The 229,110-nt window shown below is 58.5% G+C and carries 202 protein-coding genes, 2 tRNA genes, 3 pseudogenes and 1 riboswitch (1 of these 208 only partly in view); of the genes and pseudogenes, 105 read left to right on the plus strand and 102 right to left on the minus strand.

What is annotated here, in order from left to right:
• Positions 1-174: 174 nt before the first annotated feature.
• Positions 175-822 carry a TetR/AcrR family transcriptional regulator gene (locus HMPREF3140_RS15720; protein ID WP_004181564.1) on the minus strand — a complete coding sequence of 216 codons (648 nt, stop codon included), beginning with the start codon at positions 820-822 and terminating at the stop codon, positions 175-177.
• An 80-nt stretch (positions 823-902) separates the two neighbouring features.
• On the opposite strand from HMPREF3140_RS15720, the gene HMPREF3140_RS15725 reads away from it, so the two are divergent.
• Complete coding sequence (locus tag HMPREF3140_RS15725; RefSeq protein ID WP_070553037.1) at positions 903-2,396, plus strand: MDR family MFS transporter; 1,494 nt, start codon at positions 903-905, stop codon at positions 2,394-2,396.
• On the opposite strand, the gene HMPREF3140_RS15730 is transcribed toward HMPREF3140_RS15725, so the two are convergent.
• On the minus strand, positions 2,393-3,364 hold the full coding sequence (locus tag HMPREF3140_RS15730; RefSeq protein WP_014343450.1) for a LysR family transcriptional regulator: 972 nt from the start codon (positions 3,362-3,364) through the stop codon (positions 2,393-2,395). The genes HMPREF3140_RS15725 and HMPREF3140_RS15730 overlap by 4 nt on opposite strands.
• Before the next feature lie 38 nt (positions 3,365-3,402).
• On the opposite strand from HMPREF3140_RS15730, the gene HMPREF3140_RS15735 reads away from it, so the two are divergent.
• Together HMPREF3140_RS15735 and HMPREF3140_RS15740 are read left to right on the plus strand one after the other, a co-directional pair.
• A complete protein-coding gene (locus HMPREF3140_RS15735; protein ID WP_032412620.1) occupies positions 3,403-4,029 on the plus strand; it encodes a pyridoxamine 5'-phosphate oxidase family protein in 627 nt (208 codons plus the stop codon).
• Between the two features lie 2 nt (positions 4,030-4,031).
• Entirely contained in the window at positions 4,032-4,502 is a 471-nt protein-coding gene (locus HMPREF3140_RS15740; protein WP_002923016.1) for a nuclear transport factor 2 family protein, read from the plus strand.
• 20 nt (positions 4,503-4,522) lie between these two features.
• On the opposite strand, the gene HMPREF3140_RS15745 is transcribed toward HMPREF3140_RS15740, so the two are convergent.
• Positions 4,523-5,059 (minus strand): carboxymuconolactone decarboxylase family protein, encoded by a 537-nt coding sequence (locus HMPREF3140_RS15745; RefSeq protein ID WP_004145017.1) that lies wholly within the window; start codon positions 5,057-5,059, stop codon positions 4,523-4,525.
• Positions 5,060-5,175: 116 nt separating this feature from the next.
• Between HMPREF3140_RS15745 and HMPREF3140_RS15750 the strand changes: the two genes are divergently transcribed.
• The 3 genes from HMPREF3140_RS15750 (at position 5,176) to HMPREF3140_RS15760 (ending at position 7,897) form a co-directional block, all read left to right on the plus strand.
• On the plus strand, positions 5,176-6,081 hold the full coding sequence (locus HMPREF3140_RS15750) for an AraC family transcriptional regulator (RefSeq protein WP_004150236.1): 906 nt from the start codon (positions 5,176-5,178) through the stop codon (positions 6,079-6,081).
• 127 nt (positions 6,082-6,208) lie between these two features.
• Entirely contained in the window at positions 6,209-7,018 is an 810-nt protein-coding gene (nlpA, locus tag HMPREF3140_RS15755) for a lipoprotein NlpA (protein ID WP_032412618.1), read from the plus strand.
• Between the two features lie 24 nt (positions 7,019-7,042).
• Positions 7,043-7,897, plus strand: coding sequence for a DMT family transporter (locus HMPREF3140_RS15760; protein WP_002922972.1), 855 nt, complete (start codon positions 7,043-7,045; stop codon positions 7,895-7,897).
• On the opposite strand, the gene HMPREF3140_RS15765 is transcribed toward HMPREF3140_RS15760, so the two are convergent.
• Complete coding sequence (locus HMPREF3140_RS15765) at positions 7,887-8,447, minus strand: NUDIX domain-containing protein (protein ID WP_002922970.1); 561 nt, start codon at positions 8,445-8,447, stop codon at positions 7,887-7,889. The two genes, HMPREF3140_RS15760 and HMPREF3140_RS15765, sit on opposite strands and share 11 nt — an antisense overlap.
• A 165-nt stretch (positions 8,448-8,612) precedes the next feature.
• Between HMPREF3140_RS15765 and HMPREF3140_RS15770 the strand changes: the two genes are divergently transcribed.
• Both HMPREF3140_RS15770 and HMPREF3140_RS15775 read left to right on the plus strand, forming a co-directional pair.
• Complete coding sequence (locus HMPREF3140_RS15770) at positions 8,613-9,392, plus strand: MBL fold metallo-hydrolase (RefSeq protein WP_023286958.1); 780 nt, start codon at positions 8,613-8,615, stop codon at positions 9,390-9,392.
• A gap of 21 nt (positions 9,393-9,413) precedes the next feature.
• The gene (locus HMPREF3140_RS15775) at positions 9,414-10,367 is read left to right on the plus strand and encodes a GlxA family transcriptional regulator (protein ID WP_004901466.1); all 954 of its coding nucleotides are present in this window, start codon (positions 9,414-9,416) and stop codon (positions 10,365-10,367) included.
• Here the strand turns inward: HMPREF3140_RS15775 and HMPREF3140_RS15780 are convergent.
• Positions 10,364-11,413, minus strand: coding sequence for an NAD(P)-dependent alcohol dehydrogenase (locus tag HMPREF3140_RS15780; RefSeq protein WP_004901462.1), 1,050 nt, complete (start codon positions 11,411-11,413; stop codon positions 10,364-10,366). The two genes, HMPREF3140_RS15775 and HMPREF3140_RS15780, sit on opposite strands and share 4 nt — an antisense overlap.
• A 372-nt stretch (positions 11,414-11,785) precedes the next feature.
• Here HMPREF3140_RS15780 and HMPREF3140_RS15785 point away from each other — a divergent pair, with 372 nt between their 5' ends.
• On the plus strand, positions 11,786-12,484 hold the full coding sequence (locus HMPREF3140_RS15785) for a winged helix-turn-helix transcriptional regulator (RefSeq protein WP_070553038.1): 699 nt from the start codon (positions 11,786-11,788) through the stop codon (positions 12,482-12,484).
• 50 nt (positions 12,485-12,534) lie between these two features.
• Here the strand turns inward: HMPREF3140_RS15785 and HMPREF3140_RS15790 are convergent, their stop codons facing one another.
• The 5 genes and pseudogenes from HMPREF3140_RS15790 to HMPREF3140_RS15810 form a co-directional block, all read right to left on the minus strand.
• A complete protein-coding gene (locus HMPREF3140_RS15790) occupies positions 12,535-12,825 on the minus strand; it encodes a putative quinol monooxygenase (protein ID WP_032412616.1) in 291 nt (96 codons plus the stop codon).
• A gap of 1 nt (position 12,826) precedes the next feature.
• Positions 12,827-13,834, minus strand: coding sequence for a zinc-binding alcohol dehydrogenase family protein (locus tag HMPREF3140_RS15795; RefSeq protein ID WP_002922964.1), 1,008 nt, complete (start codon positions 13,832-13,834; stop codon positions 12,827-12,829).
• 112 nt (positions 13,835-13,946) lie between these two features.
• On the minus strand, positions 13,947-14,414 hold the full coding sequence (locus HMPREF3140_RS15800) for a DUF3237 domain-containing protein (protein WP_002922963.1): 468 nt from the start codon (positions 14,412-14,414) through the stop codon (positions 13,947-13,949).
• A gap of 250 nt (positions 14,415-14,664) precedes the next feature.
• Positions 14,665-14,925 (minus strand): annotated as a pseudogene (locus HMPREF3140_RS15805) (DNA-binding protein); the annotation flags it as partial.
• A 241-nt stretch (positions 14,926-15,166) separates the two neighbouring features.
• A complete protein-coding gene (locus tag HMPREF3140_RS15810) occupies positions 15,167-15,454 on the minus strand; it encodes a SymE family type I addiction module toxin (protein WP_032412610.1) in 288 nt (95 codons plus the stop codon).
• Between the two features lie 128 nt (positions 15,455-15,582).
• On the opposite strand from HMPREF3140_RS15810, the gene HMPREF3140_RS15815 reads away from it, so the two are divergent.
• Positions 15,583-15,756, plus strand: coding sequence for a YlcI/YnfO family protein (locus tag HMPREF3140_RS15815; protein WP_064484531.1), 174 nt, complete (start codon positions 15,583-15,585; stop codon positions 15,754-15,756).
• 251 nt (positions 15,757-16,007) lie between these two features.
• Here HMPREF3140_RS15815 and HMPREF3140_RS27495 read toward each other — a convergent pair whose 3' ends face one another.
• From HMPREF3140_RS27495 to HMPREF3140_RS15820, 3 genes are all read right to left on the minus strand, one after another.
• Complete coding sequence (locus HMPREF3140_RS27495) at positions 16,008-16,475, minus strand: oxidoreductase (protein WP_071703908.1); 468 nt, start codon at positions 16,473-16,475, stop codon at positions 16,008-16,010.
• Positions 16,475-17,176, minus strand: a complete 702-nt coding sequence (locus tag HMPREF3140_RS27500) for a DUF3800 domain-containing protein (RefSeq protein WP_071703907.1) — start codon at positions 17,174-17,176, stop codon at positions 16,475-16,477. Before HMPREF3140_RS27500 ends, HMPREF3140_RS27495 begins: the two co-directional genes overlap by 1 nt.
• A gap of 141 nt (positions 17,177-17,317) precedes the next feature.
• Positions 17,318-17,412, minus strand: a tRNA-Sec gene (locus HMPREF3140_RS15820).
• A gap of 292 nt (positions 17,413-17,704) precedes the next feature.
• Between HMPREF3140_RS15820 and HMPREF3140_RS15825 the strand changes: the two genes are divergently transcribed.
• The 3 genes from HMPREF3140_RS15825 to HMPREF3140_RS15835 all read left to right on the plus strand — a co-directional run bounded on the left by HMPREF3140_RS15825 (position 17,705) and on the right by HMPREF3140_RS15835 (position 22,307).
• The gene (locus tag HMPREF3140_RS15825; protein WP_004150230.1) at positions 17,705-19,099 is read left to right on the plus strand and encodes a glycoside-pentoside-hexuronide family transporter; all 1,395 of its coding nucleotides are present in this window, start codon (positions 17,705-17,707) and stop codon (positions 19,097-19,099) included.
• Positions 19,100-19,111: 12 nt separating this feature from the next.
• On the plus strand, positions 19,112-21,430 hold the full coding sequence (yicI, locus tag HMPREF3140_RS15830) for an alpha-xylosidase (RefSeq protein ID WP_032412606.1): 2,319 nt from the start codon (positions 19,112-19,114) through the stop codon (positions 21,428-21,430).
• A gap of 154 nt (positions 21,431-21,584) precedes the next feature.
• Complete coding sequence (locus HMPREF3140_RS15835) at positions 21,585-22,307, plus strand: MurR/RpiR family transcriptional regulator (RefSeq protein WP_004173889.1); 723 nt, start codon at positions 21,585-21,587, stop codon at positions 22,305-22,307.
• A 46-nt stretch (positions 22,308-22,353) separates the two neighbouring features.
• Here the strand turns inward: HMPREF3140_RS15835 and HMPREF3140_RS15840 are convergent, their stop codons facing one another.
• The 4 genes from HMPREF3140_RS15840 to HMPREF3140_RS15855 all read right to left on the minus strand — a co-directional run bounded on the left by HMPREF3140_RS15840 (position 22,354) and on the right by HMPREF3140_RS15855 (position 28,798).
• On the minus strand, positions 22,354-23,733 hold the full coding sequence (locus HMPREF3140_RS15840; RefSeq protein WP_004150228.1) for a family 4 glycosyl hydrolase: 1,380 nt from the start codon (positions 23,731-23,733) through the stop codon (positions 22,354-22,356).
• A gap of 12 nt (positions 23,734-23,745) precedes the next feature.
• Positions 23,746-25,305 (minus strand): PTS transporter subunit EIIC, encoded by a 1,560-nt coding sequence (locus HMPREF3140_RS15845; protein WP_002922953.1) that lies wholly within the window; start codon positions 25,303-25,305, stop codon positions 23,746-23,748.
• A gap of 245 nt (positions 25,306-25,550) precedes the next feature.
• Complete coding sequence (locus HMPREF3140_RS15850) at positions 25,551-27,266, minus strand: AsmA family protein (RefSeq protein ID WP_032412603.1); 1,716 nt, start codon at positions 27,264-27,266, stop codon at positions 25,551-25,553.
• A 140-nt stretch (positions 27,267-27,406) separates the two neighbouring features.
• Entirely contained in the window at positions 27,407-28,798 is a 1,392-nt protein-coding gene (locus HMPREF3140_RS15855) for a nucleobase:cation symporter-2 family protein (RefSeq protein WP_002922950.1), read from the minus strand.
• 284 nt (positions 28,799-29,082) lie between these two features.
• On the opposite strand from HMPREF3140_RS15855, the gene gltS reads away from it, so the two are divergent.
• Positions 29,083-30,285, plus strand: a complete 1,203-nt coding sequence (gene gltS, locus HMPREF3140_RS15865; protein ID WP_004173891.1) for a sodium/glutamate symporter — start codon at positions 29,083-29,085, stop codon at positions 30,283-30,285.
• A gap of 114 nt (positions 30,286-30,399) precedes the next feature.
• On the opposite strand, the gene glpK is transcribed toward gltS, so the two are convergent.
• Together glpK and HMPREF3140_RS15875 are read right to left on the minus strand one after the other, a co-directional pair.
• The gene (glpK, locus tag HMPREF3140_RS15870; RefSeq protein WP_002922944.1) at positions 30,400-31,911 is read right to left on the minus strand and encodes a glycerol kinase GlpK; all 1,512 of its coding nucleotides are present in this window, start codon (positions 31,909-31,911) and stop codon (positions 30,400-30,402) included.
• 21 nt (positions 31,912-31,932) lie between these two features.
• Positions 31,933-32,784, minus strand: coding sequence for an MIP/aquaporin family protein (locus HMPREF3140_RS15875; protein WP_002922941.1), 852 nt, complete (start codon positions 32,782-32,784; stop codon positions 31,933-31,935).
• Positions 32,785-33,226: 442 nt separating this feature from the next.
• On the opposite strand from HMPREF3140_RS15875, the gene zapB reads away from it, so the two are divergent.
• The 4 genes from zapB to HMPREF3140_RS15895 all read left to right on the plus strand — a co-directional run bounded on the left by zapB (position 33,227) and on the right by HMPREF3140_RS15895 (position 36,915).
• Positions 33,227-33,472: a septal ring assembly protein ZapB gene (gene zapB, locus HMPREF3140_RS15880; RefSeq protein ID WP_004150222.1), complete on the plus strand. Its 246-nt coding sequence runs from the start codon at positions 33,227-33,229 to the stop codon at positions 33,470-33,472.
• 151 nt (positions 33,473-33,623) lie between these two features.
• A complete protein-coding gene (locus tag HMPREF3140_RS15885; RefSeq protein WP_002922936.1) occupies positions 33,624-34,613 on the plus strand; it encodes a sulfate ABC transporter substrate-binding protein in 990 nt (329 codons plus the stop codon).
• Between the two features lie 162 nt (positions 34,614-34,775).
• On the plus strand, positions 34,776-35,546 hold the full coding sequence (locus HMPREF3140_RS15890) for a CDP-diacylglycerol diphosphatase (protein ID WP_072269303.1): 771 nt from the start codon (positions 34,776-34,778) through the stop codon (positions 35,544-35,546).
• A 103-nt stretch (positions 35,547-35,649) separates the two neighbouring features.
• Entirely contained in the window at positions 35,650-36,915 is a 1,266-nt protein-coding gene (locus tag HMPREF3140_RS15895) for an SLC13 family permease (RefSeq protein ID WP_228705081.1), read from the plus strand.
• A 92-nt stretch (positions 36,916-37,007) separates the two neighbouring features.
• On the opposite strand, the gene tpiA is transcribed toward HMPREF3140_RS15895, so the two are convergent.
• Positions 37,008-37,775 carry a triose-phosphate isomerase gene (tpiA, locus tag HMPREF3140_RS15900; protein ID WP_002922909.1) on the minus strand — a complete coding sequence of 256 codons (768 nt, stop codon included), beginning with the start codon at positions 37,773-37,775 and terminating at the stop codon, positions 37,008-37,010.
• Between the two features lie 109 nt (positions 37,776-37,884).
• On the minus strand, positions 37,885-38,487 hold the full coding sequence (locus tag HMPREF3140_RS15905) for a YiiQ family protein (RefSeq protein WP_002922908.1): 603 nt from the start codon (positions 38,485-38,487) through the stop codon (positions 37,885-37,887).
• Between the two features lie 112 nt (positions 38,488-38,599).
• Between HMPREF3140_RS15905 and HMPREF3140_RS15910 the strand changes: the two genes are divergently transcribed.
• On the plus strand, positions 38,600-39,028 hold the full coding sequence (locus HMPREF3140_RS15910; RefSeq protein WP_002922907.1) for a DUF805 domain-containing protein: 429 nt from the start codon (positions 38,600-38,602) through the stop codon (positions 39,026-39,028).
• Here HMPREF3140_RS15910 and fpr read toward each other — a convergent pair whose 3' ends face one another.
• The 7 genes from fpr to gmk all read right to left on the minus strand — a co-directional run bounded on the left by fpr (position 39,029) and on the right by gmk (position 46,858).
• Positions 39,029-39,775: a ferredoxin--NADP(+) reductase gene (gene fpr, locus HMPREF3140_RS15915; protein ID WP_004173895.1), complete on the minus strand. Its 747-nt coding sequence runs from the start codon at positions 39,773-39,775 to the stop codon at positions 39,029-39,031. It abuts the gene before it with no gap.
• 150 nt (positions 39,776-39,925) lie between these two features.
• The gene (gene glpX, locus HMPREF3140_RS15920; RefSeq protein ID WP_002922903.1) at positions 39,926-40,936 is read right to left on the minus strand and encodes a class II fructose-bisphosphatase; all 1,011 of its coding nucleotides are present in this window, start codon (positions 40,934-40,936) and stop codon (positions 39,926-39,928) included.
• A gap of 48 nt (positions 40,937-40,984) precedes the next feature.
• Positions 40,985-43,066: an ATP-dependent DNA helicase RecG gene (gene recG / locus HMPREF3140_RS15925; RefSeq protein ID WP_004901415.1), complete on the minus strand. Its 2,082-nt coding sequence runs from the start codon at positions 43,064-43,066 to the stop codon at positions 40,985-40,987.
• Positions 43,067-43,071: 5 nt separating this feature from the next.
• Positions 43,072-43,761: a tRNA (guanosine(18)-2'-O)-methyltransferase TrmH gene (gene trmH / locus HMPREF3140_RS15930; protein WP_004181538.1), complete on the minus strand. Its 690-nt coding sequence runs from the start codon at positions 43,759-43,761 to the stop codon at positions 43,072-43,074.
• 4 nt (positions 43,762-43,765) lie between these two features.
• Positions 43,766-45,886, minus strand: coding sequence for a bifunctional GTP diphosphokinase/guanosine-3',5'-bis pyrophosphate 3'-pyrophosphohydrolase (spoT, locus tag HMPREF3140_RS15935; protein ID WP_004150214.1), 2,121 nt, complete (start codon positions 45,884-45,886; stop codon positions 43,766-43,768).
• An 18-nt stretch (positions 45,887-45,904) separates the two neighbouring features.
• Positions 45,905-46,180, minus strand: a complete 276-nt coding sequence (rpoZ, locus tag HMPREF3140_RS15940) for a DNA-directed RNA polymerase subunit omega (protein WP_000135058.1) — start codon at positions 46,178-46,180, stop codon at positions 45,905-45,907.
• A gap of 54 nt (positions 46,181-46,234) precedes the next feature.
• Positions 46,235-46,858: a guanylate kinase gene (gene gmk, locus HMPREF3140_RS15945; protein WP_002922664.1), complete on the minus strand. Its 624-nt coding sequence runs from the start codon at positions 46,856-46,858 to the stop codon at positions 46,235-46,237.
• 258 nt (positions 46,859-47,116) lie between these two features.
• Here gmk and ligB point away from each other — a divergent pair, with 258 nt between their 5' ends.
• Positions 47,117-48,793, plus strand: a complete 1,677-nt coding sequence (ligB, locus tag HMPREF3140_RS15950; protein WP_032412598.1) for an NAD-dependent DNA ligase LigB — start codon at positions 47,117-47,119, stop codon at positions 48,791-48,793.
• A 5-nt stretch (positions 48,794-48,798) separates the two neighbouring features.
• Here the strand turns inward: ligB and HMPREF3140_RS15955 are convergent, their stop codons facing one another.
• A complete protein-coding gene (locus HMPREF3140_RS15955; RefSeq protein WP_002922654.1) occupies positions 48,799-49,416 on the minus strand; it encodes a trimeric intracellular cation channel family protein in 618 nt (205 codons plus the stop codon).
• Positions 49,417-49,691: 275 nt separating this feature from the next.
• Here HMPREF3140_RS15955 and HMPREF3140_RS15960 point away from each other — a divergent pair, with 275 nt between their 5' ends.
• Positions 49,692-50,942 (plus strand): chloride channel protein, encoded by a 1,251-nt coding sequence (locus HMPREF3140_RS15960; RefSeq protein WP_021440899.1) that lies wholly within the window; start codon positions 49,692-49,694, stop codon positions 50,940-50,942.
• A gap of 55 nt (positions 50,943-50,997) precedes the next feature.
• Here the strand turns inward: HMPREF3140_RS15960 and HMPREF3140_RS15965 are convergent, their stop codons facing one another.
• The 3 genes from HMPREF3140_RS15965 to HMPREF3140_RS15980 all read right to left on the minus strand — a co-directional run bounded on the left by HMPREF3140_RS15965 (position 50,998) and on the right by HMPREF3140_RS15980 (position 53,851).
• Positions 50,998-52,056 carry a bifunctional transcriptional activator/DNA repair enzyme AdaA gene (locus tag HMPREF3140_RS15965; RefSeq protein ID WP_004151500.1) on the minus strand — a complete coding sequence of 353 codons (1,059 nt, stop codon included), beginning with the start codon at positions 52,054-52,056 and terminating at the stop codon, positions 50,998-51,000.
• Between the two features lie 2 nt (positions 52,057-52,058).
• Positions 52,059-52,805: an isocitrate lyase/PEP mutase family protein gene (locus tag HMPREF3140_RS15970; RefSeq protein ID WP_032412595.1), complete on the minus strand. Its 747-nt coding sequence runs from the start codon at positions 52,803-52,805 to the stop codon at positions 52,059-52,061.
• Positions 52,806-52,987: 182 nt separating this feature from the next.
• On the minus strand, positions 52,988-53,851 hold the full coding sequence (locus HMPREF3140_RS15980; protein ID WP_002922636.1) for a YicC/YloC family endoribonuclease: 864 nt from the start codon (positions 53,849-53,851) through the stop codon (positions 52,988-52,990).
• 499 nt (positions 53,852-54,350) lie between these two features.
• On the opposite strand from HMPREF3140_RS15980, the gene HMPREF3140_RS15990 reads away from it, so the two are divergent.
• Positions 54,351-56,051 (plus strand): lysophospholipid acyltransferase family protein, encoded by a 1,701-nt coding sequence (locus HMPREF3140_RS15990; protein ID WP_032412592.1) that lies wholly within the window; start codon positions 54,351-54,353, stop codon positions 56,049-56,051.
• Positions 56,052-56,088: 37 nt separating this feature from the next.
• On the opposite strand, the gene HMPREF3140_RS28845 is transcribed toward HMPREF3140_RS15990, so the two are convergent.
• Positions 56,089-56,220 (minus strand): hypothetical protein, encoded by a 132-nt coding sequence (locus tag HMPREF3140_RS28845; RefSeq protein WP_004216995.1) that lies wholly within the window; start codon positions 56,218-56,220, stop codon positions 56,089-56,091.
• Between HMPREF3140_RS28845 and HMPREF3140_RS15995 the strand changes: the two genes are divergently transcribed.
• The 5 genes from HMPREF3140_RS15995 (at position 56,180) to pyrE (ending at position 60,707) form a co-directional block, all read left to right on the plus strand.
• The gene (locus HMPREF3140_RS15995) at positions 56,180-57,106 is read left to right on the plus strand and encodes an HlyD family secretion protein (protein ID WP_278184983.1); all 927 of its coding nucleotides are present in this window, start codon (positions 56,180-56,182) and stop codon (positions 57,104-57,106) included. The genes HMPREF3140_RS28845 and HMPREF3140_RS15995 overlap by 41 nt on opposite strands.
• Entirely contained in the window at positions 57,099-58,016 is a 918-nt protein-coding gene (locus HMPREF3140_RS16000) for an ABC transporter ATP-binding protein (RefSeq protein ID WP_004173902.1), read from the plus strand. Before HMPREF3140_RS15995 ends, HMPREF3140_RS16000 begins: the two co-directional genes overlap by 8 nt.
• Positions 58,003-59,142, plus strand: coding sequence for an ABC transporter permease (locus tag HMPREF3140_RS16005; RefSeq protein WP_002922603.1), 1,140 nt, complete (start codon positions 58,003-58,005; stop codon positions 59,140-59,142). Before HMPREF3140_RS16000 ends, HMPREF3140_RS16005 begins: the two co-directional genes overlap by 14 nt.
• 96 nt (positions 59,143-59,238) lie before the next feature.
• On the plus strand, positions 59,239-59,955 hold the full coding sequence (rph, locus tag HMPREF3140_RS16010; RefSeq protein ID WP_002922602.1) for a ribonuclease PH: 717 nt from the start codon (positions 59,239-59,241) through the stop codon (positions 59,953-59,955).
• A gap of 110 nt (positions 59,956-60,065) precedes the next feature.
• The gene (gene pyrE, locus HMPREF3140_RS16015; RefSeq protein WP_002922600.1) at positions 60,066-60,707 is read left to right on the plus strand and encodes an orotate phosphoribosyltransferase; all 642 of its coding nucleotides are present in this window, start codon (positions 60,066-60,068) and stop codon (positions 60,705-60,707) included.
• A 35-nt stretch (positions 60,708-60,742) separates the two neighbouring features.
• On the opposite strand, the gene HMPREF3140_RS16020 is transcribed toward pyrE, so the two are convergent.
• From HMPREF3140_RS16020 to coaBC, 4 genes are all read right to left on the minus strand, one after another.
• Positions 60,743-61,759 (minus strand): SMP-30/gluconolactonase/LRE family protein, encoded by a 1,017-nt coding sequence (locus tag HMPREF3140_RS16020; RefSeq protein WP_077253739.1) that lies wholly within the window; start codon positions 61,757-61,759, stop codon positions 60,743-60,745.
• 175 nt (positions 61,760-61,934) lie between these two features.
• Positions 61,935-62,531: a nucleoid occlusion factor SlmA gene (gene slmA / locus HMPREF3140_RS16025; RefSeq protein ID WP_002922598.1), complete on the minus strand. Its 597-nt coding sequence runs from the start codon at positions 62,529-62,531 to the stop codon at positions 61,935-61,937.
• 124 nt (positions 62,532-62,655) lie between these two features.
• On the minus strand, positions 62,656-63,114 hold the full coding sequence (dut, locus tag HMPREF3140_RS16030) for a dUTP diphosphatase (RefSeq protein WP_021463354.1): 459 nt from the start codon (positions 63,112-63,114) through the stop codon (positions 62,656-62,658).
• Complete coding sequence (gene coaBC / locus HMPREF3140_RS16035) at positions 63,092-64,306, minus strand: bifunctional phosphopantothenoylcysteine decarboxylase/phosphopantothenate--cysteine ligase CoaBC (RefSeq protein ID WP_004188117.1); 1,215 nt, start codon at positions 64,304-64,306, stop codon at positions 63,092-63,094. Before coaBC ends, dut begins: the two co-directional genes overlap by 23 nt.
• 172 nt (positions 64,307-64,478) lie before the next feature.
• Between coaBC and radC the strand changes: the two genes are divergently transcribed.
• The 4 genes from radC (at position 64,479) to mutM (ending at position 66,730) form a co-directional block, all read left to right on the plus strand.
• On the plus strand, positions 64,479-65,144 hold the full coding sequence (gene radC, locus HMPREF3140_RS16040) for a RadC family protein (protein ID WP_002922589.1): 666 nt from the start codon (positions 64,479-64,481) through the stop codon (positions 65,142-65,144).
• A gap of 216 nt (positions 65,145-65,360) precedes the next feature.
• Positions 65,361-65,597: a 50S ribosomal protein L28 gene (gene rpmB, locus HMPREF3140_RS16045; RefSeq protein WP_000091955.1), complete on the plus strand. Its 237-nt coding sequence runs from the start codon at positions 65,361-65,363 to the stop codon at positions 65,595-65,597.
• A 20-nt stretch (positions 65,598-65,617) separates the two neighbouring features.
• Entirely contained in the window at positions 65,618-65,785 is a 168-nt protein-coding gene (rpmG, locus tag HMPREF3140_RS16050) for a 50S ribosomal protein L33 (RefSeq protein WP_002922510.1), read from the plus strand.
• A 135-nt stretch (positions 65,786-65,920) separates the two neighbouring features.
• A complete protein-coding gene (gene mutM, locus HMPREF3140_RS16055) occupies positions 65,921-66,730 on the plus strand; it encodes a bifunctional DNA-formamidopyrimidine glycosylase/DNA-(apurinic or apyrimidinic site) lyase (protein WP_004173907.1) in 810 nt (269 codons plus the stop codon).
• Between the two features lie 188 nt (positions 66,731-66,918).
• Here the strand turns inward: mutM and coaD are convergent, their stop codons facing one another.
• The 7 genes from coaD to rfaQ all read right to left on the minus strand — a co-directional run bounded on the left by coaD (position 66,919) and on the right by rfaQ (position 73,853).
• A complete protein-coding gene (coaD, locus tag HMPREF3140_RS16060; protein WP_032412585.1) occupies positions 66,919-67,398 on the minus strand; it encodes a pantetheine-phosphate adenylyltransferase in 480 nt (159 codons plus the stop codon).
• Entirely contained in the window at positions 67,395-68,171 is a 777-nt protein-coding gene (locus HMPREF3140_RS16065) for a glycosyltransferase family 2 protein (protein ID WP_002922500.1), read from the minus strand. The genes coaD and HMPREF3140_RS16065 overlap by 4 nt, the downstream gene beginning before the upstream one ends.
• Positions 68,171-69,445 carry a lipid IV(A) 3-deoxy-D-manno-octulosonic acid transferase gene (waaA, locus tag HMPREF3140_RS16070; protein ID WP_070553039.1) on the minus strand — a complete coding sequence of 425 codons (1,275 nt, stop codon included), beginning with the start codon at positions 69,443-69,445 and terminating at the stop codon, positions 68,171-68,173. The genes HMPREF3140_RS16065 and waaA overlap by 1 nt, the downstream gene beginning before the upstream one ends.
• Before the next feature lie 91 nt (positions 69,446-69,536).
• Positions 69,537-70,526 (minus strand): glycosyltransferase, encoded by a 990-nt coding sequence (locus HMPREF3140_RS16075; RefSeq protein WP_002922498.1) that lies wholly within the window; start codon positions 70,524-70,526, stop codon positions 69,537-69,539.
• A gap of 29 nt (positions 70,527-70,555) precedes the next feature.
• Positions 70,556-71,650 carry a glycosyltransferase gene (locus tag HMPREF3140_RS16080; protein ID WP_032412582.1) on the minus strand — a complete coding sequence of 365 codons (1,095 nt, stop codon included), beginning with the start codon at positions 71,648-71,650 and terminating at the stop codon, positions 70,556-70,558.
• Between the two features lie 2 nt (positions 71,651-71,652).
• Positions 71,653-72,780, minus strand: a complete 1,128-nt coding sequence (locus tag HMPREF3140_RS16085) for a glycosyltransferase family 4 protein (protein WP_032412579.1) — start codon at positions 72,778-72,780, stop codon at positions 71,653-71,655.
• Positions 72,777-73,853 carry a putative lipopolysaccharide heptosyltransferase III gene (gene rfaQ / locus HMPREF3140_RS16090; RefSeq protein WP_004181527.1) on the minus strand — a complete coding sequence of 359 codons (1,077 nt, stop codon included), beginning with the start codon at positions 73,851-73,853 and terminating at the stop codon, positions 72,777-72,779. The genes HMPREF3140_RS16085 and rfaQ overlap by 4 nt, the downstream gene beginning before the upstream one ends.
• Positions 73,854-73,964: 111 nt before the next feature.
• On the opposite strand from rfaQ, the gene HMPREF3140_RS16095 reads away from it, so the two are divergent.
• Positions 73,965-74,927 carry a polysaccharide deacetylase family protein gene (locus HMPREF3140_RS16095; RefSeq protein WP_002922494.1) on the plus strand — a complete coding sequence of 321 codons (963 nt, stop codon included), beginning with the start codon at positions 73,965-73,967 and terminating at the stop codon, positions 74,925-74,927.
• 18 nt (positions 74,928-74,945) lie between these two features.
• Complete coding sequence (locus HMPREF3140_RS16100) at positions 74,946-76,025, plus strand: glycosyltransferase family 9 protein (RefSeq protein ID WP_002922472.1); 1,080 nt, start codon at positions 74,946-74,948, stop codon at positions 76,023-76,025.
• A gap of 43 nt (positions 76,026-76,068) precedes the next feature.
• Here HMPREF3140_RS16100 and HMPREF3140_RS16105 read toward each other — a convergent pair whose 3' ends face one another.
• Genes HMPREF3140_RS16105 through rfaD form a run of 5 tightly spaced genes read right to left on the minus strand, consistent with a single transcriptional unit; the run spans position 76,069 to position 81,099 of the window.
• The gene (locus HMPREF3140_RS16105) at positions 76,069-77,238 is read right to left on the minus strand and encodes an O-antigen ligase family protein (protein ID WP_004164973.1); all 1,170 of its coding nucleotides are present in this window, start codon (positions 77,236-77,238) and stop codon (positions 76,069-76,071) included.
• Positions 77,216-78,124: a sugar glycosyltransferase gene (locus tag HMPREF3140_RS16110; protein ID WP_002922468.1), complete on the minus strand. Its 909-nt coding sequence runs from the start codon at positions 78,122-78,124 to the stop codon at positions 77,216-77,218. Before HMPREF3140_RS16110 ends, HMPREF3140_RS16105 begins: the two co-directional genes overlap by 23 nt.
• The gene (gene rfaC, locus HMPREF3140_RS16115) at positions 78,124-79,095 is read right to left on the minus strand and encodes a lipopolysaccharide heptosyltransferase RfaC (RefSeq protein ID WP_032412576.1); all 972 of its coding nucleotides are present in this window, start codon (positions 79,093-79,095) and stop codon (positions 78,124-78,126) included. The genes HMPREF3140_RS16110 and rfaC overlap by 1 nt, the downstream gene beginning before the upstream one ends.
• A gap of 3 nt (positions 79,096-79,098) precedes the next feature.
• The gene (gene rfaF / locus HMPREF3140_RS16120) at positions 79,099-80,157 is read right to left on the minus strand and encodes an ADP-heptose--LPS heptosyltransferase RfaF (protein WP_032412574.1); all 1,059 of its coding nucleotides are present in this window, start codon (positions 80,155-80,157) and stop codon (positions 79,099-79,101) included.
• Positions 80,158-80,166: 9 nt separating this feature from the next.
• Entirely contained in the window at positions 80,167-81,099 is a 933-nt protein-coding gene (rfaD, locus tag HMPREF3140_RS16125) for an ADP-glyceromanno-heptose 6-epimerase (RefSeq protein ID WP_002922463.1), read from the minus strand.
• Positions 81,100-81,312: 213 nt separating this feature from the next.
• On the opposite strand from rfaD, the gene kbl reads away from it, so the two are divergent.
• The 3 genes from kbl to HMPREF3140_RS16140 all read left to right on the plus strand — a co-directional run bounded on the left by kbl (position 81,313) and on the right by HMPREF3140_RS16140 (position 84,501).
• Entirely contained in the window at positions 81,313-82,506 is a 1,194-nt protein-coding gene (gene kbl, locus HMPREF3140_RS16130) for a glycine C-acetyltransferase (protein ID WP_002922462.1), read from the plus strand.
• A gap of 12 nt (positions 82,507-82,518) precedes the next feature.
• Positions 82,519-83,544 (plus strand): L-threonine 3-dehydrogenase, encoded by a 1,026-nt coding sequence (tdh, locus tag HMPREF3140_RS16135; protein ID WP_004901345.1) that lies wholly within the window; start codon positions 82,519-82,521, stop codon positions 83,542-83,544.
• A 168-nt stretch (positions 83,545-83,712) separates the two neighbouring features.
• Positions 83,713-84,501, plus strand: a complete 789-nt coding sequence (locus tag HMPREF3140_RS16140; RefSeq protein WP_002922460.1) for a glycosyltransferase family 2 protein — start codon at positions 83,713-83,715, stop codon at positions 84,499-84,501.
• A gap of 5 nt (positions 84,502-84,506) precedes the next feature.
• Here the strand turns inward: HMPREF3140_RS16140 and HMPREF3140_RS16145 are convergent, their stop codons facing one another.
• The 3 genes from HMPREF3140_RS16145 to gpmM are packed head-to-tail and all read right to left on the minus strand — an operon-like array spanning position 84,507 to position 88,283.
• Positions 84,507-85,454, minus strand: a complete 948-nt coding sequence (locus tag HMPREF3140_RS16145; protein ID WP_002922459.1) for a divergent polysaccharide deacetylase family protein — start codon at positions 85,452-85,454, stop codon at positions 84,507-84,509.
• A 3-nt stretch (positions 85,455-85,457) separates the two neighbouring features.
• Positions 85,458-86,729: a murein hydrolase activator EnvC gene (gene envC, locus HMPREF3140_RS16150; protein ID WP_002922458.1), complete on the minus strand. Its 1,272-nt coding sequence runs from the start codon at positions 86,727-86,729 to the stop codon at positions 85,458-85,460.
• A gap of 9 nt (positions 86,730-86,738) precedes the next feature.
• On the minus strand, positions 86,739-88,283 hold the full coding sequence (gene gpmM / locus HMPREF3140_RS16155; RefSeq protein WP_004152046.1) for a 2,3-bisphosphoglycerate-independent phosphoglycerate mutase: 1,545 nt from the start codon (positions 88,281-88,283) through the stop codon (positions 86,739-86,741).
• Between the two features lie 245 nt (positions 88,284-88,528).
• On the opposite strand from gpmM, the gene HMPREF3140_RS16160 reads away from it, so the two are divergent.
• From HMPREF3140_RS16160 to cysE, 5 genes are all read left to right on the plus strand, one after another.
• Positions 88,529-88,960 carry a rhodanese-like domain-containing protein gene (locus tag HMPREF3140_RS16160; protein WP_002922436.1) on the plus strand — a complete coding sequence of 144 codons (432 nt, stop codon included), beginning with the start codon at positions 88,529-88,531 and terminating at the stop codon, positions 88,958-88,960.
• A gap of 104 nt (positions 88,961-89,064) precedes the next feature.
• Positions 89,065-89,316 (plus strand): glutaredoxin 3, encoded by a 252-nt coding sequence (gene grxC / locus HMPREF3140_RS16165; protein ID WP_002922429.1) that lies wholly within the window; start codon positions 89,065-89,067, stop codon positions 89,314-89,316.
• A 60-nt stretch (positions 89,317-89,376) separates the two neighbouring features.
• On the plus strand, positions 89,377-89,844 hold the full coding sequence (gene secB / locus HMPREF3140_RS16170; protein WP_002922428.1) for a protein-export chaperone SecB: 468 nt from the start codon (positions 89,377-89,379) through the stop codon (positions 89,842-89,844).
• Positions 89,844-90,863, plus strand: coding sequence for an NAD(P)H-dependent glycerol-3-phosphate dehydrogenase (gpsA, locus tag HMPREF3140_RS16175; protein ID WP_070553040.1), 1,020 nt, complete (start codon positions 89,844-89,846; stop codon positions 90,861-90,863). The genes secB and gpsA overlap by 1 nt, the downstream gene beginning before the upstream one ends.
• Positions 90,864-90,936: 73 nt before the next feature.
• A complete protein-coding gene (gene cysE, locus HMPREF3140_RS16180; protein WP_002922426.1) occupies positions 90,937-91,758 on the plus strand; it encodes a serine O-acetyltransferase in 822 nt (273 codons plus the stop codon).
• 81 nt (positions 91,759-91,839) lie between these two features.
• Here cysE and trmL read toward each other — a convergent pair whose 3' ends face one another.
• The 5 genes from trmL to HMPREF3140_RS16205 form a co-directional block, all read right to left on the minus strand.
• Complete coding sequence (trmL, locus tag HMPREF3140_RS16185; RefSeq protein ID WP_032412572.1) at positions 91,840-92,313, minus strand: tRNA (uridine(34)/cytosine(34)/5-carboxymethylaminomethyluridine(34)-2'-O)-methyltransferase TrmL; 474 nt, start codon at positions 92,311-92,313, stop codon at positions 91,840-91,842.
• A gap of 92 nt (positions 92,314-92,405) precedes the next feature.
• The gene (lldD, locus tag HMPREF3140_RS16190; RefSeq protein ID WP_002922420.1) at positions 92,406-93,590 is read right to left on the minus strand and encodes an FMN-dependent L-lactate dehydrogenase LldD; all 1,185 of its coding nucleotides are present in this window, start codon (positions 93,588-93,590) and stop codon (positions 92,406-92,408) included.
• Positions 93,590-94,363 (minus strand): transcriptional regulator LldR, encoded by a 774-nt coding sequence (gene lldR / locus HMPREF3140_RS16195; RefSeq protein ID WP_023313739.1) that lies wholly within the window; start codon positions 94,361-94,363, stop codon positions 93,590-93,592. Before lldR ends, lldD begins: the two co-directional genes overlap by 1 nt.
• On the minus strand, positions 94,360-96,015 hold the full coding sequence (gene lldP / locus HMPREF3140_RS16200; RefSeq protein ID WP_002922413.1) for an L-lactate permease: 1,656 nt from the start codon (positions 96,013-96,015) through the stop codon (positions 94,360-94,362). The genes lldR and lldP overlap by 4 nt, the downstream gene beginning before the upstream one ends.
• A 286-nt stretch (positions 96,016-96,301) precedes the next feature.
• Positions 96,302-96,664, minus strand: a complete 363-nt coding sequence (locus tag HMPREF3140_RS16205) for a YibL family ribosome-associated protein (protein ID WP_002922410.1) — start codon at positions 96,662-96,664, stop codon at positions 96,302-96,304.
• A 272-nt stretch (positions 96,665-96,936) separates the two neighbouring features.
• Here HMPREF3140_RS16205 and HMPREF3140_RS16210 point away from each other — a divergent pair, with 272 nt between their 5' ends.
• Positions 96,937-97,161: a hypothetical protein gene (locus HMPREF3140_RS16210; RefSeq protein WP_002922402.1), complete on the plus strand. Its 225-nt coding sequence runs from the start codon at positions 96,937-96,939 to the stop codon at positions 97,159-97,161.
• Here the strand turns inward: HMPREF3140_RS16210 and mtlR are convergent.
• The 3 genes from mtlR to mtlA all read right to left on the minus strand — a co-directional run bounded on the left by mtlR (position 97,150) and on the right by mtlA (position 100,902).
• Positions 97,150-97,746, minus strand: a complete 597-nt coding sequence (gene mtlR / locus HMPREF3140_RS16215) for a mannitol operon repressor MtlR (protein ID WP_002922401.1) — start codon at positions 97,744-97,746, stop codon at positions 97,150-97,152. The two genes, HMPREF3140_RS16210 and mtlR, sit on opposite strands and share 12 nt — an antisense overlap.
• A complete protein-coding gene (gene mtlD / locus HMPREF3140_RS16220; protein WP_004145239.1) occupies positions 97,746-98,894 on the minus strand; it encodes a mannitol-1-phosphate 5-dehydrogenase in 1,149 nt (382 codons plus the stop codon). The genes mtlR and mtlD overlap by 1 nt, the downstream gene beginning before the upstream one ends.
• A gap of 100 nt (positions 98,895-98,994) precedes the next feature.
• Positions 98,995-100,902 (minus strand): PTS mannitol transporter subunit IICBA, encoded by a 1,908-nt coding sequence (gene mtlA, locus HMPREF3140_RS16225; RefSeq protein WP_002922397.1) that lies wholly within the window; start codon positions 100,900-100,902, stop codon positions 98,995-98,997.
• Positions 100,903-101,440: 538 nt separating this feature from the next.
• Between mtlA and HMPREF3140_RS16230 the strand changes: the two genes are divergently transcribed.
• The 7 genes and pseudogenes from HMPREF3140_RS16230 to HMPREF3140_RS16255 all read left to right on the plus strand — a co-directional run bounded on the left by HMPREF3140_RS16230 (position 101,441) and on the right by HMPREF3140_RS16255 (position 107,726).
• Positions 101,441-101,809, plus strand: coding sequence for a DUF3302 domain-containing protein (locus HMPREF3140_RS16230; protein ID WP_004152044.1), 369 nt, complete (start codon positions 101,441-101,443; stop codon positions 101,807-101,809).
• 3 nt (positions 101,810-101,812) lie between these two features.
• On the plus strand, positions 101,813-102,949 hold the full coding sequence (locus HMPREF3140_RS16235) for an HlyD family secretion protein (RefSeq protein WP_032412569.1): 1,137 nt from the start codon (positions 101,813-101,815) through the stop codon (positions 102,947-102,949).
• A gap of 106 nt (positions 102,950-103,055) precedes the next feature.
• A complete protein-coding gene (locus HMPREF3140_RS16240; protein ID WP_004152043.1) occupies positions 103,056-103,664 on the plus strand; it encodes a glutathione S-transferase in 609 nt (202 codons plus the stop codon).
• 105 nt (positions 103,665-103,769) lie between these two features.
• Positions 103,770-105,158: an L-seryl-tRNA(Sec) selenium transferase gene (gene selA / locus HMPREF3140_RS16245; RefSeq protein ID WP_023286944.1), complete on the plus strand. Its 1,389-nt coding sequence runs from the start codon at positions 103,770-103,772 to the stop codon at positions 105,156-105,158.
• Positions 105,155-106,996, plus strand: a complete 1,842-nt coding sequence (gene selB, locus HMPREF3140_RS16250; RefSeq protein ID WP_023286943.1) for a selenocysteine-specific translation elongation factor — start codon at positions 105,155-105,157, stop codon at positions 106,994-106,996. The genes selA and selB overlap by 4 nt, the downstream gene beginning before the upstream one ends.
• 42 nt (positions 106,997-107,038) lie before the next feature.
• A pseudogene (locus tag HMPREF3140_RS27510) lies at positions 107,039-107,131 on the plus strand (IclR family transcriptional regulator); the annotation flags it as partial.
• A gap of 109 nt (positions 107,132-107,240) precedes the next feature.
• Entirely contained in the window at positions 107,241-107,726 is a 486-nt protein-coding gene (locus tag HMPREF3140_RS16255; protein WP_032412566.1) for a 4Fe-4S dicluster domain-containing protein, read from the plus strand.
• A gap of 42 nt (positions 107,727-107,768) precedes the next feature.
• Here the strand turns inward: HMPREF3140_RS16255 and avtA are convergent, their stop codons facing one another.
• Together avtA and HMPREF3140_RS16265 are read right to left on the minus strand one after the other, a co-directional pair.
• Positions 107,769-109,025: a valine--pyruvate transaminase gene (avtA, locus tag HMPREF3140_RS16260; RefSeq protein WP_002922359.1), complete on the minus strand. Its 1,257-nt coding sequence runs from the start codon at positions 109,023-109,025 to the stop codon at positions 107,769-107,771.
• 168 nt (positions 109,026-109,193) lie between these two features.
• On the minus strand, positions 109,194-111,227 hold the full coding sequence (locus HMPREF3140_RS16265; RefSeq protein WP_002922358.1) for an alpha-amylase: 2,034 nt from the start codon (positions 111,225-111,227) through the stop codon (positions 109,194-109,196).
• A 314-nt stretch (positions 111,228-111,541) separates the two neighbouring features.
• Between HMPREF3140_RS16265 and HMPREF3140_RS16270 the strand changes: the two genes are divergently transcribed.
• The gene (locus HMPREF3140_RS16270) at positions 111,542-112,360 is read left to right on the plus strand and encodes a protein bax (RefSeq protein ID WP_004188166.1); all 819 of its coding nucleotides are present in this window, start codon (positions 111,542-111,544) and stop codon (positions 112,358-112,360) included.
• Positions 112,361-112,398: 38 nt separating this feature from the next.
• Here HMPREF3140_RS16270 and xylR read toward each other — a convergent pair whose 3' ends face one another.
• The 4 genes from xylR to xylF form a co-directional block, all read right to left on the minus strand.
• A complete protein-coding gene (xylR, locus tag HMPREF3140_RS16275) occupies positions 112,399-113,577 on the minus strand; it encodes a D-xylose utilization transcriptional activator XylR (RefSeq protein ID WP_004145231.1) in 1,179 nt (392 codons plus the stop codon).
• A 232-nt stretch (positions 113,578-113,809) separates the two neighbouring features.
• Complete coding sequence (gene xylH / locus HMPREF3140_RS16280; protein WP_002922349.1) at positions 113,810-114,991, minus strand: xylose ABC transporter permease XylH; 1,182 nt, start codon at positions 114,989-114,991, stop codon at positions 113,810-113,812.
• Positions 114,969-116,510, minus strand: coding sequence for a xylose ABC transporter ATP-binding protein (locus HMPREF3140_RS16285; RefSeq protein WP_002922346.1), 1,542 nt, complete (start codon positions 116,508-116,510; stop codon positions 114,969-114,971). Before HMPREF3140_RS16285 ends, xylH begins: the two co-directional genes overlap by 23 nt.
• A gap of 64 nt (positions 116,511-116,574) precedes the next feature.
• On the minus strand, positions 116,575-117,570 hold the full coding sequence (gene xylF, locus HMPREF3140_RS16290) for a D-xylose ABC transporter substrate-binding protein (protein WP_004152040.1): 996 nt from the start codon (positions 117,568-117,570) through the stop codon (positions 116,575-116,577).
• 494 nt (positions 117,571-118,064) lie between these two features.
• Between xylF and xylA the strand changes: the two genes are divergently transcribed.
• The 4 genes from xylA (at position 118,065) to yiaA (ending at position 121,952) form a co-directional block, all read left to right on the plus strand.
• Positions 118,065-119,387 (plus strand): xylose isomerase, encoded by a 1,323-nt coding sequence (gene xylA / locus HMPREF3140_RS16295; protein ID WP_002922139.1) that lies wholly within the window; start codon positions 118,065-118,067, stop codon positions 119,385-119,387.
• 92 nt (positions 119,388-119,479) lie between these two features.
• Complete coding sequence (gene xylB, locus HMPREF3140_RS16300) at positions 119,480-120,934, plus strand: xylulokinase (RefSeq protein ID WP_004150156.1); 1,455 nt, start codon at positions 119,480-119,482, stop codon at positions 120,932-120,934.
• Between the two features lie 168 nt (positions 120,935-121,102).
• Positions 121,103-121,474: an inner membrane protein YiaB gene (gene yiaB, locus HMPREF3140_RS16305; RefSeq protein ID WP_002922133.1), complete on the plus strand. Its 372-nt coding sequence runs from the start codon at positions 121,103-121,105 to the stop codon at positions 121,472-121,474.
• 31 nt (positions 121,475-121,505) lie between these two features.
• Positions 121,506-121,952 carry an inner membrane protein YiaA gene (gene yiaA / locus HMPREF3140_RS16310; RefSeq protein WP_004188180.1) on the plus strand — a complete coding sequence of 149 codons (447 nt, stop codon included), beginning with the start codon at positions 121,506-121,508 and terminating at the stop codon, positions 121,950-121,952.
• A 26-nt stretch (positions 121,953-121,978) separates the two neighbouring features.
• Here yiaA and HMPREF3140_RS16315 read toward each other — a convergent pair whose 3' ends face one another.
• Positions 121,979-122,974: an acyltransferase gene (locus HMPREF3140_RS16315; protein ID WP_004145225.1), complete on the minus strand. Its 996-nt coding sequence runs from the start codon at positions 122,972-122,974 to the stop codon at positions 121,979-121,981.
• A gap of 179 nt (positions 122,975-123,153) precedes the next feature.
• Between HMPREF3140_RS16315 and HMPREF3140_RS16320 the strand changes: the two genes are divergently transcribed.
• From HMPREF3140_RS16320 to HMPREF3140_RS16340, 5 genes are all read left to right on the plus strand, one after another.
• Positions 123,154-123,453, plus strand: a complete 300-nt coding sequence (locus tag HMPREF3140_RS16320; protein ID WP_002922129.1) for a YsaB family lipoprotein — start codon at positions 123,154-123,156, stop codon at positions 123,451-123,453.
• Positions 123,454-123,580: 127 nt separating this feature from the next.
• A complete protein-coding gene (gene glyQ, locus HMPREF3140_RS16325; protein WP_002922128.1) occupies positions 123,581-124,492 on the plus strand; it encodes a glycine--tRNA ligase subunit alpha in 912 nt (303 codons plus the stop codon).
• Between the two features lie 9 nt (positions 124,493-124,501).
• The gene (gene glyS / locus HMPREF3140_RS16330; protein WP_002922127.1) at positions 124,502-126,571 is read left to right on the plus strand and encodes a glycine--tRNA ligase subunit beta; all 2,070 of its coding nucleotides are present in this window, start codon (positions 124,502-124,504) and stop codon (positions 126,569-126,571) included.
• Positions 126,572-126,896: 325 nt separating this feature from the next.
• Positions 126,897-127,049, plus strand: coding sequence for a type I toxin-antitoxin system toxin HokA (hokA, locus tag HMPREF3140_RS16335; protein WP_002922102.1), 153 nt, complete (start codon positions 126,897-126,899; stop codon positions 127,047-127,049).
• Positions 127,050-127,350: 301 nt separating this feature from the next.
• Positions 127,351-128,970, plus strand: coding sequence for an ATP-binding cassette domain-containing protein (locus HMPREF3140_RS16340; RefSeq protein WP_004214569.1), 1,620 nt, complete (start codon positions 127,351-127,353; stop codon positions 128,968-128,970).
• Between the two features lie 98 nt (positions 128,971-129,068).
• Here HMPREF3140_RS16340 and cspA read toward each other — a convergent pair whose 3' ends face one another.
• The 3 genes from cspA to HMPREF3140_RS16355 form a co-directional block, all read right to left on the minus strand.
• Positions 129,069-129,281, minus strand: a complete 213-nt coding sequence (gene cspA / locus HMPREF3140_RS16345) for a transcription antiterminator/RNA stability regulator CspE (RefSeq protein ID WP_000014594.1) — start codon at positions 129,279-129,281, stop codon at positions 129,069-129,071.
• Between the two features lie 252 nt (positions 129,282-129,533).
• Positions 129,534-129,824, minus strand: coding sequence for an HTH-type transcriptional regulator (locus tag HMPREF3140_RS16350; protein ID WP_032412560.1), 291 nt, complete (start codon positions 129,822-129,824; stop codon positions 129,534-129,536).
• A 245-nt stretch (positions 129,825-130,069) separates the two neighbouring features.
• Positions 130,070-131,425 (minus strand): MFS transporter, encoded by a 1,356-nt coding sequence (locus tag HMPREF3140_RS16355; RefSeq protein ID WP_004188196.1) that lies wholly within the window; start codon positions 131,423-131,425, stop codon positions 130,070-130,072.
• A gap of 440 nt (positions 131,426-131,865) precedes the next feature.
• Between HMPREF3140_RS16355 and HMPREF3140_RS16360 the strand changes: the two genes are divergently transcribed.
• Positions 131,866-132,576, plus strand: a complete 711-nt coding sequence (locus HMPREF3140_RS16360; protein ID WP_002921929.1) for a DUF3053 domain-containing protein — start codon at positions 131,866-131,868, stop codon at positions 132,574-132,576.
• 108 nt (positions 132,577-132,684) lie between these two features.
• Here the strand turns inward: HMPREF3140_RS16360 and ghrB are convergent, their stop codons facing one another.
• The 6 genes from ghrB to HMPREF3140_RS16395 all read right to left on the minus strand — a co-directional run bounded on the left by ghrB (position 132,685) and on the right by HMPREF3140_RS16395 (position 138,648).
• Entirely contained in the window at positions 132,685-133,656 is a 972-nt protein-coding gene (gene ghrB, locus HMPREF3140_RS16365) for a glyoxylate/hydroxypyruvate reductase GhrB (protein WP_004145219.1), read from the minus strand.
• A gap of 24 nt (positions 133,657-133,680) precedes the next feature.
• The gene (locus HMPREF3140_RS16370) at positions 133,681-134,961 is read right to left on the minus strand and encodes an MFS transporter (RefSeq protein ID WP_032412558.1); all 1,281 of its coding nucleotides are present in this window, start codon (positions 134,959-134,961) and stop codon (positions 133,681-133,683) included.
• Between the two features lie 104 nt (positions 134,962-135,065).
• Complete coding sequence (locus HMPREF3140_RS16375) at positions 135,066-136,001, minus strand: sugar kinase (RefSeq protein WP_002921921.1); 936 nt, start codon at positions 135,999-136,001, stop codon at positions 135,066-135,068.
• 3 nt (positions 136,002-136,004) lie between these two features.
• A complete protein-coding gene (locus tag HMPREF3140_RS16380; protein ID WP_002921919.1) occupies positions 136,005-136,754 on the minus strand; it encodes a sugar phosphate isomerase/epimerase family protein in 750 nt (249 codons plus the stop codon).
• 111 nt (positions 136,755-136,865) lie between these two features.
• Positions 136,866-137,882: a LacI family DNA-binding transcriptional regulator gene (locus tag HMPREF3140_RS16385; protein ID WP_002921918.1), complete on the minus strand. Its 1,017-nt coding sequence runs from the start codon at positions 137,880-137,882 to the stop codon at positions 136,866-136,868.
• Positions 137,883-137,985: 103 nt separating this feature from the next.
• Positions 137,986-138,648 (minus strand): OmpA family lipoprotein, encoded by a 663-nt coding sequence (locus tag HMPREF3140_RS16395; protein WP_002921917.1) that lies wholly within the window; start codon positions 138,646-138,648, stop codon positions 137,986-137,988.
• Between the two features lie 167 nt (positions 138,649-138,815).
• Between HMPREF3140_RS16395 and HMPREF3140_RS16400 the strand changes: the two genes are divergently transcribed.
• A complete protein-coding gene (locus tag HMPREF3140_RS16400; protein WP_023313729.1) occupies positions 138,816-141,146 on the plus strand; it encodes a molybdopterin guanine dinucleotide-containing S/N-oxide reductase in 2,331 nt (776 codons plus the stop codon).
• Here HMPREF3140_RS16400 and HMPREF3140_RS16405 read toward each other — a convergent pair.
• Entirely contained in the window at positions 141,115-141,555 is a 441-nt protein-coding gene (locus HMPREF3140_RS16405; RefSeq protein ID WP_032412556.1) for an N-acetyltransferase, read from the minus strand. The genes HMPREF3140_RS16400 and HMPREF3140_RS16405 overlap by 32 nt on opposite strands.
• A complete protein-coding gene (gene tag, locus HMPREF3140_RS16410; RefSeq protein ID WP_021468890.1) occupies positions 141,533-142,114 on the minus strand; it encodes a DNA-3-methyladenine glycosylase I in 582 nt (193 codons plus the stop codon). The genes HMPREF3140_RS16405 and tag overlap by 23 nt, the downstream gene beginning before the upstream one ends.
• 205 nt (positions 142,115-142,319) lie before the next feature.
• Here tag and HMPREF3140_RS16415 point away from each other — a divergent pair, with 205 nt between their 5' ends.
• The 18 genes and pseudogenes from HMPREF3140_RS16415 (at position 142,320) to HMPREF3140_RS16505 (ending at position 166,389) form a co-directional block, all read left to right on the plus strand.
• On the plus strand, positions 142,320-142,901 hold the full coding sequence (locus HMPREF3140_RS16415; RefSeq protein WP_020803959.1) for a hypothetical protein: 582 nt from the start codon (positions 142,320-142,322) through the stop codon (positions 142,899-142,901).
• A 241-nt stretch (positions 142,902-143,142) separates the two neighbouring features.
• On the plus strand, positions 143,143-144,348 hold the full coding sequence (locus tag HMPREF3140_RS16420) for an L-lactate MFS transporter (RefSeq protein WP_002921907.1): 1,206 nt from the start codon (positions 143,143-143,145) through the stop codon (positions 144,346-144,348).
• A 242-nt stretch (positions 144,349-144,590) separates the two neighbouring features.
• Complete coding sequence (gene eptB / locus HMPREF3140_RS16425) at positions 144,591-146,264, plus strand: kdo(2)-lipid A phosphoethanolamine 7''-transferase (protein WP_004152427.1); 1,674 nt, start codon at positions 144,591-144,593, stop codon at positions 146,262-146,264.
• Positions 146,265-146,455: 191 nt separating this feature from the next.
• Positions 146,456-147,850, plus strand: a complete 1,395-nt coding sequence (locus tag HMPREF3140_RS16430) for an ankyrin repeat domain-containing protein (protein ID WP_023288068.1) — start codon at positions 146,456-146,458, stop codon at positions 147,848-147,850.
• A gap of 119 nt (positions 147,851-147,969) precedes the next feature.
• A tRNA-Pro gene (locus HMPREF3140_RS16435) sits at positions 147,970-148,046 on the plus strand.
• Positions 148,047-148,762: 716 nt separating this feature from the next.
• Positions 148,763-150,370: a dipeptide ABC transporter periplasmic-binding protein DppA gene (gene dppA, locus HMPREF3140_RS16445; protein WP_070553041.1), complete on the plus strand. Its 1,608-nt coding sequence runs from the start codon at positions 148,763-148,765 to the stop codon at positions 150,368-150,370.
• 134 nt (positions 150,371-150,504) lie between these two features.
• Entirely contained in the window at positions 150,505-151,524 is a 1,020-nt protein-coding gene (gene dppB, locus HMPREF3140_RS16450) for a dipeptide ABC transporter permease DppB (protein WP_002921786.1), read from the plus strand.
• Positions 151,525-151,533: 9 nt separating this feature from the next.
• Positions 151,534-152,436 carry a dipeptide ABC transporter permease DppC gene (gene dppC, locus HMPREF3140_RS16455; RefSeq protein WP_032412550.1) on the plus strand — a complete coding sequence of 301 codons (903 nt, stop codon included), beginning with the start codon at positions 151,534-151,536 and terminating at the stop codon, positions 152,434-152,436.
• Positions 152,437-152,446: 10 nt separating this feature from the next.
• Positions 152,447-153,430, plus strand: a complete 984-nt coding sequence (gene dppD, locus HMPREF3140_RS16460) for a dipeptide ABC transporter ATP-binding protein (protein WP_002921785.1) — start codon at positions 152,447-152,449, stop codon at positions 153,428-153,430.
• Positions 153,427-154,440 carry a dipeptide ABC transporter ATP-binding subunit DppF gene (dppF, locus tag HMPREF3140_RS16465; protein ID WP_002921784.1) on the plus strand — a complete coding sequence of 338 codons (1,014 nt, stop codon included), beginning with the start codon at positions 153,427-153,429 and terminating at the stop codon, positions 154,438-154,440. Before dppD ends, dppF begins: the two co-directional genes overlap by 4 nt.
• Positions 154,441-154,458: 18 nt before the next feature.
• Positions 154,459-154,638 (plus strand): hypothetical protein, encoded by a 180-nt coding sequence (locus HMPREF3140_RS16470; RefSeq protein WP_004145206.1) that lies wholly within the window; start codon positions 154,459-154,461, stop codon positions 154,636-154,638.
• Between the two features lie 316 nt (positions 154,639-154,954).
• Positions 154,955-155,494 carry a cellulose biosynthesis protein BcsO gene (locus HMPREF3140_RS16475; protein ID WP_032412548.1) on the plus strand — a complete coding sequence of 180 codons (540 nt, stop codon included), beginning with the start codon at positions 154,955-154,957 and terminating at the stop codon, positions 155,492-155,494.
• 1 nt (position 155,495) lies between these two features.
• Positions 155,496-156,288: pseudogene (locus HMPREF3140_RS16480) on the plus strand (cellulose synthase operon protein YhjQ/BcsQ).
• Between the two features lie 19 nt (positions 156,289-156,307).
• Positions 156,308-158,419 carry a UDP-forming cellulose synthase catalytic subunit gene (gene bcsA, locus HMPREF3140_RS16485; RefSeq protein ID WP_004186066.1) on the plus strand — a complete coding sequence of 704 codons (2,112 nt, stop codon included), beginning with the start codon at positions 156,308-156,310 and terminating at the stop codon, positions 158,417-158,419.
• Positions 158,416-160,851 carry a cellulose biosynthesis cyclic di-GMP-binding regulatory protein BcsB gene (gene bcsB, locus HMPREF3140_RS16490; protein ID WP_004215309.1) on the plus strand — a complete coding sequence of 812 codons (2,436 nt, stop codon included), beginning with the start codon at positions 158,416-158,418 and terminating at the stop codon, positions 160,849-160,851. Before bcsA (HMPREF3140_RS16485) ends, bcsB (HMPREF3140_RS16490) begins: the two co-directional genes overlap by 4 nt.
• Positions 160,848-164,900: a cellulose biosynthesis protein BcsC gene (locus tag HMPREF3140_RS16495; protein WP_032412545.1), complete on the plus strand. Its 4,053-nt coding sequence runs from the start codon at positions 160,848-160,850 to the stop codon at positions 164,898-164,900. The genes bcsB (HMPREF3140_RS16490) and HMPREF3140_RS16495 overlap by 4 nt, the downstream gene beginning before the upstream one ends.
• Positions 164,900-165,376, plus strand: coding sequence for a cellulose biosynthesis protein BcsD (bcsD, locus tag HMPREF3140_RS16500; RefSeq protein ID WP_002921529.1), 477 nt, complete (start codon positions 164,900-164,902; stop codon positions 165,374-165,376). Before HMPREF3140_RS16495 ends, bcsD begins: the two co-directional genes overlap by 1 nt.
• A gap of 11 nt (positions 165,377-165,387) precedes the next feature.
• Entirely contained in the window at positions 165,388-166,389 is a 1,002-nt protein-coding gene (locus HMPREF3140_RS16505) for a glycosyl hydrolase family 8 (protein ID WP_002921526.1), read from the plus strand.
• A gap of 107 nt (positions 166,390-166,496) precedes the next feature.
• Here HMPREF3140_RS16505 and bcsG read toward each other — a convergent pair whose 3' ends face one another.
• Genes bcsG through bcsE form a run of 3 tightly spaced genes read right to left on the minus strand, consistent with a single transcriptional unit; the run spans position 166,497 to position 169,923 of the window.
• The gene (gene bcsG / locus HMPREF3140_RS16510; protein WP_032412543.1) at positions 166,497-168,176 is read right to left on the minus strand and encodes a cellulose biosynthesis protein BcsG; all 1,680 of its coding nucleotides are present in this window, start codon (positions 168,174-168,176) and stop codon (positions 166,497-166,499) included.
• Positions 168,173-168,370, minus strand: coding sequence for a cellulose biosynthesis protein BcsF (gene bcsF, locus HMPREF3140_RS16515; protein WP_002921518.1), 198 nt, complete (start codon positions 168,368-168,370; stop codon positions 168,173-168,175). The genes bcsG and bcsF overlap by 4 nt, the downstream gene beginning before the upstream one ends.
• Entirely contained in the window at positions 168,370-169,923 is a 1,554-nt protein-coding gene (gene bcsE, locus HMPREF3140_RS16520) for a cellulose biosynthesis protein BcsE (RefSeq protein ID WP_017879901.1), read from the minus strand. Before bcsE ends, bcsF begins: the two co-directional genes overlap by 1 nt.
• A 168-nt stretch (positions 169,924-170,091) precedes the next feature.
• On the opposite strand from bcsE, the gene bcsR reads away from it, so the two are divergent.
• The 9 genes from bcsR (at position 170,092) to HMPREF3140_RS16570 (ending at position 185,982) form a co-directional block, all read left to right on the plus strand.
• Complete coding sequence (bcsR, locus tag HMPREF3140_RS16525; RefSeq protein WP_002921513.1) at positions 170,092-170,280, plus strand: cellulose biosynthesis protein BcsR; 189 nt, start codon at positions 170,092-170,094, stop codon at positions 170,278-170,280.
• Between the two features lie 11 nt (positions 170,281-170,291).
• Positions 170,292-171,023, plus strand: a complete 732-nt coding sequence (gene bcsQ / locus HMPREF3140_RS16530) for a cellulose biosynthesis protein BcsQ (protein WP_002921510.1) — start codon at positions 170,292-170,294, stop codon at positions 171,021-171,023.
• A complete protein-coding gene (gene bcsA / locus HMPREF3140_RS16535; RefSeq protein WP_002921508.1) occupies positions 171,020-173,638 on the plus strand; it encodes a UDP-forming cellulose synthase catalytic subunit in 2,619 nt (872 codons plus the stop codon). The genes bcsQ and bcsA (HMPREF3140_RS16535) overlap by 4 nt, the downstream gene beginning before the upstream one ends.
• A 10-nt stretch (positions 173,639-173,648) precedes the next feature.
• Positions 173,649-175,994 carry a cellulose biosynthesis cyclic di-GMP-binding regulatory protein BcsB gene (gene bcsB / locus HMPREF3140_RS16540; protein ID WP_009484214.1) on the plus strand — a complete coding sequence of 782 codons (2,346 nt, stop codon included), beginning with the start codon at positions 173,649-173,651 and terminating at the stop codon, positions 175,992-175,994.
• Between the two features lie 3 nt (positions 175,995-175,997).
• Positions 175,998-177,107: a cellulose synthase complex periplasmic endoglucanase BcsZ gene (bcsZ, locus tag HMPREF3140_RS16545; protein ID WP_032412541.1), complete on the plus strand. Its 1,110-nt coding sequence runs from the start codon at positions 175,998-176,000 to the stop codon at positions 177,105-177,107.
• Complete coding sequence (gene bcsC / locus HMPREF3140_RS16550; protein WP_032412539.1) at positions 177,089-180,568, plus strand: cellulose synthase complex outer membrane protein BcsC; 3,480 nt, start codon at positions 177,089-177,091, stop codon at positions 180,566-180,568. The genes bcsZ and bcsC overlap by 19 nt, the downstream gene beginning before the upstream one ends.
• A 242-nt stretch (positions 180,569-180,810) precedes the next feature.
• Positions 180,811-182,817 carry a biofilm formation regulator HmsP gene (gene hmsP / locus HMPREF3140_RS16560; RefSeq protein WP_016946479.1) on the plus strand — a complete coding sequence of 669 codons (2,007 nt, stop codon included), beginning with the start codon at positions 180,811-180,813 and terminating at the stop codon, positions 182,815-182,817.
• A gap of 156 nt (positions 182,818-182,973) precedes the next feature.
• The gene (locus tag HMPREF3140_RS16565; RefSeq protein WP_002921438.1) at positions 182,974-184,260 is read left to right on the plus strand and encodes a dicarboxylate/amino acid:cation symporter; all 1,287 of its coding nucleotides are present in this window, start codon (positions 182,974-182,976) and stop codon (positions 184,258-184,260) included.
• Between the two features lie 219 nt (positions 184,261-184,479).
• The gene (locus HMPREF3140_RS16570) at positions 184,480-185,982 is read left to right on the plus strand and encodes a M16 family metallopeptidase (RefSeq protein WP_002921436.1); all 1,503 of its coding nucleotides are present in this window, start codon (positions 184,480-184,482) and stop codon (positions 185,980-185,982) included.
• Between the two features lie 54 nt (positions 185,983-186,036).
• On the opposite strand, the gene HMPREF3140_RS16575 is transcribed toward HMPREF3140_RS16570, so the two are convergent.
• Positions 186,037-186,966 (minus strand): 2-dehydro-3-deoxygluconokinase, encoded by a 930-nt coding sequence (locus tag HMPREF3140_RS16575; RefSeq protein WP_032412537.1) that lies wholly within the window; start codon positions 186,964-186,966, stop codon positions 186,037-186,039.
• Between the two features lie 194 nt (positions 186,967-187,160).
• On the opposite strand from HMPREF3140_RS16575, the gene HMPREF3140_RS16585 reads away from it, so the two are divergent.
• Entirely contained in the window at positions 187,161-189,212 is a 2,052-nt protein-coding gene (locus tag HMPREF3140_RS16585) for an AsmA family protein (protein WP_004211224.1), read from the plus strand.
• A gap of 37 nt (positions 189,213-189,249) precedes the next feature.
• Here HMPREF3140_RS16585 and HMPREF3140_RS16590 read toward each other — a convergent pair whose 3' ends face one another.
• The 3 genes from HMPREF3140_RS16590 to HMPREF3140_RS16600 form a co-directional block, all read right to left on the minus strand.
• Complete coding sequence (locus HMPREF3140_RS16590; protein WP_004150118.1) at positions 189,250-190,572, minus strand: MFS transporter; 1,323 nt, start codon at positions 190,570-190,572, stop codon at positions 189,250-189,252.
• A 271-nt stretch (positions 190,573-190,843) separates the two neighbouring features.
• Positions 190,844-191,875 (minus strand): inner membrane protein YhjD, encoded by a 1,032-nt coding sequence (gene yhjD / locus HMPREF3140_RS16595; protein WP_002921337.1) that lies wholly within the window; start codon positions 191,873-191,875, stop codon positions 190,844-190,846.
• Positions 191,876-191,981: 106 nt separating this feature from the next.
• Entirely contained in the window at positions 191,982-192,881 is a 900-nt protein-coding gene (locus tag HMPREF3140_RS16600) for a LysR family transcriptional regulator (protein ID WP_004145179.1), read from the minus strand.
• Positions 192,882-193,000: 119 nt separating this feature from the next.
• Here HMPREF3140_RS16600 and HMPREF3140_RS16605 point away from each other — a divergent pair, with 119 nt between their 5' ends.
• Positions 193,001-193,759: an SDR family NAD(P)-dependent oxidoreductase gene (locus HMPREF3140_RS16605; protein WP_002921336.1), complete on the plus strand. Its 759-nt coding sequence runs from the start codon at positions 193,001-193,003 to the stop codon at positions 193,757-193,759.
• A gap of 34 nt (positions 193,760-193,793) precedes the next feature.
• On the opposite strand, the gene HMPREF3140_RS16610 is transcribed toward HMPREF3140_RS16605, so the two are convergent.
• From HMPREF3140_RS16610 to HMPREF3140_RS16620, 3 genes are all read right to left on the minus strand, one after another.
• Positions 193,794-194,327, minus strand: a complete 534-nt coding sequence (locus tag HMPREF3140_RS16610; RefSeq protein ID WP_002921333.1) for a GNAT family N-acetyltransferase — start codon at positions 194,325-194,327, stop codon at positions 193,794-193,796.
• Positions 194,328-194,393: 66 nt separating this feature from the next.
• The gene (locus HMPREF3140_RS16615) at positions 194,394-196,046 is read right to left on the minus strand and encodes an alpha,alpha-trehalase (protein WP_002921331.1); all 1,653 of its coding nucleotides are present in this window, start codon (positions 196,044-196,046) and stop codon (positions 194,394-194,396) included.
• 239 nt (positions 196,047-196,285) lie between these two features.
• Entirely contained in the window at positions 196,286-197,434 is a 1,149-nt protein-coding gene (locus HMPREF3140_RS16620) for an iron-containing alcohol dehydrogenase (RefSeq protein ID WP_032412535.1), read from the minus strand.
• Between the two features lie 126 nt (positions 197,435-197,560).
• On the opposite strand from HMPREF3140_RS16620, the gene HMPREF3140_RS16625 reads away from it, so the two are divergent.
• On the plus strand, positions 197,561-198,184 hold the full coding sequence (locus tag HMPREF3140_RS16625; RefSeq protein WP_002921273.1) for a glutathione S-transferase family protein: 624 nt from the start codon (positions 197,561-197,563) through the stop codon (positions 198,182-198,184).
• Positions 198,185-198,237: 53 nt separating this feature from the next.
• Here the strand turns inward: HMPREF3140_RS16625 and gorA are convergent, their stop codons facing one another.
• Together gorA and HMPREF3140_RS16635 are read right to left on the minus strand one after the other, a co-directional pair.
• Complete coding sequence (gene gorA, locus HMPREF3140_RS16630) at positions 198,238-199,590, minus strand: glutathione-disulfide reductase (protein ID WP_002921271.1); 1,353 nt, start codon at positions 199,588-199,590, stop codon at positions 198,238-198,240.
• Positions 199,591-199,662: 72 nt separating this feature from the next.
• Positions 199,663-200,505, minus strand: a complete 843-nt coding sequence (locus HMPREF3140_RS16635) for a 23S rRNA (adenine(2030)-N(6))-methyltransferase RlmJ (protein ID WP_002921269.1) — start codon at positions 200,503-200,505, stop codon at positions 199,663-199,665.
• 193 nt (positions 200,506-200,698) lie between these two features.
• On the opposite strand from HMPREF3140_RS16635, the gene HMPREF3140_RS16640 reads away from it, so the two are divergent.
• From HMPREF3140_RS16640 to rsmJ, 3 genes are all read left to right on the plus strand, one after another.
• Positions 200,699-201,970 (plus strand): acid phosphatase, encoded by a 1,272-nt coding sequence (locus HMPREF3140_RS16640; RefSeq protein WP_032412533.1) that lies wholly within the window; start codon positions 200,699-200,701, stop codon positions 201,968-201,970.
• Between the two features lie 182 nt (positions 201,971-202,152).
• Positions 202,153-204,195 (plus strand): oligopeptidase A, encoded by a 2,043-nt coding sequence (prlC, locus tag HMPREF3140_RS16645; protein ID WP_004151426.1) that lies wholly within the window; start codon positions 202,153-202,155, stop codon positions 204,193-204,195.
• A gap of 7 nt (positions 204,196-204,202) precedes the next feature.
• Entirely contained in the window at positions 204,203-204,955 is a 753-nt protein-coding gene (rsmJ, locus tag HMPREF3140_RS16650) for a 16S rRNA (guanine(1516)-N(2))-methyltransferase RsmJ (RefSeq protein WP_004188262.1), read from the plus strand.
• 145 nt (positions 204,956-205,100) lie between these two features.
• Here the strand turns inward: rsmJ and dtpB are convergent, their stop codons facing one another.
• Together dtpB and uspA are read right to left on the minus strand one after the other, a co-directional pair.
• Entirely contained in the window at positions 205,101-206,573 is a 1,473-nt protein-coding gene (gene dtpB, locus HMPREF3140_RS16655) for a dipeptide/tripeptide permease DtpB (protein WP_002921264.1), read from the minus strand.
• A 256-nt stretch (positions 206,574-206,829) separates the two neighbouring features.
• On the minus strand, positions 206,830-207,267 hold the full coding sequence (uspA, locus tag HMPREF3140_RS16660; protein WP_004145166.1) for a universal stress protein UspA: 438 nt from the start codon (positions 207,265-207,267) through the stop codon (positions 206,830-206,832).
• Between the two features lie 382 nt (positions 207,268-207,649).
• On the opposite strand from uspA, the gene uspB reads away from it, so the two are divergent.
• A complete protein-coding gene (uspB, locus tag HMPREF3140_RS16665) occupies positions 207,650-207,985 on the plus strand; it encodes a universal stress protein UspB (RefSeq protein WP_002921203.1) in 336 nt (111 codons plus the stop codon).
• Positions 207,986-208,040: 55 nt separating this feature from the next.
• Here the strand turns inward: uspB and pitA are convergent, their stop codons facing one another.
• Positions 208,041-209,537 (minus strand): inorganic phosphate transporter PitA, encoded by a 1,497-nt coding sequence (gene pitA / locus HMPREF3140_RS16670; RefSeq protein ID WP_002921200.1) that lies wholly within the window; start codon positions 209,535-209,537, stop codon positions 208,041-208,043.
• Positions 209,538-209,766: 229 nt separating this feature from the next.
• Here pitA and HMPREF3140_RS16675 point away from each other — a divergent pair, with 229 nt between their 5' ends.
• Positions 209,767-210,960 (plus strand): BaiN/RdsA family NAD(P)/FAD-dependent oxidoreductase, encoded by a 1,194-nt coding sequence (locus HMPREF3140_RS16675; protein ID WP_004150109.1) that lies wholly within the window; start codon positions 209,767-209,769, stop codon positions 210,958-210,960.
• Between the two features lie 39 nt (positions 210,961-210,999).
• Here HMPREF3140_RS16675 and HMPREF3140_RS16680 read toward each other — a convergent pair whose 3' ends face one another.
• The 8 genes from HMPREF3140_RS16680 to HMPREF3140_RS16715 all read right to left on the minus strand — a co-directional run bounded on the left by HMPREF3140_RS16680 (position 211,000) and on the right by HMPREF3140_RS16715 (position 218,630).
• Complete coding sequence (locus HMPREF3140_RS16680; protein WP_004181490.1) at positions 211,000-212,013, minus strand: magnesium transporter; 1,014 nt, start codon at positions 212,011-212,013, stop codon at positions 211,000-211,002.
• Between the two features lie 57 nt (positions 212,014-212,070).
• A riboswitch (M-box (ykoK) riboswitch) is annotated at positions 212,071-212,252 on the minus strand.
• 98 nt (positions 212,253-212,350) lie between these two features.
• Positions 212,351-212,749 (minus strand): nickel-responsive transcriptional regulator NikR, encoded by a 399-nt coding sequence (gene nikR, locus HMPREF3140_RS16685; protein WP_002921188.1) that lies wholly within the window; start codon positions 212,747-212,749, stop codon positions 212,351-212,353.
• On the minus strand, positions 212,737-213,528 hold the full coding sequence (gene nikE / locus HMPREF3140_RS16690) for a nickel import ATP-binding protein NikE (RefSeq protein WP_004173958.1): 792 nt from the start codon (positions 213,526-213,528) through the stop codon (positions 212,737-212,739). The genes nikR and nikE overlap by 13 nt, the downstream gene beginning before the upstream one ends.
• Positions 213,525-214,289, minus strand: a complete 765-nt coding sequence (locus HMPREF3140_RS16695) for a nickel import ATP-binding protein NikD (RefSeq protein WP_004173959.1) — start codon at positions 214,287-214,289, stop codon at positions 213,525-213,527. Before HMPREF3140_RS16695 ends, nikE begins: the two co-directional genes overlap by 4 nt.
• Complete coding sequence (nikC, locus tag HMPREF3140_RS16700) at positions 214,289-215,122, minus strand: nickel ABC transporter permease subunit NikC (RefSeq protein ID WP_004151422.1); 834 nt, start codon at positions 215,120-215,122, stop codon at positions 214,289-214,291. The genes HMPREF3140_RS16695 and nikC overlap by 1 nt, the downstream gene beginning before the upstream one ends.
• The gene (nikB, locus tag HMPREF3140_RS16705; RefSeq protein WP_002921105.1) at positions 215,119-216,063 is read right to left on the minus strand and encodes a nickel ABC transporter permease subunit NikB; all 945 of its coding nucleotides are present in this window, start codon (positions 216,061-216,063) and stop codon (positions 215,119-215,121) included. The genes nikC and nikB overlap by 4 nt, the downstream gene beginning before the upstream one ends.
• Positions 216,063-217,631, minus strand: a complete 1,569-nt coding sequence (gene nikA, locus HMPREF3140_RS16710) for a nickel ABC transporter substrate-binding protein (protein WP_004173960.1) — start codon at positions 217,629-217,631, stop codon at positions 216,063-216,065. Before nikA ends, nikB begins: the two co-directional genes overlap by 1 nt.
• 138 nt (positions 217,632-217,769) lie before the next feature.
• A complete protein-coding gene (locus HMPREF3140_RS16715) occupies positions 217,770-218,630 on the minus strand; it encodes a LysR family transcriptional regulator (protein WP_004151421.1) in 861 nt (286 codons plus the stop codon).
• Positions 218,631-218,727: 97 nt separating this feature from the next.
• On the opposite strand from HMPREF3140_RS16715, the gene HMPREF3140_RS16720 reads away from it, so the two are divergent.
• The 8 genes from HMPREF3140_RS16720 (at position 218,728) to arnF (ending at position 227,006) form a co-directional block, all read left to right on the plus strand.
• On the plus strand, positions 218,728-219,234 hold the full coding sequence (locus tag HMPREF3140_RS16720; protein WP_004173961.1) for a phenolic acid decarboxylase: 507 nt from the start codon (positions 218,728-218,730) through the stop codon (positions 219,232-219,234).
• A 396-nt stretch (positions 219,235-219,630) separates the two neighbouring features.
• Positions 219,631-220,770 (plus strand): UDP-4-amino-4-deoxy-L-arabinose aminotransferase, encoded by a 1,140-nt coding sequence (arnB, locus tag HMPREF3140_RS16725; protein ID WP_002921037.1) that lies wholly within the window; start codon positions 219,631-219,633, stop codon positions 220,768-220,770.
• Between the two features lies 1 nt (position 220,771).
• A complete protein-coding gene (gene arnC, locus HMPREF3140_RS16730; protein WP_002921035.1) occupies positions 220,772-221,755 on the plus strand; it encodes an undecaprenyl-phosphate 4-deoxy-4-formamido-L-arabinose transferase in 984 nt (327 codons plus the stop codon).
• Positions 221,752-223,737 (plus strand): bifunctional UDP-4-amino-4-deoxy-L-arabinose formyltransferase/UDP-glucuronic acid oxidase ArnA, encoded by a 1,986-nt coding sequence (arnA, locus tag HMPREF3140_RS16735; RefSeq protein ID WP_032412530.1) that lies wholly within the window; start codon positions 221,752-221,754, stop codon positions 223,735-223,737. The genes arnC and arnA overlap by 4 nt, the downstream gene beginning before the upstream one ends.
• A complete protein-coding gene (gene arnD / locus HMPREF3140_RS16740) occupies positions 223,734-224,636 on the plus strand; it encodes a 4-deoxy-4-formamido-L-arabinose-phosphoundecaprenol deformylase (protein WP_009308746.1) in 903 nt (300 codons plus the stop codon). The genes arnA and arnD overlap by 4 nt, the downstream gene beginning before the upstream one ends.
• Positions 224,636-226,291 carry a lipid IV(A) 4-amino-4-deoxy-L-arabinosyltransferase gene (gene arnT / locus HMPREF3140_RS16745; protein WP_004173979.1) on the plus strand — a complete coding sequence of 552 codons (1,656 nt, stop codon included), beginning with the start codon at positions 224,636-224,638 and terminating at the stop codon, positions 226,289-226,291. The genes arnD and arnT overlap by 1 nt, the downstream gene beginning before the upstream one ends.
• Positions 226,288-226,626 (plus strand): 4-amino-4-deoxy-L-arabinose-phosphoundecaprenol flippase subunit ArnE, encoded by a 339-nt coding sequence (arnE, locus tag HMPREF3140_RS16750; RefSeq protein ID WP_002920864.1) that lies wholly within the window; start codon positions 226,288-226,290, stop codon positions 226,624-226,626. Before arnT ends, arnE begins: the two co-directional genes overlap by 4 nt.
• Positions 226,626-227,006 carry a 4-amino-4-deoxy-L-arabinose-phosphoundecaprenol flippase subunit ArnF gene (arnF, locus tag HMPREF3140_RS16755; RefSeq protein WP_002920863.1) on the plus strand — a complete coding sequence of 127 codons (381 nt, stop codon included), beginning with the start codon at positions 226,626-226,628 and terminating at the stop codon, positions 227,004-227,006. Before arnE ends, arnF begins: the two co-directional genes overlap by 1 nt.
• On the opposite strand, the gene HMPREF3140_RS16760 is transcribed toward arnF, so the two are convergent.
• Positions 227,003-228,052 (minus strand): AI-2E family transporter, encoded by a 1,050-nt coding sequence (locus HMPREF3140_RS16760; protein ID WP_004145147.1) that lies wholly within the window; start codon positions 228,050-228,052, stop codon positions 227,003-227,005. The two genes, arnF and HMPREF3140_RS16760, sit on opposite strands and share 4 nt — an antisense overlap.
• Positions 228,053-228,185: 133 nt before the next feature.
• Here HMPREF3140_RS16760 and HMPREF3140_RS16765 point away from each other — a divergent pair, with 133 nt between their 5' ends.
• On the plus strand, positions 228,186-229,110 hold the 5' portion of the coding sequence (locus HMPREF3140_RS16765; RefSeq protein WP_032412528.1) for an MFS transporter. Its footprint extends 296 nt past the window's final position; 925 of the gene's 1,221 nt are visible here — the first part of the coding sequence; the start codon lies at positions 228,186-228,188; its stop codon lies beyond the right edge, outside the window.

Here is a 229,110-nt window from a genome sequence, read left to right on the forward strand (position 1 = left end):
CCCTGTGCGCTCCCTGCGCCATAAGAGACATAGAGCAGAAGAAATATCGGGAGCGCAATCTGCCCGGACATAACACGGGAGTGGTAGCCCTGCTAAGCGCAGTGCGAGCAGGGAAAATCCCGGATGGCGGCGCGTGGTGCCTTATCCGGGCTATAAAAGCGTCAAAACCACGCCTTAACCTCCAACGCCGTGGCCCATTAACGCCAGCGCGTGGCTGACGATGGTCTGACGGTTGACCGCCTGTAAACGCGGATCGCTGTGGATGCGTGAAAATGGCACCAGCACCAGGCTAATTACCGTGGTAAACAGCAGCTCCGGCGCCAGCGCCGGATTGATCTTGCCTTCCTGCTGCCAGCGACGCACCGTCCCCAGCATCACCTGAAAACGCTCCTCGCCGAAGCGGGCATCCATATGCTGGCGCAGAATCGGCATTTCGCCGATGATCTCCTGCATCCACAGCGGCGCGAACCAGGCGTTTTTCTCCGCCATATGCGCCAGCGTCTCGACCATCATCGTCAGCGCCAGTACCGGGTCCTGTGGATGATCGACAAAGATGCGGCTGATGTGATTGCGCAGCGGCATAAAGCGCTCCTCAATCAGCTGAGTCACCAGCGCATCCCGCGAGCTGAAGTAGTAATGCAGCATCGCCGGCGTCACCCCGGCCTCTTTGGCGATGGCGTTCAACGATACGCGGCCCGCCCCGTCGCGGGCAAACAGCGTCAGGGCGATGTCCATCAACTGTTCGCGGTTGGCGGTACCCGGTTTTTTACCGCGCGGCCGACCCGGGCGGCGGGGAGCATCCTGATCCTTTTGTGCTGTCATGATATGGCGATCTCTTGACCCGACTCATTCTTTCACTAAATATTAATTATGCATTTAATTAATTTCAAGCGAGCGTTGTAATGACTACTCAAGTCGCAAACCCACCGGTGCAGTCGATACGCCTGCTGTTCAGCGCATTGCTGCTGGTGATGCTGCTTTCAGCGCTGGATCAGACCATTGTCTCCACCGCGCTGCCGACGATTGTCGGCGAACTGGGCGGGCTGGACAAGCTTTCCTGGGTGGTCACCGCCTATATCCTCAGCTCCACCATCGCGGTGCCGCTGTACGGTAAATTTGGCGATCTGTTCGGCCGCAAAATCGTGCTGCAGGTGGCGATTGGGCTGTTTCTCGTCGGCTCCGCGCTCTGCGGGCTGGCGCAGAATATGACCCAACTGGTGCTGATGCGCGGCCTGCAGGGGCTCGGCGGCGGCGGCCTGATGGTGATCAGCATGGCGGCGGTCGCCGACGTCATCCCGCCCGCCAACCGCGGCCGCTATCAGGGGCTGTTCGGCGGCGTTTTCGGCCTGGCGACGGTGATCGGCCCGCTGATCGGCGGTTTTCTGGTGCAGCACGCCTCCTGGCGCTGGATCTTCTATATCAACCTGCCGCTCGGCCTGTTCGCGCTGCTGGTGATCGGCGCGGTATTCCACAGCAGCAATAAACGCAGCCAGCATCAGATTGACTGGCTGGGGGCGATTTATCTCAGCATGGCGCTGCTGTGCATCATCCTGTTTACCTCGGAAGGGGGCAGCGTCCATGCGTGGAATGACCCGCAGCTGTGGTGCATTCTGGCCTTCGGCATCGTGGGGATCATCGGCTTTATTTACGAAGAACGGATGGCCGCCGAGCCGATTATTCCGCTGGCGCTGTTCCGCAACCGCAGCTTCCTGCTGTGCAGCCTGATCGGCTTCGTCATCCGCATGTCGCTGTTCGGGTCAGTCACCTTCCTGCCGCTCTATCTGCAGGTGGTGAAGGAGGCGACGCCCACCGAAGCCGGGCTGCAGCTGATCCCTCTGATGGGCGGCCTGCTGCTGACCTCGATTATCAGCGGGCGGATTATCAGCCGTACCGGTAAATATCGCCTGTTTCCGATCCTCGGCACCCTGCTCGGCGTGACCGGCATGGTACTGCTGACCCGCATCACCATTCACTCGCCGCTGTGGCAGCTGTACCTGTTTACCGGCGTGCTGGGAGCGGGTCTGGGGCTGGTGATGCAGGTGCTGGTCCTGGCGGTGCAGAATGCGATGCCGGCGCAGATGTACGGCGTCGCCACCTCCGGCGTGACCCTGTTCCGCTCGATTGGCGGCTCCATCGGCGTGGCGCTGTTTGGCGCGGTGTTCACGCACGTGCTGCAGAGCAACCTGCAACAACTGCTGCCGGAAGGCGCGGTGCTGCCGCCGGGAATGAATCCGGTGGCGGTCCAGCACCTGCCCGCGGATATCCGCCTCGACTACCTCGACGCCTTCGGCGCGGCGATCCACGCGGCGTTTCTGATGGCGGCCGGCATTATGGCGGTGGCGTTTGTCCTCTCATGGCTGTTAAAGGAGGCGCCGCTGAAGACCGCGACGCATTAAGCGGCCCCGGCGATGCGCAGCAGTGCCTGACGCAGCGCCGGTGCGGCAAAATCGATAAATTTGCGCAGCTTAAGCGGCGCCAGATCCCGAGCGGTATACAGCAAATGGACCGGCGCCGGATCCGGCTCGACGTTTTCCAGCAGCAGACGGAGCTCCCCGTGGCGCAGGCCATCCAGCGCCTGATAATGCAGTAAGCGGGCCACCCCCACCCCCAGCCGCGCGGCATCGGCGGCGCTCTCTGGCGTGGTGACGGATAGCACCGGCGGCAGGTTAATCAGCTGGTCCTCGCGCTCAGCGGCGCGAAAGCGCCAGCCGCGATAGGGCATCGGCGATTCAATGCGGATGATAGGCAGCGCCGCCAGATCGCGCGGCCGCTGCGGCTCGCCGTATTTCGCCAGCAGCGCCGGATGGGCGCAGGCCACAATCCGCATGGTGCCGAGGCGGGTGGCCACCATGCTGCTGTCCGCCAGGTCGCCAATCCGCACCGCCAGATCGACATGGTCGCTCACCAGGTCGGCATTGCGATCGCTGAGCAGCAAACGGACGCGAATTAGCGGGTAGCGGGCGATAAATTCACTGATTACCGGAAGAACGTGCTGGCGTCCAAACATCGTCGGCGCGGAGATCACCAGCTCACCCTTTGGCTCCTGATATTCGCCCGTCGCCTGGCGTTCGGCGTTTTCCACCTCCTCAAGGATCCGCCGGGCGGCGGCAACATAATCGACCCCGGCGTCGGTGAGCGTCAGTTTGCGGGTGGTTCGCGCCAGCAGGCGTACGCCCAGCGCGCTCTCCAGTTCGCCAATATGGCGGCTGACGGTGGTCAACGGCATATTCAGCGCCCGCGCCGCCGCCGACATGCTCCCCAGCTCGGTCACTTTCACCAGCAGCGCCATCGCGCTTAATCGATCCATTATTCTCCCGTTTTGCGGAAAGATGATTGCCACTTTACCCGTATTATCATTCTTCACAGTACAGTCCATGATGGCGCCAGACAACAGGAGGCGCTATGGCAGCAACCTTTCTTGATATCGCTATCACCCCGGACGTGATAGATGTGCAGCATGAAATGGGCAGCGACTCGCTGTGGCAAACGCCGCGCAGTCGCCGCCAGGCCGACCGCTTCGGCGACAGCGAAGCGGGGATGATCGCCACCCGCGACAGCTTTTATCTGGCGACGGTGTCGCAGAGCGGCTGGCCCTACATGCAGCATCGCGGCGGCCCGCCGGGGTTTCTGCATCTGCTGGATGACACCACCCTGGCGATGGCCGATTTCGGCGGTAACCGCCAGTACATTACTACCGGCAATCTGCGCGGCAGCGACCGGGCCTGCCTGTTTTTGATGGATTATCCGCGCCGTGCCAGGCTGAAAATCTACGCCACCGTCGAGGTCCTGGCGGCAGAGGACCACCCGCAGCTGCTGGCGCAGGTGGCGCCGGCCAACTATCGCGCCCGCATTGAACGTCTGTTTCTTTTTCATTTGCAGGCGTTTGACTGGAACTGCCCGCAGCACATTACGCCGCGCTACAGCGCGCAGCAGGTGGCGGAGTACAGCCAGAACCTGCAGCAACGTATTCATGACCTGGAGCAGGAGAATCAGCGCCTGCAGCAGCAATTAGCCCGCAAAGGAGAGTAAGTATGACCGAACAACGTCCCCCGTTACCGCCGTTTACCCGCGACAGCGCTATCCAGAAGGTCCGCGCCGCGGAAGATGGCTGGAACAGCCGCGATGCGGAAAAAGTCGCCCTGGCCTACACCGTGGATAGCGAATGGCGCAACCGCAGCGAATTTGTCCACGGTCGGGGGCAAATTGTTGAGTTCCTGCAGCGAAAATGGCGCAAGGAGCAGCAATACCGGCTGATTAAGGAGCTGTGGGCATGGCAGGAGAATCGCATTGCCGTGCGCTTCGCCTATGAGTGGTGCGACGACAGCGGCAACTGGTTTCGCTCGTATGGCAATGAGAACTGGGAGTTTGATAAGCACGGACTGATGCAGACGCGCTACGCCTGCATCAACGATCTGCCAATTAGCGAAAGCGAGCGCCTGTTCCACTGGCCGCAGGGGCGCCGCCCGGACGATCATCCGGGGCTCAGCGATCTGGGGCTGTAAAACCGGCGCTGCGCGACGGATTAATCGGCTTTCGGGAAGTCGACCACCGTGTCGTTAACCCGGTTCACCATGTTGGTGAACAGGATGGCGCTGATGGCGCTGATAATCTCAATCACCTGCTGGTCGCTAAAACCGGCGTTGCGCAGCGCGGCGACGTCGGCTTCCGGCAGCGTACCGGTGGTGGTCACCAGGGTCTGCGCGAATTTCACCAGCGCATCAAGCTGCGCCTCTTCCGCATACTCCCCGCGGCGCAGGGCATGGATCTGCTCGCTGCTGAAGCCGGCTTTTTTCGCCATCAGGGTGTGCGCGGCCAGGCAGTAGTCACAGCCGGTGGCTTCGCTGACCGACAGATTAATCGCCTCCAGCTGTTGGGCGCTGAGGCTGCCTTTATGGAGCATCGCATTGTGCGCCAGCGCCTGCTGCAGCGCCGCCGGCGAGTGGCCGCCGATGGTGAGATAGGCGTTCGGCACTTTGCCCATCGCTTTTTTGATCCCGGCGAAAATATCGGCGGCTTTGCCGGTGGCGTCTTGTTCACGGATATCTGCTAAACGGCTCATGGTTAACTCCTGTTGTTATCGAGGGTGTGTTGGCAATGGGGTCATCTTAGGCGCTTGCCGCATGCTAGACTGGCGGTCTTCGTCTCACCTTTTTGTCTTATCGTCTCAGGAGAAGCATGGACAGTCTCAGTCATCTGCTGGCGCTGCTGGCGCCGCGCTGCGAAGTGAACCTGCACTGTCGCTTCGGCGGCCGCTGGCAGGCCGGGCACCAGCAAATGCGCAGCGGCGTGGTGCCCTGGCACGTGGTGCTGCGCGGCGAGGGGCGGCTCAACGTCGGCGGCCAGACTCATCACCTGCGCGCGGGAGATGTCGTCCTCCTGCCGCACGGTTCGCCGCATCTGATGGAGAGCCTGGTGGAGTGGGGCCAGGTGCTGCCGGTGGCGCACCGGTTTAACGGCACGGTGACGGAAATGCGCGCCGGCCCGGCGGAGGGGGCGCTGGAGATGCTGTGCGGCGAATTCTATTTTGGTCCGCACGTCAGCTGGCTGTTCAGTGAAGCATCGACGCTGATCCATCTCCATACCGATGCGCGTGAAGACTGCCCGGAGCTGGACGCGCTGCTTAATATACTGGTGCGCGAGAGCCTGGCGCAGCGTCCCGGCGGCAGCGCTATCGTGCGCAGCCTCGGCGATACGCTGCTGGTGCTCCTGCTGCGCATGCTGCTTGGCGAGCAACAGCCGCCCGGCGGGCTGCTGCGCCTGATGAGCGATGAACGCCTGATGCCGGCGGTGCTGGCGGTGATGGCGACCCCGGAGCAACCGTGGACGCTGGAGAGTATGGCCGCCCGCGCGTTTTTATCACGGGCCACCTTTGCCCGTCATTTTGCCCGCGTCTATCACCTGACGCCGCAGGCGTGGCTGTCGCAGTTGCGAATGGCGCTGGCCGCCCGGCTGCTGCGCCTGGAGCGTCAGACCAACCTCGAGGTCATTGCCGAACGCTGCGGCTTTCAGTCGCTGGCGTCCTTCTCGAAGCGCTTCAAAATGCGCTATGGCGTGACGCCGGGCGAGTGGCGACGGGGCTAGCGCCTCGCGTTTCGCGAAGATGATTTTATTTCCAGTTGCGTGGTTTGCTGTTTATTACCCGACCCGAAAGTCGCTATAGTTTTGTACGAAAAAAACAATGACATTCAGGACAGACAGGGTGAAGAGGATGAGATTACGTTTACGGGCCGCCGCCGCAGTGATGCTGGCGGGTCTGGCGCTGGTCGGCTGCGACCAAAAGGGTAATGAAGCGAAGCACATTAAGGTCGGTGTGATTAACGGTGCCGAGCAGGATGTGGCGGAAGTGGCGAAGAAGGTGGCCAAAGAGAATTACGGTCTGGAGGTCGAGCTGGTGGGGTTCAGCGGCTCACTGCTGCCCAACGAGTCGACCAACGCCGGGGATCTGGACGCCAACGTCTTCCAGCATCGGCCTTTCCTTGAGCAGGACAACAAAGCGCATAATTATCATCTGGTGGCGGTCGGGAATACCTTCGTCTTCCCGATGGCCGGCTATTCGCGCAAGATCAAGTCAGTCGCCGAACTGAAAGACGGCGCGACGATCGCTATCCCCAACGATCCGACCAACCTCGGGCGGGCGCTACTGCTGCTGCAAAAAGAGAAGCTGATTACCCTCAAAGCCGGGACCGGCCTGCTGCCGACGGCGGTGGATATCACCGACAACCCGCATAACCTGAAGATCATGGAGCTGGAAGGGGCGCAACTGCCGCGCGTACTCGACGATCCCAAAGTCGACGTGGCCATCATCAGCACCACCTACCTGCAGCAAACCGGGCTGTCGCCGGTTCGTGACGGCATCTTTATCGAAGATAAAAACTCGCCCTACGTGAACATCATCGTGACCCGGGAAGACAATAAAGACGCGCAAAACGTGAAGGAGTTTATGCAGTCGTACCAGTCGCCGGAGGTGGCGAAGGCGGCAGAGACTATCTTCAACGGCGGCGCGGTGCCTGGCTGGTAAGCCAACACACAGGGAGAGGCGCGTATGGTACGCCAACGGCAGGCTGACCTGCTGCTGATTGCCGCGACGGTGATTGCCGCCTGCGGCTGGATATTTTCCCGCGAGGCGATCGCCGGCATGCCGGTGTTCGCGTTTCTTGGGCTGCGTTTTTTCTTCGCCGCGCTGCTTCTGCTGCCGTTCTGCCGCGGTTTTCGCCCGCAAAAGCAGCACTGGCCAAAACTCATCATCAGCGGACTCTGGTTTGCGCTCAACCTCTGCCTGTGGATCTATTCGGTCTCCACGACGGCGTCGCTCGGCGAAGGGGCGTTTATCATGAGCCTGTCGATGATGTTCGTCCCGCTGACCGCATGGGTGATGATGAAGGTGCGCCCGCCGCGCGCCTGGTGGGAGTGCCTGCCGATTGCGGTGGTTGGCCTGGGGCTGCTCAGTCTGCATATGCCGATAGCCTTCCACCCCAGCCAGGGCTGGTTTTTGCTGACGGCGCTGGTGCAGTCGATCTGGTTCTGTTACACCAGCCGCTGCGCGCGTGAAGTACCGCTGATCCCCCTGACCACCGTGCAGCTGGCGATCACCGGTATCGTCGGGTTGACCATCTCCGCTGCCGTTGAACGCTGGGACCAGCCGATGACCCTGCCGACTCTCGGCTGGCTGGTGGCCAGCATTGTCATCGCCACCAGCCTGCGCTTCGGTCTGCAGATGAAGGGGCAGAAGTACGCGGCGGTGGCCAGCGCGGCGATCATCATGGTGCTCGAACCGCTGCTGACGGTCATTGCCGCCGCGCTGTGGTACGGCGAACAGCTGCCGCTGCAGAAGATTATCGGCGGCGTGCTGATCCTCGTGGCCCAGCTGTGGTTCCGCTGGCGGATGCTTAAGCCGTAAGCGAGCCGCTTCGCCGCTGCGCCATCAGCTGCAGCAGCGGCACCAGCGACAGCCCGTCCGGCATCTCGCCGCGGGCGATCAGTTGGTTTATCTCGTCGAAGGTAAACCAGCCGGTCTCCATCACCTCATCCTGATCTGCATCCATTCCCACCCAGCGTAAACCGGTGGCCAGCCAGGTGATAAACAGCTGATCGCTGCTGCCGTAGGAGGGGTTAAAGCGAATGATCTCCTCAACGCGTTGCGCCTGCCAGCCGGTCTCTTCCCGCAGCTCGCGCAGCGCGGCGACCGCCGGGTCTTCCTCTTCATCGACGCCGCCAGAAGGGATCGCCCACACCACCTTATCGATCAGGTAGCGGTAGTGGCGAATCAGCAGCACCTTCTCATCCTGGATGGCCACAATCCCCACCGCCGGGCGCGGGTAATGAATGGAATAAAAGTCGCGGCGCTCGCCGGGGGCGACATCAATACCCACCTTACGCATGCTGAACCACGGCGTCTCGGCGATGACCTGCGGGTCGTGCATATCGGCGGCGGTCAGTTTCTTTTTCATCCTGCCACTCCTGTCAAAAATTGAGCCTTAAGAACAACATAGCCGGAGGCGGATGGCAACCGCCGCAGGTTGGCCCGATTTCATCGATCATTGCCCAAACGCCCCTGTTGAGCCAGGCGGGGACTCAGTACGATGTTCGTCAGATGACCCCAGAGGAACGCCAACATGAACATCACCCACATCCGTAATGCGACCCAGATTATTCACTACGCCGGGAAAAGATTTCTCATCGATCCGATGCTGGCGGACAAAGGCGCCTGGCCGGGTTTTCCGGGCACCGCGCGCAGCGAATTGCGCAATCCGCTGGTTGAGCTGCCGTTTTCCCGCGATAAAATTATCGACGTTGACGCGGTGATCGTCACCCACACCCATGACGATCACTGGGACGCGGCGGCGATCGCCGCGATCCCGAAAACCCTGCCGGTGTTCGTCCAGCATGAGGCCGACGCCGCGCTGCTGCGCAGCCAGGGATTTCAGGATCTGCGCCTGCTGTCGGCAGACAGCGAATTTGCCGGCGTGCGCCTGTTAAAAACCACCTCCGGCCAACACGGCAGCGACCGGACCTACGCGGTGCCGGCGATGGCTGAACGCCTGGGCGAGGCCTGCGGCGTGGTGTTTCGCCATCCGCAGGAGAAGACGCTGTGGCTGGTGGGGGATACTATCTGGCGCGATGACATTGCAGCCGACCTGCTGAAGCTGCGCCCGGACGTGGTGGTCCTCAACGCCGGCTACGCCCACGTCATCGGCTTTGGCCCGATTATCATGGGCAAGGAAGATCTCCTGAACGTGCACTTCGCCCTGCCGGAAGCGAAAATCATGGCTATCCACCTCGAGGCGGTCAACCACTGTCTGGTGAGCCGGGAAGAGATGCGCCAGTATGCGCTGGATAATCAGATTGCCGATGTGGTGAGTATCCCGCAGGATGGAGAAACCGTGGTTTATTAACATGCGTAAGGGGAAGGGACGATGAAAATCACCGACGTGGCGATTGTCGCTGTAGAGGGCTTTAGCCCGTTTCACTACGCCGTCCCCTGCATGCTGTTTGGCGATTCGGTTTCGGAAATCAAACGCTTTAATCTGCACATTTGCGCCGAGCGGCCGGGGCTGCTGCGCGCCCGCGATGGTTTTGCGCTGTACGCCACCGGCGATTATGCCGCGCTGGAACAGGCGGATATCGTGGTGGTGCCTTACTGGGGCGAGGTCGATCGACGTCCGCCGCAGGCGCTGCTTGATAGCCTGGTGCGGGCCCGGGATAACGGCGCGGAGATTGTCGGCCTGTGCCTCGGCGCGTTCGTCCTCGGCTACGCCGGGCTGCTGGACGGCAGGCGAGCGGCGACTCACTGGGAGTTCGAGCAGGATTTCCAGCGCCGGTTTCCGCAGGTGCAGCTGGATATCAACGCCCTGTACGTCGACGACCAGCGGATCATTACTTCGGCGGGCACCGCGGCGGCGCTGGACTGTTGCCTCTACATCATCCGCCAGCGTTTCGGCAGCCTCGCGGCCAACCAGATCGCCCGGCGGATGATTGTTTCGCCGCACCGCGAGGGCGGCCAGGCGCAGTTTATCGCCCAGCCGGTGCCGAAAAACACCCGCGATGCGCGAATCAACTGCCTGCTGGATTATCTGCAGCAGCATATTGCCGAGCCGCACAGTCTCGATTCGCTGGCCCGGGTGGTGGCGATGAGCCGCCGTACCCTGACCCGCCACTTCGCCCGGGCAACCGGGATGAGCATTACCGACTGGCTGACCGCCGAACGTCTGCGCCGCAGCCAGACTCTGCTTGAGGCGGGCGATCTGCCGGTCGAGCAGGTGGCGGAGGCGGTGGGCTATCTTTCAGCGGTCACCTGGCGCCAGCAGTTTAAAGCGCGCTTTGGCGTCAGCCCGACGGAATGGCGGCGTACCTTTCGTCGCGGCGCTTAGCCGGCGAGGGTCGCACTGTCGATCACGAAGCGGTATTTCACGTCACCCTTGACCATTCTTTCCCAGGCTTCGTTGATCTCATCGCCGCGGATCAATTCGATATCGGCGACGATGCCGTGTTCGGCGCAGAAGTCGAGCATCTCCTGAGTTTCCGGAATACCGCCGATCATCGAGCCGGCAATTGACCGGCGGCGGAAGATCAGATTGAACACTTCCGGCGACGGATGCGGCGTGGCCGGGGCGCCAACCAGCGTCATGGTACCATCGCGTTTCAGCAGCGTGGTGAAGGCATCGAGATTGTGCGGCGCCGCCACGGTGTTGAGGATGAAGTCGAAGCTTTTGACGTGGGCCGCCATTTCGTCGTCGTTGCGCGACACCACCACGTCATCGGCGCCCAGCGCTCTGGCCGCATTACGCTTGGATTCGGAGGTGGTAAAGGCCACCACGTGGGCCCCCATGGCATGGGCCAACTTGATCCCCATATGCCCCAGGCCGCCGATGCCGACCACGCCGACTTTTTTACCCGGCCCGACGTGCCAGTGGCGCAGCGGCGAGTATGTCGTGATCCCAGCGCACAGCAGCGGCGCGACGGCGGCCAGCTGCGCTTCGGGATGGGTTATCCGCAGCACGTAGCGTTCATTGACCACTATCTGCTGTGAATAACCGCCAAGCGTGTGTCCCGGCGCGTCCTGGGTCGGCCCGTTATAGGTCAGCACCATGTGGTCGCAGTAGTTTTCCAGCCCCTCAGCGCACTCTTCGCACTGTTGACAGCTATCGACCATACAGCCGACGCCCACCAGATCGCCGACGGCGTAGCGCGAGACGGCGTTGCCGACCGCGGTCACCCGACCCACAATTTCATGCCCCGGCACGCAGGGATACAGCGTTCCCGCCCATTCCGATCGCGCCTGGTGGAGATCGGAGTGGCAGACGCCGCAGTAAGCGATGGCGATCTGTACATCCTGCGGCCCCGGGTCGCGGCGGGTGATGGCCATTGATTCCAGCGGCTGGCTGGCGGAGTAGGTACCAATAGCGTTGATCAGCATAGCGAAACCTCTTCTTGATGAATGGACTCAATAGAACGGGAGGGGAATGCGGGTGGTCAGTGGCATCGATAAGCGTAGCCTGGACTGGCCGAGATGCGAGGGGGAAAGCGGTAGAGAAACCCTCAGGCGCGGCCTTAACCAGCGCAGTAAATAATAAGATGGCCTTATCTTTATCGCCGCTAAGCCTTATAGGTATTTACGGCATATAGTATTATTTATTCCTGTAGAATAGAGATAAATAGTTATTGCAGATAATGATGCTTACACTCTTTTTATCCCCGTAACGTCTTGTCTTTTATTCGTTATTTCACCTGTTGATACTATGATTCTCAACGAATCACTTTTTCAACCAGACCTGATGGCATAAAAACCATGTCGATACCTGCAGCCAGCCCCTCTACCGACCAGGCGTTAACGTCCTTTTACTACGGAAGACAGACAAAGCCGTTATTGGCGGTGAAATCCCTGTTATCTGCGTTCCTGCCCGTCAGCTCACCCTTTGCGCTGCCGCGATCGACCTATTATCGTTTTCCGCCGACCCGGGAAGAATCTGGAATAATTTTAATCGAAGAGGGGATTGCCTCCGTTTGCCATGCGGAGAAGTGCATGGTTGTATCAACGATATTTGCCCCTTCGCTATTGGGATTAATCGATGGATACGGCGCGTTTAATGGTATCCCGGAAAAAAGCCACTGTTCCGTATTTGCTGAGACGGATTTGCGCGGAGGCTGGATAGGACACCAGGTGGCGGTCGAGATCCTCAATGAGAAAAACTTGTGGCAGGAGATGGCTCATATTCTGGCGCAGCGACTGATGGTGTTGAGGATGCGTTCGCAGGAGATGGTGGGGGTGGATTCTTATCCGATGGTGCGAACCCTGCTAACAGAGCTGGCGGACTACCCGGAGGAGTATCGTCGCCAAATTAATGCGTTAAGCTTTATACAGCGCCGCACCAACCTGTCGCGCAGCCGTGTTATGTCGATTCTGGCAGAGCTGCGCAAAGGTGGTTACATTACGGTCCATCGCGGGGTGCTGGAAAAGATAACCCGCACGCTTCCCGCCCACTTTTAAACCCGCGCGGCGGAGGGGCGTGATTTTCCCACCCCTCGTCAGCCGGTGGGCTAAGGCTCAACCGGCGTCAGAAAGTCCAGCCGCAGCGGCTCAGCCAGCAGAGACTCCATCTGCGCCATAGACGCCTGAAAATAGGGCATCGCGACATGGGCATCGAGGGCGTCCTGTCCCTGCCACGCCTCGCGCATATAGAAGGTGTCCGGCGCGTCGCGCAGCTGAAACAGGGCATAGTCGAGGTTACCCGGCTCCTGTCTCGTCGGCAGGAGCAGCGCCTGCAGGGCCTGGCGCAGGGCGTCCGTTTGGCCCGGTTTCGCCTTGAGCACGGCGATAAGCGATATCATCTTAAAACCCCTCCAGCACGATCTTGCCGACGGCGCGTCCGGTTTCCAGCTGGCGATGCGCTTTCTGCAGATTGGCGGCGGTGATGGCGCCGTAGTGTTCGCCAAGGGTGGTTTTGATAGTGTGGTTGTCGATCAGCGCCGCCACGCGGGTGAGCAGCTGATGCTGGGCGATCATATCATCCGTCTCAAACATTGAACGGGTGAACATAAATTCCCAGTGCAGGGACAGGCTTTTCGCTTTCAGCGGCACCACGTCCAGGGTCTCCGGGTCATCAATCAGCGCCAGCTTGCCCTGCGGGGCGAGGGCGTCGATCAGCGCGTTGAAGTGCTGCTCGGTATTGGTCAGGCTGGCGACATGGGTTACCGACGTGATACCAATGCGCGCCAGCTCGTCGGCGAGCGGCTTGCTGTGATCGATCACATGGTGCGCGCCCGCCTCGCGGACCCACTGCTGGCTCTCCGGACGCGAGGCGGTGCCGATCACCGTCATGGCGGTCAGTTTACTGGCCAGCTGGGTCAGGATAGACCCCACGCCGCCCGCCGCGCCGACGATTAGCAGCGTGTCGCCCGCATTGCCGCCTTCCTCAACGCCGAGACGGTGAAACAGCAGCTCCCAGGCGGTGATCGCCGTCAGCGGCAGCGCGGCGGCGGAGGCATTATCGAGGGTGCGCGGTTTGTGCGCCACCAGGCGCTCATCCACCAGCTGATATTCACTGTTGCTGCCGGCCCGGCCCAGCGCGCCGGCGTACCAGACCTCGTCCCCGGGCGCGAACAGCGTCACTTCCTCACCGACGGACTGCACCACGCCAACGGCGTCCCAGCCCAGCACCCGCGGCGTGTCGCCCTGAAAGCCGGCGCGCACTTTGGTGTCTACCGGATTGACCGAGATAGCCTTCACAGCGACCAGCAGATCACGCCCGTGGGCGGTGGGGATCGGCAGGTCGATCTCGGTTAAAGAAGGGATGTTGTTGCCGTCAGCGGCGGCTTGAGTAATGGCGATAGCTTTCATAACTGCTCCGGTCTGTGATTCGGGTGAATGAAAAGATGGAGCCATCGTAGACCGCTGCCGGGAGGGGAAAAACGGGCTAACGGCAATAACAGTTATATGCAGAAAGTGAAAATCAGCCCACCTGATAGAAGTCGAGCATCACCCCATCCTGGGTCCGGCCACCGGCGCAGATAAACAGCGAGGTGGTTAGCCAGCTGAGCGCGGGAGCATCCACCTCAAAGGTGGGCACGGTGCGAAAATAGATGGCTTCTGGCGGAATATCGCTAAAAAAGCGCATATCGTCGGCGAAAAGCTGGTCATGATACTGGGCCGGCACCCGGCGGATGCCATTGTTTTCCACATAGACCGTGCCTTCCGCCACCTGCAGGGCATAGCGGGCGGACAGCCTGCAGGTGCCGTCGGGTTCGATTATCTGGCTGTCGACGCCGCCGGGTAATACGTGGCCGCGAAGTTGACCCGAGACGCTGCCGCCGACAATCGGGATCAGCTGGCGCTTACCGGTCTGCGGGCTGCGGGAGACGATTATCGGTTTATCAACCTGGATGGTAATGGAAAAACAGTGTCTGAGTTCGGGGGTCATTATGGCTCTCCTGTTTCGGTTGGTAACGGCACGCGGCCACCGCACCAGTGTAACGGGTTTGCGAGAGACAAAATAACGCAGGGTTTGGATGAAAATGATTGGCTGGGATGATGAGTTTGGGGGGGCTCAGGTTGGTAGGGAGTGGCTGTGGGGTATCCTTGGCTACTTTTTAGGTGCTGTTTCATCGGCCATTTTTTTACTGACTTTACCTGCGCCTTGCAAAACATCACGGTCGTTAAATTGCCGGAACTGATCCCTGACGGCTATCTTCTTGTTGAACTTGTAAGTAAGACTCACAGGTTGCGTTTTGCTCAAGCTCGCCTTCCTCATAGATCGCTTTAATATGCCGTGTAACGGCTTGGGGGGTGACTTGATTAAGGCTGGCGATAGTTGCCTGAGGGAGCCATAGTGTTTCTTGCTCAAAGCGGCATTCAACGCGCACTTCCCCATCACTACTGGCAAACATAATGAATTCACCTGCTGGGGACGACGTTATAGTTTCCTTTGCCATATGGTCTCCGGGTCAACCTGTTCACAACGGTAGAGTATGTCAGGAGCGGGGCATAAATTTCATTAGACGAACGATTAATCTGGCGCGTTTGCGGGCGGCGATCCGGAAAGTGAAGTTATTAAGACTTCAGCCGCAATCCGGTGGATATCCCTGCTCGCGCTGCGCTTAGCAGGGCTACGTTTCTGCGCCGTTCGGTAGCCCGGGTAAGGCGTCAGCCGCCACCCGGGGCTTGTTCGCGCTATCAGGCATGTTGCAGTGTGCTGTTGACGCTTTTCAAAGATTGTTGAATATGCCGTAATTCGGCTGTTAGCTTCTCTTCTTTATCGCTGAGCGGTAACAACACAATGCAGCCATCCATCACCTTAACCGTGACCGGCTTCCCGGTACCGAATCCCGCTTCGCGTAGCCACTTGCCAGAAAGGGGAAGACTTGGTGTACTGATATCCCGGCCATTGGGTCGATAGCCAACCAGCAGCCGACGCTCGGTTCCGCTAACGGTGATATCTGGGGTAGAATGCAAATCAGCCATAATCAACTCCTTGATAGTTGGTGAGATTAGACGCTCATAAGTGTTGCCGCACTTTTGGGCGTCGATTGCTTTACGCTTTCATGTGGTAGGTACCGCATGGGGATAATTTAATCAAAATGGTACCTACCATGCAAGATAAAAAGAAACCAAATTTCGATCGCAGCAAAAGCACGATGAAGAACATCCGTTTTGAGGACGAGCTTTTGGAACAGATTGAGAAAGCTGCTGGAAAGGGCAATTTTAGTAAGTGGGTGAAAGAGGCTTGTAGGCTGAGGTTGAGTATGATTTCAATAGAAAAATAGTATTATAAAAACGAATAGATCTGACGGTATAAATAAAGAGTGAGTTTCTATTTTATTGATAGGTGATAACAATTACAAATTAGCTATTAATTTTCAATTGGTTGCAGAATTGTTTCCATAAGTGCTTGCTGGATTTCGTGGTGCTTAGGTTGACTTCAGTAGTTAAGTAGCTTACATTGAAGTTGTCTCATCTACCATGTGTAGAAAGAGCGTACGAACCCGGTGCATAGTAATATGTATCGGGTTCAGCTTTATCTAGGCCTCTGATTTCTAGTTCTGCTGCTTTCCAGTTGACGCCGTTTCCCGCTTCTAGTAACTAAATAAGCTGTTTTTAGCAACCAGTAATCATGGCGTTCAGCTAAGACAACAACATAATCCTCAAATTCATTCCATATAACAACCTCTATACTATTGCCCCTTCTTTCTTCCCAACATGATAGACATTCATGTTCATTATTTCTTATCATATGCGTAATCCAACGTATTCTAGCGCAACGCTTAAGATCGGGCGTCCTCTCTGACTCAATTTCACCTTCTGATGTCAAATGCCAAAAACCGAATTCTTTATTATCGTATTCAGGTGTGTAACGAGGGCGAACTGGAAGACCCCGGAAACGTATTCCGGAGTTTAGGAAACTATCCTGAAATTCTTGATAAACATTGTCAATATATGAGGTCCATTCACCGTCAAATTCTAATAAATCTGGCATTGTAAGCATTAACGTGACTCCCAAACAAAAACATTAAATTTGCGCTCAGTTGGGAGAGTACTTCTTAGAAGATCTCTATTTGTATAACTGCGAATTCTTTCAATTAGTTGAACCTTTCCTTCATTAGAGTTCAAACCTCTGTGAAGATATCCTAAGGCCCCAATGAATAGATCAGCTAACTGTAGTTGCTGAACTTCATGTGAGCGAATGTGTTGGATTCGCTGAACTGATTCACGGTTAAAATCGTATCCAGCATTATGAAGAACACTTCTAAGTTTTTCGATCTTTTCTATGCCAAGAGTATCTTTTATATCTAGATAAATACGATAAAAATTTTGGTTTTCAATAATATTTTTAAGCAAATAAAAACATATTTTATAATAAAATGTATTATGATCTTGATTAAATCTGTCATGATCTAACCGACTCTTATGAGGAACAACTACAGCTCTAAAGCGCAATGCCTGATTGGAAAAAAAATAATCAACTATATCAAGATAGAAATCAATTTTAGAGTTAGAAACTTTAGTCCACTTAATTTCGAAATCTTGACTTAGACCATGTTTAACTTTTATAGCCCTTATATCCCGACCAATTTTTTTTGTGATTGAATCAGGGCACCATGTAGCGCCTATAACCATGACTTCTTGATGATCATTCAATAAATGGCAGGACTCATCACAGAAAACATTGAAAGTTTTGACGTTCAAAATCGTTATCTCCAGTAGACTGTAGGGTAAGTTTCCTGGAAATTCCAATTTAGTGCAATGGTGAAGATGTGTATGCGAGAGGTTTCGGTGTCATATAAAGAAGGTGTTGACAAAGTCAAATATAAGTAGAAAGAAGGATTTTGGCGGAAGATCACAGGAGTTGAACCTGCCCGGGACCGCTGGCGGCCCCAACTGGATTTGAAGTCCAGCCACCTCACCGGAGATGACGATCTTCCGCGCCTCGATTGCTACATGGAGGCGGGGCGCATTATAGCTACTTTCAGCCGTTTACCACATACCTAAACGCACTTTTTTACTGTTAAAACTGGACTTTACAGAACAGTCCTGGACAAATCCTCACAAAATCCGTGAGTTACACTTTTTCACTCCCTGATTCCCTACCGCGATCACAGAAAACAAGAAACGTAATCTGATAACGAGATATCGCAATTCATCTTAGTGCGGCAAAGGTTTACAAAAACCGTAACCGGTACCAACCCTCGGTGCCGCTAAGGGAATAGTGCGCATATGAAAGATCACATTTTGTCCGTCAAAGAGAAAATTGGTTATGGCATGGGTGATGCCGCCAGCCACATTATTTTTGATAACGTCATGTTGTACATGATGTTTTTTTACACCGATATTTTTGGTATCCCCGCCGGCTTTGTCGGCACCATGTTCCTGCTGGCGCGCGCGCTGGACGCGATTTCCGACCCGTGTATGGGTCTGCTTGCCGACCGTACCCGCAGCCGCTGGGGTAAGTTCCGCCCATGGATCCTCTTCGGCGCTATCCCGTTCGGCCTCGTCTGCGTGCTGGCCTACAGCTCGCCGGATTTAAGCCACAACGGCAAGCTGATCTACGCCGCCGTGACCTACACGCTGCTGACCCTGCTCTACACCGTGGTGAATATCCCTTACTGCGCGCTGGGCGGCGTGATCACCGACAACCCGACGCAGCGCATTTCGCTGCAGTCCTGGCGCTTCGTGCTGGCGACGGCGGGGGGCATGCTCTCCACCGTGCTGATGATGCCGCTGGTCAACTTTATCGGCGGCGAAGACAAAGCGCTCGGCTTCCAGGGGGGCATCGCGGTGCTGTCGGTGATTGCCTTCCTGATGCTGGCCTTCTGCTTCTTTACCACCAAAGAGCGTGTCGAAGCGCCGCCGAGCAGTACCTCGATGCGTGAAGACCTGCGCGATATCTGGCGCAATGACCAGTGGCGGGTGGTCGGCGTGCTCACCATCCTCAATATCCTCGCGGTCTGCGTTCGCGGCGGCGCGATGATGTATTACACCACCTGGATCATGGGCTCGGCGGCGCTGTTCACCGCCTTCCTCACGACCTACTGCGTCGGCAACCTGATTGGCTCGGCGCTGGCGAAACCGCTGACCGACTGGAAATGCAAAGTCAGCGTCTTCTGGTGGACCAACGCCCTCCTGGCGGTGCTCAGCGTGGCGATGTTCTTCGTACCGATGGACGCCGAAATCACCATGTTCGTCTTTATCTTCATCATTGGCGTACTGCACCAGCTGGTGACGCCAATCCAGTGGGTAATGATGTCCGACACCGTCGACTACGGCGAATGGTGTAACGGCAAACGCCTGACCGGCATCAGCTTCGCCGGCACCCTGTTTGTGCTCAAGCTGGGGCTGGCGCTGGGCGGCGCGCTGATCGGCTGGATGCTGGCCGGCGGCGGCTATGACGCCGCCGCTAAAACCCAGAACAGCGCCACCCTCACCATCATTATCGCCTTGTTCACCCTCGTTCCGGCGGTCTGCTACCTGCTGAGCGCGGTGATCGCCAAACGCTACTACACGCTGAAAACGCCGTTCCTGAAAAAAATGATGGCCGAGCTGGCCGAGGGCGCGCGTCGCAACGAACAAGATTTCACCGCCGCCCCGATCGACAAAGAATGGCAAAACTAAGAGGACGTTTTAATGAAAATCAGTGATGGAAACTGGCTCATTCAACCAGGGCTCAACCTGATCCAACCCGTACAGGTTTACGAGGTGGAGCAGCAGGGGAATGAAATGGTGGTCTATGCCGCGCCGCGCGATGTCCGCGAACGCGCCTGGCAGCTGGATACGCCATTGTTCACCCTGCGCTTTTTCTCGCCGCAGGAAGGGATAATCGGCGTGCGTATGGAGCACTTCCAGGGCGCGCTGGATAACGGCCCGCACTATCCGCTGAACGTGCAGAAAGACGTCCATGTCGAAATAGAAAATACGGCCGGGTTCGCCGAGCTGAAAAGCGGCAGCCTCAGCGTGCGGGTGACTAAAGGCGAATTCTGGGGGCTGGATTTTCTGCGCGACGGCGTGCGTATCACCGGTAGCCAGCTAAAAAACAACGGCTACGTGCAGGATAGTAAGACCCAGCGCAACTACATGTTTGAGCGCCTCGACCTCGGCGTCGGCGAAACCGTCTACGGCCTCGGCGAGCGCTTTACCGCCCTGGTGCGCAACGGCCAGACGGTAGAAACCTGGAACGAGGACGGCGGCACCAGCACCGAGCAATCCTACAAAAATATCCCGTTCTATCTGACCAACCGCGGCTACGGCGTGCTGGTCAACCATCCGCAGCGCGTCTCATTCGAGGTGGGCTCGGAGAAAGTCTCTAAAGTCCAGTTCAGCGTTGAAGGCGAATACCTTGAGTACTTCGTGATCGACGGCCCGACGCCGAAAGCGGTGCTTAACCGCTATACACAGTTCACCGGCCGCCCGGCGCTGCCGCCGGCATGGTCGTTTGGTCTGTGGCTGACGACCTCGTTCACCACCAACTATGACGAAGCGACGGTGAATAGCTTTATCGACGGCATGGCTGAGCGCCATCTGCCGCTGCACGTCTTCCACTTCGACTGCTTCTGGATGAAGGCCTTCCAGTGGTGCGATTTTGAATGGGATCCGCTAACTTTCCCGGACCCGGAAGGGATGATCAAGCGCCTGAAGGCGAAAGGGCTGAAGGTCTGCGTGTGGATCAACCCGTACATCGGTCAGCGCTCGCCGGTGTTCAAAGAGCTGAAAGAGAAGGGTTATCTGCTGAAGCGTCCGGACGGTTCGCTGTGGCAGTGGGATAAGTGGCAGCCGGGGCTGGCGATTTATGACTTCACCAATCCGGAAGCCCGCCAGTGGTACGCTGACAAACTAAAAGGCCTGGTGGCGATGGGGGTCGATTGCTTCAAGACCGACTTCGGCGAGCGTATCCCGACCGACGTCCAGTGGTTTGATGGTTCCGATCCGCAGAAAATGCACAACCACTACGCCTTCATCTATAACGAGCTGGTGTGGAAGGTGCTGAAAGAGACCGTCGTCGAGCAGGAGGCGGTGCTGTTCGCCCGCTCCGCCTCGGTGGGCGCGCAGCAGTTCCCGGTGCACTGGGGCGGCGACTGCTACGCCAACTACGAATCGATGGCGGAAAGCCTGCGCGGCGGGCTGTCGATCGGCATGTCCGGCTTTGGTTTCTGGAGTCACGATATCGGCGGTTTCGAAAACACCGCGCCGGCCCACGTCTACAAGCGCTGGTGCGCCTTCGGCCTGCTCTCCAGCCACAGCCGCCTGCACGGCAGCAAATCCTATCGGGTGCCATGGGCCTACGATGACGAGTCCTGCGACGTGGTGCGCCACTTCACGCAGCTGAAATGCCGCATGATGCCGTATCTCTATCGTCAGGCGGCGCTGGCCAACGAGTGCGGCACGCCAATGCTGCGCGCGATGATGCTCGAGTTTCCGGACGATCCGGCCTGCGACTATCTCGACCGCCAGTATATGCTGGGCGATTCGGTCCTGGTGGCGCCGGTGTTCTCCGAGGCCGGCGAAGTGCAGTTTTATCTGCCGGAAGGGCACTGGACGCATCTGTGGCATAACGATGAATTGCCGGGTAGCCGCTGGCATAAGCAGCATCACGATGCGCTGAGCCTGCCGGTCTACGTTCGCGACAACAGCCTGCTGGCGCTGGGCAACAATGACCAGAAGCCGGATTACGCCTGGCATGAGGGCACCGCCTTCCAGCTGTTCCACCTTGAGGATGGACGCGAGGCACGCTGTGACGTTCCGGCGGCAGACGGCTCGACGATCTTCACCCTGAAGGCCAGGCGCCAGGGCAACGCCATCGCCGTGAGCGGCGAAGGCGAGGCCCGCGGCTGGACGCTGTGCCTGCGCAATATCCCGCAGGTCGCGGGCGTGCAGGGCGGTACGCAGACCGGTAGCGAACTGGGCGTGGTGGTGAGCGCCGAGGGCAATACGCTGACGATTACGTTGTAAATAGGTTAACAGCAGCAGCCCTCTTCGCCAGGCGGAGAGGGTTTTTTATTCCATTTTTGTACGAAAAGTAACGTTCATTTCATTGTGGTGACTCAGGCCGCAGACGCGGTTGTCGAACGGTGTTAGCGTATTCTGCCGCTGAGAGGAGCCCGCCATGGACGTAGAAAATATCTTTCGTGACGTGAAGCTAAGCAAAACGGAAATGACCGTGCTGCGCTTTATTCAGAACGACCCGGAGCAGTGTATCCGCCAGGGAGTTCGCGCTGTGGCCGAACAGTGCTACAGCAACCCCTCTTCCCTGGTCCGGCTGGCAAAGAAACTGAAGTTCAGCGGCTGGCTGGAGCTGGTTTACTTTATCAAGTTCAATATCACCATGCCGAAGCTCGATGTCACCAACGATATCGACTACATGAGCGTTCAGCCGGAAGAAGCGCTGACGCCGCTGCTGGCAAGCCTTAAACAGCAGCGCATCCTGATCCACGGCAGCGGCTTTTCACAGCTGATCGCCCAGTATATTTACAACAAGTTTCTCGTCACCGGCGTGAATGCCAGCCTGGCGCTGTGGCCCGATTACGAAATCCTCGAACAGAAAAACGCCGCCTGCTTCGACTCCATCTGGATCATTTCTAAATCCGGGCGCAGCAGCTCGGCGCTCAACTGGGTTAAGGCCCTGGAGGGGAAGGAGATTAATCTGGTCTGCTTTACCGGCGACTACCAAAGCCCGCTGGCGCAGGCCGCGGATACGGCGTTTATTATTCACGACCCGCAGAAGTTCGATGATGATATTTACTGGAGCAACCCGTTTTTCGGCTACTGCATCTTAGGCTTTGAGCGACTATTGAAGATGTGGTTTACCAGCCTACGTAGCAATAGTTAGCCCCCGCTAAGCGCGGTGCGAGCGGGGGAATCCCATCGGCAGCGGATTACCGCCAGGCGGCGAACTGCTCATCGTCGAGATAGGCTTCGACCAGGGTTTTCGCCAGCGAATAGGAACCGATCAGCGGATGCGCCATCAGCGCCCGCACCGCCAGCGATTTATCCTGCTGCAGGATCGCCGCCACCGCCAGCCGCTCATACTCCTTCACGCAGGCAATCATATTCTTCTGCGCTGTCGGCACCTTCACCGGCGTCACCGGCTTGAGGCCATCCCGGCTCAGGTCGCAGCTGATCTCGATCACGTCGTCCGGGCGTAAAAAATCGAGCGTGCCATTATTCTGGATCGACACCACGATCCGCTTAGTGGTGGTGCTGTTCACCGCTTCCAGGATATCCAGCGCCACTCCGGCATAGCCGCCGGTGTCCGGCTCTTCGATAAACTGGCGCAGCGTCAGCGGTTCGCGGGTGTGGAATTTCTCCTGCCGGGATTCGTTCTGCATATAGCTGTTTTCCCGGCGCAGATAATGCTGCATCCAGATGGTGAAGGCGGCCTCCGGTTGCGTTCTGGCATCCACGGTGCGCAGCGCCTCGCGCATCTCCTGATTGATGCGGGCGATCTGCTCTCCGCGCGTCTCGCCGGCCCCCTGAATCGCCTTCAGCGCCTCGTCGCGATAGTAGTAATAATAGAGATATTCATTGAGGAGCTGATTATCGCAAAGCCGTACCAGCTCCGGGGAGAAGTACTGCATCGCCGTCTTCTGGTACAGTTCCGGGCTGGCGATCAGCCGTTCGGTCACCTCTTCCCCACGGACGGTGAAGTGGGTAAACCAGGAGAAATGGTTCAGCCCATAGCATTCCACGCTGAGGTCGCGCTCCTCACAGCCAAGGATCGCCGGCAGTTCACGAATCAGCTCGGAGGGGGCATCGCAGATCCCATAGACCCGGCGCTTAAAGCCGGACTTAATAATCGCTTCCGTCACCAGACCTGACGGGTTGGTAAAGTTAAACAGAATAGCGTCTTCGGCGGCATGTTCTTCGATCAGCCGGCAATAGCGAAGGATCGCCGGGATCGAGCGCATGGCCATCGCGAAACCGCCGGCGCCGGTGGTCTCCTGGCCGAGAGTGTTATGCTCAAGCGCAATACGTTCGTCGCGAATGCGGCTTTCATCGCCGCCAACCCGCAGGGTGGTAATGATATAGTTGGCGTCCTGCAGCGCTGCGACCGGGTCGGTGGTGGTACTAAACTGAATATCCGGGCGAATGGTATTAAATACATAGCGGGCAATTTCGCCAAATATCGCCAGATTATCAGCAGAGTTATCGAGAAAAACGACTTCTGTTAAACCAATGCGGTGAGCGTTATAGGCCAGAGATTTCGCTAAAAATGCAGAGCGAACGCCGCCCCCGCCTAATACGGTTAATTTCATAAATACTCCTCATTAATTTTCTGCTAACCAGTTATCAACCCGGGAACGTACCTGTCCCACTTTGACGCCATAAATAACCTGAACTTCATTTCGATTGCGTACGACGCCGTTGGCGCCGGTATTTTTTAATTGCGTGTCATCAACCCGCGCCATATCGCGCACGGCCACGCGCAGGCGAGTAAAACAATTATCGACGGAGAGAATATTCTCCTTGCCCCCGAGGCCGCGGATAATGTCATCGGTGACCGACTGCGGTTGCGCGACTTTCTGGCGGTACTCTGCTTTGCTGTAGAGCTTCACGTTCTCGTCATCTTCCCGGCCCGGCGTTTTCAGGTTCAGCTTCACCACCAGGGTGCGGAAAATCACGTAGTAGACGGCGAACTGGCCGATACCGATAAGGACATAGCCCGGCCAGCGCGTTAAGGAGACCGGCAGCGGCAGGTTATAGATCAGAAACTCGATCAGGCCCGATGCACCCCAGGGACGTACGGTGAAGATGTCGCAAATGGCCTGCGAGGCGGCGGTTAACGTCGCGTGGATCACCCACAGCAGCGGCGAGACAAATAAGAAGGTGAACTCAATCGGCTCGGTGATGCCGGTCAGCATCGAGGTGATAATCGCCGGCAGCAGAATCGCCTTCGCCATCGCTTTCTTCTCCGGTTTCGCGGTGTGGTAGAACGCCAGCGAGGCGCCCGCCAGGCCGAAGATGGTGGTCATCCCTTGCTGCGAAAAACGTAATGCGTCGTTCATGACCGGCGTCAGGTCGGGATGGCGCATATAGGCGAGGAATATGGCCTGGGTGCCGGAGACCACCTGACCATCCACGTTCAGCGTGCCGCCAATCTGGGTGAGCTGGAAGGGGGACCAGACGAAATGGTGCAGGCCGGTGGGGATAAGGAATTTTTCAAAGAAACCATAGACGAAGACCCCGGCGACCCCGGCATTTTTCATAAAACCGGTGAGGGCGGAGATGCCGTGGGTCATAAAGGGCCAAATCCAGGTAAAGGCGATGGCGTAGAAGATAACCACCGGCGTCATCGCCACCAGCGTCAGCTTGGCGCCGCCGTACATCGACAGCGCGCCAGGCAGCTCAATGGCAGAGACTTTATTGTGCACCCACGCAATCGTGCAGCCGAGAATAATGCCCAGGAAAACGCCCATATCCACCACCACAAAGCCCAGCAGCTGGGTTTGCCCGGTGCCATAATATTCACCGTTAATTTTTTCGGCGAGTCCATGGGTGTGTTCCAGCCAGGAGTGGTTGGCGCCAAGAAACATAATAAAGCACATCACTGAAACCAGTGCGACTTCGGTTTTTTTATCCTTTGCCAGGCCATAGCTTATGCCGACGCAAAATAATAAGCCGAGGTTGCCAAATAAAGGCCAAAAGGTGTCGCCGAGCATTTGCCCAAGCTGATGTAAGAAACTGGTTTCAGCAATTAATGTCGGATTAGTTAATACTGAACTGAGGGCCAGAATTAAGCCAATGACCGGCAAGAACAATACGGCGCCGATCATGGCCCGGGAGAATTTTTGCATATTCTCCAGAATACGCTGACGTATTTCAGGCATGATTGATCCTTTTATATTTTTGTAGGTACAGGGAGCGGTTTTTTATCGACTTCCAGTGATTTGGTTATAGCAACTCTGATATTTGAAAGGAACCTGTTGCGCTAAATAGGTACAGATAGCCGCGTATTGCACACAGGTTTCAGGACTCGCACCCCAACTCTCTCCCTGAAAGGGAGAGAGTTGTCAGAGTGGAGTTTTGCCGGGAAGCAATCCCTCTCCCCATAGAGGAGAGGGAATGGGCATCGCTATGGGGTGACGGGAGTGGGCGCTGGCGCGGCGGGGGCGGGGCTGACCTCGCCGTTGCGCATGATTTGCGCCACCTGCTGTTTCTCCATATTCACGGCGCTGAGCTGCCCGTTGACCGTCGGTTTGAGCGGGGCATCGGCCTGCACGCTGCCGCTGGCGGTCAGCTGGAGATTGCCATCCCCGCTTATAGGTAGCGACGGCCAGCCCCAGGCCTGCAGAATATTCAGCGGCACGCCGCGGCCGCTGAAGCTCAGATTGACCTGGCGCTGCGGCAGCTGGGATACCGCGGCGGTGGCCTGCAAAATGCCGCGCTCGGTGAAGGCGCTAAGCTCAGTGATATTGACCGTCGAGGCTGTGGCGTTCAGTTTGAGTGATGGGCGGCGCACGTCGATCCGGTTGAAAGTCGCCGCCGCGGCGTTCAGCGTCGCGCTGCCGTTCCATACTCCCCAGCTGCCGTTTTTCACCAGCTGTAGCTCGCCGCCATAGCCATCGAGGGCGGTAATTTGCCACGGGAAAGCAGGGTCCACATCGATGATCAGATTGCGGCTGGCGCTGAATTTTTTCAGCGTCAGGCTTTGCAGCCAGGCTGGCAGCGGCGTCATCCACAGCTGTTTCCAGTTCGCCGGCAGCGTGTACTCCAGTCCGGCGAAAGCGGTGTCGTCGAGCACCAGGGCGTTCCCGGCGCGCAGCCAGTTGCCGGAGGTGCGCACCATGCCGCCCTCCCAGCGCGAGGAGAACTGGCGCAGCGCAATGCCCTGGGGAGAGAATTCGGCATTGAGGATCGGGTCGAAAAGATGCAGCGAGCCGTAGATAAATTCGCTGGCGTTCATCGACAGCGTGCCGTCCTCGCTCTGCCAGCCGCCGTGGCTAAGGGTCAGGTTGCGCAGGCTCAGGTCGAGGTCGGTTACCGCCCAGTCCGGTCCCTGCAGGCGGGCGTCGGTGATGTCCAGGCGGCCAATCTGCAGAGAGGGGACCGTGGTTAACGGCGCGAAAAACTCGGCCAGCGAGGCGGGGCTCTGCAGTCGAATCTCGTTGAGCTGGAGGTTATCCACCCGCCAGCTGCCATCGGCGCTGCGTTTGGCATTGCCAGTTAAGGTGCCGCGGGCGACATCGGCGCCGAGGGTGGAGATGGTGACCTCGCCCTGATCAATCTTACCCTGAATCAGAACGTTGCTGGCTTCGACGCCATTGAGCGTCATCGAGCCCGCGCTCATCTGGATCTGCGCCGTTTTCCCCAGCACATTGCCCGCCTCCGGCGTCCATGGGCTGACGCCGCCGGTGACGCGCTGCGCGCTGAGCGCCCAGCCGGTTTCCGGGCTGTTGAAAGCCATATTGCGCAACATCAGCCGGTCGGCAGCGAACGGTAGGTCTGCAGAGTGGGGTGACAGATTCAGAGTGCCGTCGTTAAGGACTATCTCATCCGCATGCAGCGGATCGCTAAACTGGCGGGTGCTGAAGCCAATGTCGACCGTTTTTGCCACCAAAGTGGCAGGCTTGCCTTCCCGACCAAAGGTGACGTTTCGCAACTGCACATGAAGGGGGGAGGAGAAATCGTGCTCCATCTCATCGAAGGAGACCTGCCAGCCGGTGCCATTGCTGAGCCAGGCGCTGGCCTGGCGGGCGCCCCAGTGGGTTTGCAGCAGGAACCACGCGCCAATAATGACAAGCAGCAGAGCGACTAGCAGCCAGAGAATCAGCTTTCCAAGAAATTTCATGGTCTTCCATTCTGTGAGATGCACATCACCGTGTTATGCCCGATTTAGGCGCACTTCTCAAGGCAGGCGTGGTTTATTTCCGTGATGGGGCTGGTGGTTGGAGGACGTCCCGGCCGTTGCGTGACCGGGAACGCATGAGATCACGCCTTTTCTGGCGGGAAAATTAAATTCAGAACAATCGCCGTGATACCGCCGGCGGCAATCCCGGAGGAAAGCAGGTTTTTCAGCCAGTCCGGGGCGAACTGCAGGATCAGCGGCTGCTGCGACACGCCGAGGCCTACCGCCAGCGACAGAGCGATAATCAGGATTGCCCGACGGTTCAGCGGTTCACGGGAGACGATGCGCACGCCGGACGCGGCGATGGTGCCGAACATCACCAGCGTGGCGCCGCCGAGCACTGGCTCAGGGATATGCTGGACAAAGCCGCTCACCGCCGGGAACAGGCCGAGGACGATCAGCATCAGGGCAACCACAAAGCCGACGTAGCGGCTGGCGACCCCGGTCAGCTGGATCACGCCGTTGTTCTGGCCGAAGCAGGAGTTCGGGAAGGTGTTGAAGACCGCGGAAACGAAGGAGTTCAGGCCGTTAGCCAGCACGCCGCCTTTCAGGCGCTTCATATACAGCGGACCCGAGACCGGCTGTTCGGAGACGTCGGAGGTGGCGGTGATATCGCCGATGGTTTCCAGGGAGGTGATCATAAACACCAGCATCAGGGGCAGCAGCAGACTCCAGTCGATGCCGAGGCCATAATAGAGCGGCGTCGGGACGGTGATGAGGCTGCTGTTGGTCGGGGCGGTGTTGGCTGGCAGCATATCGAGGAACCACGCCGCCAGATAACCGGCAGCCATGGCAATCACTAGCGAGGCGATGCGCAGGTACGGGTTGCGCTGGCGGTTGAGGATAATAATCAGCGCCAGCACGATACCCGCCAGCAGCAGATTTTTCGGCGCACCAAAGGTGTGGTCGGCCATCGCCGCGTAGCCGCCGCCGATGGAAGTCAGTCCGACCTGAATCAGCGACAGGCCGATAATCATCACCACCACGCCGGAAACCAGCGGGGTAATGATACGGCGCGCCAGGTGCAGGATCCGGGAGAGGACCATTTCGGTGCAGCTGGCCAGCATCAGGGTGCCGAAGAGGGCGGCCATCATGGTGGGGACGTCGGCGCCGCCGGTTTTCAAGGCGGTACCGCCCATGATCAGCGGGGCGACAAAGTTGAAGCTGGTGCCCTGGATGGAGAGCAGTCCGGAGCCGACCGGGCCCCAGGCTTTGATCTGAATAATAGAGGCGACGCCGGAGGCGAACAGCGACATGCTGATGATATGTTGGGTATCTTGCGCCGGGAGACCGAGAGCCTGGCAGATTAACAGCGCCGGGGTGATCACCGCGACAAACATCGCCAGCAGGTGCTGGAAGGCGGCGAACAGGGTTTGCGGTAGCGGCGGGCGATCTTCGAGGCGGTAGATTAATTCGCTGGCTGGTTTATGCGCAACCGGTTGCGCATTTTCTGACTCTGCGGTGTTAACGGACATCACAAGCAATCCCAAGGTGGCAAAGCGGGAATTTTATCGGACTGTAGACCAAAAGCAAACGTTTGCCAGCGTTTGCTCATAAAAATTTATACCGTGAATATGCGCAACGAGATAATTAACATTTTGTATGCTAAATCGCATCATTCAGGATACAAAATATCTTTTTCTGTCAATTTTTCCGCCGTTCTGCGTAAAATCCCCCTCTGACTCCTCATGATGAGAAGCTAAAGACACCAGGAATATCGTCGCGTGTGAATGGATCATGCGCCCATAAGGAGCTTTTTATGTTTCATCTCGATACCTTATCGACGCTCGTTGCCGCAACGCTCGTGCTGTTACTCGGCAGAAAACTCGTACAAACCGTTCCCTTCCTTAAGAAATACACTATTCCTGAACCCGTTGCCGGCGGTCTGCTGGTGGCGCTGGCGCTGCTGGCGCTGAAAAAAAGCATGGATATCGAAATTGATTTCGATATGAGTCTGAAAGACCCGCTGATGCTGGCGTTCTTCGCCACCATCGGTCTTAACGCCAACCTCGCCAGCCTGCGGGCCGGCGGCAAGGTGCTGGGCACTTTCCTGATCGTGGTGGTTGGCCTGCTGCTGCTGCAGAACGCCCTCGGTATCGGCATGGCGACGCTGCTGGGGCTGGATCCGCTAATGGGTCTGCTGGCCGGGTCGATTACCTTATCCGGCGGCCACGGCACCGGGGCGGCGTGGAGTAAGCTGTTCGTTGAGCGCTACGGTTTTGCCAACGCCACCGAGGTGGCGATGGCCTGCGCGACTTTCGGCCTGGTGCTGGGCGGCCTGATCGGCGGCCCGGTGGCGCGTTATCTGGTGAAGCACTCTTCCTCACCGGACGGGACACCGGACGATCAGGTGGCGCCAACCGCCTTTGAAAAGCCGGACGTGGGGCGGGTGATCACCTCGCTGGTGCTGATCGAAAGTATCGCCCTGATCGCCATCTGTCTGACGCTGGGCAAGGTGGTTGCGCAACTGCTGGCGGGGAGCGTCTTCGAGCTGCCGACCTTCGTCTGCGTGCTGTTTATCGGCGTGATCCTCAGCAACAGCCTGGCGCTGGCGGGGTTGTATCGGGTGTTCGATCGCGCGGTATCGGTGTTGGGCAACGTCAGCCTGTCGCTGTTCCTCGCCATGGCGCTGATGAGCCTCAAGCTGTGGGAGTTGGCCTCGCTGGCGCTGCCGATGATTATTATCCTGGCGGTGCAGGCGCTGGCGATGGCGCTGTATGCGGTGTTCGTCACCTATCGGATGATGGGCAAAAACTACGATGCCGCGGTGCTGGCAGCCGGGCATTGCGGGTTTGGCCTGGGGGCAACGCCGACGGCGATCGCCAATATGCAGGCGATTACCGACCGTTTCGGGCCATCGCATATGGCCTTCCTGGTCGTGCCGATGGTGGGGGCGTTCTTTATCGATATCGTCAACGCGCTGGTGATTAAGCTGTACCTGCTGCTGCCGATATTTGGCTGATAAAAAACCCGGAGGCGGTGCTGCGCACCTGTCCGGGCTACAAGATCGTGCTGTTTGGGGTTTTGTAGCCCGGCTAAGGCGTTTACGCCGCAAGCCGGGAATAACTTCACAATCTTACGCTTCGTCGTGCTCTTCCCACGCTAACGCGCGTTTCACCGCTTTCTTCCAGCCGCTGTAACGATAGTTACGCTCAGTAGTTTCAATACCCGGGCGGAATTCGCGCTCAATCACCGCTTTCTCCTGCAGTTCATCCAGATTCTGCCAGAAACCGACCGCCAGACCGGCCAGATAGGCCGCGCCCAGCGCCGTCACTTCGCGTACTTCCGGACGCTCGACACGGGTGCCGAGGATATCGGACTGGAACTGCATCAGGAAGTTGTTAGCCACCGCGCCGCCGTCTACGCGCAGGGCGTGCAGACGAATGCCGGAGTCAGCCTGCATCGCCTCCAGCACGTCGCGGGTCTGAAAGGCGATGGACTCCAGCGTCGCACGGATAATGTGGTTGGAGTTCACGCCGCGGGTGAGGCCGAAAATCGCGCCGCGGGCATACGGGTCCCAGTACGGTGCGCCAAGACCGGTGAACGCGGGTACCACGTACACGCCGTTGGTATCCTTCACTTTGGTGGCGAAGTACTCGGAGTCGAAGGCATCGCTGATGAGCTTCATCTCGTCGCGCAGCCACTGAATAGACGCGCCGGCCATAAACACCGCCCCTTCCAGAGCGTAGTTCACCTCGCCGCGCGGGCCGCAGGCGATGGTGGTCAGCAGACCGTGGGTGGAGGTGACCGCTTTTTCGCCGGTATTCATCAGCATAAAGCAGCCGGTGCCGTAGGTGTTTTTCGCCATCCCTTCTTTGACGCACAGCTGGCCGAACAGGGCCGCCTGCTGGTCACCGGCGATCCCGGCGATAGGAATACGGGTCCCGCCTTTACCACCGATGTTGGTCTGGCCGTACACTTCGGAAGACTTGCGCACTTCCGGCAGCATGGCGCGCGGAATGTCCAGCGCGTCGAGCATCTTGTCGTCCCAGTCGAGGTCGTGGATGTTGAACAGCATGGTACGCGAGGCGTTGGTGTAGTCGGTGACGTGCACGCGGCCCTGGGTCATCTTCCAGATAAGCCAGGTATCAACGGTGCCGAACAGCAGCTCGCCGCGCTTCGCACGCTCACGGGAACCTTCGACATGGTCGAGGATCCATTTCACCTTGGTGCCGGAGAAGTACGGGTCCACCACCAGGCCTGTGGCCTTGCGGATATACTCTTCCATCCCGTCACGCTTGAGCTGCTCGCAGATCTCCGCGGTACGGCGGCACTGCCAGACGATAGCGTTGTAGATGGGTTTACCGGTCTCTCGCTCCCACACCACCACGGTCTCACGCTGATTGGTGATGCCGATGGCCGCGATCTGATCGGAGTTGATATCCGCTTTGGCCAGCGCTTCGACCAGCGTCGAGCTTTGGGAAGCCCAGATTTCCATCGGGTCGTGTTCGACCCAGCCTGGCTTAGGATAAATCTGTTCAAATTCTCGCTGGGAGACGCTGACGATATTGGCATCATGATCCATCACAACGGCCCGGGAGCTGGTAGTGCCCTGGTCAAGCGCAACGATATATTTTTTGTCGGTCATAGTCGGTGTCCCGTAGTCAGATTACAGCGAAGCTTTATGTTGAGCGGTGGAAGAGGAGGGGCTCTGTTGCTCTTCCTCCACGCAGGTGTCGCAAGGCAGGTGACGGCCAATCAGCTTACGATAGCTGAATGCGCCCAGCGCCGCGCCGACCACCGGTGCGCACAGCGGCACCAGGAAATAAGGAATATCTTTGCCGCCGGTGAAGGCGACGTCACCCCACCCCGCCAGCCAGGCGAAGGCTTTCGGGCCGATGTCACGCGCCGGGTTCATGGCGAAGCCGGTCAGCGGTCCCATGGAGGCGCCAATCACCGCAATCAGCAGGCCAATCAGCAGAGGGGCCAGCGGGCCGCGCGGTATGCCGTTGCCATCGTCGGTCAGCGCCAGGATGACGCCCATCAGGATAGCGGTAATCACCATCTCTACCGCGAAGGCCTGCACAAAATTGATGTGCGGGTTCGGGTAAGTGGAGAAAATGCCGGCCAGATCGAGGCTTTCCACGCTGCCGCGAATCATATGGTGGGTGGTTTCATAATCGAGGAAAAGATTGTAGTAAAGCCCGTAAACTAATGCCGCAGCGCAAAAGGCGCCAGCGAATTGCGAAATAATAAAAGGAACCACTTTGCGGCCTTCGAAGCAGGCGAACAGCCACAGCGCGATAGTCACCGCTGGGTTAAGGTGCGCACCGGAGACCCCGGCGGTCAGGTAGATCGCCATGGCGACGCCCAGACCCCAGATGATGCTGATTTCCCATTGTCCGAAGCTGGCTCCCGCGACCTTGAGCGCAGCCACGCACCCAACGCCGAAAAAGATCAACAACCCGGTACCGAGGAACTCTGCGATGCACTGGCCTTTTAAGGTTGATGTTTGGCTCATAATCGAATCCTGAAGCGTGGTGATGATTATTGTATGTAGGGTGGTCACAGACGACCATATTGCCATGTAGGCATAGTGTTAATTTATCGTTAACGAGCAAAAACGAGAAATATCGAACTTCAAATGTGTGTGCCTCGTCAAGAAAATGAGCGTTTTCGCGCCATTTACGCGCATCGAGAGCGCTGCCGGAGCGTTTCACCACGCATTTTGTTAACCATAAAATTAACATTGACCCATGAACTACGAGCGAACTGCGCTGAAAGCACCAGGTAAAGACTGAAAAGTGTTGCAAACCGCAATCTACGCGGCTTGCCGCTGGACAGGGGCGGCGGGGATTCATACAATCGACGATAACACCGCTATGTGCGCTAATTTTCGTTAAGGCGGGACCGCGTATACGAAACACGAGTTTCTATCAACGCCTTGCAAGTTCAGGAGAGGTATGACGATGTCATTAGAAGTGTTTGAGAAATTAGAATCTAAGGTTCAGCAGGCGATTGATACCATCACTCTGTTGCAGATGGAAATCGAAGAGCTGAAAGAAAAGAACAACACCCTGGTGCAGGAAGTTCAGAGCGCGCAGCATGGTCGTGAAGAGCTGGAGCGCGAAAACAGCCAGCTGAAAGAGCAGCAGCAGGGCTGGCAGGAACGTCTGCAGGCGCTGCTGGGTCGCATGGAAGAAGTCTAATCGCTTCGCGCCCTCTCCCGCCCGGGAGGGGGTCATTCTTACTCGCGTCTTTATATCCGCAAGTTATAGCCAATCTTTTTTTATTCTTTAATCATTGAATCGCTTTCTGGCACGCTTAACCCATCACAACACACATAAAGAGAGCGGTGCGATGAATAAGTGGGGCGTAGGGTTAACTCTGTTGCTGGCATCCGCCAGCGTTCTGGCAAAAGACATTCAGCTATTAAACGTATCTTATGATCCAACGCGCGAGCTGTACGAACAGTACAACAAAGCGTTTAGCGCACACTGGAAGCAGGAGACCGGCGACAACGTGGTGATCCGCCAGTCGCATGGTGGCTCTGGCAAACAGGCGACCTCGGTGATTAACGGTATTGAAGCGGATGTGGTCACGCTGGCGCTGGCCTACGATGTCGACGCTATTGCCGAACGCGGCCGCATCGATAAAAACTGGCTGAAACGCCTGCCGGATAACTCCGCGCCGTATACCTCCACCATCGTGTTCCTCGTCCGCAAGGGCAATCCGAAACAGATCCATGACTGGAACGATCTGATCAAACCGGGTGTGTCGGTCATTACCCCGAACCCGAAAAGCTCCGGCGGCGCCCGCTGGAACTACCTGGCAGCCTGGGGCTATGCTCTGCATCAGAATCACGGCGACCAGGCGAAAGCCCAGGAATTCGTCAAGGCGCTGTATAAAAACGTGGAAGTGCTGGACTCCGGCGCGCGCGGTTCGACCAATACCTTCGTAGAACGCGGCATCGGCGATGTGCTGATCGCCTGGGAAAACGAAGCGCTGCTGGCGACCAACGAACTGGGCAAAGACAAGTTTGAAATCGTGACCCCAAGTGAGTCGATTCTGGCTGAGCCGACCGTCTCGGTGGTCGACAAAGTGGTGGATAAGAAAGGCACGCGCCAGGTGGCGGAAGCGTACCTGAAGTATCTCTACTCGCCGGAAGGCCAGGAGATTGCGGCGAAGAACTTCTACCGCCCGCGCGATCCGAATGTGGCGAAGAAATATGCTAACGAATTCCCGAAACTGAAGCTGTTTACCATCGATCAGGAGTTCGGCGGCTGGACGAAAGCGCAGAAAGAGCACTTCTCCAACGGCGGCACCTTCGACCAGATTAGCCAGCGTTAATTCTCTTGTCCCTGCTTGCGCTACGCTTAGCAGGGCTATAGTTTTGCGCGGTGCGTAGCCCGGGTAAGGCGTCAGCCGCTACCCGGGATAACGCCCCGTCCACCATCTGTTTTCATTTAGTCATCAAATTACGCTACTCTTCCGCTTCAGGCTTAACAGGGAATGAAAATGAGAAGAGTAAGATACTTTTTGCTGGCGCTGCTGGTGGCGATCCTCGCGGCGCTGGCGGGCGGCTACTACTGGCTGCACTCTGGCAACCCGGACGCATTACGCAAGATTGTCCTGCAGCAGTGCGTACCCCATCAGCAACAGCAGCAAAACCCGTCGCCGTGCGCGGAAGTGAACCTCAAGGGCGGCTATGTGCTGTTTAAAGACCGTAACGGCCCGCTGCAATATTTGCTGATGCCGACCTACCGCATCAACGGCACCGAAAGCCCGCTGCTGCTGGAACCGTTGACGCCGAACTTTTTCTGGCAGGCCTGGCAGGGGCGTGAAATCATGAGCCAGCGCCACGGCGCGCCGGTTCCTGATAACGCGGTATCGCTGGCGATCAACTCGCGCAGTGGACGTACGCAAAACCATTTCCATATTCATATCTCCTGCCTGCGCCCCGATGTGCGCGCGCAGTTAGATAAGGATGCCGCAGCGATCAGCAGCCGCTGGCTGCCGTTACCGGGCGGGCTTCAGGGCCACGAATACCTGGCGCGCCGGGTGACGGAGGCGGAGCTGGCCCAGCGTAGCCCGTTCCTGATGCTGGCGGAAGAGGTGCCGGAGGCGCGCCAGCATATGGGACGCTTCGCGCTGGCAATGGCGCAACAGAGCGACGGCTCGCTGGTGCTGCTGGCGACGGAGCGTAACCTGCTGACCCTGAACCGGGCTTCAGCGGAAGAAATTCAGGATCATCGCTGCGCCATCCTTAACGCAAACCACTAGTTCTGGCGTTTACCTGTCTTACCTGTCGTCGTATTCTTGCTGAAAAAAACGACAGGAGACAGGCATGTCGCTCTGGCTTACCCACCCGCTGTTCCTTCCTTAATTGATTGTCGGCGTCACCATCGTGCTCTGGGCGACGTCGCTGCTGCCGGAATTTATCACCGCGCTGCTGTTCTTCGCAGCGGCGATGATGGCGAAAATCGCTCCGCCGGAGGTGATCTTCGGCGGCTTTGCCTCTTCGGCGTTCTGGCTGGTGTTCAGCGGCTTTGTGCTCGGCATCGCCATCCGTAAAACCGGACTGGCGGACCGGGCGGCGCAGGCGCTGTCGGCCAGGCTCACCGACTCCTGGCCGCGGATGGTCGCCAGCGTGGTACTCCTGAGCTACGCCCTGGCGTTCGTGATGCCCTCCAACATGGGGCGCATCGCGCTGCTGATGCCGATCGTGGCGGCGATGGCCCGCCGCGCGGGCATTGCCGACGGTAGCCGCGGCTGGTTCGGCCTGGCGCTGGCGGTGGGGTTCGGCACCTTTCAGCTGTCGGCGACGATTTTGCCCGCCAACGTGCCGAATCTGGTGATGAGTGGCGCGGCGGAAGGCTCGTACGGTATCCATCTGAATTATGTTCCCTATTTACTGCTGCATACGCCGGTGCTTGGCTGGCTGAAAGGGGCGGTGCTGGTGGCGCTGATTTGCTGGCTGTTTCCCGGCAAGCCGCATCCACCGCGCGACCTGGCGCCGCTGCCGCCGATGAGCCGCGACGAGAAACGTCTGGCGTGGCTGCTGGCGGTGGTCCTCTCGCTATGGGTGACCGAGAGCTGGCACGGCGTCGGCCCGGCGTGGACCGGCCTGGCGGCGGCTGTGATCACGCTGCTGCCGCGGGTGGGCTTTATTAACGGCGAGGAGTTTGCCAGCGGGGTGAATATGCGCACCTGCATTTACGTCGCCGGGATTCTGGGGCTAGCGATCGCCGTCACCCAAACCGGGATTGGCGGCGCGGTGGGCAATGCGCTGCTGCAGGTGATGCCCCTGGATAAAGACAATCCTTTCACCAGCTTTCTCGCCCTGACCGGGATAACCAGCGCGCTGAACTTTATTATGACCGCCAACGGCGTGCCGGCGCTGTATACCACCTTTGCCCAGAGCTTTGCCGACGCCACCGGTTTTCCGCTGCTAAGCGTGATTATGATTCAGGTGCTGGGCTATTCCACGCCGCTGCTGCCCTATCAGGCGTCGCCGATCGTGGTGGCGATGGGGTTAGGCAAGGTCCCGGCGAGGGCGGGGATGCAACTGTGTCTGGCGCTGGCGGCGGTGAGTTATCTGATTTTACTGCCGCTGGACTACGCCTGGTATCAGCTGTTGGGGAAACTGTAACGGCAAAAGAAAGCCCGGCTTGCGCTGTGCTAGGCCGGGCTCCCACGTTTTGTCAGTCAACCCGGTCGCGTGTCGCCACCGGGAAAAGCGAATTACGCTTTTTTCGCTGCTTCTGCTGCTTTAACGATCACCGCGAAAGCGTCAGCTTTCAGGGAGGCGCCGCCAACCAGCGCGCCGTCGATGTCCGGCTGGGTGAACAGCTCTGCGGCGTTGCCAGCGTTAACGGAACCGCCGTACTGGATGATCACTTGCTCAGCGATTTTGGCGTCAGCTTTAGCAATGTGGTCACGGATGAATTTGTGCACCGCCTGCGCCTGAGCCGGGGTCGCTGATTTGCCGGTACCGATAGCCCATACTGGTTCGTAAGCGATAACCACGCCTTCGAAAGCGGCAGCGCCCTGGGTTTTCAGCACGGCGTCGATCTGACGCGCGCAAACTTCTTCCGTTTTGCCCGCTTCGTTTTCGGCTTCGGTTTCACCGATGCACAGAACCGGGGTCAGACCCTGCTCTTTCAGCACGGCGAATTTCTTCGCGATCAGCTCGTCGGATTCTTTGTGGTAGGTACGACGCTCGGAGTGGCCGATGATGATGTACTGCGCGCCGATATCTTTCAGCATTTCGGCGGAGGTTTCACCGGTGAATGCGCCGGACAGGTTCACGTCAACGTTCTGCGCGCCCAGGTGAATGTGGCTGCCTTCTGCCGCGCGCTTAGCCAGGTCCAGATACATTTCCGGCGGGGCGATGGCAACTGCACAGCCGCTTACGCCAGCCAGCTCGGTACGCAGGTTCGCAACCAGTTCGTTTACCATGTGGCGGCTGCCGTTCAGTTTCCAGTTACCCATCACTAAAGGATGTCGCATTTTAATTCTCCACGCTACTTAAGCGAATTAAGGAATATAGCCGCCCCAGAGGGCAGCATGGTCTGTGAAACAGTATAGAGACTCGTCACTGGAAAGGCTTTGCTTTTTGTCATTTATTGTTACCTTCCAGCGTTTCAGATAGCGCCAGCTTAATCGGTTCAATGGCGAAGGTCAGGCCCTTTTCCCCATGATCTGCCACCACATAGCGCACGGCGCCTTCGGTATCGGCGAAGTAGCGCTTGCCCTTGCCGGCGGCTAGCAGTTTCTGCAGTTTTTGCTGGCTTTGCGCCTGGCTAAAAGTCGGCACGAAGGCGCGGATCATGGCGCTCATATACTCCAGCGCTTTGGTCCTGGCCGCCTTTTGCTCCGGCCCCTGGATCGGCAGCCAGGTGATCTGCATGGATTTGATCTTCAGCGTGCCGCGCTCCAGCGCGGTGGAGGCATAGAGATTTTCGTTAATTTTGCTGGCGGCGCGGGTCAGGTTAGCCCGATCGCGACTGGTGGCGATGGAACGGAATTCGTTCAGAGGCAGCTTTGGGTTATCGGCGTTGAATTTCTCGCGGAACTGACTGATCGACTGGTCAAAGCTCGGCGCGCCGGCGAGCAGGTAGGGCGCTGCCGCGGTCGTCGATTCGCTCTCTGCGGACAACGCGTGCGGGCCGACGGCAAGGCCCATCAGCCCACTTAACCACAAAATTGTCCACTTCTTCATGCCCGTCGTTCCTTTTTTTGCCTGCTGACGATTAAATCGGGAAGCGCGGCGCTTGTCAAAAAGTCACGACGCCAGGGTAAACTACGCAGACGATGATGATAAGGAAAAACGCATGACCCTACAGCAGTGGTTATTCTCAATTAAAGGGCGCATTGGCCGCCGCGATTTCTGGATCTGGATTGCCATCTGGCTGGTGACCATGAGCGCCTTGTTTACCCTGGCAGGCAGCAATCTGCTCAACCTGCAGACGGCGGCGTTTATTATCGTCTGCCTGCTGTGGCCGACGGCGGCGGTGGTGGTCAAGCGGCTGCACGATCGCGGCAAATCCGGGCTGTGGGCGCTGCTGATGGTTCTGGCGTGGATGCTGCTGGCGGGGAACTGGGCGATGTTGCCGCAGGTCTGGCAGTGGGGCGTCGGGCGCTTTGTGCCGACGCTGATTATCGTCATGATGCTGATCGACCTGGGGGCGTTTGTCGGCACCCAGGGCGAGAATAAGTTCGGCAAGGAGACCCAGGACGTGCGCTGGAAAGCGGACGCCTGATTACCAGTAGTGCTCCGCCGTCATATGGCCCGGCCGGCGACGCAGATGTTTGGTCATCTGCCGGGTCTCTTTTAACAGCTGTTGGGTATCGCGCACCATTTGCGGGTTGCCGCACAGCATCACATGGCTGGTGTCGGTGGTCATCGGCAGGCCGACGGCCTCTTCCAGCGCGCCGGTTTCAATCAGAAACGGCACCCGGCCGGTCAGCGAGCCTTCCACGGTTTCGCGGCTGACCACCGTCTGAATACGGAGTTTGCCGGCATAGCGCTGCTCCAGTTCGCGCATTAGCGGCAGATAGCTCAGGTCCGCGGCGTAGCGGACGGCGTGGACCAGCACCAGGTTATTAAAGCGCTCAAGGTCCTTGCCTTCCTGCAAAATTGACAGGTACGGCCCCAGCGCAGTGCCGGTCGCCAGCATCCACAGGGTATCGCAATCCGGTACCTCCTCGAGGACGAAGAAACCTGCCGCTTCACTCACCACCAGGACTTCATCGCCCGGCTTCAGCGCCGCCAGACGCGGGCTCAGCTTGCCTTCCGGGACGGTGACCAAATAGAACTCGAGGTCGGGATTGCCGGGGGCGTTGACGTAGGAGTAGGCGCGCTGCACGCGTTCGCCGTCGATTTCCAGCCCGAGCTTGGTAAATTGCCCGGCGGTAAACGGATGAACAGGCGCCCGCACGTATAAACTGAACAAGGCGTCCGTCCAGTACTCCACTTTTGTCACTTTGCCGCTAACCCAGTCCGCCATCGTCTTCTCCTGTTACCAAGCGATGCCTTATCTTCGGTCCAGACGAGCCAGATTTCCACCCCGAAGGCGCAAGAAAGCTCTATTGATCAAATATAAACGAAGAACAGGGCAACCGCCTGCGGACGGTTGCCTGGGAGAGAAAAAGCGGTATTACAGGATGTGCTGCTGAATGTCCGGATCTTTACGGTCGAGGTAATGAATCGACTGGATACGACGGATAGTGCGCGACTTGCCGCGGATCAGCAGCGTCTCGGTGGTGGCCATGTTGCCCTTGCGGGTGATGCCGTCCAGCAGATCGCCTTTGGTGATCCCGGTGGCGGAGAAGACGACGTTATCGCTGCGCGCCATTTCATCCAGACGCAGCACTTTGCCCGCTTCAATGCCCATGGTTTTGCAGCGCGCCAGCTCATTTTCACCGATGCGGCGGTTCTCTTCGTTATCGCCCTTCACGTGGTGGCGAGCCAGCAGGCGCCCCTGCATATCCCCGTCGAGGGCGCGGATCACCGCGGCGGAAACCACCCCTTCCGGTGCGCCGCCGATGCCGTACAGTACGTCGACTTCGCTATCCGGCATGCAGGTGAGAATAGAGGCCGCGACGTCGCCATCGGGAATAGCGAACACGCGCACGCCCAGCTGCTGCAGCTGGGCAATGACCGCGTCGTGGCGCGGTTTCGCCAGCACGGTGACGGTCAGCTCGCCCAGCGGCTTGTTCAGGGCGCGGGCGATATTGTGCAGGTTCTCTTCCAGCGGCAGATTAAGGTCGATAGCGCCTTTAGCGCCCGGGCCGACGATCAGCTTTTCCATATACATATCCGGCGCGTTGAGGAAGCAGCCCTTATCGCCGACCGCCATCACCGCCAGGGCGTTGGCCTGGCCCATCGCCGTCATGCGGGTGCCTTCGATGGGATCGACGGCGATATCTACCGCATCGCCCTTGCCGGTACCCACTTTTTCGCCGATATAGAGCATCGGCGCTTCATCGATTTCGCCCTCGCCGATGACGATGGTGCCGTCGATATTGACGAGGTTAAGCATAATGCGCATGGCGTTAACCGCTGCGCCGTCGGCGGTATTCTTATCGCCGCGGCCCAGCCATTTATAGCCCGCCAGCGCGGCGGCTTCGGTGACACGCGAAAATTCGATGGCCAGTTCTCGTTTCATAATCCACTCGTTGTGTAGAAAAATTGCCCGCAGCGCGGCAAAAGCGCGCTACGCGTTGGAATAGCGTTCGGTTTCCGGCATCCAGCGCTCGATAAGCGCCTGGGCCTGCAGCGGATAGCGTTCATGAATGTGGCGAGCAATGCGCTGGACATCGGGGATCATCGCCTGATCGCGCAGTAAGTCCGCCACTTTAAATTCGGCGTTGCCGGTCTGGCGGGTGCCGAGCAGCTCGCCGGGACCGCGAATTTCGAGGTCTTTCTGGGCAATGACGAAACCATCGTTGCTGTCGCGCAGGACCTGCAGACGTTTCTGCGCCGTTTTGGAGAGCGGCGATTTATAGAGTAGCACGCAGTGGGAAGCGACCGCGCCGCGACCAACGCGCCCTCTGAGCTGGTGCAGCTGCGCCAGACCCAGACGTTCCGGGTTTTCGATAATCATCAGGCTTGAGTTAGGCACGTCGACGCCGACTTCAATCACCGTGGTGGCTACCAGCAGATGCATCTCGCCCTGCTTGAAGGCCTGCATCACCGCCTGCTTCTCCGCCGGTTTCATCCGCCCGTGGACGAGGCCGATATTGAGCTCCGGCAGCGCCAGTTTGAGCTCTTCCCAGGTGGCTTCCGCCGCCTGGGCTTCCAGCAGATCGGACTCTTCAATCAGCGTACAGACCCAATAGGCCTGGCGACCTTCATGGGTACAGGCGTTGCGCACGCGGTCGATAATATCGCTGCGCCGGGTGTCGGGGATGGCGACGGTGGTCACCGGAGTTCGGCCTGGCGGCAGCTCGTCGATAATCGAGGTGTCCAGATCGGCGTAGGCGGTCATCGCCAGGGTGCGGGGGATCGGCGTGGCGGTCATGATCAGCTGATGCGGGTGGAACCCCTGCTGCTGACCTTTCTCCCACAGCGCCAGCCGCTGATGCACGCCGAAGCGGTGCTGTTCGTCGATAATCACCAGCGCCAGGCCGTTAAACTGCACTTGCTCCTGGAAGATGGCGTGGGTGCCGACAATCATCTGCACTTCGCCGCTGGCGATAGCCTCCTGCTGCGCCTGGCGGGCTTTGCCTTTCTGTTTGCCCGCCAGCCAGCCGACTTCTATGCCCAGCGGTTCGAACCAGTTGCGGAAGTTATTGGCATGCTGCTCGGCAAGCAGTTCGGTGGGCGCCATCAGCGCCACCTGTTTGCCGTGGACGATAGCGCGCAAGGCGGCCAGGGCAGCGACCAGCGTTTTACCGGAGCCAACGTCGCCCTGCACCAGGCGCATCATCGGCACGTCCAGCGCCATATCGTGTTCAATCTCGGCGGTAACCCGCGCCTGCGCGCCGGTGGGCTTAAAGGGCAGGGAGGCCAGCAGTTGGTTTTTCAGGGTATCGTTGGCGCCGAGCGGCAGGGCGTGATAGCGCTGGGCGCCTGCCCGCAGCGCCAGCATGCTGAGGTTATGCGCCAGCAGCTCTTCCAGAATCAGACGCTGCTGCGCCGGGTGCTTGCCGCTTTCCAGCTCGCTAAGTTGCAAGGAGGGAGGCGGGCGGTGCAGCGTACGCAGCGCCTCCGGCAGGCTCATCATCCCCTGCGCCAGCTCCGGCGGCAGGAGTTCGCTAATCGCGCAGGTTTCCAGGAGCTCAAGCGCCTGATCGGTGAGCTTGCGCAGGGTCGCCTGCTTGATGCCTTCGGTGGTCGGATAGACTGGGGTTAACGTTTCCTGCAGCTCCGGGGTGCTCATATCGCCCTGGACGCGATATTCCGGGTGGATCATCTCGGCGCCGTACTTCCCGCGTTTGGCTTCACCGTAGGCCAGCACCCGACGACCGGTCGCGAGGCTGTTTTTCATCGCCGCGTTGAAGTTGAAAAAGCGCATGGTGAGGATGCCGGTGCCATCGCTGATCTGGCAGGTCATCATCCGCCGGCCGCCGAAGGTGATATTGCTGTTGAGCACTTCACCTTCCACGGTGGCATAAACTCCGGGAAGCAGCTCGGCTATCGGGTAAAGATGGGTGCGATCTTCGTAGCGTAAAGGCAGGTGCAGCAGCAGATCCTGTACCGTATGCAGGCCAATCTTCGCCAGTTTGCTGCTCTGCGCAGCGCCCACACCGGTGAGTGAACTGAGCGGAACGGCATCTAACAGGTGGCCTGACATTGGGTTTACCTCGCAGCCTGCATGGTAGCCCACCACGCGGCATCGGCTTCCACTTCGCCCTGCTCGTTAACGTGGGGGTAAGGCAGACCTTTTTGTCTGGCGACGCGGGCCAGCACCGGATAGCCGCCTTCGAACAGCAGGCGCTGCTGCTCTTGTGGCGGCAGCATGCTGTTGGCGCGTTGGTACATCCCGGCATTCTGCCGCTGGCGCTGCGCCTCGTAGAGGATCAGCGCCGAGGCGACGGAGACGTTCAGCGACTGCACCATGCCGATCATCGGGATAATGATGTCCTGATCGGCCAGCGCCAGCGCTTCCTGGGTGATGCCGGTTTTTTCCTGACCCATCAGGATGCAGGTTGGACGCGTATAGTCGATTTCACGAAAATCGATGGCTTTGTCGGAAAGGTGAGTGGCGAGAATTTGCATGCCCTGGCCTTTCAGGTGGCCGACGGCATCTGCGATAGTGCGGTGGGTTTTAACCTGCACCCAGCTGTTGCTGCCCGCGGCGGCGGAGGCCATGGTACGCATCCGGCTGCTCGGCCAGACGGCATGCACTTCGTGTACGCCAACGGCATCTGCGGTCCGGATGACCGCAGAGACGTTATGAGGCTTATGGACCTGCTCCATGCAGACCGTCAGGTCAGGCTGACGCCTGGCGAGCATCTCGCAGATACGCTCGTAGCGCTTTGAGTTCATAAAGCTAGTTTCGGTTACGGGTGACTTTAATCACGTCCGGCATGACGCGGATTTTGCGCATGATATTCGCCAGATGCACGCGGTCGCGCGCGGTCAGGCGGATAAAGGCGCTGTATACGCGGCCATCTTTCTCTTCCGTATTCAGGCTCTGGATATTGGAAGACGCGGTGTTGATCGCCGCCGTCAGGTTAGCCAGCGCGCCCTGGTGGTTAAACATGTCCACCTTGATTTCGGTGATGAACTCCTGAGCGGTCTCTTTATCCCACTCAACCGCCATAAATTTCTCCGGCTCTTTCTGGTAGCCGCGAATGTTACGACAGGATTCATGGTGGATAACCAGCCCTTTACCCGGGCTGACGTGGGCGATAATCGGGTCACCTGGAATTGGACGACAGCACTTGGCGAAGGTGATCAACACGCCATCGGCGCCTTTGATTGGCAGATGACCGTGGTTCGACGCGTTAGCCGGCACCGGCGCCGCAGCGGCTTCGCCCTGCTGCAGGTTTTTTGCCACCACGACGCTCATGGCGTTGCCCAGACCGATTTCCGCCAGCAGATCGTCAAGCGAGGCCAGCTTCATGCGATCGAGTTCGCGCTGGATATTCTCCGGCGGGATCTCGGCGAGTTTGCGGCTTCCGCCCAGCGCGTGATTGAGCAGACGACGGCCAAGGCTAACCGAATCGTCGCGCTTAAGGTTTTTCAGCAGCTGACGGATCTTGGCGCGCGCTTTCGAGCTGACGACAAAGTTCAGCCAGGCGGCGTTCGGGCGAGCGCCCGGCGCGGTGATAATTTCGACAGTCTGACCGCTGGAGAGCGGCTGCGACAGCGGATAGGGCTGACGGTCGACGCGCGCGCCGACGCAGGCATGACCGATATCGGTATGCACCGCGTAGGCGAAGTCCACCGGCGTGGCGCCGGCAGGCAGTTCGACAATGCGCCCTTCCGGGGTGAAAACGTAAATCTCATCGGGGAACAGATCGGATTTTACGCTCTCGATAAATTCAAACGAGCTACCGGCGCTCTGCTGCAGCTCCAGCAGGCTTTGCATCCAACGCTGAGCGCGGATCTGCGCGGTGGTGCTGCTTTCGCCGCCGTGCTCTTTATAAGCCCAGTGCGCCGCTACCCCCATCTCCGCCATCTGGTCCATGTCTTCGGTACGAATTTGTACCTCGACCGGGACGCCGTGGGGGCCGATCATCGAGGTGTGCAAAGACTGATAGCCGTTAGCTTTCGGAATGGCGATATAGTCTTTAAAACGACCCGGACGCGGTTTGTAGAGGCTGTGCATCTGGCCGAGCACGCGATAGCAGATATCGGCATCATGGACGATAACGCGGAAGGCGTAGATATCCATGATCGAGTGAAAACGTTGCTCTTTGAGCACCATTTTACAGTAGATGGAGTATAGATGCTTCTCGCGACCGCTGACGCGGCAGGGGATCCCCGCTTCCTGCAAACGCCCTTCGATTTCGGAGAGGATCTTTTGAATCATCTCCTTACGGTTGCCGCGCGCGGCTTTGACCACCTCTTTAATGACGCGGTAGCGATTAGGGTACAGTGCTTCAAAGCCCAGCTCTTCGAGCTCGGTTTTGATGTGATGGATACCTAAACGGTGCGCCAGCGGGCTGTAAATTTCCAGCGTTTCGCGGGCGATGCGGCGGCGTTTATCCGGGCGCAGCGAGCCCAGAGTACGCATGTTGTGGGTGCGGTCGGCAAGCTTGATGAGGATGACGCGAATGTCCTGCACCATCGCCATGATCATTTTGCGAAAGTTTTCGGCCTGCGCCTCTTTCTTATCGCGGAACTTGAGCTTATCAAGTTTCGACACCCCCTCTACCAGCTCGGCGACGCTTTTACCAAAAAGCTGTTCCATGTCCTGATAGGTGGCGGGGGTATCTTCAATCACATCATGCAGCAGCGCGGCCATCAGCGTTTCATAGTCGAGCTTCATCTCGGCCAGAATGCAGGCTACCGCGACCGGGTGCGTGATGTAGGGTTCACCGCTTGAACGTGTCTGACCCTCGTGAGCGTCACGTGCAACGAGATACGCCTGCCGCAGACGCTTAATCTGGTCTTCCGGCAGGTAGTTTTGAATCAGCTGATTCAGGCTTTCAAACAGATACAAGGGCGACCCGCTGTGTGATTAACGACGACCTTCAGCAATCGCGGTAACGGCTTGTAATTCAGCGGCTTCCTGCTCTTGCTGTTCCTGGCGCTCACGTACGTCGAGGATCTGGTTGTTGATCAGACCTTCTTCGATTTCGCGCAGTGCGATAACGGTGGTTTTATCGTTTTCTTCCGGTACCAGCGGATCCTTTCCGCCAACCTGCATCTGACGAGCGCGACGCGCGGCGACCAGTACCAGGTCAAAACGGTTACCAATTTTCTCTACAGCGTCCTGAACAGTTACGCGTGCCATACTTAAAATGCTCCACAGGTGAAGAAATGACTGGGCATGATACTGAATGTGGGTTCAGTCTGCCAATAGTTTGGTGATTAAAGCGCCATGTCGCTGCTTTTGGCGGCTCATGCGCAGACGTTCAGCGCGGATGATATTTTTCAGGTCGCTCAGGGCGGTGTCAAAATCATCGTTCACAATCAGGTAATCATATTCCGCGTAATGGCTCATTTCCGCAACGGCCTGGGCCATCCGTTTCGCGATCACCTCTTCGCTGTCCTGGCCGCGGCCGCGCAGGCGACGGTCCAGTTCATCTTTTGACGGCGGCAGAATAAAAATACTGCGCGCGCCGGGCATGCTTTTACGGATCTGCTGCGCGCCTTGCCAGTCGATATCGAGGAAGACATCGACGCCGGTCGCCAGCACCTGCTCGATCGCTTTACGCGACGTGCCGTAATAGTTGCCAAAGACCTCTGCATGTTCCAGAAACGCGTTTTCGCCAATCATCGAGCGGAATTCGTCGTGATTCACGAAGAAATAGTGTTCGCCGTGCACTTCACCCGGACGCGGCGCCCGCGTGGTATGGGAGACCGATACCTGGGTGTCATACAACGGTTGGGTTTTTAATAAAGCCTGAATCAGGCTGGATTTACCCGCGCCGCTAGGGGCGGAAACAATATAAAGCGTGCCTTGAGCCATGAGTGTCTTTTGTATGTGGTTATCGAAAGAGGTCCTACATACGAGCCTATTATACACGTCGCCGCGGCGTGACGCAGTCATTGTCACACTTTTTGCCGCTGTTTCTTTCATTTTGCCTGCCGTTTTCCTGAATTCGCCAGCCGTTGCTGCAATGAGGCGTAAATCCTGGAAGGCGCTTCGCAAGGCGAAAAAGCTTCCGTCGCGGCTCGCGGCATTCTGCAGCAGACTCTCCGCCAGGTGATGGAGGAGGGGACTGCAATGCGTAAAGGAGGGTGGTGGCTGGCGTTAGGGATGTTCTCTGCCAGCGCGCTGGCGACGTGTCCGGACTGGCCCCCGGCCAGAGGAAGGCAGGAGACATCACGCCTTCATCAGCAAATTGTCGCCTGGAAAGAGGCTTACTGGCGGCAGGGCGCCAGCGGAGTGAGCGATGACGTTTACGACCAGCTCACCCTGCGCCTGGCGCAGTGGCGACAATGCTTTCCGGGCGCGACGCCTGAGGATGACGATCTGCCTCCGCCCACCGGCGATGCGCGTCATCCGGTGGCCCATACCGGCGTGCGCAAGCTGGCGGATGAGGACAGCGTTGCCCGCTGGATGAAAAATAAATCCGACCTGTGGATACAGCCTAAAGTGGACGGCGTGGCGGTGACTCTCGTTTATCGCCAGGGGCGTCTGGTTCAGGCCATTAGCCGCGGCGATGGTTTACGCGGTGAGGCATGGACCGCCCGAGCGCGGCAGATCCCGGCGCTGGAGAAAGTGATGACCGGTGAACTGGCCGACAGCGTACTGCAGGGGGAACTGTTTCTACGCCGGGACGGCCATGTCCAGCAGCAGGCCGGGGGGATGAATGCGCGGGCGAAAGTCGCCGGGTTGATGATGCGAGCCGACGCGGCGGCGGCGCTCAGCCAACTGGACGTCTTTATCTGGGCCTGGCCAGACGGCCCGTCGGATATGCGCCGTCGTCAGAAGCTGCTGGCGCAGGCGGGGTTTAAGTACAGCGGACAATATACCCATCCGGTGTCGCGCATCGAGCAGGTGGCGCAGTGGCGCCAGCGCTGGTATCGCTCGCCGCTGCCCTTCGTCAGCGACGGTGTGATTGTGCGCGAAGGACGCGAGCCGCCGGGGCGAGTCTGGTCGCCCGGAAAGGGCGAGTGGCTGGCTGCCTGGAAATATCCTCCGGCATCGCGGGTGATGCAGGTACGGGCGATCCGTTTCAGTATCGGCCGCAGCGGCAGACTCAACGTGGTGGCCGAGCTTGAGCCCCAGCGGCTGGATGATAAACGCGTGCAGCGGGTTAACGTTGGCTCTGTGTCCCGCTGGCAGATGCTGGATATTGGGGTTGGCGATCAGCTGCAGATCAGTCTGGCAGGGCAGGGTATTCCTCGGGTCGACGCCGTCGTCTGGCGGACGGCCGAGCGCCATAAACCGACGCCGCCGCCGGCGAAATTTAATGCGCTAACCTGCTATTTCGCCACCCCTGAGTGCAGCGAACAGTTTCTTTCCAGGCTGATCTGGTTGTCATCAAAGTCCGCCCTGAATGTCGATGGCGTGGGGGAAAATTTATGGCGCGTCATTCAGCAGCAAAACCCGATGACGCATATCTTTTCCTGGCTGGCGCTTACCGTTGAGCAGCTGCAGGCGGTGCCAGGGATTTCCGCCGCCCGCGGGCAGCACCTCTGGCATCAGTTTGATCTTGTTCGCAAACGACCTTTTATCCGCTGGGTGCTGGCGATGGGGATCCCGGTGCCGCAGGGGGCGCTGGCGCAGCTCGAAAGCGAGAACTGGCATCTGCTGGCGGCAAAAAGTGAAGCGCAATGGCGCACGCTGCCGGGCGTGGGGGAGATCAGAGCCCGCCAGCTGGTGGCTTTCCTGCACCATCCGGACGTGGTGGAGCTGGCGCAATGGCTTAGCGGGCAGCGCATCCCGGGATTTTAAGGCGGTTAGTGGGCGTCATGGGTGTAGTGGAAGACCGGTAGCCCCAGTTTCCAGCGTAGCGCCAGCATGCGGGCGGTAAAGCCGAACAGCAGTGTAGCCAGCACCACCACATCGTGGCTGCTGACGTAATGTTGCAGAGCAATATAGAGTACGGCTGCGGCAAAGGAGATCCCGGCATACAGCTCTTTCTGGAAGACCAGCGGAATGCGTTTGCAGAACATATCGCGCAGTACGCCGCCGAAGACACCGGTGATCACGGCGGCAATAGAGGCGATAACCGGGCCTTCGCCCATGTCCAGGGCGATCTGCGCGCCGATGATGGAAAACACGATCAGCCCCAGCGCGTCCAGCACCAGAAACAGCCGACGAAGGTGCGGCATCACCGGAGCGGCAATGGTCGTGAGGACGGCGGCGACGGCGACAATGATGACATATTCGGGATGCTTCACCCAACCAAGAGGATAGTGCCCCAGCAGGATATCGCGAACGGAACCCCCGCCCAGCGCGGTCGCAGTGGCGATAATGATGACGCCAAACGTATCCATCCGCCGGCGCCCGGCAGCCAGTGCGCCGGTCATGGCTTCCGCGGTGATACCGATTAAATACAGAACATGAAGCAGCATAGATCCCCCCAGGTAATGGCGGGCAGGTTAACGATTTGTGCGCAGGATCACGATTGAGATTTTCTAAAGCGAATCATTTACGCCAGGAAAAATTAATGGAAATAGTATCTGTGATGGCTTGATTTAAAGGTTTATTGATTTTTTAGGGATTTTTATTGATTAGAAAAAGTAATGCTAAGTGAAGCGATGGGTATCACTATCGAAAACACTATGATTACGCAATGTTTAAGTCTCGTCCTTTATTCTTTTATTTTTCCTTTTCAAGGCCTGAGAAAATGAGCGTCGCCGCCGGGAATAAAAATCATCTGATCCGCCTGATAGCCGTGGTATTAACCGGGATTCTGGCCGGTCTGTCCGGCATGGTTTTGGCACTAATTTTACACGCGATTCAGCACCTGGCTTTTGGTTACAGTTACGGGCAGATCGTCGGTTCGGTGTCATTTTTACAGGGCGTCACGGAGTCGTCCTGGCCACGCCGCATCGTGGCAATCGTGGCCGGCGGCGCCGTCGCCGGATTTGGCTGGTGGCTGCTTGGTCGCTATGGGCAGAGGCGGGTTTCCATTGCGGCGGCGGTGGCCAACCCCTGCGCACCCATGCCCGCGGGCACCACGACGATCCACGCGCTGCTGCAGATCGTCACCGTAGCGCTGGGCTCCCCGCTTGGCCGCGAAGTGGCGCCCCGGGAAATGGGCGCGCTGGGGGCGGGGATGGTGGCGCGTAAGCTGCGCCTGCTGGAAGATGAAACCCGCACGCTGATTGCCTGTGGGGCGGGCGCGGGTCTGGCGGCGGTCTATAACGTCCCGCTGGCCGGGGCGTTGTTCAGCCTTGAGGTCATGCTGCTGTCGTTTAGCTGGGAAAAAACGCTGGCGGCGATAATGACCTCGGCGATTGCCGCCTGGACGGCCACCCTGGGGTTAGGGGATGAATCGCAATACCATTTTGTTTCCAGCGCGCTTCCGCATTCCTTTCTCTGGTGGGCGATTCTGGCGGGCCCGATTCTTGGCACCGGCGCCTGGCTCTTTCGCAAAGCGACCAGCGCGGCGCGTTCACGCGCGCGAAGTAACTGGCAGATGCCGGTGTTCTGTCTGCTGGGGTTTTCTCTTCTTGCCATCCTGAGTCTTTATTTCCCCGAGCTTCCGGGCAATGGCAAGGGTCCAATGCAGTTGGCGCTCAGCGACGGGCTGCCTCTCTCCATGGTCGCTGTCCTGTTAGTATTGAAGATGGTGGTGATTCTGGCGGTGCTGCGCGGCGGCGCGGAGGGTGGATTGTTAACCCCAGGGCTGGCGGTGGGCGGATTGGTCAGCCTGCTGCTCTGCGCGCTCTGGCAGCTCGGCTTCCCTGGCGGTGATAAAAGCAGCTTCGCTGTGGTGGGGGCGGCCGCGTTTCTCGCCGCCTCCATGCAGATGCCGCTGACCGCGGTGGCGCTGGTGATGGAGTTTACCCACATGGATCACAGCTATCTGGCTCCGGCGCTGCTGTGCGCGGCAGGGGCGTTTTTAACCTGCCGGGCGCTGGATAAAAAATAGGCTTACCGAGCCGCGGTGAAAGTCAGGGAGGGGCCCGTTGATCCTGAAAGTAAAATCAGCCGCGTTTTTCCCTGATGGTTGCCTCATGGTTAATAAGCCATATTTTTCGTGCAATGCCGCCGCCGTAACCGGTCATCGAACCATCTTTGCCGATAATTCGATGGCACGGGATGATAATCGCGACGCGGTTAGCGCCGTTTGCAGCAGCCACCGCGCGCGTGGCCGTTGGTTTACCTATCTCCATCGCAATCGATTGATAATGCGTCGTCTCACCGAAGCTAACGTGCTGTAAACGGCGCCAGACCGCTCGCTGGAACTCGCTGCCTGGGGTATCAAGCGCCACCTCGAACGATTGACGCTGTCCGGCGAAATACTCCGTTATTTCCTGTTGCGCCTGCCTGGTGTGGGCATTTTCACCTGCGATGATGCTGGCGTTGAACCGCCGCTGCAGGTCGCTGAATTCTGACTCCAGCGCTCGTCTGTCGACAAACTCCAGCAGACAAATTCCCCGTTGCGTTGCACAAACAAACATTGGCCCTAACGGGGTGGTAAAACGATGAATTAAAACAACCTGGCGTTGTGCGCTGGGTGCGAAACCGGTCAATTTTTTGCAGGTATAGCCGAAGCCGCTTAAGGACTCGTAACCGCTATCGAAAGCGACATCGGTAGTTGAGCGGCCTGCTTTTAATTCCTGAAGCGCCATATTCAAACGCTGCATCCGTTGAAAAGCCTGAAAGGTGATCCCGTGGTTTTGCAGGAACCAGCGGCGAACGCGTTCCGGGCTAATATCGTGCTGACGTAGCTCGCTATCGCTGAGGCGGACCTTTGGAGCTTCTCGCAGCAGGCGGAGCGCTTGTTCAACAAAGGCGGGGGCCGTCCGGGCATTCTCCGTCGGGCGACAGACTTTGCATGGCCGGAAGCCGGCATCCAGCGCGGATTTAAAGTCATTATAAAATTCGACGTTTTCCCGCCGGGGTTTTCGCGCCCGACAGACCGAGATACAAAATACGCCGGTAGTTTTCACGCCGACGAAAAAAACGCCGGTGAATTCCACCGCGCGTTCAAGCAGCGCCTGATACCAGATATCGCACTGCATGCTGTCGGTAATTTTCATGGTCAAAAAACACCTGAGAAAGAGTGTTGGGTTTGCACCTGACATAATAAGTCTTTCAGTCTGGCCTGCGTCGCAGCATAAATAAAATTGCCCATCGAAATTCGTTTTACGCCCAGTGTCGATAAGGTGCTGAAGTCAGCCAGCTCAGGCATACACATTACGTTTAAGGGTAAAGGCACGTGGTGAACGATGGCGATAATATCCTCCGCGCGGGTGACGCAAGGCACAAAAAAACCGCATGCGCCGTGTTTGGCGTAGAGTTGACCGCGATAGAGCGTCTGAACCAGCGCATCTTGTACGTTGAGAAGAAAGGTATCGGTGCGGACATTAACAAACAGACCGGAACAGGCGCGGGTTATTTCCTGCAGTTTGACGGCAAAGCGCTCCGCATCGTCAAGACGACGCGTACCATCCACCACATGACTATCCTCGAGATTTATTCCACTCACGCCGAGATGCGCTAGACGCCGGATATTGTCAATGATGTGGCTGGTTGTCGCGCCGTAGCCCGCCTCTAAATCGACGCTTAACGGCAGTTCGCTAACGGTTTTGATGCGTGAGACGACATAAAACAGCTCGTCAAAACTCATCTCTTCGCCATCTTCATACCCTAACATTGCGGCGATAGCAGCGCTGGAGGATCCCAGCGCCTGATAACCAGCCTGCTGAGCAGCCTGAGCGCTGCTGGCATCCCAGACATTGGCAAGCAACAAAGGTTGGTTTTGCTGGTGAAGTGCATTAAAGTCCATTCTTTTCTCTCGCGGTAGTGTTTTCCTGACTGTGCCGCGTTGTGCTTATTTGCCACAACCGAAAACTGGACGACTATTTTTTATAAGTAGATTCTTATCATTCGCCCGTGAGAGAGATAAATAAAAAGGCCATGATTTATCATGGCCCTAGATACCGAAATACATTAACAAACGAGAAAGCGTTACTCGATATTCTGGATTTGCTCGCGCATTTGCTCGATGAGTACCTTCAGCTCAATCGCGGAGTTGGTCACCTCGGCGTTAATCGATTTTGACGCCAGGGTGTTCGATTCACGGTTGAACTCCTGCATCATAAAGTCGAGACGGCGACCCACAGCTTCTTTCTTCTTCAGAATGTTATAGGTCTCTTTAACGTGCGCTTCGAGACGGTCCAGTTCTTCGGCAACGTCGATACGCTGCGCCATCAGCACCAGCTCTTGCTCAAGGCGGTTATTTTCCAGCTGTACTTCCGCATCTTCCAGCTTGGCGACCAGGCGCTCGCGCTGCCACTGGAGAATTTCCGGCATATGAGCGCGAACTTTCGCCACTTCGCCGCTCACGCCTTCAAGCCGCTGCTCGATAAGCGCTTTCAGGGCCTGGCCTTCCGTTTCGCGGGCGACGATGAAGTCGTCCAGCGCGCCGTCAAGAGCGGCCAGAATGTCGGCGGCGATGGCGTCGAGATCCTGCTCTTTGGCGGCCATCACGCCCGGCCAGCGCAGGATATCAACCGGGTTGATTTCCCCTTCATCGCTCTGCATTTTCACCCAGTTGGCAGCGTTTACCAGCTGTTTAGCCAGCTTTTCGTTGAGGATGAGTTCACCCTGAGCGCTGGGATCTTGTTCAAAACGCAAGGTGCATTCGACTTTACCGCGAGTCAGGCGGGCGCGAATGCGCTCGCGTACCACGGGCTCCAGACTACGGAACTGCTCCGGCAGGCGGAAGTACGTTTCCAGATAGCGCTGGTTTACCGAGCGCAGCTCCCATGCGGCGCTACCCCAGTCACCCTTGATTTCACGGCGGGCATAGGCGGTCATACTGCGGATCATAGGCGTTCCTGTTTTCGTAATAATGAATGCAAGGATTATAGCCGTGCGGGCGGTGACTTAACAGGAATAGTGATGAAATACTTCAAGGACGATTGTTTTAAGGGATATCGCCGCAAAGTTATTTTCGCCAGGGGCTGTAGGTGGGGTTATATATTATGGGAATCCGTAGTTAATATTTTCTGATATTAGATGCGGGCATGGAATTCGGATGCCTTTGTATAAATTCATATACCGCCAGAAAAGCTATTCTGTGAGTTTTAGGAAGTATAACCACCAGAAATGAGATAGGGTATTACCTTTAAGCATTAGGTATGTTTTTTTTGCATTGATTACTATAAATTTATTAAAACTTTGGTGATTGTATTTATGGTGAGAATACTGTTGTATTAATTATATCTAATTGTTTTGTTTTGGCCTTTTTAAGTTTTATGCGGTATTGTCCGACTGAAAGAACGCTAGTATAGTCGTTTAAGATGAGTTCTATAAAAAGGATTTTAATATGGACGCTATCTTTGACAGAGTCGTAAGGGAATTTTTTCCAAATACAACCATACCTTTTTGGAAAAAATGGCTGTTCAGGACGGCATTTGGCAATAAGGTATTTTCTCGCTTAATATATAACGAGCGACTCGTTAATAAAAATGGGGTCGAGTGGGTTAATGCAGTTGTTGAACTCCTTGAGTTGAAATGTGAAAGCGAACACCACCAACTTAACAACATACCTGAGCATGGGGCTACGGTTGTTATTTCAAATCATCCGACGGTTATCGATGGACTTAGCTTAATACATACGGTCTCCCGAGTCAGGAGTGATATAAAAATAATAGCTAATCACGTTTTGCCAATTATATTCCCCCAGGTATCGGAACTTACCATTGGAATTGAGAATATGGCCGGTAAGATGAGCCATAAAAAATTCCGCGAGATGAACGATCACCTGCGAAAAGGAGGCGTATTGATTATATGTCCTGCGGGTAAGCTAGCTAACTGGTCTCTTTCCGGGTTACAGGAGCATAAGTGGAACCCCGGTTTTTTACAGCTTGCTATGAGAAATAATGCAGCATTGGTACCAATTCATATTACGGGAGCAAACAGTAAGATTTATTATCTTACTGCAACATTCTGGCGGCAACTGTCGAACATGATGGTTATTCGTGAAGCTCTCCGCCATCATGGCAAGACCATGAAAATCAATATAGGACAGCAAATAGCCTTATCCTCGTTTAAAGAATACAATAAAGATCTTTCTGCCGCGGCAAATGTATGTTTGACGCACCTCCAGAGTATAGCGAAGAATGGCCCGGCTCTGTTAGATACGATTGCGCCGCAAGAATTAGAACCAGGTAAAAAGGAGCTAATTAGCGCAATAGAGGAGTGCGAAATATTAAGGCAGTTTGAAGACGGTAGAAAACTAGTGATATATCGCTGTAATACTAACCGAACCTCACCTATTATTGATGAGTTAGGGCGCTTACGCGAACGCTGTTATCGCGATATTGGTGCCGGAACTGGTAACGACCGAGATAACGATGTTTTTGATGAAAGTTATTATCATATCATTTTGTGGGATCCTTCTGATGTGGAAATCCTGGGAGCATATCGTGTTATGCCCGTTGGCGAGCAGCTGGCCCAACATGGTGTAACAGGCCTCTATAGCAACAGCTTGTTTAAATACCATGATAATGCCTATTCCTGTTTAGAGAAGTGTGTGGAAATTGGCCGCGGCTTTATTCAGAAACCTTATCAAAAAAGTAAGGTGCTTGATTATTTATGGCAAGGGATATTTGACTTTATAAAAAGATATCCGGACTATAAATACTTGCTGGGTGTGCTGACCATTCCTGGAACTTTTCCTGAAAAAGTACAGAAACTCATCATCAGTTTCTATAATATATACTTTTCCTCGACAGCTGATTTTTGTACGCCGATAGCATTGTTCACTGCCGAAAATGTACAGGATGATACTCCATTTTGTGGCGAAGATTTTAGAGCAGACTGGAGCATGCTTAATCACCTGCTGAGAGAAGAAGGTTATGAACTTCCCTGGCCTTTTAAACAGAGTGCTAAATGGTTCTCCCCGGGCGGATCGTCGATTCTTGCATTCACAAAAGATGATTCTTTTAATTCGATAGCTGGGTTAAATCTGAGCTCTATAGATAAATTGAATGAAAGCTACGTTAAGCATTATTTAAGAGATTAAACTGACGATGATTGTCCGGTCCTGGAGCGAGCGTGCCTCAATCCAGACCGTAGTGATAAGGGAAATGATATGCGTATGGATGCGTTTTAATGCGAAAGCCAATAAATGTATTTATTATACTGATATCGGTGCTGATACTCACCGGGTGTGATAACAAACCAGATAACATGTTATCCGGTTATTCACATGGAGAATTTGTATACCTTTCATATTCTGGTAATGAAAAAATAGAACGGATCTTGATCAATAAAGGAGATAACGTCGCCGCAGGACAGGAGTTAGTGAAGATTGAGTCCTTCGATGCGCAAAATATTTTCCTGCGCGCTGAGGAAAAACTATCAGCAGAGAGCGCTCTATTACGAAATCTGGAATCTGGAGAACGGCCTGAAGAGCTGGATATTATACGTTCGCAGATTAAAAAAGCACAATCGGCAGAATCCCAGGTAAAGCGGCAGCTTGGGCGATATCGTAATCTTTACGCCAATCATGCCATATCGCTTGCGGAATGGGAGGATATCCGGGATGAATTAACTCAAAAAGGCGCACAGGTTGAAGAGTTAATTAATCAACTCAAAGCACGGAAACTCCCTGCCCGGCAGGATGAGATTAGCAAGCAGCGCTCAATGGTGGCCGCGGCAAAACTCGAACGGGATAAGGCGCTGTGGGATGTCCAGCAAACGACGATTGTTTCTCCGGTCAATGCTAAAGTCTTCGATATTATTTATCGTGCCGGGGAGCGCCCTTCTGCTGGTAAACCAATAATCAGTCTGTTACCTCCTGAGAATATAAAAGTACGCTTCTTTATACCCGAAGCGAAGCTCGGTAAATTTAAAATCGGATCTAAGGTAAAACTTATATGCGATGGTTGCGCTGAGCCCATTGCTGGCGTTATTAACTATATCAGCCCTGAGGCCGAGTTTACGCCTCCAGTTATTTATAGTACGAAACGTCGTGAGAAGCTCATTTTTATGGCGGAGGCTATCCCTGCGCTGCAGCAGGCAGGGCGGATGAAAATCGGCCAACCGTTTGATGTGGAGATTATTGGCGATGAATAATCTTTGTATTGATGTAAAAAATCTCAATAAACATTTTGGCGAGCATCACGTCGTAAAGGATTTCTCTTTACAGGTGGCAAAAGGCGAGATCTATGGTTTTCTCGGTCCGAACGGTAGCGGAAAAACGACATCGATTCGAATGATGTGTGGTTTGATTACGCCGGATTCCGGTGAAGGTACTTGTCTGGGTATGGATATCTTTACGCAGCGGGAAAAAATAAAAAAAAAGATAGGCTACATGACCCAGTATTTCTCAATGTGGGGAAATTTAACTATTCGGGAAAACTTACTTTTTATTGCGCGGTTATATAGCCTCGATCAGCGTAGAGATCGGGTTGAACGTGCGCTTTCTGAGTTAGGCCTCACTGCCCGACAGCACCAGCTGGCTAAGGAGCTTTCTGGGGGCTGGAAGCAAAGAATGGCCCTCGCCGCCTGTATGTTGCATGAACCTGTTTTGCTATTTCTGGATGAGCCGACTGCTGGCGTGGATCCCAAGGCGCGGCGAGAGTTCTGGCAAATGCTGCACCAGCTTTCTGACCGGGGGATCTCGATACTGGTGAGCACGCATTATATGGATGAGGCTGAGCGCTGCCATAAGGTTGCCTATCTCTCTTATGGTCGGCTGCTGGCGAATGGCACTATTGCGTCGATTATCGCCTCCCAGAATTTGATCACCATGCGAACCAGCGGCGCCGGTCTGACGCTGCTTGAAAGCCAGCTACAGCGCTTGCCGGATATTGAGCAAACGGTCATTTTTGGCAATCAGCTTTATATTACATCCAGAGATGAAGCGAAGTTAAAATCCGCGCTTTTTGCCTTTACGCAACAGGGTTATGAGTTCTGTAAGGTGGATACCAATCTGGAAGATGCATTTACCTACTTGATGAAAAATAATTGTGAAAAAAATTAATTTTAGCTTCTCCGTTACGCGGTGGATTGGCGTGGTTATTAAGGAAATTCACGAGCTACGCCGTGATAAAGTCAGCATCAGTATGGTGCTCCTGACACCTCTTTTTCAGCTGATCATTCTTGGCTATGCCATCAATATGGATCCGCATAATCTTCCGACCGCCTTACTAAATTATGATACCGAACGCATGAGTCAAATCTTTGTGACGGAAGCGCAAAATACCGGGTATTTTTCGATGATTCCTGTCGATTCAGAAGAGGCGGCGCAGAAAGCCTTTGTGCGGGGGGATGTCACTTTTATCGTGACGATCCCTGAGGGGTTTACGCGCAAGTTACTGCGTGGAGAAAAGCCACAACTATTAATTCAGGGGGATGCCATCGATCCGATCACCACGGGGAATGCGCTCAGTGCCCTTGTGCAGGTGGCGAAGTCGATGTTTCAGCACGATTTGCCGGGCGACATGCGTGTGGTGCAAAAAGAGGATGATTTCGAGCTTATCATTCATCGCATGTTTAACCCTGAGGGGATAACCCAGTTTAATACTATTCCCGGTATTATGGGGTCGATACTCAGTACAACGTTAATCTTGATGACCGCCCTGTCAATTACCCGCGAGCGAGAAAACGGGGCGTTAGAAAATTTACTGGTCTCTCCGTTGTCCGGGCTTGAGGTCATTATTGGGAAAATAACGCCTTTTGTTATCATTGGTCTGTTTCAGGCGACGTTAATCCTGATTGCCGCCGTTTTGTTGTTCGATATCCCCCTTCACGGTAGCGTCTTCCTACTATTTTTTGTGCTGTTAATTTATGTCTTTCTTTGTCTGTCAATTGGTATCGGTATTTCTGGCTTAGCACAAAACCAGCTGCAGGCGCTGCAAATGTCCTCTTTTTACTTTATCCCTTCCATTATGCTGTCCGGCTTTATTAGCCCCTTTATTAGTATGCCTGACTGGGCGAAAGCCATTGGCTCCTGTTTACCGCTGACCTACTTCATCCGCCTGGTTAAGGGCATTATGCTGAAAGGCTATTCAGCAACGGCATTGTTGCCTGACCTCTTGCCGCTGATAGGCCTGGCGGTGATTGTCATTGGCGTGGGGTTGAAATCTTATCGTAAAACGCTGGACTGACATTATCGGCGCGTCCGGCTGGAGTGGGCATAGGCTTTTTGCCATGAAATTCGTATAATGCGCCCTCACATTCGTTTCAAGCCGGAGATTTCTATCATGCGTCCAGCAGGCCGTAGCGCTAATCAGGTGCGTCCCGTCACCCTGACCCGTAATTACACAAAACACGCTGAAGGCTCCGTGCTGGTCGAATTCGGTGATACCAAAGTGCTGTGCACTGCCTCTATTGACGAAGGCGTTCCGCGTTTCCTGAAAGGCCAGGGCCAGGGCTGGATCACCGCTGAATACGGCATGCTGCCGCGTTCTACGCACACGCGTAACGCGCGTGAAGCGGCAAAAGGCAAGCAGGGCGGCCGGACGATGGAAATTCAGCGCCTGATTGCCCGTGCGCTGCGCGCAGCGGTTGACCTGAAAGCGCTGGGCGAATTCACGATTACTCTCGACTGCGATGTACTGCAGGCCGACGGCGGCACCCGCACTGCCTCCATTACCGGTGCCTGCGTGGCGCTGGCCGATGCGCTGAATAAGCTGGTCGCCGCCGGCAAGCTGAAAACCAATCCGATGAAAGGGATGGTGGCCGCGGTCTCCGTCGGTATCGTAAATGGCGAAGCCATCTGCGATCTGGAGTACATCGAAGACTCCGCCGCGGAGACCGACATGAACGTGGTGATGACCGAAGATGGCCGTATTATTGAGGTGCAGGGCACTGCGGAAGGTGAGCCGTTTACCCATGAAGAACTCCTCACTCTCCTGGCGTTAGCCCGAGGGGGGATCGAGTCCATTATCACGACGCAGAAGGCGGCGTTAGAAAATTAATGATTAAGGCGACTGAGAAGTCGCCTTTTTTTTGCGCTTTATCCTTCATCACACCTGCGAAGGGGAGCGCGCAGTCTGACAATGATGAAAAGTACCAAAGGAGCGAATCCATGAAGCCGTATCAGCGCCAGTTTATTGAGTTTGCGCTTAGCAAGCAGGTTCTTAAGTTTGGCGAATTCACGCTGAAATCCGGGCGCAAGAGCCCCTATTTCTTCAACGCCGGCCTGTTTAACACCGGGCGCGATCTGGCTCTGCTGGGCCGTTTTTATGCCGAGGCGCTGGTGGATTCCGGAATTGAGTTTGACCTGCTGTTTGGCCCGGCCTACAAAGGAATCCCAATCGCCACCACCACCGCGGTGGCGTTAGCCGAGCATCATGACCGCGATCTGCCTTACTGCTTTAACCGCAAAGAGGCAAAAACCCATGGCGAAGGCGGCAATCTGGTCGGTAGCCCGCTGCAGGGCCGGGTAATGCTGGTGGATGACGTGATCACCGCCGGTACGGCGATTCGCGAATCCATGGAGATTATCCAGGCCCAGGGCGCGCAGCTGGCGGGCGTTCTGATCTCCCTGGATCGTCAGGAACGCGGCCGCGGCGAGATCTCCGCCATTCAGGAAGTGGAGCGGGATTACGGCTGCCAGGTTATCTCAATCATCACTCTGAAAGAGCTGATTACTTATCTGGAAGAGAAACCCGAGATGGCGGAACACCTGGCGTCAGTTCGCGCCTATCGTGAAGCCTACGGCGTCTGATGATGCGCCCGGCAGCCTCGGCTGCCGGATTTCCGCTATATCAGCTTAGCGCCCTGCGCATTGACGTACAGCGAATAGATTGACGTGCTGGACGCCATAAACAGACGATTGCGCTGTTCGCCGCCAAAGCACAAGTTCGCGCAGCGCTCTGGCAGTTTAATGGTGCCGATATGCTTACCCTGAGGGTTGAAGATCCGCACGCCGTCGAGTTCTTCGTTTCCGCTTCCCCATCCGCACCACAGATTGCCGTCTGCGTCGCAGGCGATCCCATCGGCGGTACCGTTCCCACAGTCGAGATATACCCGTTTATTTTTCAGCGTATTGCCTTCCACATCCCACGCCAGAATTAAGCGGTTCGGTGTCGCCCGGCTTTCCACCACGTATAAGGTCTTTTCGTCCGGCGAGAAACACAAACCATTTGGCCCTTTTACGTCGCCCAGTACCACGCTCAGTTTGCGGCTTTCCGGCTCCAGACAATAGACGTTTTGCGGCAATTCTGATGTTGCTTTGTGGCCTTCGTAAAAACCACTGATGCCAAATGGCGGATCGGTAAACCAGATGGTGCCGTCTGACTTCACAACGATATCGTTTGGAGAATTGAGGCGATGACCCTGGTAGCTATCGGCCAGTACGGTAACAGACCCATCGTATTCGGTACGCGTAATGCGGCGGGTGTCGTGCTCGCAACTGATTAAGCGCCCCTGTCTGTCGCGGGCGTGACCATTGCTATAATTGGCCGGGTAGCGAAAGATGCTGGTTTCTCCGCTGACTTCATCCCAGCGCATGATGGTGTTATTCGGAATGTCGCTCCACAGCAGCATTCGCATGTCGCCGAACCAGACCGGGCCTTCCGCCCAGCGGAAGCCGCTGGCGATGCGTTCGACCTTTGCGCTGGCAAGCATATAGCGACGAAAGCTATCATCGACGGCCACGATGCGTGGGTCCGGATAGCGTTCAGAGGGGGCCCATGCTGCGAAGCTTTTTTGACTGACCAGTAGCGATGCGGTTGCCAACCCGCCTATCTTCAGTAAATCCCGCCGTGACGTCGCCATCAAATCTCTCCTTGTCGGGTGGTGTTGGGGGAGGGTGAAATGTTCAGCAAGCTGGATAGTAGGAAAGGAAAGCGGAAACGCGCATTGGGCAATTCAACCAATGGCCCTGGGATTTGCGACAAACTTACGCAGATTGCGAGGAGAATCATGCAGCCTGGCGGCTGCATGTGAGGATTTACTGCAGCTGTGCGGCAACCAGCGGCCAGCGGGCGTCGAAATCATCCGTCGGACGATATTTGAACTCGCTGCGCACAAAGCGCGACAGCATGCCCTCGCAGAAAGCCAGCAGCTGGCTGGCCAGCAGGGTTTCGTCGAGGGTGTAGCCTTCGCCTTCGCGCATTTTTTTCTCGCGCATCACCTGGCGTAGCTGCGCTTCGATGCGCTCAAAAAGCTGGTTGATGCGACCCTGAAGCCGGTCCTGTTCGAACATCAGCGCGTGCCCGGTGAGGATACGCGTCAGCCCAGGATTACGCTCGCCAAAGCCAAGAATCAACAGAACGATCAGGCGCAGGCGCGCGGTGGTGTCCTTTTCATCTTTCAAAATCAAATTGATGCGCGTAATCAGACTGTCCTCAATGAACTCGATCAGGCTGTCAAACATGCGGGTTTTGCTGGGAAAATGGCGATACAGCGCGGCTTCAGAGACGCCGACGGAAGCCGCCAGTTTCGCGGTGGTAATACGCTGACTACCATCGCTGGATTCCAGCATCAGCGCCAGAGATTGAAGTATTTCTTCGCGACGATTCCGTTTCGCAGTTTGCTTTTCTGCCATGTTTTAAAATACCCCTGAAAATAAGCACTTGTCAGGCAGACATCCACAACGCGACCGCAAACCAGGGCTTGCGGTAATGTTATTGCGTTATGCGCGTTGGGATGCAGATTCCGTGTTGCTGGGCTTATTTACGCCCTGAGTGACCGAAGCCGCCTTCGCCGCGGTCGGTGGCATCGAAGGATTCCACCAGGTTAAATTCCGCCAGAACGACCGGCACAAAGACCATCTGTGCGATACGTTCGCCCGGCTCGATAATAAAGCTCTGCTGACCGCGGTTCCAGACGGACACCATCAGCTGCCCCTGGTAATCGGAGTCGATAAGGCCCACCAGGTTGCCCAGGACTACGCCATGCTTATGACCCAGGCCGGAGCGCGGCAGAATCACCGCCGCCAGAGAGGGATCGGCGATATGAATCGCAAGGCCGGTCGGCAACAGCGTGGTTGCGCCCGGCGCCAGCTCTACGGCGTCGTCGAGACAGGCTCGCAGGTCAAGTCCGGCGGAGCCGGAGGTGGCATAGGTCGGCAGCGGAAATTGCTGGCCGACACGCGGGTCCAGAATCTTAACGTCGATTTTTTTCATCATAACGGGTCACGATCTCGTCGAGTAATAATTGGCCCAGGAGTTCCTTGCGCTCAAGTGGTAAGCGCTTTTCCCCATCCTGCCAAAAAAGGTGTAGTGCGTTGCTGTCGCTGTTAAAGCCCTGATTAGGCTGGGAAACATCGTTGGCGCAAATCAGGTCGAGGTTCTTGCGGGCACGTTTTTGCCGCGCATATTCTTCCACATTATTCGTTTCGGCGGCAAACCCAACGACGTAGGGGCGATGTGATTTTAGCGCCGCGACCCCGGCCACGATATCCGGGTTTTTAACCATTTTTATTGTTAATTCATCACCTTGTTTTTTTATTTTATCTTCGGCGATGACGGCGGCGCGGTAATCCGCTACCGCGGCGCAGCCAATAAAAATGTGCTGCTGCTGGGCGCCAGCCTGGACGGCCGCTTCCATCTCCAGCGCGGTAGTGACATCAATGCGCTGCACAAACGGCGGGGTCGGTAGCGATACCGGCCCGCTGATCAAGGTCACATTCGCGCCCCGCTGCGCTGCGGCGGCGGCAATCGCGAAGCCCATCTTGCCAGAGCTGTGGTTGGTGATATAACGCACCGGATCCAATGGCTCACGGGTCGGGCCCGCGGTAATCATGAGGTTGAGATGTTGCAAATCTTTGACAGGGGAGGCGAAATGCTGCGCGGCCATGTCTACGATAGTTAGCGGATCGAGCATTCTCCCCGGGCCGACGTCGCCGCAGGCCTGGCTACCGCTGTCTGGTCCCCATAGCAGCAGCCCGCGAGTAGCGAGCGTCTGCAGATTATGCTGGGTGGCCTGCGCGCGATACATCTGCTGGTTCATGGCGGGCACCACGGCAACCGGGGATGGAGTGGCAAGACAGATCGTCGACACCAGATCGTTGGCCATGCCGGCCGCCACGCGAGCGATTAAATCGGCGGTCGCTGGGGCGAGGATCACCAGGTCGGCCCATTTACCGAGCTCAATATGGCCCATTGCCGCTTCCGCCGCCGGATCGAGCAGGCTGTCGGAAACCGGATAGCCGGATACCGCCTGCAGGCTGAGTGGGGTGATGAACGCTTTTGCCGCCTCCGTCATCGCGACACGCACTTCCGCGCCGCGTTCACGCAGCCGGCGCACCAGTTCCGGGGTTTTATACGCCGCGATGCCGCCGCTGACGCCCAGGACGATTTTTTTACCCGCCAGAGTCATCATGATGTCTTCCTGTTGCCGTAGACCAGAATCCGCGCATCTTATCACAATCCTGCCGCCGTCGTGCCTCTGCCGGGCATTCACTTTGCGAGCGGCTACGCAGGGTGAAAATCGGCGGGTCGGCAGCGCCGTCAGGCTGTGCCAGGATAGGCTGATTCATCCAGGAGGGCGCATGGACGGAATGGAAAATCTGATGCCACGGGAGAAGATGCTGCAATACGGCATCGAAACGCTAACGGATGTTGAGCTGCTGGCGCTGTTTCTGCGCGTCGGCACGCGTCGTCAGGATGTGCTCAGCTATGCCCAGGCGTTACTGCAGCGTTTTGGCTCACTCTACGCTCTGCTTTCCGCTGATAAAGCGCAACTGATTGCTGTAGACGGACTGGGGCTGGCGAAATATGCCCAACTGAAGGGCATTGCCGAGCTGGCGCGACGCTATTTTAGCTCGCAGCTGGTCGAGGAGGCCGCGCTGGTCACGCCCTCGATGACGCGCGAGTTTTTACAAAGCCAGCTGACGGAAGAGGAGCGCGAGATCTTTATGGTGATCTTTTTAGATAATCAGAACCGGGTGTTGAAACATAGTCGTCTTTTTTCTGGTACTCTTAGCCACGTTGAGGTGCATCCGCGAGAAATTGTACGCGAAGCCATCAAAGTGAACGCCGCCGCCGTGATCCTTGCGCATAATCATCCCTCCGGTAGCCCGGAGCCAAGTCAGGCCGACAGACTGATTACCGAAAGGGTGATAAAATGTTGTAGATTCATGGAGATACGCGTGCTTGATCATCTGGTTATCGGCCGCGGTGCGTATGTATCTTTTGCCGAACGTGGCTGGATTTAGCCCCGAACTGGCGATCCTTCGGGATCTTTGTCTGTTCGGGACTTGAGCACATCGCCGAGTCAGCGTATACTACGCCACCTTTGAGAATCTCGGGTTTGGCATTTGGGCCTGGCAGTCGAGAGTTCACATTGAACTGCGATGACCAGGCTGTAAAGCCTGACGAGGCGCCAATACCCCATACGAAGCTCGAGCTAATTTGATTTTTGGAGAATAGACATGTCCCGAGTCTGCCAAGTTACTGGCAAGCGTCCGGTGACCGGTAACAACCGTTCCCACGCACTGAACGCGACTAAACGCCGTTTCCTGCCGAACCTGCACTCTCACCGTTTCTGGGTTGAGAGCGAGAAGCGTTTTGTCACCCTGCGCGTATCTGCTAAAGGTATGCGTGTAATCGATAAGAAAGGCATCGATACAGTTCTGGCTGAACTGCGTGCCCGTGGCGAAAAGTACTAAGTACTTAGAGGAAATAAATCATGGCTAAAGGTATTCGTGAGAAAATCAAGCTGGTTTCTTCCGCTGGTACTGGTCACTTCTACACCACCACGAAGAACAAACGTACCAAACCGGAAAAAATGGAACTGAAAAAGTACGATCCGGTTGTACGTCAGCACGTTATCTACAAAGAAGCTAAAATCAAATAATTTTAGCCTCCTTGTATAAAAACCCCGCTTCGGCGGGGTTTTTTGTTTTTAAAACTCCCCCATATTGCTTTCACATACTCCCTTTTCAGTCACCTGTCCGTGAAGCACAATACGTCGGGTAAACGGAGGAAAATCATGCCTGAATTACCAGAGGTTGAAACCAGCCGTCGCGGCATCGAGCCGCACCTGGTTGGCGCAACCATTCTGCACGCCGTCGTGCGCAACGGACGGCTGCGCTGGCCGGTTTCCGAAGAGATTTATCGCCTGAGCGACGTTCCGGTTCTCAGCGTGCGTCGCCGCGCCAAATACCTGCTTCTGGAGCTGCCGGACGGCTGGATCATCGTCCATCTTGGGATGTCGGGGAGCCTGCGCATCCTGAGCGAAGAGCTGCCTGCTGAAAAACACGATCACGTTGACCTGGTCATGAGTAACGGCAAGGTGTTGCGCTACACCGATCCACGCCGCTTTGGCGCCTGGTTGTGGACCAGAACGCTGGAAGGCCATCCGGTACTGGCCCATCTTGGCCCGGAGCCGCTCAGCGACGCGTTCAACGCCGACTATCTCCAGCAAAAATGCGCGAAGAAGAAAACCGCGATCAAACCCTGGCTGATGGATAACAAGCTGGTGGTGGGCGTGGGGAATATCTACGCCAGTGAATCGCTGTTCTCCGCCGGGATCCATCCTGACCGGCTGGCGTCCTCGCTGTCGCGGGAAGAGTGTGAGCAGCTGGTGAAGGTGATTAAGCTGGTCCTGCTGCGTTCGATAGAGCAGGGCGGCACCACGTTAAAGGATTTCCTGCAAAGCGATGGCAAGCCGGGCTACTTCGCCCAGGAGCTACAGGTCTATGGCCGCAAGGGCGAACCCTGCCGGATCTGCGGCACGCCGGTCGTCGGGACCAAACATGCCCAGCGGGCGACCTTTTATTGCCGTCAGTGCCAGAAGTAGTTCTCAGGAACAGGAATGTTTGTCGGCCAGGTCAGCGGGCCTGCGGGTGCGCATCTGATGGGCCGGGGGCGTTTGTAGTCCAGGTCAGCGTAGCGCCATCTGGCACAAAGACCGGGACAGAGCCGGTGTGAATGACCCAGCGGCGCAGTGCTGCGCCAGCCAATATGGCTCATGTCCCGGCAGATGCGTTACTTCAACTTATTCAACAGCGCCTGATGCACATTAGCTGGCAGAAAGTGAGAAACGTCGCCCTGGTGGCGCGCCACTTCCTTCACCAGTGAGGAAGAGATAAACGACCACTCTTTGCACGGCATCAGAAACACGCTCTCAAGGGTGGGCATCAGGTGGCGGTTCATATGAGCCAGCTGCATCTCATACTCGAAATCCGCCACCGCCCGCAGGCCGCGGATCAGGATATTGGCCTGCTGCGCGCGCGCGAAATTGGCCATCAAATCACTGAAGCCGATAACCTCCACGTTCACCAGGTGGGCCGTCGCCTGCTCTGCCAGCGCAATGCGCTCATCAAGGCTGAACAACGGCTTTTTACTCGGGCTGGCGGCGATAGCCAGCACCACTTTATCGAACATACTTGCCGCGCGGGTGACAATATCGATATGACCGTTGGTGATGGGGTCGAAGGTACCCGGATAGATCGCTTTTGTGCTCATGATGACTCTTTCTCCGAGTAGCCGTGGCTCAGCGCCCACAGCTCGGTATATTTCGTAAACGTATACTGCGCGTTGACCATCGCCAGTAACCATCCCTGTTTACCGTCCAGCACCCCACCGCGCAATAGCAACGTCTTGAGGAACGCGCCCAGCGTATGGCTGAAAATCCCTGCCATCGAGGTCTTCTTGCCCTTCTGGTGACGCTCAAGCGCCCACGCGGCGGCATACGCCAGCTGTTTTTGCTGGAAGCCAGCGAAGTCGCGGCAGGTCAGGTGCAGGAGATCGCCGGTCAGCGGAATAACCTCGGCGCCCAGGCTATCCAGCGATTCATGGACCAGATTATCGTTATAGCGGTAACGGGCGCGTTCGTACAGGCGCAGGACGCGATCGGGATACCAACCGCTGTGGCGCATAAAGCGTCCGAGAAAATAGTTACGGCGGGCGATGCTGTAGATGGCGCCGCGCTGGGGGGCGTCCAGTACCTTAAGAATAGCCTGCCTGAGTTCTGGCGTGACGCGCTCATCGGTATCGATCATCAACACCCAGTCGCCGGTGGCGTAATCCTGCGCGCGCTGGCGCTGAATGCCATAGCCTCGCCAGTCGGTATGGGTATAGACCTGGGCGCCGAGGCCGCGGGCCAGCTCAACGGTGTTGTCGGTGCTGCCGGAGTCGAGGACGATAATTTCATCCGCCCAGCTAACGGAGCCCAGACAATCCGGCAGCAGGTCGGCGGCGTTTTTAGCGATCATCACCACGGAAAGCCGGTTCGACATTAATGACTCCGCTGCGGCAGGTAAGGTTGCAGTAACTGTAGCAGACGCGACAGCGCGCCCTGGTTCTGGTGCAGCACTTCCACCGCGTGACGGCCATACCACAGACGGTAATCTTCATCGGTCAGGAGCGTGGACACCTCCCTGACCAGCGAATCGGCATCGGTAATGGTGATCAGGCCATCGTCCTGCTGCAGCTTGGCGCAGATATCTTTGAAGTTGAAGGTATGCGGGCCCATCAGCACCGGAATGGCGTGCGCCGCCGGCTCTAGCGGGTTATGGCCGCCGCGCTCCACCAGGCTGCCGCCGACGAAGGCGAGGTCGGCAATGCCGTAGAGCAGCATCAGCTCGCCCATGGTATCGCCAATGACTACCTGGGTACTGGAGGAGGGGATCTCGCCGGTGCTGCGCAGAGTAAAGCTCATCCCAGCCTTTTGTACCATCTCACGGGCGTCAGGGAAGCGCTCCGGATGGCGGGGAACAAGGATCAGCAGCAGGTTCGGGAAAGTCTCCAGCAGTTTTTTATGCGCCTGGAGGATGATTTGTTCTTCACCGTCGTGGGTGCTGGTGGCAATCCAGACCTTGCGGTGTGGTGCCCATTGCCGACGCAGCGTCACCGCCCGGGCCGCCAGCTCTGGCGTGACGGAGATATCGAATTTCAGGCTGCCGGTGACCGCCAGCTGGTTGCGCTTCAGCCCCAGGGAGAGGAAGCGGTTACCATCTTCTTCATTCTGCGCGGCGATAAGCGTAATGCGGCTCAACAGGCGGCGCATAAAGCCGCCCAGTTTGGCATAGCCTTTGGCGGAACGTTCGGACAGGCGCGCGTTGGCGATCACCAGCGGGATCTTACGCTTATGCAGCGCGGCCACCATATTCGGCCACAGCTCGGTCTCCATAACGATCACCAGCTTCGGCTGCACGGTGTTCAGGAAGCGGTTCATGGCGCCGGGCAGATCGTAGGGCAGATAGACGTGATGAACATCTTTGCCAAACGCCGACATGGCGCGCTCGGAGCCGGTCGGCGTCATGGTGGTGACAGTGATCGGCAGAGAAGGGTAGCGGTGGCGCAGGGCGCGGACCAGCGGAATGGCGGCTAAGGTCTCGCCGACGGAAACGGAGTGCAGCAGAATGCCATCCGGCTCTACCTTGTTCTGACAGAAGCCATAGCGTTCCGCCCAGCGTTTGCGATAGGCAGGAGCCTTACGACTGCGCAGCAGCAGCCGCAGCCACACCAGCGGCTGAATAAGGTAAAGTAGGGTGGTATAAAGCAATTCCAAACTATTTATCCGTTCTCTGTTTTGGCGGGCAAATTCTAAGCATTTAGCCCGCGTAAAGCTATCTCTTTGGCGGAAACAGCGGGTTTTTGGTCTATCCCGCGTGGCGATAACGCTTAATACGCAGATAACGGCGTCCCAGGCGCCAGCGTAAACGGAAAGTACAGGCGTTTTTCCAGATTAACCGCCAGATACCGCGGTCGAAGAATTCGTTAATAATAACATGCTTTTTGGACTCATCTTTCATGCTATCGAAGGTATGGATGATCCCCAGGCCTTCTTTGGCGATCTGCCAGCGACAGGCGGCGATATGGCGTACTTTATCCGGGTAGCGCTGGTTAATCGCCTCCAGCATCTCCAGAATCTTCATATAGTGGCGCGCCGAACGCATCAGCGTGTCGTCGTTGTCCGGCTTATGCGACACCGACTCAGAGTGAATGTAGTAATCATAGAACTGCTGACTGGTGTACTGCACGCGCTCCGCGGCCAGCAGGGCTTCTGTGGTCCATGGGATATCCTGATGGCGCAGGCCAGGCTCGAAATGGAAGTGATGCTGGCGGATAAAGTCGTGACGATAAATATTAAGCCAGGTGACGTGCAGAAACTTCCGCGAGTCCAGGGCCTGCTTAAGCCAGACATGGCCCGGCAGCACACCCGTCGAGGGCAGGCGATCCAGTGGGAAGATCGGGTGGCTCTCGCGGCGCTTTTCGTACACATAGGTGCCGTTGCAGGTGGCGATATCGAGATGTTCTTTCTCGGCCATCTCCAGCAGCGTGCGATACATGCCCGGATAGAGTTTGTCGTCGATATCCGGAAACGCGAGATATTTGCCGCTGGCGGCGGCGAGGCCGGTATTGCGCGCGACCGAGACGCCCTGGTTTTCCTGCTCCAGCACCTGGACGTTCTGCAGCCGCTCCTGCCATTCGGCGATCACCGCCAGGCTGTTGTCTGTCGAACCATCGTTCACCAGGATCAGTTCATAGCTGTCCAGCTGCTGCTGTTCAATGCACTCAAAGAATTGCGCTAGAAATTTCTCACCGTTGTAGACGGCAGCCACGATGCTCAATAAAGGCGTTTGACTCATAAATCTTCGATCCTGGTTAACTAACGGCGTCAGGTGCGCTGCAGCTGACGGTACTGCTGACAAATGGATACGACGCTGAATTTTTCCAGCGCGGCATCGTCGATGGCCGGCGGGTTATGGTAAATGCTTTGCATCGTCTGAGCCAGCGCCGGACTGGTGAGATCCGCCAGACCGCGGGCAAGTTCGCCGGTGAGGATCTCGGTGACGCCGCCGGGGCAGCGGGTGCTGGCGACCGGGGTATGCAACAGCAGCGCCTCCACCACCACATTGCCGAATCCTTCGCTATCGGAGCTCAAAACCAGCATCCGCGCGCCTTTGATCCACGGTAAGGGGTTTTTCTGAAAACCCTTGAACCACACCCGGTCTTCAATCTCAAGCGTTTTGGCCAGCTGGCGCAGGCGTTGCTCTTGCTCCGGTTTTCCCTGGCCTAGCAGCACCAGCGGTGCGTCGATGCCGCTTTGCGCGTAGGCTTCGAGCAGGCGGTCGTGACGTTTGCCGGGATGGAAGCGGCCGACGTGAATCAGGTAGTCGCCGTCCGGGCGCTCGCTGTCGGCTTCCGCTCCGGCGCGCAGGGCGGCGATATCGAAGGGATTGTAGATGGTTTTCAGCTGTGCCGGGCGCAGGGCAAACTCTTCCACCAGATCTCGCCCCACCGCGTCGGAAACCGTCACCACGTTGCGACCCTGATAAATTCGCTTAATTTTCTGCTGCTTCATCCAGCGGTCAAAGCCGGTGCGGTGCCCGAGATAGGAGGCCGAAAAGACGCCGTGCAGACAGAACCAGACGTTACGCTCGCGCAGCGCCCGGCTGCGGGCGACGATGCGGTCGGTTTTGTGCAGGTTGGAGAGCACAAGGTCAAATTGCCCCTGCTGTTCGGCCCGCACGACTGCGGCGTCCAGCTGGCGGGCGCGGCGGGACAGCTCGGTCAGCTTGCGCCACGGTTTACGGCAGCGATCGGCAACTACCTGGTAGTCGAGCCCCTCGGGCAATGGGTACTCGCAGACATCGCGCAGCGAAATGAGCGACACCCGATCGCCGTCGCGCAGGAACTGTGCCGCCAGGGTCAGAACCACTTTTTCCGCGCCGCCGCCGGGTAAGCCGTCAATCACAAATAAGATGCGCATCGTTAATTCACCAGATCCTGATAAAGAGAAAGCAGCTGGGTTGAGAGTCGCTCGCTGGTGCAGGCCATAATGCGCTCGCGGGCGTGACCGCCTTCCGCGGAGCCCAGCGCGCGCGCGGGCAGGGCCATTACCGCCTGCTGTAGCGCCGGGATATCCAGAGCGTCGCAGACGTAACCATTGTGGCCGTCGACGATAAACTCCGCCCCGCCGCAGCCGGTAGTGGTGATCACCGGCAGACCGCAGGCCATCGCTTCGAGAATGACGTTGGGGAACGGATCGTAGAGGGTGGGCAGCAGCAGACCATCGGCCATTTGATAGAAGGGCAATGTCTCCGACTGCATGCCGAAGAAGCGCACCCGCGCTTCACAGTTCAGGCTCTTCGCCAGCGCCTGATAGCGAGGCTGATCCTTATCTTTGCCGACCACCAGCAGGTAGCGATCGGTGGGAGCGATGGCGCGGATCGCCGCCGCCAGTCCCTTGCGCTCAAAGCCGGAGCCGACGTAGATCAGGCAGGTCGCCTGCAGCGGTAGCTGCCATTTGGCGCGTAAGGCGGCAAAGGTGTCTTCGTCCGGCGGCAGGAAGCGCTGGTTGTCAATGGCGTTGTAAATAACGTGGATCTTCTCCGCCGGCAGGCCAAAGTCTTCGATAATCTCGCGCTTGATCATCTCGGCGTTGCAGATCACCCCGCGCAGGTGTGAGTCTTCATACATCTCGCGTTCCGCCTGCATGACGTAGCGGTGGTAACGGTCGGCGAACAGCAGGCGGCTTTTCCAGGCCGGTAAAATGCGCGAGCGCTGCTGCAGCCAGCGGCGATGAACGCCATCGCCAGCGCGGTAGAGATCGCAGCCGGGAATACGTTCATGGCTCTGCACCAGGTCGAAGGACTCGCGCTGCCAGAGCGCGCGCGCGGCGTTGGCAAAGCCGCGCTCGCGGCTGATGCGCCCCCATTTACGTGGGTTACAGATATGGATCTGCCAGTCCGGTTTCACCGGCCCCTGCCATTCGCGGGTGATGACGTTCAGTTGCAGATGACTGCTGTCGAGGGCTTCCAGCGCGCGGGAGACAAACCGTTCTGCGCCGCCGTCCGGGCGGTACTTCTGCCGCACCAGAGCCAGCCTGAATTTACTCATGCCAGTACCTTTTTCGCCGCCGCGATCACGGCGTCGGTAGGAATTAAATCAAGATAACGTTCGTCGGTGTTGGTGTTGATAGCGTCCGGATCGGGCAGCGGACCGAAGTCGCCGGCCCAGATCACCTCGCCTTTCGCCTGCCACGGACGCCAGAAGGTCAGCTTCGAGGGACCGAACAGGGCGACCAGCGGAGTGCCAAGGGCTGCAGCCATATGCATCGGCACCGAGTCGACGCCGATAAACAACCGGGCATGATCGATCACCGCCGCCAGCTGGCGCAGCGTTAACTGGCCGGCTAAAGAGTGTAGTCGCGCCTGCGGGCAGCCGGCGATGATGGTATCCACCATCTTCTTCTCTCTTGCATCGGGGCCGGAGGTGAGCACCACCGCGTATCCTTCGGCGGACAGCGCGTTGATCAGGGCGCTCATCCGATCTTCGCGCCAGCATTTAAAGAACCAGCGCGACGTCGGCTGGATGACGATGTAGTGTTCCCGGAAGTCCTCCGGCAGCAGGGCGCGGCTGGCGGCCCAGTCTGCTTCGCTGTAGCCCATCCGCGCCGGCGCATCGTTCAACTGGAGACCGAGCGGAGCGAGAATAGAGAGATTCTGCTGTACCGTATGCAGCTGGTTGTGCTGTTGGGTGGAGGCCAGCGCGGTGTGGCAATAGCGCCAGACCGGGTGGCGGCGCTTCGGAAAATCAAAACCAATCCGCGTCGCGGCGCCGGTCAGTTTGCTGATAACCGCGCTCGGCCACTGGTCGGCCAGGTTAAGCACCATATCGTACCGCTGCTGGCGCAGCGTCTGAATGAGCTGCCATTGCATCTTCAGCTGATACCTTTTTCCCTGCTTTTTCCAGCGGCGATCGAGACCATAAATATGGTGGATATCGGGGTTGGCTGCGAGCATATCCCGGGTCTCTTCATACAACAGGACATCCACGCTGGCGGCGGGGTACTGCTGTTTCAGCGCGTGAATAAGCGGCGTGATCAGCAGCATGTCGCCATGATGGCGCAGCTTAATGACCAGGATCCGCGCCGGGTTCAACGGGCCGCGGGAGAGGGTTTCAGGCGTCATACTCTGTTCTTCATCCAGGATAAGGGTTCCGATTCTAGGGGATCAGACAGATTGAGAGAAGCGTTGTATTGCTCTACCATGACCCGATACGTATGGCCTGAGGACGTTTTCGTGCACAATCCCGCATTTCTCATCACGATTGATACAGAGGGCGATAACCTCTGGCAAAAACATGACAGCATCACCACCGAGAATGCGCGTTATCTTCCGCGTTTTCAGCAGCTTTGCGAAAAGTATGGCTTTAAACCGGTCTATTTGACCAACTATGAAATGGCCATCGATCCCTTTTATATCGAATTCGCCAGAGACGTGATTGCCCGCGGCACCGCGGAAGTCGGCATGCATCTGCATGCGTGGAACAGCCCGCCGACCGAGCCGCTGACCGCAGATGACTGGCGCCATAAGCCTTATCTTATTGAATACAGCGACGCTATGATGCGTGAGAAGGTCGACTATATGACGCGTCTGCTGGAGGATACCTTCCAGACCAAAATGGTTAGCCATCGCGCCGGGCGCTGGGCTTTTGACGAGCGCTATGCGCGTCTGCTGGTGGAGTACGGGTATCAGGTGGATTGCTCGGTGACCCCGCGGGTGAACTGGAAGACCGCCAAGGGGGCGCCGCAGGGCGATGGCGGGACCGATTATCGCCGCTTTCCGCAGCATGCCTATTTCCTCGATGAAAATGACATCAGCCGCGAGGGCCACTCGCCGCTGCTGGAAGTGCCGATGAGCATCCAGTACAAGCACTCAGCGTGGATGAACAGCGTGAAGCAGGGCTACGACCGCCTGCGCGGCAAAGTGCGATCCCCCTCCGTACACTGGCTGCGACCGATGGGCGGCAATGTGGAGACGATGAAAAAAGTCGTCGAACAAACGTTGACGCAGGGCAATGACTACGTGGAATATATGCTCCACTCTTCAGAGTATATGCCCGGCGGCAGCCCCACGTTCCAGAATGAACGGGATATTGAGCGTTTATACGCTGACCTCGAAGCCTTTTTTAGCTGGCTGGCGCCGCAGGTGAAGGGCATGACGCTGGCAGAATATTACCAGCGGAAAATTACACAGCGCTAACACAGCTCAAGGTACCGTATGCGTATCCTTAAACAATTAACGCGGAAAAAGAATGCTTTTTTCCGCGGCATTAAATTTAATTTAATTAACTATCGATACAGAAATAAGCCGGCGCGTAAAGCCTTCGACCCAGCGGCTGTGCGCCGCGTGCTGCTATTGCGTCTGGATGATAAAGTCGGTGATATGGTGGTCACGACCGGCTGCGCCAGAATACTGGCCGAACGGGGATATCAGGTTTCGGTGTTAACCGGACCAATATGCAGCGAAATATTAGCAGGCTCAGAATTCATTCAGCAAGTATATTTATATCGGCCCCGCATGTCCTTAAATACGTTGCGGGCGGCGGGTTTTGATGCGGTTATCGATTTTGATGACGTGACCAGCTATGAACGCTTTAAATTACTCGCCGATTTACGGGCGACCAGCGTGATTGGTTTTAATAAAGAGCCCTATAAACTTTACGATCACTCAATCGCTTTTTTTGACGGCAACAGCCATATTTCCCTGCGCTATAAGCAGGTGGTGAAGCTGTTTGGCATCGTTGACGACCGCCCGTATCACTATCATCTCCCCGGCTGCCGCCATGAGCGGGAGAAAGTGGCCCGCTTGCTTTCTCAGGCCGGAGAGGTCGAACTGCGTATCGCCATTAACCCTTTTACCGCCTCCGAGGATAAAGACTTCTGTCGTCACCAGGTGGCGACCCTGGTCGAGCGGCTACATGCTCTGCCTTACCGGGTCTGTATCGTGATGGTGGGGCGCAGTGAAAAAATCCGCCAGCTGGGGCTGGATATGGCGCTGTACATCGCCGACAGCACCATCAACTCCGCCGTAGAAGTGATCCGCAGCTGTGATTTAGTCATTACGCCGGACACCTCGATCGTGCATATTGCCCGGGCTTTCGATAAGCCGATGGTGGCGGTCTATAACAAACGCAAACTCAAGAATACCGGGCTGCCCGGCTATCACATCTGGGCGCCGGGCTATGACAAGGCGAAGCAGATAGTCTGTGAAGAAGCGAATGTCGCCGATGTGGCGATTGAGTCGGTGTGGCCCGTGATTAAAGAGCAGGCCGACCGGCTGGTCGCCGCCCGCAGTTAATTTAAAAAGTTAATATAAAAAGGGCCGCTGACGGCCCTTTTTGTTAGCGTTTTTCCGCCAACCCTTTGCTGAGCGCAATGCCCAGCGGCAGCCAGAACAGCACCCAGGTTTCCCGGGGATTGCTGATGATAAACATCCCCTGCGAGGCCATAAACACCAGCGCGTAAAACAGGATCGCCAGACTGTAGCGGCTGTCGGTATGGCGCTTGCGCCACGCCTGCCATAGCCCGCAGGCAATGATCGCCAACAGCAGCAGTAACCCCACGATGCCGCCTTTCAGCAGGGCGCCCATATACACACTGTGGGTGGTGGTGATGTGCTCGCCGCTGTAGTTGATGAAATCCAGTTCATAGCTGAAACCGCGCCCCAGCCACGGCTGGCTGGCCATCTCCGACAGCGTATGGTGCCAGATGCTCAGGCGCAGCCCGCTTTGGGTGCCCAGCTCCTCGAAACGGGCGAGCAGCATGTCGCCCACCGGCGTCATGACCAAAAGCAGCGCTACCAGCACGGCCAGCGCCGCGGCGATCAGCAGGTTGCGGCGGGTGAAGACGTGCAGGTGCAGCGTACAGCCGACCGCCAGCACCAGGGCGATGATCGGCCCGCGGCTTTGGGTGAGCAGCAGCATCACCAGCATGATGACCACCGGCAGATAGAGCCAGTGGCTGGCTTTTTCTTTCAGTAGCATGCCGCAAATTAAAATGCCGATGCCGCAGTAACCGGCAAGGTCGATAACGTTCGTTGGTCCGGGGTTCTCGGGGGAGACCGCTCGTTCGGTGAGAACCAGCGTATGGTCGATAATCAGCGTCCACAGGGAGAGCACGGTGATCCCGCCGACCACCGCCAGCATCGCCAGTCGGCGGGTTCGTCCGTCCCTGAGCAGCATCGTCATCAGCAACAGATACCCGGTCAGATACACGCCGTGGGTGATCGGCGAGTCAATATGCTGCGGCGTATGGCCCCACACATTACTGAGGGCGTAATAGATAAAGAAAGCCGCCAGCAGCGTCCAGGTCTGCCACTGCTCGCGTAACACCCCGGCCAGCGCCTGGCGGTTTTCCTGGCGTACCAGCGACAGCAATAGCAGCAGGATCGATAAATGCAGCAGATTATTGGTCCGGGTGGACATGCAAAAAATCGCGCTGAAAAATAAAAACAAAGGAAAGACAATCGAGTAACCCTGTCTGGCGAAGTTACTCACTTTTAAAGTACTCATTAAACGCAACCTTTTCGAAGATAGTATCCGGCACAGCGCTTTCTGGGGAAAAATTAATCACCCGAATCTGGCGTTGCTGCAGTACCTGCGCGGCATGCGCAAAGGAGGGCATGACGAGGGTATCCACTTTTGTTGCCAGGTAAGAAGGCAATTTTTCTTGTTGTGTTTCGTAGAATCGCGGCTGGTTAAAGTTGGTCATATCCAGGCCGCTCACCAGGATAGTATTGAAGCCCAGCCAGGCGAGAATTTGCAGCGCCCAGTAGACCACCGTGCCGGCATCAAAGATGCCCTGGCGAATATCGGTGCTAAAACAGATATCCGGGCGCTGAGGATGAAAGCACATCGCCGCATTCTGCTGGTAAGTGCGCTTTATCGCTTCGCTGGCGACTTTCGGCTGGTAAATCTTATAGCAACCGTCCTCAATCAACGCCAAACGGCAGCGCAGCGCGTCCCCATAGCGATCGACGATTTTGGCGATCCCGTGCATGGTGGTGAACAGCAAAATATCCGGCTGGCTGACAATGGCGCGGATAATGTCCGGCTTCTTATCGAAAAATTCCATGTCGACGATGGTATAGAGCGAAAAGTGCAGCCGGTCGGCAAGATGCCAGGCGCCATTGACGCCCATCACCGGGATCGTTTTCGACAACAGGGAAAAATCGATATTGCGGGTTGAGGGGCCGGTGGCGGTCAGCAGGACTTCGCCCTGCATACTGTTTTTCAGCGCGCTCAGGCTGACCAGCGGCACCGTTTTCCCTTTATAGCGTAACGCGCTGATTTCGCCGCTTGGCGCGCGCGTAATACGGGTAAAAGGCCACAGATTTTCATTGTGGCGATACGCGCGAGGGCGCGTATAGCGGTAGATCTGCTTAAACAGGGATCCCATCAGAGCAGCCCCTGATTTTGCAGGAGAAGATGAATCCGGCTGGCCGCAATATCGCCGGTGCTAGCGCTGTTTTCCGGCCGCACGATATGCTGGTTTTTACCGTATCCGCCAATCAGCCCCGGGTCGGTCGGGCCGTAGAGCGTAAAGTTCGGTTTATCCAGCGCGGCGGTCAGATGGCTCAGCCCGGTATCGACCGAGACGACGGCCCGGGCGCCGGCCAGAACCTGCGCTACCTGCTCAAGGCTCATGCGCGGCAGCACTTCAACATACTCCCGGCCTTCCGCCAGCCGCTTCGCCCGCGCCTCTTCGTGCGGGGCGCCCCACGGCAGCTTAATGTGGACGCCGCTGTCGGCCAGCAGGTCGAGAAGCTCCTGCCAGCGGGTTTCCGGCCAGTGCTTATCGTCGCGGGTGGTGGCGTGCAGAAACACCAGATAGGGCGCGGCAGCGCTAGCCTCGTGCTGCAGGAAATGGCGCGCAATGGCGTAATCCCCCTGGGTCTGGGGTTTCGCGTAGCCAAGGCTTTTGGCGAACAGCTCACGGGTACGCTCCACCGCGTGCTGTTGTTTCGCGATATGGTGGCGGCGGTTGTAAAACAGGCTCGCCAGCGGCTCGCGGGCCGTTTGCCAGTCCATACCGTGCTTGACGCCGTGCGCCAGGCGAGTAACCAGCGCGGCGCTTTTTACCAGCCCCTGGGCGTCGATGATGGCGTCATACTTTACCGCCTGAACGGCCTCGCGAAAGGCTTGACGCTCGGCTTTGATCGGCGCGGAGAACCAGGCTTTGCGCCAGCGGCGGATCGCCACCGGGATCACCCGCTCGACGCTTTTATGCCAGGAGGGGATCTGCGCGAAACCCTCTTCAACCACCCAGTCGAAGCGGATGCCGGGGATAGCCTGCGCGGCGTCGGTTAGCGCGGGCAGCGTGTGCAGCACGTCGCCCATGGAGGAGGTTTTAACGATCAATACCCGCATCCGTTACGCTTCCTCGTGCTCGGTTTTTTCCGCTAACAGTTCGTTTAGCTCTTGCAGGACGCGTTCTGGGGTGATGTCGATCAGGCTCTGATGATAGCCTTCGGCGGCATCGCCTTTGCGCACCTTGTGGTAGCCGGTAATCAGACGGATAACCCGCGCTTTATGCGACAGCGGCGGGGTAAAGTCCGGACTGCTCGGGCCATACAGCGCCACCAGCGGGCGGTCCAGCGCCGCGGCGACGTGCATCAGCCCCGAATCGTTAGTCACTACAGCTTTACAGGCGGCGATCAGAATGACCGCCTGCTCCAGCTTGGTTTCACCCGCCAGATTACGGCACCAGGCCTGCTGCTCGCTGCTGAGGGCGGCGATGATCTCTTTGCCGGCCTCGTTATCTTTCGCCGAGCCGAATAACGCAATCTGATAGCCATCGTCGATAAGCTTTTTCGCCAGCGCAGCATAATGATAGTGCGGCCAGCGTTTGGCCGGGCCGAACTCCGCGCCGGGGCAGAAGCCGACGATCGGCCGATCGTTGGACAGGTTAAAGGCGCTGCAGGCCTGCGACTTTTCCCCTTCGTTGACCTGCAGCTGCGGCCACAGCAGCGGCTGCGGCAGATCTTTGGCGCAGCGCATCACGCCGTTGTCGTAGGCCAGCGCCACGTAGCGTTCCACCATCAGCGGCCAGGCGTCTTTGTCCAGCACTCGGGCGTCGTTGAGCAGGCCGTAGCGCATCTCGCCGCGCCAGCCGGTGCGCAGCGGGATATTGGCAAAGAAAGGGACTAATGCCGATTTAAACGAGTTCGGCAGCACGTAAGCGCGATCGTAGCGACGTTCGCGCAGGCTGTGGCCGAGCTTGCGGCGTTCGCCGATAGCCAGCGCGCCGTGACCCAGCGGCATCGGGATCGCTTCGTTCACTTCCGGCATGCGCGAAAGCAACGGACGGCACCAGGCTGGCGCCATCACGTCGATAATCGCCTGGGGATAGCGCGCCCTGAGCGTACGATAAAGACTTTGCGACATCATCATGTCGCCCACCCAAGACGGGCCTACCACCAATATTTTCATGCTTGTTTCTTACGCGTCGCGGTTTAGCCAGGCCATATATTCCGTTACGCCTTCAGCAACGGTTTTGAACGGTTTGTCATAGCCCGCTTTGCGCAGGTTAGTCAGATCCGCCTGAGTGAACGCCTGGTAGCGGCCTTTCAGTTTGTCCGGGAACGGGATGTACTCGATGCTGCCTTTTTTGTGGTACGCCAGGGTCGCATCGGCAACCGCCTGGAAGGATTCCGCACGGCCGGTGCCGAGGTTGAAGATGCCGGAAACGCCGTTTTCCCAGAACCACAGGTTGACGTCAGCCACGTCGCCCACGTAGACGAAGTCGCGCTTGAAGCCGTCGCTGCCTTCGAACAGTTTCGGGCTTTCGCCATTATTCAGCTGGGTATTGAGGTGGAAAGCGACGCTCGCCATGCTGCCTTTGTGGCCTTCGCGCGGCCCGTAGACGTTAAAGTAGCGGAAGCCGACGATCTGCGAATTGGCTTCCGGCAGGATCTGGCGGACGTATTCGTCGAACAGGAATTTGGAGTAGCCGTAAACGTTCAGCGGCTGTTCGTACTCGCGGGACTCGATGAAGTCGCTGGTGCGTCCGCCATAGGTGGCCGCGGAGGAGGCGTACAGGAACGGGATTTCGCGCTCCAGGCAGTAGTGCAGCAGCTCTTTGGAGTACTGATAGTTGTTGTCCATCATGTACTTACCATCCCACTCGGTAGTGGAAGAGCACGCGCCTTCGTGGAAGATTGCTTCGATTTCACCGAACTCTTCACCCGCCATAATCTGGATCAGAAAGTCTTCTTTATCCATGTAGTCAGCGATGTTCAGGTCAACCAGGTTTACAAACTTGGTGCCGTCTTTCAGATTGTCGACAACCAGAATGTCGGTGATGCCTTTGTCATTCAGCGCTTTAACGATGTTGCTGCCGATAAAGCCTGCGCCGCCGGTAACGATGATCATAACTGTACCTTTGAAGTTGGGAGCCCGGAGACAATCCGGACATGAATGCTCTTATCATATCACCACATGAGCAAGCCTACAGCCATTCGCAGAATAAGGTGCTGGGCTGACGTGATTTATGCTGCAAATAATTCATTCAGGCCTGCATCATCTCGTATCAGCGTATAGCTTTGGGTAATATGTGCCAAATTTTGCCGAATCTGGAGAGTTGCAATGCGTGGTGATTTCTACAAACAGTTAACTAGCAATCTGGAGACCGCTCGGGCCGAAGGGTTGTTCAAAGAAGAGCGCATCATCACCTCGGCGCAGCAGGCGGACATTACCGTCGGCGACAGCCACGTGATTAACTTCTGCGCCAATAACTATCTGGGTCTGGCGAACCACCCGGAACTGATTGCCGCGGCGAAATCCGGCATGGACAGCCACGGTTTCGGGATGGCCTCGGTACGCTTCATCTGCGGCACCCAGGATACGCATAAGCAGCTGGAGAAGAAGCTGGCCGATTTCCTCGGTATGGAAGACGCGATCCTCTACTCCTCCTGCTTCGACGCCAACGGCGGCCTGTTTGAAACGCTGCTCGGCCCGGAAGACGCCATTATCTCCGACGCCCTGAACCATGCCTCGATCATCGACGGCGTGCGTCTGTGTAAAGCGAAGCGCTTCCGCTATGCCAACAACGATATGCAAGAGCTGGAGGCGCGTCTGAAAGAAGCTCGCGAGGCCGGCGCGCGTCACGTGCTGATCGCCACCGACGGCGTGTTCTCGATGGATGGCGTGATCGCCAACCTGCAAGGCGTTTGCGACCTGGCGGATAAATACGATGCGCTGGTGATGGTCGATGACTCCCACGCCGTCGGCTTCGTCGGCGAAAACGGCCGCGGCTCCCACGAATACTGCGATGTGATGGGGCGCGTCGATATCATCACCGGCACGTTGGGTAAAGCGCTGGGCGGCGCCTCCGGCGGCTACACCGCCGCGCGCAAAGAGGTGGTTGAGTGGCTGCGCCAGCGCTCCCGTCCGTATCTGTTCTCCAACTCTCTGGCGCCGGCCATCGTGGCCGCCTCCATCAAAGTGCTGGAGATGGTTGAAGAGGGGGCAGACCTGCGCGATCGCCTGTGGGCTAACGCGCGTCTGTTCCGCGAAAAAATGACCGCGGCAGGCTTCACGCTGGCCGGCGCCGACCACGCCATCATTCCGGTGATGCTGGGTGAGGCGGTGGTGGCGCAGAACTTTGCCCGCGAGCTGCAGAAAGAAGGGATCTATGTCACCGGCTTCTTCTATCCGGTGGTACCGAAAGGCCAGGCGCGTATTCGCACCCAGATGTCGGCGGCGCATACCCCTGAACAAATTGAGCGTGCGGTGGAAGCCTTTACCCGCATCGGCAAACAACTGGGCGTCATCGCCTAATAAGGGTATGAGATGAAAGCGTTATCCAAACTGAAAGCGGAAGAAGGCATCTGGATGACCGACGTACCGGAACCGGAAGTCGGCCATAACGATCTGCTGATTAAAATCCGCAAGACCGCCATTTGCGGGACCGACGTGCACATCTACAACTGGGATGAGTGGTCGCAGAAGACCATTCCGGTGCCGATGGTGGTCGGTCACGAATATGTCGGCGAAGTGGTGGGGATTGGTCAGGAAGTGCGCGGCTTTAAGATTGGCGACCGCGTCTCCGGCGAAGGGCATATCACCTGCGGCCACTGCCGTAACTGCCGCGCGGGCCGCACCCATCTGTGCCGCAACACCATCGGCGTGGGCGTCAACCGCCCGGGCTGCTTTGCTGAGTATCTGGTGATCCCGGCCTTTAACGCCTTTAAAATCCCCGACAATATCTCTGATGACCTGGCGTCTATCTTCGACCCGTTCGGCAACGCGGTGCACACCGCGCTCTCCTTCGATCTGGTCGGGGAAGACGTGCTGGTTTCCGGCGCCGGTCCGATCGGCGTGATGGCGGCGGCGGTAGCGAAACACGTCGGCGCGCGTAACGTGGTGATCACCGACGTCAACGAGTACCGTCTTGAGCTGGCGCGCAAAATGGGCGTTACCCGCGCGGTGAACGTGGCCAAAGAGAACCTTAATGACGTGATGGTCGAGCTGGGGATGACCGAAGGTTTCGATGTGGGTCTGGAGATGTCCGGCGCGCCGCCGGCGTTTCGCAGCATGCTGGATACCATGAACCACGGCGGCCGTATCGCGATGCTGGGTATCCCGCCGTCGGATATGTCCATCGACTGGACCAAGGTCATCTTCAAAGGGCTGTTTATCAAAGGTATCTATGGTCGCGAAATGTTCGAAACCTGGTACAAGATGGCGGCGCTGATCCAGTCTGGTCTGGATCTCTCACCGATCATCACCCACCGCTTCGGCATTGATGACTTCCAGAAAGGTTTTGACGCGATGCGCTCCGGCCAGTCCGGTAAAGTGGTTTTGAGCTGGGACTAACCCCCCATGCTGGCGTAAAAATCAGCAAAAAAGGCGCCTGCGGGCGCCTTAATTTAGATTTGGATAACATTTTTAGCCTGCTTAATATTAAGCGCACAATTTCTACATCGATTTTACGGTTATTCGCTTATACAGTGTGTTTAGTCGCAGTTTAACTTTGTAACTATCATGCTTAAACTCTCCGTATGCTTACTGACCTGTAACTCTGCGCGCCTGCTGATGGAGGTACTGCCGCCTCTGCTGAAGGTTGCCGATGAATGTATCGTCGTCGACTCCGGCAGTACCGACGAAACCGTCGCTATTTGCCAGCAGTTTGGTCTCACCGTCCATCACCATGCCTATAAAGCCCACGGCGCGCAGATGAACTATGCCATCGGGCTGGCCAGCCATGACTGGGTGCTGTGCATGGACAGCGACGAAATTCTTGATAATGACGTGGTGACGGCCATTCAGGCGCTAAAAGCGGGGGAGGAGCCTGACCCGACCTGCGCCTGGCGTCTGCCGCGCTACTGGTTTGTGCTAGGCAAACAGGTACGGACTATCTACCCCATTTCCTCACCGGATTATCCGGTGCGCCTCTTTAACCGCCAGCAGGCGCGGTTTAACGATCGGCCGGTGGATGACCAGGTGGTCGGACACGCGAGCTCCGTCAGGCTGCCGGGCTTCGTTCGCCACGATACCTTTTATTCGCTGCATGAAGTGTTTAATAAGCTGAACAGCTATACCACCCGGCTGGTGAAGTACCAGCAGATCAAACCTTCGCTGACGCGGGGGATCGTCAGCGCCATTGGCGCTTTCTTTAAGTGGTATCTGTTTAGCGGAGCGTGGCGCTATGGCAAGGTCGGCGTGGTGACCGGCCTGTACGCGACGTTTTACAGCTTTCTGAAATATTTTAAGGCGTGGTACGCCCACGAAGATAACCAGGCGCCCGTCGCGCAAAAGCGAACGGACCCCTGAGTGGTCTAGTTGCCGGGATTGTCCCAGCCCTGCCATTTGAGGCGATAGTACTGGATCAGCGCGCTCTGGCTGATGCTATCGCTGAGGATAGTGAAGAAGCGGCTGGCGTTCACAGGCTCCAGCGGGCGCTTCGGTTTGCAAGACTTCACGCCATGGAACGGATTACGCGGCTTCTGCTGTGTTTGTTGCGCGGGCGGCTGGGCGTAGTTTGGCGTCGAGTTGTCGACCTGCGGCTCGTTCAGCAGGCTGCTCGGGCGCACCAGCGTGATATCCGGCGGCAGGTTATAGACCATCTGCTGCAGCACCCGCACCGTCGTCGGATGCGGATGGCCAATGGCTATCGCCGAACCGTTGCGCCGCGCCAGGGCGATGGCGCGATTGAACTGGTTGCGGATATCGGCTTCATTCTGCGTATCGTCGAGAAACACCTTGCGCTTAATCACCTTCACGCCGGTACCCTGCGCGGCGCGCATGGCCTGGGTGTTGCCGATGGTGACGCTGTCGAGAAAATAGAGATTGTAGCGCTCCAGGGCCTGCATCACCTTCTGCATGCCAAACAGGTTGGAGGTCATCGCGCTGCCCATATGGTTATTCAGCCCGACGGCGTAAGGGACTTTGCCGTAAGCCTCGCGAATAATGCGCTCGATCTCCTCGCTGCTCATTTCGGGACGCAGGGTGTCTTTTTCCAGCGGCTGTTTGCTGAGCGGCGCCATTGGCAGGTGGATGAGCACTTCATGGCCCTGATTATGCGCTTTAGTGGCCATTTCCCGGGCGTGCGGCGCGTTCGGCAGCACGGCGACGGAGATAGTTGCCGGCAGCGCCAGCACCTGATTCTCGGTCTGCGGGCGGTAGCCAAAATCGTCAATAACGATGGAGAGTTTGCCAGCGAACGCTGGCGCCGCCAGAGCCAGCGAACCGGCTACGGCAAGAGCAATTGCGCGAAATTGAAGCAAAACTTATCTTCCCAACCACGGCTGTGGATTGACCGCCTGACCCTGGCGGCGAATTTCGAAATAGAGCGACGGACGGCCCTGACCGCCGCTGCTGCCTACGAGCGCGATAGGCTGGCCGGCACGCACCTGAGTACCAACGCTGACCAGCGCGCTTTGGTTATAGCCATACAGGCTCATGTCGCCTTTGCCATGTTCGACCACCACCACCAGACCATAGCCCTGCAGCCAGTCGGCCAGAATGACCCGACCATCGGCAATGGCTCTGACTTCGGTGCCTTCAGACGCGGCGATAACCATCCCTTTCCAACGTAGTTCACCTTGCAGCTGTTCGCCATATCGATGAAGGAGCGGACCGCGAACCGGCCAGAACGCCTGACCGCGCGGCGAGCCCAGCCCGCCGGTGCGTGACATCAGCGAACGCTCACTTTCCGTTGGTTTATAGGTGGTGCCTTTGCGCGATGCTTCCTGCTGGCGGTCGCGCACCGCCTGTGCGTCGCGTGCTTCCCGATCGGCGCGGGCTTTGGCGGCAGCTTCCGCCTGGGCGATACGACCGCGTAGGCGCGATTCGTTAGCCCGTAATTCACTTAATTGTTGCTGACCCTGCTGAATGGAAGACTCCAGGCCGGAAAGGGTCTTTTTCCGTTCGTTACGCGCCTGCTCCAGCTTCGCCTGCTGGGCCTTTTGCTCGTAGACCAGCGTTTGCTGCTGGCTCTGTTTTTCTTCGAGCATCGACTTTTGCACCGCCATCTCTTCGCGCGTTTTCTTCAACTCCGCGATAGTCTCCTGGCGGGCCTGGTTGAAATAGCTGAAATAGACCTGCATCCGCTGATTGCGCTGGCCCTCTTCACCGCTGAGCACCATCTGGATGCCGGTATGCGGCCCCTGGCGGAAAGCGGCATCGAGCTGCGCGGCGAGGTTCCGCTCCTGAGACGCGCGCTGGCGCTCCAGCTTCGCGAGAGCGGCGTTCATCTCGTCAATCTGCTTATTGAGCTGGTTCAGGCTATCCTGGGTTTCGCGCAGTTTGCGGGCCGCGGCGGCGATCGCCTCTTCCTGCGCTTTGAGCTGGGCGAGCAGGCTTGCGCGCTGCTGCTGCTGTTGCTTAATCGCCCGCTGCCTGGCGGCGATGTCGGCCTGGATGGACTTTAGCTGATCGCGATCGTCGGCATGCGCAGATGACGCGCACAGCAATACGCCAGCGCTGAGCGCGCTGGCGTAAAGGACGGATCGAACTGCCGCTGCGATCCATGTAGTTGAATACATCGCCTTTCCCCTCATGGGGAAGGATTATTCCACGATGAACAGCGGCTTGCCAGTCATCTCTTGCGGGATTTCCATTCCCATCAGCGACAGCATGGTCGGGGCGATGTCGGAAAGTTTGCCGCCGTTGACCGCTTTGACCGCTTTATTACCGACGTAGATCAGCGGAACCGGCAGATTGGTATGGGCGGTGTGCGCCTGGCCGGTGGCCGGGTCGCGCATCTGCTCGGCGTTGCCGTGGTCGGCGGTGATCAGCAGCTGGCCGCCAACGGATTCCACCGCCTGAGCCACCTGGTCGATGCAGCGATCCAGCGCTTCAACCGCTTTTACGGCTGCTTCCATCACCCCGGTATGGCCAACCATATCGCCGTTCGGGTAGTTACAGATGATGGTGTCGTATTTTCCGCCTTTGATGGCGGCGACCAGTTTCTCGGTCAGCTCGGCGGAGCTCATTTCCGGCTGCAGATCGTAGGTCGCCACTTTCGGCGAGTTAATCAGGATCCGCTCTTCGCCTTTAAACGGCTCTTCTACGCCGCCGTTGAAGAAGAAGGTGACGTGAGCGTATTTTTCAGTTTCGGAGATGCGCAGCTGGGTTTTATCGTGCTTCGCCATCCACTCGCCGAAGGTATTGGCCAGCGAGGCGGGCGGATAGGCGCAGGCGACTTTGATGTCGGCGGCGTATTCGGTGAGCATCACGAAATCGAGATTAACCACTTTCTTACGCGCAAAGCCGTCGAAGTCGGCGTTGACGAAGGCGCGGGTGATTTCACGCGCGCGGTCGGCACGGAAGTTCATGAAGATCAGCGCGTCGCCGTCTTCCATCGCGGCATCGGCCTGGCCGGCGGCGCGGATAACGGTCGCTTTCACGAATTCGTCGTTTTCGTCACGGGCGTAGGCGGCCTGCAGACCTGCGACGGCGGTATCGGCCTGGAATTCGCCTTTGGCCAGGGTCAGCAGATCATAAGCTTGTTCTACGCGATCCCAGCGGTTGTCGCGGTCCATGGCGTAATAGCGGCCGATGAGCGACGCGATGCGACCTTTGCCCAGCGCGGCAAATTTGGCTTCGAATGTCGCCAGCGTTTTTTCCGCACTGCGCGGCGGCGTATCACGGCCGTCGAGGAAGGCGTGCAGGTAGATCTTCTCAGCGCCGCGCTCTGCCGCCAGCTCCACCATCGCCATGATGTGATCTTCGTGGCTGTGGACGCCGCCTGGCGACATCAGGCCCATGATATGTACTGCTTTGCCGGCGGCAACCGCTTTATCGACCGCGGCGGTCAGTACCGGGTTGGCGAAGAAGGTGCGTTCTTTAATTTCCACATCGAGACGGGTCAGGTCCTGATAGACGATACGACCGGCGCCCAGGTTGACGTGGCCTACTTCGGAGTTCCCCATCTGACGGTCCGGCAGGCCGACTTCGAGGCCGGATGCATCGATCAGGGTATGTGGACGTTTGGCCCACAGCGCGTCCATTACCGGCGTTTTAGCGCTATAAATGGCGTTATCCTGTTGGTCTTCGCGATAGCCGTAGCCATCCAGAATCACCAGTACCATAGGTTTTTTAGAAACCGACATTGCGACAACCTCATGCTCAAAGACAGAAATTTTGCGTAATTTTACTACAGCTGAATCGTTTAAATCCCCGTGAAAGATCAAAGAAAGGGAGCGGCCGGGCCGCGCCGGGTCAGCGAGAGCGGCTTTTTTTCGCCACCGCCCGCAGAAAATACATTACATCGCGCTCACTGGCTGTAATTGCCGCAAGGCACAGGTATACTCCTTTCCTGGTTTTTTTCTCACTTAGTCGGGAGTTGTAACCCCCCATGCAAGAAATTATGCAATTCATCGGCCGTCACCCGGTCCTGAGCATCGCGTGGATCGCGCTGCTGGGTGCGGTAGTGTTCACCACCTTCAAGGGGCTGATGTCGAAAGTTAAAGTCATCACCCGTGGTGAAGCGACGCGTCTTATCAATAAAGAAGATGCGGTGGTGGTCGACCTGCGTCAGCGTGACGATTTCCGTAAAGGCCATATTGCCGGCGCTATTAACCTGCTGCCCAGCGATATCAAAGCCAATAATGTCGGCGAGTTGGAAAAACACAAATCGCAACCCATTATTGTGGTAGACGGTTCCGGCATGCAGGCGCAAGAGCCCGCCAGCGCGCTGAACAAAGCCGGGTTTGAAAAAGTCTTTGTACTGAAAGAGGGCATTGCTGGCTGGAGCGGCGAAAACCTCCCTCTGGTACGCGGCAAATAACTTACCTCGCGTGGTGATGCCGCCGCGTTTTCTCCTTCACGCCTGACGTGAAGGGAACACAGGCTGCGGCGTAAAACCCTCAGGGTAACAACAGGAGTGAAGTCATGGCCAATATTGAGATCTACACCAAAGCGACCTGCCCGTTCTGCATCCGCGCGAAAGCGCTGCTGAACAGCAAAGGCGTAACGTTCCATGAGTTGCCGATCGATGGCGATGCCGCGAAGCGTGAGGAGATGATCCAGCGCAGCGGACGGACGACGGTTCCGCAGATTTTTATTGATGCGCAGCACATTGGCGGCTGTGACGACTTGTATGCGCTTGATTCACGTGGTGGACTTGATCCCCTCTTGCGCTAATTTTTGCGCGCTTTCCCTGGCGGAAGCGCGTATTTAAGGACAACACGAAAGGGTTTTACTATGTCAGAACAAAACAGCACCGAAATGACCTTCCAGATCCAGCGTATCTATACCAAAGATATCTCTTTTGAAGCGCCGAACGCGCCGCAAGTTTTCCAGAAAGACTGGCAGCCGGAAGTTAAACTTGATCTGGATACCGCCTCCACCCAGCTGGCTGAAGGCGTTTATGAAGTGGTGCTGCGTGTGACCGTGACCGCTGCGCTGGGCGAAGAAACCGCGTTCCTCTGTGAAGTACAGCAGGGCGGTATTTTCTCCATCGACGGCATCGAAGGCACCCAGATGGCGCACTGCCTCGGCGCATACTGCCCGAACATTCTGTTCCCGTACGCGCGCGAGTGCATCACCAGCCTGGTTTCCCGCGGTACCTTCCCGCAACTTAACCTTGCGCCAGTGAACTTCGACGCGCTGTTCATGAACTATCTGCAGCAGCAGGCTGGCGAAGGTGCTGAACAACATCAGGATGCCTGATGAACGCACTTAATGCTGCAATGACTGTGATCGGTGCCGGCTCTTACGGCACCGCTCTTGCCATCACCCTGGCAAGAAATGGCCACCACGTTGTGCTGTGGGGCCATGACCCGAAACATATCGCGACGCTGCAACACGATCGCTGCAACGCCGCGTTCCTTCCCGATGTGCCTTTCCCGGATACGCTGCATCTTGAGAGCGACCTGGCCACCGCGCTGGCCGCCAGCCGCGACATCCTTGTCGTGGTGCCGAGCCATGTATTCGGTCAGGTGTTACGCCAGATTAAACCGTTGATGCGTTCCGACGCGCGGCTGGTGTGGGCCACCAAAGGCCTGGAGGCCGAAACCGGCCGTCTGCTGCAGGACGTGGCGCGTGAAGCGCTGGGCGATGATATTCCGCTGGCGGTGATCTCGGGGCCAACCTTCGCCAAAGGGCTGGCCGCCGGCCTGCCGACGGCGATTTCGCTGGCGGCCACGGATCCGCAGTTTGCGGAGGACCTTCAGCGCCTACTGCACTGCGGCAAAAGCTTCCGCGTCTACATCAACCCGGACTTTATCGGCGTGCAGCTCGGCGGCGCGGTGAAAAACGTCATTGCCATCGGGGCAGGTATGTCGGACGGCATCGGCTTCGGCGCCAATGCGCGTACGGCGCTGATTACCCGTGGGCTGGTGGAAATGTCCCGCCTCGGCGCGGCGCTGGGCGCCGATCCGGAAACCTTTATGGGCATGGCCGGCCTCGGTGACCTGGTGCTCACCTGCACCGACAACCAGTCCCGTAACCGTCGCTTCGGCATGATGCTCGGCCAGGGTATGGACGTGCAGAGCGCCCAGGACAAGATTGGCCAGGTGGTTGAAGGCTACCGCAATACCAAGGAAGTTCGCGTTCTGGCACAGCGTTTAGGTGTCGAAATGCCAATAACCGAGGAAATTTATCAGGTATTGTATTGCGGAAAAATTGCGCGCGAGGCAGCATTGACCTTATTGGGTCGCGCCCGCAAGGACGAGCGCAGCAGCAATTAGCTTTCCTTTGTCACCTGAATGACCCTGCCAGCGCAGAACTGGCAGGTCATTACTATATCGCCTGGAGTATGCAATGCCGTGTGAAGAACTGGATATCGTCTGGAATAATATTAAAGCCGAAGCCCGGGCTTTGGCTGACTGTGAGCCGATGCTCGCCAGTTTTTACCACGCAACGCTACTCAAGCATGAAAATCTCGGCAGCGCGCTGAGCTATATGCTGGCCAACAAGCTGGCTTCCCCGATTATGCCGGCGATCGCCATTCGCGAAGTGGTGGAAGAGGCCTACGCCGCCGATCCGGAAATGATCGCCTCCGCCGCCTGCGATATTCAGGCGGTGCGCACGCGCGACCCGGCGGTGGATAAATACTCCACGCCGTTGCTCTATCTGAAGGGTTTCCATGCCCTGCAGGCCTATCGTATCGGCCACTGGCTGTGGACTCAGGGGCGACGCGCGCTGGCGATTTTCCTGCAAAATCAGGTCTCCGTCTCTTTCCAGGTGGATATCCACCCGGCGGCGAAAATCGGCCGCGGGATCATGCTCGACCATGCCACCGGCATTGTGGTCGGCGAAACGGCGGTGATTGAAGATGATGTCTCTATTCTGCAGTCGGTCACCCTCGGCGGGACCGGTAAAACCAGCGGCGACCGTCATCCGAAAATTCGCGAAGGCGTAATGATTGGCGCCGGGGCGAAGATCCTCGGCAATATTGAAGTCGGGCGTGGCGCGAAGATTGGCGCCGGTTCGGTGGTATTGCAGCCGGTTCCGCCGCACACCACCGCGGCGGGCGTACCGGCGCGTATCGTCGGCAAGCCGGAGAGCGACAAGCCGGCGATGGATATGGATCAGCATTTCAACGGCATCCACCACACCTTCGAGTACGGCGACGGGATTTGATGTATTGCCATTTGCCGCTGCTAAGCACAGAAATGTAGCCCGGATAAGGCGCAACGCGCCGTAATCCGGGAACCGCTCAGGTTAGCTGCGCAAGACCGCGCCAGGATACCCCAGCTGGCGCCAGGCTTCATACACCACCACCGACACCGCGTTTGACAGGTTCATACTGCGGCTGTCCGGCATCATCGGAATACGGATTTTCTGCTCCGGCGGCAGGGCATCGAGGATGCGGGCCGGCAGACCGCGGGTTTCCGGGCCAAACATCAAGAAATCGCCGTCCTGATAGCTCACTGCGCTGTGCGCAGGCGTGCCTTTGGTGGTCAGGGCGAACAGACGCTGCGGCTGCGCGCTGGCGACAAACGCCGCGTAATCCGCATGGCGCTGCACGGCAGTGAACTCGTGATAGTCCAGTCCGGCGCGTCTCAGGCGTTTATCGTCCCAGGTGAAGCCCATCGGCTCAATGATATGCAGACTGAAGCCCGTGTTGGCGCACAGGCGGATAATATTCCCGGTGTTCGGCGGGATCTCTGGTTCGAATAACACGATGTTCAGCATACTGCCCCCTTAATTGCGGGGGGCAGAATAGCAGATATTTGGCGAACCCTCACCCTGAGGGAGAGGGGCGGCGTAAGGGAAAACGTGGAGAATTACGCGGCGTTATTCTGCTTCAGTGCATCGAAGGTCTGCAGCGCTTCCGCGTTCTGCACCAGCGAATCACGGCTGATTTCACGGATGCTTTTCGCCCCGGTGAGGGTCATCGCCACTTTCATCTCTTTCTCGATGAGGTTCAGCAGATTCGCCACGCCCTGCTTACCGTGGGTCGCCAGGGCGTACAGGTAAGCGCGGCCCAGTAGCACGCTGTCGGCGCCCAGGGCGATCATCCGCACCACGTCGAGCCCGTTGCGGATGCCGCTGTCTGCGAGAATAGTGATGTCGCCTTTCACCGCGTCGGCAATTGCCGGCAGGGCGCGGGCCGAGGAGAGCACGCCATCGAGCTGGCGGCCGCCGTGGTTGGAGACGACAATGCCGTCAGCGCCGAAGCGCACCGCGTCGCGGGCGTCCTCCGGATCGAGGATCCCTTTGATCACCATCGGACCGTCCCAGAAATCGCGGATCCACTCCAGGTCTTTCCATGAAATCGACGGATCGAAGTTATTCGCCAGCCAGCCAATGTAATCCTCAAGCCCGGTCGGTTTGCCGAGATAGGCGGAGATATTGCCCAGATCGTGCGGGCGACCGTTAAGGCCGACGTCCCACGCCCACTGCGGATGGGTGACGGCCTGCCAGTAGCGGCGCAGGGCGGCGTTCGGGCCGCTCATGCCTGAATGGGCGTCGCGGTAGCGGGCGCCGGGAGTCGGCATATCGACGGTAAAGACCAGCGTCGAGCAGCCGGCGGCTTTGGCGCGCTCCAGCGCATTGCGCATAAAGCCGCGGTCGCGCAGGACATACAGCTGGAACCACATCGGGCGCTTGATGGTCGGGGCGACCTCTTCGATCGGGCAGACGGAAACGGTAGAGAGGGTGAACGGAATGCCTTTGTCGTCCGCCGCGCCGGCGGCCTGCACTTCGCCGCGGCGGGCGTACATCCCGCACAGCCCGACCGGCGCCAACGCCGTCGGCATCGCCAGCTTCTCGTTGAATAACGTCGTTTCCAGACTCAGGTCCGACATATTGCGCAAAATACGCTGGCGCAAGGCTACATCGGAAAGGTCCTCGACGTTGCGGCGCAGGGTATGTTCGGCGTAGGCGCCGCCGTCAATATAGTGGAACAGAAACGGCGGCAGGATACGCTGTGCGGCGGCGCGATAGTCGCTGGCGGCGGAAATAATCATCACGAGTTCTCCCTGGAATTTTCATTGTGGTCACCGGGCAGGCGGGTAATTCGCGCCTGGCGGGCCTGGTCTTCATCAAAACGTTTGATGGTGGCGTGGACAAAGCCTAAGTGGCCCATCATCGCCTGGCGCGCCGCCTCGGCGTCGCCGGCGACAATCGCCTCCATGACGGCCTGGTGCTGTTCGGTCAGGCGGGCAAACACCGGCGGCACCTGATACATGCGCTGGCGGCTCTGCTTAACGGAGGAGTGCAGCAGGTCGAAAAAGCCGCGCATGGTTTGCAGGAGCACCACGTTATGCGAGGCTTCGGCGATCGCCAGGTGAAAGCGGACATCCGCCTGCGAGGCGATATCCGGGTCTTCACTCTGGGTCGCTTCAAAGCACAGACGAATTTTTTCTTTATCGGCGTCGGTGGCGCGCATCGCCGCGTGCCACGCGGTGCTGGCTTCGATGGCGTGGCGGGCTTCGAGGATATCGAAGCTGTAGTCCGGGTCATCGGCCAGCAGCGTCTTCAGCGGCTGGACGATGTTTTGCTCTGACCACGGCTCATGCTGAAAGCGGACGAAGGTGCCGCCGCCGCGACGGCTCAACAGCACCCCTTCATTGACCAGCATCGCCAGCGCTTCGCGCAGGGAATTGCGTGAGACGCCGAGCTGGGCGGCGAGCTGGCGCTCGGCGGGCAGTCGCATGCCCGCCTCCAGCTGTTGTTCTTCAATCAGCGTCCGGACGCGACGCGCCACGTCGTCGGCCAGGCGTTTAGGCATCACTATCACGGGATCATCCAGGTTAAAACGTAGGCCTGCAGCGTGGTGATCAGCCCCACCATGCAGGTGAAGATCAGGCTATGTTTGACGGTAAAGCGGAACAGATCCGACTCTTTGCCCACCAGGCCTACCGCGGCGCAGGCGATGGCGATCGACTGCGGGGAAATCATCTTGCCGGTAACGCCGCCGGTGGTATTAGCCGCGACCAGCAGGATATCGGAGACGCCAATCTGCTGCGCCGCCGTTGCCTGCAGCGCGGCGAACAGGGCGTTAGACGAGGTGTCCGAACCGGTCAGGAATACCCCCAGCCAGCCAAGGAACGGCGAGAAGAAGGTAAACGCGTGGCCGGTATGGGCCAGCGCCAGGGCCAGGGTCGACGACAGCCCGGAATAGTTAGAGATAAAGGCGAACGCCAGCACCATGCCGATAGAGTAGATCGGCAGCGCCAGATCCTTCAGCGTCCCGGCGAAGGTGGTCAGCGCATCTTTCGGCTTCATGCGCAGCCAGACGATGGACAGCAGGGCGGCGAACAGAATGGCGGTGCCGGTTGCCGACAGCCAGTCGAATTTATATACCGCGGCGTAGGGCGTTGCGGCGCTAACCACCGGCGGCATACGGGCAACCATTTTGTCGAGGAATGGTACCGAAATATTGATAACGAAGTCATACATCGCGCCGCCAGGAGCGAACAGCGCTTTGAATGGCGGCACGCTCCACAGGGTCACGGTGGCGGTCAGGAACAGGAACGGCGACCAGGCGCGGATCACTTGTCCCGCCGTGTAGCGTGTGCGGGCCAGCGTCATATCCACCTGCGAGGCGCCGAGATCGCCGAAGCGGAAGATGCGTACCGGCTGCCAGCGTTTGAGGAACAGGGTCAGACAGACCAGGGAAACCAGCGACGAGATGATATCCGGCAGCTCCGGGCCAAGGAAGTTAGAGCTGAGGTACTGGGCAATAGCGAACGAACCGCCTGCGACTATCACCGCCGGCCAGGTCTCTTTAATGCCGCGCCAGCCGTCCATAATCGCCATGATCCAGAACAGCACGATAATGGTCAGGAACGGCAGCTGGCGGCCCACCATCTGGCCGATGGCGAAGCTATCGATACCGGTCACCTGGCCGGCGACCAGAATCGGGATGCCCATCGCGCCGAAGGCCACCGGCGCGGTGTTGACGATCAGGCACAGGCCAGCCGCATACAGCGGGTTAAACCCGAGACCAACCAGCAGCGCGGCGGTAATCGCGACCGGTGCGCCGAAACCCGCCGCTCCTTCGAGAAAGGCGCCGAACGAGAAGCCGACGATCAGCATCTGCAGGCGCTGGTCCGGCGTAATCGACAGAATCGATGAGCGGATGATGTCGAACTGTCCGGTCTTCACCGAGATTTTATAGACGAAGACCGCGGCGATAATAATCCACGCGATAGGCCACAGGCCGTAGAAGAAGCCGTAGACCACCGAGGCTAAGGCGCGGTCCACCGGCATTTTATAGAACAGTAAGGCAACGACCAGCGCGATTGCGACGGTCCAGGTGGCAGCGATGTAGCCTTTCAGTTTGAGCTTAATCAGCGCAAAAAAGAAAAACAGAATCGGTAGCGATGCGATAAGACTGGATAGCCAGATATTACCGGCGGGATCGTAGTTTTGTTGCCAGAGATTCATGCAGGGTCTCCATCGGGCCGCCAGGAGAGGAGGGCTGAGTCTGCGCTCATTGCCGATCCCACCGAAGGTAAAATTGGCCCGGCCAATTAAGGGTATCAGGGTTGATGACAACGAATGGTTAATCAGATGTTGCTCACAAGCAACGGGTTTGTGATGGGTTTTGACGGATTTGTGAACTGCCAGGGGGTGGATGAAATTATTGGTTGGACCAATCGACCCGGCTGAAGGTAAAAATGTGGGGGGAGTGAAGACAGAATAGCCCTCTCCGTACGGAGAGGGCTGGGGATCAAAATTCGCTGCGGGCGAAACCGGTCATCTCTTTCAGACCCATTTCCCGGCCCAGGGCGGTCATCGGATGGACAACCACCAGGCCGCGAACGCTTTTCTTCAGCTTGCCCATATCTGCCTGCTCTTTTTTGGTAATCGCGCGGCGGAACGGCAGGCTCATCAGTTTCTGCGCCTCTTTGCTCAGCTTCTGGCTCTGGACGGAACGCAGACGTTCAATCTCCGTTTCCAGAGTGGCTTTTTCTTTTTCCAGTTCAGCATATTTATCGGCGGCTTCCACCAGCGACAGCTCGGCCTGCTGGTGGCGGATGGCGTCGAGACGATCGCTCAGACGCTTGATTTCATTCTTTTCGACTTCTTTCATGGTGATTTGATCTGTTAATAAAGGGGCTTCATTCGCCTATAGTATGTGCCGTGACCGCTATTGTTGATAGCTATTTATCAAAAATTCGCCGTTTGTCGCCCGCGGAATGCAATATCATTTATCGCTAATAATTTGAATTTTATTAATATTCCGCCTAATACCCGTTCTAATTTCAATTCTGTGAAGCCTGTCGGCAGATAAGCACGTTTTCCTTAACCCACGCCGGTGAATTGGCTAATGCTTAATCAGATTATTCCCAAAAGGAGGACGTGATGGCAAAGATCGGCGACGGCGTACCACGTTTAATCGACAAAGCGGTTGATTTTATGGCTTCCAGTCAGGCGTTTATGGAGTATTTGAAAAAGTCTCCGCGTCTGCAGCATGTACCGCGAGACATTCCTCAGGATAAGGAAGCGTTGTTCCTGCAGCGTCTGGAATATTATCGTCAGCTTTACCGGCCGACCTGCGACCAGACGGAACCGGAATCAGAGCGTTGATTTCTGAAAGGCTTTTTTTAAGCTGATTCGTGAAATCAGCTCAGTCAGGGACAGCACCATCGTTGAGCGCACCATCTGCTGGTAACGCAGTTTCTGCATTGCCAGCAGTTCGGCATCGCTGTCATCAAATTGCGGCGTTGGCGGCAGGGCGGCGACGCAGTGCAGCTCGCCGAACGGACCGATAATTTCGTCGTCGGTAAAGCTGTACTCATTGCCGTCGTGGTTAAGCTCTTCGCGCAGGGCCATCAGCAGCTCGGCGTCTTCATATTCGGCACGACTTATCACCCCAAGGCCATAAATCAGCTTCAGGCGTACAGAGAGATCGCCGAGCGGCCCGCTGCCCTCCAGCAAGGGCTCGACGGCGTATTTCACCGCGTAGTCGTCTTTACGGAACACCTGAAGCACCAGAATATTGACCGCTTCCGTTAACAGCTCGACGGTGGCGATCAGGAAGCTTCGTACGGTTTTGCCAGCATTCAGACGCTCAAGCACACGGTTTTCAAATGCTTGTGTTTCTTCCATCATTGCCTGCATATCTGACAGGAGTCGTAATGGGCGCGACGTCGGCCGCGCCAGGTTGTGCATCATTTTTCCGCGTTGTAGTCGTTAACGGCCTCCGCGACGACATCACTTGCGGCATCCAGGCCGGAAATCTGCGCCAGCGCGGCCTGCGGCCCCTTGTCGGCGATCAGTGCCGCCAGCTCCTGCGCCTGCGGATCGTCTTCGCTACGGAAATGCATCGCCGCCGCAATCCCTTTCACCAGGTTGCGGTGCGGCAGCCCGTATTCCAGTGTACCCAGCAGCGGCTTAATTAAACGGTCGCCAGCGCTCAGTTTGCGCAGCGGCTGACGGCCAACGCGCTCAACATCGTCTTTCAGGTACGGGTTCTCGAAACGGCCAAGTATTTTCTGGATATAAGCCGCGTGCTTCTGCGGGTCAAAGGCGTAACGTTTGATCAGCACCGCGCCGCTCTCTTCCATCGCGCCCTGCACGACGGCACGAATTTTCTCGTCGAGGATCGCGTCGCGAATCGTCTGATGGCCCGCCAGTTTTCCGAGGTAGGCGGTTATAGCATGCCCGGTGTTCAAGGTGAAGAGCTTGCGTTCGACAAATGCCATCAGGTTATCAGTTAATTCCATCCCCGGGATAGTCGGCAGCGCGCCCTTGAACTGAGTCTTATCGACAATCCATTCGCTAAAGGTTTCCACGGTGACTTCCAGCGGGTCATGAGTGGCGGAAGCCGATGGCGGCACAATACGGTCAACGGCAGAGTCGACAAAGCCGATATGCGCTTCCACCCACGCTTTATCTTCTTCCGCCAGCGCGTTAAACACGTGGCCTTTTAACTGCGTGGTGCCGCGCACCATATTTTCGCAGGCGATGATGTTCAGCGGGCGTTCGGTGCCCTGCGCTTTGCGCTGCGCCAGCCCTTTGGCGATCGCTGGCGCGATGCGCTCGAGCACGACGGGACCGACGGCGGTGGTGACCAGATCCACCTCAGCGATCAGGTCCACAACCTCATCGCCGATGCTGCTGACGGCATTGACGCCGGAGACGGTGTCCACCTGCTCATTCTCACCGACGACGTGAACCTGATAGCTATGACGGGCATTCAGGGCATCAAGTACGGTCTGATTGACATCGGCAAACGTCAGTTCGATGCCCGCGTCGGCCAGCAATTTACCGATAAAGCCACGTCCGATATTACCTGCGCCAAAATGTAATGCTTTCATAGTATTAACCTTCAATTAATGTTTTCACCTGAGAGGGCTGGGGTGAGGCCTTTCCCCTCACCCCAACCCTCTCCCAAAGGAGAGGGTTGGATAGCGCTGATTATTTATTTAACAGTGCCAGAACTTCGTCGACGCTGGTGGTTTTCGCCAGGCGCTCAATCACGGTTTCGTCATCCAGGGCGTTAGTCAGACTGGTGATAACCTGAATGTGCTCGTTATTACGAGCGGCGATGCCGATGACCAGACGCGCGACTTCATCTTCTTCTTCACCGAAGCGCACGCCTTCCGGGTACTGGCAGAAGACGACGCCGGTTTTCAGCACGCGGTCCTTCGCTTCGATGGTGCCGTGCGGTACCGCAATGGACTCGCCGAGATAGGTCGAGGTCAGTTTTTCGCGGTCCAGCATCGCCTGCACATATTCCGGCTCAACGTAACCGCCTTTCACCAGCTGCTCACCGGCGAAGCGAATCGCTTCTTCTTTGGTGGCTGCTTTGCGACCGAGGAAGATGTTATCCGCGCCCAGCTGGAACAGGTTGTTGTTAGTATCGTCAAAGCTGTCTTTCAGGCTATCGGTGACTTTGACTTCGTTGTCGATGTGGCGCTGGGCCGCGACCAGGCGCTCGGTCAGGCTGGTGTACAGACCGCTGTCGAGGAAGTTGGTCAGCGAAATATGCTGCGCCTGCGGCACCTGGCGCATGGCGCGCTCGGTAAGGTCGCGGTGGGTGATGACCAGGTCAACATCCGGCGGCAGGTTATTGATTGCGCTGTTGGTGACCGAGATGTTGCTCAGCCCGGCATCCTGCACTTTCTTGCGCAGTACCCCGGCGCCCATAGCGCTGGAACCCATCCCGGCGTCGCAGGCGACGATGATTTTACGCACATGGCTCAGGTCGTTGGTGACATTACCGGCCGCCAGCGGGCTGGCGCCTTTGGATTCCGCTTTCATGTCATGCATACGACGCGTTGCGGCTTCGATATCGTCTTCTTCTTTAACTTTGCTGGTCTTGAGCAGAACCGCAGAGACCACGAAGGAGACCGCCATCGCTGCGATAATCGCGGCGATGTTAGCGAAGTAGGCGCCTTTCGGCGTCATCGCCAGCACCGCCAGGATAGAGCCTGGGGAAGCCGGAGAGACCAGACCGCCATTGAGGATGGTCAGGGTGAAGACACCGGTCATCCCGCCGAGGATAACGGCCAGGATCAGACGTGGGTTCATCAGCACGTACGGGAAGTAGATTTCATGGATACCCCCCAGGAAGTGGATGATAGCCGCCCCGCCTGCTGACTGTTTTGCGCTGCCGCGACCAAAGAACATGTACGCCAGCAGAACGCCCATCCCTGGACCCGGGTTAGCTTCAATCAGGAAGAAGATGGATTTACCCAGCTCGTGGGACTGCTGAATACCCAGCGGCGAGAAGATACCGTGGTTGATGGCGTTGTTAAGGAACAGGATTTTTGCCGGTTCGACGAAGATAGACGCCAGCGGCAGCATGTCGTGCGCCACCATAAAGTTAACGCCAGCCGCCAGAATTTTCGACAGAACTTCGACCGCCGGGCCAATGCCGAGGAAGGCCAGAATGGCGAGGATCATCCCGATGATGCCGGCGGAGAAGTTATTCACCAGCATTTCAAAACCGGATTTGATCTTACCGTCTACCCAGTTATCGAACTTCTTGATGCAGTAGCCGCCCAGCGGGCCGGCAATCATTGAGCCGAGGAACATCGGCATATCCGCGCCGACGATAACGCCCATGGTGGTGATCGCCCCGACCACGCCACCACGTTCGCCGCCGACTAATTTACCGCCGGTGTAACCGATCAGCAGCGGCAGCAGGTAGGTGATCATCGGACCGACCAGCTTCGCCAGCGTTTCGTTTGGCAACCACCCTGTCGGAATGAAAAGCGCGGTGATGATACCCCACGCGATAAACGCGCCGATATTCGGCATCACCATATTGCTGAGGAAACGACCAAAGCTTTGCACTTTGATCTTGATATCGGATGACATAAAACACCCCTTCTTCTGTTTTGCGTAGCGCGCAGGCTTAAAGCCCGAGGTTTGTTGTTAATGTGGCGGCAGAGGTAGCCGGGCCCTGATTGATAGTGCGAAATCTGGCACTGAATCGTTTAGCTGTCCAGCCAGCGCCCTTTTATGTGATTTGGATCACATGAATATAGGGGGCTAAGAGGGTTTTTTAGTGATGATGATCACAAAATTACTGTGTAAAAAAACAACACAGCGCCTTTTTAGCCGCTGATCTGCCTTTTTGTGTGATATTTGTCACATTTTTGTTTCGTGTTTTTGTTGTTTGTTTGTGATTTTGATCACAAAGAATTTCGCGAGGGGTTTACGCCGCTGTGATCTCGGCCCGGTTTTGCGGCCAGGGCGAGATGGCTCTGTAACTAAGCAACCTTAACTGCCGAATAACTTTTTTACGCCGGATGGCAAAAATGAAAGGCGTGAATTATGCTCAAAATAGCGGCCCGAATGTCAGTGGGTCGTGAATAAAATTCATATAAATTATTAGCGTAAAGCCGAGGGAATTATGTTTCTCAATTATTTTGCGCTGGGCGTTCTGATCTTCGTTTTTCTGGTCATTTTTTATGGGATTATCATTATTCACGATATTCCTTATTTGATCGCCAAAAAACGCAACCACCCTCATTCCGATGCTATTCATGTCGCCGGATGGGTCAGTCTTTTTACTCTCCACGTCATCTGGCCGTTTTTATGGATTTGGGCCACGTTGTACCAGCCTGAGCGCGGCTGGGGCATGCAGCATAAGGCGAATACGGCCCCTGACGAACCTGAAAAAGAGACCGATATACAACAGCTTCGCCAACGACTGAGCGACCTTGAACACCAGGTGGCGGCCATCCAGCGGCCGCAGTCCACCTCTGCGGCGGAGAAATAATCTATGGATCTGTTGATAATTTTGACCTACGTGGCCATCGCCTGGTCGATATTTAAAATCTTCAAAATACCGGTAAATAAATGGACGGTACCTACCGCGGCGCTGGGGGGCGTATTTATTGTTAGCGCGCTTATTTTATTAATGAACTATAACCACCCTTACACCTTTCTGGCGCAAAAGGCGGTGATATCTATTCCTATTACGCCGCAGGTTACCGGAGTGGTTAACAGCGTCACCGACAAAGCGAATCAGCGCGTCAAAAAGGGTGAGGTGCTTTTTACTATTGACCCGGCGCGCTATCAGGCGCGGGTCGACCGTCTGCAGGCCGACCTGGTGACGGCGCTGCACAGTATTAACACCCTCAAGGCGCAGCTCTCTGAAGCCCAGGCCAACACCACCCGCGTGTCGGCGGAACGCGATCGCTTATACAAGGACTATCAGCGCTACCTGAAAGGGAGCCAGGCGCGGGTGAACCCGTTCTCGGAAAGCGACATCGATAACGCCAGGCAGAATTACCTTGCCCAGGACGCGCTGGTCAAGGCGTCGGTGGCGGAGCAGGCGCAGATCCAGAGCCAGCTGGACAGCATGATCAACGGCGAGCAGTCGCAAGTGGCCAGCCTGCGCGCCCAGCTGGCGGAGGCGAAATATAATCTCGATCAGACCACCGTGCGGGCGCCAAGCGATGGGTATATCACCCAGGTGCTGATCCATCCGGGGACCTATGCCGCCTCGCTGCCGCTGCGTCCGGTGATGGTGTTTATCCCCGAGCAAAAACGGCTGATCGTCGCCCAGTTTCGGCAAAATTCCCTGTTAAGGCTGGAGAAAGGCGACGACGCGGAAGCGGTGTTTAACGCCCTGCCCGGGCAGGTGTTCCACGGCAAACTGGTGAGTATTTTACCGGTGGTGCCGGGAGGAAGTTATCAGGCGCAAGGGGCGTTACAGTCGCTGACCGTGACGCCGGGCAGCGATGGCGTGCTGGCGACCATCGAGCTCGACCCCAATGCCGAAATTGATGCGCTGCCTGATGGTATCTACGCGCAGGTGGCGGTCTACTCCGACCATTTCGCCCACGTCTCGGTGATGCGTAAAGTGCTGCTGCGGATGACCAGCTGGATGCACTACCTCTATCTCGATCATTAATGCGATCGGCGGCAGGTTGAGCGGGACGCTCACCTGCCTTTTGTCCTGCCCTGAGCCATACTCATATCTTTGTTGGCGATAATTTGTTGGCGATAAGGAGCAGGTTATGAAACTGATCGGCAGCTACACCAGTCCCTTTGTGCGCAAAATCTCCGTGATCCTGCTGGAAAAGCGCATCCCTTTTGAGTTTGTCAACGAATCCCCCTACAGCGAAAGCAACGGTGTGGCGCGCTATAACCCGCTGGGCAAAGTGCCGGCGCTGGTGACAGATGACGGCGAATGCTGGTTTGATTCTCCGGTTATCGCGCAGTATCTCGAGCTGCTGGGCGTGGCGCCGCCGATGATCCCCGCCGACCCCAGAGCCGCTCTCAGGATGCGCCAGCTTGAGGCGCTGGCAGATGGGGTGATGGAGGCCGCCCAGGCGCTGGTGCGCGAAAAAGCTCGCCCTGCGGCCCAACAGTCAGAGCAAGAGCTGCTCCGCCAGCGGGAGAAAGTGGCGCGCGGCCTCGACAGGCTGGAAGCCTGCGCGGCGGACGGAACGCTACGCGGTGACGAGGTCAATCTGGCGACCATCTCTACGGCCTGCGCCATTGCCTACCTGAACTTTCGCCGGGTGGCGCCGGGCTGGTGCGCCACCCGGCCGCAGTTGGTGAAGTTGGTGGATGCGCTGTTCCAGCGCGCCAGCTTTGCGCGCACCGAACCGCCGCGGACTTGACCCATGCAGGTAACAGTTTGCGCAAGGAGGCGTTACAATCGCCGCTGATTGTTGACTCCCTCTCCCGTCGGGAGGGGGGAAAATAACTTACCGCCAGGCCCATTCATGACTACCGAAATTCGTGCGCTTTATACCCGGCTTCCGGCCATTGACCGCTTACTACGCGACCCCGCTTTTTCTCCCCTGCTGGCGCAGCACGGCCATTCGCAGGTGGTGGCGCAGCTGCGCCAGATGCTCGATGAGGCGCGGGAACAGATTAGCCAACGGCAGACGCTCCCTGACTGGAGCCATGACTGGCAGCACGCCTGTGAGCAGCGGCTCACCGCCGGCCAGCGGAGCGCCCTGCGTCCGGTGTTTAATCTCACCGGTACGGTATTGCATACCAATCTGGGGCGCGCCATCCAGGCGGAGTCGGCCGTGGAGGCGGTCGCCAGCGCGATGCGCGCGCCGGTGACGCTCGAATATGATCTCGACGACGCCGGGCGCGGCCATCGCGATCGCGCCATTGCCGATCTGCTGTGCCAGATCACCGGCGCGGAAGACGCCTGTATCGTGAACAACAACGCGGCGGCCGTTCTGCTGATGCTGGCGGCCACCGCCAGCGGTCGCGAAGTGGTGGTCTCTCGCGGCGAACTGGTGGAGATCGGCGGGGCATTTCGCATCCCCGACGTGATGCGCCAGGCGGGTTGCCAGCTGCACGAAGTGGGTACCACCAACCGCACCCATGCCAAAGATTATCGCCAGGCGGTGAATGACAATACCGCGCTGCTGATGAAGGTCCACACCAGCAACTACAGTATTGAGGGCTTTACCAAAGCCGTCGACGAAGCGGAGCTGGCGGCCATTGGCCGCGAACTGGATGTTCCGGTGGTAGCCGACCTGGGCAGCGGGTCGCTGGTGGATCTCAGTCAGTATGGCCTGCCAAAGGAGCCGATGCCGCAGGAGATGATCGCCGCCGGGGTGAGCCTGGTCAGTTTCTCCGGCGACAAGCTGCTCGGTGGCCCGCAGGCCGGGGTTATCGTCGGCAAACGCGCGCTGATTGCCCAGCTACAAAGCCATCCGCTGAAGCGGGCCCTGCGCGCCGATAAAATGACCCTCGCGGCGCTGGAGGCTACGCTGCGCCTCTATCAGCACCCGGAGGCGCTGAGGGAGAAATTGCCGACGCTGCGCCTGCTCACCCGTCCGGCGGAGGAGATCCGCCGGCTGGCTGAACGCCTGCAGCCTGACCTGGCGGCACACTATGCTGATTTTGCCGTCAGCGTGGCAGCCTGCCAGTCGCAGATTGGCAGCGGCTCGTTACCCGTCGACCGCCTGCCCAGCGCGGCGTTGACCTTTACCCCGCATGACGGCCGCGGTAGCCGGCTGGAGGCGCTGGCGGCCCGCTGGCGCGCGCTGCCGTGTCCGGTGATTGGCCGCATATATGACGGTCGGCTCTGGCTGGACCTGCGCTGTCTGGAAGATGAAACCCGCTTTATGGAGATGTTGTTACGATGATTATTGCCACCGCTGGACATGTTGACCACGGCAAAACGACGCTGCTGCAGGCGATAACCGGCGTGAATGCCGATCGTTTGCCGGAAGAGAAAGCGCGGGGAATGACGATCGATCTCGGCTATGCCTACTGGCCGCAGCCGGACGGGCGGGTGCTGGGATTTATTGACGTTCCCGGGCACGAAAAGTTTTTGTCCAACATGCTGGCAGGGGTGGGCGGTATTGACCATGCGCTGCTGGTGGTGGCCTGCGATGACGGGGTGATGGCGCAAACCCGCGAACACCTGGCGATCCTGCAGCTGACCGGAAAGCCGACGCTGACCGTGGCGCTGACCAAAACGGACCGCGTGGCGGCCGCCAGGGTGGCGGAGGTTCAGGCAGAGGTCGAGCAGACCCTGGGCGAGCTGGGCTTTGACGCCGTCGCTTTCTTTCCCACCGCGGCGGCGGAAAACATCGGTATTGCGGAACTGCGCAGCCATCTGCTGCAGCTTGCGGAGCGCCCCCGCCCGCAGCAGCAGCGGTTTCGCCTGGCGCTGGATCGCGCTTTTACCGTCAAAGGCGCGGGGCTGGTGGTCACCGGGACGGCGCTCTCCGGCGAAGTACGGGTCGGGGATACCCTGTGGCTTACCGGCGTCAACACGCCGATGCGCGTCCGCGGCCTGCATGCCCAGAATCAAGCGGTTGAGCAGGCGCACGCCGGGCAGCGCATTGCGCTGAATATTGTCGGCGATGCGCAAAAAGAGGCAGTGCACCGCGGCGACTGGCTGCTCTCCTCACCACCGCCGGAGCCAGCAGAACGGGTGATTGTCGAGCTGCAGTGCCATACGCCGCTCAGCCAGTGGCAGCCGCTGCATATTCACCATGCTGCCAGCCACATTACCGGCCGGGTGTCGCTTCTTGAGGGCAACCTGGCGGAGCTGGTGCTGGATACTCCGCTGTGGCTGGCGGATAACGACCGGCTGGTGCTCCGCGATATCTCCGCTCGCTTGACGCTGGCGGGCGCACGGGTGGTGACGCTGGATCCTCCGCGTCGCGGCAAACGTAAACCGGAATATCTGCAGTGGCTGCACGCCCTGGCGGCGGTCGGCGCTGACGATGCGCAGGCGCTGGAGCTGCATCTGCAGCGGGATGCCGTCCGGCTTGAGCGCTTCGCCTGGGCGCGGCAGCTCAGCGAAGCCGGGATGGCGGCCCTGATCCAGCGACCGGACTATCTGCAGGCCGGACAGCGCCTGCTTAGCGCGCCGCTTGCCGCCCGCTGGCAGCGAAAATTGCTGGATGCCCTTGCGCGCTACCATGAGCAGCATCGAGACGAGCCGGGCCCTGGCCGGGAGCGCCTGCGCCGCATCGCGCTGCCGATGGAAGATGAAGCGCTGGTGCTGCTGCTGATTGAGCAGATGCGCGAGAGCGGCTTAGTCCACAGCCATCACGGCTGGCTGCATTTGCCGGAGCATAAAGCCGGGTTTACCGACGAGCAGCAGGCGGTCTGGCAGAAGGTGGAGACTCTGTTCGGCGACGATCCGTGGTGGGTGCGCGATCTTGCGCGCGAAGTCCATGTTGAAGAGTCCCTGATGCGCGCGGTGCTGCGCCAGGCGGCGCAGCAGGGGATGATTACCGCGATCGTCAAGGATCGTTACTACCGCAACGATCGCATTGTGCAGTTCGCCCAGCGGGTGCGCGAGCTGGATCGGCTGCGCGGTTCAACCTGCGCGGCGGATTTCCGCGATACCTTAAACGTCGGGCGGAAGCTGGCGATCCAGATCCTGGAGTATTTCGATCGGATTGGCTTCACCCGCCGTCGCGGCAACGATCATATCCTGCGCGATAAGGCATTGTTCCGGTAATCATTAACGTCGGCTCCCCGGCGGACTTCGTGCCGGGGAGCTGGCGAAAAGAACTTGTTAAAACCACTACGTGAGACCGCCGAAGCAATTTCGCGTGAGCTGGGTTTCACGGTGCGTGAAGCGTCAGGCAAATGACCACATCCTGCCGGCCATCTGACAAAAAACAGCGCTGATTCCATTCAGGATCAAAGCGCGGGCAGGGGATATTCTGGCACCCTGCGGTTTTATCCCCAGGGAGCAGAGGATGAACCAGTTTCTTATTGCCAATGCCCAGCGGTGCATCGGCTGTCGTACCTGCGAAGTGGCCTGCGCGGTGGCGCACCAGCAGGCGCAGGATGTCGCCGCCCTGTCGACGAACCATTTCGCGCCGCGTATCCGGGTGGTGAAAAGCGGTGACATATCGACGGCGATGGCCTGTCGGCAGTGCGAGGATGCGCCCTGCGCCAGCGTTTGCCCACAGGGGGCGATTCAGCGCGACAATGACGTCTGGTGGGTCGACCAGCGGCGCTGCATCGGCTGCAAAAGCTGCATGGTGGCCTGCCCGTACGGCGCGATGACCGTTATGGTAATGAACCAGCAGGCGCAGGCGCTGAAATGCGATCTATGCCATCACCGCGCCGAAGGACCGGCCTGCGTGGCCGCCTGCCCGACGCAGGCGCTGCGGGTGATGGTTCCCGCGGAGCTGGAAGCGCTATGCGCGCAAAAACGCCAGCGGCTGGCGCTGGCGTGAATGGGGTCGCTGACGAACGTTACCCGCCCGCGGCGTCCGAGACTATGCTTCCTGTTCGCGCCAGGCAAATTCAACCTCTTCGGCGAGGATTTTCACTCCGGCTTCGATTTTTTGCGGGTCCGGTACATAGTTCATGCGCATACACTGGTGGGTGTGCGGCCACGGTTTATCCAGACCAGGGAAGAAGTAATCCCCCGGCACCATCAGCACGCCGCGCTTTTTCAGCCGCTGATACAGCAGCTCGGTGGAGATCGGCAGATCCTTAAACCACAGCCAGAGGAAGATTGCCCCCTCCGGTTTGTGAATAAGGCAGCGCTCCTCCGGCAGATAGCGGCGAATAATGGCGATGGTTTCCTGCACCCGCTGGTAATAGAAGGGCTTGATCACCGTCTCTGACAGGCGCAGCAGATCCTGTCGTTTAATCATTTCGCACATCATTGCCGGCCCGATGCCGCCAGGGGCGAGGCTGATAATGCCGTTCATGTTGCTGATGGCGGTGATGATTTTTTCGTTGGCGATGATAATCCCGCAGCGGCTGCCCGGCAGGCCCAGCTTGGACAGGCTCATACACAGCACGATGTTCGGATTCCACAGCGGTCGGGCGTCGCTAAAGATAATGCCCGGGAACGGCACGCCGTAGGCGTTATCAATCACCAGCGGGACCCCGTGCTGATTCGCCAGCGCATCCAGTTTGATCAGCTCTTCATCAGTGATGACGTTGCCGGTCGGGTTGGTGGGGCGCGAGACGCAGATCATCCCGGTCTCTTCCGTCACCTGCAGATGCTCAAAATCAACATGGTACTTAAACTGGCCTTCCGGCAGCAGTTCGATGTTCGGCCGGGTGGCAACGAACAGATCCTCTTCCAGACCGGCATCGGCGTAGCCGATGTATTCCGGCGTCAGTGGGAACAGTACCTTACGGGTGGTGCCATCTGCCCGACGGCCTGCAAACAGATTAAATAAGTAGAAAAATGCGCTCTGACTGCCGTTTGTTAGCGCAATATTCTGTGGTTCGATCTCCCAGCCCAGCTCGTCGCGCAGCATGTTCGCCAGCAGAGCCAGCAGCTCGCTTTTGCCCTGTGGACCATCATAATTACAAAGCGCATCAAGGGCTTTGCCATTATCCAGCATGTCGGCCAGCAGCTGCTGGAAGTAGTCATTCATTTCCGGGATCTGAGCGGGGTTGCCGCCGCCCAGCATAATAGCGCCCGGCGTGCGCAGACCGTCATTAAGGTCTTCCATCAAGCGGGTGATGCCTGAATGACGGGTGAATTTGTCGCCGAAAAGGGAAAATGTCATCGCGAATAGTCTATCGGTGGTTCTGGAAAGTGGCTAACCATAACGCCAGCGCTGGCGTGGTGCAAATCGGCGGGAGGAGGCGGCTTTTTATCTTTATCCTGTAAATTGCTATTTTGTTAGCGTTTTGTTCTGAATGGCTCCCCGCCAGGGCGGAGAGCCACCTGTGGATTACTGCTGCTGCCCGGCCCAGATGACCATCACTTTGTCTTCACCGCTCTCACGCACGAACCCGTAACCACGCGACATCGACAGCGTTGTCTGTTTGCCCATGCCGATTGCCGGATGGCGAGCGCGGAACTGGCCGATCTTCTGCCAGTGGGTAACGCTGCGGGCCGCCTTGCCGTTGACATCCTGCCAGTTCATCTCCGAGCGGGTGCCCTGCAGCGGGTCCGAGCCGGTGGGGCCGAACGGGCGCGATGATTCGTCGCCATAGAAAATCTGCACGGCGCCAGGGGCCAGCAGCAGTAGCTCCGCCGCGGTGGTGCCGCCTTCGCGGAACAGCCGCGTATCGTGCGAGGAGAGGTAGCTCAGGACGTTAAAGCTCTGCAGCTTGTCCGCCATTTGCTGCCAGGTGAGGTCAATATTGGCCATACAGGTCGCCGCTTTCGCCGCCTGGTCCTGGTAGTCGAAATTGATCATCGCATCAAAACCGTGGCGATAATAATCGCTCTGCATCACTCCATGTCCCCAGGCTTCGCCAGTCATCCAGAACGGCGCCGCATCCAGCGCTTTATCCGGATTGGCTTTCTTCCACTCCGCCAGCGCGGCGGTGGCCTGGGTTTTTAACTGCTGCCAGGCGTCCATCTCCACATGTTTGGCGGTATCGACGCGGAAGCCATCGATGCCGTAGTCACGTACCCACTGGCTCAGCCAGTGTGTCAGATAGTCGCGCGGCGTATAGCCCGGGATCGCTTTCGCTGCGGTGTCTGGTTTATGGCTATAGAAGTTCGGCAGGCCTGAGACCTCCTTCGATTCGGTTTTCAGGTCCGGCAGGAAGGCCAGCGACATGGTGAGATCGTCATAGCCCGGATTGTCGTAATCGCCGATATCGGTGCGGATCCACTTCTTACCCCACCATTTCTCCCACCCGGCTTTGTCGCTGAAGTTGATATAGTCGTTAAAGCTGTGCCAGGTCTGTCCAGCGCCCGGCTTCCAGTCCGTCCAGCGCTCGCCGAGAGTTTTTTTCAGCTCATCTCCTTGCAGATACAGGGAGCCGAACTGGAACTCCTGCATGTCGGCCAGGGTAGCGTAACCGGCATGGTTCATCACCACGTCGAACAGAATACGTATTCCGCGCTTATGCGCTTCATCCACCAGTCGGCGGAGATCCGCTTCGGTCCCCATGTTGGCGTCCAGTTTCGACCAGTCCTGGGTGTAATAGCCGTGATAAGCGTAGTGAGGGAAATCGCCCTTCGTGCCGCCGCCGACCCAGCCGTGGATCTGCTCGAGCGGGGAGCTGATCCACAGGGCGTTAACTCCCATCTGCTGCAGATAATCCAGCTTGCTGGTTAATCCCTGCAGGTCGCCGCCGTGGAAGGTGCCGATCTCCTGCATGCCGTCTTTATGGCGACCATAGCTGTTGTCGTTGGCCGGGTTACCGTTTACGAAGCGATCGGTCAGGACGAAGTAGACGGTGGCATTGTGCCAGTCAAACGGCGCCGGGGCGGCGGTCTCGGCACGCTCGAGTAGCAGCAGGCCATTGCTGCCGAAGGCGGGCTGCAGGGTGATTTTGCCGCCGCTGACGGTCGCGACATTACCGCTGTAGAAATCGCGGACCTTGCTGCCCTCGGCGAAGGTTTTGCTGACGTCGATGGTCAGAGGTTTTCCGTCCCACTTCGGACACTGGCGGATCTGCGGCGCCGCGGCGCTGGTCTCTTTTTCCTCCAGCGAAATCATCATCGTTGGCGTGCCGGAACGGGTATCCACCTCCAGGGTATACAGACCCTGGCGGAAGATGCGCCATTGCGGCGGTGTGCCGCGACAGGGCTCCATGGACAGCATCTGGTTGAGCTTAATGCCGCCGGAAGGCTGCCAGCACTGCTGGTCAAAATTTAGCTGCAGGGGACGTGTACCCTTCTCAACCACTTTCTGGCTGATGAATCGGCCGGTCCCTTCTTCGGTAAAAGCAGGAAAGTCGGTGGTAGTCCAGGCGGCAAAGGCCATCCCAGGCACGAATAACGTGGCAAGCGCAGCGAGTTTCATTGCGAGATCCTGTGAGCGGTTTTTATCTAGTGTGCCTTGTCGCCGCGCGGGTGAACTCCTCCTGACGCGCGTTTTACCAGGAGGATGAAAAGGGGTGAGTGACACCGCTCAAAAAATAGGCTAAAAATGAGACGAAGCTAGCATTTTCGCGCTGGCGATGCGCCGCAGAAACCGATTTCAGATGACAGCAATTCGGAATTGGACTATTTCTGTTGATGCCCTCAGTGCGTATTTTTGATACTATTAGCGATTCAGCTATCGTTTTTTTGTGAAAAACAAGGTGTTGGAATGCATATATCCGACCAGGAGACCTGATGATATCGAATCCCATACGACGATATGGGGCCGCCATACTTATGTTACTAACCTGCATCTTTTCAGGTAGTGTGTTGGCGACAACGCACACAGCGACAAAGAGTCATAAAGCCCCAACGGTAAAGAAGATAAGTAGTACTAAGGTAAGCAGTAAACAAGAGTATTCTCGCAATAGTGTAAAGAGCAGTTCACTTCCTGACTTGCGAAAATACCCTTCCGGAACACCAAGGAAAAAAGCGTTTCTCCGGACGGTCATGCCTTATATTACCAAGCAGAATCAGGCGATTACTGCGGATCGTAACTGGCTTATTTCCAAGCAGTACGATGCTCGCTGGTCACCGACTGAGAAGGCGCGCCTGAAGGATATCGCTTCCCGTTATAAGGTGAAGTGGTCAGGCAATACGCGTCATGTGCCCTGGAACGCGCTGCTTGAGCGTGTCGACATTATTCCGAACAGCATGGTGGCGACCATGGCGGCGGCGGAAAGTGGCTGGGGTACCTCCAGGCTGGCGCGCGAGAATAACAACCTGTTCGGCATGAAGTGCGGCGCCGGTCGCTGCCGCGGCGCGATGAAAGGTTACTCGCAGTTTGAGTCGGTAGAGCAGTCGGTGCAGGCTTACGTAACAAACCTGAACACCCACCCGGCCTATTCTTCTTTCCGCAAGTCGCGCCTGCAGCTGCGCAAGGCGGATCAGGAAGTAACTGCCAGCACCATGATCCATAAGCTGAAGGGGTATTCGACCAAAGGGTCGAGCTACAACAACTATCTCTTCGCGATGTATCAGGACAATCAGCGGCTCATCGCCGCTCATCTGTAATCCGGATGCCCGGCCTTGTCGCCGGGCATTTTTTTACCCTACAGCATCACCTCGCTGTGCCGATCGCGGTACTCCTTCGGCGTCACGTCGTACTCCTTCTTAAACACCGAATAGAAATATTGCAGCGACGGATAGCCGCACATCTGCGAAATCTCATTGATCGACAGACTAGTGGACACCAGCAGGCTACGCGCCTTTTCCAGTTTTTCGCTGTGGATCACCGTGTGGATGGTCTCCCCGACCTCCTCTTTGAAGCGTTTTTCCAGATTAGAGCGAGAGATGCCCACGGCGTCGAGCACCTGTTCCACCTTGATGCCTTTGCAGGCATTGTTGCGAATGTAATGCATCGCCTGTATCACGGAGGGATCGTTTAACGACCGGTAGTCGGTGGAGCGTCGCTCAACGACGCGCATCGGTGGGATCAGCTGGCGCTGCAGCGGGAGGGCCTCGTTATTCAACAGCCGGTGGAGTAATTTTGCCGCCTGATAACCCATCTGGCGGGTGCCCTGGGCGACAGAGGAGAGGGCGACGCGAGAGAGATAGCGGGTTAGCTCCTCGTTATCGATGCCGATAACGCACAGTTTCTCTGGCACCGGGATATGCAGCAGCTCGCAGGCCTGCAGGACGTGGCGGGCGCGGGCGTCGGTGACGGCGATGATGCCGGTTTGCGGCGGCAGGGTTTGCAGCCAGTCGGCGAGCCGGTTTTGCGCGTGCTGCCAGTTCTCCGGCGCTGTCTCCAGCCCCTGGTAGACCACGCCGCGATACTTCTCCTTCGCGACCAGCTGGCAGAAGGCATACTCGCGCTCTACCGCCCAGCGTTTACCGCTGGAGGTGGGGAGTCCGTAAAACGCGAAGCGGTGCACCCCTTTTTCCTTCAAATGGAGAAAAGCGCTTTCCACCAGCGCGGCGTTGTCGGTGGCGATATAGTGGACCGGCGGGTACTGCTCTGGCTGATGATAAGATCCGCCGACGCCGACGATGGGCACGTGGACATCGGCCAGCAGCTTTTCGATTTCGGGATCGTCATAGTCGGCGATAACGCCATCGCCCAACCACTCTTTGATGTTTTCGATGCGTGCCCGAAAGTCCTCTTCAATAAAGATATCCCACTCCAACTGGGAGGCCTGCAGATACTCGCCGACACCTTCAACTACCTGGCGGTCATAAGCTTTGTTGGCGTTAAATAACAGCGTAATACGGTGACGCTTTTCAAACATAGATAATGTTCCTGCTCTAACCCCGGTCATACCCCTTCATTCAAGATGTTGCCGATGGCCTGACTTACCACTCATCCCGGCCACGTACGCCGGTACGCGGCCGGGGGCGCCGTCTGCAACCCGAATGATGTTGGGTATACACTACCGGCTAATGCCCGAGATATTTCAAGCGCCTTATGGCGAAGTTTGGCGGTAGCGCAAAGAATTCAGACATTCTTCAGAGAGTCTCTGCTTATGCGCGCCGCTTGGTGGCAGAGTCCATCCACACCGCCAGCAGCAAAATGGCGCCTTTAACGATATATTGCCAGAAGGTAGCGACGTCCATCATGCTCATGCCGTTATCCAGGGCCGACATAATAAACGCCCCCATTACCGCCCCGGCGACGCTGCCGATGCCGCCCGCCAGGCTGGTGCCGCCGATGACGCAGGCGGCGATGGCGTCCAGTTCGGCGATATTGCCCGCCGAAGGCGACCCCGCGCCGAGCCGTGAGCTGAGGATTAGCCCGGCAATGGCGACCATCAGGCCGTTAATGGCAAACACCGCCAGCTTGGTACGCTCGACGTTAATCCCGGACAGACGGGCCGCCTCCAGGTTGCCGCCGATGGCGTAGATGCGGCGACCAAAGGCGGTGCGGGTGGCCATAAACAGGCCCGCCAGCAGCAGGGCGGCGAGGATCAGCACCGGGGTCGGTACGCCGCGATAGTCATTGAGCAGCCAGATTGCGCCCAGCACAATCACCGCGGTAATGGCCTGGCGGCCGACGGCGGCGGTGGAGGACGAGGTCGCCAGACCTAATGCCTGCCGGCGCATCCGCCCGCGCCACTGCCAGACGATAAACACCGCCATGCCGACAACGCCGATGCCGAAGCCGATGCCGTCTGGCAGGTAGCTTTGGCCGATCTGCGACATCGCCGGGCTGGTGGGCGAGACGGTGGTCCCGTTGGTGATGCCGATCAGAATGCCGCGAAACGCCAGCATCCCGGCAAGGGTGACGATAAACGAGGGCACTTTGCGATAGGCTACCCACCATCCGTTCCACGCGCCGAGCAGCAGGCCCATCACCAGCGTCACCAGAATGGTGAGCGGCAGCGGCCAGCCGAGCCAGACGTCAAAGATCGCCGCAGCGCCGCCCAGCAGCCCCATCATCGAGCCAACGGAGAGGTCGATTTCTGCCGAAATAATCACAAACACCATGCCGACGGCGAGGATGCCGGTGATGGCCGTCTGCCGCAGCAGGTTGGAGATGTTGCGTGCGCTCAGGTAGGCGCCATCGGTAACCCAGGTGAAAAACAGCATAATGACGACGATGGCGGCGATCATCACGAAGACCTGGAGATTCAGCCCTTTCAGCGCCGGCAGGGCCGCGGGGGCGGTTGGGGTGAGTTTGATTTCAGACGACGTGTTCTTCGACATGGCGTTCGCTCCTCAGCGCGGCTTCCATCACCTGTTCCTGGGTCAGATGTTGATTAACCAAATTGGCTTTTAGTCTGCCTTCGTGCATGACCAGCACCCGATCGCTGAGACCGAGCACCTCGGGCAGTTCGGATGAAATGACAATGACCGCGATGCCCTGCTGCACCAGCTGGTTAATCAGTTTATAAATTTCATACTTCGCCCCGATATCGATGCCACGGGTGGGTTCGTCGAGGATCAGAATGCGCGGATTGAGCAGCAGACAGCGCGCCAGAATCGCCTTTTGCTGGTTGCCGCCGCTCAGACGGCCAATCGCCAACTCCGGCGAGGAGGTTTTAATTTTCAAACGCTGAATGGACTGCTGAATGCAGTGCTGCTCGGCGGCGTCGTCCAGGCTGCTCATTGCGCCGGTGAACTGGTTGAGCGCCGCGAGGGTAATGTTTTTGCCCACCGCCATCACCGGCACGATGCCGTCTTTTTTGCGGTCTTCCGGCACCATGGCGATGCCGTGGGCAATGGCCTGCTGGCAGTTAGAAATGCTCACCGGCTGGCCATCAATAAAGATCTCCCCTTGCCAGCGCCCCGGCCAGACGCCGAACAGGCACTGTACCGCCTCGGTACGTCCGGCGCCGACCAGCCCGGCGATGCCGAGGATTTCTCCGCGACGCAGGGAAAATGAGACGTCATTGACCCGTTTAATATGGCGGTTTACCGGGTGCCAGGCGGTTAAATGTTCAACCCGCAGGATCTCCTCGCCGTGGGCGTGCGGCTCGCTGGGATAGAGCGCGGTGAGCTCGCGGCCGACCATCATGGTGATGATATCGTCTTCGCTCATGCCGCTGGCATCGCGGGTGCCGATGTGCTGGCCGTCGCGGATCACGCAGATCGTATCGGAGATCGCTTTGACCTCATTGAGCTTATGCGAGATATAGATGCAGGCGATATCGTGGTTTTGCAGATCGCGAACGATCGCCAGCAGCGTCGCGGTTTCTTGTTCGGTTAAGGAGGCGGTCGGTTCGTCGAGGATCAGCAGGCGAACCTGTTTATTCAGCGCCTTGGCGATCTCCACCAACTGCTGCTGACCAAGGCCGAGGTCGCCGACGCGGGTATCGGGGGAAATGGGCAGATTGACCTGCGCCAACAGCTTCTGACAGCGCAGCGTCATGGTTTCATAATCCAGCAGACCATGGCGGGATATCTCGGCGCCGAGGAAAATATTCTCCAGCACGGTGAGATGTTTCACCAGCGCCAGCTCCTGATGAATAATGGCGATGCCTTTGCGTTCGGTATCGCGAATATGGTTTGCCTGCAGCGTTTCGCCGGCAAAAATAATCTCGCCCTCATAGCTTCCGTGCGGATAGATACCGCACAGCACCTTCATCAGCGTCGATTTCCCCGACCCATTTTCACCGCATAACGAGACCACCTCGCCTGCGTTCAGGCGCAGGCTGACGTTATCCACGGCTTTAACAGCGCCGAAGGTTTTGGTGATGTTCTTCATTTCGAGTAGCCAGGTCATAAAGACTCCGCAACAGTGATATCCGGCGGGATGAAAATGACGCCCCGCAGCGGGGCGTCAGCCATTACAGTTCACTCTTTTTATGGAAACCGTCTTTAATCACCGTGGCGTCGATATTCTCTTTATTTACCTCAATTGGCGTTAACAGGCGCGAAGGGACGTCTTTTAAGCCGTTATTCAGCGTGGTATCGGCCTTCGGCTGCTTATCGTTACCCAGCTCAACGGCGATTTCAGCGGCGTTGGTGGCCAGGGTGGTAATCGGTTTATAGACGGTCATCGTCTGGGTACCGGAAATAATGCGCTTCACGCCCGCCAGGTCGGCATCCTGACCGGAGATCGCCACTTTGCCGGCCAGCCCCTGGGCGGTTAAGGCCTGGATGGCGCCGCCGGCGGTGGCGTCATTGGAGGCGACCACGGCATCGATCTTGTTATTATTCGCCGTTAGCGCGTTTTCCATTATTTTCAGCGCGTTCTCCGGCAGCCAGCCGTCAACCCACTGATCGCCGACAATCTTAATTTTGCCATCATCGACATACGGCTTGAGAACCTTCATCTGTCCGGCGCGGAACAGTTTAGCGTTATTATCCACCGGCGAACCGCCCATCAGGAAATAATTACCCTGCGGCACTTTGTCGACCAGACTTTGCGCCTGCATTTCACCAACTTTTTCATTATCGAAAGATATATAGAAATCAATGTCGGCATTATTAATCATACGGTCATAGGCCAGGACTTTAATACCTTCCTGCTTGGCTTCTTTAATAACGTTACTGAGTACCTGGCCGTTATAAGGAATAATGACTAACACATCGACGCCGCGGTTGATCATGTTTTCAATTTGCGACATCTGCGTTTCTTCATTGCCATTAGCGGACTGGACAAAAACTTTGGCGCCTAAGGATTCCGCTTTATTGACGAAAATATCACGGTCTTTCTGCCAGCGCTCCAGACGCAGATCGTCGATGGCCATGCCAATCTTCACTTCTTTCGCCATCCCCGCCATGCTGGCGAGCAGGAGGGAGCTGGCGCAAAGCGTAAGGCAAAGGTTCTTTATCTTCATAATAACGATACCTTTTTTGTAAGGGTAGGTAAGACGAACGGAAAATAATGTTTGATACATGAGGTTGCGGATACGTTACAGATTCTTAACGCGGAAAGCAGGGCTGGCAATTACCGGTTCTTATTTTGCCGTTATGAAATTTCGTTTAATGTGCAAATTATGACGGCGATCGTATTTTATTCATGCACGCTCTTATTATTGCACTGGACTGTCTCTGACAAAGCGGCGCAACGGTGACTGGATATTATTTTTGCGAGCTGGCGCACGTTTGTGGATTCTCTCAATGGCGGTGTGAAATAACGTAATTGAGGAAAATGAAAGCGAAATTCTATATTGGCTTAAACCCGTCATACTTCAAGTTGTAGGTGGGTTGGTGACATTCGTTGCTCCGCCCCCGGTTACCGGGGACTCGCGCTCCTGCCGCCTTCCTGCAACTCGAATTATTTAGGGTATCTGATTGGTTATTCGCCGCATCTCTGAATATGGAGTTCTCTATGCAGACCTATTTCGATCAACTCGATCGCGTTCGTTACGAAGGCCCGAAATCCACTAACCCGCTGGCTTTCCGTCATTACAACCCGGATGAACTGGTGCTGGGCAAACGGATGGAAGATCATCTGCGTTTTGCGGCCTGTTACTGGCACACCTTCTGCTGGAATGGCGCCGATATGTTTGGCGTGGGCTCCTTTGATCGTCCCTGGCAGCAGCCTGGCGACGCCCTGGAGATGGCCAAACGCAAAGCCGATGTGGCGTTCGAATTCTTCCATAAACTCAACGTGCCTTACTACTGCTTCCACGACGTTGACGTCTCGCCGGAAGGCGCTTCGCTCAAGGAGTACAGCAATAACTTCGCCCGGATGGTCGAGGTGCTGGCTGAGAAACAGCAGCAGAGCGGCGTGAAGCTTCTGTGGGGGACCGCAAACTGCTTTACCAACCCGCGCTACGGCGCCGGCGCGGCCACCAACCCGGATCCGGAAGTATTTAGCTGGGCGGCCACCCAGGTGGTCACCGCCATGAATGCCACCCATCAACTGGGCGGTGAAAACTATGTGCTGTGGGGCGGTCGCGAGGGCTATGAAACCCTGCTGAATACCGACCTGCGCCAGGAGCGTGAGCAGATTGGCCGCTTTATGCAGCTGGTGGTGGAGCATAAGCATAAAATCGGCTTTAAAGGCACGCTGCTGATTGAGCCCAAACCGCAGGAGCCGACCAAGCATCAGTATGACTATGATGCCTCTACCGTTTACGGCTTCCTCAAACAGTTTGGTCTGGAAAAAGAGATTAAACTGAATATTGAAGCTAACCATGCCACGCTCGCCGGCCATTCGTTCCATCATGAAATTGCGACGGCCATTGCGCTGGGGCTGTTCGGCTCCGTTGACGCCAACCGCGGCGATCCGCAGCTGGGCTGGGATACCGACCAGTTCCCGAACAGCGTCGAAGAGAACGCGCTGGTGATGTATGAAATCCTCAAAGCGGGCGGCTTCACCACCGGCGGGCTCAACTTTGATGCGAAAGTGCGCCGGCAGAGCACCGACAAATACGATCTGTTCTATGGTCATATTGGCGCGATGGATACCATGGCGCTATCGCTGAAGGTCGCGGCGCGGATGATTGAGGACGGCGAACTGGATAAGCGCGTGGCCAGACGCTACGCCGGCTGGAACGGTGAGCTGGGGCAGCAGATCCTTAACGGGCAGATGACCCTGAGCGATATTGCCCAGTATGCCGCTCAGCATCAGCTGGCGCCGCAGCATCGCAGCGGCCAGCAGGAACAACTGGAAAACCTGGTCAACCATTATCTGTTTGACAAGTAATCATACGGCGGCGCCCGGGGTGACCGGCGCCGCAACCAGGATGCTCTGTTCGCGCCACGCTCAGCCGTGGCGCGCGTTTAAGGAGAGGGAGTATGTATATCGGCATCGATCTGGGGACGTCGGGCGTCAAAGCCATCCTGCTCAATGAGCAGGGTGAGGTAGTGGCATCGCATACCGAAAAACTCACCGTCTCGCGTCCGCATCCGCTGTGGTCGGAGCAAGATCCCGAACAGTGGTGGCTGGCGACGGACACGGCGATGAAAGCCCTGGGCGCGCAGCATAGCCTGCGCGACGTGAAGGCGCTGGGCATTGCCGGACAGATGCACGGCGCCACCCTACTGGATAAATCGTTACAGGTGTTGCGTCCGGCCATTTTATGGAATGACGGCCGCTGCGCCGAAGAGTGCCAGCTGCTGGAAGACAAAGTCAGCGCTTCCCGGCAGATCACCGGCAACCTGATGATGCCGGGCTTTACGGCGCCGAAGCTCTTATGGGTACAGCGCCACGAGGCGGCAGTGTTCAGCCAGGTCGATAAAGTTCTGCTGCCCAAGGATTATCTGCGCCTGCGCATGACCGGCGAGCTCGCTAGCGATATGTCTGACGCCGCCGGCACGATGTGGCTGGACGTCGCCCGGCGCGACTGGAGCGACGAGATGCTCGCCGCCTGCGATCTCAGTCGGGATGCGATGCCGGCGCTGTTCGAAGGCAGCGACGTCACCGGGCAACTGCGACCTGAGGTGGCGCAGGCGTGGAATATGCCACCGGCGCTGGTGGTGGGCGGGGGGGGCGACAACGCCGCGGGCGCGGTCGGGGTCGGCATGGCCGATGCCGGTCAGGCGATGCTGTCGCTGGGTACGTCAGGCGTCTACTTCGCCGTCAGTGAAGGGTTCCTTAGCAAACCCGAAAGCGCGGTGCACAGCTTCTGCCATGCCCTGCCGGGCCGCTGGCATTTGATGTCGGTGATGCTCAGCGCGGCCTCCTGTCTGGACTGGGCGGCAAAATTAACCGGTCTCGCCAGCGTGCCGGCGCTGATCGCGGCGGCGCAGACGGCGGATGAAAGCGCCGGTCCGGTGTGGTTCCTGCCCTATCTGTCTGGCGAACGCACGCCGCACAACAACCCGCAGGCTAAGGGCGTCTTTTTTGGCCTGACGCATCAGCATGGGCCGGCAGAGCTGGCGCGGGCGGTGCTGGAAGGGGTGGGCTATGCGCTGGCGGATGGTATGGACGTGGTGCACGCCTGCGGCATCAAGCCGCAGAGCATCACGCTTATCGGCGGCGGGGCGCGCAGCGCTTACTGGCGGCAAATGCTGGCGGATATCAGCGGCCTGCAGCTCGATTACCGTACCGGGGGCGATGTCGGCCCGGCGCTGGGGGCGGCCAGGCTGGCGCAGCTGGCGGTTCACGACGAGGCAGACCGCCCCGGGCTGCTGAAGCCGCTGCCGCTTGAACAAGCCCATCGCCCGGACGATCGCCGTGTGGCCCACTATGCGCCGCAGCGGGAAACCTTCCGCCAGATTTATCAGCAACTGAAACCGCTGATGTCTTAGCCTCAGTCCGTCCGGCAGCGCCGGGCGGATTCCCTTCCTGAATGTCCCGGCTACATCCATCCATAAATGCGTATTTATTTATTCCGAAATCTCCGCTTTGTCGTACGTAATCTGAGGCATCGCCGAGGGAGTCGGTCATAATCAGCCCCTGTCGACCAGGGAGGTGAGATGATCACAAAACGCAATATTGCCAGGGGGATGATGGCGACAGGATCGCTGGTTTATCTGCTCGGTATCTGGCGGACCTGCCCGCTGTTCAGCGGCAAAGGGTATTTTCTCGGCGTGCTGGTGATGGGGATGTTTGCTGTTCTCGCCCATCAGCGCGCCAGTCAGTGGCAGGAACAGGACGACGGTTTTATTGCCTTATGCCGGCTGGTGCTGCTGCTATCGGTCGGCCTGCTGCTGGTCGGCGCCTGGTATGTACCGGCAGACTGGCATGAAAAAGCCGTCTATATCGCGGCATGGTTTGTCTGCTTATATGGCGCATCGGCAACCCCCGAACGGACCCGCATCGCCCGCGCGATGCAAAAAACGGAATAAGCGCCGCCCCGAGGCGCGTAAAAGGTAAAAAGTGATGGAAAACAAGCACGCGACGTATTCTCCTGCGTTTCATTTGATCTCCTGGATTGCCCTGATCGGCGGCATCGTCACCTATCTGGTGGGGCTGTGGAATGCCGATATGCAGTTGAATGAGAAAGGCTATTATTTTGCCGTCCTGGTACTGGGGCTGTTTGCCGCGGCATCTTATCAAAAGACGGTGCGCGATAAGTATGAAGCCATTCCGACCACCGCGTTGTACTACACCACCTGTCTGGTGGTCTTCGTTATCGCTGTAGGTCTGCTGGTTATCGGACTGTGGAATGCCACTCTGCTGCTCAGCGAGAAAGGGTTCTATGGGCTGGCGTATTTTTTGAGCCTGTTTGGCGCTGTTGCGGTACAGAAAAACGTGCGTGATGTCTGGGACCCGACGCGCTTACGGGAACCTCTCAGCGTGACGGAAGAGGGGCCTGAGACGTAAGTCGGGCCCCTCCGGGCGGCGGACCGTTAGCTGACCAGCCGGCGGCTATCAATCCGCTGCACCAGGCCTGACAGCAGCAGGCTGCCGAGCAGGGCGGCGCTAAATATCCACACAATATCCAGCAGCGGCCAGCGGGATAGCTCCAGATGGCTGGCGCGCAGCGCATGCACTATCAGGGCATGAAAGCCGTAGATCCCCAGCGAATGTCGCGCAATGCAGGCGATACCGGGCAGGGGACGCGCGTTAAGCCAGTTTTTGGCCAGCGTCAGCAGGGTGACCGCGCAAACAAACACCGCCGGTCCGCAGTAGAGATACCAGGTGTCGCCGAAGTCTCCGCGCCAGCGCAGCTCATGCAGCGTGCCGCGGGAAATGACCCACACGGCGGCGATGAACAGCGCGGCGCAGAGCGGTGTTAGCCATTTTTTATCGGTGTCCAGGGTGCCAATGGCTCTGCCCAGCACGCCGTAGAGCACGTAGTAGAAGGTGTCGCCGTTGATATAAAGGTTGACTGGCAGCCACTCAATCCCGGCGGCTTTAACGCTGACCATATTGGGGTTGGCCAGAATGCCGAGGATCGCCATCAGCGCCAGCAGCATTGTGCTACTGGTGGACTTAACCTGAATCAGCGGCGAGAGCAGGTAGATGACGGCGATAGCAAAGAAAAACCACAGGTGGTAGAAGACAGGCTTCTGCAGCAAATTCTTTAACGACAGCTCGACGTTGATATGGGTAAACAGCGTGATATACAGCAGAGATAGCGCGCTATAGAACGCAATGCACAGGCCAATCCGCCAGAAATGGCGCGGCTGGGCGCTGCGTTCCCCAAAAAAGAGGTAGCCCGAGATCATAAAAAACAGCGGCACGCTGACGCGGGAGGCGGAATTGAGCAGATTGGCGATATCCCATTGCAGCAGGGTAATCGCATGGGGGTGAGTGATATACCAGCTGGTGCTGTGGATCATCACCACCATCATGCAGGCGATGCCGCGCAGGTTGGTGATCCAGTGTATCTTTTCTTGCATCAGTCCCTCAATGTCTGCTGGAGAAATAAGATATGACCTGCCCGGTTTCCCGGTGTCGCAATAGATTAGTCTGAGTTTTCGGTCACAGACTTGTCGCAGTTTCATGATATTCGCAAAATACCTGTAATACTGAATCTTTAGGATAACAACTTGCTAACAAGGCGGTGGAGGAGAACGTGGTGAAAGGTGTTGTTTCCGTCATGCTGGTGCTGCTCCTCGCGGGCTGCAGCGAGACCGTCTCCCCGCCGACGCAAAAAGCGCAGCGCGCTCGTATTACGCCGCAAACCACGCTCAATATGGCGCAGCTTTGCAAGGATCAGGCGGCTATCCGCTATAACACGCAAACGCAGCTCGTTGACGTGAACCACTTTGAACAATTCCAGGCGAGCTATGAGCTTTCTGGCCGTACCGGCAAGAATGAGCGTTTCATCTGTTCCTTTGACCCGGACGGCCAGTTTATGCATCTTTCGATGCGCTGAATCGACCCCGCCTGGCGTAAATTTCGTCCGTTTTCCTGAAACAACGCCGTTTCGTACTGTATATCTCGCAGCCAGCGGGTATACTGACTCCTTCCTTTAAATCCACACGTATCCAGCACGAAATCATATGCAAAAGTTTGATACCAGGACCTTCCAGGGCCTGATCCTGACCTTACAGGATTACTGGGCTCGTCAGGGCTGCACCATTGTTCAACCACTGGACATGGAAGTCGGCGCCGGCACCTCTCACCCGATGACCTGCCTGCGCGCGTTAGGGCCGGAGCCAATGGCGACCGCCTACGTGCAGCCTTCCCGTCGTCCAACCGATGGCCGCTATGGCGAAAACCCGAACCGTTTACAGCACTACTATCAGTTCCAGGTGGTGATTAAACCCTCTCCGGACAACATCCAGGAGCTGTACCTCGGGTCGCTGAAAGAGCTGGGTATGGACCCGACTATCCACGACATTCGCTTTGTCGAAGACAACTGGGAAAACCCGACGCTGGGCGCCTGGGGTCTGGGCTGGGAAGTGTGGCTCAACGGCATGGAAGTGACGCAGTTCACCTACTTCCAGCAGGTCGGCGGCCTCGAGTGTAAGCCGGTGACCGGCGAGATCACCTACGGTCTGGAGCGTCTGGCGATGTACATCCAGGGTGTGGACAGCGTCTATGACCTGGTCTGGAGCGATGGCCCGCTGGGGAAAACCACCTACGGCGACGTGTTCCACCAGAACGAAGTGGAGCAGTCCACCTATAACTTCGAATATGCCGACGTCGACTTCCTGTTCACCTGCTTCGAACAGTATGAGAAAGAGGCCCAGCAGCTGCTGGCGCTGGAGACCCCGCTGCCGCTGCCGGCCTATGAGCGTATTCTGAAAGCGGCTCACAGCTTCAACCTGCTGGATGCGCGTAAAGCCATCTCCGTCACCGAGCGTCAGCGCTATATCCTGCGCATTCGCACCCTGACTAAAGCAGTGGCGGAAGCGTACTACGCTTCCCGTGAAGCGCTCGGCTTCCCGATGTGCAACAAGAATAAATAAGAGGCGGCCATGTCTGAGAATACTTTTCTGGTGGAAATCGGCACTGAAGAGCTGCCACCAAAAGCGCTGCGCAGCCTGGCGGAATCTTTTGCTGCGAATGTGACCGCGGAGCTGGATAACGCTGGCCTTGCGCACGGTAAAGTGGAATGGTTTGCCGCCCCGCGTCGTCTGGCGCTGAAGGTGGCCAACCTGGCGGCGGCGCAAGCCGATCGCGAAGTGGAAAAACGCGGCCCGGCTATTGCCCAGGCGTTCGATGCCGAAGGCAAGCCAAGCAAAGCGGCCGAAGGCTGGGCGCGCGGCTGCGGTATCACCGTCGATCAGGCCGAACGTCTGACCACGGACAAAGGCGAGTGGCTGCTGTATCGCGCCCATGTGAAGGGCGAAAGCACCGAAGCGCTGCTGCCGAACATGATTGCCAGCTCGCTGGCGAAGCTACCGATCCCGAAACTGATGCGCTGGGGCGCGTCTGACGTCCACTTCGTGCGTCCGGTACACACGGTGACTTTGCTGCTGGGTGACAAAGTGATCCCGGCCACTATCCTCGGTATTCCGTCCGATCGCGTGATTCGCGGCCATCGCTTTATGGGCGAGCCGGAGTTCACCATCGACCATGCCGACCAGTACCCGCAGATCCTGCTGGAGCGCGGTAAAGTCATCGCCGATTACGAACAGCGTAAAGCCAAAATCAAAGCTGATGCGCAAGAGGCGGCGCGTAAGATTGGCGGTCAAGCCGATCTGAGCGAAAGCCTGCTGGAAGAGGTCACCTCGCTGGTGGAATGGCCGGTGGTGCTGACGGCGAAGTTCGAAGAAAAATTCCTCGCGGTGCCGTCTGAAGCGCTGGTTTACACCATGAAGGGCGACCAGAAGTACTTTCCGGTCTACGACAACGCCGGCAAACTGCTGCCGAACTTTATCTTCGTGGCCAACATCGAGTCCAAAGATCCGCAGCAGATCATCTCCGGTAACGAGAAGGTGGTCCGTCCGCGTCTGGCCGATGCCGAGTTCTTCTTCAATACCGACCGTAAAAAACGTCTGGAAGATAACCTGCCGCGTCTGGAAACCGTGCTGTTCCAACAGCAACTTGGGACTCTGCGCGACAAGACCGATCGCATCCAGGCGCTGGCGGGTTGGATTGCCGAACAGATTGGCGCTGACGTGAACCACGCAACCCGCGCGGGCCTGCTGTCCAAGTGCGACCTGATGACCAACATGGTCTTCGAGTTCACCGACACCCAGGGCGTGATGGGGATGCACTACGCGCGCCATGACGGCGAAGCGGAAGACGTGGCCGTGGCGCTGAACGAGCAGTATCAGCCGCGATTTGCTGGCGACGCGCTGCCGTCTAATCCGGTGGCCTGCGCGGTAGCGATTGCCGATAAGATGGACACCCTGGCGGGTATCTTTGGTATCGGTCAGCATCCGAAAGGCGATAAAGACCCGTTTGCGCTGCGTCGCGCCGCGCTGGGCGTGCTGCGTATCATCGTTGAGAAGAACCTGGATCTCGATCTGCAGACGCTGACCGAAGAAGCGGTTCGTCTGTACGGTGAGAAGCTGACCAACGCCAACGTGGTTGATGATGTGATCGACTTTATGCTGGGCCGCTTCCGTGCCTGGTATCAGGACGAAGGCTACGGCGTCGACACGATCCAGGCGGTACTGGCGCGTCGTCCAACCCGCCCGGCGGATTTCGATGCGCGTATGAAGGCGGTATCGCACTTCCGTACTCTGGAAGAGTCCTCCGCGCTGGCGGCGGCAAACAAACGTGTCTCTAACATCCTCGCGAAATCCGATGAGACGCTGAACGACATCGTTCACGCTTCGGTGCTGAAAGAAGCGGCGGAAATTAAGCTGGCGGGTAATCTGGTGGTGCTGCGCGACAAGCTGCAGCCGTATTTCGCCGCAGGCCGTTATCAGGATGCGCTGATCGAGCTGGCCGCGCTGCGCGAGCCGGTGGATGAGTTCTTCGAGAACGTGATGGTTAACGCTGAAGACAAAGATGTTCGCATCAACCGTCTGACGCTGCTGTCCAAACTGCGTGAACTGTTCCTGCAAGTGGCGGATATTTCTCTGCTGCAGTAAGCGTATCGGTAATAATAAAGACCTGCCTCAGGGCAGGTTTTTTTATACGTGAAATATAAATAGGTGAACCGTTAATAATTCTGCCATTGATATCTTCATTATTTGCATTCATCGATGAGAAAAGTTTTAGGAATATATAAACATAATTCCGAGAGGTATTTACGCTAGAATGGCGGCGGGTGCTTGAGACTATGTGTCTCAGGTATTCAGCGGGAGACAGACAGAGAAAAGCCCCACCTGATAGTAATCAAAGTGAGGCTCCCCTATGCATGAACACCATAAGAGTAGCCTCTTACTTGTTGAAAATCAACACTGGAGGCGTGGAATGCCGCAAAAGTATCTGTTGTTTGGCTTAGTAGTGATTTGCTTCACTATTTTATTATTGACCTGGATGGTTCGTGATTCGCTATGTGAATTACAGCGCAGGCAGGGAAATATTGAGCTGGTGGCATTCTTAGCCTGTGATATTAAACAGTAAGAGCATCTGGTGGGGATCTATCCCCACCATGCTTGCGGTGTCAGGCATTCTCAATGCACCCTTTCATTGTTCACCAAATAAATCCTTTGCCTCCTGATATCAGGAGGCCTTTTTATTTTTACAAGATCGTTGAATAAAACAGGCTTGCAACGCATACCGGAGTGTGGCTATCCTATGTCCCGACGAATCCCTCGTCTCACCGGAGCGCGCCCCACAAATGAACAAACACGACTGATGAATTTCACGCCTTACCTCGCAGACCTTGCGGGTAGGGGAGTATTGATTTCATTCAGGAGTGCTTATGGCTCATTGCGCCCACATCCCCGCTTTTGTTTTACATCAGGTCACCTGTCAGTTTGCGACGGGACAGACCCTGTTTGGTCCGCTCAGCGTCTCGCTGGAACCGTCCCTTTGCGGCCTGGTCGGCCGGAACGGCGTCGGCAAGACGCGTCTGCTGCGTCTGCTGGCGGGCCTTGATTCTCCTGCCGGCGGCCATATTGAGCGCGCCGCCGCCGTTGCCTGGGTAGCGCAGCAGCCGACGCTCACGCCGGAGACCACCCTCGCTACGCTGCTGGGCTATGCGTCGGTTTTTGCCGCCTTGTCTCGCCTTGAACAGGGCCAAGGGCTGGCCGACGATTTCGATCTGTTAGATGGTCACTGGGATCTCACCGATCGCCTGAGTTTAGCGTTCCGTGAAGCCGATCTCCCGCCGTTCTCTGCCGATCGCCCCGCGTTTTCACTCAGCGGCGGCGAGCGGATGAAGGCTCTGCTGTGCGGCGCCTTCGTCTCGGGCGCCGATTATCTGCTGCTGGATGAGCCTACCAACCATCTGGACCGCCAGGGGCGGGAGTGGCTCTATCACCAACTGGAAAGCTGGCAGGGCGGGGCTCTGATCGCCAGCCACGACCGCGAGCTGCTGACGCGGATGCCGAGGATTATTGAGCTGACGCCGATGGCGCTGCGCAGCTACGGCGGCAACTATGATGAATATCAGCGCCAGCGTATGGCGGAGCAGCAGGCCGCGCGCGCGGCGCTGGAGCATGCCGTGACCGACCGACGGCGCACCCGCGCGCGAATGCATAAGGAGCATGACGCCGCCCAGCGGCGCTCGGCTCAGACGCTGCGTACCGTTGATACGCTAAATATCGCCTCCTTCGAACGCGTGAAGTACAAAGGAGCGGCAAAAGAGCGCCCGGGAACGCTGCGCCGTCAGCATCGTGAACAGAACAGCAGTCTAAATGCCGCCGTGCAGCAGGCGCGGGAGCGGGTTGAGGAAGAGACCCCAGTGATGTTTACCCTGCCGGGTAGCGAAGTGGCCGCCGGCAAGCAGGTACTGGTGGTGGAGTCATTACAGCTCGACCATGCGCCGGCTGCGCCGCTGAACTGGCGTATCGATGGCCCGATGCGCATCGCGCTAAAGGGGCCAAACGGCTGTGGCAAAACCACTTTGCTGAAAACGCTGTTGGGGCTGGAGCAGGCCGCGTCAGGCGATGTCCGGCTTTCGGTGAGCGCCGCTTACCTCGATCAACATCTGACGCAGCTGGATTTATCCCTGTCGGTAATGGCGCACCTGAGCCTGGAAGATACCCCACTGGATGAGGGCCTCCTGCGCACCCGCCTGGCGCAGCTCCAGCTGGGCGCGGATAAGGTCACTCTGCCGCTGTCGGCGCTCAGCGGCGGCGAGCGCCTGAAAGCGGCGCTGGCGTGCGTGCTCTGGCGACGCGAGCCTGCCCAGCTGCTTTTGTTGGATGAGCCAACCAACCATCTCGATTTAGCATCGACGCAGGCTATTGAAAGCGCGCTGGCGGCGTTTCCCGGCGCGATGCTGGTGGTGTCGCATGATGAGGCGTTTTTACAAGGTCTGAAGCTGACCCATAGTCTGGCGTGGCGGGAGACGAGCTGGCACTTTTCCCTGCTTTGAATGCCCGGTAGCCGCCATCTTATGCTGGCGGCTACTGGCGACAGATAAAAAAAATCCCCGCCATCAGGCAGGGATTCTCGATTCTTAGCGGCTTGAACTTACAGAGAAGTTACGTTGCCAGCTGCCGGGCCTTTAGCGCCGCTTTCGATGGTGAAGGATACTTTCTGACCTTCGTCCAGGGATTTGTAGCCATCGTTCTGGATAGCAGAGAAGTGTACGAACACGTCTTTAGAGCCATCGTCAGGAGTGATGAAGCCGAAGCCTTTGTCAGCGTTGAACCATTTTACGATACCAGTCATTTTACCGGACATAGTGAATTACCTTTAAAAAAATAAGTGAGCCTTGCGGCGTAGGGGTCTGGACTACAGATTTAAAGCGATAAAGGGAAAGTTCACTACGGGGGTATCTTTGGATAACCTTAGAAGGACTGCTCTATTCGACTGCTCTGTGGTCTGTACATCAAACCTGCGAGCATTAACGCACGTTCAGCACCTGATAGCAAACTTTTTTTTACGGTGCAGCGGCAAAAGCTCCCTTACTGGCCTTTGCCGCTGCGCGCGAGATTAATCGAGTAATTGTCGTGAAAGCTGTGGATTGGCCTGAATCAGGCGCATCAATTTCAGCTCAGTGGGAGACGGTCTAACCCGTCTCGACTCCCACTCTCTTACCATGGCGACGCTCACGCCCATGACGTTGGCAAAGTCGTCAATCTTAAGTCCAGTGCCTTTACGCAGTTGCTCAAATTCACTAAACACAGTGGACTTACGGTTTGAGGTAACTTTCTGATTATCATCCTTAAAAACGATGTGTTCCAGGCTGCTCAGCAGTTCAAACACGGGATCTTTATATTCCATTGAGAACTCCTTTTATCACACAGCGGAAAAGATTTTTCTATAGCTCATTAAGAATAGTCAGAAAATGGCGCAAGGGATGGTAACGTCGGTGATTATTTGCCAACAGGCTATCGAATCTGCCCCGACAGCCAAACGGCAGCGTAGCCTAAAAGAATGATTATTAACGCGATGAGGTGGCTTCGAAAATTTTTGTAAACGGATAAGAAAAAAGCGGCAAAGCCGGCGCGGGGCGCCGGCTTATAGGGTTAGGCTTTCTGCAGGCTTCTCGCCTCATCTGTCGTCGCCGGCACGGATTTACTGACCCGGTACTTGATCAGCAGCGCAATGGCTGACAGGAACGCCGGGATGGCCAGCAGGGTGAAAATGGTCTCAAAGGAGAGCTGAGCCTGCATCAGGAAGGCGCCGCTGAACGCGCCGAGGATGCCGCCGAAGCGGCCGATACCCAGCATCCAGGCGACGCCGGTGGCGCGCCCCTGCGTCGGATAGAAGCCAGCCGCCAGCGCCGGCATCGACGACTGCGCGCCGTTCATAATGCTGCCGGCGATAAAGACCATCACTCCCATTAGCGCCAGGCTGCTGGTGGAGAACCCCACCAGGCAGACAAAAACGCCGGTCAGCAGCCAGCCGACGGCCACCACTTTATTGGGATTGATCTTGTCCATCAGGGCGCCGAGGATCAGCACGCCAATCCCGCCGCCGAGCGGGAACAGGGCGGTGATAATTGAGGCCTGACTCATCGAGGCGCCGGTTTCACGGATGAGCAGCGGCAGCCAGCTGGTCAGCAGATAGAAAATCAGCAGACCCATAAAGTAGGTCAGGCACAGCATCACGGTACCCACCGCGTAGCGAGGGGAGAAAATGACGCCGATCGCGGATTTCTCTTTCACCTGGCCTGCTTCGCGTAGTACAAATTCCACTGCCTTCGGCAGCGGCGCGATACGGCGCAGGATAGCAGCAATGCGCTGCGCCGGGTGCTGCTTCACCACCAGATAGCGGACGGACTCTGGCAGCAGGAATATTAATGCCACCGCCAGCAGGAGGGGCATCACGCCGCCCAGCACCAGCACGCTCTGCCAGCCATAGTGCGGGATCATCCAGGCGGATAAAAAGCCGCCCAGCGAAGATCCCATCGGAAAGCCGACAAACATCAGGTTCACCAGCAGCGCCCGACGGCGCTCCGGCGCATATTCACTCATTAGCGTCGCGGCATTCGGCATCGCCGCGCCAAGGCCCAGACCGGTCAGGAAGCGCAGCAGCGTCAGCTGATTAAGGCTGGTGGCGAAGGCGGTGAGCAGGCTGAATCCGCCGAACACCACGATCGACATGATCAGCACTTTTTTGCGGCCGATGCGGTCAGCCAGCGGCCCTGCGGTTAAGGCGCCGACCGCCAGGCCCACCAGCGCGGCGCTCATCACCGGGCCGAGGGCCGATTTTTCCACGCCCCACTCTTGCACCAGGTCGGAGGCGATGAACCCGATAATTGCGGTATCGAACCCGTCCATCGCGACGGTGATAAAGCAGAGCGCAAGGATCATCCACTGGTAGCGGGTGAAGGGGTGCTCGTTGATAAAGGCCTGAATGTCGATGGTTGTCTTAGTCATACGGCTTTCCTGGCAGACTGAGCGAGGGACAGAGGTTTATTATTATCGTCGCCTTCGCGTCGTTGAGTTTGATTTGTGCGATAATCGAACATATCGCCGTTAATCGCTCATTCATCAAATCATTGAAGTGCGAGGCAGGCAATCCAGACGCGTGCCAAAGCGTGCGATTATCGTCCGCTTTAAGGCGCAGTGCCGGGTTGTGGCTTTTTATTTATATTAATATCAATGGCTTATGAAGTTCTGGCCCACCTGATCTTAAGACCATATTTGTGATGCGCATAACAGACGTTCTACAGCGCGACGATGGCGTGCAAAATGGTGTTTTTCCCGCGTAAGATTAGCAGGAAAGGGTATCCTGCGAGGCCGAGCTGGACTATCCTTGTCAGCGTCTGGCACGTGTGTGCCGTTGTGCGCTTTTTTTGGCTGAAAGGAGTAAAAAAATGGCGACAGGAAAGTCCTGCTCTCGCTGGTTTGCGGCTATGGCGGCCTTATTGATGGTGGTTAGCCTGAGTGGGTGTTTTGATAAAGAGGGCGATCAGCGCAAAGCGTTTATCGACTTCCTGCAGAATACGGCGATGCGTAGCGGTGAACGTCTGCCGACGCTGACCGCCGATCAGAAAAAACAGTTTGGGCCTTTTGTCTCTGACTACGCGGTGATCTACGGTTACTCGCAGCAGGTGAGCCAGGCGATGGACGCTGGTCTGCGCCCGGTGGTGGACAGCGTCAATGCGATCCGCGTCCCGCAGGATTATATGACCCAGCGTGAGCCGCTGCGTCAGGCGAACGGCGCGCTGGGCGTGCTCAGCCAGCAGCTGCAGAATGCGAAAATGCAGGCCGATGCCGCGCATGGCGCGCTGAAGCAGGCTGACGATCTCAAGCCGGTCTTCGATCAGGTTTACGCCAAGGTGGTGACGGCGCCAGCCGACGCGCTGCAGCCGCTGATCCCGGCCGCGCAGATCTTTACCCAGCAGCTGGTTCAGGTTGGGGATTTTGTCGCTCAGCAGGGGACGCAGGTGAGCTTTGTCGCCAACGGCATTCAGTTCCCGACCTCCCAGCAGGCCAGCCAGTACAATGCGCTGATTGGGCCGCTGGCGGCGCAGCATCAGGCGTTTAATCAGGCATGGACGGCGGCGGTGAACGCCACCCGTTAATGCTTCATCTGGCTGACGTTGGCTGCGGCGAACGGGCAGGATGATGGACAGGATGCAAAAAGAACCCGGGGAGGGCGGTTGCCGCCGTTACCCGGGTTTTTTTATGGCTTATTTTACCTGCGGATTGACGCAGTTTTTCTCTACGTTGCCGTTCAGGGCGTCGATCAGGTTGTCCACCGCACAGGCCGCCATGTTGTAGCGCGTCTCATGGGTGGCGGAGCCGATATGCGGCAGCGCGACGACGTTCGGCAGGCTCAGCAGCGGTGAGTCCTTGGCCAGCGGTTCGTGTTCGAACACATCGAGACCGGCAGCGTGGATCTCACCGTTCTGCAGGGCGGCGATCAGCGCCTGCTCGTCCACTACCGGGCCACGCCCGGCGTTAATGAAGATGGCGGAAGATTTCATTTTGGCAAACTGCGCCTGACCGAACAGATGGTGAGTCTCTTCGCTCAGGGGCAGGATCAGGCAGACAAAGTCAGCCTCCTGCAGCAGGGTATCGAGATCGCAATAGCGGGCATTGAAGCGTTCTTCCGCCTGCGGATGCTGGCGACGCGCGTTATACAGGATCGGCATGCCGAACCCGAAGTGGGCGCGCTGCGCCAGCGCCATACCGATGCGGCCCATGCCGACGATGCCTAAGGTTTTATGGTGAACATCCGTGCCGAACCAGTCCGGACCAATGCTCTTCGTCCATTCACCCGCTTTGACGCGCTCCGCCACTTCCACCACCCGGCGCGCGGTACTCAGCACCAGCGCCATGACCGTATCGGCGACGGTCTCGGTCAGCACGGTCGGGGTATGCATCAGCAGCACCCGGCGGGCGTTCAGCGCCTCGACGTCGAAGTTGTCATAGCCAACGGAAACGGTGGAGGTCGCACGCAGCTTCGGCATCTTCTCCAGCAGCGCGGCGTCAACCTTTTCGCTGGAGCCCAGCAGGCCTTCAGCCTGGGCGAAGGCCTCAGCGTGCTGCGAAACGGTCTCCGGCCGCAGGTTTTTCACCTGAGTGACGGAAAAGTGCTCCTCCAGACGCTGTAGCAGGTCGTCGGGAAGCGTTTTATAGAGAATGACAGACGGCTTCATGCGAATCTCCGTAGTATGAGTCGTTCAGGCGTGATGAGCGCCAAGTGGAAGGTTTTGATTATTAGCAGGCTTAACAATCAAAGTCAGCCATACTGAGGCGAAAAGCGCTACCCCCATAAAAATATAGGACGCTGCGGGGCTGCCGGTGGCGCCGTTCAGGTAGCCGACAAACCACGAGCCGCAGAAGGAGCCCAGCGCGCCCATGCTGTTGATCAGCGCCATGGCGCCCCCGGCGACGTTGCGCGGCAGCATTTCCGGAATAATGGCGAAGAAGGGGCCGTATGGCGCATACATTGCCGCCCCGGCTACCACCAGCAGGGTGTAGGAGACCCAGAAGTGGTTGGCGCCGACCGCCCAGGAACCGATGAAGGCCAGTCCGCCAATCAGCAGCAGCGGCCAGACGAACAGCTTACGGTTTTGCAGTTTATCCGAGGCCCAGGAGACGACGATCATGGCGATGGTGGCCGCCAGGTACGGGACAGAAGAGAGCCAGCCCACTTCCACCATCCCCATATTTTCACCGCCGCTGCGGATAATCGACGGCAGCCACAGTACAAAGCCGTATACGCCGATACTCCAGGCAAAATACTGCGCGCAGAGCAGGATCACGTTGCGGGAGCGGAAGGCTTCGCCATAGTTACGCACCGCTTTGATGCCTTGCTGTTCACGATCCAGTTGTTCCTGCAGCGCCGCTTTTTCAATCTCCGCCAGCCAGGACACCTGCGACGGCTTATCTTTCACCAGCACCCACCAGCAGAAGGCCCAGATCACCGCCGGCACCCCTTCGATGATGAACATTTCCCGCCAGCCGAAGGCCTGAATCAGGTAGCCGGAGACTACCGACATCCACAGGACCGTCACCGGGTTACCGAGGATCAGGAAGGTGTTGGCGCGAGAGCGCTCTGATTTGGTGAACCAGTTGCTGATATAGATAAGCATCGCCGGCATCACCGCCGCTTCGACGACGCCGAGGATAAAGCGGATCGCCGCCAGCGCCGGGATATTATGCACAATACCGGTCAGGGAGGCGCAACCGCCCCACAGGATCAGGCAGATAAAGATCAGTTTGCGAACGCTGCGGCGCTCCGCATAGATAGCGCCGGGGATCTGGAAGAAGAAGTAGCCGAGGAAGAACAGCGCCCCCAGCAGGGAGGAGATCCCCTTGGTGATGCCCAGGTCTTCGGTAATGCCTGCCGCGGAAGCGAAGCTGAAGTTGGCGCGGTCGAGGTACGCCAGGCTATACGTGATAAACACGATAGGCATGATGTACCACCAGCGTTTCGTTGCATTTGTTGAGCTATTCATAGGCTTGCCTCTGTCAATGAGGAGACATACGTCCGTCGAAACGGACGCTGCTGTGCCGCGCTGCAGGTAGGGTACAGGACGGCTGTTATCGTTGCGTAGAAAAGTTACTCGCCCAGCGCGTCGCGAGTGGGCAGCCCCTCGCTGTCGCCCTGGACCTGAATCGCCAGCGAACCGATTTTATTGCCGCGGTTCACCGCCTGAAGCAGGGTTTTGCCTTCCAGCAGGGCGCTAATCACCCCGACGGCAAAGCCGTCGCCGGCGCCGACGGTATCGACGACGTTATCGACTTTAATGGCATCGACCGTTCCCTGTTCGCCGCTGGCGCTCTTGAACCAGGCGCCGTCGCAGCCGGTTTTAATGACTACCGCCTTGACGCCGCGGGAGAGATAGAAATCGGCAATCCCTTCCGGGGTCTGCTGGCCGGTAAGAATCACGCCCTCTTTCAAGCCTGGCAAAACCCAGTCAGCCTGGAAGGCGAGACGGTTGAGTTTCTCTACCATCTCGGCTTCGCTTTTCCACAGTACCGGGCGCAGATTGGGGTCGAAAGAGAGGGTTTTTCCTTCGGCTTTCATTACCTTCGCCGCATGCTCCAGCAACGCGTAAGAGCTCTCAGAAAGGGCCGCCGCGACGCCGCTCAGGTGCAGATGGCGGGCGCTGGTGAAGTAGTCGGCGCGAAAATCGTCCGGCGAAAGATGGCTGGCTGCGGATCCTTTGCGGAAATACTCCACAATGGGATCGGTTCCATTTTCGACTTTCGATTTCATCTGGAAACCGGTAGCGAAGCGGTTGTCGATGGCCACAGCGTGGCTATCGATCCCCTCTTTCGCCAGCGATTGCAGTACGAAGCGGCCAAAGCTGTCGTTGCCGACGCGGCTCACCCAGCCGACTTTCAGACCCAGGCGCGCCAGGCCGGTGGCGACGTTCAGCTCGGCGCCGGCGACACGTTTCATGAAATGCTCCACCTCGGCCAGATCCCCGGTTTCGGTGGCGACAAACATGGCCATAGCTTCGCCGATGGTGATGACATCTAAATTTTCCACGACTTAATCCTCGCGTAACAGGTTGACGTAGCGGCGGGTCACGGCCGTCAGGTCATGGCCAGTCAGCGGAAACTCGATTCCACGCGGCGCGTCGGCGGGAAGATTATCGAGCAGGGCCAGCCAGCGTTCGGCGGCCTGATCCGGCGGTACAGCGCGGAATTTCTCATGATGAGGCTCCGCCGCTTTAACATGAATATAGCTGACTGCCGGCGCAAGATGACGTGCCGCCTCTTCCGGCGAATCGCCAACCCACAGCCAGTTGCCCATATCAAATGTTAAGGTGATCGGCAGCTGATGGACCCGGCAGGCGGCTTTGAAGCGCTGCATCGGCGCCAGCTGGCCGCAGTCGGTCTGGTCATTCTCTACCACCAACGCCATGCCGCTGTCGCTGAGGATATCGCGCAGCTCATCCAACTGCTGATTGTGGAGGAAATGGCCAAGGGAGAGCTTCAGCCACAGAGCGTTCAGAGTTTGCGCTTCCGCGAGCAGCGTCGGGAGATCCGGGTTAAGCTCGCCGTTGTCGGTGAACAGCGCCTGCGGCGCGGAGTAGCAGGCCAGCAGGCCGTGGCGCTCAATGGTGGCCGCCAGCGAGGGCAGAGCGTTGAGCTCTTCCGCGCTGCACAGCTCGCGGCGGATTTCGACGCCGTCCGCGCCGGCGTTGGCGATAAACGGCAGGACGGCGGCCTGCCCGCCTAAGGATTTAACATGGTCATTACCATACGCAGCGGTAACGACAATAATTTTTCTGGCCATCGCGCTCTTACTCCCGGCGTTTGTTGCTTAATCTCCTTAATACGCTAGATGGTATCGGTTCCATAAGAAAGGGCGAGATGTTTAATTTATGATCGGCATCACGAAGGATCGTTAACGGGAGGTTGATCCGCGGACGATAAGCTCGCCGGAAAATACCCGTTCGCGGATGGGGTCGTTAGTGCCGGCAATGCGCCGAATAACCTGTTCGACCGCCGCGTAGCCGATCTGCCACGTCGGCTGTTTGAGGGTGGTAATACCGACGCCGGCCAGCTCCGCCCACTCCAGTTCGTCGAAGCCCAGCAGGCCGATATCGCTCCCCCAGATCAGGCCGACGCGCTTCAGGGCGCGGGCTACCTGCAGCGTCAGCGCGCCGTTGGCGGAGATGACCGCTTTGCGCATCCCGCGGTGGCGGGCATGGAACTGACGCAGGACGTTGTCCAGCATCGCGCCGTCGTTAAGCTGCACCTCGGCGTTTTCGGCCACCACGCCGTGGTGGCGGGCAAGCGTGGCGCGAAAGGCGCTCAGGCGCTCGCGACGGGTATTCACCGAGCCCAGCGGTTCGCTGAGAAACAGGATGGCCTCGAATCCTTTTTCCACCAGATGTTCGGTGGCGGTGGTGGCGGCCTGGGCGTTATCAAGCCCGACCACATCGCAGGCGAAGTCGGGGATTTTACGGTCGATCAGCACCATCGGCAGGGCCGACTGCTGCAGGCGGTTCAGGCCATCCTCCCGCATACCGACTGCGTTGACCACGATGCCTTCCACCTGGTAGCTGCGCAGCAGGTCCAGGTAGTGCAGCTCCTGATCGAGCTCGTTATTGGTATTACACACCAGCAGGGTGAAGCCCTTTTCCCGGCAGGCTGCTTCAATGCCGCTCATGACGTTGACCGAGTAGGGATTGGTGATATCGGCGATGATCAGGCCGATGAGGCGGGTTCGGCCGTGCTTGAGGCCGCGGGCCATCAGGCTGGGGCGGTAGTCGAGTTCGGCAATGGCTTTTTCAATACGTGATAACAGGTCGTCGGAAAGCAGATGCTTCTCGCCGTTAAGATAACGTGAAATGCTGGTTTTGCCGGTCTTTGCGGCTTTCGCCACATCGCTGATAGTTGCACGCGCCGCTTTCGCCATGGTGGCTTCCTTTGCTGAAAATCTGCCAACACCTTAGCGCGAAAAATAGCGATATCAAGCATTTTGCCCGGCAGAGCGGCTGCCGGGCGACATGAGGTTGCGCTTACTGCAGCGGGCTGAGGGTAATTTCCACGCGACGGTTCTGCGCTTTGCCTTCCGCTGTGCTGTTGCTGGCGATAGGGTTCGCCGGGCCCATGCCGGTGGTGCGAATGCGATTGGCCGCCACGCCCTGGGTGATGAGCGCGCTGGCGACGCTGTCCGCACGCTGTTGCGACAGACGCATATTCAGATCCTTGCTGCCGGTGCTGTCGGTGTAGCCGACCACGTTAACAGCGGTTTTCTCATACTCTTTCAGCACCATGGCCACGCCGGTCAGGGTGTTGGCGCCGGCCGGCTTCAGGTTGGCGCTATTGCTGTCGAAGGTGACGTTATTCGGCATGTTCAGCACGATATTGTCGCCATTTCGCGTCACGCTGACCCCGGTTCCCTGCATTTTGTCGCGCAGCTTCGCTTCCTGCACGTCCATGTAGTAACCAATGCCGCCGCCGAGCGCCGCGCCGGCCGCTGCGCCAATCAGCGCGCCTTTGCCGCGGTCATGTTTGGAAGAGGAGAGCGCGCCGACGCCAGCGCCCACTAAGGAGCCAATACCTGCGCCAATACCGGATTTGCCTGCTTCACGTTCACCGGTATAGGGGTTGGTGGTGCAGCCAGAAATGGCCAGAGTGCCGCTGACCAGCGCCGCAATCATAAGTACGCGTTTTTTCATTTAATGTCCTTAATCCTTTTTATTCTTTGTCACAGCGAACGTGACGGTTGATTATGACGCGCGATTACGGAGAAAATTCCCCGGATACCATCTCTTTTTGTAAATAACATTGAACGGTTGCCCATCACGCCGTCATGACACCTGCATTCGCTGACCAGGAGCCGCCCTTGCCAACCTCATCTGCAACCAAAACCATCTTAACCGCCGCCCACTGGGGACCGATGCTGGTGGAAACGGACGGGGAAAACGTCCTCTCTTCCCGCGGCGCGCTGGCGACACCGTTTGCCAACTCGCTGCAAACGGCAGTGCGCGATCAGGTGCACAGCAAAACCCGCGTGCGCTATCCAATGGTGCGTAAAGGCTTCCTTGCTTCACCGGACAAGCCCCAGGGGGTCCGCGGTCAGGATGAATTCGTGCGGGTGAGCTGGGAGCAGGCGCTGGATCTGATCGATGCCCAGCATCGGCGGATCCGCGACAGCTACGGTCCGGCCTCCATTTTTGCCGGCTCCTACGGCTGGCGCTCTAACGGCGTATTGCATAAGGCGGCGACGCTGCTGCAGCGCTATATGAGCCTGGCGGGCGGCTATACCGGCCATCTTGGCGATTACTCCACCGGCGCGGCGCAGGCGATCATGCCTTATGTCGTTGGCGGCAATGAGGTGTATCAGCAGCAGACCAGTTGGCCGCTGGTGCTCGAGCACAGCGAAGTGGTGGTGCTGTGGAGCGCCAACCCGCTGAACACGCTGAAAATTGCCTGGAATGCCTCCGACGAGCAAGGGATCCCGTGGTTTGATCGGCTGCGCCAGAGCGGTAAGCGGCTGATCTGCATCGATCCGATGCGATCGGAAACCGTCGATTTCTTTGGCGATTCGATGGAGTGGATCGCGCCGCATATGGGCACCGACGTCGCGCTGATGCTGGGGATCGCCCATACGCTGGTGGAAAATGACTGGCAGGATGATGCGTTTCTTACCCGCTGCACCAGCGGCTACGATATTTTTGCCCGCTATCTGACCGGCGAAAGCGACGGCGTAGCGAAAACCGCTGACTGGGCAGCAGCGCTCTGCGGCGTTAAAGCAGATAAAATCCGCGAACTGGCGCAAATTTTCCACGAAAATACCACTATGCTGATGGCCGGCTGGGGCATGCAGCGTCAGCAGTATGGCGAGCAGAAACACTGGATGCTGGTCACTCTGGCCGCCATGCTGGGACAGATCGGTACCCCCGGTGGCGGGTTTGGTCTTTCCTATCATTTTGCCAACGGCGGCAACCCGACCCGCCGCGCGGCGGTGCTGGGCTCGATGCAGGGGAGCGTGGCCGGAGGCGTGGACGCGGTGGAGAAGATCCCGGTCGCACGAATTGTCGAGGCGCTGGAGAATCCGGGGGCGGAGTATCAGCACAACGGCATGGCGCGGCGCTTTCCCGATATTCGCTTTATCTGGTGGGCCGGCGGCGCCAACTTTACTCATCATCAGGACACCAACCGACTGATTCAGGCGTGGCAGAAACCGGAGCTTATCGTCATTTCCGAATGCTTCTGGACCGCCGCCGCGCGCCATGCCGATATCGTCCTGCCGGCGACCACCTCGTTTGAGCGCAACGATCTGACCATGACCGGGGACTACAGTAACCAGCATCTGGTGCCGATGAAGCAGGTGGTTGCCCCGCGAGATGAAGCGCGCGACGATTTCGCGGTCTTTGCCGACCTCAGCGAACGCTGGGAGGCGGGTGGCCGCGAACGCTTCACCGAAGGGAAGAGTGATTTGCAGTGGCTGGAGACTTTCTATCAGATGGCCGCCCGGCGCGGCGCCCAGCAGCAGGTGACGCTGCCGCCATTTGCCGAATTCTGGCAGGCTAACCAGCTGATTGAGATGCCGGAGGAGCCGGAGAATGCCCGTTTTGCGCGTTTCGCCGCCTTCCGCGCCGATCCCCAGGCCAACCCGCTGAAAACGGCGAGCGGTAAAATAGAGATCCACTCGCCGACCATCGCCGCTTTTGGTTACGCCGACTGTCCGCCGCATCCGATGTGGCTGGAGCCCGACGAGTGGCATGGCAACGCAGAGGCGGGGCAGCTGCAGCTGCTGTCGGCCCATCCGGCCCACCGTCTGCACAGTCAACTGAACCACACCGCGCTGCGCGAGCGCTATGCCGTCGCCGGGCGCGAACCGGTGACTATTCATCCGCAGGATGCGCAGGCGCGCGGGATTGTCGATGGCGATCTGGTGCGGGTATGGAACGCCCGCGGTCAGGTGCTGGCCGGCGCCGTGGTGACGGAGGGGATCCGCCCGGGGGTGATTTGCCTGCATGAAGGAGCGTGGCCCGACCTGGATCCGCAGGTCGGCATCTGCAAAAACGGGGCGGTGAACGTCTTAACCAAAGATATTCCGACATCCCGGCTGGGCAACGGCTGTGCCGGGAACACCGCCCTGGCGTGGCTGGAGAAATATACCGGCCCGGCGCTGCCGCTTACGGCATTTGATCCGCCGGCCAACGCATAATCCACGTCGGGTGCTGAGTATCGTCCTGCCATGCGCAGTCTTCAATCCGGAAGCCCTGCGCATGGTAGAAACTCACCGCCGATTCGTTCTTCTGATAAACCTCAAGGCTCAGCCTGGCGTAGTGCTGTTTGACTTCATCCAGCAGCGCCCGGCCAATACCCTGGCGGGTGGCGCCCGGCGCGACAAACAGCGCGCCGACGAAACGGGAGTCCAGCACGCTGACAAAGCCTTTTAACTCGCCATCCTGCTCCCAGACCCAGGTGCTGGCGGCGGGAAGATAGACATCCCGTACTACCGCGACGCTGTCGCGCCAGTAGCTTTCGCTGATAAAAGGATGGGCATGAATCGTGCTGTCCAGCCACAGCGCCAGCAGCGGCGCGGTATCTTCAGTGTCCCACTTGCGGATCATCCTGACCTCCAGGGTGACAGAAGCAGCCGGTGACATGGTCGTTGACCAGCCCACAGGCCTGCATAAAGGAATAACAGATTGTCGAGCCGACAAACTTAAAGCCGCGTTTTTTCAATGCTTTGGACAGCGCTTCGGAGGCCGGCGTCGTGGTGGGAATTTCCGCCAGCGTCGCAGCGCGGGTCACCTGTGGCGCATTGTCGACGAAGGACCAGACAAAATCAGTGAACGACTCGCCATTTTCTTCCATCGCCAGATAGGCGCGGGCGTTGCCGATAATGGCCTGGATTTTTCCCCGATGGCGAATGATGCCGGTATCCTGCAGGAGTCGCTCGATATCGTCATCACCCATCGCCGCCACGCGCACCGGATCGAACTGGTGAAAAGCCTGGCGGTAGTTCTGCCGTTTTTTTAACACCGTGATCCACGATAAACCGGCCTGCTGGCCCTCAAGGCAGATCATTTCAAACAGCTGGCGACCCTCTTTTTGCGCCACACCCCATTCGGTATCGTGATACTCGATGTATAACGGATCCTGACTCACCCATCCGCAACGCTGCATAGCTGTTTCTCCCTCTGCGCTAAAAAAGTGGACGCCCGCCTTGACGGCTGAAAGATAAAGATAATAGTTAATACAGGGAAATCGTATCCCCACTAAAAACACAGCAATATTGCCGATTCGGCTCTTTTCTGGAGTCGCATTAATGATAATAAAGAAATGCAATGGCCTCCGGGGGTTCTTGATCCCGGCGAGCGTATCCGTCTGGGTGTCATGTGTCTCTGGAGCGAATGCCTGGCAACAGGAATATATCGCTATCGATACAAAAAGTAATACGTCGGAACGCTATACATGGGATAGCGATCACCAACCACGTTATGAAGATATTCTCGCCGAGCGGATGAAGTCCTCTGAGACGCCCGGCGGGCTGGCGTTAAACCAGGGGCTGGCGCCGCCGGACAGCGGCCGCGGCCTGAGCGTTGGCTGGAATTATCCGCTGGCAAACGGCGTAACCTCCGGGCCGGTGGCCAGCCTGCGCAGCGACGTCACCGCGCCGACGGTGAGAAGCGCAGGCGAGGCGGGCTACGTTAACACGCTCGGCTGGCGCATGGATTATCAGGCGCTGTGGGGCGTGCATCCCTGGGCGCAGGTGAGCTATAACCAGTCGCTCGCCAGCGATGTCTGGGCGCCGATGACCCGTGCCAGGGAGGGAGGCTGGAGCGATGTCACCCTGGGCGCTGATATGCGGTTGGGATCCCACGTGGCGGCATGGGCAACGCTGTCGCAGGCGGATAACCTGCCGTCAGGGGAAAATACGCTCTATTTGATGGGGGTCAGCGCCAATTTTTAATCGGGAATTGTTACGCATTTGAAACGATGTGGTTATTGTTAAATCTCAGCAATGGCGCATTTCTGTGAGATAGCGCACACTAACTTTTTGCCTGTAATTTACGGAATGAATGTTATGCAATGCCATTCATTCCAACATTAATGCATTTCATTCCCCGCTGATGGCAGTTCATGCCTTTTTCCCCCACTGGATGAGGGGCCTTCGCTATTGTGGCGGCAGTTAATTTATCAGGACAACTGCTATGAACGCTGCAAACCGTCAATCGACCCGCTGGCTGACACTGATCGGCACCATCATCACCCAATTCGCTCTCGGTTCGGTTTATACCTGGAGCCTGTTTAACAGTTCGCTGTCTGACAAACTGGGCGAGCCGGTCAGTCAGGTGGCTTTTTCCTTTGGTCTGCTGAGCCTCGGGCTGGCGCTCTCTTCGTCGGTCGCCGGCAAGCTGCAGGAGCGCTTTGGCGTGAAGCGCGTCACCATGGCCTCCGGGATCCTGCTCGGCCTGGGCTTCTTCCTGACCGCGCACTCCAGCAGCCTGATGATGCTGTGGCTGAGCGCGGGCGTGCTGGTGGGGCTGGCGGACGGCGCCGGTTACCTGCTGACCCTGTCGAACTGCGTGAAATGGTTCCCGGAACGTAAAGGGCTGATCTCCGCCTTCTCCATTGGCTCCTATGGTCTCGGCAGCCTGGGGTTCAAATTCATTGATTCCCACCTGCTGGCCACCGTTGGCCTGGAAAAAACCTTCGTTATCTGGGGCGCTATCGTGCTGGTGATGATCGTCTTTGGCGCGACCCTGATGAAAGATGCGCCAAATCACCCGGCAGCCACCGCGGCCAACGGCGTCGTGGAAAACGACTTCACCCTCGCCGAATCGATGCGTAAACCGCAGTACTGGATGCTGGCGGTGATGTTCCTGACGGCCTGCATGAGCGGTCTGTACGTAATTGGCGTAGCGAAAGATATTGCCCAGGGAATGGTCCACCTGGATGTCGCCACGGCGGCCAACGCGGTAACGGTTATCTCGATTGCGAACCTCAGCGGTCGCCTGGTGTTAGGTATCCTGTCTGATAAAATCTCCCGCATTCGCGTGATTACCATCGGTCAGGTCGTGTCGCTGGTGGGGATGGCCGCGCTGCTGTTCGCCCCGCTGAATGCCTTGACCTTCTTCGCCGCCATCGCCTGCGTCGCCTTTAACTTCGGCGGCACCATTACCGTCTTCCCGTCGCTGGTGAGTGAGTTCTTTGGTCTGAACAATCTGGCGAAAAACTATGGCGTGATTTATCTGGGCTTCGGTATCGGCAGCATCTGCGGCTCTCTCATCGCTTCGCTGTTCGGCGGTTTCTACGTGACCTTCTGCGTGATCTTCGCCCTGCTGATCCTCTCGCTGGCGCTATCCACCACCATCCGTCAGCCGAAAAGCACGGTATATAACGAGGCGCACGCCTGAAACCTGCAGCGTGAAACGTGCCCCTGGTTATTTCCCTAAGCAAATAGTGCCAATCCAGCCAAATGTTTTGTAAATGTTTGGCTGGATCACATTCCCTCCTGATACTTTTCTCGTTCCCTGTGGTCTACTTATCGCGGTTTGTAGAGGTTTCTGATAACCAACCCTAACGCACCCTATTAGCCTACTGACTCGTGCCACAGCGTCAGGCGGTGTTTTATTCTTCTTTTTCCAGGTTTGCTTGCATGAAATATATTAGAACGATGACGCAGCAGAAGCTTAGTTTTTGGCTGGCGCTGTACATCGGCTGGTTTATGAACGTCGCCGTTTTTTTCCGGCGTTTCGATGGTTATGCTCAAGAGTTCACTTTCTGGAAAGGGCTTTCCGGTGTTGTTGAACTGGTTGCCACGGTATTTGTCACCTTCTTCCTGTTACGTCTTCTGTCGCTGTTCGGCCGCCGTATCTGGCGCATTCTGGCGACGCTGATTGTCCTGTTTTCCGCCGCGGCGAGTTACTACATGACGTTCCTCAATGTGGTGATTGGCTACGGGATTATCGCTTCGGTGATGACCACCGATATCGACCTGTCGAAAGAGGTCATCGGCTGGCACCTGATCCTCTGGCTGGTGGCGGTGAGCGCGCCGCCGTTGCTGTTCATCTGGAGCAACCGCTGCCGGCATACGCTGCTGCGCCAGCTACGCACCCCGGGCCAGCGGGTTAAAAACGTGCTGATCGTGGTGCTGGCCGGACTGATTGTCTGGGGACCCATCCGCCTGCTAGAGCTGCGCCAGCATGATGTGGAGCGCCATTCGGAAGTGGATATGCCGAGCTATGGCGGGGTGATCGCCAACTCTTACCTGCCGTCGAACTGGTTGTCGGCGCTGGGTCTGTACGCTTGGGCGCAGGTGGATGAATCCTCAGACAACAAATCGCTGATTAACCCGGCGAAGAAGTTCACCTACGTCGCGCCGGAAGGTCTGGATGATACCTACGTGGTGTTTATCATTGGCGAAACGACCCGCTGGGACCATATGGGCATCCTCGGCTATAGCCGCAATACCACGCCAGAGCTGGAGAAAGAGAAGAATCTCGTCGCCTTCCGCGGTTACTCGTGCGATACCGCTACCAAACTGTCGTTACGCTGCATGTTTGTGCGCGAGGGCGGGGCGGAAGATAACCCCCAGCGGACGCTCAAAGAGCAGAATGTCTTTGCCGTACTGCATCAGCTGGGCTTCAGCGGCAATCTGTACGCCATGCAGAGCGAGATGTGGTTCTACAGCAACACGATGGCCAACAATATCGCCTACCGCGAGCAGATTGGCGCCGAGCCGCGCAACCGCGGTAAGAGCGTTGACGATATGCTGCTGGTGGATGAGATGAAGCGCGGTATGGCGCAGGGCAACGCCTCCGGTAAGCATCTGATCATTCTCCACACCAAAGGCTCCCACTTTAACTACACCCAACGCTACCCGCGCAGCTTCGCCCAGTGGAAACCGGAGTGCGTCGGCGTCGACAACAAGTGCTCGAAAGCGGAACTGATCAATTCCTACGACAATAGCGTGACCTATGTCGATCACTTTATCGTCAGCGTCCTCGACCAGCTGCGGGATAAGAAAGCGATTGTGTTCTATGCCGCCGACCACGGGGAGTCGATTAACGAGCGTGAACACCTGCACGGTACGCCGCGCAAGATGGCGCCGCCGGAGCAGTTCCGCGTGCCGATGATGGTGTGGATGTCGGATAAGTACCTGGAAAATCCCGATCACGCCGCCGCGTTTGCCCATCTGCAGCAGCAGGCTGCGATGAAGGTGCCGCGCCGTCACGTCGAGCTGTACGACACCATTATGGGCTGCCTCGGCTATACCTCGCCGGATGGCGGGATCAATGAGAACAACAACTGGTGCCGGTGGAAAAAGTAAGGCCCGATAGTTTTCAGATTCTCGGGTCTGTTTTCCTTTCCTGAGCCCAGGATAAGCTAATCCCTCGCCGGCTGACGCCGCGCGAGGGATTTTTTTCGCACAGTGGACGTGTCTGGCAGGTGACCTCTTCTTCTTTGATTACCCCTGTTTCCTCGCTTCCCCTGTGCATGAACTTTTCATGGAGAGAAAGGATGAAGGTGATAAAGGGGTTGGTCCTACTGTGCCTGATGATGCTCGCGGGCTGCCAGTCTGAGGAAGAGACCAGCCAGTTCCTGCTGGCCTGTAAATACGATGCGCCAGCGACGATCGCAGCCATGCTGGATAACGGCATTGATGTGGATGGTCAGGATAAAACCGGCTTAAGCGGCCTGATGGTCGCTGCTGCGGAAAATCGTCGCGATGTGGTGGAATTGCTGCTTAAGCGTCGGGCGAAGCCGAACCTCCAGACGCGCCAGGGCGTCACGGCGCTGATGCTGGCGGCGGCGCGTGGCAGCGATACCGCGATTATCGGCGATCTTCTCCAGGCGGGAGCGTCGGTGAATCAGACCTCCATCGACAAGAGTACGGCATTGATGTCCGCCATCTCCGACGGCGGGGACATCAGAAACGACTATCAGCATATTCTGGCGATGAAAAAGCCCGATGCGCCTGTCGAAGAGGAGAGTACGCTGGACAAGATAGTTGGCGCAACGGCGGCGAAATCGCTGGCGACGGGCAATCGCGCGCTGATGACCGAAGACATGGCGTTACAACTGGCGCCCGGCGCGTTTAAGAAGAACGTCGACGAGATAGTGGCGCTGCTCCTCAAGCACGGCGCGGACGTGAAGGCTGTCAACGCGTCCGGGGAATCGGCCTTTTTCCTCGCTGTCGATCACGCGCGATCGGCGGAAACCATCACGACGTTGGCCAACGCCGGGGCGGACACCAGCCTGGCGGATAAATCCGGCACCACACCGCTGATGCTGGCGGCGGCGGGGGATGATCCCGATCTGGTGCTGGCGCTGTCGGCCTCCGGGGTGGAAGTGGATCAGCCGAACCGTGAAGGACTCACGGCGCTGCAGGTGGCGGCGGGGCAGGGGGCGCCTGCGGTGATCGCGGCGCTGGTGCAGCGCGGCGCAAAGGTGGACCAGCTTTCCGCCAACGATCTCAGCCCGCTGATGCTGGCGGTCAAAATGAATAATAAAGCCAATGTCGAGGCGCTGCTTGCGGCTGGCGCCAGCGTCAACCTCAGCAATAAGGCCGGCTATACGGCGATTGGCTACAGCCGGGCCGGCGAGGTTCGCCAGCTGCTGCTGGCACAGCATGCCGAGCTGAAGGGGCAGGCCGCGCATATGGCGCAAAGCGAACTGCAGTTTTGTGCTAATGCCTTTGCCGACAAGCTGGCATACAGCGACATCGCCCGGGCGGTGAATAACGATACCCGCCCGGATATTATGCGTCATCAGCAATCCTGCCCGGAGCTGGGGGAGCTGACGATGCTACTGGGAGAGTTTACATTCACCCCGGCGGGCGCAACCTATCTCGGCGAGCCGGTGACATGTAAGGTATCCGAGTATCGCAAAACGTTTGAGGTCAACTGCCGCTAAAAACGTTGAGCAACCGGCGATTCGCTGCTCAGGCTGCTGAGTTTCTCGCCGGTTGAGCGATTTTTTGAAAATAAGGCATTGACGGGTAGGCATCCCAGCAGTAAGATGCGCCCCGCATTCGGTGATTGGCGCAGCCTGGTAGCGCACTTCGTTCGGGACGAAGGGGTCGGAGGTTCGAATCCTCTATCACCGACCAAATTCGAAAAGCCTGCTCAATGAGCAGGCTTTTTTGCATCTGGGGCCTGCGAGGATGAGAACCTCCGGGGGCAGGAGGTTCGACTCGCGTTCCGTAGGCCCGCGCAAGCGCAGCGCCGCCGGGCAACATCAGTGCACGACTGGCCAAAAATACCACCAAAATCACAATAAACGTCTTTACTCACGTTTTCAGCCGGCTATTCGCTATTTTGTGACATCTTCCATTGCATTTTTTTATCGATGAACAGATCTTTTTTCGCGAAGCTTATGGCTGAATGCAGCATTTTCCGCTGTGCGTTTTAACGTTCACGCTATTAATCGCTCACATATTGGTCACACAGCAAGAAATTTTTCTCATTTGCTGGCATTGTTTCCCACTGGGTGTTGCAAATTAATAAGGTCTTTATTCTGCTGAATTGCCAGTAGCATAAATTTCTCTGCTGAAAATAGCGTCCTGAAGTTTTTTTAATCTTTGCCTGCCGTTTCTCACGCTGGATGTAAAACCCGGCTGGCTGTATTGACGTTTCCCCATTCTGTTGACAGATTGTAGGGCATGAGGGGCATTTCATGGAGAATCCGTACTGCAACTCAGTCGTTTTTGCGAAAGGAATCCCCATCTCTCTCTACGCCTTCGGGCACCACCGACCGGACCGGGTAAAAAATAAATAAAGGTCCGGCGGATATATGCAAACAACATCACAATTTTGGAGCAGAATAATGAGTATTTCCTTGAAGAAATCAGGGATGCTGAAGCTTGGTCTGAGCCTGGTCGCCATGACCGTCGCCGCCAGCGTGCAAGCGAAAACCGTGGTTTATTGTTCTGAAGGCTCGCCGGAAGGATTTAACCCACAGCTCTTCACCTCTGGCACCACCTATGATGCCAGCTCCGTACCGATCTATAACCGCCTGGTCGAATTTAAAACCGGTACGACGGAAGTTATTCCAGGACTTGCTGAGAAATGGGAAGTCAGTGCGGATGGCAAAACCTATACTTTCCACCTCCGTCAGGGTGTGAAGTGGCAGGAAAATAAAGACTTTAAACCAACCCGTGACCTGAACGCCGATGACGTGGTGTTCTCCTTCGATCGCCAGAAGAATACTAATAACCCGTACCATAAAGTTTCTGGCGGCAGCTATGAATACTTTGAAGGGATGGGCTTACCGGACCTGATTAGCGAAGTGAAGAAAGTGGACGATAATACCGTCCAGTTCGTCCTGACCCGTCCGGAAGCGCCGTTCCTCGCTGATCTGGCCATGGACTTCGCCTCCATTCTTTCGAAAGAGTATGCTGACAACATGCTGAAAGCCGGCACGCCGGAAAAAGTGGATCTCAATCCTATCGGTACCGGCCCATTCCAGCTGCTGCAATACCAGAAAGATTCCCGCATTCTGTATAAAGCCTTCCCGGGCTACTGGGGTACCAAGCCGAAGATCGATCGTCTGGTCTTCTCCATCACCCCGGACGCTTCCGTGCGCTATGCCAAGCTGCAGAAAAACGAGTGCCAGGTGATGCCGTACCCGAACCCGGCCGACATCGCGCGCATGAAGGAAGATAAGAACATTACCCTGCTGGAACAGCCGGGTCTGAACGTCGGTTATCTCTCCTTTAACACCGAGAAGAAACCGCTGGACGACGTCAAAGTACGTCAGGCGCTGACCTACGCGGTCAACAAAGAAGCGATCATCAAAGCGGTTTACCAGGGCGCAGGCCAGGCGGCGAAGAACCTGATCCCGCCGACCATGTGGGGCTATAACGACGACGTTAAGGACTACACCTACGATCCGGAGAAGGCGAAGCAGCTGCTGAAAGAAGCGGGCCTGGAAAAAGGCTTCACCATCGATCTGTGGGCGATGCCGGTACAGCGTCCGTACAACCCGAACGCCCGCCGCATGGCGGAGATGATTCAGGCTGACTGGGCCAAGATTGGCGTCCAGGCCAAGATCGTCACCTACGAGTGGGGCGAGTATCTGAAGCGGGCGAAAGCGGGCGAGCACCAGAGCGTGATGATGGGCTGGACCGGCGACAACGGGGATCCGGATAACTTCTTCGCGACCCTGTTCAGCTGCGCCGCGGCGAAAGACGGCTCCAACTACTCGCGCTGGTGCTATAAGCCGTTTGAAGATCTTATTCAGCCGGCCCGCGCTACCGACGACCACAACAAGCGTATTGAACTGTACAAACAGGCTCAGGTAGTGATGCATGACCAGGCTCCGGCGCTGATCATTGCTCACTCCACCGTCTATGAGCCGGTGCGTAAAGAAGTCAAAGGCTATGTGGTGGACCCGCTGGGCAAACACCACTTCGATAACGTCTCTGTCGAATAATAAGTACGATGCCTGACCCCCTCTCCCCGCGTGGGAGAGGCGGGGGGCGTATTCCCGCTATTCCGGGGAATGCTTTTGTGAGCAATACAGACGCCCTGTCGCCAGGCGGGGCGTCACTAGAGAGAATCCGGGTTATGTTGCAGTTTATTCTCCGACGTCTGGGACTAGTCATCCCGACATTTATCGGTATCACCCTTCTCACCTTTGCTTTCGTCCATATGATCCCCGGCGATCCGGTGATGATTATGGCGGGCGAACGTGGTATTTCCCCCGAACGTCACGCGCAGCTGCTGGCCGAAATGGGCCTTGATAAGCCGCTGTGGCAGCAATATGCCCACTATATCTGGGGCGTGCTACACGGCGATTTAGGCATCTCGCTGAAAAGCCGCATTCCCGTGTGGCAGGAGTTTGTCCCACGCTTTAAAGCCACCCTTGAGCTGGGCGTCTGCGCGATGATCTTCGCCGTCGCCGTCGGCATTCCGGTGGGCGTGCTGGCTGCGGTAAAACGCGGCTCCATCTTTGACCACACCGCGGTGGGCCTGGCGCTGACCGGCTACTCAATGCCTATCTTCTGGTGGGGCATGATGCTGATTATGCTGGTTTCGGTACAGCTGAACCTGACGCCGGTCTCCGGGCGTATCAGCGATACGGTGTTCCTTGACGATACCCTGCCGCTGACCGGCTTTATGCTGATCGACACCGCCATCTGGGGCGAGCAGGGCGACTTTATTGACGCCTTAATGCATATGATCCTGCCCGCTATCGTGCTGGGCACCATCCCGCTGGCGGTGATCGTGCGTATGACCCGTTCGTCGATGCTGGAAGTGCTTGGCGAAGACTATATCCGTACCGCGCGCGCCAAAGGCCTGACCCGGATGCGGGTGATCGTGATCCACGCGCTGCGTAACGCGATGCTGCCGGTGGTCACGGTGATTGGTCTGCAGGTGGGCACCCTGCTGGCGGGCGCCATCCTGACGGAAACCATTTTCTCATGGCCTGGTTTAGGTCGCTGGCTGATCGACGCGCTGCAGCGTCGCGATTATCCGGTGGTGCAGGGCGGGGTGCTGCTGGTGGCGACGATGATTATCCTCGTCAACCTGCTGGTCGACCTGCTGTACGGCGTGGTGAACCCGCGTATCCGGCATAAGAAGTAAGGGGCCATCATGTCACAAGTTACTGAAAATAAAGTTATCGCTGCGCCGGTACCCATGACTCCGCTGCAGGAGTTCTGGCACTATTTCAAACGCAACAAAGGGGCGGTCGTCGGGCTGGTATACGTGGTGGTGATGATCGTCATCGCGGTATTCGCCAACTACCTCGCCCCCTATAACCCGGCGGATCAGTTCCGTGATTCGCTGCTGGCGCCGCCGTTCTGGCAGGACGGCGGCAGCATGGCGCATCTGCTCGGCACCGACGACGTGGGCCGCGATATTCTGTCGCGCCTGATGTACGGCGCCCGCCTGTCGCTGCTGGTGGGCTGCCTGGTGGTGGTTCTGTCGCTGATCCTCGGCGTGGTGCTCGGCCTGGTGGCGGGCTATTTCGGCGGAGTGGTGGACTCAATCATCATGCGCGTCGTCGATATTATGCTGGCGCTGCCGAGTCTGCTGCTGGCGCTGGTGCTGGTGGCTATCTTCGGGCCCTCCATCGTCAACGCCTCGCTGGCGCTAACCTTCGTGGCGCTCCCGCACTATGTGCGTCTGACGCGCGCCGCGGTGCTGGTGGAGGTCAACCGTGACTACGTGACCGCCTCCCGCGTAGCGGGCGCCGGCGCGATGCGCCAGATGTTCGTTAATATTCTGCCTAACTGTCTTGCGCCGCTGATCGTTCAGGCGTCGCTGGGCTTTTCCAACGCCATTCTCGACATGGCAGCGCTGGGGTTCCTCGGCATGGGTGCGCAGCCGCCGACGCCGGAGTGGGGCACCATGCTTTCCGACGTGTTGCAGTTCGCGCAGAGCGCCTGGTGGGTAGTCACCTTCCCGGGCGTGGCGATCCTGCTGACGGTGCTGGCATTTAACCTGATGGGTGACGGTCTGCGTGACGCGCTCGATCCCAAACTGAAGCAGTAAGAGGTTCGAGATGGCGTTATTGAATGTAGATAAATTATCGGTGCATTTCGGCGATGAAAACGCGCCGTTCCGCGCCGTAGACCGCATCAGCTATAGCGTGAAGCAGGGTGAAGTGGTCGGTATCGTCGGGGAGTCCGGCTCCGGTAAATCCGTCAGCTCGCTGGCGATTATGGGGCTGATTGACTATCCCGGCCGGGTGATGGCGGACAAACTGGAATTTAACGGCCGCGATCTGCAGCGCATCTCTGAAAAAGAGCGGCGCCAGCTGGTGGGGGCCGAAGTGGCGATGATCTTCCAGGATCCAATGACCAGCCTCAACCCGTGCTTTACCGTCGGCTACCAGATTATGGAAGCGATTAAGGTCCATCAGGGTGGTAATAAGCAAACCCGCCGCCAGCGGGCCATCGACCTGCTGAACCTGGTGGGCATTCCCGATCCGGCCTCGCGGCTGGACGTCTATCCGCATCAGCTTTCCGGCGGCATGAGCCAGCGTGTGATGATCGCGATGGCGATTGCCTGTCGGCCAAAACTACTGATTGCCGATGAACCGACCACCGCGCTGGACGTGACCATTCAGGCGCAAATCATTGAGCTACTGCTGGATCTGCAGCAGCAGGAGAATATGGCGCTGGTGCTGATCACCCACGACCTGGCGCTGGTGGCGGAAGCCGCGCATAAAATTATCGTTATGTACGCGGGTCAGGTGGTGGAGACCGGTGACGCGAAAGATATCTTCCGCGCGCCGCGCCATCCTTATACCCAGGCGCTGCTGCGCGCGCTGCCGGAATTCGCCCAGGATAAAGCGCGTCTGGCCTCGCTGCCGGGCGTGGTGCCGGGGAAATATGACCGTCCCAACGGCTGCCTGCTTAATCCGCGCTGCCCCTATGCCACGGATAAATGCCGTAGCGAAGAGCCGGCGCTCGCGGATCTGACCGGCGGCCGCCAGTCTAAATGTCACTACCCACTCGATGATGCCGGGAGGCCTGGATTATGAGTACGCAAAAGGCCGCCACGCCACAACCTCTGTTGCAGGCCATTGATCTGAAAAAACACTATCCGGTGAAGAAGGGGTTATTCGCCCCGGAACGGCTGGTGAAGGCGCTGGACGGCGTCTCCTTTACCCTTGAGCGCGGTAAAACGCTGGCGGTAGTGGGGGAGTCGGGCTGCGGCAAATCGACCCTCGGTCGTCTGCTGACGATGATTGAGATCCCCACCGGCGGCGAGCTCTATTATCAGGGGCAGGATCTGCTTAAGCACGACCCGCAGGCGCAGAAGCTGCGGCGGCAAAAAATCCAGATTGTGTTCCAGAACCCGTATGGTTCGCTGAACCCGCGTAAAAAAGTGGGGCAGATTCTGGAGGAGCCGCTGCTGATTAACAGCAGCCTGAGCAAAGAGCAGCGGCGTGAAAAAGCGCTGGCGATGATGGCGAAAGTGGGCCTGAAAACCGAGCATTACGATCGCTACCCGCATATGTTCTCCGGCGGTCAGCGTCAGCGTATCGCTATTGCTCGCGGGCTGATGCTGGATCCAGATGTGGTGATTGCCGATGAGCCGGTCTCCGCGCTGGACGTTTCGGTACGCGCCCAGGTGCTGAACCTGATGATGGATCTGCAGCAGGATTTAGGGCTGTCCTACGTGTTTATCTCCCACGACCTGTCGGTCGTCGAGCACATCGCCGATGAAGTGATGGTGATGTATCTCGGCCGCTGCGTGGAGAAGGGCACCAAAGACCAGATCTTCAACAATCCGCGTCATCCGTACACCCAGGCGCTGCTGTCGGCGACGCCGCGTCTGAACCCAGACGACCGGCGCGAGCGGATCAAGCTGACCGGCGAACTGCCGAGCCCGCTAAATCCGCCACCGGGCTGCGCCTTTAACGCGCGCTGTCGCCGTCGCTTTGGCCCCTGCACTCAGCTCCAGCCGCAGCTGAAGGATTACGGCGGCCAGCTGGTGGCCTGCTTTGCCGTCGACCAGGATGAGAATCCGCAAAAGTCCCACGCCTGATGGCGCGCTCCCGGTCCCATGGCCGGGAGCTTCTCTCCCGCCGTGGATAAAACCTGGCGCTTACGCATATTGCCGCAGTTTATGTCACGCTCTCAGAGCATTCTTCGTAGATTATCCGAAAAAATAAGCCTTTCAGTCCATTTTTATAGAATTAAAGAGAAATTAAAATGGTTCAGGTTTATTCTTTCGCTGATCTGACGCTATGATTTCATCATGACCTAATACTTTTATATAAAAACGACTGGGAAGCGTGGTGATTGCGGGAAGTTAAGGATGTACGCATACCTAAAAAATGGGGCTACCCTTCTGCAAGGGAAATGTTAGTGTAGCGATACTTCTGCCGTGGAATCATCCCGAAAATCAAATTCTAAACTATTATAACCCTGTCAATCGTGTGTATTGGTACGTCACCATCGGCGCGTTATCTGCCATCCCAGAAGCGTCACGATATTTTTAAATACCCAGAAAATAACAACAAACTTAATATGAAATTTTTAAAATCATGAGGTTATCAATGAACCATTATGATGATCTGCAGCGCTTTCAAGAAAAAACGCGGACGCAAAACCTCAACTTTCAGGATCTTTCTTCGCAAGCCGCCACGCGGGAACACGGCGACTGGGCGATCCTCAATCAGCTAAATCCCGGCGCCGAGAAACCCTCTTCTCTGGCGCTGGGAGGCTCGGTCTCCGCGCCGTTGCCGCAGTCGGTGCCCGCGGATCTGTTCCGCCAGGTAGAGGCGGCCGTAGCAGCGGCGCCAACCTCTGATCCTGTTGTGTCTGCCGCTTCGGCCGCGCCTGTTACTTCCCAGCCGGTCGTGGAGACCGCCGCAGCCGCACCGGAGCCGGTCAGGCAGGAGCCTGCGCCGACCCCTGCGCCTTCAATTCCGGCGTCGGAACCGGCCATGGCGCCGCCGCCGAGAATGGCCCCCCGACCCGCGCCCGCCGCCGAGAACTATGCCCACCTGTTCGCCGCGAAAAGCGCGGAGCCGGTGGCGAAAAATAAAGACCAGCCTTTGAAATCACTTCTGGAAAGGATCGCGACATGCCGTTGATTTGCGTCTGTTCACCGAAAGGCGGCGTAGGGAAAACGACCCTGGCGGCCAATTTAGCCTATTCGCTGGCGCGGACGGGCAGCAAAGTTCTGGCGCTGGATTTTGATGTCCAGAACGCGCTGCGTTTGCATTTTGGCGTACCGCTGAACGATGAGCGGGGCTATGTGGCGAAGGCGCTGGAGCTGCACGACTGGAGCCAGTGCGTGTTGAGCGCCGGCAGTAATATTTTCGTCCTGCCATATGGCGAAGTGAGTGAGGCGCAGCGTCAGGCGTTTGATGAGCAACTGACCCATAATGACCATTTCCTCCAGCGCGGTCTGTCCGCGCTGCTTAATTATCCCGGGCTTATCACCATCGCCGATATGCCCCCTGGACCTTCGCCCGCGCTAAAGGCGCTGACGGGGCTGGCGGACCTGCATCTTATCCCGCTGCTGGCGGATACCGCCTCGATGTCGACCCTGGCGCACGTAGAAAAGCAGCGCCTGACCGGCGCGGCGCTGAATTATAAGCACGGGCACTATTTCGTCATTAACCAAAGCGATAGCCGTCGCCAGGTCAGCCGGGACGTCACCAGCCTGATGGAAGAGAAACTGGGCGAGCGACTGCTTGGCGTGATCCATCGTGATGAAAGCGTGGTGGAGGCCAATGCCTCGCAGAAGTCGATCCTGGACTTTAACGCTTCCTCGGCAGCGGCCTTCGATATTGAAATCATGGCTAAAAAAATATCTTCGCTGTTGGGTATTCATATTGGCGATGGCACGGTGCACAGCCAGCCACGCATGTCAGGGCGTTAACTTTTTGCAGGGCTGCTGAATGAAAAAGTCTCTTTTTTGGTTGCTGGCGCTGGTGCTGTCACCGGTCGCCGTGCTGGTGGTGATCACGCCGATGGACAGCCAAAAGCAGTATATTTTTGGTCTGTTAAGTATCGGTATTCTCTTTCTGATGGGCTTCAGCAAGCGCCGCAGCGTATCGGTCATTATGGTCGTCACGTCGCTGCTGATGTCCACCCGTTACATGTATTTTCGCCTCACGCAGACCCTGCACTTCAACTCGTCCATTGAAGCTATTCTCGGCATGGGACTCTTTCTGGCGGAAGTCTATATCTGGGTGATGCTACTGCTTAACTATCTGCAGACGGTCTGGCCGCTGAAGCGCGGCATTGTTCCGCTGCCGGATGATATGAGTAAGTGGCCGACGGTCGATATCTATATTCCGAGCTATAACGAACCGCTGGAGGTGGTGCGCGATACCGTCCTGGCGGCACAATGCATTGATTATCCAAAAGATAAAATGAAAATCTATCTTCTGGATGACGGTAAGCGCAGCGAGTTTGCCGTGTTCGCCGCCGACGTTGGGGTGGGCTATATCACCCGCAATGACAACAAGCACGCCAAAGCGGGGAACCTTAACCATGCGCTGACCCTGACTCAGGGGGAGCTTATCTGCGTTTTCGACTGCGACCACGTCGCCACGCGCGTGTTCCTGCAGGCCACCGTCGGCGGCTTCCTGAAAGACCCGATGCTGGCTCTGGTGCAGACGCCGCACTACTTCTATTCCCCGGATCCATTTGAACGTAACCTCTCCGTCGGACGCAACATTCCCAACGAAGGGATGTTGTTCTATGGCCCGATTCAGCAGGGGAACGACAACTGGAACGCCACCTTTTTCTGCGGCTCCTGCGCGGTGATCCGTCGCGAGGCGCTGGCGCAGATCGGCGGTTTCGCCGTCGAAACGGTGACCGAAGATGCTCATACGGCGCTGAAGTTTCAGCGTCTGGGGTGGAAGTCGGCCTTTCTCGATATCCCACTGGCCGCAGGCCTCGCTACTGAACGCCTGGTGGTGCACGTCATCCAGCGTACCCGCTGGGCGCGCGGGATGACGCAGATTTTCCGCGTCGATAATCCGCTGTTTGGCCGCGGGCTGACTTTTCAGCAGCGCTTGTGCTATCTCAGCGCCATGCTCTACTACCAGTTCGCGCTGCCCAGGGTGGTGTTTGTCACCGCCCCGCTGGCTTACCTGCTGTTTAACCTCAATATTATTTACTCGTCGGCGAGCCTGATCGTCTCCTATGCCCTGCCGCACCTGTTCCTCGCTATTTACGTCGGTTCGCGAATGAACGGCCGCTATCGCTACAGCTTCTGGGGGGAAATTTACGATATTGTGCTGGCCTTCCACCTGGTGCTGCCGACCCTGGTGACGATGATTTTCCCTAAACGCGGCAAGTTCAACGTCACCGATAAGGGGGGGCTGCTTGACGTCGGCTACTTCGATTTCACCGTGGTGCGCCCGCACCTGGTGGTGGCCTGCCTGCTGGCCCTGGGGGTGATCGTCGGCATCGTCCGGGCGATTGGCCATGACTATTTTGGCTCGGATCCCAACGTTATCGCCCTCAACGTCGGGTGGGGGATCTACAGTCTGATCTTCCTGCTGGCGGCGATTGCCGTGGCGCGCGAAACGCGGCAGGTGCGAAAAACCATTCGTATCGATGTCGATATTCCGGTGGTGATCCATTACGCCAGCGGCATCGTCTCGCGCAGTCATACCGCGGATCTGTCGATGGGCGGCTGCCGCGTGGTCGCGCCTGATAATCGCCATCTGGAGGATGACATCGAAGAGATTGAGCTGATCCTGCAGTCCGGGGCTATCTCGATTCCGGCCCAGCTGGTCACCTCTGACGAGCGCTTCCTGCGCCTCAAGTTTGATGAAGATATTCCGCTTTCGCGCCGCCGTGAACTGGTGCGGGTGGTGCTGGCCCGCGCGGATGCGTGGATTAATCCGCCGCGCCCGCAGGATAACCCGTTCCGCTCCTTCTTCACCATTTTACGCTGCGTGTTCGAACTGTTCTGGCTGACGTGGAAAACCCGTCGTAGCCAGCGCAATCGGGCAACAGTGGCGAAAACGGCGCAGGAGGATGGGACGTTATGAAGCGATTAACCACGCTGGCGCTGCTGGCAGGGATGCTCTCTGCGCCTGCGCTACACAGTGAAGAACCGGGCTCCGGCTCCGCTGCCCCGCTGAGCTTCCCGCAGCTCAACGACGCGGCGGACAGCGAGCCAGGCGACGAACCTCCGGCTGCCTCGCCGGAGGAGGGCGCCTCTCCGGCAGCCCCCGCCACCGCCGGCGATGCGGTGGCGACGGCCCCTGCGCCGGTTATGCCGGACTTACCCCCGCCGGTGAGCGGCACGGCCGCGCCGGAGGTCATTCCTGTCGCTCCGGTCTGGGGAGGCGATCTGAATCTGGCGCAGATGGGGATGCCGGACGGGATTATCCTCAGCGGCGGCCAGCGACAGGGTGGGGTCAGCTTTACCCTGCCTGCCGATCAGGTGGTGATCCATTCTCAGCTCAGCCTTGCCGTTCGCGTATCGCCGGAGATGGCGAGCCGCAACGCCACCCTGCAGCTGATGCTCAACGGTCAACCGCTCGGCACGCTGCCGCTGGGCGCCGATGGCGAGGATGTCTCCCATTATCAGCTGGATATTCCGCCCGCGCTGATGGTCTCCAGCAATAACCTGAGCGTGAAGATCAATGATGGCGATACCCTGCAGTGCCAGCGTGACATTCATGATACGTCGCGGGTGACGGTGCTGCCCACGTCGCATTTCAGCTGGGAAAGCCAGCAGCTGAACATCAGCGACGACCTGAGCCACTTCCCGCGGCCCTTCTTTGACAGCATGCAGATGACCCCGGCGGACATTGCGGTCGCCTATGGGGCCAAGCCGTCGGCGGACGTCTTCAGCGCCGCGGCGCTGATCTCCTCCTGGCTGGGTATCCAGGCGGACTATCGCGGCATCGCCTTCAGCGCTCTGCGCGACCGCCTGCCGGAACGCCACGGCATCGTGATTGGCCATCCGGGGGAGCAGGTGGGCGGCATGATGCTGCCGGAAACCGATAAGCCGCTGCTGCGCATCATCGCCAACCCCGCCAATCCGGCCTATAAACTGCTGCTGATTGTCGGTAAAAACGATACGGCGCTGCGCATGGCCGCCTGGCGGTTAACCCGCGGCAACTTTGCGCCGCAAACCGCGACGCTGGATGTCGAACCGCAGACCATCCCGGTTGGCAAAGCATATGATGCCCCGCGCTGGATCCCCACCGATCGTCCGGTCAAGCTCAGCGAGCTGCTGCGTAAGGATCAAAGCCCGACCGTCAGCGGCGTCTGGCACGAACCTTTACGTATCGCCTTCCGCGCCGCGCCCGATCTCTATCTGTGGGATGGAGAGACCATTCCGCTACAGGTTGGCTACCGCTTCCCGTCGGAAAGCTGGATTAATGAGGACAAGTCCTTGCTGAGCGTCACGCTCAACGGCACCTTCCTCAACAACCTGCCGATGAACAAGCAGGGGCCGCTGGAGAAAGTCTGGCGCTACCTCGGGGGCGATGCGCGCCAGGAGCGCTTTACCATCCCGCTGGCGCCCTACCTGATTTACGGCGATAACCAGCTGTCGATGTACTTCAATGTGGTGCCAAAGGACGATGTTCCATGTTCGGTGCTGCTGAATAACAATATCAAGAGCCGGATCACTGACGACTCCTGGATCGATTTGAGCAAGACGCGTCACTTCTCGCTGTTGCCCAATCTCTCCTACTTTGTCGGCGCCTCGTTCCCCTTCTCGCGGCTGGCGGACTATTCGCAGACGACCCTCCTGCTGCCGGCGGACCCGTCTGAAACCCAGGTGGCGACCCTGCTGAATCTGGCGGCACGCTCCGGGAACGCGACCGGCACCGCGCTGGCGAATAACCGCGTCGTGCTCGGGATGCCCACCGGCGGGGGGGATTTGCAGTCGCTGCGTGAACGTGACGTGCTGGCGGTCACCGCTCTCGATCAGCAGGCCTTTAACCAGAGCCTGCTGGCCGACTCACCCTATCGCCCGGTAGATAATGTGCTGAGCGTCCGCGAGCCAGACCTGTGGCAAAAAGTCCAGCGCCGGCTCACCGGCGACTGGACTTCCGCCAGCCTCGACGCCGATCGCTACTTTTCGTCGAGCAGCGCCTGGCGCGGGTTCATCAGCTATCGCTCGCCGTGGAATTCCACCCGCCTGGTGGTGGTGGCGCTGGCCAGCAATGATGACCAGCTGGCGCGACTGAAGACCGATCTGGAATCGCCGCGCATTAACGCCGGGATCCGCGGCGATACCGCGGTGATCACCAGCGATAACGGGGTGCGCAGCTTCCAGGTGAGTACGCCGTTCCCCAGCGGTCAGATGCCGTGGTACATGATGGCGGTCTGGTATGCCAGCCAGCACTCAGGTTTCCTGGCGGTGCTGGGGCTGATTGCCACCTCGATAATGGGACTGGCGCTGACCGCGATGTTTAAACGTCACGCCCGTAAGCGTCTGGGTTCGGGGGATAACCAATGAAAAGAAAGATAATAATAACGATGAAGACCTCCCGTCGGCTCACCACGTTCTGCCTCACCGGCGCGTTGACTCTCGCTGCCTCGGGCGGCGCGCTGGCGTCGGGGAACGACGCGGCGCTACAGGCGCTGTTCGCTCAGGCCAATTACTGGCATGAGAAATCTCATGACGAGCTGGCGATGGAGTCCCTGCAGAAGGTGCTCTCGGTGGATGCCAACAACACCCAGGCGCTGTATCTGATGGCGCTCTGGTCGCAGCAGGGCGGCGATATGCAGGCGGCGGCGCAGTGGCGCGCGCGGCTGGCGAAAGCGGCCCCTGACAGCCCGGGACTACAGGATCTGGACAACGCCAAAAAGATGTCGCAGGTGCCGCAGGGCCAGCTCAGCCTGGCCCGCCAGCAGGCGCGCGGAGGCAATATCCCCGGGGCGCTGGCGACCTGGCGCAGCATGTTCAATGGCAATACGCCGCCTGCCGGGCTGGCGGCGGAATATTACCTGACCATGGCCAGCGACAAATCGCTCTATCCGCAGGCTATCAGCGAGCTGCGCCAGTACGTGGCGCAGCATCCGCAGGAGAACGCCCCGCGGGTGGCGCTGGGCAAAGCGTTAACCTGGCGGGAAGAGACTCGCCGGGAAGGGATCGCCCTGCTCGAGCCGATGGCCAGCGGCAATAAAGAGGCGGACAGCGGCTTGCGCCAGGCGCTGCTCTGGCTGGGCCCGCAGGCCGGGGATGAGCAGTATTACGACACCTGGATGCAGCGGCATCCCCAGGACAGCGAAGTTCAGAATTACTTTCGCGAACGGCGCAGCGGTCAGGCGCGCGGCCAGGGCTACGCCAATCTCAACAGCGGCAATACCGCCGCCGCGAAGCAGCAGTTTGAAGAGGTATTGCAGACTAACCCCCAGGATGCCGATGCGCTGGCGGGCATGGGCTATATCGCGCAGCGCAGTGGCGACTACCAGGCCGCGTCGCAGTATCTGAGCCGGGCCGCGGACCTCGGCGGCGACGCCTCGGCGACCCGTCGTCAGCAGGCGGCCGATGCGCTGTTCTACGGCCAGCTGGCGCAGGCCCAGCAGGCCTATAAGCAGGGCAATATCAGCCAGGCGCTGGCGCTCTCCGCGCCGTTGGCGCAGCAGAGCGGGGCGCAGGGCGCCTCGGCGAAGCTGTTCCGCGCCGATGTGCTGCGGCACAACAAAGATTTGCCCCAGGCGGAGCAAACGCTGCGCTCACTGTTAAATGACGATCCGCAGAACGCGGCGGCGCGGGAAAACCTCTATTACGTGCTGCGCGAGCAGAATAAATCCGCCGAGGCGCAGGCGATGCTGCAGAAGCTCCCGCAGAGCCTGCGGCAAAAACTGCAGCCGCGGGTGGTGGCCGGTATGCCGGGCGATGCCCTGCGCCGTCAGGCCCAGGCGCAGGTCAGCAGCGGTAACCCAGCCGGCGCCATTGCCACCCTGCGCGAAGGCGTCGCCCGCTATCCGGACGATCCCTGGCTGCGCCTCGACCTGGCCCGGCTGCTGCAAAAATCGGGTAACGGCAGCGAGGCCTCTTCGCTGATGTCGGCGGCCTATCGCCCCGGCGCCAGCAACAGTGCGCTGTATGCCGCCGCCCTGTTTGCCAGCGAAAACGGCGCTTGGCAGCAGGCGCAGACGCTGCTGGCGCGCATTCCCGGCGGCAGCCAGACCAGCGACATGCGCGATTTGCGCCAGCGGGTGAACTACAACCTGCAGTTGGTGACGGCCGAAAACTACCTGGCGCAGGGCAATACCATCGCCGCCAGCAATACCCTGCGGGCGATGGCCTCCACGCCGCCAAAAGCCCCGGCGGACGCCGGCAAGCTGGCGCGTCTGCTGGCCGAGAGCGGCGACCTGACCACCGCGGTCTCGCTGGTGCGCAACAATATCAGCAGCGGCGTATCCGGCAATGCCGGGGATTACGCCGATCAGATCGCCGTCCTGAATCAGGCCGGGCTGACCGGCGAGGCGCAGAACCTGATCAGCAATCCGCAGCTGCAGGCCAGCAGTACGCCGACGCAGCTGGCGAGCATTCGCAATGGCTATGTGATCAACGAAGCCGACCGCCTGCGCGAGCAGGGCAATTACGCTGCGGCGTATGACAAGCTGATCCGCGCTATGCAAAGCGATCCGCAAAATACCGATCTGATGTTCGCCATGGCGCGGCTGTACCAGAGCGGCAAAATGAACAAAGAGGCCGGGGTGGTCTATGACTACCTGATGACGCGCGATACGCCGAACCAGGATGCGCGCGCCGGGGCCATCGACGTGGCGCTGTCGGCGGGGAACAACGATCGTGCTGAACAGCTGGCCGGCGGTTTGCGCCAGGATAACTCCCCGGATCGCCTGCTGCTGCTGGCGAGAGTGGCGGAGGCCCAGGGACATCATCAGCAGGCGATGACCTATCTGCGCAGCGCCCGCGGCAAACTGCTGGGCATGCAAAGCACCAACAGTAGCGAAACGCCGACCGTCGGCGGGGTGCTGGCGGCGGATAACCCCTTTATCGGCGTGTCGCAAACGTCGGCGCCGACGCGGACGGCCTCCGCCTACGGGCAGTACATGCCGTGGCAGGTTGCCCAGTCGGCCGCCGCGCCCGGTTCCACGCTGCCGGGGATCCAGCGCACCGATCTGCCGGTGGACACCGCCCAGACGCGGATGCTGCGTCAGGTGGACACCATGATGGAGTCGCTGCAGGAGAAAACCGGCAGCTGGCTGCAGGGGGGAATGGACGTGCGTGGACGCGACGGCGAATCGGGCACCAGCAAGCTGACGGAGCTCCGGACGCCGCTGACCTGGTCATCCTCGCCGTTTGGCGACTCGCGCTTTGACTTTACCGTCACCCCGGTGTCGTTGAACGCCGGGACCGCCAGCGGCGACGCCTGGCGTCGCTACGGCGCCAACCCGCTGGCTAACGCGGTCTCCAACATGGTGAGTACCGCCACCAGCGAGCAGGCGGCGATCGCCTCGATGACCGAGGCGGAGCGGACGGCCTATTTCGCCAGCAATCCAGGTGCCGAGGCGTTAAGCGGCCTCGGCACCCTGAACGCGGCAGATTTCAATCCGACCACCAGCAGCGGGATGGAAAACCTGGCGAAGCTCGGGAGCTATGATGCGGGGCAGGTGGCCAGCTATCTCTCTTCGTCCAGCCGCAAGCCGAACGTTGACCAGACCAGCGGCTCGACCGATTCGCAGAAGGCCAATGGCGTCGAACTGGCGCTGGCGTTAAGCGGTGACGATTACCGGGTCGATATCGGCAGCACGCCGTTGGGCCAGGATCTTAATACCGTAGTCGGCGGGGTGAAATGGTCGCCCAAGCTGACCAACTATCTGTCGCTGATCCTCACCGGCGAACGCCGCTCGCTAACCGACAGCCTGCTTTCCTACGTGGGTCTGAAAGACGCCTATTCCGGGAAAACCTGGGGGCAGGTGACGAAAAACGGCGGCACCCTGCAGCTGAGCTATGACGACGGCGACGCGGGCTTCTATGTCGGCGGCGGTGGATACAGCTATCTGGGGCAGAACGTCGCCAGCAACACCAGTATCAACGCCAATGCCGGGGTCTATCTTCGTCCCTACCATGACGAATACCGCCAGCTGCAGGCCGGGTTGAGCATGAGCTATATGGATTACTCCAAAAACCTCAGCTACTTCACCTATGGTCAGGGGGGCTACTTTAGTCCGCAAAACTACGTCAGCGTATCGCTGCCGGTCAGTCTGACGGAGAAATATGATAACTGGACCATGAAGCTCGGCGGCTCGGTGGGCTATCAGTCTTACAGTCAGGATAAGAGCGCCTATTTCCCGACCAATTCGGAGTGGCAGCAGACCCTGGAGACGGCGGTGAGCAATGGGTTTGCCAAGGAAGCCTACTACTCCGCGACCTCGAAGAGCGGCATAGGGTATACCCTGCGCGCCGGGGCGGATTACAAGGTCAACAAACAAATGACCCTGGGGGGCCAGATTGGCTATGACACCTTCGGGGATTATAACGAAAGCACCGCCGGGCTCTATATTCGCTATATGTTAGGAGATCATTGATGATGACGGAGAACAATAACCCGGTGGTGATGACCTGGTTTCAGCAGCAGCAGACGCCTGCCGGATGGTTCGATCTGTTGATTATTATGATCGAAGGTATGCTAAATAATGCCGGCGAGCTGGAAAGCCAGCCCTTCCTGCGTCAGATGGGCGCCTCGCTGGCGGAGACCCATCCGCTGCCGGCGTCGGAGACGGTGGGGGATCTGGAGGCCAATATCAACCGGCTGCTGACTCATTTTCACTGGGGCGTGGTGACCATCGATGTCGGTGAGGACGGCCTGCGCCTGCGCCATCAGGCGTTGCCGGTCAGCCGCGACGAAGCGGGGCGCGTGCGCTGGTGCAACGCGTTCTGTGCCATACTCGAGGGGTTATATTCTCGCTGGCTGCAGAGTCAGGGAGGCAGTGCCCACGTGATACTGCAGCGTGAGCGGGTGTTCTCCGTCTCTGACGTTCAGTTTCTCTACTACCATCCATAAAGAGTGAATTTATGCCCCTGCGTGCTTTAGTGGCGGTGATAGTGACAACGGTAGTGATGCTGGTGCCCAGGGCGTGGGCGGATACGGCCTGGGAGCGCTATAAGGCCCGTTTTATGATGCCGGATGGTCGTATCATTGATACCGCCAATGGCAATGTGTCGCATACGGAAGGTCAGGGCTTCGCCATGCTTCTGGCGGTGGCGAATAACGATCGTCCGGCGTTCGACAAGCTGTGGCAGTGGACGGACAACACCCTGCGCAACAAGTCTAACGGGCTGTTTTACTGGCGCTATAACCCGGTGGCGCCGGACCCTATCGCCGATAAAAACAACGCCTCCGATGGCGATACCCTGATCGCCTGGGCGCTGCTACGCGCGCAAAAGCAGTGGCAGGATAAGCGCTATGCGATTGCCTCTGACGCCATCACCGCCGCCCTGCTGAAGTCTACGGTGGTGACTTTCGCCGGTCGCCAGGTGATGCTCCCGGGCGTGAAAGGGTTCAACCTCAATGATCACCTGAACCTTAACCCTTCCTATTTCATCTTCCCGGCCTGGCGCGCCTTCGCGGAGCGGACGCATCTCACCGCCTGGCGGACATTGCAGAGCGACGGACAGGCGCTGCTGGGGCAGATGGGCTGGGGGAAATCACATCTACCCAGCGACTGGGTGGCGCTGCGGGCGGATGGCAAGATGCTGCCAGCCAAAGAGTGGCCGCCGCGGATGAGTTTCGATGCGATCCGTATCCCGCTGTATCTCTCGTGGGCCGATCCGCACAGCGCCTTGCTCGCGCCCTGGAAGGCCTGGATGCAGAGTTACCCGCGCCTGCAAACCCCGGCGTGGATCAACGTCAGCACCAACGAGGTGGCTCCCTGGTATATGGCCGGCGGCCTGCTGGCGGTGCGCGATCTGACGCTGGGTGAACCGCAGGAGGCGCCGCAGATTGACGACAAGGATGATTATTACTCTGCCAGCCTCAAGCTGTTGGTCTGGCTGGCGAAACAGGATCAGCGCTAAATACGGTGATTGATTTACCGCTTTCCCCGCCCGTATGCCTGCGGGCTGAGAAGGTAGAATGGGAACCTCTCACGATGTAAGGCCGCCAACATAGGCGGCCTTGTCGCTTATTGCGGATAAGGCACCCAGCTACCGCCATTCAGCTGGACATAAGGCTTGCCCTGATACTGGATGACGATGGCGTTGGCGTTCTCGGACACCGCCGCGCTCTGCGGCAGGTTGGCGACATACTGCTGCCAGTTGACGCTGTCCTCGCAGAACATTTTGCCGTCGAGGGCGCGCACCACCAGCTCCGACACCGCCAGATAACTGCTGGGCTGATCGATGATAATCGGCGCCCCTTCATGCGGCGCCTTCATGCCGAAGAATTTCACCGCCGTTGGGACGTTAGTGATCGACGGGCTTGGAATATCGCGCAGGCCAGATACCTGCATCTTATCGCCCTTCAGCGCGCCGCCGTGTTCCGGCACCACCACCACCATCACTTTCCGCCCCGATTTCTCCAGCTCGGTGAAGAAGTTATCCAGGTCATCAAACAGCTTCTGCGCCCGCACTTTGTAGTCTGCGGTTTTGCTTTGTCCCGGGAAGTGGTTGCCGTCATGCAGCGGCAGGGTGTTATAGAAGGTGGCGTTCCGCGGATTGCTGCTGGCCTCTTCAGTCTTCAGCCAGCGGTTGAGGACCGCCAGATCCTCATACACCGGGGAGCCGTCAAACGCCTGCAGGCTGACCGGCAGGCCGGTCTGGTCCATCAGCGGACTCTGCATGCCGCCCAGCGAACGCAGCTCTTTCAGGAAGTCACCGAACAGACCGTTATGGCCGAGCATCAGCTGCTGGTTGAAGCCGAGCTTCGCCAGGTTTTCAAACAGGTAGCAATCGGCGCCGGACGGCTGATACAGGTTAGTATGCGACAGCTGGCCGCAGCTGGCGCGCAGCAGGCGCACCGCCGCCGGGCCGCTGTAGGAGGTCGCGGAGTTAAAGTTTTTGAAGACAATATCAAAGTGCTTCCATAGCGGATGATCCATCAGACCGGCGGCTTCAATATCCGACCAGGAGAGGGAGCAGATGTTGATCACCAGCAGGTCAAACGGCTGCGCATCCGCCGGCAGCTGGTCCGGGAACGGCGTCTTGCGCTTCTGCTCGGCGGCATAGAAAGCGTTCAGCCAGTTGGTCAGGTTGGCTGAGGTCGGCGGCTCGGTCTGCGGCGGAATATCGCTGTTGGCGGGGCTGGACGCGGCGCCAGCGGCGGCGTTGGCCCCGGTATTGGCCTGTGCGGTCGTGGCGGCGGCCGTGGTGGGCTGACCGGCGGGCCATAGGGTAAAGGCCGGCAGCAGCGGGCTGACCGCCAGCCAGACGACCATTGCCGAGACAAACACGGTGACGCGCAGCCACTGGCTGATAAACAACCATAGCACCAGCAAAACAAAGAAGGCGCCAACCATGCTCCAGTTGATAAAGCGGACAATCAGATCCCAGATATAGCTGGCGCTGAAGCCGGCGATTTGCGACCCCTGGCTAAAAATCGACTCTGGCCCGGGCAGCCAGGTATCGTGCCAGAACAGCGCGAATCCCAGCGGAATAGCGATCCAGTGGCGGATACGGTGTAGCTTTTCGCGAGGGATCGGCACCAGCAGAAAGGCGAGAAATACCAGGTTCAGCATCGGATGGAAATTGAGATACCCGGCCCACAGCAGGGCAAACTTGACCAGAAAGTAGAAGTTCCAGCCGCCAAGGCCGCGCCAGTACTGCCAGAGCGGAAGCGGTGCCGCGGTCGTTTTTTTATTTGTCATTTGTTCGCTTTGCCTTGCTTAACCGTTGTTCCCCGGCGTAATACCCCTGCCGGTTTCACGTAACGGGGTTTAAAGAACATCAGTCTTAACGTCGTGCGGATCCGGCGCTGATAGTGGCGCGTCAGGTAGCCCAGCGGAAAAAACAGCAGGGCGCAGAGCACCACCAGTTGCAGAATATCGGCGAGAGACATCATCAGGCTTGCTCCTCGCGGGTGGTTAACCGGTGTGGTTCGGGGTAGCGTCGCCAGTGGCGTCCATCGTGGGTGGCGTTAATGGTCTCGTTTTTACCGACCGAGAGAGGCAGCGGCGTGTTCCAGCGCGCCGGCTCGACGCCGCGCATGATTACGATTTCCGAGAGGATTTGCTTGTCCTCAAACCACACCATACGGTTAGAAAAAATATCGCCGGTCGGCAGCGGGAAAATGTGGTTTAGCGCGGTATCGAGGTCATTGATCCGGCAAAACGACAAAAACAGCACCAGCCGGTTATTGCCGATGGTCATGATGTCGCCCATCCGGTTAGGTTTGCATAACGTCAGCGCCTGCTCAACGCGCAGCCCCGGCGCCGGGCGCAGGGCCACCATCACGCCTTTGCTGTCGGGTGGAAGCAGGGTATTGGTCATCACGTTGTGTACCGCTTCGCAGAAGGCATCCCACTTCTGGTAGCCGCGCAGCTTTAACGGCTGGCTCCAGGTCAGCAGGGTGGCAAAATCTTCCGGGATATGGCGGGAGAACTTTTGGTTCTGTACGCTTTCGATTAGCGTCAGGCAGCGGGAGAGCGATGCGCTGCTGGGGATCACCAGGCTGGCGCCGCTGCTGAGCAGTAGCCGCTCATCGGTCGCGCGTAGACTCGGGGTTTGTTCACGGACGATGATTTTCAGCGCTGTACCGCGCTGGCGACGCAGGGTATGAATATAGCGGCCCAGCTGTTCAATTTGCGTATTTTGGGTAATGGAGAAGAGGATCGTCGCCGCTTGCGCGGTGCGCCCGGCGTTGAAGACCTCGTCGTTGGTGTCAAACAGCGTCCAGTATTCCGACAGCGGCGGGGCGCCTTCCAGCACGCGCACATGGCTGAGGATCGCTTTTTCATCGCTGCGCGGCTGCACGCTGGTTTCAGCGTCCTGCGCTAATCGCCAGCCGGCGTCATCATGTTGCACCATCAGCTGCTGTTGGGCGCTGATACCCTTATCGCTTCCCCACCAGGCAATATCAAAGATATGCCGGTCGCCCTGGTAACGAATACTTGCCAGTCCGGAAAGGGAGCGGTACTCACGTAATAAGGGAGTCAGCTGCCGATCGATTTCCTGCGCGGAATTGATCGCTAAGAACGCGCAACGGTGATATTGCGCCCAGCGGCTGGTCTTTTCTACCCAGGCGCATAACTTTTCATTATTTATATTTTGCCAGGCATTTTCAGCGCATAGCAGAATAAACAAATAATTGCCAGGTTCGAGGGAGCAGACTAAATCGCGGTGTATTTCCTCCAGCGCCTGCGGGCGATTCGGCAGGGTGAACAGCGCGATATTATCCGGACCGTGAATATGATCTAATGAAATGATATCCTTGGGTTTGTTTCCCATAACCAGCGCGGCAACGTGGCTGTTTTTCGCCTGCGCGGCCAGTGTCTGATTAAACAGGCTGACGGCATCGGCATAACGGTCGACGTTGAGCCACCATACTCCGCCGACCGGCATATGGCACACTTCATCCCATAATGATGAAATACCCAAAGTAAATACATTATCCACGGCATCCCTCGTGCGCCCTGATTGACACTGAATAAGTTTACTAGCGAAACCGACAGAGTAAACCTAACATTGAAATTAAAGGTCATCAGTTTTAGCATGTACACCTGCTTTTAAGGATGAGCTGTATACGTCCTCTGGTTTAATAATAAATTTCGAACGGACAGAGATATGCCAGCAAAAGATCCTGCGGTACCCACGGACGCCACGCTGGGGTACACCTTTCAAAATGATTTTCTGGCGCTTAGCCGGGCATTTTCCCTGCCGGATATTGATTATCATGATATTTCCAGGCGCGAACAGCTGAACGCGGCGCTGAAGCGCTGGCCGCTGCTGGCAGAGTTTGCAGAGAAAAAATAAGGAAGCCGGAGATGGCTATTCTGGGATTACAGGGCGTGCGCGGGGGAACTGGCGTCACGTCCATTACGGCTGCACTCGCCTGGGCCCTGCAATTGCTCGGTGAAAGCGTGCTGGCGATCGACGCCAGCCCGGATAATATGCTGCGCTTTTTCTTTAATACCGATATCCATCATCAGGACGGCTGGGCGCGGGCGCTGCTCGACGGCCGGGACTGGCGTGACGCGGGCTTGCGCTATACGCAGCATATCGATCTACTGCCGTTTGGCCAGCTCAGCGCCGGCGAAAGAGAAAATGTCGACCAGCTGCAGCCCACCCTGGGGGCGATAGCGGAGGCAGTACAGCAGCTACAGGGCCAGTACCGCTGGCTGCTGCTGGATCTGCCGGCGGGTTATTCGCCGTTGACTCGCGAGCTGCTGACGCTCTGCGATCGCTCGCTGGTGGTGGTTCATCCCGACGCCAATAGCCATATCCGTCTACACCAGCAGCCCCTCCCGGCCAACGGCGATATTCTGATTAACGATCTGCGGGTCGGCAGCCAGCTGCAGGAAGATCTCTACCAGCTGTGGCTGGAGAGCCAGCCGCGCATCCTGCCGGTGACGATTCACCGCGACGAGGCGATGGCCGAGTGCCTGGCGGCGAAACAACCTCTCGGGGAGTATCGTCAGGATTCGCTGGCGGCGGAAGAGGTGCTGACCCTGGCGAACTGGTGCCTGATCCACTATTCCGCCGGGAGAGCGGCATGATCCGCCTCAGTACGCTGCTGCTGGCCCCGCCGGTGGGGGAGCGGCTGCGTGCGCGCTATGATGACTATCGGCAGCACGGCGCTTCGTGGCTGTCGGCGTCGCTTGGCTGTCTGTGGGCGTCGCTGGTCTGGGCGCTGATGCCGCTGGAGACGCCGCGCTGGCAGGCGATTCTGGCCCGCCATGAAACCTATTTTCCCCACATAAATCCGCATCGCCCGCGTCCGCTGGATCCGCTGCGCTACCTGCTGCAATCCCTGTGGTTACTGACGACGCGCGTGCCGGAGCCGGAGAAAAAGGTCAACTGGCGTTCGCTGGCGGCGCTGGAAGGGGTGCACGGTCGCTATACGCAGTGGCTGGAAAAATTGCCTGAGCAGATGAACGCCCGCACCGGCCATCTGGATAAACAGAAAGAGCTGGCGCACCTCAATCCTAAACTGCGCCGGGCGATCCTTGGGGGGGTGACCTTCTGCTCGCTGGTGCTGGCGCTGATGTGTATTACGCAGCCCTTTAACCCGCTGTCGCAGTTTATCTTCCTGATGCTGCTGTGGGGCGTGGCGCTGCTGGTGCGACGCATCCCGGGCCGTTTCTCGGCGCTGATGCTGATCGTGCTGTCGCTGACGGTGTCGTGCCGCTATATCTGGTGGCGCTATACCTCGACGCTGAACTGGAACGACCCGGTAAGTCTGGTGTGCGGGATCATTCTGCTGTTCGCAGAGACCTACGCCTGGGTGGTGCTGGTGCTGGGCTACTTCCAGGTGGTCTGGCCGCTGAATCGCCAGCCGGTGCCGCTGCCGGAGGACATGGATTTGTGGCCAACCGTGGACATCTTCGTCCCCACCTATAACGAAGATCTCAACGTGGTGAAAAACACCATTTACGCCTCGCAGGGCATCGACTGGCCGAAGGACAAGCTGAACATCTGGATCCTCGACGACGGCGGACGGGAAGCGTTTCGCCAGTTTGCCAAAGATGTTGGGGTGCACTATATCGCCCGCACCAGCCACGAACACGCCAAGGCCGGCAACATCAATAATGCGCTGAAATATGCCAAAGGGGAGTTCGTCTCGATCTTTGACTGCGACCATGTGCCGACGCGCTCGTTTCTGCAGATGACCATGGGCTGGTTCCTGAAAGAGAAAGAGCTGGCGATGATGCAGACCCCGCACCACTTCTTCTCGCCCGATCCCTTTGAGCGCAACCTTGGTCGTTTTCGCAAAACGCCGAACGAAGGGACGCTATTCTACGGCCTGGTGCAGGACGGGAACGACATGTGGGACGCCACCTTCTTCTGCGGCTCCTGCGCCGTTATCCGCCGCGGCCCGCTGGACGAAATTGGCGGGATAGCCGTCGAAACGGTGACCGAAGATGCCCACACCTCGCTGCGTCTGCACCGGCGGGGATATACCTCCGCCTATATGCGTATTCCGCAGGCGGCGGGGCTGGCGACGGAGAGTTTATCCGCGCATATCGGCCAGCGCATCCGCTGGGCGCGCGGGATGGTGCAGATATTCCGCCTCGATAATCCGCTGTTTGGCAAAGGCCTGAAGCTGGTGCAGCGCGTCTGCTACGCCAACGCCATGCTTCACTTTCTCTCCGGTATTCCGCGCCTCATCTTCCTCACGGCGCCGCTGGCCTTTTTGCTGCTCCATGCCTATATCATTTATGCGCCAGCGCTGATGATCGCGCTATTCGTGTTGCCGCACATGATCCACGCCAGCCTGACCAACTCGAAGATTCAGGGCAAATATCGCCATTCGTTCTGGAGTGAAATTTACGAGACGGTGCTGGCCTGGTATATCGCGCCGCCCACTTTTGTGGCGCTGATCAACCCGCATAAAGGCAAGTTCAACGTCACCGCGAAGGGCGGGCTGGTGGAAGAGGAGTATGTCGACTGGGTGATCTCCCGGCCCTATATCTACCTGGTGCTGCTCAATCTGGTCGGCGTCGCGGTGGGGATCTGGCGCTTCATGTACGGCCCGGAAAATGAAATCCTCACCGTCTGGGTGAGTATTGTCTGGGTATTCTACAACCTGATTATTCTTGGCGGCGCGGTGGCGGTCTCGGTTGAAAGCAAGCAGGTTCGCCGTTCGCACCGTGTCGAAATGAGCATGCCGGCGGCTATCGCCCGCGAAGATGGTCACCTGTTCTCCTGCACCGTCCACGACTATTCCGACGGCGGACTGGGGATCAAAATTAACGGCGACGCGCAGGTGCTGGAAGGCCAGAACGCCAGGCTGCTGCTCAAACGGGGACAGCAGGAGTATGCCTTCCCGGTCAGGGTCGCGCGGGTCAACGGCAGCGAAGTGGGGCTCCAGCTGCTGCCGTTAACCAACCAGCAGCATATCGATTTTGTGCAGTGTACGTTTGCCCGCGCTGATACGTGGGCGCTTTGGCAGGATAGCTTCCCGGAAGATAAGCCGATGGAAAGCCTGCTGGATATCCTCAAGCTGGGCTTCCGTGGCTATCGTCACCTGGCGGAGTTTTCGCCGCCGTCGGTGAAGGTGGTTTTCCGCGCGCTCACTTCGCTGGTGGCCTGGATAGCGTCGTTTGTACCCCGACGCCCTGAACGCGCCGCGCCGACGCTCTCCGCAGACCCGGCAATGGCTCAACAATGATGATAATGCGATGAAAAGAAAACTTTCCTGGATGTGTGCAGTAGCGGTGGGCATGTGCAGCTGGTATCCACTGGCCTCTTACGCGGCGCCGGCCGCGGTGGCGAACGCTGCCCCTGGCGTTCAGCCGCAGGCCGCAACCCCGGCTGCGCCGATCGTGGTGGGCGAGCCGACGGCGACCCTTGCCGAGCCGACCGCTCCGGCGGCGGTGGCCGAGAATGTGCCGCAGCGGGAGGTGAAGCTGAGCTTTGCCACCATCGCGCCGCCGCCCGGCAGCATCGTGCTGCGCGGCTCACGGCCTGACGCGTCGGTCGAATTCGGCATGCGCAGCGATGAGCTGGTCGCCAACGCGCTGCTCAATCTGGAATACACCCCATCGCCCTCGCTGCTGCCCGTGCAGTCGCAGTTGAAGGTCTATCTTAACGATGAGCTGATGGGCGTCCTGCCCGTCACCAAAGAGCAGCTGGGGAAAAAGATCCGCGCGCAGCTGCCGATTGACCCGCTGTACATCACCGACTTCAACCGCGTACGGCTGGAGTTTGTCGGCCACTACCGCGACGTCTGCGAAAACCCGGCCAGCAGCACGCTGTGGCTGGACGTCGGACGCGAAAGCTATCTGGATCTCACCTACCAGTCGCTGAAGGTAAATAACGATCTGTCACACTTCCCGGTGCCGTTCTACGATCCGCGCGATAACCGTCCGCTGAAGCTGCCGATGATTTTCCCGGGCTCGCCAGCGGTCACCCAGCAGCAGGCGGCGGCGATAGTCGCCTCCTGGTTCGGCAGCAAGGCCGGCTGGCGCGGCCAGCAGTTCCCGGTCTATTTCAATGAACTGCCGGATCGTAACGCCATTGTCTTCGCCACCAACGACAAGCGTCCGGACTTCCTGCGCGATCATCCGCCGGTCAAGGCGCCGACCATCGAAATGATCGACAACCCGAACGATCCCTACGTCAAGCTGCTGGTGATTTTCGGCCGCGATGATAACGATCTGCTGCTGGCGGCGAAGGGGATTGCTCAGGGCAATATTCTGTTCCGCGGCAGCAGCGTCACCGTGGACGGCATCAAAACCCTGCAGCCGCGTCAGCCTTACGACGCGCCGAACTGGGTGCGCACCGACCGCTCGGTCACCTTCGCTGAGCTGAAAACCTATGAGCAACAGCTGCAGTCCAGCGGCCTGGTGCCGGATGCCATCACCGTGGCGCTTAACCTGCCGCCGGATCTCTATCTGCTGCGGGCCAACGGCATCGATATGGATCTGAAATACCGCTACACCATGCCGCCGGTGAAGGACAGCTCGCGGATGGATATCAGCCTCAACGACCAGTTCCTGCAGTCGTTCAGCCTTAACAGCTCCCAGGACGTGAACAAACTGATCCTGCGCCTGCCGGTGCTGCAGGGGCTGCTGGACGGCAAATCGGAGGTCACCATCCCCGCGCTGCGTCTTGGGGCGGTCAACCAGCTGCGCTTTGACTTCCAGTATATGAACCCGATGCCCGGCGGCTCCATCGACAACTGTATTACCTTCCAGCCGGTGCAGAACCACGTGGTGATCGGCGACGATTCGACCATCGACTTCTCGAAGTATTATCACTTTATCGCCTTGCCGGACCTGCGCGTCTTCGCCAATGCGGGCTTCCCTTACAGCCGTATGGCGGACCTTTCCGACACGCTGGTGGTGGTGCCGAAGGCGCCGACCCAGGGCCAGGTGGCGACGCTGCTGCAGGCGCTGGGGGGCATCGGTTCGCAGACCGGTCTGGCGGCGATTAATCTGCAAATGACCGACGATGGCAACCAGATCAAGAATAAAGACGCGGATCTGCTGCTGATCGGCGCGATCCCGTCGTCGCTCAAGGACGACACCAAAATCAACCTGCTGGTCGAGGCGACCAAAAGCTGGGTGAAAATGCCGATGCGCCACTATGACCTGGCGAGCATTTATCCCGACGATGAGGCCCGCACACCCAATACCCGCACCGACATTACCTCTTCCGGGCCGATGGCGGCGGTGATTGGCTTCCAGTCGCCGTATAACGATCAGCGCAGCGTGGTGGCCCTGCTGGCCGACAGCCCGCGCGGTAATGAACTGCTGACCAACGCCCTCAACGACAGCGGTAAGCGAGCAGCGATGTTTGGCTCGGTGGCGGTGATCCGCGAATCCGGCGTCAACAGCCTGCGGGTGGGGGATATTTACTACGTGGGTCATCTGCCCTGGTTCGAGCGCATCTGGTTCGCGCTCTCTAACCACCCGATACTGCTGGCGATCTTCGCCGCCATCAGCATTGTGCTGCTGGCATGGGTGCTGTGGCGCATGCTGCGCATCATCAGCCGCCGCCGTCTTAGCCTGGATGATGAGTAAACCATGATGAAAGTACTTTGTGGCGCGGTGCTCTCGGCGCTGCTGCTGGCGGCGGGCCAGGTGGGCGCCGCCTGCCAGTGGCCCGCCTGGGAGCAGTTTAAACAAGCGTACGTCAGCCCCGAGGGACGGGTGATTGACCCCAGCGATGCGCGCAAAATCTCCACCTCGGAAGGACAGAGCTATGGCCTGTTTTTCGCCCTGGCGGCCAACGATCGCGCAGGGTTCGACAAACTGCTGACCTGGACGCAGAACAACCTGGCGGAAGGCGATCTGAAACAACATTTGCCGGGCTGGCTGTGGGGCAAAAAGGACGATGAGCAGTGGACCCTGCTGGACAGCAACTCGGCGTCCGACTCGGATCTGTGGATAGCCTGGGCGCTGCTGGAGGCGGGCCGCCTGTGGCAACAGCCGCAGTACACCGAGACCGGAAAAGCCCTGCTGGCGCGGATTGTCGCTGAAGAGACGGTGGCGGTGCCGGGCCTCGGCACGATGCTGCTGCCGGGAAAAGTCGGTTTTGCCGATGACAGCGGCTGGCGGTTTAACCCCAGCTATCTTCCGCCGCAGCTGGCCACCTACTTTGTGCGTTTTGGCGCGCCGTGGCCCGCGCTGCGCGACAGTAACCTGCGCCTGCTGCTGGAGACCGCGCCGAAAGGCTTTACCCCGGACTGGGTGCGCTATGAGAAAGGGAAAGGCTGGCAGCTGAAAACCGAAAAGCCGCCGATCGGCAGCTATGACGCGATTCGCGTCTACCTGTGGGTGGGCATGCTCCATAATGGCGATAAGCAGAAAGCGCGTCTGCTGCAACGCTTCGCGCCGATGGCGGCGCAGACCACGGAGCAGGGGGTACCCCCGGAGAAAGTGAATATCGCCACCGGCAAAACCAGCGGTCAGGGGCCAGTGGGCTTCTCCGCGGCAATGCTGCCGTTTTTACAGGACGACGAGGCCCGGTCGGTGCAACGCCAGCGCGTCGCCGATAACTATCCCGGCGCGGATGCCTACTACAGCGCAGTTCTGACGCTGTTCGGCCAGGGTTGGGATCAACACCGTTTTCGTTTCACGGCGAGCGGTGAATTACAACCTGACTGGAACCAGGAATGCGCAAGCTCTCACTAAGTTTACTCACGCTGTCCCTCGGCGTTGCGCTGCTGCCGTTAGCGCAGGCGGCGACGACGCCTGCCCAGGAGCATCTGCTGGAGCAGGTCCGCCTCGGTGAGGCCAGCAATCGTGAAGACCTGGTGCGCCAGTCGCTGTACCGTCTGGAGTTGATTGATCCCAACAACCCGGAGCTGATTGCCGCGCGGATGCGCTATCTGCTGCGTCAGGGGGATGCCGCCGGGGCGCAAAAAGAGCTGGAACGACTGACGAAGCTGGCGCCGGACTCCCCGGAGCTGAAGGCGTCGCGCAATGAGATGAAAAGCAATACCGGCGAGGGCCGCCAGGCGCTGCAGCAGGCGCGACTGCTGGGCGTGGCCGGGAAGGTCGATGAAGCCATCGCCGCCTATGAAAAACTGTACGGCGGGGTGCCGGATGACGTTGACGTCGCCATTGAATACTGGACGCTGGTGGCGCGCCTGCCGTCCCGCCATAGCGAAGGCGTCAGCCAGTTGAAAAAACTGAACGCCAGCGCGCCGGGCAACGTCAGCCTGCTGACTTCGCTGGCGAAGCAGATGTTCGCCGATAACAAACCGCAGGAGGGGTTCGCCTATCTGGCGGAGATGGCCCGATCGGCCTCGGGACGCGGTATCGCCGCCGATATGTGGTTCAGTGAGGTGAAAAGCATGCCGGTGAGCAAGGCCAGCGTGCAGGCGTTGCAGCAATTTCTTCTGCAGTTTCCCACCGGCTCGGTGGCGGCGAACGCCCGCGTTCTGCTCGACCAACAGCAGGCGCAGCTGCAGGATCCGACTTTCCGCGCCCGCTCGGAAGGGCTGGCGGCGGTCAAGTCCGGGAATACCACGCAGGCGGTCGCGGATCTGCAGAAAGCCGTTCAGGCCGACAGCCGCGACAGCGACGCGGTGGGCGCTCTCGGCCAGGCCTATTCCCAGCGCGGCGACCGCGCGCGGGCAGTGGCGCAGCTCAGTAAAGCGATTGCCATGGACCCTGACAGCCCGAACCGCGGCAAGTGGGACAGCCTGCTGCAAACTAACCGCTACTGGCTGCTGATAAAGCAGGGGGATAACGCCCTGAAAGCCGGCCAGCTTTCGCAGGCGCAGAACTATTATGCCCAGGCGCAGCGGGTCGATCGCACCGACAGCTATGCCGTGCTGGGGCTGGGGGACGTCGCGGCGGCGCGCAAAGAGGCGGCGGCGGCGGAGCGCTATTACCAGCAGGCGTTGCGCCTGGATCGCGGCAATAACCTGGCGGTGCGCGGCCTGGCCAACCTCTATCGCGCCGAATCGCCGGAGAAAGCCAGCGCCTGGATCGCCGGCCTCCCTCCCGCTCAGCGGCGGAGTATCGATGATATTGAGCGCAGCCTGACTAACGACCGGCTGGAGAAACAGGCGCAGGCTCTGGAGAGCCAGGGCAACTGGGCGCAGGCGGCGGAAGTTCAGCGTCGGCGCCTGGCGCTGGATCCGGACAGCGTCTGGATAACCTACCGTCTGGCGCGGGATCTGGTCAGCGCCGGCGAACGCCAGGAGGCCGACGCGCTGATGCGGACGATGGTCAACCGCCAGCCGCAGGACGCCGAACGGGTCTACGCCTCGGGACTCTACCTGTCGGGGAACGACCAGGACGATCTGGCTCTGGCGCAAATCGCCGCTCTGCCGCGCAGCGCGTGGACGGATAACATTCGTGAACTCGAAGCGCGCCTGCAAAGCGACCGGGTGCTGCGCCAGGCCAACCAGCTGCGCGACAGCGGTAACGAAGCCCAGGCGATCGCCCTCATCAAACGGCAGCCCGCCTCGGTGCGCTATGATCTGACGCTGGCCGACTGGGCGCAGCAGCGCGGAGACAGCCAGACGGCGATTGCCGACTATCAGCGGGTGCTGCGTCAGGAGGCCGACAACGGCGATGCGCGCCTCGGCCTTGCGGAAGTCTACCTGGCCGAGGGCGATAAACCGGCCGCCCGGGCGCAGGTCATGCAGCTGAAAGGCGCAGAGACCGAATCCATGAACATGCAGCGGCGGGTGGCGCTGGCGCGAGCTGGCCTTGGCGATACCGCTGACGCGCAACGGATTTTTAATCAGATTGTGCCGCAGGCGAAGGCGCAGCCGCCCTCGATGGAGAGCGCGCTGGTGCTGCGCGATGCCGCGCGCTTTGCCACCCAGAGCGGGGCGCCGCAGCAGGCGCTGACGCACTACCGGGAAGCGATGGTGGCCTCCGGCATTACCCCCGCGCAGCCGCAGGATAACGATACTTTTACGCGGCTGACGCGCAACGACAGCCATGATGACTGGCTGAAGCGCGGGATCCGCAGCGATGCCGCCGACCTTTATCGTCAGCAGGATCTGAACGTCACCCTGGAACATGACTTCTGGGGTTCCAGCGGCACCGGCGGCTATTCCGACCTGAAGGCGCATACCACCATGCTGCAGGTGGATGCTCCGCTGGCGGATGGCCGGATGTTCTTCCGCACCGACCTGGTCAATATGGATGCCGGCAGCTTTTCCACCCACAGCGACGGGAGCTACTCGCCCAGCTGGGGCACCTGCGGGGAGATCGCCTGTACCAGCGGCAGTAAAAATCAGACCGACAGCGGGGCCAGCGTGGCGGTCGGCTGGAAGAATGACACCTGGAGCGGGGATATCGGCACCACGCCGATGGGCTTCAATGTCGTCGATGTGGTGGGGGGGCTGAGCTACAGCAGCGACGTCGGGCCGGTGGGGTACACGGTCAACGTCCACCGGCGGCCTATCTCCAGCTCGCTGCTCTCCTTTGGCGGGCAGAAGGACAGCAGTAGCCATACCGGCGCCACCTGGGGCGGCGTCCGCGCCGACGGCGGCGGCCTGAGCCTGAGCTACGATCGCGGGGAGGCTCACGGCATCTGGTCCTCGCTGGGCGCCGACTCGCTGACCGGTAAAAACGTGGCGGATAACTGGCGCGTGCGCTGGATGACCGGGTACTACTACAAGGTCATCAACGAGAATAATCGTCGCCTCACCGTCGGCCTCAACAATATGATCTGGCACTACGACAAAGATCTCAGCGGCTACACCCTCGGCCAGGGCGGCTATTACAGCCCACAGGAGTATCTCTCGTTCGCCGTGCCGGTGACCTGGCGTCAGCGCACCGAGAACTGGTCCTGGGAGCTCGGCGGGTCGGTGTCATGGTCCCATTCGCGCACCCAGACGCAAGCCCGCTATCCGCTGCTGAACCTGATCCCGTCCGACTACCGGCAGCGCGCCAGCGAGCTGACGGAGGAGGGGAGCAGCAGCCATGGATTCGGTTACACCGCCAGAGCGCTGGTGGAGCGGCGGGTGACCAGCAACTGGTTCGTCGGCGCCGCGGTCGATATTCAGCAGGCGAAGGATTACACCCCGAGCCATGCGCTGCTTTACGTCCGCTACTCGGCGGCCGGCTGGCAGGGGGATCTGGATATGCCGCCCCAGCCGCTGGTGCCCTACGCCGACTGGTAGCAGAATAGGCTGAATTACGTTACAGAGCGCCACTCCGCGACGCGCTTCGCGTATACTCGTGAGGCGTTGCCCACCGTTGGCCGTCGGGGATGTATCCCGGCGTCCGCGCCACCGCGCGGAAATATCCCGTCACTTCATCCCTCGCGGGCGTGGGCGAAGGATTTAAGTATATAATCAGCCTGAAACGACCGGGATTGAAGGATTGATACCGGGTATGTATTCAGTATCAGTGGAGAACACCGTTGCGCGTCAGCCGTTCACTTACAATCAAACAGATGGCGATGGTCGCGAGCGTGTCCATGGCCTTTGTATTGGTTTTTTGCACTATTTTGCTGTTTCACTTTGTGCAACAGAGTCGCTTTACCACGGCCACGCAGTTAGAAAGTATCGCGCGATCCGTTCGCGAACCGCTGTCTGCGGCTATTCTGAAAGCCGATATTCCGGAAGCGGAAGCCATTTTAAGCCGTATCCAGCCTGCTGGCATCGTCAGCCGGGCGGATGTGGTATTGCCGAACCAGTTCCAGGCGCTGCGGATGCGATTTATCCCCGAGCGGCCGGTGCCGGTAACCGTCACCCGGCTGTTTGAGCTGCCGGTGCAGATTTCGCTGCCCATTTATTCGCTGGAGCGACCGGCCAACCCGCAGCCGCTGGCCTATCTGGTGCTGCAGGCCGACTCCTATCGCATGTATAAATTCGTCATGAGCGCCCTTGCCACGTTAGTGACTGCTTACTTACTTCTGGTGCTGATGCTGACGGTGGCGCTCACCTGGTGCATCAACCGGCTGATGGTTCGCCCTCTGCGGCGTATCGCCCGCGAGCTGAACGATCTCTCCCAGCAGGAGCGTCTTGGCCATCAGCTGACCCTGCCGCGCCTGCACCATGACGACGAGATCGGTATGCTGGTGCGTAGCTATAACCGCAACCAGCAGAGCCTGGTCCGCCAGCATGATGAGCTGTCCATCCAGTCGACCCGCTTCCCGGTCTCCGAGCTGCCGAATAAAGCCTTTTTGCTGGCGATGCTGGAGCAGACGGTGGCCCGCCCGCAGAGCGCCGCGCTGATCGTCGTCGCCTGTGAAACCCTGCAGGACGCCGCCGGGGTCCTCAAGGAGAGTCAGCGCGAAATGCTGCTCCTGACGCTGGTGGAGAAGCTGCGGGCCGCGATCCCGCCGCAGATGGTGCTGGCTCAGGTGAGCGGGTATGACTTCGCGATTCTCGCCGATGGCCTCGCCGAACCGTGGCAGGCGGTAACGTTAAGTAAGCAAGTGCTCACTATTATTAATGAGCGTTTACCGCTGCATGGGCTGCAGCTGCGCCCCTACGCCAGCGTCGGGATCGCCATGTTCCACGCCGGGCTCAGCGCCGAGCAGTTTTACCGGCGCGCGGTGTCGGCCGCTGTCACCGCACGACGTAAAGGCAAAAACCAGATCGAGTTCTTCGATCCCGAGCAGATGGAAAAGGCTCAGCGCCGCCTGATGGAAGAGCACGACATTATGACCGCGCTCGATAACCAGCAGTTCGCGATCTGGCTGCAGCCGCAGGTGGCCTGCGCCAGCGGCGAGATCTGCGGCGCCGAGGTACTGCTGCGCCAGCGGCAGGCGGATGGCAGCTGGTCGCTACCGCCGTCGCTGATTGAGCGCATTGAGTCCTGCGGGCTGATTATCCCGGTCGGCTACTGGGTGATGGAAGAGGCCTGCCGCCAGCTGGCGGCCTGGCAAAGCCAGGGGATTATGCTGCCGCTGTCGGTCAATGTTTCCCTGCTCCAGCTGCTGGAACACGACCGCGGCGAGGAGATGCTAAAGCTGATCGCCCGCTACCGCATCGCCCCGGGCACCCTCATCCTCGAGGTGACGGAGAGCTGCCGGATGGACGATCCGCAGGATGTGATGGCCCGGTTGCGCCCGCTGCGCGAGGCCGGGGTACAGATTGCGCTGGATGATTTTGGCATGGGTTATGCCGGGTTGCACCAGCTGCAGCAGATGAAGGCCCTGCCGGTGGATATTCTGAAAATCGATAAAGTATTCATCGATATGCTGCCGGAGGATGTCAGCATGGTGCCGGCGATGATCCAGCTCGCGCGCGGCCTGTCGCTGCGTATCGTGGCGGAAGGGGTGGAGAACGACGCCCAGCGCCGCTGGTTGCAAGCCGCCGGCGTCGAGGTGCTCCAGGGCCATCTGTTCGGTTGCGCTTTGCCGCAGGAGGCATTCAGCGCTCGCTATCTCTCCTCGGCCCGGGAGGATGCAAATTTGTAAATGTTTTGTTGACTTGTGCGAGTCAGCTCAAAGATTTTAACAATTGCGTTGCACTTTCGGCGTTAGTTATTTCTGAAATGTTTCCAGGGTGTTATTTTTAAGCCACAGACGTCAAATATCCCTTCTTGCTCTGTGGTTATTCCCAAAGGACACCCTATGAAAACCTCTATTTTTAAAAGCCTCTATGTCCAGGTGCTGACGGCCATAGCGATCGGTATTCTGCTGGGCCATTTTTACCCGGAACTGGGCGCGCAAATGAAACCCTTCGGCGACGCCTTCGTTAAGCTGATTAAAATGGTGATTGCTCCGGTGATCTTCTGTACCGTCGTGACGGGGATCGCCGGGATGGAAAGCATGAAAGCCGTTGGCCGTACCGGGGCGGTGGCGTTGCTCTATTTCGAAGTGGTCAGCACCATCGCGCTGATTATCGGTCTGATTATCGTCAACGTGGTGCAGCCGGGCGCCGGGATGAACGTCGACCCGTCGACGCTCGATGCGAAAGCGGTGGCGGTGTACGCTGAGCAGGCTAAAGATCAAGGGGTAGTGGCCTTTTTACTGGATGTGATCCCGGGCAGCGTCATTGGCGCCTTCGCCAGCGGCAACATTCTGCAGGTTCTGCTGTTCGCCGTCCTGTTTGGTTTTGCCCTGCACCGCCTGGGCAGCAAGGGCCAGCTGATTTTCAACGTCATTGAAAGCTTCTCCCAGGTTATCTTCGGCATTATCAATATGATCATGCGCCTGGCGCCGATCGGCGCCTTCGGAGCCATGGCCTTTACCATCGGTAAATATGGCGTCGGCACCCTGGTGCAGCTGGGGCAGCTGATTATCTGCTTCTATATCACTTGTATCCTGTTCGTGGTGGTGGTGCTGGGGAGCATCGCCCGGGCTACCGGCTTCAGCATCTTCAAATTTATCCGCTATATCCGGGAAGAGCTGCTGATTGTGCTGGGGACCTCCTCATCAGAATCGGCGCTGCCGAGAATGCTCGACAAGATGGAGAAGCTGGGCTGCCGTAAATCGGTGGTAGGCCTGGTGATCCCGACCGGCTATTCGTTCAACCTCGATGGCACCTCTATCTATCTGACGATGGCCGCAGTCTTTATCGCCCAGGCGACCAACAGCCATATGGATATTTTCCATCAGATCACCCTGCTGGTGGTGCTGTTGCTCTCCTCGAAAGGGGCGGCAGGGGTGACCGGCAGCGGCTTCATCGTGCTGGCGGCGACCATCTCGGCCGTCGGTCATTTACCGGTGGCTGGTCTGGCGCTGATCCTCGGTATCGACCGCTTTATGTCCGAAGCCCGCGCGTTGACTAACCTGGTGGGTAACGGTGTTGCCACGGTGGTGGTGGCGAAATGGGTGAAAGAACTGGATGCCAAACAGATGGATGACGTTCTGAATAACCGTGTTCCGGCGAACAAAACGCACGAATTATCCTCTTAAATCCTCCTCTTAGGCCCGTACTCCCTTGCTGGAGTACGGCCTCCTGCGCATAATTAGAGGTCATTCCCGCCCGGCGGGAATGACACGAAATGATTATTTTACGTTGTCATGCGACATTTTCGTCTCCGTGTGGTCTAACCGACGTATTTCACTCTCACTTTTTTCGGCAGCCCGTCAGTGGGGTGCTGTTGTAACCAGGAATGTTCATCAGGGGTTCACATGCAGGGCACAACAATTAAACTCTTAACGGGCGGTTTGCTGATGGTAGCGGCGGCCGGTTATGTGCAGGCAGAAGCGCTCCAGCCTGATCCGGCCTGGCAACAAGGGACCTTAGCGAATGGTTTGTCGTGGCAGGTATTGGCCACGCCGCAACGTCCCAGCGACCGTATCGAAGTCCGTTTGTCCGTCAATATTGGCTCGCTGAGCGAAAGCACTCAGCAGAGCGGTTTCAGCCGCTTTATTCCCCGCCTGGCGTTGACGCAAAGCGGCAGCCTGCCGACGATGCAGGCGCGCTCTTTATGGCAGCAGAGTATTGACCCGAAGCGTCCTCTGCCGCCGGCCATCGTCTCCTACGATTACACGATGTTTAATCTAAGCCTGCCCAATAACCGCAACGATCTGTTGAAAGAGGCGCTGAGCTGGCTGGCGGACGCCAGCGGTAAACTGGCCATTACGCCTGAATCGATCAATCATGCGCTGCAGGGCAGCGACATGGTGGCGACCTGGCCACTGGATACCAAAGAGGGTTGGTGGCGCTATCGCCTGAAAGGGTCCACCATGCTGGGCCATGACCCCGCCGCGCCGCTGAAGCAGCCGATCGACGTGGCGCAGCTGAAAGACTTTTATCAAAAATGGTACACCCCCGACGCCATGACGCTGATCGTGGTGGGGAATGTCGACAGCCGCAGCGTTGCCGAGCAAATCAATAAGACCTTTGGCGATCTGAAGGGCAAGCGGGAAACCCCCGCAGCGGTGCCGACCTTATCGCCGCTGCCTACCGTGCCGGTCAGCATCATGACCAACGCGGTGCGTCAGGACAAACTGTCCATCATGTGGGATGCGCCATGGCAGCCGATCCGCGACTCCGCGGCGCTGCAGCGCTACTGGCGTGACGATCTCGCCCGTGAAGCGCTGTTCTGGCACGTGCAGCAGAGCCTGAGCAAAAATAACGTGAAGGATATTGGCCTTGGCTTTGACTGCCGGGTGCTATATCAGCGCGCGCAGTGCGCCATCAACATCGATTCCCCGGGCGAGCGCCTGAACAACAACCTGAGCGTGGTTTCGCGCGAGCTGGCGAAAGTGCGGGACAACGGGCTGCCTCAGGAGGAGTTTGACGCGCTTATCGCTCAGAAAAGCCTCGAGCTGCAGAAGCTGTTTGCCACCTATGCGCGCACTGACACCGACATTCTGATGAGCCAGCGCATGCGCTCCCTGCAGAATCAGGTGGTGGACATCGCGCCGGAGCAGTACCAGAAGCTGCGTCAGGAGTTCCTCAACTCCCTGACGGTGGACATGCTGAACCAGTATCTGCGCCAGCAGCTCTCGCAGGACATGGCGCTGGTGCTGCAACAGCCGAAGGGCGAACCGGAATACAATATGAAGGAACTGCAGGCCACCTGGGAAAAACTGATGGCGCCGAATCCGGCGGCCACGGCGGCTAGCGGCAGCGCCGATACGGTTGACGCCCACAGCGAGGCCAGCGACATCCCGCCGGGGCAGTAACCTAACGCCTCTCCGGCGCGCCAGCGGCGGCCGGAGAGCGCTTTGTGCGGAGAATTACTGCGGCATCGCTTCCCACGGGATGATCGCCCCGCGATACTGGATCACCGTGCTGGCGGTCAGGTGTCCGCGTCTGGCGGCGGATTCGGCATCGCCGCCGGTCAGGCGAACGGCCAGGTAGCCGGCGCTGAAGGAGTCTCCGGCGGCGGTGGTATCCACCACCTTCTCTTTGGCCAGCCTGACGGCCGGCACTTCCCGCAGCGGTTGCCCGCTAACCGAGACCAGGCAGGCATCCGCGCCGCGCTTCACCACCACCTCTTCCACGCCGGCGGCGTGGGTGCGGGCGATCACCTCAGCAACCGGTTTTTCTCCCCACAGCGCGTCTTCATCATCGAGGGTCAGAAACGCGATATCGGTGCAGGCGAGCATCTCCTGATAGACCTGCTGCGTTTCCGCCTGGCTGGCCCACAGGCGCGGACGATAGTTGTTGTCGAAGATCACCTTGCCGCCGTTGGCGCGGCACTCACGCAGCAGCGTGAACAGCTTGTCGCGGCTGGCCGGGCTGAGAATGGCGAGACTGATGCCGCTCAGATAGAGATAGTCGAAAGTGGCCAGCTCTTCGCAAATCGCCGCCGCGCGATCGCTCTCCAGCCAGAACTTTGCCGCCGCCTCGTTGCGCCAGTAGTAGAAGGTGCGCTCGCCGGTGTCATCGGTTTCAATGTAATACAGCCCCGGCAGGCGGTCGGCCATCCGCTGGATAAGATCGGTGTTGACGTTTTCCTGTTGCCAGCTGTCGAGCATCTGCTGGCTGAACGCATCGGTTCCCAGGGCGGTGACGTAGTGGACGCTCAATGCGCTGGCATCCGTCTGCCGCGCGATATAGACCGAGGTGTTTAAGGTATCGCCGCCAAAGCCGCGGTTAACGGCCCCGTTTTTCTCTGACAGCTCAATCATGCATTCGCCAATAACGGCAATTTTTTTAGACATAGCCAGAACCTGCAATGGAATCGATATAAGCGCTAGTGTGCGCTGCGCTGTTTTGCTGGTCAATCATATTAAAACATCGTTCCATTATTTTTTTGACCTGACGCGCGTAATGTGACGAAAAGCGCATTTCCAAGATAAACGCCGCTTTTTGACTATATTCAGGACTGACGTGATGCAAAAGGAGCGGAGTAGGGATGAGCAGAACCCGTAAAACGTTGGTTATCATCACAGGAACGATACTATTGCTGATCGTTCTTTTCTTTATCGTGCTGGCCACCTTTGACTGGAACCGGCTGAAGCCGACGATCAATCAGAAAGTGTCCGCCGAACTTAACCGCCCGTTCGCCATCCGCGGCGATCTCGGCGTGGTCTGGGAACGGCAGCCGGACGAGCGCGGCTGGCGCAGCTGGATCCCGTGGCCCCACGTACACGCGGAGGATATCGTGCTGGGCAACCCGCCGGCCATTCCCCAGGTGACCATGATCCATCTGCCGCGGGTGGAGGCGACCCTTGCCCCGCTGGCGCTGCTGAGCAAAACGGTGTACCTGCCGTGGATCAAGCTGGAGCAGCCCGACGTACGGTTGATCCGCCTGGCGGAAGACAACAATAACTGGACCTTTCAGCTGGCGGGCGATAAGCGTACTCCGGGCGACAGCGCGCCCTCCAGCTGGTCCTTTCGCCTCGATAATATTCTCTTTGATCGCGGGACTATCGCCATTGACGACAAGATCACCCGCAGCGATATCACCATCCTCGTCGATCCCCTCGGCAAACCGCTGCCGTTCAGCGAAGTGACCGGCACAAAGGATCGCCATAGCGCGGCGAAACCAGGCGACTATGTCTTTGGTCTGTCGCTGAAGGGCCGCTACAAGGGCCAGCCGGTCACCGGCAACGGGAAAATCGGCGGCATGCTGGCCCTGCGCAGCGCAAGCGCCCCCTTCCCATTGCAGGGCGACTTCCACTCCGGTAACACCCGGGTAGCGTTCAGCGGCACGGTCAGCGACCCGCTCAACGTCGGCGGCATTGACCTGCGGCTAAAATTCGCCGGCGACTCGCTGCGCGATCTCTACGACCTGACCGGCGTGCTGCTGCCGGAGACGCCGTCATTCTCCACCGACGGCCGCCTGCGCGCCGACTTTACGCAAAAAAACCGCATGCGCTTTAACTATCAGAATTTTAACGGCCGAATCGGCGATAGCGACATTCATGGCTCCCTGACCTACACCACCGGCAAGCCGCGGCCGAAACTCAGCGGCGATATGGAGTCGAAGCAGCTGCGTCTGGCGGACCTCGGGCCATTAATCGGCGTCGATTCCGGCAAAGGAACGAAGAAAAGCGCTTCGCGCCAGGCGGGTGACCGGCCGCAGCCGGCGGGTAAAGTGCTGCCGGCGGACCGCTTTGAAACCGACAAGTGGCAGGTGATGGATGCCGATGTGCGCTTTAAGGGCCGGAGAATTGAGCACGGCGGCACCCTGCCGATCAGCGATCTGTCGACCCATGTGATTCTGGAGGATGGTGACCTGCGCCTGCAGCCGGTGCGCTTTGGCCTGGCCAACGGGTCGATTGCCGGCAGCGTACACCTGCAGGGCGATAAAAAGCCGCTGCAGGGTGAGGCCAATCTGCAGGCGCGACGCCTGAAGCTGAAGGCGCTGATGCCAAACGTCGAGATGATGCAGAAAACCCTCGGCGAGATGAATGGCGACGTCCAGCTGCGCGGCAGCGGCAACTCGGTGGCGGCCCTGCTCGGCAACAGCAACGGTAACCTGAAGCTGCTGATGAACGACGGACTGATCAGTCGCAACCTGATGGAAATCCTCGGTCTTAACGTCGGTAACTACCTGATCGGCCAGATTTTTGGCGATGAGGAGGTTCGGGTGAACTGCGCCGCGGCCAATATCGACGTAACCAACGGCGTCGCCCGGCCGCAGATTTTTGCCTTCGATACAGAAAACGCGCTGATCAATGTGACCGGGACCGCCAGCTTCGCCTCCGAGCAGCTGGACCTGACCATCGATCCGGAAAGCAAAGGCTTTCGGGTGATCACCCTGCGTTCCCCGCTGTATGTCCGGGGCACCTTTAAATCGCCGCAGGCGGGGGTGAAGGCCGGGCCGCTGATTGTCCGCGGCGCGGTAGCGGCGGCGCTGGCAACCCTGGTGACGCCGGCCGCCGCGCTGCTGGCGCTGATCTCCCCGGCGGAGGGCGATAGCAACCAGTGTCGGACCATTTTGTCGCAGATGAAAAAGTAGAGGAGAGCCCTGACGCCGGGGGCGTCAGGGCGAAGGATCACAACGACTGGTGGCGGGTCTCGTGGGTCAGCAGCAGGGCGATCAGCGTCAGCGCCGCCATCGCCGCCAGATAGGTGCCGACCGCCGCGAGACCGTAGTTACCCTGCAGCCAGGCGGCAATGTACGGCGCGACCGAAGCGCCGAGGATCGACGACACGTTATAGGAGAACGACGCGCCGGTGTAGCGCACTTCCGTCGGGAACAGCTCCGGGAGCAGCGCGCCCATCGGGCCAAAGGTCAGTCCCATCAGGCTTAAGCCCAGCAGCAGGAAGGCGAAGACCAGCAGCGGATTGCCGGAGCCCAGCAGCGGTTTAAAGGCGAACAGGGCGAACAAAATAATCATCGTGGTGATGATAATCATGCTCTTGCGACGACCAAAAGCGTCCGCCAGCAGGCCGGCGACAGGCACCATTACGCCAAAGCCAATCACCGCCATCATCAGCATCCACAGCACTTCGTTACGCGGCAGACCCAGGCCATTCGGCGCCGCGCCGGTGCTGAAGGTCATCGAGTAGACGGTCATGATGTAGAACAGGGTATAAGTGGCCAGCATGATGAAGGTGCCCAGCACCGTCACCCGGACGTGTTTGGTCAACAGGGTACCCAGCGGGATTTTGACCTGTTTTTTCGCCGCCGCCACTTTGGCGAAGACCGGGGTCTCATGCAGCGAGACGCGAACATACAGACCGATGATCACCAGCACCGCAGAGAAGATAAACGGCACGCGCCAGCCCCACTCCATAAACTGCTGGTCGGTCAGCAGCCAGGAGAGCAGCAGGAAGGTGCCGTTGGCGAAGAAGAAGCCGATCGGCGCGCCCAGCTGCGGGAAGGAGCCGTACAGGGCGCGCTTGCGCGCCGGGGCGTTTTCCGTAGCCAGCAGCGCTGCGCCGCCCCATTCCCCGCCGAGGCCAAGGCCCTGACCGAAGCGCGCCAGCGCCAGCAGCATCGGCGCGACAATGCCAATGCTTTCATAGCCGGGCAGCAGGCCGATCACCACGGTGGAGATCCCCATGGTTAACAGCGAGGCCACGAGGGTGACCTTGCGGCCGACGCGATCGCCGAAGTGGCCAAACAGCGCGGAGCCGATCGGCCGGGCGACGAAGGCGATGGCGAAGGTGGCCAGCGACTGCAGGGTGGCCGCAGCGGCATCGCCCTGCGGGAAAAAGATATGCGGGAAGACGATGACCGCGGCGGTGGCATAGATGTAGAAGTCGAAAAACTCAATGGCGGTGCCAATGAGCGAGGCGACAACAACCTTGTTGCGTGAGTTGACCGGGGCGGTTTCCTGCGTGTTTTCGAGAGTGGTGGCTGTGGCTTGCATAGATCTTTCTTATTTTTGCGCGAACGAAAAGCCATATAGCCACAGCCACAGGGACATTTCAATCTGTAACAAACGCGGAAAATGGGCAAAAAAGAGGCAAAAAGCGGATAATTTTTACACCAGTAAAAATAGTTCTATGAAATGCTTCACACAATTAAAAAGATAGAGAATAAAACCAGTTTTGAGTTAAATAAAAGTTACATGCTGGATTTATCTGCTGAAATCAAGCGCGAGGATGAATTTTGCCTCTTTTATTCATCCTCGCAATACCTCAGCGGTGGGTTTTGCCCGGCATCCGCCGGTCGTCTTTATACTCCGCGGTGGCGATCCACGCGGCGCAGAATAGCGTCAGGCGGGCGAAGAAATAGAAAAAGGCCATCAGCCCCAGCACCGATCCGAACGCCGCCCCGGAGGGGGATTTCACCAGCGCCGGCAGCGTCCAGGTCATGACGATTTTTATGATTTCAAAGCCAATCGCCGCGATAAGCGTGCCGCGAAACAGGGCCTTGCGCCGCGGACGATGGCGCGGCAGGCGCCAGAAAATCCAGAAAAAGAGCAGATAGTTGGCAAAAATCGAGATGGCGAGGCCGATTAGCCGCCAGGCGGGTTTCAGCCATTCAATGTTGTCGAGATACAGCGCGGAGATAATCATCTGCTGGGCGGAGCCGGCGACGGAGGTGATGGACAGCGTAATAATCAGCGCCACCAGCAGACCGATCAGCGAGATAAGATCGCGGAAGTACTTGACCCAGATTTTCTCCTCGTCCTGCGGCCGGCGCTCCCAGACGTCGCGCGATTGAGCGCGGATCGCTTCGCGCAGGTTGCCCATCCAGTTAATACCGGAATAGAGGGCGACCAGCAGGCCGACCAGACCGACGGCGGTGCGCTGTTGCACCGCGGTGTTGATGGTGTTTTTCAACGTTGCCGCCAGCGTTGGGTCGCTGACGTTTTGCAGAATTTTGTCGAAAATGTCCTGCAGCAGGGTTGGGTGCCAGGCCAGCACGAAGCCGGCGGCGGCAAAGGAGACCATCAGGATCGGGATCATCGACAGGAACGAGAAATAGGTGATAGCCGCCCCAAACTGATTGCCGAGCCGGTCATTGAAGCGCTCTGCGGCGCGCAACAGATGGGCGATCACCGGGTTGCGCTGCACTTTGGCCGCCGTTCCGGTGACGGTCTTCAGCGCCTGGCTGGCTTTTTGCCCGACGGCGGTGTCATTAAGGGCCTCGAGCGTGCTTTTGCTTTTCTCCGGCTGCGTATCCGGTTCCTGTGGCGGGCGTCGATCGTCGTTTTCCGGCGTCATACGTAATTTCTTCCTTTTTTACAGCGAGATTCAGCAAAAAGTATACCTTAAATGCCGTATCCTGCAGGAATGCCTCTCCCCGCCGCCCGTTTTCCGGCCGCGCCGCTCAATCGACATACGCTTTCATCAGTCCGCCCAGCCACTCCATAAACAGATTTACCCGGCGGGAGAGATTGCGCCGGTGCGGGTAGATCAGCGAGACCGGCAGCGGCTCGGCGCGGTACTGGGGCAGGATCTCAATCAGGTCGCCGGCGCGTAACGCCTCGCGCACGCCGGTGCGTGGCACCTGAATAATCCCCAGCCCGGCGATACAGGCTGCCTGATAGGTTTCCGTACTGTTGACCGTCAATATGCCGCCGGTTTTTACCCAGCGCACCGCGCCGTCGATCATTACCTCAAAGCCGGGGGGACGGACCCCGAGGGTGCTGGCGTAGTGGATCAGGGCATGATCCGCCAGATCCTCCAGGGATTGCGGATAGCCAAAACGCGCCAGATAGTCCGGGCTGGCGCAGTTAATTTGCGTCAGCTTGCCCAGCGGCCGGGCAATCAACCCTGAGTCTTTGAGCGCGCCGACGCGCACCACGCAGTCAAACCCCTCGCGGATCACGTCCACCAGCCGATCGCTGCTGCTCAGCTCCAGTTCGATGCCCGGATACTGCTGTAAAAAAGTCGGCAGATGCGGGATCACCATTTTTTTAGCAAAACCGACCGGCATATCCACCCGCAGCCGGCCGCTGATGCTCGCCGGATCGTGCTGGAACATGCCGTCCAGTTCGTCGAGGTTGCTCAGCAGATCTTTCGCCCGCTCGTAGTAGACCATCCCATCCTGGGTGAGCTGGACCCGGCGGGTGGTGCGGTGCAGGAGCCGCACGCCAAGATGGCTTTCCAGGGCCTGAATCTGTCGCGAGACGCTACCCTTAGGTAGCGCCAGGGTCTCGGCGGCGCGGGAGAAGCTCTCCAGATCCGCTACGCGAATGAATAACTGCATTGCATGAATTTTATCCATGCCGATCGCCTATTGTTGTTGTTAATGAAACAGTAAAACGCAATGTAGCGTATTTATTGTTGCATGAGCAGTTAATAAGCTACAACACAATCACAACGCAACCTGAAAGGGGTCTTCTGATGACACAACGTATCGCTTTAGTGACCGGCGGCAGCCGCGGTCTGGGTAAAAACGCCGCGTTGAAGCTGGCGGCAAAGGGAACCGATATTCTTTTGACCTATCACAGCAACCGCCAGGCGGCCCTCGACGTGGTGGCGGAAATAGAGCAAAAAGGGGTCAAAGCGGCAGCATTAGCGCTGAACGTCGGCGATTCCACAACATTTGACGCATTCGCCAGCGAGGTGGCGCAGGTGCTGGCGCAGAAGTGGGGACGCACAACCTTTGATTATTTACTGAACAATGCCGGGATCGGACTCAACGCGCCCTTCGCCGAGACCAGCGAAGCGCAGTTTGACGAGCTGATGAATATCCAGTTCAAAGGGCCGTTTTTCCTGACCCAGCGTCTACTGCCTCTCCTGCAGGATGGGGGGCGTATCCTCAATGTCTCCAGCGGCCTGGCGCGCTTTGCCCTGCCGGGCTATGCGGCCTACGCCGCGATGAAGGGGGCGATGGAGGTTCTGACCCGCTATCAGGCGAAAGAGCTGGGCGGACGGGGGATATCGGTGAACATCATCGCGCCGGGGGCCATTGAGACCGACTTTGGCGGCGGGGAGGTGCGCGATAACGCCGAGGTGAATCGGCATATCGCCGCCCAGACTGCGCTGGGGCGCGTTGGGCTGCCGGATGATATCGGCGACGCCATCGCCGCCCTGCTCAGCGATGAGCTGGCGTGGATGAACGCGCAGCGTGTGGAAGTCTCGGGCGGGATGTTCCTCTGATCCTGACTGCCCCCAGCCTGTGACCGGCGGTGCGCTACGGCGCATCGCCCTCCCCACGCAGCCGACCGAACAGCCAGTCGTTGTGCCAGCGTCCGTTGAGCCAGTAGTTTTCCCGCAGCTCCCCCTCCAGCCGGAAGCCGGCTTTGAGCAGTAACTGCTTAGACGCCTCGTTGCCGGCGGTGACGCTGGCGGTCAGGCGGCGGACGCCGCCGGTGGTAAAGGCGTAGTCGCACAGCGCGCGCAGCGATTCGTAGCCGTAGCCCCGACCCTGCGCCGCCGGGGCGAAGAGAAAGCCAACCTCGGCAATGTCGCGCTGATGATGCTGGTAGCCGGTCAGGCCGAGCGGGGTATGGGTCAGCCTGTCGCGCACCACCAGGCACAGCCAGTGTTCATCCCCGGGCGTCCACGGCGGCAGCCGCGAATCGAACGCCTCGCGGATGGCCGCCTGCGGTCGGGGATCGGCGACGTAGAGCATGACCTGCGGATCCTGCTGCAGGGAAAGAAAAAACGACCAGTCGTCCAGCTGCAGCGGTGAGCAGCGCAGGCGCGGCGTCAGAAGTTCAGGCATAAGCGTCGTTCCGGGCAGGGCGAATCCTCTGAACATAGCAGGAGAAAGCCGCCGGGAACAGCCCGACTAGGTTGGCTCACCGTACAGGCCAATCAGTCGGCGCACCACGCCGTTGGTCCAGCCAAAGCCATCCTGCAGTGGATACTCCCCGCCGCCGCCCTCATGGGGGACGCCGGTGGCAATATGGTATTTTTCAATCAGCTTGTGATGCTGCTTGTAAAAGTGGTTGACCGTCTGCAGCCAGCTCCAGGCAATCTCATCTCCCAGCGGATCCTGGCCGTAACGTTTAAATCCCTGGATCGCCATCCACTGCAGCGGCGCCCAGCCGTTGGGTTTATCCCACTGCTCACCGCTTTCGTATTCGGTGGCCATGATCCCCCCGGGGGTGAGCAGGCGGGCCCGCACCGCATCGGCAAGGCGTTCTGCCTGTTCGTGGGTCGCCAGGCCGACGTAAAGGGTGACGATACTGGCTGCGGAAAACAGCGCCAGCTGTTCACGGCGCCAGTCATAATCGCGGAAACAGCCGTTCTCATCATCCCACAGATAGCGGTTGACCGCCGCCCGCCGATCCTGGGCCTTCTGGCGGAAGGCCGCCTCCGTCTCGCGATCGCCCTTCAGGCCGGAGAGGTTGGCAATGGTCGTCTCCAGCTTGAACAGGAAGGCGTTCAGGTCGATGGGGATAAACTGCGTCGTGCGGATGCTGGCCAGCCGCGTGATATCCCGCAGCCAGCGGCTGGAGTAGTCCCAGCCGGACGCGGCGCCCGCCCGCAGGTCGCGGTACACTTCATTGGCGGGCCGCCCGGAGTGTCGGGCGGTCTCCACGTCTTCGCGCCACGACTCATCCCGCGGCGTGTCACGGTCGTCCCAGTAGCGATTGAGCAGGGAGCCATCCGGCATACGCACCACGTGGCGATACGCCTGGTGCGGGATCAACGACTCGGCGCCGTCCATCCAGAAGGCGTGCTCCATCTTCAGATGGTCCAGATAGCGCTTCGCGCCGCGCACGCCATCCTCTTCAAAGAGTTCGACCATCAGGGCGAACACCGGCGGCTGCGAGCGGCTGAGGTAGTAGGTGCGGTTGCCGTTCGGAATGTGGCCGTAGGTTTCAATCAGCCAGGCAAAGTTATCGGCCATGCATTTCAGCAAATCTTCCCGGCCGCTCTCCGCCAGCCCCAGCATGGTGAAATAAGAGTCCCAGTAATAGGTTTCGCTAAAGCGACCGCCGGGCACGATGTAGGCCTGCGGCAGCGCCAGTAGCGATGACCACGGGATATGATCCTGAGGCTCGCGGGTCAGCACCGGCCACAGCTTGTCGATGTGTTCTTTCAGGGTCAGGCTGGGGTCGGAGATATAGATGTCGCTCTGGCTCTCCGGCAGCCAGAAGTTGTCCTCAACGAACTGCCGCAGATCGAAGTCGGGCTGGCGTTTGACCTTGCGGTAGTTCCGCAGGATGTCCAGCGGATCGTGTTTCGGCGCGCAGTCGGGGAAGGTTTTGCTGTCCGCGAAAATGCGTGATTTCTGCACGTTGGTAAACAGCTCAAGATAGCGATCCGCCGGGGTGAGGGCATCGGACGCCGGAAGCCCCTCGATCACCTCAGGCTCCGGTTCAGCGTCTATCATCTCATCCAGCTTTAATTCGTACGGATCGGCTTCGTAGCAGGGATCGATGTCGATCCTTAACTCGTCGTCTTCAACGTGGCGTAATTTCTGGCTGAACATAGCGATACGGACCTCCGGATAGCGTGAGTTCGGGGCCGGGCATACCCGGCCTTGTCTATTAAGCGTAGACAGTCGCTTCGGTGAGTGTGAAGCAAACTGTGCGTGAGATCACGCTTTTCCGCCGAGAAGAAAAGCTGCCATTTCAAAGTACGCTGTTGATAAGTAATTAAAAATTGTACATCCTGGCGCAGATGAAATTCGGAGCATTCATTATGCAACAAAATTTTATCCCGGGGCGCTCACTCCCACGCCGCCTCCAGCATCTCCAGCAGCTGTTCGCCGCTCAGGCTGACCGGGTTGGCCTTCATCGATGAGGAGGTGCTGGCGGCCAGCGCCGCCGGTTCCAGCGCATCGCGCGCTACGCCGAGGTCGCGCAGGGTGCCAAGGCCAGCGCGATGGCTCCATTCCCGCAGACTGTCCCAGACCTGATCCACAGGGACGTCCAGCCCGTCGGCCAGCCAGCGGCGGACATCGTTAACGCGCTGGCGCAGGCCAGGGTCGTTGATCTGCGACTCATTGAGCGCCAGGCCAAACGGCAACAAACTGCCGCATAGGGCGCCGTGCGAGGCGCGGCTCAGGCCCCCCAGCGGGCCGGCGAGGCCGTGGATCACCCCCAGCCCGGCGTTCGCCAGCGCCAGTCCGCCGCACAGGCTGACCCAGGCCATCTCGTCGCGGCTGGCCGGACACTCTTGTTCCATCAGGATTTTTAGCGCGCGAATTCCCCGCGGGATCGCCTGCTGGCAGAAAGCATCGGTGAAGGGAGTGGCCCGGCTGCAGAGCCAGGGCTCGATCACCTGGGTCAGGGCGTCGAGGCCGGAGCTCAGGGTGATGCTCCGCGGCGCGTTGTCGGTTAGCGCCGGGTCGACAATCGCCAGGTCAGGCAGCATTCGGTCGTCGCGCAGGCTCACTTTCCGCTGCTGTTCCGGAACGTTGATCACCGCATTTTTGGTGACCTCCGCGCCCGTGCCAGCGGTGGTGGGGATCGCTACGAACGGCAGGGGACTGGCTTCCAGCTGACGGCCCGTTCCCACCACCTCCAGATAGTCGATCACAGGGCCGGCGGCGGGGACCAGCGCCGCAATCGCCTTACCGGCGTCAATCACCGCGCCGCCGCCGAGGCTGACCACTGCTCTGATCCCTTTCTCGCGCGCCAGCTGGACGCCCTGCTCGATATCGCTAAGCCAGGGTTCGCGACTTATCGCCAGCGTCGTGACCGCAAGCTGCAGCGCCTCCAGCTGCTGGCGGAGAAACGCCGCCCGCTGCGGGCTGGCGCCATGCACCAGCAGGATTGGGCCGCCCTGTTGTGCCAGCCAGGGGGCGGCGCTCTCGGCCTGACCACGGCCAAAACGAATATTTGCAGGCATCAAAACGGTAAAAGGGGTCAACATGTCGGGTTCCTTTTCGGCAAACAGGCTGGAATCAACTATACACATTATCCAGCGCTCTGCCTTGTTGCTGGCTGGCAATAGAGTAGAGTGAATGGACTGTCTTTTATGGCTGAGGAATCGCTGACGATGCTAACAATTCTGGGTAAACGCTCTTCAATTAATGTACGGAAAGTGCTGTGGACCTGCGAGGAAGCCGGGCTGGCGTACCAGCAGGAAGATTACGGCAGCGGATTTAAGCCCCTGGATACGCCTGAGTTTCAGCGTCTGAATCCTAACAGCCTGGTGCCGGTGCTACTGGACGATGACTTCGTGCTCTGGGAGTCGAACAGTATCTGCCGCTATCTGGCGCGCAAAGCGGAGCGCTGGGATCTGCTGCCCGCCGAGCCGCAGCCCGCCGCCGAGGTGGAGCACTGGATGGACTGGCAGGCGACCGAGTTCAATACTGCCTGGCGCCATGCTTTTATGGGGCTGGTGCGTAAAGATCCGCGCTTTCAGGATCCGGTGGCGATTAAAGAGAGTATTGCCGCCTGGACCCACTGCGTGCGCATTGTTGAAGCGCAGCTGCAGCGTACCGGGGCGTGGATAGCCGGCGAGCGCTTCACCCTGGCCGATATCGTGCTGGGGCTGTCGGTGCATCGCTGGAAAATGACCCCTTTCGCCCATCCGGAGATGCCAGCCGTGGAGCGCTGGTATATGGCGCTCAATCAGCGCCCGGCGTTTATGCGCCATGGCAATAACGGCGTGGCCTGAGCATAAAAAAAGAAGCCCCTGGGGGCTTCTTTTTATCATCCGGCGATCGCGTCTTAGCGCATGGTGACGAACTCTTCTGCCGCCGTCGGGTGAATGGCGACGGTGTTGTCGAAGTCTTTTTTGGTGGCGCCCATCTTCAGGGCCACCGCAAAGCCCTGCAGCATCTCATCCATCCCGAAGCCGATGCCGTGGATGCCGACAATCTTCTCTTCCGGGCCGACGCACACCAGCTTCATGCGGCACGGCTGACGGTGAGAGGTCACGGCGGTATACATCGCGGTGAAGGAAGATTTGTAGACCTTCACGGCGTCGTCGCCGTACTGCTCGCGCGCCTGCGGCTCGGTCAAGCCGACGGTGCCGATTGGCGGATGGCTGAAGACCACGGTCGGGATGTTGCTGTAGTCCAGATGCTCTTCCGGTTTGTTGTTAAACAGGCGTTCGGAGAGACGACGGCCTGCGGCCACGGCGACCGGCGTCAGCTCAACGGCGCCGGTATTATCGCCCACCGCGTAGATGCCCGGCACGTTGGTGTTCTGGAATTTATCAACGATGATGTACCCTTTATCGTTGGTTTTAACGCCCGTTGCCGCCAGATTGAAGTTGTCGGTCGCCGGTTCGCGGCCAATCGCCCAGATCAGGCAGTCAACGGTCTGGCTGCGGCCATCTTCCAGCTCCAGCGTCAGGCTGCCGTCGGCATTCTTCACCACCGCTTTCGGGATCGCATTGGTATGCAGCTGCGGGCCTTCGGCGTTCATCACTTCCACCAGGGTCTCAACGATCAGCGGATCGAAGCTGCGCAGCGGCGCGTGTTTACGCACGAACAGGTGGGTTTCGGCGCCGAGGCCGTTAATCACCCCCGCCAGCTCAACGGCGATATAGCCTGCGCCGACCACCGCCACGCGCTTCGGCAGCGCCGGCAGTTCGAAGAAACCGTCGGAATCAATACCGTATTCGACGCCCGGAATATCCGGGTGGCTCGGCCGGCCGCCGGTGGCGATCAGGATATGGTCAGCGGTGATGATCTCGCCGTTGACTTCCACGGTGTGGGCATCGACAAAGCGCGCGAAGCCTTTGATCACGTCGACTTTATTCTTACCCAGTACGTTGTCGTAAGAGGTATGAATACGGTCGATATAGGCGCTACGGCTGGCGACCAGCTTCTCCCAGTCAAAATGGTTGATGGTGGTATCGAAACCGTAGTCCGGGCCGTAAAGATGAATCGCTTCGCGGATCTGCGCCGCATGCCACATCACCTTTTTCGGCACGCAGCCGACGTTGACGCAGGTGCCGCCCAGCTCTTTGGCTTCAATCAGCGCGCACTTCTGGCCGTACATGGCCGCGCGGTTAATTGAGGCGATACCGCCGCTACCGCCGCCGATGGCGAGGTAATCATAATGTTTGCTCATGCCCATATGTCCTTAATCGTTGATTGCCGCGATTGTAGCGCGAGGCTTAAAAGGTTCCACCGATGGTTGCGATTACTCCGGTACGATCCAGCTGACGGTGGCGTGGCCGGTGCCGGTCGGAACCAGTTTGCTGTGCAGCCACGGCAGCACGTTATTCATCTGCTGCTCCAGCTTCCACGGCGGGTTGATGACGATCATCCCGGAGGCGGTCATGCCGCGCTGGTCGCTGTCCGGACGCACCGCCAGCTCAATCTGCAGGATTTTGCGGATGCCGGTGGCTTCTAACTCTTTGATCATGCGTTTGATTTGCGCGCGCAGCACCACTGGGTACCACAGGGCGTAGGTGCCGGTGGCGAAGCGTTTGTAGCCTTCGTTAATCCCGGTGACCACCGCCTGATAGTCGGTTTTAATTTCGTACGGCGGGTCGATCAGAATCAAACCGCGGCGCGATACCGGCGGCAGCTTGGCTTTCAGCTGCTGGTAGCCATCGGCTTTATCGACGCGCGCGCGGCTGTCTTTCTGGAACTCAGCGCGCAGCAGCGGGAAGTCGCTCGGGTGCAGCTCTGTCATCTGCAGGCTGTCCTGCTCGCGCAGCAGCTGGCGGGCAATCAGCGGCGAGCCCGGGTAGTAGCGCAGCTGGCCGTTACGGTTGAAGTGTTCGACTACCGAAATATACGGCTCCAGCTCCGCCGGCAGGTCGTCCTGCTGCCAGATGCGGGCGATGCCTTCAAGATACTCGCCGGTACGTTCGGCGTGCTCGCCGCTCAGCTGATAGCGGCCCGCGCCGGCGTGAGTGTCCAGGTAGAGAAACGGTTTTTCTTTCTCTTTCAGTGATTCAATGATCAGGCTCTGAACGGTGTGTTTGAGGACGTCGGCGTGGTTGCCTGCGTGAAAGCTGTGGCGATAACTGAGCATGGATGCAGAGATTCCGGGAAGTAAACAAGTTAACCGATAGTTTACCGCAGATCGGCCGAGATTACCGCTGCGCCGCCGCGCTGTTTCATTTCTGCCAAAAGCGTTGCAAAACATAACGCTGTCATAAAAACGTCAAACGGCCGCGCTAGCGTCGGATACAGGCAAGGTAATTATTTGAATAAAAGGAAAAATAATGAAAAGGCAACTCTCGCTGCTGGCCGTCGCGCTGCTGCTGGCGCAACCGGTTCTGGCTAAAGACACCCCGCTGAACAGGGCGGCGGCCCTCGCCAATAGCGTGACGCCGGCTGCCTCCAGCCAGGCGTATGACGATCTTGAGCAACAGGCGCTGGCGCAGCTACGCCACGCTCTGCAGGGGGATGCCGCCACGCTGACCCGCGATCGGCTGGCGCACACCAAACAAAACCAAACTCAGGCCGATACCGCCTGGCTGAAGGCCAGCGGCTATGACTTCCAGACCCGGGCCAACCAGCAGGCGGGCATTGCGCTGCTGTCGGCGTTCAGCACCCTGCCGGAGACCGTCGTGAAGCAGAATCTGGCGACAGTGACCGCCATCAATCGCGACGCCGTGCAGACCACGCGCCGTCAGGCGCTGGCCGATGCGGAAGGCATTAGCTACCTCTACTTCCTCAGCGACGCGCTGGGGCCACGCCTTGGCAAAGCGTTTCTGACCGCCTATGACCAGGGCGCGCTGGGGAAAGCGGCAGCGTTGATCAAAGCCTCGGAGGTCAGCACCGGCGAGGCGAAAAAGCACTTCAACAATCCGCGGCCGTTTCTGGTGCAGGGCAACACCATTCACCTGGTGCCTGACGATGTGGTGGTGAAAGATAACCAGCCCTACACCGCCGACGGCGGCTCGTTCCCCAGCGGCCACACCAACACCGGCTATACCGATGCGTTGCTGCTGGCGGCGATGATCCCGGAACGCTACGACGCGCTGGTGGCGCGCGGCGCCCGCTATGGCTACTCGCGCATCGTGCTGGGCGTCCACTACCCGCTGGACGTGATCGGCTCGCGAATGGTGGCCGAGCGCAACGTGGCCCACTATCTTAACGATCCGCACTACCGGGTATTATTTAACGAAGCCCGCGATCAGCTGCGCGCCGCGCTGGCGAAGGCCTGCGGCACATCGCTTGCCGAGTGCGCGAAGAGCAGCGTGAAAGACGATCCCTGGCGCGATCCGGCGATGCGTGATTTCTCTCGCTTCACCATGACCTACGATCTGCCGCAGCAGAAGGGTCCGCAGCCGCGTTTACAGGTGCCGGAGGGGGCGGAAGTGCTGCTGGAAGATGCCCTGCCGCATCTGTCAGCGGCTCAGCGTCGGGCGCTGATGGTCAACACCGCGCTGCCGGCGGGTTACCCGCTATCCGGCACCACCCCCGAACAGCAATTCTGGCAGCGGTTGAATCTGTCGGCGGCCTGGGAGATGGCGCAAAAAAGGCAGTAATGTGGTTTCCGGCACGCTGCACTGCGTGTCGCGCTTTTCCGGCAACGGGCGGACTTATCGCAGCAATACCCAGGCTGACGCACCGCCCGTCATTGAAATTCCCCCAACTATCCCCCATTTTAGATCTCATGCATAAGCGCCGGACGCGCGCTTCATTCACCCTTTTCAACAGGACAGCGCATATGACCAATCCATTATTGACGCCTTTCTCCCTGCCGCCTTTTTCTGCGATCAAACCAGAGCACGTGGTCCCTGCGGTCACCAAAGCGCTGGAGGATTGCCGGGCCGCGGTGGAAAGCGCGGTGGCGCATGGCGCGCCGTATAGCTGGGAAAATCTTTGCCAGCCGCTGGCGGAAGTGGACGATGTGCTGGGACGCATCTTCTCGCCTGTCAGCCATCTGAATTCGGTTAAAAACAGCCCTGAACTGCGTGAGGCCTACGAACAGACGCTGCCGCTGCTCTCCGAGTACAGCACCTGGGTCGGCCAGCATGAAGGCCTGTATAAAGCCTACCGCGACCTGCGCGATGGCGATAACTACGCCACGCTGAATACCGCGCAGAAAAAAGCGGTTGATAACGCGCTGCGCGATTTTGAATTATCCGGGATTGGCCTGCCGCCGGAGGCGCAGAAACGCTACGGTGAAATCGCCGCGCGCCTCTCTGAGCTGGGCAACCAGTACAGCAACAACGTCCTCGACGCCACCATGGGCTGGAACAAGCTGGTGACCGATGTCGCCGATCTGGCCGGCATGCCGGAAAGCGCGCTGGCCGCCGCTCAGGCTCAGGCGCAGGCCAAAGAGCAGGAAGGGTATCTGCTGACCCTGGATATTCCGAGCTATCTGCCGGTGATGACCTACTGCGATAACCAGGCGCTGCGCGAAGAGATGTATCGCGCCTATTCCACCCGCGCCTCCGATCAGGGCCCGAACGCCGGGAAATGGGATAACAGCCCGGTGATGGCGGAGATCCTCGCCCTGCGTCACGAGCTGGCGCAGCTGTTGGGCTTTGACAGCTATGCGTATAAATCCCTCGCCACCAAAATGGCGAAGGATCCGCAGCAGGTGCTCGACTTTCTCACCGACCTGGCAAAACGCGCCCGTCCGCAGGGCGAAAAAGAGCTGGCCCAGCTGCGCGCCTTCGCCAAAGCCGAGTTTGGCGTCGATGAGCTGCAGCCGTGGGACATTGCCTACTACAGCGAAAAACAGAAGCAGCACCTCTACAGCATCAGTGATGAGCAGCTGCGCCCCTATTTCCCGGAAAACAAAGCCGTTAGCGGCCTGTTTGAAGTGGTTAAGCGCATTTACGGTATTACCGCTAAAGAGCGTACCGATGTCGATGTGTGGCATCCGGAAGTGCGCTTCTTCGAGCTGTATGACGAACACAACGAGCTGCGCGGTAGCTTCTATCTCGACCTGTATGCCCGCGAGCATAAGCGCGGGGGGGCGTGGATGGACGACTGCGTCGGCCAGATGCGTAAACTGGATGGTTCCCTGCAGAAGCCGGTCGCCTACCTGACCTGTAACTTCAACCGCCCGGTCAACGGCAAGCCGGCGTTGTTCACCCATGACGAAGTGATCACCCTGTTCCACGAGTTCGGCCACGGTCTGCACCATATGCTGACCCGCATCGACACCGCCGGGGTTTCCGGCATCAGCGGGGTGCCGTGGGATGCGGTCGAGCTGCCGAGCCAGTTTATGGAGAACTGGTGCTGGGAGCCGGAAGCGCTGGCGTTTATCTCCGGCCATTATGAAACCGGTGAACCGCTGCCGCAGGAGCTGCTGGAGAAAATGCTGGCGGCGAAAAACTACCAGGCGGCGATGTTTATTCTGCGCCAGCTGGAGTTCGGCCTGTTCGATTTCCGCCTGCATGCGGAGTACAAACCGGAGCAGGGAGCGAAAATCCTTGAGACCCTGGCCGAGATTAAAAAGCAGGTCGCCGTGGTGCCGGGGCCGACCTGGGGCCGCTTCCCGCACGCCTTCAGCCACATCTTCGCTGGCGGCTATGCGGCAGGCTACTACAGCTACCTGTGGGCCGACGTGCTGGCGGCAGACGCCTTCTCACGCTTCGAAGAAGAGGGGATTTTCAACCGTGAAACCGGTCAGTCGTTCCTCGACAATATCCTGAGCCGCGGCGGTTCCGAAGAGCCGATGGAGCTGTTCAAACGCTTCCGCGGGCGTGAGCCGCAGCTGGACGCGATGCTGGAGCATTACGGGATCAAAGGCTGATTGCTACGTGAAGATCTGCTTAATTGATGAAACAGGCGCCGGTGACGGCGCCTTATCTGTTTTAGCCGCCCGCTGGGGGCTGGAGCAGGATGACGATAACCCGATGGCGCTGGCGCTGACGACGGAGCATCTGGAGCTACGCAAGCGCGATGAGCCCAAGCTTGGCGGCATCTTCGTCGATTTCGTCGGCGGGGCGATGGCCCACCGGCGCAAGTTTGGCGGCGGCCGCGGCGAAGCGGTGGCTAAAGCGGTGGGTATTAAAGGCGATTACCTGCCGGATGTCGTCGATGCGACGGCCGGGCTGGGACGCGATGCCTTTGTGCTGGCGTCGGTCGGCTGTCGCGTGCGGATGCTGGAGCGTAATCCGGTGGTCGCCGCGCTGCTCGATGATGGCCTGGCGCGCGGCTATGCTGACGCGGAAATCGGCGGCTGGCTGCAGGAGCGGCTGCAGCTGATCCACGCCTCCAGCCTGACGGCGTTAACCGATATCACCCCGCGCCCGCAGGTGGTGTACCTCGATCCGATGTTCCCGCATAAGCAGAAAAGCGCGCTGGTGAAGAAAGAGATGCGCGTCTTTCAGTCGCTGGTGGGGCCGGATTTAGACGCCGATGGCCTGTTGGCGCCAGCGCGTCAGTTGGCGACCAAACGAGTGGTGGTCAAGCGCCCGGATTATGCGCCGCCGCTGGCGGATGTCGCCACGCCTAACGCGGTGGTGACCAAAGGGCATCGGTTTGATATTTACGCCGGTACGCCGGAGTAATATTACGCCGTGGTGGTATCTCCCGGATAGCGGCGCAACGCGCCTTATCCGGGCTACCGAATTGTCGCCCGGCTCAGCGTAGCGCAAGCCGGGAACCACAATATCTGAACAAACGGCGCCAGTGCGGATCGGCCATCTTAAACGGTTACTCGGCGCTGGCCGGTGTATTAATCATCCGGTTCAGCCACGGCACCATCAGCGCCATTACCACCGTGACGCCCAGCGTCACCAGGCCAATTTTACTGAACACATTGGTGTAGACCGGCAGGGTCTGCAGCGGGTCGGTGATGTTTTCCGGCACGGCGGTGAAAGTCGCCACATAGCCGCCCAGCAGGAACGCGGCGGCCTGGGTCAGAAACCACATCCCCAGAATAAAGCCCATCAGATGCTGCGGCACCAGTGCGGCAACCATCGCCAGCCCCAGAGCGCTGATTAACAGTTCCCCCAGACTCTGGAACAGATAGACCAGCACAATAAACCACGGCGAGGTTAACCCCTGGGCGTCGGCGAACCACATCCCGGCCGCCGCGGCGGTCAGGAAGCCCAGCGCGCAGAGGAACATCCCGAGGGTAAATTTCACCGGCATGGTCAGGTCTTTACCCTTATGACCGAGATGGGTGTAGATCGCCGCCAGCACCGGGCTGGCGACCACTACCCAGAAGGGATTCAGCGCCTGGAAGCTGACCGGGTTGATGGTAAAGCCAAGGATCTCATGATGGACGTTGTTGATGGCGAAGAAGTTCAGCGAGGTCGGCATCTGGGCATACAGAATGTAAAACAGCACCGCCTCGATCATCAGAATAAAGGCGACGAACATTTTGTTGCGTCCGGTTTTATCGAGGCGAAACGCCTCACGGAAAAAGAACGCAATAACCACGACCGACAGAACAATCAGCACCAGGTTGGCGATCATCACGTTATGCATCAGCCAGGCGCAGAGAAAAATCATTACCACCGTACCGGCCAGCACCAGCGCCAGATTGCGTAGGCTGAGGGGGCGATGATCCGGCTCGGAGCCAATATCTTTCACCATCCCGCGGCAGGCGAAGTAGACCAGCAGCGCGATAATCAGCCCCGCGCCGCACAGGTTATAGGTTACCGCGTAGCCAAATTTTTCGGCGATCACCGGCGCCAGCGACAGCGACAGCAGCGAACCGATGTTTATCGACATATAGAACAGGGTAAATGCCCCGTCGAGACGGGCATCCTTCGGCGGATAGCATTTGGAGAGCAGGCTCGCCGGGTTGGCTTTAAACAAACCGTTGCCGACGGCGATGGTGCCGAGAGCGATAAAGATCAGCTGCGGTTTCAGCAGCGACATCCCGGTCATAAAGTAGCCGATAGCCAGCACAATGGCGCCGAGCACCAGCGTGCGTTTGGTCCCCAGCAAATGGTCGCCCACGTAGCCGCCGATGGAGATCAGCCCGTAAACCAGCGCCGCGAAGGCGCCGAAGGTGATAAAGGCCTGTTCCTGAGAGAAGCCCAGCTGTTTAACAAAGAAAACCGCCAGGATCCCCTGAACGCCGTAATAGCCAAAACGTTCCCAGAGCTCCACAAAGAAGATCATAAAGAACGGACGAGGTTGCTGCAGCAAGCCCGTAGGTGCAGTTGTATTCATATTCCTTCGCCTTGTATTACTTTCCCAAAAAGTATGAACGCGTATGCCAGAACGCGCCGAAAATGTCTGATAACTCGCCATGCTGCGGTTATTGGCTTATGGAATAGATTATTATATAGATATTTCGCCGAATAACTGGTTGATCACACTAATTGAATGGCGATTTTATGGATTGAAGTTCTGCCGCATGGCGAGGGAAAGCGAAAATAAAAAACGCCCGCATCGGCGGGCGTATTGCGCGGATAAAACGAGACGGTTATTCGTCTTCTTCGTCGCGCAGCGGGACGATCAGCATGTCGACATGAACGGTGTTAATCAGCTGGCGGGCAGAGGACATCAGCTTGCTCCAGAAGTCCTGATGATGGCCGCAGACCACCAGGTCCATATCGTATTTTTTAATCGCATCGACCAGCACCTGACCAAGGTCGCCGCTGCCGCTCAGGGTCTCGGTGATGGGATAGCCTGCGTTGGTCGAGAGCTCGGTCAGCGCGTGATGGGTCTCTTCGGAGATGCGTTTTTGCATGTCGCCGAGGTTAACGTCAATCAGCCCGGTGTAGAGGTCGGAGTAATTCACATCCACATGGATCAGGGAGACTTTCGCGTTATACGGGCGGGCCATAGAAACGGCTTTTTCAACCAGTACTTTACTCTCCGGGGACAGGTCTACTGCAATCAGAATATGTTTGTAAGCCATAGTGTTACTCCTTCCATAAGTTTGTCGATGACCATTGGACCTGACAGCTGGCGCTGCCGTTTCGCCCGCGTCCTGCGTGCTACATTCGCGGGAGGGTAGCCTTTAAGGACTTCATTGTAGAAGATATTTCCTACCTTATAGCGCCCCCCGCACTCCGTCAATGCACTGGGTTCACCTAAAAGTTAAACAAATTTATCCGTCTTACGTATTGATAACGAATAACCTTGTGGTAAAAAAATTAATGGATCTCCTACACTATTTAATGAGCCGGTCGGAAAAATAAATGTGATCGGAATCGCACTCTTTACGGTATCGTCGTGGGTTATTTGGGGAGCGGTAGCCGCGGAGGTTTTCTCCGTAGGCGGGTCGCCGGGGAGGAGGTATGATCAGCACTATTGCGCTGTTTTGGGCCCTGTGTGTCGTTTGTGTGGTGAATATGGCACGCTACTTCTCATCGTTGCGTGCATTATTGGTGGTGCTACGTGGTTGCGATCCCTTGCTCTATCAGTATGTTGATGGCGGCGGCTTTTTTACCTCGCACGGGCAGCCCAGCAAACAGATGCGGCTGGTGTGGTATATCTATGCCCAGCGCTACCGTGACCATCACGATGATGAATTTATTCGTCGCTGCGAACGTGTTCGTCGCCAGTTTATCCTGACCAGCGCCCTGTGCGGCCTGGTGGTGGTGAGCCTGATTGCGCTGATGATCTGGCACTAACGTTTCAGAATAAAAAAACGGGCCAGCAAGCTGGCCCGTTTTGAACGAATAACGCTTAAATCAGTTTCAGGGAGAGCCAGTAAAGGACGCCTGAAAGGATAATCGCTGCCGGCAGGGTCAGCACCCAGGCCATCAGAATGCTGGTCACCGTCTTTTTCTGCAGACCACCGCCATCCACCAGCATCGTCCCCGCTACCGAGGAGGAGAGTACGTGGGTGGTGGAAACCGGCATCCCGGTGTAGCTCGCCAGACCGATAGAAACCGCTGCGGTCATCTGAGCCGACATCCCCTGAGCGTAGGTCATGCCTTTCTTACCAATCTTCTCACCGATGGTGGTCGCCACGCGGCGCCAGCCGATCATGGTGCCGATACCCAGCGCCAGCGCGACAGCCATGATAATCCAGATTGGCGCGTACTCGATGGTGCTCAGCATATCGGTTTTCAGTTTCTTCAGCAGACGCTGGTCGTCAGCGCTCACATCCGGCAGCTTCGCCACCTTGTCGGTGGTGTCGGAGATGCAGAGCATGATGCGACGCAGCTGGCCGCGCTGTTCCGGTTTTAGCGACTCGTAGTTCTCAACGCCGGTCAGCATGGTTTTGACGCGGTCAAGGGCGTTGATGGTGTTCGCCGGATGGCAGTGGAACTCGCCATTGGCCGCGGTATTGGTATCCGGAGAAGGCACCAGCTGATCGACGCCGGTGGCTTTTTTCAGCAGTTCAGGACGCTGCTGGAAGAAGGTTTCCACGTTGTTGACCGCATCGCGGGTACGGGTGATTTCGTAACCAGAGGCATTCATATTCACCACGAAACCCGCCGGCGCGACGCCGATCAGCACCAGCATCACCAGGCCAATGCCTTTCTGCCCATCGTTAGCACCGTGAGAGAACGACACGCCAATAGCAGACAGGATCAGCGCGATACGGGTCCAGAACGGCGGCTTTTTCTTACCGTCTTTCTTTTCACGCTCTGCGGGCGTCAGGTGGATACGCGCGCGTTTTTTGGTTCCGCTCCAGTAGCGACGCAGCAGGAAAATCAGGCCGCCCGCGATCACCAGACCGACGATCGGCGAGATGATAAGCGAAGCAAAAATACCGATGACTTTCGGGATATTCAGCGCATCAACCACGGAAGTACCGGTCATCAGCGCATTGGTTAAACCAATGCCGATGATGGCGCCAATCAGGGTATGAGAACTGGAAGCTGGAAGACCGAAGTACCAGGTGCCGAGGTTCCAGATGATCGCCGCCAGCAGCATAGAGAACACCATGGCGAGGCCATGTGCGGAACCCATGTTAAGCAGCAGATCGGTCGGCAGCATATGCACGATGGCATAGGCTACGCTGAGACCGCCCAGCAGAACGCCGAAGAAGTTGAAGAGCGCCGCCATCGCCACAGCGAGCTGTGAGCGCATTGCGCGAGTGTAGATAACCGTAGCCACCGCGTTTGCGGTATCATGGAAACCGTTAATCGCTTCGTAAAACAGTACAAAAGCTAAAGCAAGCAATAATAATAGTCCGGTATGTAAATCCAGACCGGCAAATAAATGTAGCATAGGACGTTACGCCATTTTGAGGACATGAACGCGGCGCATTATCAGTGACTTTAGCGGCGCGGGCAAAGTGAAATATAGACTTTTTTTGATTTTCTTCCTGTTTAGGTTTTACCCTGTTGGGAGTAATCCTATATCTTTCAATGATGTATCTAATGCGGGATTTTTCCCGCTGGTGTGACCAGAGTGAAATATTTACAAAACCCGACAATTGGGGAACGAGGAACGCGGTGTGGAAAGGTTTGATGCCATTGTCGTTGGCGCCGGAGCGGCGGGAATGTTTTGCGCAGCGCAGGCGGGCCAGCTTGGCTGCCGCGTCCTGCTGCTGGATAACGGCAAAAAGCCGGGGCGAAAAATTCTGATGTCCGGCGGCGGCCGCTGCAACTTTACCAACATGTATGTTGAACCGGCGGCCTATTTGAGCCAAAACCCGCATTTTTGCAAATCTGCCCTGGCGCGCTACACCCAGTGGGACTTTATCGAGCTGGTCGGTAAATACGGCATCGCCTGGCATGAGAAGACCCTCGGCCAGCTGTTTTGCGATGATTCGGCGGAGCAGATCGTCAATCTGCTGCTCGCGGAATGTGAAAAGGGCGGCGTGCAGATCCGTCTGCGCAGCGAAATCCTCAGCGTGGAGCGCGATGAACAAGGCTACCGGCTACAGGTGAACGGCGAAACGCTGGTGACCAAAAAGCTGGTGATCGCCTCCGGCGGTCTGTCGATGCCGGGGCTCGGCGCCTCGCCGTTTGGCTATAAAGTCGCCGAGCAGTTCGGCCTGAAGGTGCTGCCGACCCGCGCGGGGCTGGTGCCGTTTACCCTCCACAAGCCATTGCTTGAGCAGCTGCAGGTCCTCTCCGGCGTGTCGGTGCCGTCGACCATTACCGCCGAGAACGGCACTCTGTTTCGCGAAAATCTGCTGTTCACCCACCGCGGCCTTTCCGGACCGGCGGTGCTGCAAATTTCCAGCTACTGGCAGCCCGGCGAGTTCGTCACCGTTAATCTGCTACCGGACTGCGATCTTGATGACTTCCTTAACGAGCAGCGCAGCGCGCATCCCAACCAGAGCCTGAAGAACACCCTGGCGATGCAGCTGCCGAAGCGGCTGGTGGAGTGTCTGCAGCAGCTGGGGCAGATACCTGATGTGACGCTCAAGCAACTGAACGTTCGCGATCAGCAGACGCTGGTGGAGACGTTAACCGCCTGGCGCGTGCAGCCGAACGGCACCGAAGGCTACCGGACGGCGGAGGTGACCCTCGGCGGCGTGGACACCAACGAACTCTCGTCGCGTACTATGGAGGCGCGTAAGGCGCCGGGTCTCTACTTTATCGGCGAAGTGATGGACGTTACCGGCTGGCTCGGGGGGTATAACTTCCAGTGGGCGTGGTCAAGCGCCTGGGCCTGCGCGCAGGCGCTGGTGGAAGGGTAATCTACGCGTCCGGGCGCCCTGGTGCCCGGACGTATATGATCAGTTCAACCCAAGAAAATACTGGGCGATTTTGAAATAGATAATTAGCCCGGTGCCATCAATCAGCGTGGCGATAAACGGCGCGGAAACTACCGCCGGGTCAATGCCGATCCGCTTAAGCACCATCGGAATGACCGAGGAGACAATCGCGCTCCACAGGGTAATGCACACCAGCGTCAGGCTGACGATGAGCGTGATTTCCATGCCAATCCCCATCATCCAGGCGCGCAGGCAGCCCGCCAGGCCCAGGGTCAGGGCAATCAGAAACGAAGTCGATACCTCTTTGCGGATCACCCGCCCCATATCGCGCAGTCGCACTTCCCCCAGCGCCATCGAGCGCACCAGCGTCGAGGTGATCTGCGTTCCGCTGTTGCCGCCGGTGCCGATGAGCAGCGGAATAAAGAAGGCCAGCGCGATGGCCGATTCCAGGGCTTCTTCGAAATGCTGCAGTACGCTGCTGGTGTAGGCTTCGGCCACGAACAGCAGCAGCAGCCACACCGAGCGTTTTTTCCACAGCGTCCAGGGGCTGATCTCGAGGTACGGTTTTTCCAGCGGCAGCGTTGCCCCCTGCAGCTGAGCATCTTCGGTGACGTCATCCTCCAGCAGATGGGCGATCTCCTTCTCCATCAGGCAGCCGACCAGCTCGCCTTTATCGACGACGGGGACCAGGTCGAGGCCGCGCTCGCTGAGCTCGGCAATCACCTGCTGGCGCTCATCGTCAGGTTTGACGCGAAACAGGCAGCTGTCCATCAGGTGGCGGATAGACTGGTTGATATCCGTTTCCTGGAGTAGCTTTTTGACCGACAGGCTGCCACGCAGCTTCTTGCCGGCGACGACAAACACCTGCCCGGGAATATCATCGCTGGCCAGTTGGGAGATAAAGTGTTCGCGCGCCTCATGAACGCTGAGATGTTCCTGCAGCGTAATAAAATCGGTACGCATGTACTGGGCGATCGCATCGCCGTCGAAGCCAGAGGTCGCCTGATGGGCGGCGCAGAGTTGAATGGAAGACATGTTTAAAAATCCCTATAAAAAATCACTCATAGGGGCGAACAAGACAGGGTTAGCGCAGGCAGATCCCTACGTCCTGGTTTTAGCACTGCATAACGTATCTGAACGGTCATGACCGCCAGAAGTTACCTTGGCAACACCTTGATTCGATGGAAGCCTGTATTTCCCTGAGTGGTCTCTCTCGATACCAACAGGGCGGTAACTTGTATTTATGCAGGAGCCTCGCCATAACGAGATCGTTAAATGAGGCGCCATTATTGGCGAAGAGGGATAATTCACAAAGCGTATAGTTTATGTGGTTTATCAACTGTTGATAAACCACCCAAGAATTTTCAAATAATTAATCATCCGCTAAACACTGCAAATGCCCATGGCGCACGCCGCGCTGGGCAATCACGTCGTCGGCAAAATGCTGTACCTCGGCCATATCACCTTTCAGCACCGCAATCTCCAGGCAGTCGTCATGACTGATATGCACATGCAGCGTGGCGACGGAGAGATCGTGATGATGATGCTGGGTGGCCACCAGCCGGCTCGCCAGTTCGCGTTTCTCATGTTCATACACGTACGACAGGACGGCATACCCGCGCCGTGATTCCGGCGACGGAGGATCCTGGTTGAGGGCGTCGCGCAGAATATCGCGTACCGCCTCCGAACGGTTGTGGTAGCCGCGGCGGGCGCTTAGCGCATCGAGGGCGGCCAGCAGGTCATCATCAAGGGTCAGGGTTACGCGCTGCATGGCATGGCCTCGTTAAGCAGAGTGGCAGGAAAAGGGGGGAGCACCGCCTGCTGGAGCGCCTGTCCGGCAGGGGAACGCAGGCGTAGCGGTAGACTAACCGTTGCGGTTTCGACGATGCGCCCGTGCTCCATCACCAGCACTCGCTGGCAAAAGCGCTCCACCAGCCGCAGGTCATGGGTGATGAACAGGCAGGCGGTGTCAAACTGCGCCTGTAGACGCTTCAGCAGGGCGATAATCTCCGCCTGCAGCAGCAGATCGAGATTTGAAACCGCTTCATCAAGGATCAACAGCTGCGGCCGTACCGCCAGGGCGCGTGCCAGGCAGACGCGCTGCAGCTGTCCGCCGCTGACCTGCGCCGGGCGCTTATCGAGCAGCGACGGCGCGAGGTCGACGGCCAGCAGCATCTCTTCCACCCGCCGCGCACGCGCCTCACGCGACAAGCACAACAGATGGCGCAGCGGCTCGCTGACGATCTCGCGCACCGTTTTGCGCGGATTCACCGCGCTGAAGGCATCCTGAAATACCAGCTGAATATCACGGCGGAAGGCGCCGATGGCCTCGCCCTTCAGGGCGGCCAGCGGCGTGCCGCGCCAGGCAATATCGCCGTGCTGCGGCGTTTCCAGACCCACCAGCATCCGCGCCAGGGTGCTTTTCCCACAGCCGCTGCGTCCGAGCAGGGCCACCGTTTCGCCGGGGGCGATGGCGAGATGGATCGCATGCAGGACCCTGCCGTGGTGAGGATAATCGTGACTCACCCCGGTAGCGCTGAGTAAATTCATGGTGTTTTCTCCAGACCGTATAACGCCAGATGCGCGGCCAGCAGGCGCTGGCTGAGCGGGTGCCGCGGGGCGCTAAATAGCGTATTCACATCGCAGTGTTCAACGAGGCGACCGTTCTCCATCACCGTTACGTGATGCGCCAGCCGCGCCACGACGCCCATGTCATGCGTCACCAGCAGCAGTCCCAGACCGCGCCTGGCGACAATATCCGCCAGCAGGTCGAGGATGCGCGCCTGGGCGATGGCATCGAGATCGGTCGTCGGCTCGTCGGCGATGATAAAGGGCGCGCGGCTGAGCAGGGCGAGAGCGACCATCATCCGTTGCAGCATGCCCCCGCTCATTTCAAAAGGGTAGCGCTTCAGTAGCGCCCGCGGATTGTCCAGACCGACCTCCTCCATCGCTGCCAGCAGCACGGCGTCATTCGTTTCACGACCCGCTGCCCGGCAGGTTTCCCGGGCGTGCGCGGCCATGGTCTGCAGCGGGTTAAAGGCGCTACGCGGGTTCTGCATGATGGTGGCGATGGTCGCCCCGCGCAGCTGTTCGCCGTGCACCGGAATGCCGTCGAGAAGCACCCGGCCGGCGGTTTGCCTGACGCCGGGCGGCAGCAGGCCCAGCGCGGCGGCGCAGGTCAGCGATTTTCCGCAACCACTGCTGCCGAGCAGCGCCAGCACCTGGCCGCGGCGCAGGGTGAAGGAGACGTCGCTGACCAGCGGTCGGTCAGCGGCAAGCGAGATCTGTTCCAGTTGGATCTTCTGCGGCATCAGTGGCTATGCTCCGCGATCAGGTGGGGATCGAGACGATCGCGCAGCGCGTCGCCCAGCAGGTTAAAAGCCATCACGCTGATGAACAGCGCCAGCCCCGGCCAGACCATTTGCAGCGGCTGGGTCCAGATATACTGCCGGGCGTCGTTGATCATCACCCCCCATTCCGCCGTCGGCGCGCTGACGCCGAGACCGAGGAACGACATGCCGGCTACGTGAAGCATCATATGGCCGATATCCAGCGAGGCGAGCACCAGCAGCGAGGGGATCACCGCGCCGGCCAGATGGTCGCTGAACAGCCGCCACTGGCTGGCGCCGCTCAGACGGGCGGCGAGGATAAATTCGCGCTGGCGCAGGGAAACCACCAGGTTACGCACCATTCTGGCGTACCAGGCCCAGTGCGACAGCGCAATGGCGAGGATCACATTGGTCAGCCCGGTACCCAGCACTCCCACCATAAAGAACGATAGGATCGAGGTCGGAAAAGTCATAAACAGTTCGGCGATGCGCATCAGGCCGCGGTCGGCGCGGCCGCCCAGCAGTCCGGCGCAGCCGCCGACCGCCAGGCCGATCAGCAGCACCAGCAGCAGACAAGCCATCACCGCCCCCAGCGAAACGCGGGTGGCGGCCAGCAGGCGTGAGAAAATATCCCGGCCGAGATGATCGGTGCCGAGCCAGTGCGCTGCGCCCGGCGGTAGCAGCCGCTGCTGAAGGTCAATCGCCGCTGGATCCCAGGGCAGCCACCAGCCGCTGCCGATGGCGATGACCGCCAGCAGCGCGATAACCAGCATGGCCAGTTTTACCGGCCAGCGAAAGCTTTGTAGCCCTCTCATGCGCTCACCTCCTCGTGGCGGCGCAGGCGCGGGTCGAGCGCCGCGTTAAGCACATCTACCGCCAGATTAGCCAGCACGAACACCGTCACCATCATCAGGGTAAAGCACTGGATCACCGGGTAATCGCGATTGAAAATGGCGGAAACTGCGTAGCGGCCGACCCCGGGCCAGGCAAAGATATTTTCGATAATCATGGTGCCGCCGATCAGCTCGCCAATGTGCATGCCCATGGCGGTCACCACCGGCAGGGTGGCATTGCGCAGGATATGTCGGCGCTCCACCTGGCGCGCGCTCAATCCGCGCAGCCGCGCCCATATCACGTGACGCTGGCTGGCGGCGTCCAGCATGCTGGCGCGCAGCAGGCGGGCGTTGATCGCCAGCGACATAAAGGCGATGGAGACGGCGGGCAAAATCAGGTGCTGCCAGTCGCCATACCCCATCGCCGGGAGCCACTGCAGATGCACGGAAAAGAGCATCACCAGCAGAAAGGCCAGCCAGAAGTTGGGCATTGAGACGCCGAGGAAGGCAATCAGCCGTACGATATAGTCCGGCAGGCGATCGCGATGGCGCGCCGCCCAGATGCCCAACGGCAGGGAGGTGACGAGGATCAGCGCCAGCGCCGCGCCGGTGAGCAGCAGGGTGGCCGGCAGGAAGTGCAGCAGGTCGTCCAGCACCGGGCGCTGGGTGGCATAGGAGAGACCGAAATCCAGGTGCAGCGCCCGCCATAGCCAGTGCAGATACTGCATTGCCAGCGGCTGGTTGAGCCCCAGCAGCTCGCGGGTCGAGGCAACCATCTCTTCAGTGGGCGGCAGGTTCGACAGGCGTAAATAATCCAGCGCCGGGTCGCCGGCGCCGAGCCGCAGCAGCAGAAAGATGATGGCGGAGGCGGCGAGCAGCAGCGGGATCAGCAGCAGCAGGCGGCGTAAAATATAGCGTAGCATTATGGCGTTACCGGGGTAATCTGGTCGAAAGGGATCTCGCTGGTCACCGGGGCGAACGGGATCTCCCCGACTTCCTGGCGCGCGACCGACATCAGCGAGACATAGCTGATGGGCAGATACACCGCGTCCTGATGCAGACGGGTCAGCACATCATGGTACAGTTTTCTCCGCTGCGCCTCGTCCCCGGTGGTCAGCACTTCACTAATCTCTTTATCAATCAGTGCCTTGTCTGGCAGGCCGCGCTGGGCCTGGTAATCCGCATGCGAAGGGACGCGCATCGAGCTTAAAAAGGCATGCGGATCGTAGGGCGCGCCCCAGGTGCGATTGAAGATCATGCCGAAGCGGCCTTCGCGCTGGCGCGCGTAAATGCTGCTTTCCTCCTCGCCCACCAGGGTGACCTGCACGCCGACCTGCCGCAGATTGGCCTGAATAATTTCGGCCATCGATTTAGCCAGCGCGTCGGTGCCAATAAACGCCAGCTCAATCGCCAACGGTTGCCCGGCTTTTTGTCGCCAGGGCTGGCCCTCCAGCTGCTGCCAGCCGGCCTGTTCCAGCAGGGCGCGGGCTTTTGTCGGGTCGTAACGGCGCGGCGTCAGATTCTGCGGGGCGTAAGGGACGGAGGGGGCAAACAGGGTGTCGGCAACCTGCTGGGTGCCATACAACACGCTATCGACAAGGGTCTGTTTATCGACGGCGTAGTTGAGCGCCTCACGAACCGCCTGCTCGCGGGTCGGGCCCTGGCTGGCGTTTAGCGCCAGCATTACCGTCTCCGCCGGGGCGGACAGGCGCGCCACGTAGCCGGGGTGATGGCGAAAGCGTTCGAAGGTGTCCAGCGGCAGCAGCCCTTCATCGCCGTAGAGCATATCGATTTCCCCGGTTTCGAACGCCACCGCCCGGCTGGTGGCGTCAGGGATCACCTTGATGGTGATTTGCTGTAGCGCGGGTTTGCGACCCCAGTAGCGCTCATTGCGCACCAGCACATCGCGCTGATTGAGCTGCGAGCTTGCCAGCCGCCACGGGCCGGTGCCGATCGGGGCTTTAATGCCCCTGGCGGTGCCGCCATCGATAAACTGCGAGGGGGCGATGAAGCGGAACGGGCGGGGCAGGGCCAGCTCTTGCAGTAAGGGGGCGTAGGCGCTTTTCAGGGTGATCTGCAGCTCGGTGGCGCTGAGGGCCCGCACGTCGGTTATTTGGTTGGCGAGCTCAAGCCAGGCGTGGCGTTGGCGGTTGGCCAGCACCGCCTGAAAATTGGCCGCCGCGGCCTGGGCATTAAACGGTTCGCCGTTGGAGAAGGCCACATCGTCGCGCAGGGTGAACCACCAGGTTTTGCCGTCGGCGGAGTGACGCCAGCGGGTTGCCAGCCAGGGCTGTACGCTGCCGTCAGCCTGATACTTCACCAGCGGTTCATAGACCATGCTTTGGGCAAACATCTGGTTGGGCGTATAGAGATGGGGATTCAGCGGGCCGACGTTAACCGGCCAGGCGGTGGTGAGCTGGTACGGCGCGGCCTGAGCCAGCAGAGGGACGCAGGCGAGCAGCGCCAGCAGGGTGAGGCGGATAATAGACAAGACGGCAATCTCAACGACAGGAAAGTATGACGATTTTAGTGATTCATCATACTTTGGGAGTAACCTGGATCAATATTGCGCCGGAAAGTATAAGAAAATCGTATCATTACGCCCAGGCGACCAGCGCCGCCTTACCCCTCAGGGCGTCCGGAACAACGCCAGCAGCGTGGCCACCTGTTCGTCGATCGGCGCCAGGTCCCGCTTGACGATCAGATGCAGCGGCGTCGCGCGGCGCGCGCCATGGCTGAGGGGCAGCCGCTTCAGCACGCCCTGGTCGAGATGGGGGCGAATGCGCTCCTCCGGCAGCCAGCCGAAGCCGACCTGATACATCACCGCATCAATGGCGGCATCAATGGTGGAGAAGGTCCAGGCGTCTCGCGGCGCCTGGCTATCGCCGCCCTGATCGGCAATGCGCACCAGCGGCCACGGCGCCAGCGCGCTATCCTCCAGCGGTCCGTCCAGCGCGGCGAGAGGGTGGTCGCGGTGGGCGACGGCGATGAAATCAATATTCATCAGCCACTCCCCGCGGCCGGTAATATCCTGGCGGCGGGTCAACACCATCACATCGGCTTCCGTCCGCGCCGCGCTCTCGTCATCCAGGTTTTCCAGCACTTCGGTGAGCCTGACCTGGGTCTGCGGATAGCGCTGCTGAAACTGGCGTAAAATCGCGAACAGCCGCTGGCGCGGGAAAATACTGTCGACCACCAGATCCAGGCGGGTCCGCGCCCCGTTGCGCAGAGTGGCGGCGTGCGTCTCGACGTAGGCGAAGGCCTGCAGCAGCGGCTTGACCTGATTCAGCAGTAGTTCGCCAGCCGGCGTCAGCACCGCCCGCCGGCCGGACGGCGCCAGCAGCGCCACGCCTAAGCGCTCCTGCAGCAGCGCGAGGTTATAGCTTACCGATGACTGACTGCGATTGGTCTCCTCCGCCGCTCTGGCAAAGCTCCCCAATTCCACTACCTTTTCGAGTAACGCCCACTGCTCCAGGGTTGTCTTGTGCATAATCAATCTAAAATTTGAATGTATTTAATCCAAACATAGCGTTATTCATTCATTTTTTAAAGACGTATGCTGTCCTCAACAAAACAGAGGAGAATAAATGATGAGCACTTTCGACAAACATGACCTCGGCGGCTTTATCGGTAAACATCTGGTCTATACCTACGACAACGGCTGGAACTACGAGATTTACGTCAAAAATGGCCACACCCTCGACTACCGTATTCACAGCGGCATCGTCGGCAATCGCTGGGTGAAAGATCAGGAAGCGTACATTGTGCGGGTGGGGGAAAGTATCTACAAAATCTCCTGGACCGAACCGACCGGCACCGACGTCAGCCTGATCGTCAACCTGGGCGACAAACTATTCCACGGCACTATTTTCTTCCCGCGCTGGATCATGAATAACCCGGAAAAAACCATCTGCTTCCAGAACGACCATATTCCGCTGATGAATTCGTATCGCGATGCCGGCCCGGCCTACCCGACGGAAGTGATTGACGAGTTCGCCACTATCACCTTCATTCGCGACTGTGGCGCGGATAATGACGAGGTCATTAATTGCCCGGCGAGCGAATTGCCTGCGGATTTTCCTGCAAATTTGTAATTCAGCAGAAATAACTTTGTGATCTGCGCTAACTTTTTGTCATTAAGCGTGACAATGACAGAATAATAAATTGTGAACTGGTTTAGTTCTCGTTTAATTTCAACTATTGCGTTCCTGTTCTCTTTTTCGTGACAGGAACGCATCTCCGTCAAATTTCTGCCATAAAAAACTCCTATCATACTGTTTATTAAGAATTTATTTCTTATTCTGAAGAAATATTAATTTCTTAATATTATCCTAAGCAAGGTCGACTACATTAATAGTGGTCGAGATACCCTGAAATGGAATGCCGTGCTGAACTCACTTCATTTTAATTTCGTTTAAGTCCGCAGGCGCAGGATATTTTATTCTAACGACCCAGATTCGTGCGTGGGTCATCTACAGAACAGGATGATGATGAGCGATTTTTTGCCTTTTTCGCGCCCGTCGATGGGCGACGCAGAGCTGGCTGCGCTGCGTGAAGTTTTAGCGTCGGGCTGGATCACCACCGGACCGAAGAATCAGGCACTCGAAGCGGCATTCTGCCAGCTGACCGGCAACCGCCACGCGATTGCCGTCAGTTCAGCGACCGGCGGGATGCATGTGACCCTGATGGCGCTGGGTATTGGCCCCGGCGATGAAGTCATTACGCCGTCCCAGACCTGGGTCTCCACTCTCAATATGATCTGCCTGCTGGGCGCCACGCCGGTGATGATCGATGTCGATAACGACAATCTGATGATTACCCCTGCAGCGGTGGAAGCGGCGATCACCTCGCGTACCAAAGCGATAATTCCCGTGCATTACGCCGGGGCGCCAGCCGACATCGACGCCATTCGCGCGGTGGGCGAGCGCCATGGCATTTCGGTGATCGAAGACGCCGCCCATGCGGCCGGTACCCATTATAAAGGCCGCCACGTGGGCTGGCAGGGGACCGCCATTTTCTCGTTCCACGCGATCAAAAACATGACCTGCGCCGAAGGCGGGCTGATTGTCACCGACGACGACGAGCTGGCCTCCCGCATCCGTAGCCTGAAATTCCATGGTCTGGGCGTGGACGCTTATGATCGCCAGACCCACGGCCGCGCGCCGCAGGCGGAGGTGATCACCCCGGGCTTCAAGTACAACCTTGCCGATATCAACGCCGCTCTGGCGCTGGTCCAGCTGGAAAAACTGAGCCACGCCAATCAGCGCCGGACCGAGATTGCCCAGCGCTACCTGCGCGAGCTGGCGGACACGCCGTTTAAACCGCTGAGCGTCCCGACCTGGGATCACCAGCACGCCTGGCATCTGTTTATCATCCGCGTCGATGAGGCCGCGTGCGGCATCAGCCGCGACGCGCTGATGGAAAAGCTGAAGGCGATGGGCATCGGCACCGGCCTGCACTTCCGTGCGGCCCATACGCAAAAATATTACCGCGAGCGCTTCCCTGAGGTTTCCCTGCCGAATACCGAATGGAACAGCGCCCGCATCTGCTCTCTCCCGTTGTTCCCGGATATGACCGATGACGATGTCACTCGCGTTATCTCCGCACTGCGCCAGTTGTCAGGACGTTGATATGCTTACTTACCCTCCCGTGAAGAAGGTCTCGGTGGTTATCCCGGTTTATAACGAACAGGATAGCCTGCCGGAACTGCTTCGTCGTACGGATGCCGCCTGCGCCACCCTGGGGCGGCAATATGAAATTCTGTTGATCGACGATGGCAGCAGCGACGATTCCGCGCGCATGCTCACCGAAGCCGCCGAGGCGGAAGGCAGCCACGTCGTCGCCGTGCTGTTAAACCGTAACTACGGCCAGCACTCGGCGATCATGGCCGGCTTCAGCCATGTAACCGGCGATCTGATTATTACCCTCGACGCCGACCTGCAAAACCCGCCGGAGGAGATCCCGCGGCTGGTGGCGAAGGCTGATGAAGGTTACGACGTGGTGGGCACCGTCCGCCAGAACCGTCAGGACAGCATCTTCCGTAAAACCGCGTCGAAGATGATCAACCGCCTGATCCAGCGCACCACCGGCAAAGCGATGGGCGACTACGGCTGCATGCTGCGCGCTTACCGCCGCCATATCATCGACGCCATGCTCAACTGCCATGAGCGCAGCACCTTTATCCCGATCCTGGCGAATACCTTCGCCCGGCGCGCGGTGGAGATCCCGGTGATGCACGCCGAGCGCGAATTCGGCGACTCCAAATACAGCTTTATGCGCCTGATCAACCTGATGTACGACCTGGTGACCTGTCTGACCACCACGCCGCTGCGTCTGCTCAGCATTTTCGGCAGCGTGATTGCCCTGCTGGGCTTCGCCTTCGGCCTGCTGCTGGTGGTGCTGCGTCTGGCCTTTGGCCCGCAGTGGGCGGCGGAAGGGGTGTTTATGCTCTTCGCCGTGCTGTTCATGTTCATCGGCGCCCAGTTTGTCGGTATGGGCCTGCTCGGGGAGTATATCGGCCGCATCTATAACGACGTGCGCGCCCGCCCCCGCTACTTTATTCAACGTGTTGTTCGCCAGCCGGAAACGGCATCTAAAGAGGAAGATCGTTCATGAAAGCCGTAGTCTTCGCTTATCACGATATGGGCTGCACCGGTATCCAGTCCCTGCTGGACGCCGGGTATGATATCGCTGCTATTTTCACCCACCCGGATAACCCTGGCGAAAACCATTTCTTTGGCTCCGTGGCGCGCCTTGCCGCCGAGCAGGGCATTCCGGTGTGGGCGCCGGAAGACGTGAACCATCCGCTGTGGATTGAGCGTATCCGCGAGATGAAGCCGGACGTGCTGTTCTCCTTCTACTATCGCAACCTGCTGGGCGATGAGATCCTCAATCTGGCGCCGAAAGGGGCGTTCAACCTGCACGGTTCGCTGCTGCCAAAATATCGCGGCCGCGCGCCGCTGAACTGGGTGCTGGTCAATGGCGAAAGCGAAACCGGCGTCACCCTGCACCGGATGGTGAACCGCGCAGACGCTGGCGATATCGTCGCCCAGCAGGCCGTGGCGATTGGCGCGGATGACGCCGCCCTGACGCTGCATCGTAAGCTGTGCGCTGCCGCCACTGAGCTGCTGAGCCGGGCGCTGCCGGCGATCCTCGCCGGCAGCACCGATGAGCGTCCGCAGGATCACAGCCAGGCAACCTATGTGGGGCGTCGTACCCCGGAAGATGGCCGGCTGGACTGGGAGCTGCCGGCGCAGACCCTGCACAATCTGGTGCGTGCGGTCTCGGATCCGTGGCCGGGCGCCTTCGGCTACGCCGGAGCGAACAAGTTTATCGTCTGGAAATCCCGCGTTCGCCACGATTTGCCAGCAGCTAAACCGGGCACCGTGCTCTCCATTGCGCCGCTGATCGTCGCGTGCCAGGACGGGGCGCTGGAGATTGTCACCGGCCAGACCGAACGCGGCGTGTACATGCAGGGCGCTCAGCTGGCGCAGGCGCTGGGCCTGGTGTCCGGGGCGGTGATCAGCAGCAAACCGGTGGTGGCGATTAAGCGTCGCACCCGGGTGCTGATCCTCGGCGTCAACGGCTTTATCGGTAACCACCTGACCGAGCGCCTGCTGCAGGACGACAACTATGAGATTTACGGTCTGGATATCGGCTCCGACGCCATCAGCCGTTTTCTCGACTGTCCGCGTTTCCACTTTGTGGAAGGCGATATCAGCATTCACTCCGAGTGGATCGAGTATCACATTAAGAAATGCGACGTGGTGCTGCCGCTGGTGGCCATCGCCACGCCTATCGAATACACCCGCAACCCGCTGCGCGTGTTCGAGCTGGATTTCGAAGAGAACCTGAAAATCATCCGCGACTGCGTAAAATACAATAAGCGCATTATCTTCCCGTCGACCTCGGAAGTGTACGGCATGTGCACCGACAAAAATTTCGACGAAGATAGCTCCAACCTGGTGGTGGGGCCGATCAACAAACAGCGCTGGATCTACTCGGTCTCCAAGCAGCTGCTGGATCGCGTGATCTGGGCCTATGGCGATAAGAATGGCCTCAAGTTCACCCTGTTCCGTCCGTTCAACTGGATGGGGCCGCGGCTGGATAACCTCAACGCCGCGCGTATCGGTAGCTCCCGCGCCATCACTCAGCTGATCCTCAACCTGGTGGAAGGGTCGCCGATCAAGCTTATCGAAGGCGGCAAGCAGAAGCGCTGCTTCACCGACATCAGCGACGGTATCGAAGCGCTGTTCCGCATCATCGAGAACAAAGACGGCCGCTGCGACGGGCAGATCATTAACATCGGCAACCCGGATAACGAAGCGAGTATCAAAGAGCTGGCCGAAATGCTGCTCGCCTGCTTCGAACGTCATCCGCTGCGCGATCGCTTCCCGCCGTTCGCCGGCTTCCGTGAAGTGGAAAGCAGCGATTACTACGGAAAGGGCTACCAGGACGTTGAGCATCGTAAGCCGAGCATCCGCAACGCCAAACGCTGCCTGAACTGGGAGCCGAAGGTGGAGATGGAAGAAACGGTCGAACACACGCTGGACTTCTTCCTGCGCACGGTTGAACTGGTGGACGATAAAAATCCATGAAACAGGTCGGCTTACGCATAGATGTCGATACCTTTCGCGGCACGCGGGACGGCGTTCCGCGGCTGCTGGAGCTGCTGGGCCGGCATGGGATCCAGGCAAGCTTCTTCTTCAGCGTCGGGCCGGACAATATGGGGCGCCACCTGTGGCGCCTGGTAAAACCGAAGTTTCTGTGGAAGATGCTGCGTTCCAGAGCCGCCTCGCTGTACGGCTGGGATATTCTGCTGGCCGGCACCGCCTGGCCGGGGCGCCGCATCGGCGCAGGGAACGAAGCGGTAATCCGCGCCGCCGCCGAATCTCATGAAGTCGGCCTGCACGCCTGGGACCACTACAGCTGGCAGGCGTGGAGCGGCGTCTGGCCGCAGGAACGGCTGGCGCTGGAGGTTGAGCGCGGCCTGCTGGAGCTCGAGCGCATCATCGGCCGGCCGGTGACCTGCTCGGCCGTCGCCGGCTGGCGCGCCGATCAGCGGGTGGTTAAAGCCAAAGAATCCTTCGATTTTCTCTACAACAGCGACTGTCGCGGCACGCGGCCGTTTCTGCCCCAGCTCGGCAGCGGCGTTTCCGGTACCGTGCAGATCCCGGTCACGTTGCCGACCTGGGACGAGGCGGTGGGCACGGCGGTGGATATCGCCGGCTTTAACCGCTACCTGCTGGACTGCATCCATCGCGATGCGGGCGTGCCGGTCTATACCATTCACGCTGAAGTGGAAGGCATTGCCTACGCCGATCAGTTCAATGAACTACTGACCATGGCGGCGGAAGAAGAAATTCAGTTTTGCCCACTGAGCCAGCTGCTGCCCGCTGACTTTAGCGAGCTGCCCTCAGGCAAAGTGGTTCGTGGTGAACTGGCTGGCCGGGAAGGCTGGCTCGGACGTGAACAATTACTGACTTCGGGTATTTGATGAAAAGCATTCGCTATGGCGTCTCTCTGATTGCGCTGTTTGCGCTGTATTATCTGCTGCCGCTCAATTTCCGTTTGCTCTGGCAACCCGACGAAACCCGCTACGCGGAGATCAGCCGTGAAATGCTGGCCACCGGCGACTGGGTGGTACCGCATTTTCTCGGCCTGCGCTACTTCGAAAAACCGATTGCCGGTTACTGGATCAACAGTATTGGTCAGTGGCTGTTTGGCCATAATAACTTCGGCGTACGCTTCGGGTCGGTCTTCGCTATCACCATGACCGCCCTGCTGGTGGCCTGGCTGGCGTGGCGGATCTTTCGTGATAAGCGGGTAGCTATCCTGTCGCCGATTATCTTCCTCACCGCGATGCTGGTGTATGCGATTGGCACCTATGCGGTGCTGGACCCGATGATCACCCTGTGGCTGGCGCTGGCGATGTGCAGCTTCTGGGGCGCGGCGCAGGCGCACAGCCGCAGCGGCAAAATACTGAGCTACGTGCTGCTGGGCGTCGCCTGCGGGATGGGGGTGATGACCAAAGGCTTCCTGGCGCTGGCGGTGCCGGTGGTGGGCGTTCTGCCGTGGGTGATCGCCCGTAAACGCTGGCGTGAAGTGCTGACCTACGGCTGGCTGGCGGTAATCGTCTGTACGCTGGTGGTGCTGCCCTGGGGGCTGGCTATCGCTCAGCGCGAGCCGGACTTCTGGCGCTACTTCTTCTGGGTCGAGCATATTCAGCGTTTTGCTGAAAAAGACGCCCAGCACAAAGCGCCGTTCTGGTACTACATCCCGTTCCTGATCGCCGGCAGTCTGCCGTGGCTGGCCCTGCTGCCGGGGGCGCTAAAGCGCGGCTGGCTTGAGCGCGATGAGGCCCGCGGCGCGCTGTATCTGTTAGGTTGGGTGGCGATGCCGTTCCTGTTCTTCAGTATCGCCAAAGGCAAACTGCCGACCTATATTCTGCCGTGCTTTGCGCCGCTGTCGATCCTGATGGCCCGCTACGCGCTGGAGGCCGCAAAGACCGGCGCGAAAGCGTTGCGCATCAACGGTATGATCAACCTGGGCGTTGGTTTGCTGGGGCTTATCGCCGTGCTGGTGGTCTCGCCGTGGGGCTTCATGCATAAGCCGGTGTGGACCAAGATTGAGCTGTATAAATGTCTGCTGGCGGCGATCGCTTTTGCCGTCTGGGCGCTGATGGGCTGGCTGGCGATGAAAGACTCTGGCCGCCGCTGGAGCCTCGCCGCGCTCTGTCCGCTCGGCCTGGCGCTGCTGGTGGGCTTCGCCATCCCGGACCGGGTTATCGACAGCAAACAGCCGCAGTTCCTTGTGGAGATCGTCAGCGAATCCCTGCAGCCCAGCCGTTACGTCCTGACCAACAACGTTGGGATCGCCGGCGGCCTGGCCTGGGAGCTGAAGCGAAGCGATATTATTATGTTCGACAAACAGGGTGAGCTGAAGTACGGTCTCGACTGGCCGGATGCTCAGGGAAGCTTTGTCAGCCAGGCCGGTTTTGCCGACTGGCTGGCCGCGCATCGTCAGCAGGGGCCGGTCTCGCTGGTGCTGTTGATGGATAAAGGAGAGAGTATGCTCGACTTACCGTTACCGAAACCGGATAACGCCTACGAGCTGGGCCGGGTCGTTTTCCTTCAGTACCTGCCGCAATGAGCGTCTGGATCTGTCTGGTGTGCGCCAGCCTGCTGAGCTGCGCCGGACAGCTCTGCCAGAAACAGGCGACCCGCCCGTCCCGTCGCGGACGGCGGAGTCGTCATATACTCTTCTGGTTGGGGATGGCGCTGTTATGTCTGGGCTGCGGCATGCTGCTGTGGCTGAGCGTCCTGCAGTCTATTCCGGTCAGCATCGCCTATCCGATGCTGAGTCTGAATTTCGTCTGGGTTACCCTCGCGGGCTGGGGCATCTGGCATGAGCCGGTCGCCCGTCGCCACTGGCTTGGCGTCGGGTTGATCGTCGTGGGCATTGTCATTCTGGGGACCAGCGTCTGATGGGCTTTTTCTGGGCATTACTCAGCGTCGGCCTCGTCAGCGCCGCGCAGTTGCTGCTGCGCAGCGCCATGGTGGCCTTGCCGCCGCTGACCGATATTGTGGCATTTCTCCAGCATCTGCTGCATTTCCAGCCCGGGACTTTCGGCCTGTTTTTCGGCCTGCTGGGCTACCTGCTGTCGATGGTCTGCTGGTACTTTGCCCTCCATCGCCTGCCGCTGTCGAAAGCGTATGCGCTACTGAGCCTGAGCTATATCCTCGTGTGGGCCGCCGCCATCTGGCTGCCCGGCTGGCATGAGCCGTTCTACTGGCAATCGCTGCTGGGCGTGGCGATCATCGTCGCCGGCGTATTGACCATCTTCTGGCCGGTGAAACGCCGCTAGCCGGGGAGCCGGCTTTTGGGACGGCCCGGGCCGAGCAGGATCGCCAGCTTGCTGCCTCCGACGGTGGTTTCCATCCAGATTTTACAGACGCTGGTTAACGGCACCGAGAGCAGCATTCCCACCGGCCCCAGCAGCCAGCCCCAGACCAACAACGACAGGAACACCACCAGGGTCGACATCCCCAGCCGGTGGCCCATCATGCGCGGCTCCACCATGTTGCCCAGCACCATATGCACCACCAGAAACAGCGCCCCTACCAACAGGCACTCATAGATGCCGCTGAACAGCAGCGCCTGCAGCATGGGGGGGATAGCGGAGATGGCGGAGCCAATGTTCGGCACATAGTTCAGCAAAAACGCCAGCACCCCCCACATCAGGGCGAACTGTACCCCCATCGCCAGCAGCCCCAGCCAGACAATCAGCCCGGTCCACAGGCTAATCAGCGTCTTCAGCGCCAGATAATGGGTGACGCCTTTCAGCGCCCGGTGCAATCCTGCGATATGCAGGCGCGGGTTATTGAGGGCAAAACGCAGTTTGTAGGGCAGGTGGCGAACCTCAAACAGCATAAAGATCACCGTCATCACCAGCAGCACGATGCTGGCCATCGCCCCGGAAAGCTGGGTCATCAGCGTCGTGGCCCATGTCATCAGCCGTTCTGAATCCATGCGCCGCAGCATCCGCTCCGGATTGATATGCAGATTAAGGAAGGGGAGATACTCCTGGAGCTGGAGGATCTTGCGCGTCAGGGCGCGGTTGAAATCGGGCAGCATGGCGACAAAGTCATTGAGCGACGCCGCCAGCACGCCGAGTAGCGCGGTGAGCATCACCAGCATCGCCGTCACCACCAGGGTAATGGCGAACGGACGCCGCACCCCTCGGCGAATGAACCAGGTGACCAGCGGGTTGAGAACAATAGCGAAAAACAGCGCCAGCAGCAGCTGCACCAGGATATCGGCGGCGGCGTGGATCCCGGCGAGGATAATCACCAGCGCCGCCAGCTTAAGTAAAATATGAAGCCCGGCTTTATCAGCCTGCGGAGGGGACATAGGTATTCCTTTTATGAGTCGCGCCAGATAAGTGTAGCGGTTCGCCGACTGCCAATATTCCGAAAGGAGGGCTGCTTTTCCGCCGACAGCGTGGTAATAGTGAAAGCTGGTTGTCGAAATCTGGTGGAACCTGATGCCCGAACCCGTCGCCGAACCGGCGCTTAATGGACTGCGCCTCAATCTGCGGATTGTCTCTGTCGTTATCTTTAACTTTGCCAGCTACCTCACCATCGGCCTGCCGCTGGCGGTGCTGCCCGGCTATGTTCATGATGTCATGGGCTTTAGCGCTTTCTGGGCCGGGCTGGTGATTAGCCTGCAATATTTCGCCACGCTGCTCAGCCGCCCGCATGCCGGGCGCTATGCCGACCTGCTGGGGCCCAAAAAGATTGTCGTCTTCGGCCTCGGCGGCTGCTTTTTGAGCGGTTTGAGCTATCTGCTGGCCGCCTGGGGCAGCGGCTGGCCACTGATTAGCCTGCTGCTGTTATGCCTCGGACGGGTGATCCTTGGTATCGGCCAGAGCTTCGCCGGCACAGGCTCGACGCTGTGGGGCGTCGGCGTGGTCGGTTCGCTGCATATCGGGCGGGTGATCTCGTGGAACGGGATTGTGACCTATGGGGCGATGGCGATGGGCGCGCCGCTCGACGTGCTGTGCTATTCGCACATTGGCCTCAGCGGTCTGGCCGGGGTCATTATGGCGGTAGCGCTGGTGGCTATCCTCTGCGCGCTGCCCCGCGCGGCGGTGAAGGCTGCCAAAGGCAAAGCGATGTCGTTTCGCGCGGTGCTCGGCCGCGTCTGGCCCTACGGCATGGCGCTGGCGTTGGCCTCCGCCGGCTTTGGGGTGATCGCCACCTTTATCACGCTATTTTATGACGCCAAAGGTTGGGACGGCGCGGCTTTCGCGCTGACATTATTCAGCTGCGCGTTCGTTGGCGCGCGGCTGCTGTTTCCCAACGCCATTAACCGACTCGGCGGGCTGAACGTGGCGATGCTCTGCTTTAGCGTGGAGGCGATCGGCCTGCTGCTGGTCGGCTTTGCCGATACGCCGATGATGGCGAAAA

This window comes from Klebsiella sp. HMSC16A12 (assembly GCF_001808265.1).
Taxonomy (GTDB): domain Bacteria; phylum Pseudomonadota; class Gammaproteobacteria; order Enterobacterales; family Enterobacteriaceae; genus Klebsiella; species Klebsiella pneumoniae.

Bases quoted from the DNA above. Each gene is read 5' to 3' on its own strand.
- HMPREF3140_RS15720 (WP_004181564.1), bottom strand. From the start codon at position 822: ATGACAGCACAAAAGGATCAGGATGCTCCCCGCCGCCCGGGTCGGCCG.
- HMPREF3140_RS15725 (WP_070553037.1), top strand. From the start codon at position 903: ATGACTACTCAAGTCGCAAACCCACCGGTGCAGTCGATACGCCTGCTG.
- HMPREF3140_RS15735 (WP_032412620.1), top strand. From the start codon at position 3,403: ATGGCAGCAACCTTTCTTGATATCGCTATCACCCCGGACGTGATAGAT.
- HMPREF3140_RS15740 (WP_002923016.1), top strand. From the start codon at position 4,032: ATGACCGAACAACGTCCCCCGTTACCGCCGTTTACCCGCGACAGCGCT.
- HMPREF3140_RS15745 (WP_004145017.1), bottom strand. From the start codon at position 5,059: ATGAGCCGTTTAGCAGATATCCGTGAACAAGACGCCACCGGCAAAGCC.
- HMPREF3140_RS15750 (WP_004150236.1), top strand. From the start codon at position 5,176: ATGGACAGTCTCAGTCATCTGCTGGCGCTGCTGGCGCCGCGCTGCGAA.
- nlpA (WP_032412618.1), top strand. From the start codon at position 6,209: ATGAGATTACGTTTACGGGCCGCCGCCGCAGTGATGCTGGCGGGTCTG.
- HMPREF3140_RS15760 (WP_002922972.1), top strand. From the start codon at position 7,043: ATGGTACGCCAACGGCAGGCTGACCTGCTGCTGATTGCCGCGACGGTG.
- HMPREF3140_RS15765 (WP_002922970.1), bottom strand. From the start codon at position 8,447: ATGAAAAAGAAACTGACCGCCGCCGATATGCACGACCCGCAGGTCATC.
- HMPREF3140_RS15770 (WP_023286958.1), top strand. From the start codon at position 8,613: ATGAACATCACCCACATCCGTAATGCGACCCAGATTATTCACTACGCC.
- HMPREF3140_RS15775 (WP_004901466.1), top strand. From the start codon at position 9,414: ATGAAAATCACCGACGTGGCGATTGTCGCTGTAGAGGGCTTTAGCCCG.
- HMPREF3140_RS15780 (WP_004901462.1), bottom strand. From the start codon at position 11,413: ATGCTGATCAACGCTATTGGTACCTACTCCGCCAGCCAGCCGCTGGAA.
- HMPREF3140_RS15785 (WP_070553038.1), top strand. From the start codon at position 11,786: ATGTCGATACCTGCAGCCAGCCCCTCTACCGACCAGGCGTTAACGTCC.
- HMPREF3140_RS15790 (WP_032412616.1), bottom strand. From the start codon at position 12,825: ATGATATCGCTTATCGCCGTGCTCAAGGCGAAACCGGGCCAAACGGAC.
- HMPREF3140_RS15795 (WP_002922964.1), bottom strand. From the start codon at position 13,834: ATGAAAGCTATCGCCATTACTCAAGCCGCCGCTGACGGCAACAACATC.
- HMPREF3140_RS15800 (WP_002922963.1), bottom strand. From the start codon at position 14,414: ATGACCCCCGAACTCAGACACTGTTTTTCCATTACCATCCAGGTTGAT.
- HMPREF3140_RS15810 (WP_032412610.1), bottom strand. From the start codon at position 15,454: ATGGCTGATTTGCATTCTACCCCAGATATCACCGTTAGCGGAACCGAG.
- HMPREF3140_RS15815 (WP_064484531.1), top strand. From the start codon at position 15,583: ATGCAAGATAAAAAGAAACCAAATTTCGATCGCAGCAAAAGCACGATG.
- HMPREF3140_RS27495 (WP_071703908.1), bottom strand. From the start codon at position 16,475: ATGCTTACAATGCCAGATTTATTAGAATTTGACGGTGAATGGACCTCA.
- HMPREF3140_RS15825 (WP_004150230.1), top strand. From the start codon at position 17,705: ATGAAAGATCACATTTTGTCCGTCAAAGAGAAAATTGGTTATGGCATG.
- yicI (WP_032412606.1), top strand. From the start codon at position 19,112: ATGAAAATCAGTGATGGAAACTGGCTCATTCAACCAGGGCTCAACCTG.
- HMPREF3140_RS15835 (WP_004173889.1), top strand. From the start codon at position 21,585: ATGGACGTAGAAAATATCTTTCGTGACGTGAAGCTAAGCAAAACGGAA.
- HMPREF3140_RS15840 (WP_004150228.1), bottom strand. From the start codon at position 23,733: ATGAAATTAACCGTATTAGGCGGGGGCGGCGTTCGCTCTGCATTTTTA.
- HMPREF3140_RS15845 (WP_002922953.1), bottom strand. From the start codon at position 25,305: ATGCCTGAAATACGTCAGCGTATTCTGGAGAATATGCAAAAATTCTCC.
- HMPREF3140_RS15850 (WP_032412603.1), bottom strand. From the start codon at position 27,266: ATGAAATTTCTTGGAAAGCTGATTCTCTGGCTGCTAGTCGCTCTGCTG.
- HMPREF3140_RS15855 (WP_002922950.1), bottom strand. From the start codon at position 28,798: ATGTCCGTTAACACCGCAGAGTCAGAAAATGCGCAACCGGTTGCGCAT.
- gltS (WP_004173891.1), top strand. From the start codon at position 29,083: ATGTTTCATCTCGATACCTTATCGACGCTCGTTGCCGCAACGCTCGTG.
- glpK (WP_002922944.1), bottom strand. From the start codon at position 31,911: ATGACCGACAAAAAATATATCGTTGCGCTTGACCAGGGCACTACCAGC.
- HMPREF3140_RS15875 (WP_002922941.1), bottom strand. From the start codon at position 32,784: ATGAGCCAAACATCAACCTTAAAAGGCCAGTGCATCGCAGAGTTCCTC.
- zapB (WP_004150222.1), top strand. From the start codon at position 33,227: ATGACGATGTCATTAGAAGTGTTTGAGAAATTAGAATCTAAGGTTCAG.
- HMPREF3140_RS15885 (WP_002922936.1), top strand. From the start codon at position 33,624: ATGAATAAGTGGGGCGTAGGGTTAACTCTGTTGCTGGCATCCGCCAGC.
- HMPREF3140_RS15890 (WP_072269303.1), top strand. From the start codon at position 34,776: ATGAAAATGAGAAGAGTAAGATACTTTTTGCTGGCGCTGCTGGTGGCG.
- tpiA (WP_002922909.1), bottom strand. From the start codon at position 37,775: ATGCGACATCCTTTAGTGATGGGTAACTGGAAACTGAACGGCAGCCGC.
- HMPREF3140_RS15905 (WP_002922908.1), bottom strand. From the start codon at position 38,487: ATGAAGAAGTGGACAATTTTGTGGTTAAGTGGGCTGATGGGCCTTGCC.
- HMPREF3140_RS15910 (WP_002922907.1), top strand. From the start codon at position 38,600: ATGACCCTACAGCAGTGGTTATTCTCAATTAAAGGGCGCATTGGCCGC.
- fpr (WP_004173895.1), bottom strand. From the start codon at position 39,775: ATGGCGGACTGGGTTAGCGGCAAAGTGACAAAAGTGGAGTACTGGACG.
- glpX (WP_002922903.1), bottom strand. From the start codon at position 40,936: ATGAAACGAGAACTGGCCATCGAATTTTCGCGTGTCACCGAAGCCGCC.
- recG (WP_004901415.1), bottom strand. From the start codon at position 43,066: ATGTCAGGCCACCTGTTAGATGCCGTTCCGCTCAGTTCACTCACCGGT.
- trmH (WP_004181538.1), bottom strand. From the start codon at position 43,761: ATGAACTCAAAGCGCTACGAGCGTATCTGCGAGATGCTCGCCAGGCGT.
- rpoZ (WP_000135058.1), bottom strand. From the start codon at position 46,180: ATGGCACGCGTAACTGTTCAGGACGCTGTAGAGAAAATTGGTAACCGT.
- gmk (WP_002922664.1), bottom strand. From the start codon at position 46,858: ATGGCTCAAGGCACGCTTTATATTGTTTCCGCCCCTAGCGGCGCGGGT.
- ligB (WP_032412598.1), top strand. From the start codon at position 47,117: ATGCGTAAAGGAGGGTGGTGGCTGGCGTTAGGGATGTTCTCTGCCAGC.
- HMPREF3140_RS15955 (WP_002922654.1), bottom strand. From the start codon at position 49,416: ATGCTGCTTCATGTTCTGTATTTAATCGGTATCACCGCGGAAGCCATG.
- HMPREF3140_RS15960 (WP_021440899.1), top strand. From the start codon at position 49,692: ATGAGCGTCGCCGCCGGGAATAAAAATCATCTGATCCGCCTGATAGCC.
- HMPREF3140_RS15965 (WP_004151500.1), bottom strand. From the start codon at position 52,056: ATGAAAATTACCGACAGCATGCAGTGCGATATCTGGTATCAGGCGCTG.
- HMPREF3140_RS15970 (WP_032412595.1), bottom strand. From the start codon at position 52,805: ATGGACTTTAATGCACTTCACCAGCAAAACCAACCTTTGTTGCTTGCC.
- HMPREF3140_RS15980 (WP_002922636.1), bottom strand. From the start codon at position 53,851: ATGATCCGCAGTATGACCGCCTATGCCCGCCGTGAAATCAAGGGTGAC.
- HMPREF3140_RS15990 (WP_032412592.1), top strand. From the start codon at position 54,351: ATGGACGCTATCTTTGACAGAGTCGTAAGGGAATTTTTTCCAAATACA.
- HMPREF3140_RS28845 (WP_004216995.1), bottom strand. From the start codon at position 56,220: ATGTTATCTGGTTTGTTATCACACCCGGTGAGTATCAGCACCGATATC.
- HMPREF3140_RS16000 (WP_004173902.1), top strand. From the start codon at position 57,099: ATGAATAATCTTTGTATTGATGTAAAAAATCTCAATAAACATTTTGGC.
- rph (WP_002922602.1), top strand. From the start codon at position 59,239: ATGCGTCCAGCAGGCCGTAGCGCTAATCAGGTGCGTCCCGTCACCCTG.
- pyrE (WP_002922600.1), top strand. From the start codon at position 60,066: ATGAAGCCGTATCAGCGCCAGTTTATTGAGTTTGCGCTTAGCAAGCAG.
- HMPREF3140_RS16020 (WP_077253739.1), bottom strand. From the start codon at position 61,759: ATGGCGACGTCACGGCGGGATTTACTGAAGATAGGCGGGTTGGCAACC.
- slmA (WP_002922598.1), bottom strand. From the start codon at position 62,531: ATGGCAGAAAAGCAAACTGCGAAACGGAATCGTCGCGAAGAAATACTT.
- dut (WP_021463354.1), bottom strand. From the start codon at position 63,114: ATGATGAAAAAAATCGACGTTAAGATTCTGGACCCGCGTGTCGGCCAG.
- coaBC (WP_004188117.1), bottom strand. From the start codon at position 64,306: ATGACTCTGGCGGGTAAAAAAATCGTCCTGGGCGTCAGCGGCGGCATC.
- radC (WP_002922589.1), top strand. From the start codon at position 64,479: ATGGACGGAATGGAAAATCTGATGCCACGGGAGAAGATGCTGCAATAC.
- rpmB (WP_000091955.1), top strand. From the start codon at position 65,361: ATGTCCCGAGTCTGCCAAGTTACTGGCAAGCGTCCGGTGACCGGTAAC.
- rpmG (WP_002922510.1), top strand. From the start codon at position 65,618: ATGGCTAAAGGTATTCGTGAGAAAATCAAGCTGGTTTCTTCCGCTGGT.
- mutM (WP_004173907.1), top strand. From the start codon at position 65,921: ATGCCTGAATTACCAGAGGTTGAAACCAGCCGTCGCGGCATCGAGCCG.
- coaD (WP_032412585.1), bottom strand. From the start codon at position 67,398: ATGAGCACAAAAGCGATCTATCCGGGTACCTTCGACCCCATCACCAAC.
- HMPREF3140_RS16065 (WP_002922500.1), bottom strand. From the start codon at position 68,171: ATGTCGAACCGGCTTTCCGTGGTGATGATCGCTAAAAACGCCGCCGAC.
- HMPREF3140_RS16075 (WP_002922498.1), bottom strand. From the start codon at position 70,526: ATGAGTCAAACGCCTTTATTGAGCATCGTGGCTGCCGTCTACAACGGT.
- HMPREF3140_RS16080 (WP_032412582.1), bottom strand. From the start codon at position 71,650: ATGCGCATCTTATTTGTGATTGACGGCTTACCCGGCGGCGGCGCGGAA.
- HMPREF3140_RS16085 (WP_032412579.1), bottom strand. From the start codon at position 72,780: ATGAGTAAATTCAGGCTGGCTCTGGTGCGGCAGAAGTACCGCCCGGAC.
- rfaQ (WP_004181527.1), bottom strand. From the start codon at position 73,853: ATGACGCCTGAAACCCTCTCCCGCGGCCCGTTGAACCCGGCGCGGATC.
- HMPREF3140_RS16100 (WP_002922472.1), top strand. From the start codon at position 74,946: ATGCGTATCCTTAAACAATTAACGCGGAAAAAGAATGCTTTTTTCCGC.
- HMPREF3140_RS16105 (WP_004164973.1), bottom strand. From the start codon at position 77,238: ATGAGTACTTTAAAAGTGAGTAACTTCGCCAGACAGGGTTACTCGATT.
- HMPREF3140_RS16110 (WP_002922468.1), bottom strand. From the start codon at position 78,124: ATGGGATCCCTGTTTAAGCAGATCTACCGCTATACGCGCCCTCGCGCG.
- rfaC (WP_032412576.1), bottom strand. From the start codon at position 79,095: ATGCGGGTATTGATCGTTAAAACCTCCTCCATGGGCGACGTGCTGCAC.
- rfaF (WP_032412574.1), bottom strand. From the start codon at position 80,157: ATGAAAATATTGGTGGTAGGCCCGTCTTGGGTGGGCGACATGATGATG.
- rfaD (WP_002922463.1), bottom strand. From the start codon at position 81,099: ATGATCATCGTTACCGGCGGCGCAGGCTTTATCGGCAGCAACATCGTT.
- kbl (WP_002922462.1), top strand. From the start codon at position 81,313: ATGCGTGGTGATTTCTACAAACAGTTAACTAGCAATCTGGAGACCGCT.
- tdh (WP_004901345.1), top strand. From the start codon at position 82,519: ATGAAAGCGTTATCCAAACTGAAAGCGGAAGAAGGCATCTGGATGACC.
- HMPREF3140_RS16140 (WP_002922460.1), top strand. From the start codon at position 83,713: ATGCTTAAACTCTCCGTATGCTTACTGACCTGTAACTCTGCGCGCCTG.
- envC (WP_002922458.1), bottom strand. From the start codon at position 86,729: ATGAGGGGAAAGGCGATGTATTCAACTACATGGATCGCAGCGGCAGTT.
- gpmM (WP_004152046.1), bottom strand. From the start codon at position 88,283: ATGTCGGTTTCTAAAAAACCTATGGTACTGGTGATTCTGGATGGCTAC.
- HMPREF3140_RS16160 (WP_002922436.1), top strand. From the start codon at position 88,529: ATGCAAGAAATTATGCAATTCATCGGCCGTCACCCGGTCCTGAGCATC.
- grxC (WP_002922429.1), top strand. From the start codon at position 89,065: ATGGCCAATATTGAGATCTACACCAAAGCGACCTGCCCGTTCTGCATC.
- secB (WP_002922428.1), top strand. From the start codon at position 89,377: ATGTCAGAACAAAACAGCACCGAAATGACCTTCCAGATCCAGCGTATC.
- gpsA (WP_070553040.1), top strand. From the start codon at position 89,844: ATGAACGCACTTAATGCTGCAATGACTGTGATCGGTGCCGGCTCTTAC.
- cysE (WP_002922426.1), top strand. From the start codon at position 90,937: ATGCCGTGTGAAGAACTGGATATCGTCTGGAATAATATTAAAGCCGAA.
- trmL (WP_032412572.1), bottom strand. From the start codon at position 92,313: ATGCTGAACATCGTGTTATTCGAACCAGAGATCCCGCCGAACACCGGG.
- lldD (WP_002922420.1), bottom strand. From the start codon at position 93,590: ATGATTATTTCCGCCGCCAGCGACTATCGCGCCGCCGCACAGCGTATC.
- lldP (WP_002922413.1), bottom strand. From the start codon at position 96,015: ATGAATCTCTGGCAACAAAACTACGATCCCGCCGGTAATATCTGGCTA.
- HMPREF3140_RS16205 (WP_002922410.1), bottom strand. From the start codon at position 96,664: ATGAAAGAAGTCGAAAAGAATGAAATCAAGCGTCTGAGCGATCGTCTC.
- HMPREF3140_RS16210 (WP_002922402.1), top strand. From the start codon at position 96,937: ATGGCAAAGATCGGCGACGGCGTACCACGTTTAATCGACAAAGCGGTT.
- mtlR (WP_002922401.1), bottom strand. From the start codon at position 97,746: ATGCACAACCTGGCGCGGCCGACGTCGCGCCCATTACGACTCCTGTCA.
- mtlD (WP_004145239.1), bottom strand. From the start codon at position 98,894: ATGAAAGCATTACATTTTGGCGCAGGTAATATCGGACGTGGCTTTATC.
- mtlA (WP_002922397.1), bottom strand. From the start codon at position 100,902: ATGTCATCCGATATCAAGATCAAAGTGCAAAGCTTTGGTCGTTTCCTC.
- HMPREF3140_RS16230 (WP_004152044.1), top strand. From the start codon at position 101,441: ATGTTTCTCAATTATTTTGCGCTGGGCGTTCTGATCTTCGTTTTTCTG.
- HMPREF3140_RS16235 (WP_032412569.1), top strand. From the start codon at position 101,813: ATGGATCTGTTGATAATTTTGACCTACGTGGCCATCGCCTGGTCGATA.
- HMPREF3140_RS16240 (WP_004152043.1), top strand. From the start codon at position 103,056: ATGAAACTGATCGGCAGCTACACCAGTCCCTTTGTGCGCAAAATCTCC.
- selA (WP_023286944.1), top strand. From the start codon at position 103,770: ATGACTACCGAAATTCGTGCGCTTTATACCCGGCTTCCGGCCATTGAC.
- selB (WP_023286943.1), top strand. From the start codon at position 105,155: ATGATTATTGCCACCGCTGGACATGTTGACCACGGCAAAACGACGCTG.
- HMPREF3140_RS16255 (WP_032412566.1), top strand. From the start codon at position 107,241: ATGAACCAGTTTCTTATTGCCAATGCCCAGCGGTGCATCGGCTGTCGT.
- avtA (WP_002922359.1), bottom strand. From the start codon at position 109,025: ATGACATTTTCCCTTTTCGGCGACAAATTCACCCGTCATTCAGGCATC.
- HMPREF3140_RS16265 (WP_002922358.1), bottom strand. From the start codon at position 111,227: ATGAAACTCGCTGCGCTTGCCACGTTATTCGTGCCTGGGATGGCCTTT.
- HMPREF3140_RS16270 (WP_004188166.1), top strand. From the start codon at position 111,542: ATGATATCGAATCCCATACGACGATATGGGGCCGCCATACTTATGTTA.
- xylR (WP_004145231.1), bottom strand. From the start codon at position 113,577: ATGTTTGAAAAGCGTCACCGTATTACGCTGTTATTTAACGCCAACAAA.
- xylH (WP_002922349.1), bottom strand. From the start codon at position 114,991: ATGTCGAAGAACACGTCGTCTGAAATCAAACTCACCCCAACCGCCCCC.
- HMPREF3140_RS16285 (WP_002922346.1), bottom strand. From the start codon at position 116,510: ATGACCTGGCTACTCGAAATGAAGAACATCACCAAAACCTTCGGCGCT.
- xylF (WP_004152040.1), bottom strand. From the start codon at position 117,570: ATGAAGATAAAGAACCTTTGCCTTACGCTTTGCGCCAGCTCCCTCCTG.
- xylA (WP_002922139.1), top strand. From the start codon at position 118,065: ATGCAGACCTATTTCGATCAACTCGATCGCGTTCGTTACGAAGGCCCG.
- xylB (WP_004150156.1), top strand. From the start codon at position 119,480: ATGTATATCGGCATCGATCTGGGGACGTCGGGCGTCAAAGCCATCCTG.
- yiaB (WP_002922133.1), top strand. From the start codon at position 121,103: ATGATCACAAAACGCAATATTGCCAGGGGGATGATGGCGACAGGATCG.
- HMPREF3140_RS16315 (WP_004145225.1), bottom strand. From the start codon at position 122,974: ATGCAAGAAAAGATACACTGGATCACCAACCTGCGCGGCATCGCCTGC.
- glyQ (WP_002922128.1), top strand. From the start codon at position 123,581: ATGCAAAAGTTTGATACCAGGACCTTCCAGGGCCTGATCCTGACCTTA.
- glyS (WP_002922127.1), top strand. From the start codon at position 124,502: ATGTCTGAGAATACTTTTCTGGTGGAAATCGGCACTGAAGAGCTGCCA.
- hokA (WP_002922102.1), top strand. From the start codon at position 126,897: ATGCCGCAAAAGTATCTGTTGTTTGGCTTAGTAGTGATTTGCTTCACT.
- HMPREF3140_RS16340 (WP_004214569.1), top strand. From the start codon at position 127,351: ATGGCTCATTGCGCCCACATCCCCGCTTTTGTTTTACATCAGGTCACC.
- cspA (WP_000014594.1), bottom strand. From the start codon at position 129,281: ATGTCCGGTAAAATGACTGGTATCGTAAAATGGTTCAACGCTGACAAA.
- HMPREF3140_RS16350 (WP_032412560.1), bottom strand. From the start codon at position 129,824: ATGGAATATAAAGATCCCGTGTTTGAACTGCTGAGCAGCCTGGAACAC.
- HMPREF3140_RS16355 (WP_004188196.1), bottom strand. From the start codon at position 131,425: ATGACTAAGACAACCATCGACATTCAGGCCTTTATCAACGAGCACCCC.
- HMPREF3140_RS16360 (WP_002921929.1), top strand. From the start codon at position 131,866: ATGGCGACAGGAAAGTCCTGCTCTCGCTGGTTTGCGGCTATGGCGGCC.
- ghrB (WP_004145219.1), bottom strand. From the start codon at position 133,656: ATGAAGCCGTCTGTCATTCTCTATAAAACGCTTCCCGACGACCTGCTA.
- HMPREF3140_RS16370 (WP_032412558.1), bottom strand. From the start codon at position 134,961: ATGAATAGCTCAACAAATGCAACGAAACGCTGGTGGTACATCATGCCT.
- HMPREF3140_RS16380 (WP_002921919.1), bottom strand. From the start codon at position 136,754: ATGGCCAGAAAAATTATTGTCGTTACCGCTGCGTATGGTAATGACCAT.
- HMPREF3140_RS16385 (WP_002921918.1), bottom strand. From the start codon at position 137,882: ATGGCGAAAGCGGCGCGTGCAACTATCAGCGATGTGGCGAAAGCCGCA.
- HMPREF3140_RS16395 (WP_002921917.1), bottom strand. From the start codon at position 138,648: ATGAAAAAACGCGTACTTATGATTGCGGCGCTGGTCAGCGGCACTCTG.
- HMPREF3140_RS16405 (WP_032412556.1), bottom strand. From the start codon at position 141,555: ATGATCCGCAAGTGGGACACTGAAGATACCGCGCCGCTGCTGGCGCTG.
- tag (WP_021468890.1), bottom strand. From the start codon at position 142,114: ATGCAGCGTTGCGGATGGGTGAGTCAGGATCCGTTATACATCGAGTAT.
- HMPREF3140_RS16420 (WP_002921907.1), top strand. From the start codon at position 143,143: ATGAACGCTGCAAACCGTCAATCGACCCGCTGGCTGACACTGATCGGC.
- eptB (WP_004152427.1), top strand. From the start codon at position 144,591: ATGAAATATATTAGAACGATGACGCAGCAGAAGCTTAGTTTTTGGCTG.
- HMPREF3140_RS16430 (WP_023288068.1), top strand. From the start codon at position 146,456: ATGAAGGTGATAAAGGGGTTGGTCCTACTGTGCCTGATGATGCTCGCG.
- dppA (WP_070553041.1), top strand. From the start codon at position 148,763: ATGAGTATTTCCTTGAAGAAATCAGGGATGCTGAAGCTTGGTCTGAGC.
- dppB (WP_002921786.1), top strand. From the start codon at position 150,505: ATGTTGCAGTTTATTCTCCGACGTCTGGGACTAGTCATCCCGACATTT.
- dppC (WP_032412550.1), top strand. From the start codon at position 151,534: ATGTCACAAGTTACTGAAAATAAAGTTATCGCTGCGCCGGTACCCATG.
- dppD (WP_002921785.1), top strand. From the start codon at position 152,447: ATGGCGTTATTGAATGTAGATAAATTATCGGTGCATTTCGGCGATGAA.
- dppF (WP_002921784.1), top strand. From the start codon at position 153,427: ATGAGTACGCAAAAGGCCGCCACGCCACAACCTCTGTTGCAGGCCATT.
- HMPREF3140_RS16470 (WP_004145206.1), top strand. From the start codon at position 154,459: ATGGCCGGGAGCTTCTCTCCCGCCGTGGATAAAACCTGGCGCTTACGC.
- HMPREF3140_RS16475 (WP_032412548.1), top strand. From the start codon at position 154,955: ATGAACCATTATGATGATCTGCAGCGCTTTCAAGAAAAAACGCGGACG.
- bcsA (WP_004186066.1), top strand. From the start codon at position 156,308: ATGAAAAAGTCTCTTTTTTGGTTGCTGGCGCTGGTGCTGTCACCGGTC.
- bcsB (WP_004215309.1), top strand. From the start codon at position 158,416: ATGAAGCGATTAACCACGCTGGCGCTGCTGGCAGGGATGCTCTCTGCG.
- HMPREF3140_RS16495 (WP_032412545.1), top strand. From the start codon at position 160,848: ATGAAAAGAAAGATAATAATAACGATGAAGACCTCCCGTCGGCTCACC.
- bcsD (WP_002921529.1), top strand. From the start codon at position 164,900: ATGATGACGGAGAACAATAACCCGGTGGTGATGACCTGGTTTCAGCAG.
- HMPREF3140_RS16505 (WP_002921526.1), top strand. From the start codon at position 165,388: ATGCCCCTGCGTGCTTTAGTGGCGGTGATAGTGACAACGGTAGTGATG.
- bcsG (WP_032412543.1), bottom strand. From the start codon at position 168,176: ATGACAAATAAAAAAACGACCGCGGCACCGCTTCCGCTCTGGCAGTAC.
- bcsF (WP_002921518.1), bottom strand. From the start codon at position 168,370: ATGATGTCTCTCGCCGATATTCTGCAACTGGTGGTGCTCTGCGCCCTG.
- bcsR (WP_002921513.1), top strand. From the start codon at position 170,092: ATGCCAGCAAAAGATCCTGCGGTACCCACGGACGCCACGCTGGGGTAC.
- bcsQ (WP_002921510.1), top strand. From the start codon at position 170,292: ATGGCTATTCTGGGATTACAGGGCGTGCGCGGGGGAACTGGCGTCACG.
- bcsA (WP_002921508.1), top strand. From the start codon at position 171,020: ATGATCCGCCTCAGTACGCTGCTGCTGGCCCCGCCGGTGGGGGAGCGG.
- bcsB (WP_009484214.1), top strand. From the start codon at position 173,649: ATGAAAAGAAAACTTTCCTGGATGTGTGCAGTAGCGGTGGGCATGTGC.
- bcsZ (WP_032412541.1), top strand. From the start codon at position 175,998: ATGATGAAAGTACTTTGTGGCGCGGTGCTCTCGGCGCTGCTGCTGGCG.
- bcsC (WP_032412539.1), top strand. From the start codon at position 177,089: ATGCGCAAGCTCTCACTAAGTTTACTCACGCTGTCCCTCGGCGTTGCG.
- HMPREF3140_RS16565 (WP_002921438.1), top strand. From the start codon at position 182,974: ATGAAAACCTCTATTTTTAAAAGCCTCTATGTCCAGGTGCTGACGGCC.
- HMPREF3140_RS16570 (WP_002921436.1), top strand. From the start codon at position 184,480: ATGCAGGGCACAACAATTAAACTCTTAACGGGCGGTTTGCTGATGGTA.
- HMPREF3140_RS16575 (WP_032412537.1), bottom strand. From the start codon at position 186,966: ATGTCTAAAAAAATTGCCGTTATTGGCGAATGCATGATTGAGCTGTCA.
- HMPREF3140_RS16585 (WP_004211224.1), top strand. From the start codon at position 187,161: ATGAGCAGAACCCGTAAAACGTTGGTTATCATCACAGGAACGATACTA.
- HMPREF3140_RS16590 (WP_004150118.1), bottom strand. From the start codon at position 190,572: ATGCAAGCCACAGCCACCACTCTCGAAAACACGCAGGAAACCGCCCCG.
- yhjD (WP_002921337.1), bottom strand. From the start codon at position 191,875: ATGACGCCGGAAAACGACGATCGACGCCCGCCACAGGAACCGGATACG.
- HMPREF3140_RS16600 (WP_004145179.1), bottom strand. From the start codon at position 192,881: ATGGATAAAATTCATGCAATGCAGTTATTCATTCGCGTAGCGGATCTG.
- HMPREF3140_RS16605 (WP_002921336.1), top strand. From the start codon at position 193,001: ATGACACAACGTATCGCTTTAGTGACCGGCGGCAGCCGCGGTCTGGGT.
- HMPREF3140_RS16610 (WP_002921333.1), bottom strand. From the start codon at position 194,327: ATGCCTGAACTTCTGACGCCGCGCCTGCGCTGCTCACCGCTGCAGCTG.
- HMPREF3140_RS16615 (WP_002921331.1), bottom strand. From the start codon at position 196,046: ATGTTCAGCCAGAAATTACGCCACGTTGAAGACGACGAGTTAAGGATC.
- HMPREF3140_RS16620 (WP_032412535.1), bottom strand. From the start codon at position 197,434: ATGTTGACCCCTTTTACCGTTTTGATGCCTGCAAATATTCGTTTTGGC.
- HMPREF3140_RS16625 (WP_002921273.1), top strand. From the start codon at position 197,561: ATGCTAACAATTCTGGGTAAACGCTCTTCAATTAATGTACGGAAAGTG.
- gorA (WP_002921271.1), bottom strand. From the start codon at position 199,590: ATGAGCAAACATTATGATTACCTCGCCATCGGCGGCGGTAGCGGCGGT.
- HMPREF3140_RS16635 (WP_002921269.1), bottom strand. From the start codon at position 200,505: ATGCTCAGTTATCGCCACAGCTTTCACGCAGGCAACCACGCCGACGTC.
- HMPREF3140_RS16640 (WP_032412533.1), top strand. From the start codon at position 200,699: ATGAAAAGGCAACTCTCGCTGCTGGCCGTCGCGCTGCTGCTGGCGCAA.
- prlC (WP_004151426.1), top strand. From the start codon at position 202,153: ATGACCAATCCATTATTGACGCCTTTCTCCCTGCCGCCTTTTTCTGCG.
- dtpB (WP_002921264.1), bottom strand. From the start codon at position 206,573: ATGAATACAACTGCACCTACGGGCTTGCTGCAGCAACCTCGTCCGTTC.
- uspA (WP_004145166.1), bottom strand. From the start codon at position 207,267: ATGGCTTACAAACATATTCTGATTGCAGTAGACCTGTCCCCGGAGAGT.
- uspB (WP_002921203.1), top strand. From the start codon at position 207,650: ATGATCAGCACTATTGCGCTGTTTTGGGCCCTGTGTGTCGTTTGTGTG.
- pitA (WP_002921200.1), bottom strand. From the start codon at position 209,537: ATGCTACATTTATTTGCCGGTCTGGATTTACATACCGGACTATTATTA.
- HMPREF3140_RS16680 (WP_004181490.1), bottom strand. From the start codon at position 212,013: ATGTCTTCCATTCAACTCTGCGCCGCCCATCAGGCGACCTCTGGCTTC.
- nikR (WP_002921188.1), bottom strand. From the start codon at position 212,749: ATGCAGCGCGTAACCCTGACCCTTGATGATGACCTGCTGGCCGCCCTC.
- nikE (WP_004173958.1), bottom strand. From the start codon at position 213,528: ATGAATTTACTCAGCGCTACCGGGGTGAGTCACGATTATCCTCACCAC.
- HMPREF3140_RS16695 (WP_004173959.1), bottom strand. From the start codon at position 214,289: ATGCCGCAGAAGATCCAACTGGAACAGATCTCGCTTGCCGCTGACCGA.
- nikC (WP_004151422.1), bottom strand. From the start codon at position 215,122: ATGAGAGGGCTACAAAGCTTTCGCTGGCCGGTAAAACTGGCCATGCTG.
- nikB (WP_002921105.1), bottom strand. From the start codon at position 216,063: ATGCTACGCTATATTTTACGCCGCCTGCTGCTGCTGATCCCGCTGCTG.
- HMPREF3140_RS16715 (WP_004151421.1), bottom strand. From the start codon at position 218,630: ATGCACAAGACAACCCTGGAGCAGTGGGCGTTACTCGAAAAGGTAGTG.
- HMPREF3140_RS16720 (WP_004173961.1), top strand. From the start codon at position 218,728: ATGATGAGCACTTTCGACAAACATGACCTCGGCGGCTTTATCGGTAAA.
- arnB (WP_002921037.1), top strand. From the start codon at position 219,631: ATGAGCGATTTTTTGCCTTTTTCGCGCCCGTCGATGGGCGACGCAGAG.
- arnC (WP_002921035.1), top strand. From the start codon at position 220,772: ATGCTTACTTACCCTCCCGTGAAGAAGGTCTCGGTGGTTATCCCGGTT.
- arnA (WP_032412530.1), top strand. From the start codon at position 221,752: ATGAAAGCCGTAGTCTTCGCTTATCACGATATGGGCTGCACCGGTATC.
- arnD (WP_009308746.1), top strand. From the start codon at position 223,734: ATGAAACAGGTCGGCTTACGCATAGATGTCGATACCTTTCGCGGCACG.
- arnT (WP_004173979.1), top strand. From the start codon at position 224,636: ATGAAAAGCATTCGCTATGGCGTCTCTCTGATTGCGCTGTTTGCGCTG.
- arnE (WP_002920864.1), top strand. From the start codon at position 226,288: ATGAGCGTCTGGATCTGTCTGGTGTGCGCCAGCCTGCTGAGCTGCGCC.
- arnF (WP_002920863.1), top strand. From the start codon at position 226,626: ATGGGCTTTTTCTGGGCATTACTCAGCGTCGGCCTCGTCAGCGCCGCG.
- HMPREF3140_RS16760 (WP_004145147.1), bottom strand. From the start codon at position 228,052: ATGTCCCCTCCGCAGGCTGATAAAGCCGGGCTTCATATTTTACTTAAG.